The 186,925-nt window shown below is 46.3% G+C and carries 148 protein-coding genes (1 of these 148 running past the window's edge); 84 read left to right on the forward strand and 64 right to left on the reverse strand.

Going from position 1 to position 186,925, the window contains the following annotated elements:
• Positions 1-2,122 carry the 5' portion of a SusC/RagA family TonB-linked outer membrane protein gene (locus tag ACX0G9_RS05085; protein WP_459063776.1) on the reverse strand. It extends 1,061 nt beyond the left edge of the window, so the window shows 2,122 of its 3,183 coding nt (coding positions 1-2,122); its start codon is at positions 2,120-2,122; the stop codon falls past the left edge of the window.
• 456 nt (positions 2,123-2,578) lie between these two features.
• Between ACX0G9_RS05085 and ACX0G9_RS05090 the strand changes: the two genes are divergently transcribed.
• Both ACX0G9_RS05090 and ACX0G9_RS05095 read left to right on the forward strand, forming a co-directional pair.
• Positions 2,579-3,901: an amylo-alpha-1,6-glucosidase gene (locus tag ACX0G9_RS05090; RefSeq protein ID WP_459063777.1), complete on the forward strand. Its 1,323-nt coding sequence runs from the start codon at positions 2,579-2,581 to the stop codon at positions 3,899-3,901.
• 68 nt (positions 3,902-3,969) lie between these two features.
• A complete protein-coding gene (locus ACX0G9_RS05095) occupies positions 3,970-5,784 on the forward strand; it encodes an alpha-L-rhamnosidase-related protein (protein WP_459063778.1) in 1,815 nt (604 codons plus the stop codon).
• 22 nt (positions 5,785-5,806) lie between these two features.
• On the opposite strand, the gene ACX0G9_RS05100 is transcribed toward ACX0G9_RS05095, so the two are convergent.
• Positions 5,807-7,102 carry a carboxypeptidase-like regulatory domain-containing protein gene (locus ACX0G9_RS05100; RefSeq protein ID WP_459063779.1) on the reverse strand — a complete coding sequence of 432 codons (1,296 nt, stop codon included), beginning with the start codon at positions 7,100-7,102 and terminating at the stop codon, positions 5,807-5,809.
• A 234-nt stretch (positions 7,103-7,336) separates the two neighbouring features.
• On the opposite strand from ACX0G9_RS05100, the gene ACX0G9_RS05105 reads away from it, so the two are divergent.
• Positions 7,337-9,682, forward strand: a complete 2,346-nt coding sequence (locus tag ACX0G9_RS05105) for an ABC transporter permease (RefSeq protein ID WP_459063780.1) — start codon at positions 7,337-7,339, stop codon at positions 9,680-9,682.
• A gap of 32 nt (positions 9,683-9,714) precedes the next feature.
• Here ACX0G9_RS05105 and ACX0G9_RS05110 read toward each other — a convergent pair whose 3' ends face one another.
• From ACX0G9_RS05110 to ACX0G9_RS05150, 9 genes are all read right to left on the reverse strand, one after another.
• Complete coding sequence (locus ACX0G9_RS05110; protein WP_459063781.1) at positions 9,715-11,082, reverse strand: DUF4302 domain-containing protein; 1,368 nt, start codon at positions 11,080-11,082, stop codon at positions 9,715-9,717.
• Positions 11,083-11,102: 20 nt separating this feature from the next.
• Positions 11,103-12,002, reverse strand: coding sequence for a putative zinc-binding metallopeptidase (locus tag ACX0G9_RS05115; RefSeq protein WP_459063782.1), 900 nt, complete (start codon positions 12,000-12,002; stop codon positions 11,103-11,105).
• A gap of 59 nt (positions 12,003-12,061) precedes the next feature.
• On the reverse strand, positions 12,062-13,528 hold the full coding sequence (locus tag ACX0G9_RS05120) for a RagB/SusD family nutrient uptake outer membrane protein (protein WP_459063783.1): 1,467 nt from the start codon (positions 13,526-13,528) through the stop codon (positions 12,062-12,064).
• An 18-nt stretch (positions 13,529-13,546) separates the two neighbouring features.
• Positions 13,547-16,906: a SusC/RagA family TonB-linked outer membrane protein gene (locus tag ACX0G9_RS05125; protein ID WP_459063784.1), complete on the reverse strand. Its 3,360-nt coding sequence runs from the start codon at positions 16,904-16,906 to the stop codon at positions 13,547-13,549.
• A gap of 276 nt (positions 16,907-17,182) precedes the next feature.
• On the reverse strand, positions 17,183-17,809 hold the full coding sequence (locus ACX0G9_RS05130) for a hypothetical protein (RefSeq protein WP_459063785.1): 627 nt from the start codon (positions 17,807-17,809) through the stop codon (positions 17,183-17,185).
• Positions 17,810-18,099: 290 nt separating this feature from the next.
• Positions 18,100-18,714: a Pr6Pr family membrane protein gene (locus ACX0G9_RS05135; RefSeq protein WP_459063786.1), complete on the reverse strand. Its 615-nt coding sequence runs from the start codon at positions 18,712-18,714 to the stop codon at positions 18,100-18,102.
• Positions 18,715-18,750: 36 nt separating this feature from the next.
• A complete protein-coding gene (locus tag ACX0G9_RS05140) occupies positions 18,751-19,173 on the reverse strand; it encodes a hypothetical protein (protein ID WP_459063787.1) in 423 nt (140 codons plus the stop codon).
• A 241-nt stretch (positions 19,174-19,414) separates the two neighbouring features.
• Complete coding sequence (locus ACX0G9_RS05145) at positions 19,415-20,209, reverse strand: SDR family NAD(P)-dependent oxidoreductase (protein ID WP_459063788.1); 795 nt, start codon at positions 20,207-20,209, stop codon at positions 19,415-19,417.
• An 85-nt stretch (positions 20,210-20,294) separates the two neighbouring features.
• A complete protein-coding gene (locus ACX0G9_RS05150) occupies positions 20,295-20,624 on the reverse strand; it encodes a hypothetical protein (protein WP_459063789.1) in 330 nt (109 codons plus the stop codon).
• Positions 20,625-20,752: 128 nt separating this feature from the next.
• On the opposite strand from ACX0G9_RS05150, the gene ACX0G9_RS05155 reads away from it, so the two are divergent.
• Entirely contained in the window at positions 20,753-21,169 is a 417-nt protein-coding gene (locus tag ACX0G9_RS05155) for a winged helix-turn-helix transcriptional regulator (protein WP_459063790.1), read from the forward strand.
• A gap of 20 nt (positions 21,170-21,189) precedes the next feature.
• Here the strand turns inward: ACX0G9_RS05155 and ACX0G9_RS05160 are convergent, their stop codons facing one another.
• A complete protein-coding gene (locus tag ACX0G9_RS05160; protein ID WP_459063791.1) occupies positions 21,190-22,059 on the reverse strand; it encodes an NmrA family NAD(P)-binding protein in 870 nt (289 codons plus the stop codon).
• Between the two features lie 115 nt (positions 22,060-22,174).
• On the opposite strand from ACX0G9_RS05160, the gene ACX0G9_RS05165 reads away from it, so the two are divergent.
• Positions 22,175-23,143 carry a helix-turn-helix transcriptional regulator gene (locus ACX0G9_RS05165; protein WP_459063792.1) on the forward strand — a complete coding sequence of 323 codons (969 nt, stop codon included), beginning with the start codon at positions 22,175-22,177 and terminating at the stop codon, positions 23,141-23,143.
• 73 nt (positions 23,144-23,216) lie between these two features.
• Here ACX0G9_RS05165 and ACX0G9_RS05170 read toward each other — a convergent pair whose 3' ends face one another.
• From ACX0G9_RS05170 to ACX0G9_RS05195, 6 genes are all read right to left on the reverse strand, one after another.
• A complete protein-coding gene (locus tag ACX0G9_RS05170) occupies positions 23,217-23,648 on the reverse strand; it encodes a hypothetical protein (protein WP_459063793.1) in 432 nt (143 codons plus the stop codon).
• Between the two features lie 19 nt (positions 23,649-23,667).
• On the reverse strand, positions 23,668-24,180 hold the full coding sequence (locus tag ACX0G9_RS05175) for a hypothetical protein (RefSeq protein ID WP_459063794.1): 513 nt from the start codon (positions 24,178-24,180) through the stop codon (positions 23,668-23,670).
• A 2-nt stretch (positions 24,181-24,182) separates the two neighbouring features.
• A complete protein-coding gene (locus ACX0G9_RS05180; RefSeq protein WP_459063795.1) occupies positions 24,183-28,538 on the reverse strand; it encodes a DUF6443 domain-containing protein in 4,356 nt (1,451 codons plus the stop codon).
• A 30-nt stretch (positions 28,539-28,568) separates the two neighbouring features.
• A complete protein-coding gene (locus ACX0G9_RS05185; protein ID WP_459063796.1) occupies positions 28,569-31,796 on the reverse strand; it encodes an RHS repeat domain-containing protein in 3,228 nt (1,075 codons plus the stop codon).
• 41 nt (positions 31,797-31,837) lie between these two features.
• A complete protein-coding gene (locus ACX0G9_RS05190; RefSeq protein WP_459063797.1) occupies positions 31,838-33,313 on the reverse strand; it encodes a hypothetical protein in 1,476 nt (491 codons plus the stop codon).
• A 490-nt stretch (positions 33,314-33,803) separates the two neighbouring features.
• Positions 33,804-34,388, reverse strand: a complete 585-nt coding sequence (locus ACX0G9_RS05195) for a dihydrofolate reductase family protein (RefSeq protein WP_459063798.1) — start codon at positions 34,386-34,388, stop codon at positions 33,804-33,806.
• A 272-nt stretch (positions 34,389-34,660) separates the two neighbouring features.
• Between ACX0G9_RS05195 and ACX0G9_RS05200 the strand changes: the two genes are divergently transcribed.
• Genes ACX0G9_RS05200 through ACX0G9_RS05215 form a run of 4 tightly spaced genes read left to right on the forward strand, consistent with a single transcriptional unit; the run spans position 34,661 to position 36,906 of the window.
• Positions 34,661-35,221, forward strand: a complete 561-nt coding sequence (locus ACX0G9_RS05200; RefSeq protein ID WP_459063799.1) for a dihydrofolate reductase family protein — start codon at positions 34,661-34,663, stop codon at positions 35,219-35,221.
• 39 nt (positions 35,222-35,260) lie between these two features.
• The gene (locus ACX0G9_RS05205) at positions 35,261-35,605 is read left to right on the forward strand and encodes a YciI family protein (RefSeq protein WP_459063800.1); all 345 of its coding nucleotides are present in this window, start codon (positions 35,261-35,263) and stop codon (positions 35,603-35,605) included.
• 33 nt (positions 35,606-35,638) lie between these two features.
• Positions 35,639-36,637: an RNA polymerase sigma factor gene (locus tag ACX0G9_RS05210; RefSeq protein WP_459063801.1), complete on the forward strand. Its 999-nt coding sequence runs from the start codon at positions 35,639-35,641 to the stop codon at positions 36,635-36,637.
• On the forward strand, positions 36,625-36,906 hold the full coding sequence (locus tag ACX0G9_RS05215; protein ID WP_459063802.1) for a hypothetical protein: 282 nt from the start codon (positions 36,625-36,627) through the stop codon (positions 36,904-36,906). Before ACX0G9_RS05210 ends, ACX0G9_RS05215 begins: the two co-directional genes overlap by 13 nt.
• Before the next feature lie 2 nt (positions 36,907-36,908).
• Here ACX0G9_RS05215 and ACX0G9_RS05220 read toward each other — a convergent pair whose 3' ends face one another.
• Positions 36,909-37,466 carry a dihydrofolate reductase family protein gene (locus ACX0G9_RS05220; protein WP_459063803.1) on the reverse strand — a complete coding sequence of 186 codons (558 nt, stop codon included), beginning with the start codon at positions 37,464-37,466 and terminating at the stop codon, positions 36,909-36,911.
• A gap of 141 nt (positions 37,467-37,607) precedes the next feature.
• Positions 37,608-38,411 carry a helix-turn-helix domain-containing protein gene (locus ACX0G9_RS05225; RefSeq protein WP_459063804.1) on the reverse strand — a complete coding sequence of 268 codons (804 nt, stop codon included), beginning with the start codon at positions 38,409-38,411 and terminating at the stop codon, positions 37,608-37,610.
• A 68-nt stretch (positions 38,412-38,479) separates the two neighbouring features.
• Between ACX0G9_RS05225 and ACX0G9_RS05230 the strand changes: the two genes are divergently transcribed.
• The 5 genes from ACX0G9_RS05230 (at position 38,480) to ACX0G9_RS05250 (ending at position 42,654) form a co-directional block, all read left to right on the forward strand.
• Positions 38,480-39,403 (forward strand): helix-turn-helix domain-containing protein, encoded by a 924-nt coding sequence (locus ACX0G9_RS05230; protein ID WP_459063805.1) that lies wholly within the window; start codon positions 38,480-38,482, stop codon positions 39,401-39,403.
• 49 nt (positions 39,404-39,452) lie between these two features.
• The gene (locus ACX0G9_RS05235; protein WP_459063806.1) at positions 39,453-40,439 is read left to right on the forward strand and encodes a DUF6454 family protein; all 987 of its coding nucleotides are present in this window, start codon (positions 39,453-39,455) and stop codon (positions 40,437-40,439) included.
• Between the two features lie 153 nt (positions 40,440-40,592).
• Positions 40,593-41,498, forward strand: coding sequence for a sigma-70 family RNA polymerase sigma factor (locus ACX0G9_RS05240; protein ID WP_459063807.1), 906 nt, complete (start codon positions 40,593-40,595; stop codon positions 41,496-41,498).
• Positions 41,499-41,514: 16 nt separating this feature from the next.
• Positions 41,515-41,709: a hypothetical protein gene (locus tag ACX0G9_RS05245; RefSeq protein WP_459063808.1), complete on the forward strand. Its 195-nt coding sequence runs from the start codon at positions 41,515-41,517 to the stop codon at positions 41,707-41,709.
• A 273-nt stretch (positions 41,710-41,982) separates the two neighbouring features.
• Positions 41,983-42,654: an NAD(P)-dependent oxidoreductase gene (locus ACX0G9_RS05250; protein ID WP_459063809.1), complete on the forward strand. Its 672-nt coding sequence runs from the start codon at positions 41,983-41,985 to the stop codon at positions 42,652-42,654.
• Between the two features lie 30 nt (positions 42,655-42,684).
• On the opposite strand, the gene ACX0G9_RS05255 is transcribed toward ACX0G9_RS05250, so the two are convergent.
• The 3 genes from ACX0G9_RS05255 to ACX0G9_RS05265 form a co-directional block, all read right to left on the reverse strand.
• On the reverse strand, positions 42,685-43,077 hold the full coding sequence (locus ACX0G9_RS05255) for a type II toxin-antitoxin system VapC family toxin (protein WP_459063810.1): 393 nt from the start codon (positions 43,075-43,077) through the stop codon (positions 42,685-42,687).
• The gene (locus tag ACX0G9_RS05260) at positions 43,068-43,301 is read right to left on the reverse strand and encodes a hypothetical protein (protein WP_459063811.1); all 234 of its coding nucleotides are present in this window, start codon (positions 43,299-43,301) and stop codon (positions 43,068-43,070) included. Before ACX0G9_RS05260 ends, ACX0G9_RS05255 begins: the two co-directional genes overlap by 10 nt.
• Positions 43,302-43,510: 209 nt before the next feature.
• Positions 43,511-45,040: a redoxin domain-containing protein gene (locus tag ACX0G9_RS05265; protein ID WP_459063812.1), complete on the reverse strand. Its 1,530-nt coding sequence runs from the start codon at positions 45,038-45,040 to the stop codon at positions 43,511-43,513.
• 622 nt (positions 45,041-45,662) lie between these two features.
• Between ACX0G9_RS05265 and ACX0G9_RS05270 the strand changes: the two genes are divergently transcribed.
• On the forward strand, positions 45,663-46,280 hold the full coding sequence (locus ACX0G9_RS05270; protein WP_459063813.1) for a peptidylprolyl isomerase: 618 nt from the start codon (positions 45,663-45,665) through the stop codon (positions 46,278-46,280).
• A gap of 3 nt (positions 46,281-46,283) precedes the next feature.
• On the opposite strand, the gene ACX0G9_RS05275 is transcribed toward ACX0G9_RS05270, so the two are convergent.
• From ACX0G9_RS05275 to ACX0G9_RS05285, 3 genes are all read right to left on the reverse strand, one after another.
• A complete protein-coding gene (locus tag ACX0G9_RS05275) occupies positions 46,284-46,454 on the reverse strand; it encodes a phosphatidate cytidylyltransferase (protein WP_459063814.1) in 171 nt (56 codons plus the stop codon).
• A 172-nt stretch (positions 46,455-46,626) separates the two neighbouring features.
• On the reverse strand, positions 46,627-48,153 hold the full coding sequence (locus tag ACX0G9_RS05280) for a hypothetical protein (RefSeq protein WP_459063815.1): 1,527 nt from the start codon (positions 48,151-48,153) through the stop codon (positions 46,627-46,629).
• Between the two features lie 48 nt (positions 48,154-48,201).
• The gene (locus ACX0G9_RS05285; RefSeq protein ID WP_459063816.1) at positions 48,202-50,598 is read right to left on the reverse strand and encodes an ABC transporter permease; all 2,397 of its coding nucleotides are present in this window, start codon (positions 50,596-50,598) and stop codon (positions 48,202-48,204) included.
• Between the two features lie 223 nt (positions 50,599-50,821).
• Here ACX0G9_RS05285 and ACX0G9_RS05290 point away from each other — a divergent pair, with 223 nt between their 5' ends.
• Together ACX0G9_RS05290 and ACX0G9_RS05295 are read left to right on the forward strand one after the other, a co-directional pair.
• The gene (locus ACX0G9_RS05290; RefSeq protein ID WP_459063817.1) at positions 50,822-51,535 is read left to right on the forward strand and encodes an MBL fold metallo-hydrolase; all 714 of its coding nucleotides are present in this window, start codon (positions 50,822-50,824) and stop codon (positions 51,533-51,535) included.
• A 150-nt stretch (positions 51,536-51,685) separates the two neighbouring features.
• Positions 51,686-52,474 (forward strand): alpha/beta hydrolase, encoded by a 789-nt coding sequence (locus ACX0G9_RS05295; RefSeq protein ID WP_459063818.1) that lies wholly within the window; start codon positions 51,686-51,688, stop codon positions 52,472-52,474.
• Between the two features lie 81 nt (positions 52,475-52,555).
• Here ACX0G9_RS05295 and ACX0G9_RS05300 read toward each other — a convergent pair whose 3' ends face one another.
• The 3 genes from ACX0G9_RS05300 to ACX0G9_RS05310 all read right to left on the reverse strand — a co-directional run bounded on the left by ACX0G9_RS05300 (position 52,556) and on the right by ACX0G9_RS05310 (position 54,808).
• Complete coding sequence (locus ACX0G9_RS05300; protein ID WP_459063819.1) at positions 52,556-52,867, reverse strand: hypothetical protein; 312 nt, start codon at positions 52,865-52,867, stop codon at positions 52,556-52,558.
• Positions 52,868-52,992: 125 nt separating this feature from the next.
• Positions 52,993-53,538 (reverse strand): P-loop NTPase family protein, encoded by a 546-nt coding sequence (locus ACX0G9_RS05305; protein WP_459063820.1) that lies wholly within the window; start codon positions 53,536-53,538, stop codon positions 52,993-52,995.
• Positions 53,539-53,569: 31 nt separating this feature from the next.
• Complete coding sequence (locus tag ACX0G9_RS05310; protein WP_459063821.1) at positions 53,570-54,808, reverse strand: acyltransferase family protein; 1,239 nt, start codon at positions 54,806-54,808, stop codon at positions 53,570-53,572.
• 311 nt (positions 54,809-55,119) lie between these two features.
• Here ACX0G9_RS05310 and ACX0G9_RS05315 point away from each other — a divergent pair, with 311 nt between their 5' ends.
• Entirely contained in the window at positions 55,120-57,486 is a 2,367-nt protein-coding gene (locus tag ACX0G9_RS05315) for an ABC transporter permease (protein ID WP_459063822.1), read from the forward strand.
• Positions 57,487-57,540: 54 nt separating this feature from the next.
• Here the strand turns inward: ACX0G9_RS05315 and ACX0G9_RS05320 are convergent, their stop codons facing one another.
• Positions 57,541-58,329, reverse strand: coding sequence for a PhzF family phenazine biosynthesis protein (locus tag ACX0G9_RS05320; protein ID WP_459063823.1), 789 nt, complete (start codon positions 58,327-58,329; stop codon positions 57,541-57,543).
• A gap of 196 nt (positions 58,330-58,525) precedes the next feature.
• On the opposite strand from ACX0G9_RS05320, the gene ACX0G9_RS05325 reads away from it, so the two are divergent.
• The 4 genes from ACX0G9_RS05325 (at position 58,526) to ACX0G9_RS05340 (ending at position 64,057) form a co-directional block, all read left to right on the forward strand.
• Entirely contained in the window at positions 58,526-59,008 is a 483-nt protein-coding gene (locus tag ACX0G9_RS05325) for a DinB family protein (RefSeq protein ID WP_459063824.1), read from the forward strand.
• Positions 59,009-59,249: 241 nt separating this feature from the next.
• Entirely contained in the window at positions 59,250-60,890 is a 1,641-nt protein-coding gene (locus ACX0G9_RS05330; protein ID WP_459063825.1) for a PQQ-dependent sugar dehydrogenase, read from the forward strand.
• Between the two features lie 11 nt (positions 60,891-60,901).
• Positions 60,902-61,795, forward strand: coding sequence for a sugar phosphate isomerase/epimerase family protein (locus tag ACX0G9_RS05335; RefSeq protein WP_459063826.1), 894 nt, complete (start codon positions 60,902-60,904; stop codon positions 61,793-61,795).
• An 18-nt stretch (positions 61,796-61,813) separates the two neighbouring features.
• Entirely contained in the window at positions 61,814-64,057 is a 2,244-nt protein-coding gene (locus ACX0G9_RS05340; RefSeq protein ID WP_459063827.1) for a DUF7133 domain-containing protein, read from the forward strand.
• Positions 64,058-64,067: 10 nt separating this feature from the next.
• On the opposite strand, the gene ACX0G9_RS05345 is transcribed toward ACX0G9_RS05340, so the two are convergent.
• Both ACX0G9_RS05345 and ACX0G9_RS05350 read right to left on the reverse strand, forming a co-directional pair.
• Entirely contained in the window at positions 64,068-65,030 is a 963-nt protein-coding gene (locus ACX0G9_RS05345; RefSeq protein ID WP_459063828.1) for a polyprenyl synthetase family protein, read from the reverse strand.
• 125 nt (positions 65,031-65,155) lie between these two features.
• Positions 65,156-67,525, reverse strand: a complete 2,370-nt coding sequence (locus ACX0G9_RS05350) for an ABC transporter permease (RefSeq protein ID WP_459063829.1) — start codon at positions 67,523-67,525, stop codon at positions 65,156-65,158.
• Between the two features lie 313 nt (positions 67,526-67,838).
• Between ACX0G9_RS05350 and ACX0G9_RS05355 the strand changes: the two genes are divergently transcribed.
• The 5 genes from ACX0G9_RS05355 (at position 67,839) to ACX0G9_RS05375 (ending at position 73,629) form a co-directional block, all read left to right on the forward strand.
• Entirely contained in the window at positions 67,839-69,305 is a 1,467-nt protein-coding gene (locus ACX0G9_RS05355; RefSeq protein ID WP_459063830.1) for an MFS transporter, read from the forward strand.
• Between the two features lie 5 nt (positions 69,306-69,310).
• Entirely contained in the window at positions 69,311-69,880 is a 570-nt protein-coding gene (locus ACX0G9_RS05360) for a Crp/Fnr family transcriptional regulator (protein ID WP_459063831.1), read from the forward strand.
• Between the two features lie 376 nt (positions 69,881-70,256).
• Positions 70,257-71,798, forward strand: coding sequence for an LA_3751/LA_3752 family putative glycosyltransferase (locus ACX0G9_RS05365; protein WP_459063832.1), 1,542 nt, complete (start codon positions 70,257-70,259; stop codon positions 71,796-71,798).
• Between the two features lie 42 nt (positions 71,799-71,840).
• The gene (locus tag ACX0G9_RS05370) at positions 71,841-72,494 is read left to right on the forward strand and encodes a putative polyvalent protein kinase domain-containing protein (RefSeq protein ID WP_459063833.1); all 654 of its coding nucleotides are present in this window, start codon (positions 71,841-71,843) and stop codon (positions 72,492-72,494) included.
• 55 nt (positions 72,495-72,549) lie between these two features.
• Positions 72,550-73,629: an ABC transporter ATP-binding protein gene (locus tag ACX0G9_RS05375; RefSeq protein ID WP_459063834.1), complete on the forward strand. Its 1,080-nt coding sequence runs from the start codon at positions 72,550-72,552 to the stop codon at positions 73,627-73,629.
• Between the two features lies 1 nt (position 73,630).
• Here ACX0G9_RS05375 and ACX0G9_RS05380 read toward each other — a convergent pair whose 3' ends face one another.
• From ACX0G9_RS05380 to ACX0G9_RS05400, 5 genes are all read right to left on the reverse strand, one after another.
• The gene (locus ACX0G9_RS05380) at positions 73,631-74,428 is read right to left on the reverse strand and encodes a sensor histidine kinase (protein ID WP_459063835.1); all 798 of its coding nucleotides are present in this window, start codon (positions 74,426-74,428) and stop codon (positions 73,631-73,633) included.
• A gap of 77 nt (positions 74,429-74,505) precedes the next feature.
• Positions 74,506-76,041 (reverse strand): S26 family signal peptidase, encoded by a 1,536-nt coding sequence (locus ACX0G9_RS05385; protein WP_459063836.1) that lies wholly within the window; start codon positions 76,039-76,041, stop codon positions 74,506-74,508.
• A 143-nt stretch (positions 76,042-76,184) separates the two neighbouring features.
• On the reverse strand, positions 76,185-77,072 hold the full coding sequence (locus ACX0G9_RS05390; RefSeq protein WP_459063837.1) for a hypothetical protein: 888 nt from the start codon (positions 77,070-77,072) through the stop codon (positions 76,185-76,187).
• A gap of 5 nt (positions 77,073-77,077) precedes the next feature.
• Complete coding sequence (locus ACX0G9_RS05395) at positions 77,078-77,623, reverse strand: heavy-metal-associated domain-containing protein (protein ID WP_459063838.1); 546 nt, start codon at positions 77,621-77,623, stop codon at positions 77,078-77,080.
• A gap of 136 nt (positions 77,624-77,759) precedes the next feature.
• The gene (locus ACX0G9_RS05400; protein WP_459063839.1) at positions 77,760-78,149 is read right to left on the reverse strand and encodes an HYC_CC_PP family protein; all 390 of its coding nucleotides are present in this window, start codon (positions 78,147-78,149) and stop codon (positions 77,760-77,762) included.
• A 415-nt stretch (positions 78,150-78,564) separates the two neighbouring features.
• On the opposite strand from ACX0G9_RS05400, the gene ACX0G9_RS05405 reads away from it, so the two are divergent.
• The 13 genes from ACX0G9_RS05405 (at position 78,565) to ACX0G9_RS05465 (ending at position 98,391) form a co-directional block, all read left to right on the forward strand.
• Positions 78,565-78,912 (forward strand): hypothetical protein, encoded by a 348-nt coding sequence (locus ACX0G9_RS05405; protein WP_459063840.1) that lies wholly within the window; start codon positions 78,565-78,567, stop codon positions 78,910-78,912.
• A 42-nt stretch (positions 78,913-78,954) separates the two neighbouring features.
• A complete protein-coding gene (locus ACX0G9_RS05410) occupies positions 78,955-79,332 on the forward strand; it encodes a hypothetical protein (RefSeq protein ID WP_459063841.1) in 378 nt (125 codons plus the stop codon).
• A gap of 109 nt (positions 79,333-79,441) precedes the next feature.
• Positions 79,442-80,041, forward strand: coding sequence for an RNA polymerase sigma factor (locus ACX0G9_RS05415; RefSeq protein ID WP_459063842.1), 600 nt, complete (start codon positions 79,442-79,444; stop codon positions 80,039-80,041).
• Between the two features lie 79 nt (positions 80,042-80,120).
• Positions 80,121-81,254 (forward strand): FecR family protein, encoded by a 1,134-nt coding sequence (locus ACX0G9_RS05420; protein ID WP_459063843.1) that lies wholly within the window; start codon positions 80,121-80,123, stop codon positions 81,252-81,254.
• 113 nt (positions 81,255-81,367) lie between these two features.
• Positions 81,368-84,748 (forward strand): SusC/RagA family TonB-linked outer membrane protein, encoded by a 3,381-nt coding sequence (locus ACX0G9_RS05425; protein ID WP_459063844.1) that lies wholly within the window; start codon positions 81,368-81,370, stop codon positions 84,746-84,748.
• 94 nt (positions 84,749-84,842) lie between these two features.
• Positions 84,843-86,402 carry a RagB/SusD family nutrient uptake outer membrane protein gene (locus ACX0G9_RS05430; RefSeq protein ID WP_459063845.1) on the forward strand — a complete coding sequence of 520 codons (1,560 nt, stop codon included), beginning with the start codon at positions 84,843-84,845 and terminating at the stop codon, positions 86,400-86,402.
• A gap of 112 nt (positions 86,403-86,514) precedes the next feature.
• Positions 86,515-89,847, forward strand: coding sequence for a glycoside hydrolase family 2 TIM barrel-domain containing protein (locus tag ACX0G9_RS05435; RefSeq protein ID WP_459063846.1), 3,333 nt, complete (start codon positions 86,515-86,517; stop codon positions 89,845-89,847).
• 11 nt (positions 89,848-89,858) lie between these two features.
• Positions 89,859-91,943, forward strand: a complete 2,085-nt coding sequence (locus ACX0G9_RS05440) for an MGH1-like glycoside hydrolase domain-containing protein (protein ID WP_459063847.1) — start codon at positions 89,859-89,861, stop codon at positions 91,941-91,943.
• Positions 91,944-92,012: 69 nt separating this feature from the next.
• Positions 92,013-94,373, forward strand: coding sequence for an aminotransferase class III-fold pyridoxal phosphate-dependent enzyme (locus tag ACX0G9_RS05445; protein ID WP_459063923.1), 2,361 nt, complete (start codon positions 92,013-92,015; stop codon positions 94,371-94,373).
• A 51-nt stretch (positions 94,374-94,424) separates the two neighbouring features.
• The gene (locus ACX0G9_RS05450) at positions 94,425-95,384 is read left to right on the forward strand and encodes a 2-oxoadipate dioxygenase/decarboxylase family protein (RefSeq protein ID WP_459063848.1); all 960 of its coding nucleotides are present in this window, start codon (positions 94,425-94,427) and stop codon (positions 95,382-95,384) included.
• Complete coding sequence (locus ACX0G9_RS05455; protein WP_459063849.1) at positions 95,347-95,640, forward strand: ABC transporter permease; 294 nt, start codon at positions 95,347-95,349, stop codon at positions 95,638-95,640. The genes ACX0G9_RS05450 and ACX0G9_RS05455 overlap by 38 nt, the downstream gene beginning before the upstream one ends.
• Positions 95,641-95,698: 58 nt before the next feature.
• A complete protein-coding gene (locus ACX0G9_RS05460) occupies positions 95,699-96,757 on the forward strand; it encodes a carboxylesterase family protein (RefSeq protein ID WP_459063850.1) in 1,059 nt (352 codons plus the stop codon).
• On the forward strand, positions 96,754-98,391 hold the full coding sequence (locus ACX0G9_RS05465; protein WP_459063851.1) for a glycoside hydrolase family 32 protein: 1,638 nt from the start codon (positions 96,754-96,756) through the stop codon (positions 98,389-98,391). The genes ACX0G9_RS05460 and ACX0G9_RS05465 overlap by 4 nt, the downstream gene beginning before the upstream one ends.
• Here ACX0G9_RS05465 and ACX0G9_RS05470 read toward each other — a convergent pair.
• Positions 98,388-99,203, reverse strand: a complete 816-nt coding sequence (locus ACX0G9_RS05470; RefSeq protein WP_459063852.1) for a helix-turn-helix domain-containing protein — start codon at positions 99,201-99,203, stop codon at positions 98,388-98,390. The two genes, ACX0G9_RS05465 and ACX0G9_RS05470, sit on opposite strands and share 4 nt — an antisense overlap.
• A 288-nt stretch (positions 99,204-99,491) precedes the next feature.
• Between ACX0G9_RS05470 and ACX0G9_RS05475 the strand changes: the two genes are divergently transcribed.
• On the forward strand, positions 99,492-100,061 hold the full coding sequence (locus tag ACX0G9_RS05475) for a peroxiredoxin (RefSeq protein WP_459063853.1): 570 nt from the start codon (positions 99,492-99,494) through the stop codon (positions 100,059-100,061).
• 26 nt (positions 100,062-100,087) lie between these two features.
• On the forward strand, positions 100,088-100,687 hold the full coding sequence (locus ACX0G9_RS05480; RefSeq protein ID WP_459063854.1) for a carboxymuconolactone decarboxylase family protein: 600 nt from the start codon (positions 100,088-100,090) through the stop codon (positions 100,685-100,687).
• 64 nt (positions 100,688-100,751) lie between these two features.
• Here the strand turns inward: ACX0G9_RS05480 and ACX0G9_RS05485 are convergent, their stop codons facing one another.
• The 7 genes from ACX0G9_RS05485 to ACX0G9_RS05515 all read right to left on the reverse strand — a co-directional run bounded on the left by ACX0G9_RS05485 (position 100,752) and on the right by ACX0G9_RS05515 (position 107,031).
• Positions 100,752-101,597 (reverse strand): hypothetical protein, encoded by an 846-nt coding sequence (locus ACX0G9_RS05485; protein ID WP_459063855.1) that lies wholly within the window; start codon positions 101,595-101,597, stop codon positions 100,752-100,754.
• Between the two features lie 219 nt (positions 101,598-101,816).
• Positions 101,817-102,710, reverse strand: a complete 894-nt coding sequence (locus ACX0G9_RS05490) for a hypothetical protein (protein WP_459063856.1) — start codon at positions 102,708-102,710, stop codon at positions 101,817-101,819.
• A gap of 33 nt (positions 102,711-102,743) precedes the next feature.
• The gene (locus ACX0G9_RS05495; RefSeq protein ID WP_459063857.1) at positions 102,744-103,547 is read right to left on the reverse strand and encodes a DUF4138 domain-containing protein; all 804 of its coding nucleotides are present in this window, start codon (positions 103,545-103,547) and stop codon (positions 102,744-102,746) included.
• A gap of 55 nt (positions 103,548-103,602) precedes the next feature.
• Complete coding sequence (locus ACX0G9_RS05500; protein WP_459063858.1) at positions 103,603-103,992, reverse strand: hypothetical protein; 390 nt, start codon at positions 103,990-103,992, stop codon at positions 103,603-103,605.
• A 472-nt stretch (positions 103,993-104,464) separates the two neighbouring features.
• Positions 104,465-105,073: a Crp/Fnr family transcriptional regulator gene (locus tag ACX0G9_RS05505; protein ID WP_459063859.1), complete on the reverse strand. Its 609-nt coding sequence runs from the start codon at positions 105,071-105,073 to the stop codon at positions 104,465-104,467.
• A gap of 86 nt (positions 105,074-105,159) precedes the next feature.
• Entirely contained in the window at positions 105,160-105,858 is a 699-nt protein-coding gene (locus ACX0G9_RS05510) for an alpha/beta fold hydrolase (protein WP_459063860.1), read from the reverse strand.
• A gap of 147 nt (positions 105,859-106,005) precedes the next feature.
• The gene (locus ACX0G9_RS05515) at positions 106,006-107,031 is read right to left on the reverse strand and encodes a hypothetical protein (RefSeq protein ID WP_459063861.1); all 1,026 of its coding nucleotides are present in this window, start codon (positions 107,029-107,031) and stop codon (positions 106,006-106,008) included.
• A 271-nt stretch (positions 107,032-107,302) separates the two neighbouring features.
• Between ACX0G9_RS05515 and ACX0G9_RS05520 the strand changes: the two genes are divergently transcribed.
• From ACX0G9_RS05520 to ACX0G9_RS05570, 11 genes are all read left to right on the forward strand, one after another.
• The gene (locus ACX0G9_RS05520) at positions 107,303-110,428 is read left to right on the forward strand and encodes a SusC/RagA family TonB-linked outer membrane protein (RefSeq protein WP_459063862.1); all 3,126 of its coding nucleotides are present in this window, start codon (positions 107,303-107,305) and stop codon (positions 110,426-110,428) included.
• Positions 110,429-110,438: 10 nt separating this feature from the next.
• Complete coding sequence (locus ACX0G9_RS05525) at positions 110,439-111,839, forward strand: RagB/SusD family nutrient uptake outer membrane protein (protein WP_459063863.1); 1,401 nt, start codon at positions 110,439-110,441, stop codon at positions 111,837-111,839.
• Positions 111,840-112,152: 313 nt separating this feature from the next.
• Positions 112,153-113,784, forward strand: a complete 1,632-nt coding sequence (locus ACX0G9_RS05530) for a flavin monoamine oxidase family protein (RefSeq protein ID WP_459063864.1) — start codon at positions 112,153-112,155, stop codon at positions 113,782-113,784.
• A gap of 15 nt (positions 113,785-113,799) precedes the next feature.
• Entirely contained in the window at positions 113,800-115,101 is a 1,302-nt protein-coding gene (locus tag ACX0G9_RS05535) for an aspartate aminotransferase family protein (RefSeq protein ID WP_459063865.1), read from the forward strand.
• A 22-nt stretch (positions 115,102-115,123) separates the two neighbouring features.
• On the forward strand, positions 115,124-116,560 hold the full coding sequence (locus ACX0G9_RS05540) for an NAD-dependent succinate-semialdehyde dehydrogenase (protein WP_459063866.1): 1,437 nt from the start codon (positions 115,124-115,126) through the stop codon (positions 116,558-116,560).
• A gap of 30 nt (positions 116,561-116,590) precedes the next feature.
• The gene (locus tag ACX0G9_RS05545; RefSeq protein ID WP_459063867.1) at positions 116,591-117,964 is read left to right on the forward strand and encodes a Na+/H+ antiporter NhaC family protein; all 1,374 of its coding nucleotides are present in this window, start codon (positions 116,591-116,593) and stop codon (positions 117,962-117,964) included.
• A 12-nt stretch (positions 117,965-117,976) separates the two neighbouring features.
• Positions 117,977-118,636, forward strand: a complete 660-nt coding sequence (locus ACX0G9_RS05550; protein ID WP_459063868.1) for a GNAT family N-acetyltransferase — start codon at positions 117,977-117,979, stop codon at positions 118,634-118,636.
• Between the two features lie 127 nt (positions 118,637-118,763).
• Complete coding sequence (gene gabT / locus ACX0G9_RS05555; protein ID WP_459063869.1) at positions 118,764-120,101, forward strand: 4-aminobutyrate--2-oxoglutarate transaminase; 1,338 nt, start codon at positions 118,764-118,766, stop codon at positions 120,099-120,101.
• A gap of 72 nt (positions 120,102-120,173) precedes the next feature.
• Positions 120,174-121,754 carry an amidohydrolase gene (locus ACX0G9_RS05560; RefSeq protein ID WP_459063870.1) on the forward strand — a complete coding sequence of 527 codons (1,581 nt, stop codon included), beginning with the start codon at positions 120,174-120,176 and terminating at the stop codon, positions 121,752-121,754.
• Between the two features lie 50 nt (positions 121,755-121,804).
• A complete protein-coding gene (locus ACX0G9_RS05565) occupies positions 121,805-123,136 on the forward strand; it encodes an NAD(P)/FAD-dependent oxidoreductase (protein WP_459063871.1) in 1,332 nt (443 codons plus the stop codon).
• A gap of 37 nt (positions 123,137-123,173) precedes the next feature.
• Positions 123,174-123,863 carry a cell division ATP-binding protein FtsE gene (locus ACX0G9_RS05570; protein WP_459063872.1) on the forward strand — a complete coding sequence of 230 codons (690 nt, stop codon included), beginning with the start codon at positions 123,174-123,176 and terminating at the stop codon, positions 123,861-123,863.
• Between the two features lies 1 nt (position 123,864).
• Here the strand turns inward: ACX0G9_RS05570 and ACX0G9_RS05575 are convergent, their stop codons facing one another.
• Genes ACX0G9_RS05575 through wecB form a run of 3 tightly spaced genes read right to left on the reverse strand, consistent with a single transcriptional unit; the run spans position 123,865 to position 127,301 of the window.
• Positions 123,865-125,004 carry a glycosyltransferase gene (locus ACX0G9_RS05575; protein ID WP_459063873.1) on the reverse strand — a complete coding sequence of 380 codons (1,140 nt, stop codon included), beginning with the start codon at positions 125,002-125,004 and terminating at the stop codon, positions 123,865-123,867.
• Positions 124,997-126,166, reverse strand: a complete 1,170-nt coding sequence (locus tag ACX0G9_RS05580; protein ID WP_459063874.1) for a glycosyltransferase — start codon at positions 126,164-126,166, stop codon at positions 124,997-124,999. Before ACX0G9_RS05580 ends, ACX0G9_RS05575 begins: the two co-directional genes overlap by 8 nt.
• A complete protein-coding gene (wecB, locus tag ACX0G9_RS05585; RefSeq protein WP_459063875.1) occupies positions 126,159-127,301 on the reverse strand; it encodes a non-hydrolyzing UDP-N-acetylglucosamine 2-epimerase in 1,143 nt (380 codons plus the stop codon). Before wecB ends, ACX0G9_RS05580 begins: the two co-directional genes overlap by 8 nt.
• Positions 127,302-127,742: 441 nt before the next feature.
• Between wecB and rpsO the strand changes: the two genes are divergently transcribed.
• From rpsO to ACX0G9_RS05615, 6 genes are all read left to right on the forward strand, one after another.
• Complete coding sequence (gene rpsO / locus ACX0G9_RS05590) at positions 127,743-128,015, forward strand: 30S ribosomal protein S15 (protein ID WP_459063876.1); 273 nt, start codon at positions 127,743-127,745, stop codon at positions 128,013-128,015.
• A gap of 283 nt (positions 128,016-128,298) precedes the next feature.
• A complete protein-coding gene (pnp, locus tag ACX0G9_RS05595; RefSeq protein ID WP_459063877.1) occupies positions 128,299-130,443 on the forward strand; it encodes a polyribonucleotide nucleotidyltransferase in 2,145 nt (714 codons plus the stop codon).
• 114 nt (positions 130,444-130,557) lie between these two features.
• On the forward strand, positions 130,558-131,373 hold the full coding sequence (prmA, locus tag ACX0G9_RS05600; RefSeq protein WP_459063878.1) for a 50S ribosomal protein L11 methyltransferase: 816 nt from the start codon (positions 130,558-130,560) through the stop codon (positions 131,371-131,373).
• A gap of 201 nt (positions 131,374-131,574) precedes the next feature.
• On the forward strand, positions 131,575-132,243 hold the full coding sequence (gene plsY, locus ACX0G9_RS05605) for a glycerol-3-phosphate 1-O-acyltransferase PlsY (RefSeq protein ID WP_459063879.1): 669 nt from the start codon (positions 131,575-131,577) through the stop codon (positions 132,241-132,243).
• A 71-nt stretch (positions 132,244-132,314) separates the two neighbouring features.
• On the forward strand, positions 132,315-132,977 hold the full coding sequence (locus tag ACX0G9_RS05610) for a YdeI/OmpD-associated family protein (protein WP_459063880.1): 663 nt from the start codon (positions 132,315-132,317) through the stop codon (positions 132,975-132,977).
• 293 nt (positions 132,978-133,270) lie between these two features.
• The gene (locus tag ACX0G9_RS05615) at positions 133,271-133,846 is read left to right on the forward strand and encodes a DinB family protein (RefSeq protein ID WP_459063881.1); all 576 of its coding nucleotides are present in this window, start codon (positions 133,271-133,273) and stop codon (positions 133,844-133,846) included.
• Positions 133,847-133,856: 10 nt separating this feature from the next.
• Here the strand turns inward: ACX0G9_RS05615 and dnaG are convergent, their stop codons facing one another.
• Complete coding sequence (gene dnaG, locus ACX0G9_RS05620) at positions 133,857-135,923, reverse strand: DNA primase (protein ID WP_459063882.1); 2,067 nt, start codon at positions 135,921-135,923, stop codon at positions 133,857-133,859.
• Between the two features lie 67 nt (positions 135,924-135,990).
• Between dnaG and ACX0G9_RS05625 the strand changes: the two genes are divergently transcribed.
• The gene (locus ACX0G9_RS05625; RefSeq protein ID WP_459063883.1) at positions 135,991-136,665 is read left to right on the forward strand and encodes a hypothetical protein; all 675 of its coding nucleotides are present in this window, start codon (positions 135,991-135,993) and stop codon (positions 136,663-136,665) included.
• An 80-nt stretch (positions 136,666-136,745) separates the two neighbouring features.
• Here ACX0G9_RS05625 and ACX0G9_RS05630 read toward each other — a convergent pair whose 3' ends face one another.
• Complete coding sequence (locus tag ACX0G9_RS05630; RefSeq protein ID WP_459063884.1) at positions 136,746-137,015, reverse strand: hypothetical protein; 270 nt, start codon at positions 137,013-137,015, stop codon at positions 136,746-136,748.
• Between the two features lie 416 nt (positions 137,016-137,431).
• Here ACX0G9_RS05630 and ACX0G9_RS05635 point away from each other — a divergent pair, with 416 nt between their 5' ends.
• Together ACX0G9_RS05635 and ACX0G9_RS05640 are read left to right on the forward strand one after the other, a co-directional pair.
• On the forward strand, positions 137,432-138,061 hold the full coding sequence (locus tag ACX0G9_RS05635; RefSeq protein ID WP_459063885.1) for a nucleotidyl cyclase domain-containing protein: 630 nt from the start codon (positions 137,432-137,434) through the stop codon (positions 138,059-138,061).
• A 49-nt stretch (positions 138,062-138,110) separates the two neighbouring features.
• Positions 138,111-138,815 carry a DUF3307 domain-containing protein gene (locus ACX0G9_RS05640; protein WP_459063886.1) on the forward strand — a complete coding sequence of 235 codons (705 nt, stop codon included), beginning with the start codon at positions 138,111-138,113 and terminating at the stop codon, positions 138,813-138,815.
• Between the two features lie 118 nt (positions 138,816-138,933).
• On the opposite strand, the gene ACX0G9_RS05645 is transcribed toward ACX0G9_RS05640, so the two are convergent.
• Both ACX0G9_RS05645 and ACX0G9_RS05650 read right to left on the reverse strand, forming a co-directional pair.
• Positions 138,934-139,251, reverse strand: coding sequence for a carboxypeptidase-like regulatory domain-containing protein (locus ACX0G9_RS05645; RefSeq protein ID WP_459063887.1), 318 nt, complete (start codon positions 139,249-139,251; stop codon positions 138,934-138,936).
• A 472-nt stretch (positions 139,252-139,723) separates the two neighbouring features.
• A complete protein-coding gene (locus tag ACX0G9_RS05650) occupies positions 139,724-141,187 on the reverse strand; it encodes an ATP-binding cassette domain-containing protein (protein ID WP_459063888.1) in 1,464 nt (487 codons plus the stop codon).
• A 309-nt stretch (positions 141,188-141,496) separates the two neighbouring features.
• Between ACX0G9_RS05650 and ACX0G9_RS05655 the strand changes: the two genes are divergently transcribed.
• From ACX0G9_RS05655 to ACX0G9_RS05680, 6 genes are all read left to right on the forward strand, one after another.
• Entirely contained in the window at positions 141,497-143,383 is a 1,887-nt protein-coding gene (locus tag ACX0G9_RS05655) for a DNA topoisomerase IV subunit B (RefSeq protein ID WP_459063889.1), read from the forward strand.
• An 86-nt stretch (positions 143,384-143,469) separates the two neighbouring features.
• On the forward strand, positions 143,470-144,360 hold the full coding sequence (gene dinD / locus ACX0G9_RS05660) for a DNA damage-inducible protein D (protein ID WP_459063890.1): 891 nt from the start codon (positions 143,470-143,472) through the stop codon (positions 144,358-144,360).
• A 13-nt stretch (positions 144,361-144,373) separates the two neighbouring features.
• Positions 144,374-145,219, forward strand: coding sequence for a DUF1835 domain-containing protein (locus ACX0G9_RS05665; RefSeq protein WP_459063891.1), 846 nt, complete (start codon positions 144,374-144,376; stop codon positions 145,217-145,219).
• Positions 145,220-145,252: 33 nt separating this feature from the next.
• Positions 145,253-145,621, forward strand: coding sequence for a DUF4260 domain-containing protein (locus tag ACX0G9_RS05670; RefSeq protein ID WP_459063892.1), 369 nt, complete (start codon positions 145,253-145,255; stop codon positions 145,619-145,621).
• 12 nt (positions 145,622-145,633) lie between these two features.
• Positions 145,634-146,032 carry an SMU1112c/YaeR family gloxylase I-like metalloprotein gene (gloA2, locus tag ACX0G9_RS05675; protein WP_459063893.1) on the forward strand — a complete coding sequence of 133 codons (399 nt, stop codon included), beginning with the start codon at positions 145,634-145,636 and terminating at the stop codon, positions 146,030-146,032.
• 70 nt (positions 146,033-146,102) lie between these two features.
• A complete protein-coding gene (locus tag ACX0G9_RS05680) occupies positions 146,103-148,625 on the forward strand; it encodes a DNA gyrase/topoisomerase IV subunit A (protein ID WP_459063894.1) in 2,523 nt (840 codons plus the stop codon).
• A gap of 96 nt (positions 148,626-148,721) precedes the next feature.
• On the opposite strand, the gene ACX0G9_RS05685 is transcribed toward ACX0G9_RS05680, so the two are convergent.
• From ACX0G9_RS05685 to accD, 3 genes are all read right to left on the reverse strand, one after another.
• Entirely contained in the window at positions 148,722-150,092 is a 1,371-nt protein-coding gene (locus ACX0G9_RS05685; RefSeq protein WP_459063895.1) for a hypothetical protein, read from the reverse strand.
• A 204-nt stretch (positions 150,093-150,296) separates the two neighbouring features.
• A complete protein-coding gene (smpB, locus tag ACX0G9_RS05690) occupies positions 150,297-150,749 on the reverse strand; it encodes an SsrA-binding protein SmpB (RefSeq protein WP_459063896.1) in 453 nt (150 codons plus the stop codon).
• Between the two features lie 19 nt (positions 150,750-150,768).
• Positions 150,769-151,680 (reverse strand): acetyl-CoA carboxylase, carboxyltransferase subunit beta, encoded by a 912-nt coding sequence (gene accD / locus ACX0G9_RS05695; protein WP_459063897.1) that lies wholly within the window; start codon positions 151,678-151,680, stop codon positions 150,769-150,771.
• 488 nt (positions 151,681-152,168) lie between these two features.
• On the opposite strand from accD, the gene ACX0G9_RS05700 reads away from it, so the two are divergent.
• From ACX0G9_RS05700 to ACX0G9_RS05720, 5 genes are all read left to right on the forward strand, one after another.
• Complete coding sequence (locus ACX0G9_RS05700; RefSeq protein WP_459063898.1) at positions 152,169-152,852, forward strand: succinate dehydrogenase cytochrome b subunit; 684 nt, start codon at positions 152,169-152,171, stop codon at positions 152,850-152,852.
• 110 nt (positions 152,853-152,962) lie between these two features.
• Positions 152,963-154,936 (forward strand): fumarate reductase/succinate dehydrogenase flavoprotein subunit, encoded by a 1,974-nt coding sequence (locus ACX0G9_RS05705; protein ID WP_459063899.1) that lies wholly within the window; start codon positions 152,963-152,965, stop codon positions 154,934-154,936.
• Positions 154,937-155,008: 72 nt separating this feature from the next.
• Positions 155,009-155,776, forward strand: coding sequence for a succinate dehydrogenase/fumarate reductase iron-sulfur subunit (locus ACX0G9_RS05710; RefSeq protein ID WP_459063900.1), 768 nt, complete (start codon positions 155,009-155,011; stop codon positions 155,774-155,776).
• Between the two features lie 221 nt (positions 155,777-155,997).
• Positions 155,998-157,650: an ABC-F family ATP-binding cassette domain-containing protein gene (locus ACX0G9_RS05715; protein WP_459063901.1), complete on the forward strand. Its 1,653-nt coding sequence runs from the start codon at positions 155,998-156,000 to the stop codon at positions 157,648-157,650.
• Between the two features lie 284 nt (positions 157,651-157,934).
• Entirely contained in the window at positions 157,935-162,134 is a 4,200-nt protein-coding gene (locus ACX0G9_RS05720) for a hypothetical protein (protein ID WP_459063902.1), read from the forward strand.
• 188 nt (positions 162,135-162,322) lie between these two features.
• On the opposite strand, the gene ACX0G9_RS05725 is transcribed toward ACX0G9_RS05720, so the two are convergent.
• The 3 genes from ACX0G9_RS05725 to ACX0G9_RS05735 all read right to left on the reverse strand — a co-directional run bounded on the left by ACX0G9_RS05725 (position 162,323) and on the right by ACX0G9_RS05735 (position 164,264).
• Complete coding sequence (locus ACX0G9_RS05725) at positions 162,323-162,628, reverse strand: type II toxin-antitoxin system RelE/ParE family toxin (RefSeq protein WP_459063903.1); 306 nt, start codon at positions 162,626-162,628, stop codon at positions 162,323-162,325.
• On the reverse strand, positions 162,613-162,849 hold the full coding sequence (locus tag ACX0G9_RS05730) for a hypothetical protein (RefSeq protein WP_459063904.1): 237 nt from the start codon (positions 162,847-162,849) through the stop codon (positions 162,613-162,615). Before ACX0G9_RS05730 ends, ACX0G9_RS05725 begins: the two co-directional genes overlap by 16 nt.
• A gap of 437 nt (positions 162,850-163,286) precedes the next feature.
• The gene (locus ACX0G9_RS05735; protein ID WP_459063905.1) at positions 163,287-164,264 is read right to left on the reverse strand and encodes a zinc ribbon domain-containing protein; all 978 of its coding nucleotides are present in this window, start codon (positions 164,262-164,264) and stop codon (positions 163,287-163,289) included.
• A 167-nt stretch (positions 164,265-164,431) separates the two neighbouring features.
• On the opposite strand from ACX0G9_RS05735, the gene holA reads away from it, so the two are divergent.
• Complete coding sequence (gene holA / locus ACX0G9_RS05740) at positions 164,432-165,430, forward strand: DNA polymerase III subunit delta (protein ID WP_459063906.1); 999 nt, start codon at positions 164,432-164,434, stop codon at positions 165,428-165,430.
• 2 nt (positions 165,431-165,432) lie between these two features.
• Here the strand turns inward: holA and ACX0G9_RS05745 are convergent, their stop codons facing one another.
• Positions 165,433-166,413 (reverse strand): bifunctional riboflavin kinase/FAD synthetase, encoded by a 981-nt coding sequence (locus ACX0G9_RS05745; RefSeq protein WP_459063907.1) that lies wholly within the window; start codon positions 166,411-166,413, stop codon positions 165,433-165,435.
• 213 nt (positions 166,414-166,626) lie between these two features.
• On the opposite strand from ACX0G9_RS05745, the gene ACX0G9_RS05750 reads away from it, so the two are divergent.
• Entirely contained in the window at positions 166,627-167,850 is a 1,224-nt protein-coding gene (locus ACX0G9_RS05750) for an AIR synthase related protein (RefSeq protein WP_459063908.1), read from the forward strand.
• A gap of 9 nt (positions 167,851-167,859) precedes the next feature.
• On the opposite strand, the gene ACX0G9_RS05755 is transcribed toward ACX0G9_RS05750, so the two are convergent.
• Genes ACX0G9_RS05755 through ACX0G9_RS05765 form a run of 3 tightly spaced genes read right to left on the reverse strand, consistent with a single transcriptional unit; the run spans position 167,860 to position 172,131 of the window.
• A complete protein-coding gene (locus tag ACX0G9_RS05755) occupies positions 167,860-170,163 on the reverse strand; it encodes an outer membrane beta-barrel protein (RefSeq protein ID WP_459063909.1) in 2,304 nt (767 codons plus the stop codon).
• A gap of 46 nt (positions 170,164-170,209) precedes the next feature.
• The gene (locus ACX0G9_RS05760; RefSeq protein WP_459063910.1) at positions 170,210-171,760 is read right to left on the reverse strand and encodes an N-acetylmuramoyl-L-alanine amidase; all 1,551 of its coding nucleotides are present in this window, start codon (positions 171,758-171,760) and stop codon (positions 170,210-170,212) included.
• Positions 171,757-172,131, reverse strand: a complete 375-nt coding sequence (locus ACX0G9_RS05765) for a BlaI/MecI/CopY family transcriptional regulator (RefSeq protein ID WP_459063911.1) — start codon at positions 172,129-172,131, stop codon at positions 171,757-171,759. Before ACX0G9_RS05765 ends, ACX0G9_RS05760 begins: the two co-directional genes overlap by 4 nt.
• Positions 172,132-172,745: 614 nt before the next feature.
• Between ACX0G9_RS05765 and ACX0G9_RS05770 the strand changes: the two genes are divergently transcribed.
• The 3 genes from ACX0G9_RS05770 to ACX0G9_RS05780 all read left to right on the forward strand — a co-directional run bounded on the left by ACX0G9_RS05770 (position 172,746) and on the right by ACX0G9_RS05780 (position 175,207).
• Positions 172,746-173,603: a sigma-70 family RNA polymerase sigma factor gene (locus tag ACX0G9_RS05770; RefSeq protein ID WP_459063912.1), complete on the forward strand. Its 858-nt coding sequence runs from the start codon at positions 172,746-172,748 to the stop codon at positions 173,601-173,603.
• Between the two features lie 278 nt (positions 173,604-173,881).
• Positions 173,882-174,829, forward strand: a complete 948-nt coding sequence (gene trxB, locus ACX0G9_RS05775; protein WP_459063913.1) for a thioredoxin-disulfide reductase — start codon at positions 173,882-173,884, stop codon at positions 174,827-174,829.
• Positions 174,830-174,853: 24 nt separating this feature from the next.
• Positions 174,854-175,207, forward strand: coding sequence for a dihydroneopterin aldolase (locus ACX0G9_RS05780; RefSeq protein ID WP_459063914.1), 354 nt, complete (start codon positions 174,854-174,856; stop codon positions 175,205-175,207).
• Here ACX0G9_RS05780 and ACX0G9_RS05785 read toward each other — a convergent pair.
• Positions 175,204-176,568 (reverse strand): MATE family efflux transporter, encoded by a 1,365-nt coding sequence (locus tag ACX0G9_RS05785; protein ID WP_459063915.1) that lies wholly within the window; start codon positions 176,566-176,568, stop codon positions 175,204-175,206. The two genes, ACX0G9_RS05780 and ACX0G9_RS05785, sit on opposite strands and share 4 nt — an antisense overlap.
• A 136-nt stretch (positions 176,569-176,704) precedes the next feature.
• Here ACX0G9_RS05785 and ACX0G9_RS05790 point away from each other — a divergent pair, with 136 nt between their 5' ends.
• From ACX0G9_RS05790 to ACX0G9_RS05815, 6 genes are read left to right on the forward strand one after another with little or no spacing between them, the layout of a single operon-like run.
• On the forward strand, positions 176,705-177,559 hold the full coding sequence (locus tag ACX0G9_RS05790) for a DUF3822 family protein (RefSeq protein WP_459063916.1): 855 nt from the start codon (positions 176,705-176,707) through the stop codon (positions 177,557-177,559).
• Positions 177,550-178,089, forward strand: a complete 540-nt coding sequence (locus ACX0G9_RS05795; protein ID WP_459063917.1) for an RsmD family RNA methyltransferase — start codon at positions 177,550-177,552, stop codon at positions 178,087-178,089. Before ACX0G9_RS05790 ends, ACX0G9_RS05795 begins: the two co-directional genes overlap by 10 nt.
• Before the next feature lies 1 nt (position 178,090).
• Positions 178,091-178,810: an ATP-dependent dethiobiotin synthetase BioD gene (gene bioD, locus ACX0G9_RS05800; protein ID WP_459063918.1), complete on the forward strand. Its 720-nt coding sequence runs from the start codon at positions 178,091-178,093 to the stop codon at positions 178,808-178,810.
• A gap of 60 nt (positions 178,811-178,870) precedes the next feature.
• Positions 178,871-179,974: a tetraacyldisaccharide 4'-kinase gene (lpxK, locus tag ACX0G9_RS05805; RefSeq protein ID WP_459063919.1), complete on the forward strand. Its 1,104-nt coding sequence runs from the start codon at positions 178,871-178,873 to the stop codon at positions 179,972-179,974.
• Between the two features lie 56 nt (positions 179,975-180,030).
• Positions 180,031-182,667, forward strand: coding sequence for a ribonuclease R (gene rnr / locus ACX0G9_RS05810; protein ID WP_459063920.1), 2,637 nt, complete (start codon positions 180,031-180,033; stop codon positions 182,665-182,667).
• A 14-nt stretch (positions 182,668-182,681) separates the two neighbouring features.
• Positions 182,682-183,647: a polyprenyl synthetase family protein gene (locus tag ACX0G9_RS05815; protein ID WP_459063921.1), complete on the forward strand. Its 966-nt coding sequence runs from the start codon at positions 182,682-182,684 to the stop codon at positions 183,645-183,647.
• Positions 183,648-183,661: 14 nt separating this feature from the next.
• On the opposite strand, the gene ACX0G9_RS05820 is transcribed toward ACX0G9_RS05815, so the two are convergent.
• Complete coding sequence (locus tag ACX0G9_RS05820) at positions 183,662-186,571, reverse strand: CHAT domain-containing protein (protein ID WP_459063922.1); 2,910 nt, start codon at positions 186,569-186,571, stop codon at positions 183,662-183,664.
• Between the last annotated feature and the right edge of the window lie 354 nt (positions 186,572-186,925).

A 186,925-nucleotide genomic window follows, 5' to 3' on the forward strand; every position in this document is an offset into this window, starting at 1 on the left:
CAAAATCGGCGCCGATATTCGTGGAACTTGTCGTTTCCCAGGTGAGGGCCGGATTGGCTGCATTGGTGGGGCCATAACCCTGGACAAAGACCTTGCTGGAATTATCGCCACCTGCTCCGCCCAGCACATAACCCCGGTTCGTCGTACCGGCGATCTGCGCTAAATAAGGGAAATCTGCCTGGATCTTTTCATTACCCAGTTGTCCCCAGCTTCCGCGTAATTTCAGATCGCTTAGCAAGCCGCTCTTAAGGCTGTTGAAGAATTTTTCATTGGAGGTATGCCAACCAAGGCCAACGGAAGGAAAAGTTCCCCAGCGTTTATCCGGAGCAAACCGGTAAGAGCCGTCTCTTCTGATACTGGCCTGTAAAAGATATCGGTCGTCATAGTTGTAGTTGACGCGTCCGACATAAGAAGAATAGGCATGCCGGTATGCACTGCCGCCATTGTTCTTGTCCTGTGTCTGGGCATCCAGGACCTGCAGAAAGGGATCGTTGGAAATACCGGTGGAAGCACTGGCGCCGAAATAATTCGACGTCTCTTCTTCGGCTACCGTTCCCGCCGTTATACCGATCGTATGTTTCTGAATGGTCTTTGTATAGCTGAGGAAATTGTTGAAGGTCCAGTGAAAGTATTTTGAATAGTTGTCATTAACCCCTGTCTTGTTCGAATAATCCCTGCTTCCCAGGGAATAAACAGGAGAGAAACTGTGATAATCATTATCGATACGTTCAAATCCGATAGTAGAGGTAAATTTAAGGCCGTTCAGGGGACGGAAAATTTTCCCGAGATCGAGTTCGCCGTTTACATTGCCATAGAGACTCAGCCAATGGTTGGTGCCATTATTCCGTGCAGTCTGGGCAACGGGGTTGTTCAGGATATTGATCGCCTGTGCCACGTCGAAATACTGGTTTAGATCGCGGACCCCTGGATCGAGCGCGGCAATCTCGGCCGGCGTTTTATAGACGGGTACGATAGAGGGAACATTCCTGGCCTGACCGTAAACATTGTTATTATGTCTTTTTTCATTGGAAATGGCCAGGTCTTCGCCCAGTTTGAACCAACTGAATAATTTATGCGTACTGTTCAGCCTTACGGTAAACCGTTCATTATCGGACTGAAGCTGTGTACCCAGGACTTTGGAATAATCCGCACTGGTAAAATAAGTATGATCCTCATTTCCTCCCCGGATGCCCAGGTTGTAATTCTGGGTTTGCCCGGTGCGGGTGATGGCTTTCACCCAATCCGTCTTATAACCCTGACTATACAGATTGGCTAAGGGACCATCTTCCCCTTTTAGTTTTACATAATCAAAAAATTCCTGCGAATTGGCCATCCTGCGGACCCGTCCGTTGGTGGCCGATCCATAATAGGAATCGAAATTGATCTGTCTTTTTCCCGCCCGCCCTTTTTTGGTCGTTATATAAATAACTCCATTGGCGGCGCGGTTCCCGTAAATGGCTGCCGCTGCAGCATCCTTGAAAACCTGTATGGTTTCTATGTCATTTGGATTCAGAAAATTCAAACCGTTGTTCACGGGGATTCCGTCCACTACATAAAGGGGATTGTTATTGCCAAAGGTTCCGACACCCCTGATCCTGATCTTGCCGTTATTGCCCGGCTCTCCGCCGTCCGTGGTCACGGTAAGACCCGCTACCTGGCCCTGCAGCAGTGATTCAGTTCCCTGTACCGGCATTCCTTCCAGCTTTTTTCCGCTAACGGAAGTAATGGCGGAGGTCAGATCGCTTTTTCGCTGGGAACCGTACCCGATAACCACCACTTCGTCCAGTCCTTTTTTGGCAGCCGTAGGCAGACTTATATCTATGGAAGATTGGCTTCCCAGGGTTATTTCTTTGATATTCCCCAGGTAACTGAAGACAAGTACTTCTCCTTTGTTGAGCTGGATGGAATATCTGCCATCGTTATCAGTAGTAGTTCCCCTGCTGGTGCCTTTCACCTGCACGGAAACGCCCGATAGAGGTTTGTTGTCGGTAGCAGATAGAACAGTACCATTGATAGTGGGATGGGTGTCCTGGGCCTGGGAATCAGCATGCCCGGCGAAGATGCAGGAAAAAAGCAGGCATATTCTTATAACAGGGAAATGCCGTAAGAGAATTTTCAACATAACAAGCAATTTGATTGGTTAAAAAATGGTAATCCTTTATTTCAGTATGGACGTTCAATTTTCAGTATGACGCTTCGGCGATTAAAGAATAAAAGTAGAAGGAATAGTTCTGGTCCGTATCCTGTTCTATCCTGTCGTTTTAGCGGGCAAAATACCAGGAATATTGCGGATTGCAGGACCGCCGGATATGCGCATGATCCGATCTAATGCAGATGGGGAGAGGCTATGGCTTGAAATGGGGAACGCCGGTCCGGGAATGGAAAATCATCCCGATTTGCCGGCAAAATGTTACCGGTTGAATAAGAAATGAACTGCCTCGAATAGAAGAATAGTCAAGACGGATAATTCCCCGGAAACTCGTCATGTATACCCTTCAGGATGGAACAAGACGGAACAGGATGAAGCATGACGCTTAATCAGGATCTTCTGTCTAGATTGCCCCAAATAAAACTAACGATGCCCGGATTCCCAAAATGCCTGCCTCCCAGTATTCTGTTCATTCTTCTCGCATGGATATCCATCACTCCCTTGCGAATTTTTGCACAATCCAGTAACCAAAGGCCCGATTCCCGGCAACCGAATAATTTCTACCTGCATGATACGTCCCTGCTAAAGCTGCACCAACAACTTCACGCAGAAGATTCACTGATGGAGAAAGGTATCCAGCTGGATACCGATACCCGGAAAACCTATTTTACCGGGTATGATTACAAAACCTTGTATGACTGGGATCAGTATTTTGAATCCATCGTACAGATCTATATGGGCAAACCGGCCGACCGGATCATCAATGGCATCACCATATTCCTGGATCACCAGAAAGAAAACGGGTTTATTGTCAGATCCGTTCCGGGTAATGAATTTCATGACCGGGAGCATTTGAAACCTTTTCTTTGCCAGATCTCGATCCTCGTGATGGACAAGTATAACCAGGCACAATGGTTGAACGACAATTATTTTAACCGGTTGAAAAAATATCTCGATTACTGGCTCGATCAGATGGACGGAGATGGAAATGGATTGAGCGAGTGGATGAGTTCGCCTCATACGGGGATGGATAATCAGCATGAGCGGGCAGGTTGGTGGGGAGACCGGACCTCTGAAGGCGTCGATCTGAACTGTTACCTGGTAAAGGAAATGCGTGCTTTTGCCGCAATCGCGGAACGCAGGGGGAAAAAAGAACTGGCCGCCGGATACCGGGCCAGGGCGGAGAAAAAGGCCGGGCTCATCCGCACAAAATTATGGGATGAAAAAACAGGTTTTTTTTATGATAACCGTTATAAAACCGACCAAAAGATATGGGTAAAAAGTATTTCCGGGTTTACCCCCCTTTGGGCGGGCATTGCCACCCCGGAGCAGGCGAGACGGATGATCTATGATCAGCTGATGAACCCGGGCGAGTTCTGGAGTCCCTGGCCCGTACCCGCACTGGCCAGATCCGAGCCCGGCTATTCGGAAAAGATGATGGCGAGCGATCTTGGATGCAGCTGGAGGGCGAATACGTGGATCTCTACCAATTATATGCTCTTCCATGGCCTGAAATATTATGGTTATAATGACCTGGCCTCCCTGTTGGCGCAGAAAACCGAAGACCTCATTCAACATGCCGGCAACCGTGAATATTATCATTCCGAATCAGGCACCGGCACGGGCCTGAATCCATTCTGGGGCTGGAGCCTCCTGGGCCATTTTTTTAATTACGAAGACCGGAATAGGGACGATATCACGCGTTTCACAGGAGATGGAATCGTAATTTCGAAACAGCAACCGAAGGAATAACTGAAGCAGTAACCTAAGCAGTAACCGAATTTCAACCATAACAGAATCTCAAGCGTAAAATAATGTGTATGGCTCTACGAACATCAAAGACCGGGTATTTGATCAATTTCTTTCTTGTCCCGGCTGCGGCCATTCTTCTTTTGGGCACACTATCACTCCAAGCACAAACACAATCGCAGCTTCCGCCCGTCTTCGATCAGACCCGCATGGCCACGGCGCAAGGCACGCCCACGACAAGGATCTGTTTGTCGCCGACCCGTATTCTTTGGCGTACGGCCGGAGCGGGCAAGGCGATCGTCAATGCGGAACGTTTCCTGCTCCCGGGCAATGGGCAGGCCGATCTGTCGAATAAGGATATGTGTATCCTGAAAAGTACGGCTGCTTTACATCCCGCCTTGCTCTTCGATTTTGGCAAAGAACTGCATGGCGGTCTGCAGCTGGTCACCGGTATGTTCAAATCCGGGAAACCTGTCCGGTTACGGGTACGGTTCGGCGAATCCGTCAGCGAGGCGATGAGCGATATAGGTCCGGTGAAGAATGCCACCAACGACCATGCCATGCGCGACGAGATCGTGCAGGTACCCTGGTTGGGCAAACTGGAGATTGGAAATACCGGTTTTCGTTTCGTCCGCATCGACCTGCTGGATGATAATACCGAACTCCAACTTAAGGAAGTGCGGGCTATTTTCATATACCGGGATATTCCCTATCTGGGATCCTTCCATTCCAGCGACGAAGTCCTGGACAGGATCTGGCTGACGGGAGCATACACCGTGCATCTCAACATGCAGGATTATCTCTGGGATGGCATCAAACGGGACCGGCTGGTATGGGTAGGCGACATGCATCCCGAGACGTCCACGATCTCTGCCGTATTCGGTTATAATGAAGTGGTGCCTCATAGCCTTGACCTGGCCCGCGATATTACTCCCTTACCCCAATATATGAACGGCATGGTAGCCTATTCCATGTGGTGGATCATCATCCAGCGTGATTGGTACATGCATACGGGTAACCTGCCTTATCTGAAGGAGCAAGCCGTATACCTGCGTGGGTTACTCGAACATCTTTCCACGAAGATAGATGCACAAGGAAAAGAAAATCTCGATGACGGTACACGTTTTCTCGACTGGCCCTCCAGTGATAATAAGGCCGCCGTCCATGCAGGTCTGCAAGGGATGCTCATTCTGGCGTTACAGGCAGGAGCGGACCTCAGTAGGACCTTACAGGATGATGCCACGGCAAAGACCTGTGAAATCTCGATCACGAAGCTGAAACAATATGTCCCGGATGCAGTCGGATCCAAACAGGCAGGCGCGTTGCTGGCCCTGTCAGGATTGGTGCCCGCAGACCGGGTGGACCGGGAGATCCTGTCCGTTGGCGGGGTTAAAAATTATTCAACCTTCTTCGGCTATTATATGCTACATGCCAAGGCTCTTGCTGCTGACTACCAGGGTGCCATAAATGATATCCGTACTTATTGGGGAGCCATGCTGAAGATGGGGGCAACGACCTTCTGGGAGGATTTTAATATGGATTGGATTCCCGGAGCGCCCCGAATCGACGAACTGCCTGCAGGCTCCCAAAAAGATATCCACGGTGATTACGGCGCCTATTGTTATAAGGGCTTTCGTCACAGCCTTTGTCATGGCTGGGCATCCGGTCCGACCGCCTGGATTACGGAGCATATACTCGGGGTCACGGTCGTCGAACCCGGTTGCCGCGTGCTCCGTATTGTCCCGCACCTGGGTGACCTTAGTTTTGCAGAAGGTAATTTCCCCACGCCGCTGGGAGTGGTTCATATAAAACATATGCGCCAGGCTGATGGAAAAATAACCTCGGCTATCGATGCGCCGCCGGGTATCCGGATTATAAAAGAGTAACGCTGTTTATCAACCAGGTAAATTATTTAATTCCCTTCTCGTTTATGCTTTTGGCGGGGGAGGTGGTAGGGGCCGTCATCGTGAAACGATAATTCCCTGCGCTCAGCCCATTCAACTGAAACGATCCATCCTTATCGGTCGTGACCGTCATCAGGCTCCCTCCGGGATTCTTGCCACCTTTTACTACGATTCCTCCGATGGGCTGCCCTGGACTGGCCACAGCAAACCGGTAGTCACCATCTTCTGCTGCATTAAATTCAAACTCACCCTTACTATTGGTAACAAAAGAGATTGTACCGGCATCGGGATTTTTCCCGCCCATTACAATAATTCCTCCGATAGGATTTCCAGCGACTAGCGCACCACCCTGTACGGCTGATCCGGCGGCATGCAGGCCTTGATTAACTTTCTCTCCAAAAGTGGCACCCTGTGTTTGTTTTCCGTGCATCATACCATTATCCCCTGTTTTGATGATTTTTCCTTTATAATGTCTGGCCCTGCTCTTTCCAAAACCCCAGCTAAAACCTATACTAACGTTGGTAGTAAGATGAGCAGGGTCTTTTGATCCTCCGTCCAGGGACATCTTGCCGGAAGTCAGTTGCATAGGCTCATAGGTATTTTTTTCATTGAAACCGCCGGAGGGCACCAGGAAACTTTTCGTGCTGTTGATCCCGGGACCTGCATTAAGGGCACAAGCTGCATACATACTTAGGTTTTCGGTCAGGTAATAACCAAGCTTTAATTTGGGGATGGTAATAAAACCCGTGCTTTTCTCTTTTGCGGAAGCGGACAAGACCACGGTTTGGCTATTCCCATTAACCATTACCTGGCTGCTTTGCGTAAATCCATCCCTGGTTAAACTAAAATAACCGCCGCTTACAGAAGGTGAAATCGTTAATTTTCCTACAGGAAAATCCGCCTGAAGACCGGCAAAACCAATAAAACCATGACTATTGGACGAACCATTTTGAGTGCCCGCTACATCCAGCTTCCCGTTGTATAATTTATATTTTTCTTGTATGGATGCAGCATCCGGATTTATATTTTTAGCCGTTTGATAAGCTCCGCCGGCAATAATGCCCAGGGCAAACTTGCCGCTGCCTTTAACCGATCCATCCCAACCTTTGCGTAACAACGGAACAAAAATGTCGCCGCTCAATTGGTAACCGTTACCGATCAACGCCTCTTTTTGTAAGGCGGGAGAACCGAAACTTCTTCCTCCTTCAATGGACAGGGTTACTGATTTTTGCGCAGGCTCCTGGGCAAGAACCAGGGTACTTATCAGGGACAACAGAACGGTGGGTAAAGTTTGTTTCATACTTTGGGGGTTTGTTGTGAACAAGTGAATAATGATTGATTCTATGAGTATATCAACCAAACAAGGATTTTGTTACTCCTTCATCGTACACCCCAGTATCACAACCGTACAGTAATCCGAAATGATCATTAGCTATTCTATTGATTTTTAGACCCTTAAATACCTGGCATTTTATTGGCTTTTTAAATAGTGGGTATCGTCAACAGCTTTATTTTTTTTTAAACCTCAATCAAGATGCTAAAGAGCTACTTCAATATGGCCTGGCGGAGCCTCCAAAAGAACAAAATATCCTCGGTCATCAATATCGGAGGCCTGGCTATCGGGCTGGCCACGGGTATTATCATTATGCTGGTGGTGGTGGATGAATTCAGTTACGATAAATTTCATGCCAACCGGGAGGATATCTATATGTTGTTAAAAAATCAGCAACATATGGATGGGGTCTCCACCGGTGAGTCGACGGCGGGGCCTATGGCCGCTACTTTTCGCCTGGAAATCCCGGAAACAAAATATGCGGCCCGTCTGGTTTATACCGGCGACCAACTGGTCAAAACAGGGGAGAAGGTCACTTATGAACCGGTTATGTATGCCGATCCGGATCTGTTTAAAATGATGAGTTTTCCGGTGCTTGAGGGAAATCCGGCTGAGGCGCTCAGGGATGCCCGCTCTGTGGTGATCACGGAACGGACGGCCAAAAAATTGTTCGGGCAAAACCCCCCAATGGGCCAAACGATCGTTTTGAATAATACACAGGTAATGAAGGTGGGTGCAGTAGTGCGTGATGTACCTTCCAACAGCAGCATTCAGTTCGATATGGTTCTTCCTTTCCAGGTCTTTGAACGCGGGAATGACTGGCTTAAAAAATGGGATGACAACCGGATCCAGACCTGGGTTCAATTGAAGCCCTCCGCCAATATCCCGGCATTGAATGCGAAACTGACCAAAATGCTGCAGGAACGGTCGGATGATAAGACCGTTTCCCTGTTTGTCTATCCTTTCACCCGCATGCATCTTTACGGCAGTTTTGAGCACGGAAAACCAAATGGAGGCAGGATAAATATGGTATGGATGTTAGCGCTTCTGGGTATATTCTTATTGCTGATCGCCTGCATTAATTTCATGAACATCTCCACAGCCCGTTGCGAACACCGCGCCCGTGAGGTTGGAGTAAGGAAGGTTCTCGGTGCCTCCCGCAAACGGATCATCTTTCAATTCCTGAGTGAAGCGATGATGATGACCTTCCTGGCCCTGGCCCTGGGAGTCCTGCTCGCGGAAATGATGCTCCCGTTCCTTAACGGGATTTTGGAAAAACCCATACCGTTCGATTTTGGCAACTGGCAATTGTGGATGCTTTTACCGGCAGTAGGTCTTATTACCGGTTTGGTCGCCGGCAGTTATCCCTCCTTATTTTTAAGCCGGTTCAAACCGGCAAAAGTAATCAAGGGCATACAGACCGATATGAGGGGCGCAGCCGGGATCAGGAGATTACTGGTGACCATTCAATTTGTCATTTCAATAGGCTTTATTATTGGAACCATTGTCCTGTATGCCCAGATAAACTTTGTCAAAAACCGGCCGATAGGGTATGAACAGAATAATTTACTGGAAATTAGGGCAGACGATGGACTCGCCGGCAAATTCAACTTATTTAAAGATGAACTGGCTAAAATTCCAGGGGTTAATCATATAACGGCGGGCGCTGATAATATCCTCGGGTTCGGCGGCGGTGTAACCGGGATGGATTGGCCCGGCAAACAGCCTGGCCAGGAACTTTCCATACTAATTACGGAGGTGCAATACAACTGGACAAAGACGATGGGGATTAAGCTGAAAGAAGGAAGGGATTTTGATCCGGTCTTTGGTACAGATACTTCTGCCTGTCTGATCAATGAGACGGCAGTAGCGAAAATGGGGCTAAAGGAACCTGTAATAGGAGCGAAGATCGGGGGCAAACCGGTAATTGGCGTCTTTCAGAATTTCGTATTCAACAATCCCTCAGGGGGGATCGCTCCCATGGCAGTTTATCTTAACACAGGCAGACTAAACCATTTTTATGTAAGCATTCGCAATGACGGGAATTGGCGTCAGACCTATGCAAAAATTGAAAAGACGGTTCATGCCATCAATCCGGATTATCCCGTCAATTTCTCTTTTACCAAAGAAGATTATCAACGCCGGTTCGAGGAATGGTCTTCCTATGGAAAGATGGCCACCCTTTTTGGTTGTTTGGCCATATTCATCTCCTGTCTGGGGTTATTTGGTTTATCCGTTTTCCTGGCCGAAAGACGTAGTAAGGAAATGAGCATTCGCAAAGTGCTGGGTGCAACTATCTGGAACGTGTGGCTTTCCCTTTCCAGGGACTTTTTGAAACCCGTGCTCATCGCCTTACTGGTAGTTATGCCCTTCGCCATCTGGGCCTCACACTATTTTCTTTCCAATATAGTTTATCATGTTCAGATAAGCTGGTGGATGTTTACCCTTGCCGGGGCACTGGCAATTATCATAGCCATAACAACCGTCAGTTACCAGGGTTTTCGTACTGCCCTGGAAAATCCGGCGAATCGATTAAAAGAAGAATGACCCTACCGGAATCAGGATACTGCCTTTGCGTCCTACTGTGGCCAGACCCAGGATATCCAGGCCCTTGCATTCGTGGCGATGACCATGTCATAACTTAATGGCCCGGTTTGAACAAGATAAAAACCGGCCGGATCATATAGTAAAGCATCGGACTTGTCCACCGCTCCTCCCGGAGGAATAGTCCCTACAAAACCCAGTTCGGTAAAGATAATCTTTCCGTTCCCCGTAAAAGTAGGCGGGCTGCCGGCAGCAGTGAAATAATCGTTAGCCACCAGTCTGTTGCCTTTGACATTAATGGGCAGGAATGCATCTGCAGGGTTGGAGAAAAAATCAGGGAAATAGGCATAGTAATAAAAGATACCCGATGTATCGGACAACTTTCTTACCCCATAGGCATCGTCCACACCGTTGACGTGAAACCCTGAAAAGGAGGCCCAGTATAAACCGTTGTCTCTGGCAGTAGTCCACCACCGCTGCGGTACATTGATATCGTTATTTGCCGGGGCTGTGGCTCCAGCCACAGATCCATGTTGTCCGTTGATGCTAACGGAAAGGACGGAGCCAACCGGATCCCAGGTAAGATTATCCAGGCTGTTGATGATCAGACTGCCATTGACAACAGGAGTGATAAGAACAATTCCGGCAGCCGTGGTATAAAAGCTGACTGTTTGAGAAGTGGATTGTCCGCCTGTCGTCCAGGTAAAGGTAATGGTCCTGTCGGCATTGATCCTGATTTCATACACGACTCCGTTGTAGGAAAGCCGTTTGAAGTATTCAAGGATATTCAGCAAACCGCTCATCTGACTTTTCAAAGCGCCGCTCAGATAGGCATCGCGTTGTTGCTGTGTAGCCTTTATCAGGACCCCTGAGGCGCTGTTCAGATTCCCTGTCAACCGGACAGTATCCCCTGCATCTGTGGGCACCGTACTGTCTGCAAAGGAGAATTCGAAATCCGTACCCCAACCATAACCGGTGCCGAAAGGACTCCTCGAAATACTTGGATCGGGGTCGCAGGGGACATGAAGATAACTATAGGTGTCGAAGATCAATGCCGGTCTGGTCAATGCCTTAACCCGGAAACCGGAAGTTTTGGGTGTTGCCGACATCGACGTATCGAAATCGGAAAACATGAGTACATTGTTGCTATCGATAAACTGCATAAAATAGGAGAATACAGCCTTAGGGCCGTTCTGACTGACGCCCTGGTTGAAAGCTACGCCTGTAGTGCTTTCCAGGAAGATCCAGCCATAAGGCGCGCCGGTCAGCTTCTTCTGGTAAGCGGCTAAGGCCGCCGATAGCCGCTGGTCCGGTGTCTGTCCCCCGATCTTATCATTGACCGTTTTGCGGCAGCCTATGCTGATCATCGTCACTGCAAGTATATAGAAGAATAGTCTTTTCATGTTGCTTTGGTTTACACGTGTTATTGCAGGTAATTCACAAATTGGGTACGGCATTTGGCCCGCAACGCATAGAAATCGATATTCCACACCCGTTGAAAATAGTCGACTACAACGGCTTCTTTTGTTTTAATCGTCTGGTAACCGGTGGAATTGGGTCCGCCGGTCTGGGTCAGTAATTGTTCATATTCATCGTATCCGCCGGAAGGTCCGCTCGGCCCGCCGGAAAGCATACTGCTGATCATTTCCACAAAATCTTCATCAGGCGCAGCCTGAGCATAGGACGTAATAAACCCCAATTGCCTGGCATCAGCATCGGATATATTATACCAGTTTCCGGTATAGCCGGTGGAAATTGTCTTGAAAGGAACCGGGTAGGCTACGTTCTGATTCAGAATATGACCGAATTCATGATGCATCGTATGCATCATTTGTTTGAACGTATTGGAGTCGGCCTTGAGACGGCTGAAATTATTCACCTCGTACAGCAGCATGGCCGTTCCGCCTTCGGCCTGACCCAGGAACCGTGCGCCGTTCGGCAGGTATTCCGCACTGCCTGCCATCTCCAGGGCTTTAGGCAGATAACGTCTCAGGAAGGCCGCACTTCCGGTTTGCTGATTGTAAGGGGCGTAGGCCACGTTGAGCAGCGCCTTTAACACCGGAACGACCCTTGCCGCATCGGGTGGGGTGATATCGCTGGGGAAATCCAGCTGGCCCGGCAGCCATTTATAATAAACGGCCACATTGTAGGGAACCGTCAGGCTGTCATTGATGAATTTATCTATGGAATCCTGCTGCCAGGAGTCTCCTCCCAGGCCTACCGGTGGGGTGGTGATCGGCGTGAAAGAATCCTTTTTACAGGATGTCAGACCGGCTAAGGTGCTCAGGCAGATGACCGGAATTATCCTTAAAATCAGTTTCATTATCTCGGTTTTACAAATTGAATGGTTTACCTCAAGTCTTATTGTCATAATATCCAGGATTACCTTGGATTCAGTTCCAGCCCTGCCGCTACGGCTTCCGGCGGCAACTGCAATACCCTCCTTTTATCACCTGGTCCTATCGAATCGATGACCGTTGAAAAGTCGCTGCCGTTATACCGGAGGATCGGGAAACCGAGACGGATATCATCCAACCAGCGGATACCTTCCTGCATATAGGTAAATCGTTTAAAATCCAGGGCGGTTTCGACCAGGGCGATATCGGCGGGTACACCGTAAAAATTGGTAGCCTTTGCGGTTGTCACATTATGCGTCGCCGGGTTGTAATTCTTTATATTCTTGCTCACCCAGGCATTTAAATCTGCCAGGGCGGGCGTATAATTCTGCATCCAGGCATAGGCTTCGGCTCTGTTCATCAGCACTTCTTCCATGCTGAACAAAGGGATCAGCCCGTACCGGATATTTTTTACGGAAGAGCCGACATAATAGGGGCTCCATTTGGGGAAATTGAATACCTGCGGAGTAGCCCCGTAGGTGATGATGCCCAGGTCCCCTCCTGTGACATTGGGTGCAGTGAAGAAATTGAAATTCAGTCCCTGCCCGTACCCAAACCGGTAAGCGGCATAACTGTCAAAATAGGCGCTTTGGGCTTCCTGCAGCAGAATATTGGCATTCTGCGAAGAGGAGACATAGTTGATGCTCAGCTGGGCATATTGCAACGTACCATAGTTGGTGACCTGGTCCCTGATCAGGCTTGCGGGGTTGGCGGTACCGAATACTGCCGTGGCGTGGCTGATCACCATCGGGTAGTTGCGAAGGAACATATAGAACCTGGCCGCGAAAGCATGCGCGGCCTGCTGCGTAAAATGGAATTTAGGGGCGGTCCCGTAAATCTTATCCTGGATAAGCGACAGACCGCGGTTCAGATCATTTTCAATATTCGTGTACACCGACTGTACGGTGCCCCGCTCGTATTTCTGGAATACGGTACTTTGCGGTTGGGTAATATAAGGAATACCGGGGTCGGAAGCAGCAGTTGTCTGATCATAGGGTTTGGCGAACAGGCATACCAGCATAAAATGCGCATAAGCGCGACACACCAGCGCCTCGCCTTTCTGGGCTGCGTAGGCGGCCGAATCCGGCCCGTTGCAATAGGTCAGCGCCAGGTTAGCCGTTGCAATCGCCTTATAACAGGAATCCCAATACGCAATCGGCGAATCGTATCTTACGGTTGTCACATCCTGGAACTGGTAAGCCTGTGAATTGATCTGATAGGATTCCGGATCGGCGGAGTTGGGTGCGCTGCCTTTGTCTTCCGAGTTATCGCTCATGGCCTCCATAAAGGAGATATAGTTGGCATGCGGATAGGCGGAAGTCAGCAATTGCGTGACCTGGTTTGTATTGGTGATGACGGTTCTGTTGTCGGGAAGTTTGTCCAGCTGTTTGTTACAGCTTGTCAGATAAAGAGCCGGACCCCCGAGAAACAGAATGAACACTAATTTTTTCATACTGAAGATATTTTCAGATTAAAGCCCGAGTTTTAAGGAAAAAGTAACCTGTTTGTTCACCGGCAAGGCCACTCCTCCGGTTCCAAAGAATTCCGGGTCCTGGCCATGAAGCCGGCTGTCGGAATAAATCAGCCAAAGGTTATTCCCTGTCATGGACACTGAACCGCTTTTTATGCCGGCCTTGTTCAGGAGAGCTGACGGCAGTTGATAGGAGAAGGTCGCTGCCTTCAGCCGGACAAACCCCCCGTCCGCCACCCGGTCTTCTGAATAGTTGTAATTATTGTAAGGATAGGCGGATTGCTGCTGTAATGAATACCCTGCTTGCGTGAACATGGCTATGGAAGGGATATTGGTCAGTTTTTCATCACCGGGCAATTCAAACCTTCGGTTGAACTCGTTCGGAAGGGCTAACAGATCCGAGTAACCGGAACTATAGACAGGCCGGAGTCTTACCTTATTACCGGCCTGATAGGTGATCAGCAGGTTCACCGAAAAGTTCCGGTAACGGACAGAATTGGACCATCCGCCGGTAATCGTCGGGTCCGAAGGGCCCTCATATTTCAGATAGGAGGTATTGAGGCTTTGCAGGTTCACTTGCGGGCTTACCCTGCCGCTATCGTTGATGAACAGGGGGAAACCGTAAGTGGGATCGAGGCCTTTATTAACGAGAGAGAACAGGCCCCGGACGGGGAATCCCTGCTGCGGACCGCCGCCTTCGCCTATTAGCTGAAACAGATTGGGACTGCTCTTCAAATTGGTAATTTTCGTGGTATTCCATCCGACATTCAAGGTGCTGGTAACACTCCAGTTTCTGCTGACTACGATCTTTCCCGTCAGCGATAGATCCAGCCCCTGGGATTTCATGTCGGCATAATTGGCGTATTGATAAACCTCCCCGCCGATCCCGGCTGTTCGCACCAGGCCTATCAGATCAAAACTTTTCCGATGATACCAGTCTACCGAAAGACCCAATCGTTCATTCAGCAGACCGACATCCACACCCACATTCAGCTCATATTTCTTTTCCCAGGTCAGATCCTTGTTTTGCAGGTCCTGAATATTGATGGCCGTTTGCTGGTCCTGCTGATATTGTCTGTTGGTAATCTGTGACCGGAGGATAGTGGTACTATTGATGGCGTTCCCGATGCTGGCATTCAGCCCATAACTGGATTTCAGCATAAGATGGCTTAGTGTCGGTTTGGTCCCCTCCATAAAGGATTCCTCGTCCACATTCCATATGCCGGCAGCCGTCCAGGTTGGCAGCCAGCGTGCCTGGGAGGAATTGCCCAATCTGTTCGAGCCGTCCGTCCTTACCGTACCCATGACCGTGTATTTGTTGTTGTAGGTATATTGGCCGTTGGCAAAAAAGGCTGCGGTGCGGTCATACTCATTATTCATGCCATAATAAATGTCATTGGTCTCTACCAACTTTTTGAAAAAAAGATAATTGACAAAGGGAGTACCGCCCGTGTTGTATTGATACCCGACCCCCACATTATTGGCCGTTTGCCGGTCTACCGACCTGTATTCCTGACCAATTAGGGCGCTTACCACATGTTTCCTGTCGTCGAAACTTTGGTTATAACTTAACACGTTGCGGAAAGTATAATTGGATAAGGTTCTGTCCGTTCGCTTGTAGAAACCGCCGTAGGGTAATACAGACACCGCCTGATTGAAGGGAAGGGTAGGATCCTGGTAAAGGAAAGGGTTGTTCTGATTGATGATACTGTTATATCCGGGTTGATTGGGGTCTCCTATACGGTAAGCGTTGGCTTCATTGGAATTGTCCAGCACATCGTGTTCTTCGGTGGTCTTGGCATAACGGATAGCCCCGATAAAGTCGTAAGAAAGGTGGGGGGTCAGTTTATACGATAGCCTTCCCTGTAACTTTCCATCGAGCACGTTCAGTTTCGTGTAATTATTTTTTAATTCATAAAGGATATTAAATGGCGCATAATTCTGCGTGGCGAAATTATAGGACCCGTCGTCATTGTAGGCGGGAAGGGTCCGGGAGATATTCAGGGCATAACTGAAGGGATTGATATCGAAATCCCGGGAATAGGCCCCAACCAGCGGATTTGAATTCCTGTTCTCCGTTCCGGCTGCCTGTTGTTGCCGCAAATTGCCGCTGACCAGGAAACCAAAGGACAAACGGTTGTTAAGCGTATAATCCTGGCGGAAATTCAGGGTGTAACTTTTCACCTTGTCTGCGACCGTCCAACCCGGATCGGTGAAGAAGCTGGTGGAGAAATAGGACTGAGCCTTTTCACTGCCGGATGTCAGACTTAAAGTATGCTGCTGGGTCACCGAGTTCTTGAACAGCAGGTTGAACCAATCGGTATTGACATTGGCATACTTCATCAGCCAGGCCTGCCTGCCGGCAGCCGTATTGGCAATGGCAAAGTTGCCGTTGGCGTCAGGGTATTGCAACAGTTTGGCCAGTTCGCCATAAATCCCTGTGCTGGCGGCATTCACCAACTGAGGATAGTGTATGGCGCCTTTCCGCTCGAGTTCGGCATTTACGGACATCTGGTCTGCCGAATTCATAATGTCATACGAAGAATAGGATGGTCTTATCTGGTACCCGAAATTCCCGGTATAGGCGATAGTGGGAGTGCCCGTCTTTCCTTTTTTGGTGGTAATAACAATTACCCCGTTCATGGCCCTTGCCCCATAAAGCGCGGCGGCGGAGGCATCCTTCAAAATATCGAAAGTCTCGATATCGTTAATGTTCAGACCGGCAACCGAGGATCCCAGCAAGGTACTGGCATCGCCGCTCGTCAATTGCTCATTCGAAACGTTGACGATATCTTCCAGTACGACTCCATCGACCACCCACAGGGGCTTATTTTCTCCGTTAATGGAGGTGGCCCCGCGGATTCGCACTTTTGGGGCTGTTCCGAAGGTACCCGATACATTTTGTATGGAAACACCGGCAGCCCGGCCTTCCAGCATCCTGCTGATATCGGTAACTCCGTCGATCTTAATGCTGTCAGCCTTCACCGTCACTGCCGAACCGGTGAACTTTTTGCGGTCTATTCGTTGAAACCCTGTCACTACAACGTCTTCCAGGGCGGCTATCTTTCTTTTTAAGCGGGCCGTCAGTTCTGTTTTGCCATTTACAGGCAGTTCGGTCCCTTCGATATTAACGCCGGAGAAGATGAGGACAGAACCGGCCGGCAAATTATTAACGGTCAGATCCCCGGTTGCATTGGTGACATATTTTCGCTGGGTTCCTTTCACCTGGACGGTAATGCCAGCCAGCGGCTGTCCGTTCTCATCGGATACATGTACCGTTACGTTCTGACCCGTTGACTGGCCGGCAACCTGCAGACAGAACGCCAACAACAGCAATACGGTTAATTTGGCCAATTTCATAAGCTTACAGTAGTTTTGAATTAAGCTGACAGCAGTTTAAATTTTTGAATGCGCACTAACCGGGTTCCACCCATTAATGAACGTTTAGGACGCGGCAGGGGTTGCCGTTTCAGTAAAGGTTGATCGGGTGTTCTGTTAGAAATCCTCTTAGAAAACGAAAAATAAATGCGCCGGATATGCAGTAAGGGGGATAAAACTATAACCTAAATAAGCTAAAACCTATAAAGAAGAGACGACCTCCTGTTGGAGGCGCCTCTTCCTTGACGGACAATAACTTTATGGCAGATTATAATATTTTTTCACCTCGGCATAATTCTTAAAGTCGATGGGGGGCAGGCCGCGTCCGCCGGAACCACTTCCGTTGTGCGAAGTACTGCTGGTAGAGGCATTACTGATCAGGATACGCACGATTCTCAAAGCATCATAGACCTCGCCTGGCCCTGCAGTCCTGCCAACGAAAAACACCGCTGAATCCGCTGGTGTAGTCAGATCCTCATACCCATACGAAAAGCTGTAGGTACTGGCATCGCTCTCGCCGGATCCTGGAACGGCATACCATACTCCGCCCTTGTACAGATAGGTGAACCATGCGCTTATATCTGCTGTGTCGTTAAGAACTTTAATAAGAAGACCAATCCCATTATTCGGAGCGACTCCGGTCAGATCCACACCGGTAAAATTATTGTTGTTATCCACCGGTGCATATACGTATTGCATGACATTGGCGTTGCCGGACTGTCCGGTCGGTCCTTGTGCGCCGGCGGCACCTGCGGGGCCTGTTGGGCCTCCTGCACCTGCGGGACCTGCTGGTCCTGCCGGGCCGGTATCGCCTTTTTTACAGGAGAGGAAACTTACTATCGCAATAGTAGTGCAAACAGCCAAAAGTCGGGAAAAGCTTTTCATCGTCATTCTCATTTAAGCAGTGAAAAAATAAGTTGAATCAATAAATTTAATATGGTGATATTGATTATAGGTCAGCACTAATGATTTTTAGATGGATATTGGAGAAAATAACCCGGAACTTATTCTTCATTGAAAATAAGGAAATATTTTTACATAACGCCTTGTTCGGGCAATTTCCATTTAATTGATTCAGATAGTACGTATTTTAATAATTCATTGATAAACAAATTGTTAAACAGTATTAAACAAAAAAACCCGCATGCCGGGCGGGTTTTAAAATATTGGTAGGTTCACTCCTTTTTCCCCCTCCATCTCCCAAAGGCAATAAACAATAAGGAGATTGCTACAAAAACAATGGCGATCCCTACGGAATTGATCAGTGCTTTACCCCATCCGATCACATCAACATCCAGGAAGGGGTAGGGATACCATCCGGAGAAATACCCCCGGATAAAAATGTAAAAGGTATAGACCAGTGGATAGATCAGCCAGGGCCAAAAGTCATTCCATGTCAGCGTTTTTTTTGTCACAAAAATGATCCAATAGAACAGGAACAGCAGCGGTATGACCAAATGCAGCAATTCATCGACAAGACGCTGCAATCCCTGCGGTTGCCAGATGTAACGCAGGATCAGGTTATATATAATACCTACGACGACGATATAAACGGTAATGGCAGTCAGCGTGGTTGGTTTTGAAAAATGATCGCCCCATTTGGATCGGGGAGCAAGCAGAAGGGTGGTAGAACAAAATGCCACCAGGATATTCGTCGTTATGGTGAAATAACTGAAATACCGGATAACAATTTCCAAGGGAGGAGTGCCCCCATGTGAAAAAGTTAGTTGAAATTGGGCAGCAAGAGCAAACCATCCCAGGATGGTCAAAATGGCTAAATAAAATTTCACGATCTTCCTTTTGCCCAAGATAAGGGAATCTTAAGGCTAATCTGCCAGTCTGATCATACATTTTACATCTTTATCGCTGATATACCATTCCACACAATAACCCTGTGGATCTATTTCCGGGGATTCAATCATTTGTTGAAAAGTTTGACCGATACTGGATATATCCTTCATATAGTCATGGATGACCGTACTCATATATTTTCCTTTTTTCAGGATCATGGTCTGACAACCTAATTTTTCCCCTTCACCGGGTACGGTTTCTTCTGTGGCCGCCCGGTAAACGATAGTCCCGTTTTCAGGACGCGAAATTCCAAAATATTTCCGCTCCTTTGAAAAAGGAACCAGGGCATGAAGACTTTGATGTGCTTCCAAAGCTCCGTCAGGAAAAGACTTCGCAGTCTTGTAAAAAACTTTTATGTCCTTGTCAAAAGTGGTGGTTTCCGTAATGATAGTTTCCATAAAAAAATAGTTTAGAATAATTTGCCTGTTCAAAAGTAAACAACGGATTCTGAACAGGGCGGGGCACAATATGACAAATAAGGGGGTGGATTGCGACTTTTATTCGGTAGGGTTCATGGCTTTTCCTCAAAAGAAAATACCCGGCTGTAACCGTAGTATACGATCCCAATCCGGGTATTTCTTATATCCCTGAAACAATTGACCGGTCTAATCCACTGACCCGTATAATCTACTTACCTGTTTAGTCCACGATCGATCCGCAGGATAGGTTGATAACGGTTCCGGTGATAGCGCTTGCCCGGTCCGAAGCGATAAAGACAGCTGTCTCCGCGAATTCATCCAGGGTGGGAAGACGTCCCAGCAGGGTCATACTTTCCATCAGCGTTTGAAATTCTTTATGAGAGGGCATACCTGCGCCTTTTGCATGGAGTCCGAAGACCTCGGTAATCGTTTCCGTTTCCGGCATTCCGTCCGCCCGGAGACAGACGACACGGATACCTTGAGGACCTAATTCGGTAGCGAAGGTCCGTGTAAGGGCTTCGATGGCCGCCCAGGCAGGTGCCATTCCGCCAACCAGAGGAGCTTTCGCTTTTGCCGGCGTTGCGGTAAGTGTTAAAATAACCCCGGATTTATGGCTGATCATATGTTGGGCAGCCAATTTAGCGGTGATAAAATGAGACCTGGAATAAATAGTAACGGGGAGCGTGAAACTATCGGCCGGTAATTCCAACAGGGGAATGCCCTGGATGCCGGTTTGCGGAAGACCTATAGCATTAAAGGAAATATCGATCTTTCCTGCTTTTTTGACGAGGAGCTTAAAATTAGCGTTTACTGCCTGTTCGTCGGTAGCATCGACCACATAAGATTCCGCTGTTCCGCCCGAGGCATTGATCTTCACGGCCAGGGTTTCAAGGCCTGAAGCACGATGTCCGGTTAAAAAGACCTTGGCGCCTTCCCTGGCGAAGGCAATGGCAACGGCGCTGCCAATAGCTCCGCCTGCGCCATAAATAACGGCGTTTTTGTTTTGTAAAAGCATGGTACCTGTTTTTTAAAATGGTTAATGATTTTTAAATTTGGTGTTAAATTTTCTGTTTCAGTTTTCTGGTTTAACCTTTTGAGATTTAGCGCCCTTGTAAATTTTCTACCGGATGACCGGTTTGGTAGGACCCGATCTCCATTACCTGGTTAACTACCGGAAGCTCGTCACAACGGTCTTTGATGTTTTCCAGAAAAGCCGAAAAGGCGGAGAGCCCGGGCAGAGGACTTTTGCCGCTGGCCGTATCCGTCAGAGCAATGTGTATAAAGGTCACCCCGTCCTCCAGTTTATAGGTCGAATAACTGAACCCCGGTGGGTTGACCTGATGAAGTTGTTGATAGACATCCCTGACGAGCGTTTCATTTTCCGCTACCCGATGCGGTTTGATCTTGTACTGCACGATCACTTTTTCCATTTTTGCATAATTAAATGATGAATAATAGGCGAAAGCCTGTATCTTTGAGTAGTTGCAAAAAGCAACTGGTTGTAAATGTAGGGAAATGATTGTAAAAAACAACTGGTTGCAAAATAAAACTATAAAAAATGGAAAATCATCGCTCTCTTTGCCCTATGAACTTAACCCTCGAAATATTCGGCGATAAGTGGAGTTTGCTCATCATCCGGGATATGTTATTTGAAGGAAAAAGGCATTTCCGGGAGTTGCTGCAGTCGGAGGAAGGGATAGCGTCTAATATCCTGACGGACCGGTTGAACATGCTGGAACGCAAGGGGGTGATCTCGAAACGTTCCGACCCCGAACATAAACAGAAATTTATATATAGCCTCACTGAAAAAGGCATCGATCTGTTGCCCTTAATGGCCGAGATCGGAACCTGGAGCTTAAAGCATGAGCCGGTCGATAAGGTCAAGCACAAACATGCCGAAGTCTTTGTAAAAGGAGGGAAGGAAATGCAAAAAGCAATACGCAAACAATTAATGAAGGATCATCTTTCTTCTTAAGAAAAATCTCAAAAAAATTCTCATTTGAATGATTCTACATAGTCGTATGCAAAATCTTCTATAGACCTGGCCGGTTTTTTCAGGATATCCCGGACATCGCTGCTCACCAAACCGGCTTTACCCAAGCGTTGTAATTCTGTATATGCCAGGAAAGTGTGAATAAGACCGGGCGGCATTCCTTTTTTCTCCATACGTAGTTGTGCTTCCTGTGGGGAGATCGGAACAAAGGTTACCCTTTCACCGATAGCCGCGCTAAGCACGTCAGCAACCTGAAGGTAATTCACCGCTTCATCACCGGTGAGCTGATAGGTATGAAAGGAATGATCGGAAGGATGGGTGAGTACCCTGAACGCAACTTCTGCAATATCGCGCAGGTCGATATAAGGTCTTTTACCATCGCCGGTGGCTTCATAAATTTTTCGTTCCGTCTTAACCGTTTGTGCCAGATCACCCAGCCAGTTTTGCATAAAACCATTGGGGCGAAGGATAGCTGAAGGGATATCCGATCCTTTCAGGTTTTCCTCGATCTCTCCATGAACCCTGGCAATATATAAAGGGGAGTTTTTATCCGCCATACCCGAAGATAATTTTACGATAAATTCCACCCCGGCAGTTTTGGCGGCTTCGATGACATTGGTCTGTTCCCTTACAATCTGATCGCTCATCCCCGAAGCCAGAAAAACAGCCCTGGCATCTTTCAGCGGGGCCTGAAGACTCTCCTTATCGCCCATATCTGCCTCTATCCAATCGATATTGGGCATACGAATTGCCTTATTAAGATCCCTGGTGATGGCTATGGTGGGTATCCCTTCCTCTGATAACAAACGGAGCAAAACCTTGCCTATCCTGCCTGTAGCACCGAATACGGTGGTGTACTTTTTTCTTTCCATTATATGTTTTAATTTAGATAGGGCAAATTTAGGCCGGATGGGAGCAGACGGGCAACGGCAAAAGAAGGAAGATCAACGCGAAAAGAACTTTTTGTAAAAGCGCAACAGCAAGACAATGGAGGAAAATGAAAAAAAGCAGGGGAGGGCATCCGGTCTTCAGGAACAGACGAGGACCTTACGGGATGATTCCGGATACCGGATGCAGATCGATGAGATATCTTTTGACCAGATCGATCTGAAGTGGGGGAGTTATATTAACCCCCGGGAAAAACTAATAGCACTCCATCCGGGAAAAGAAACGATTGTTTCCCATTTTCGAATGGTAGACTCTCCGGCAGCTTATCCGACAGGCTACCGGGCAGGTTCTTTGTCAGCCAATCAGAAAAAATGGCTGACCATTGCAGAAAAACAATTCGTCGTATACCGCGAATCTTCCGGGCCCTATGACTTTTCGGTCGCCCCGACCGGAGAAAAACCCCGTTCCTTTTTTGAATTGGCCCTGACGGATTCCTTTTTCACCCAATTGTTTACCGAAGAAAGCGAATTCCTGGTGCGTTTCCGGGATCAATCGGTCTGCAGAAGTCCATCACCTGACTTTACGGGACAGATGGTGCCGGCTATGAACGGCATCATCAGGGAAATGCGGAATAATCCCTATGACGGTCATTTGAAGGGCGTATACCTGGAAGCCAAGGCAATTGAATTATTCTTGTTGCAGGTAAGGCAGTTGGATCAGGATAAAAAGACTAAACGGTCAACACTGAAACAGGGGGATATCGATCGTTTGCAGGCTGTCCGGGAATATATGGATCTGCATTACGATGAATCCTTTTCCATTACCGGTCTCGCCCGGATGGCCGGGATCAATCAACTAAAACTCAAGAACGGCTTTAAGGATTTGTTCCATCATACCGTATTTGGTTACCTGGGAGAAGTCCGCATGCAGGAGGCGAAAAGATTGTTGCTGGACGAAAAAATGGATATTCATGAAGTCGCCGAAAGGATGGGGTATAAATATCCCCATCATTTTACAGCTGCTTTTAAAAAGAAATTCGGCGTGGTCCCCAGAGACCTGAAAAGTTAATTATCAACTGCATGGCCCAGGATTAGACTCCGACATAAAATTCGCTACATAATTTTTTGTATTGGCTTTATATTTATTTTTTTATATATAGCCCTTTCATATTTGTTGAATAGACCGGCATGTTTTTTAGGCCATCTTCAATTTTCCAGATCACCGTGGTTTTAATTACCAATACAAGGTCTTTAATAGGTCTTCCGGAAAGGTGTTTCGCCGGGTTATCAAATTCAAATTTGTACTTCTCGCCAATAACTATTTTTTCGTAGAGATGTTTCTTTTCCGGGTCTTTTAAATCAGTAATAATATTCAAGGTATCTGCGTTTGTTGGGTCAACCGCCTGGATAACGTAGCCATCATTGTATCCCCGTATATCGTGTACTTTTAAGATGCGTGTTTCCGTTTGGCTGAAAGAAAAAAAACAGGATGACATTAAAACGGAAAAAATTACTATTGATTTCATTGGTTTTATTTCGGGAATATAAAAATTTAAATCAACATAGTCGCTCAATCTGAAAAGGAAGTAAGTTTTATAAAAAAAAGATAAATTTTTTCCTTTTTCTAGGTATTACGGTTACCATACCAGGGGTTGTTAACTCTATTCCATATATTCTTTTCTTTAGTAAATATTTTTTTCTGCTTTGCTTATTCGAATAGTTGTAAACTTTTAAAATATAATACAAATGGTTAATCATATCATTAGGTATTTCATATTCATAATCATGTGTGATATCTTTTGGACGCATTTCATAAAACTGGAATTTTAAATAAATATTATTTTTATACCCAGGATTAAAAAATTTATTGTACCCCATAGTGGTCATTTCCAAAAAACCGACCTGATAGTGGAAGGGTATTTTTTCTACTTCTTTCCCTGTACTATCTTTAATTAGAAAGACTCCATTTAAAATGTAAGAAGGAGTTGGGACTTCGTTGTCAATTAGGACTACGAAATTTAGACGTTTATCCATTTCTTGGGCAAATCCCTTATTCCCCGATAGAGTGATAAATAGAATGAAAATATATTTCCTTAAATGGTTCATGATTAATTTTTAATAATTTTCTTTAATGCATCTATAGTTACATCAAAAGGCTTAATAGTTCCATTCCCGTAGAAAACAGCACCTTGTTCTGGTTTTATAACTGAATGTTGTCCCAAAGGGTCTGTACTAATAGTTGGACTACCAAGATTTCCCACAATAATATTGTTGCTATAAATTCTAAAGTTTAAAAAGTCGGCAGGACCTGCTAGTTCAGCATTTCCTGTTTTTATGTCTCCATTTGCCTGAAGTTTGATTGCCGTCATATGAGAATGAATCAATGTATTACCGGTCCCTGGCGGCACTTTTATAGCTGAGGTTATAACCGTTTGCCCATCAATTTGTTGTTCTTCAGCACTGCCTGTTGCTCCTCTATTTACCACTCCCTCACTCGTTACCGTGGATGTTTCTTCTTTATCTCCTCCATTATTCACCGTCCTGTCGAACACATCCAAGGCTTCGGTAAGAACCCCTTTCGTAGTTTCAATTCCGGAAGAAATGGTGGAGGAAAGGGTAAACGTATGGTTTTTATCATTTTTCTTAATTTGAGCAATTTCCTTGTTATCTGTGACTATACGTAATTTGCCATTATCGCCTTTTTCATCATACCCAATCCTGCGCCCATGATTATCATATAATATATCTTCCGGGCCCATCCCATCCGGATCGATAAAGCGCATAGGATTATTGTAGACGAAATTATAGGGAGACCATTTCCTGGATTGTTCCGCCAAGGGATCGATCCTATCCCAACGCCCAATCTGTACATCATACATCCTGGCGCCAAAGTCATACCAATCCAATCCTGCACCATTGGAAAATTCCTGATGCTGTAGCTCCTTGCGAGTATACTTATATTTATTTTCCGGCTTTCCAGCTGCCTGCGCGCTTATGCCTGCCATCGTCAGTCCGAACGGGTAGTAGTGAGTCTCTTCAACGATAGGTCCCCGAAGGTGGGTCAGTTGCAAGTTATCGAAAAAAACATTAATGTTTGGTGTTTCATTGCTTACATACACGAATAACCATCCGCTTTTGGTCATGGTCTGCCCGGTAACCGTATGCGTGGTTAAGGTCGTATCACTACCTACCTGTTGAAACCCGCTGTTATTATTACCAGCGCCAGCCACCATATGAAATTGCTCATCGAATAAAATCCAATTTAGAAAGGCTTTAGGCTTGGTAGCCGTATAGGTCTCTGAATTCAGGAAATTGGTGATCCCCGGATCGAGTACACCGGTTTGCTTCAGCGGATTTATCCCAAAATGCCCAATGTCTGTCCCTGCAATTCCTGTCGCCAGCCCGGCGATCAAAGAGGTCAACGCAGAATTTGGCGTTCCTGGCGAAATACCATTCTGACGGTACCAGCTATTTGCGCGAATATTTACCTGATCCCCAGCCATGACCTTAATCACTATATTGGAACCTATTTTATAGCCGCTCCCGGATAATTGCTGAATAAAGTTATTGGGACTGGTGTACGTATCGTTTGGGTAACCCGGCACGGTCGTCTTATTGATTCTCCCACTATCCAGGCCGCTATAATACAATCTTTCTGTACCAATCGAGGAATCTTCCAGGCTGGCATCCGGATAGGAATCTGTATAACTGGTAGGGTTCGTATTTAAATTTTCCGTTAACACCATTCGGGTGTTTCCGAGATGATCATGCAAATAATAATCATATATGGGTATAAGGAGGGTATCGGTAACATTTTTATTAACTGAAAAACGAACCCGCCCTTCTTCATGGCTGGCAAACTGTATAATTTCGTTTTCATATACCGTATTTCCAAGATAAAGCGATTTTTTTAAGGTAGGAAGGGTAGTCGTACTATCTACCGTTAATTTCTGAAGCTTGTTCCCTGCTGCATCGTAGGTATAGGTAATTTTTCCTTTTCCCGATATATTGATTACTGATGGCAGGTTTAGGTAATTATAGCTAATACTGCTCATCTTCTTGTTATTATCCAAATTTAAATTACCGTTTGCATCGTAACTATAATCGTCTCCTGTATTGGTCCCATCGGTAAAATCTCCCAGTCGGTTCGTAGTATCGTTAGCGCCATCGGTAACACGAGTCAGCTTATTACTCCCTGTCTGGTACACATAAGAAAGACTATCAATAGTCGGTGAACTTTTTACTTTCCAGCCCTTTTCGAGAAGATTCATAATATTCCCATTGAGGTCATAGCTAACGCCATTGACGCTGTAATCAATCCCGGCTGATTTATCGAAAATGGCAGATCCCCCGGTTCCGGAAACATATTGATTAAAATTGGCCAATGTCAGGCGATTGGCCGGATCATAAGAAAAGTCATATTTTCTATTGATTTGATCGCCTTCGCCTTTCCAAAGCATCGAGCTGAGGTTTCCGTTGTACTGGGGAGTTACGGTCCCCAGGCTTGGGTTCTTGTCATAACTCACTTCTTCACCAAAGAATTGATCATTATTGACCGATGCATCGACATAAGCCTTATTGATAGACAATAACCAACCCCGAATATTAAAGGCAAAAGCCTGATTGCCTAGTGGAGTACCTGCCGGAGAACCTGGTTTATTGCCCAACCCCTTTTGAATTAACTGACCCACACCATCGTATTGATATTGCACCGTTGTTTCGTTGCCAGTCGCCCATGTTGCCCCATTGTATTTGTTTAAATAGGAAAGTTGTATTTTGACCATCCGGCTTAAGGAATCATAGCTAAACTTTTTTGTCTCCAAAATATCGGTTGCATTGGTGGTTGTTTTATAGGTATGACAAACAATTACGACCGGTTGACCGGTAAAACTAAATTGCGTGGTAGCAACATCTGTTTTGCCGGTAATATTTGTTTTTTGGATTTGTATAATCCGGTTATGGTCATCATAATAATTGGTGGAATATAGATAGGTATTTCCATAGCTGCTTCCTTCCAATACAGTTAATCGGGTTCCAGTTACCATTCCCGTAGAATTACTGGTCTGAGTCAAAGGCTGGGCATACGGAAAAATGGTATTACTAACAGGAAATCTAAATCCATCATCCACCGTACTTCTGGTTGAGGGCAGTGGATTTCCATAGGTGGCAAGCCAGGAGTAGTCATCGAAGAAACTTCGGGTCAGCTCCGAATAGTTGTATCCGGAAAGAGTAGGATAGGCTGTACTGCCGGCTGCCAGGTTTCTATGATAATTAGGGTTGTTGTAATTGGTGGGGTCGGTGATAACTCCAGTGGCAACTAACCTGTTTAAGGTATCATACTGTACGTACTGATATTGATGATTCACCAGTAAATTGCCGTCTTGGGAAAGGACCAGCCTGTCTTTATTATCATATACCATATTGATAGGCGCCGCACCTGGTATCTTTTTAATAATTATTCGCTGTCTTCCATCGACCTCATACCGGAAACAACCTTCACTTAACATGGTCGAAGAAAGTACCCAGGATGCTCCCGGCAATTGCGCCACGGTGGCAGGTTGAATGACACATCGCAGGTTATTGACTGTATCATAAATATAGTAGGTATTGAGCCATCCGTTATATCCGCTTCCCGAGCCATTGTCTGATGTGGCCGTTAATTGAACTTTTTTTAAGATAACCTTATTCTCCCGGTCTTTAAATTCGACGACTTGTTTACCATTTTCATCGGTGATCACATTCTTAAACAATTCCCCTGCTGAATAGCTTCCAATCGTTGCATACGAACCAAAACTGCCCAAAGCACCATTGGTCACCATCCAAATCTTTACAGAATCCGTTATCGTATTGACCCAATAGTTGTAAGTAATTCCCTTGCCAGCCCCGGATACCCAGTTGTTTCCAGGAGCATAGATGCGTAATGGCCGGTTTAAGGGAGAGGATTCGAACTCCGTTTTCCCATAATAAAAGGTCTCACCTTGTCCAATTACAGGACTTAAGAAATTACCATCACTGTAAAAAAAACCTTGTTCCTCGAATGGGTTTTGTTTGAAACCTCCGTCTGAAACCGAGCTATTCCCTCCTGTGCCATTAGCCGCAAAAGGCAGGAATATGCGCTGTTGCCGTCCGATATTATCATAGGATACTGTCGTAACCAGGTCGGCTGAATAGTTCATAGCTCCATTACTGGTGGGATAAGATCCCAGCATGGCAACTGTTTCCAGGAGGTTGCCTAATCCATCAAAATATTGAGTGGTTAGCCTTGTCTTACTTAAAGGAGATGTCGTCGTAAAATCGGTGGTTACCGTATCCGGCTGAACTGCCGTCCAGCTTCTGATATAATTATTAGTGGAGCTGCTATAAACTGCAGGAGTGACCACCAAACCGTCCTGCGCATGGGTTATTCCTGTGAATAGCAGGCAACAGAAGGTAGATAACAGAAAGCCAGTAGTTAATCGTATCATAAAAAAGATATAAATAAATGGGAATGAGGTTTATGGATTGTATTGGACCTTTTTAAGGATATTCCGGTTCAGATCCCGTATGACAGATAATCGGCCATGATTATCATATTCATAATAGGTCGTTTTTCCACTGGCATCCGTTTCGGAAGTTTTTCCAATAAGCGGTAAATAGGAATAGGCCAATACAAGTGCCTTAGATCCTGCCAACCCGGAGCGGATTAGTGCGATTTGTGTTCGGATCGCATCATCTGAAGATGGAGCCTGCAATACACTATTGGTAAGAAATCCTGAACAGGTTACATAATTACTGCCGGTGATCATGGCCACCGGATAACTGTTGTGATAGCCCCATATCCAGACGGTTTTTGGATCGTTTTGTTTGTACGATTCGGTTAAATTTCCATTGGTATCATAGGCAGTATAATTAACCGTAATGGAATCTGCCATTGTTTTGAACTGTTTAACCGTACTTAAATGAATACGGCTTCCATTAAAATAACCATAACTGTATTTCGTTCCTGCTACAAAGGAGGCTGAGCCACTTAGTGGCGTATAGGTACTGGTAAGTTCCAGGGGCTGGAAAAAATTATTGGTTAACAGGGTAGCGATCATCGTTTTTTCAGCACCGGAAAGAGGGAGTAAAAAGTCTGTCTGGTTATTAAAGGCGTAACGATACTTATCAATACGTACTGCCCCGTTATTGACATAATGAGTTACCGATTGTGCTAATGGGTAGCCGCTTGCCGGAGAATAGGTATAAAAGGTTTTTAGCACCTGCACCCCGCCGCTTCCAAAAATCGAATCAATAGCAGTCGACAGGGGATAGTAACCGGTTCCAATGGTATAACCCGTATAACAGGCGTGACAAAGAACTCCATTTGAGCAACCAACAGAGCCATCATAATAATACCCTTTCATTTTATAAGCCTGACCTGTTGTGTAGTATAGTTGCTGGTATTGATTCACTGTTTTCTTCAAAAGAGTACCTGATCCGGTATATATCTTTTCGGATAGTAGCTTGCCCCGCCAGAAGGAATAGTCCGCAGCATTGGCGAGCGGTTCCTCCGATAAAAAATAATACCAATTGTCACCATCTACACGATAGGTATATTCCCTGTCCGTCCAGCCAGCGGTATCCTGATAGGTTCTTACCTCCGTATAATACACATACGCCCCTCCATCCGCTGCCAGGGGATAGGAACTACTAGCGGAAAGCCTAAGATATTGGCATCCGCTTCGACCCCCACATGGGCCCGAATTAGTGGCCACCACCACCGGAGAAACCAATAGCCCGCTGGTTAGGGTAGAATCCTGCGAATAGAGTTTATAGCTGTATTTGGTGGAATAGGTTTTGGCCGCAATTGGATCATAATCGTCAATCTGTTTTATCCTAAGGCCGCCAATCGTACGGTTGTTTTTTAACACGGTCATGCCAGGGCGGGAAATAGTAGCACTGCTTAGTGTGCTTTCCCCCCAATTCCCTTGAACCCCTGTAAAAGAGGTAGAGAAGGGCATATAAACTTCGAGACGGTAATTGCCATTTCCGATAGTCCAGGTTCCGTTATATTGATTGTTAAACGTATTGATCAGGACATCACCACCTGTTGTCACATGGATAAGCTTCACCCAAAACGAGCCGCTGGTCGTTCCACTCAGCAAATAACTAAATTCGGTGGCTCCATCGACGCTACTAACCGTAAAGGTTTGCTTGATCGCCGGTAGGGTAGGACTGGTAAAGGTTACCGTAGTATTATTAAAGGAACGATTGGTTATATACGCAGGGTCAGGTTGGATCTGATCATTCGAAGGCAGCATGGCCTGATTGCCCTCATAGGTGAATTGCCGGTATCCTCCCGTAGGGTAAGTAATTCGGGTAAGGGTATTGGCCTTAGCATAATTAAAATTAGCCTCCCGTTTGGCTTTTCCGGTAGCGCGGATATTCGTGGAATAGGCGGTATAAAAAAGATTGGGAATAAGCAGCCCATTGTTGTCTTCGCCATTGTAGTACCCCCAATAATCCACTCCAAAACCTACCCGGTTTGGTAAATTGACATTTGTTTCATAGGTAAATTGATACAGCAGGCTGTCCGTTCCGGAGGAGCCAAAAATGGACACATTAGTTAATTTTAATCGCTTAAAATATTGATCTCCCGGGGGAGCAAAGGTTGTTTGGAAGAAATCATAATTCAGATGGTATTTTGTTTTTAAGACACCGGCCGAATCGAATACCTGAATAGAATCCAACCGGGGTCCTCCCGGATAATCGGTTCGGGTGGTAGAAGTGTTGAAGACCATATACTCACTGCGACTTTGTATCCGGGTCAGGAAACGCTCTGTCGTTTGGTTCGTGAGCCTGACGTTATCGGTATAATTGTCCTCCGTAGTACAATTGAAGATCTCTATAAAGCCTGTTGGTCCATATCCACCCGATAGTGTGATATATTGAGCCGTTGTTGAGCCATAGGTAAACAAGATTTGGTTTTCGCCGTTCATGTCATCGATCTCGGCTAAATGCCAGGTAGTTAGGTAAGGGATGATACTGGGTTTATTATTGAGATTGCCATCGCTCACATAGGTTTGGGTGGAATAATCATTATAGGTAACCGTCTTATTCTTATCGGAGCCGAAATAAAATTTATTGCCCTTCTCATCGGTAATGATCCACCCGGTAATCGTATAGCTGGTAAATACGGGGACAACTTTTAAGGCGGATTCCTGCTGCATTACCACATTGCCACTTTCGTCAAAAAAGAATTGCCCGGTTTCACCGTTAAAATTGTAACAATACATATCCGGCTCCATATCCAGGTAATTCCGTAGGACCAGATCTGCCATGAGCAGGGTATAAGCACTAATAAAACCAGAAGGTTTGGTGGTGGAATAAAGAAACCCGGTCCCTGGACTTTTCTCATCATCTGGAGTACCATGCATTAAGCGGGTTACAGAGCCGCCTGCTTGTAACGACCAGCCTAGCCCCACACTAGAGGCCACTTCCTCCACTTTTATACCGCCCATATGGTAGTTGATAGAAACAGGTACGGATAAAGCGCCGCAGGTTACCGTATGAAACGGTAAACCTATCGGTACCATTCCGGTATAGCCACCGATTGGCCTTTCGGATACTTTGAACAAGGCAGCTTCATTTGGCGATACCGGAGAAATCTGGGGTGCCTGCCCATTACTTTGGCAATAGCCATTAACGGATTCGACTATGAACAAAAGGCTTAATAAAATAGGGAGTAAATTTTTTAAATACATAAAAAAATTATTTCCGGGATTTCGGTATTATGGAATAGAAATTAATTAAAAGAATAGCCCACTCTGAAAATAAGCGGCTGGCTTTGTGGAAGATGAGTGGTATGCAGCATATCGTACAGCAATTGGATGCTTTGTTGCCGTCTGCCAATCTTCATTTTTTTGGTAAGCCCAAGCAATCCGGAAGGTTGCCAGGCCTGAATATTCCGTAAGGCCCGTAATTGAGAAAATGCCTGAAGATAATTCCATTCATACCCTCCGGAAACGAAAATGTTTTTTCCCAGGTCCCAATCGATAAAACTGCGAATTCCAACTCCCTCACTACTCAATGCAAGATGATTAAAGGGTTGTCCCCATCCCATTTTATACGATCCTGAAATACCGGCAACAGAATTTCCTTTAATCTTATAGCCCAGGGAAAGTGCGAGATCGCTGTAGGCCGGAAGTAAAGTGGTTCCTGAAGTAGATTGCAAATTAAACCCTGTCACCAGGCGGTGCCAAAAGGCTTTGTTATGCTGCGTATTCGGTTTAAAATCCGGAAGGGTTGTCTGACTATTCCCTGTTCCGTATTGGCTAAATTTAGTTTTCCAGGTATTGAGCAAGTTCTGGGCCTCTTGCATGTTCCCTGCCAGGGGATTATTATTAGCCTCCTTATTTTCGTCACCCATAACTGCAGCAGGCAAGGAAGCTCCACACCCCATTTTTACACCGATCAGCGAATCCACCTGCGCATGTGTCTGCAAGCCGGGGATATTTTCCGCATTTTCCGAATCAGAACCGCCAGGCATCCTGAATAAGGTGGATAGATAACTGTTTCTTTTCATAAACTGTCCGAAGGCAGGTAGGTCACTTACTTTGGATACAATTTTAGTCGTCAGTTTGTCCTTATTTTGCAATATATCCCGGTATTCATTTATTTGTTGCTGATAATAATAAAACTCCTTCTTTAGCGTGGTCAGTTGTTTAATCTTACCCGCCTTTTCCAAACTGGCCTTCCACTGTTCTTGCCGTTGTTGAATAAAATAGTTGATATTGGTGGCCTGCTGCATGCTGGTTTCAAAAATGGAAATCTCTTTCTGCAAACCTTGTATTTGCTCCAATTGACCGGATATTAATCCTCCTTGGATGGGCAATTGTAAAAAGAGTAAGGCCGTTTTAAGACTGTCCAGTCTGGGGAAATATTCTCTCAGCGGATTCTTTAGAGTAAAATTGACCGGACTCACCAATTGCTTCCTTAATTGTTCGAGATCCAATGGAGTTTCTGTTAGAGAAACATGGCCAGGTGTACCATTTTTCGATTGTTGAATCAGTTGAACTCTTGATTCCTCCTTTTGAAGACGAGTAAGATAGTGAAGGGATTGCTGTTGAAGACTTGCACTTAGAAATCTATAGCTTTTGGCTAATTTTTCAAGGTCTTTAACCTTCAGGGCCGGTTGTGCGGAAGATTCAACTCTTCCAATGTTTTGAGCACCTGCGTCAATATTGTACAGGGTCAGTAATGCCAATACCAGGATTCGCATGTTAGTTTATTTTGTGGATGTTATAAATAGCAGAAAAAGGCTTTGTTATGGCATAACACAAAACCTATGCGACCAGGTTACTAAAAAGGGAGGACAATACCGAAGGTATCAGGTACACTAGGAACCTAATGATCACTCTGGATTTGCATAATGCAGATCCGATGATACTGTTAGAATTTTTTACGTAAATAGATTAGATCGATGATGTGGGATACAACAGGAAAATCAAAAGTATAATAAAATAATTAAATAAAATCAGATTATTTTATCCATGTAGTTTACTTGCAAGAACTACGGATACGACGATAATTCGAAGAATATGTGAAAATGGGTGCCTTCATCGCTTATAAGATATGGAAAACTCTTGATTCCCTAATAATAGTTAAATTTAGAACCGTTTAAACACCTATTCTATTTTTAAGTAAATAGGTATGGGTGTTTAAACGGTAGGGAGCTTCTTCAGGGAGATAAAATATAAGCCTTTTATCCTTTATGCCGGATGATAAGTTTGCACGAAAATCCCACCAGGGAAAACCTTCACATCCACCAGTTTCAAGTCAACCGGCTTTGCAAGATCCGTGAAGATTGGCAGGCCCGCGCCCAATAGCAAGGGATGGGTAATCAGGTAGTATGTGTCGATGAGCCCTGTTGTTATAAGGCTCCGCATAAAACCGGCGCCGGCAATGGCTACGATCGGTTTGCCCGGCTCCTGTTTGAGCGTCCTGATCCCTTCCGCAAGATCGCCATCGAATACCCGGGCCCCGGCCCAGGAGGCCTCGGCAGGCGACTTTTCCGCACCGGGGAAATCGACACCCGCAAATCCTTTTTTGGTAAAGAGGGCCTTGGGAATCTCGTTCATCGGCCCTGCGAAAGGCCCGGTTGCGGTGGCCCAGTAAGGAGCCATTTGCTGAAAGGACTTGCTGCCCATAATGATAAGCCCCGCCTCCCGGAACTGTGCGACTGACCATTCGCGTGAAGCCTCGTCGCTGTTCTTGAAGATCCAGTCGTTCTTGCCATTGGGACCCGCGACAAACCCGTCGACGGAGAGGGACATTTTCATGATAAGTTTACGCATTTGTAAAAGATTTGTTTTTAAATGATTTGTTTTTCAAAATTAAGCCGCAGTCACCGGACTCAGGCAGGTCTAAAACGACAATTCAAGGGGGTGTTTGCGTCTTAACCCGAACTGATTTGACCACTTGGAATTGGTGATGGTCCGGCTAATCAATAATTTTGCCTGATCCTTTATCCGAATTGTCCAAACCTTTCTTTCTCATTTGTTATTAAGGTGTAAATCGCTGGCCAGGGTACCTCCCCGCCACCTTATTAATCAATAAAACACTCGAAATGAGAAAGTTAATCGTGTACAATTTTGTTACCTTAAATGGTTATTTTCAAGGACCGGACGGGGATCTGAGCTGGAACGGACATCATGATGCGGAAGGGAATGAGTTTGCGGGCGAAATGCTGGGGTTCGGAAGCACCCTTTTGTTTGGACGTGTTACCTATGAGATGATGGCGGGGTACTGGCCTTCGCCGGATGGTAAAAAAAGCGCCCCTCATGTAGCCAACGGAATGAATATGGCAGAGAAGATCGTCTTTTCCAAAACGATGAAAAAGGCTTCCTGGAACAATTCCAGGGTGGTCAGCGACATTATGGAGGAAGAAATAATGAAACTTAAAAAGGCTGCGGGCAAGGATATGACGGTGCTGGGCAGTGGAAGCCTGGTCAGCCAATTGACGGATATGGGATTGGTCGATGAATACCAGATCATGGTCAATCCGGTAGCCTTGGGGGAGGGAACTCCCATTTTTAAGGATATCCGGCGGCAGTTGAACCTGAAACTTGCCGGTACCAGGACTTTTAAGAGCGGAGTGATCTTGCTGACCTACCAGCCGGTAAAATAAAACCATTCTATTTATATCTAAAAGTATAAAATCAACCATATGAATGAATTCATTTTATTATTTCGCCTTGATATCCTGACCAAAGAAGCACAGCCTTCCCCGGAATTAATGCAGGAATATATGCGGCAATACCAGGATTGGGTAGGAGGTATTGCTGCGCAGAACAAATTTATCAAAGGGACGCCCCTGTCAAAGGAAGGGAGAGTATTAAAAATGGGCAATGTAATAACTGACGGGCCTTTTGCAGAGATCAAGGAATCCATAGCAGGGTATATCCTTGTCAGAGCGGCGGATTTTGAGGAGGCGGTGGATCTGGCCAGGGGATGCCCCATCCTGAATGGGGAAGGGAACAGTGTGGAAGTAAGAATGGTGATCACAATCTAGTTTGATTCACTAAAGTATATTACTCATCAGCCTATGGACAAGGCCGTTTTAATCCCTCATTTATTCAGGACAGAATACCGGAAAATCATTGCCGTTCTTTGCAGCTATTTCGGGTTTGACCAGATCGAATTGGCGGAGGATATAACCAGCGATACTTTTCTGACGGCAACGCAGGTTTGGGGTTTGAATGGGGTTCCCCAAAATCCTGTTGCATGGCTTTATCATGTGGCCAAAAATAAAGCGATAAACCATGTACGGCGGACCCGGCATTTTGAAACCCATATTTCTCCCGATCTGGAGAAGGAGGCGGAGGGGAACAAAATGACCGATCCTTATGAACAGGAAATCGATCTGTCCCCGGAAAATATAAAAGACAGCCAGCTGCAGATGATGTTTGCCATTTGTCATCCTTCCATAACCCCGGAAGCGCAGATCGGATTATCGCTTCGGATCCTTTGCGGTTTTGGTATTGAAGAAATTGCCGATGCCTTCCTGACCAATAAAGAAACCATCAACAAACGTCTTTACCGTGCCCGGGAAAAGTTAAGAGAAGAAAAGGTCAGTCTTTCTTTTCCGGAACCTGCCGAAATAGAGGAGCGGCTGACCAGTGTTTTAGCTACGATTTATTTATTATTCAATGAAGGATACTATTCCCTAAGCGGTAACAGCACGCTTAGGAAGGAATTGTGTCTGGAGGCCATGCGACTATGCATTATGCTGACGGAGAACAGGTGTACCGATCAGCCGCAGGCGAACGCCTTACTGGCGCTCATGTGTTTTCATGCCTCCCGTTTTGAAGCCCGCCTGGACAGCAAGGGTACGCCCGTATTGTACGAAGACCAGGATACCGGTCTTTGGGATCAGGACCTCATTGCCAAAGGCGGAGTTTATCTGCATGCCGCAGGGAGAGGCAATAACCTGTCCAAATATCATCTGGAGGCCGGGATTGCCTATTGGAATACCCGGAAGGAAGATACCCTGGAAAAATGGGAAAATATATTACAATTCTACAATCATTTTTGCTGCAAATAGAATATTCGCCCATCGCAGCGTTAAACCGGACCTATGCCTTATGCAAGGTCAAGGGCAAGGAGGTTGCTCTTATCGAAGCCGAGAAACTCGGGCTGACCGGACATCAGTTCTATTTTGCATTATTGGGGGAACTCTATACTGGTATTGATAATAAAAAGGCTTTGCACAACTTTCAAACAGCGCTCTCACTAGCCAGAACAAACGCCGACCTGCAGGCCTTTCAGCGAAAGATCGGGATAATATTGGAAAAATTATCCTCCAATAGTTAATGCTATCTATTCTCCGTCTGGTAACATAGCAGGGTAACTCCATGATCCAGCGTTTTTGTTTTAACCAGTTTCATTCCTTTGGCATGCATGCCGTCTTTAAAAAAATGGTTGCCGTTCCCCATAATGATCGGATGAACCAGCAAACGGTACTCGTCGATAAGCTCCCATTTGGCGAGGGATTCGACCAGGGTAGCACTGCCTTCTATTTGTATCTCGGTTCCGGGTTGTTCTTTCAGACGGGCTATCTCCTCCCGGATATCATTTTTAATAAGGATAGCATTCTCCCACCCAACTTTTTCCAAGGTAGAAGAAACAACATACTTAGGTGCGCTGTTTAGTTTGGCCGCTACCCCCATCTCATTATTTTTTAAAGCTGACCAGTAAGGCGCCAGCATTTCATAGGTTTTACGGCCAAAAAGAAAGGCATCGCAGGCCAGAATTCCTTCCTTGATATAGCCTTGTCTGCCTTCGCTGTCAAAGGGAGTAAACCATTCATTCATATTTCCGGCATCGAAAACGCCATCCAGGCTCATCCAGGTTGAAACTACAATTTTGGGCATAATTTATATTTTATTGATTTATGGTAATCGAATAACAAGGTATGGAATTATCCGGCCATTTTTATACATCAAAGAAAGGACAAAGCCGGGAGAAGCAATTGAACAAAACCGACAAAATAACCCTTTCACCCGGCGATCAGATCATGCTTGGATTCCGGTTTGGATTTCCGGGATACGTTGTAAATATTCCCTGGGCGAGCAATGGGTAAACTCCAAAAAGGACCGGATAAAATGACTTTGGTCTGCATAACCATGTTCAAAGGCGATATCCTCCAGCCTGGCGGAAGGGGTATGATTGAGCCTTTCGAACGCTGCATTAAATTGGCAGATCCGGCTGAATAGTTTTGGAGAAACGCCTACGTGCGACCCGAATAAACGTTGAAAGGTCCTTTCTGTGATATGGAGTTCTTTTTGCAGCGCGGGAAGGGGTAGTAATCCATTGCTTTTGCGGATCGCCTGCGTGGCGAATAAAAGGGAAGGGTGGAAATTTTGAAAATGAAGAGAGGTCAATTTGGAAACATAACCATTCAGGATTTCCAAACGTTTATCCAGCGTAGGAGCATTCAGGAGCTGTTCTTTACAATTCATTTCTTTGGCAGGGGACAGAATACTTAAGTCCAGACACCTGTCTTTCAACTCACTGGCGTGAAACCCGAAAAGAGTCTTTAAATATGGAGGATACAGGAAATAAGCAATGACCGTTAACTGCCGGGAAGCCGTAAGTTCAAAGGGTTTGCCATTTTGACCGTAAAGGACAAAGTTGTCGATCTTATTGTCTTTACCCGTTTGCAACTTCGAATCCGTATACTGAAAAACGATACTCGGATAACCTTTTGCAATAAGGGGAATAAAAAGATCCTGCAGCAAAAAATGCGATTCCATCACAAAAACAGAACTTACATAAGTGGAAAGTGATGGGGCAGGATGGAAGGATTGTATTTTCATACATTCACCGTTGTCATTTCCCTAAATTAAGAAAAACTTACGAACTGCACTTTTCGTATATTTAGCCCATGGAAAGGACGCAGGATCTCGAAGAGTTTTACCGGCATAAATTGCATGGCGCAGAGGATAACCTTAACACCGAAACCGGGCATTTTAATGTTTGTACCCTGCATGAATTTCCGGGATCGGCCGCAACCCATCTTTCTTCCGGCAAAAGAAATTATTATGAGATCATCCTGATATCGGGGCATTCCCGGTTTTATTTTGCCGATCGATCCATTGAGTTAAAAAATGGAGGGCTTCTTTTTTCCAATCCACAGATACCTTATATATGGGAGTCGTTAAGCTGGGAATCGGCAAACGAAGAACAATCGGGTTTCCTTTGTTTTTTTACGGAAACTTTTTTTCATCGTTTTGGCCAATTGAACCAATATCCTTTTTTCAAGCCGGGGGGAACTGCCGCTTTTAATTTGTCTGAGGAACAATTCACGGAAATGTGTAAATTATTCCAGCGGATGATAGCGGAAAATGTTTCCGACTATATCTATAAAAATGAGGTGCTGAACAATAAGGTTTTTGAATTGATGCAAACCGCGGTTACCTGCAAACCTGCGGAAAGCAGCAAGTATAACAGTGCCGATGCTGCATTACGGGCAACCACCCTGTTCGCAGAGTTACTGGAAAGGCAATTTCCCATCGAATCTCCCTTACAAAGAATTAAACTCCGCACGCAGGAGGATTTCGTCCGGCAATTATCCGTACAGATCTATTACCTGAACCGGGTGCTAAAAGAAAGCACCGGCAAAACGACGGTCCGGCTGATTGCTGACAGGATCACGCAGGAGGCCCGGGAACTGCTTCTGCATACCGACTGGGATCTTTCTCAGATCGGCTTGTGTCTTGGTTTTGGGGAGGTAACTGAATTTATCACCTTTTTCAGAAAAAATGCCTTGCTCACCCCCGGTTATTTCCGCAAAACCCATCCGGCCTGATTAAGATCCGTTTTGAACACGTTATTTTTTCATTATCAAGAAGAACCCTATGCCGGATAGAAGAAAATTTCTAAAAAACAGCCTGCTCCCTTTAAGTGCCATTTGCCTGTCAACCGGGCTCCCTGCAATGGCCGCTTCACACCCCAAAGCTATACCAGGTAATGGAAAGGAAAATAGGAGTGGCCCGGATGGCGAGACTGGTCAAAAGTTGGCGGAAAGTCCGTTAAGCCGGAAACTCAAGACCATTAACCGGAATACGGTCTGGAATCTGATAAAAACTGTCAGGATTCAGTTCAAGACCTTTCATTGTCAGGGAATGGTCAAAATCGGAAATGAGTTTTGGGTGTCCTCCGTTGAAATCAGTTCTCCGGTGGAAGGGGTTTGGGACAGGACAAAAGGGAAGGGGCATCTGTTCAGGATCGACGGGGAGGGAAAACTGCTGGCAGATATCCCAATTGGCGAAGGGAGCATTTATCATCCCAGCGGTATTGATTTCGATGGTTCGCATATCTGGATCGCCGCTGCGGAATACCGGCCGGACAGCCAGGCCATTATTTACAAATTCGATCCGGAACGGAAAGAATTGAAGGAAGTATTCCGATGGAATGATCATATTGGCGGGATTGCCCGGAATAAGGATACCAATACCCTTCATGGCATCAGCTGGGGATCAAGGCGGTTTTACCAGTGGGACCTCGATAAGGAGGGAAATGTTTCTTCCTCCACCCTGAACCATGCCTTTTATATCGACTACCAGGATAATCAATACCTGGGCGGGAACGAAATGTTGTACACCGGTCTTGCTGGTTACAAAAAGCCAGATGGTAAAGGATTTGCTTTAGGGGGATTGGAAATCGTCGATCTGGACAAAAAATCAGCCGTTCACCAGACCCCTGTTCAGCAATGGTCTCCCGTGACAGGTGCGGTAATGACGCAAAACCCTAGTTTTTTTGAATATACAGCGGAGGATAAGATCCGGGCTTATTATATGCCGGACGACAATGACTCTACCCTTTATGTATATGAATTGATTTAACACATTGAAGACCATTGCGCTAAGGAAGGGGCAAAAAAAGATATCCCTTTCTGTCACGAAATAGGAACGTAAATTGTCTAATGATAGAGTGGTTTGTTACAGAACAAAAATAACCGCCGCTAAATCATTAATTTAAGCACCGAAAAAAATCGGATGATGGACAATAGAACGGAACTGTTTTTAGAATATAAGGCGCTCCTGTTTTCCATGGCCTACAATATGCTGGGCAAGATCGACGAGGCAGAGGATATTGTACAGGATACTTATGTGAAATGGATGGAGATCCAGATGGAATCGGTGACACATCCCAAGGCCTACCTGGTGAAAATGGTCACGAATAAATGCATCAATTACCTTAATAGCGCCCGTGTCAAACGGGAGGAATATATTGGTGTTTGGTTACCGGAACCCCTGCATAATAATGAACCGGATGCGGGTCATGCAAAAATAGAATCCTATCATGCCTTATCGATCGGCATGATGGTCCTGATGGAGAAACTGACACCCCGGGAAAGAGCCATCTTTCTGCTGAAGGAAATATTTTCCTACGACTACTATGAGCTGGCAGACATATTTGATAAAACCACCGATAACTGCCGGCAGATCCTCCGGCGGGCAAAGGAAAACCTGGGGAAAGATACACGCCGCTTCCAGGTGGATATGAAGGTTCATGAAAAGATCCTGAACAATTTCCTGCTGGCCATATCGGAAGGCAGTATAACAGATCTCATCGATTTGTTAAAGGAGGATATTCTGCTGTTTGCCGATGGTGGCGGCAAGGTTTTCGAGGTCAATGGTCAGCGTCTCACGGCATTTCTGAAGCCTATCATGGGCAAAGAGAAAGTAGGCCGGCTTTTGCTCAATATCGTTCCCAAATTCCATCAATACACTCCGGATTTCCGGCAGGAAATAACCCTGGCTAATGGCATGCCTTCCATCCTTTCCTATTCAGGCGATATGCCAGTCAGCCTGGTATCACTCGAACCGGAAGGAGACCGGATCCGGAACATCTATGTACAAACGAATCCGGATAAATTAAAACATTTCAAAAAATCCTAAAGCTAAAAAAAAATTCATGCCTTCTCAGCATTTATTCCAGTTATTTCTCGTCCTTCATCTTATTGGTTTTACTATTATGGCCGGCACGGTAGTGGCCGATTATTCGAACAATAGTGCCATCATAGCTTTAAAGAGCAGGATGACCTTGTTTCATACCGCGCAGTTATTATTTTTCATTATCATTTTTGTGCTGAGCGTTTTCCGGTTCTAATCGATTTATGTTTTTTAATTGTTAATCGATAGCATGCCTGGGATCTGTCTATACAAATTGAGGATAAGAGCTTACGGAAGGGAGATCTTTCGTGAAATCCGGGTAATAATGGGTATACCGGCCATAGCACATATCTGTATTTTGAGATTGATCCTGAAAATCTCAACAAGATCCGGAGTATTATGGTAAAGCACAACTACAATGAAATTTTCCTATTAAATAAAACCCGGATCATTCGATCATGGATTAAATAAAACCTGGAACAAATATAATATGTCAAACAACGAAACATCGGTCGTCAAAAAAATACTGGTTATAGGTGCCAATGGCGGAATAGGCAAACAGGCTGTGGAAATCGCATTACAGGCAGGCCATCAGGTCACTGCCTTATTAAGAAACCCCGATAATCTACCCCTTACACATCCTAACCTGGAGAAAATAAAAGGAGATATCTTTCATACGGATATATGGGACCGGCATCTGGCCGGTAAAGATGTCGTTATCTCCGCCATTGGGGTAAAAGGCGGGTTTGGCGCAGATAAGCCTACCACCCTTTATTCCCAGGGTAATTTCAGCCTGCTGGCTGCCATGGAAAAGAGGCAGATCGCCCGTGTGTTTTTTATTTCGGCATCGGCCATTGAGATAAGCCCGGTCCTGCCCTGGTATGTACGGCTGATCGAAAAGTATGTCGTACAGAAATTATTGAAGCATATGTATGCCGACCTGCACGAAATGGAAAGCGGTATAAAAGATTCAGGATTGGATTGGACAATCATCCGCCCTCCCCAATTGTCCGATAAACCCGCAACGGGCAAGTATCGTGTTGCTATAAATGAATTCTTAAAGAATTGTCTGAAGATATCCCGAGCCGATGTCGCTCATTATATGGTCAACAATATAGATAATGTGAGGACTTACCGGGGAACAATAGAGATTGGCTATTGATTAATGTATTGGCTGGCTATTTTTTTTGACTTATTGATCCCAAGGATTAATAAGGTCCAAATCTGGAATATTTCGAAAGTCTGAAATATTTCTAGTCAATAAAGTAAGATTTAACACTAAAGCCGTTGCTCCAATGATGGCATCAGGAAGCTTTATTTTGTAACTTTTACGGAGTTCAGCAGTTTTAAATTTTAATTCAGTTTCTAATTCAAATACAACACAGTCAGCAATAAAATTTTTTAGTACTACCAAGTCATTTTCAGTTGCTGTTTTCCAGCATAACAATTCAATTTCAGTAATTGCGGAAATTGCAGGTTGGAATAATTTTAAGACTCCATCCATAAACTCTTCAGCTGGTGCTGGGAATTGCTTTTGTAAATAATAGATGGCTGTATTGGTATCCCAGAGATATTTTATTCCCATTCGTTACGCAGGTCATTTAGCTGTTTATTAATATCTTCCAAAGGTTGTTTTAACATTGACCCTTTGTATTTAGCAACTAAATTAGATACTCCACCACCATTTCCATTTTGACCTTCAGTTTTGCGAATAAGCAAAGCAATCTTTTCCAAGAGAGTTAATTGGCCTTCCCGATCTAATTGTTTTACCTGCAATAAAATACTATTTATGCTTAAAGAACCAGGCATATAAAATTGTTATTATTTTCAATGGCAAGTTACAAAAAATAAATGCTTAATGAACTAAATCCAAACTTGTTAATTTTGCCTGGTATAACCGGCGGCAAATACATTGGATGAAGGCCTGTTGTAAATTATTGATTTTTAATTTGCTGTAAATTTCTGAATATGAGTGTTTTGCAACATTCGTCCTTAATTGCCAAGGAACACAAAAAAACTTAATTCTTCAGCAACGAATCCACCTCTTCATTAAACTCTTTTACGAACTGCTGATAATAGGGGCCGGTTGCAGGACCTGAGTAACCGGTATGTATTTGGACGACCTTACCCTTCCGGTCGATAAATATAGTCGTTGGAAATGCGAGAAAAGTATTCAGATCCGGTAAGGAATTGGCTACACCTTGTTTGTCAGCCAATCCCCCGAGCAAGAGATCATATTCAATGTTATATCTTTCCCGGAACCGGGTCAATACTTTCCGGACATAGGCAGAATCGGTTTTACGTTCGTATTGGAGGGATACGATCTCTACGCCTCTGGACTTGTTGGCTTTATACCAGGGCGCCAGAAAAGAAGTTTCATCCACGCAATTTGGGCACCAGGTGCCACCAATCGTAACGATGACTGCTTTATTGCTGAACTTTTTATCCTTCAGAGATACCTGATGTCCTTCCGCATCCGGAAAGGAAAAATCAAAGGAATTATACCCATTTTTGAGATAGGTCAATTTGTAGGCATCCGGCAATGCCGCCTTTTCATTACGAACACCTGAAAAGGGCTGGCTTCCCCGTGATCCGATTATCTCGCCGTTCAGCAGTCCTTCGGGTGTAAAACTGCCTTTATAATAAGAGGGGCCTGAACCGATAAATGAAGACAAATAGAACTCGTTTCCCTCTACAATCCCTTCCAGGTAGCGGGAATCTCCGGTTACCCGGAGAAATGTCCCCTGTAATTTATTTCCATCCTGGTGGAAAAGACCAACGGTTTTTTCTTCCTTACCACCTTCGGATTTAAAGACCACCTCATAGGTACCCGAAATATCACCTGCAGGTTTTATCCCTTTTTCTTTGAACCGGTAATCGATGCCGGGTTCTGCTTTTACAGGAAGCGGGGAGCCGGTGCCGTCTTGTTTTTTCAATACGCCAACCAATGCATTATCACGAATTTGAAAGGCTAGTTCATTATCGAATTGATCCAGGAAAATAAAAAGGGAATCTGCCGTTTGCCGGACCCTGCCTCCTTCGAATCTTTCATCCGCATTATGAAAAAATGCTTTCTGCACGCCACCATCGGTTGCCCGGATATCGAAACTGACAGGAACTTCCACATCCGGTCTTACCTGGAAGAGGAGACGCCAGTTCCCGATGGGAGAGAAGGGGCTTTTGCCATTTAGCTGAACCGGACGCAGACCTTTATCCTGTGGCTGATCCTGGGCCTGTCCTTTGCAAAGACAAATATTATATAGATTTCCGGCAGTAATCTTTACTTCCTGGGTCTGAAATTCATGGAGACTAAAGACAAGCACAGAATCCTTATCGTTGACCTGGACATAATACATGCCATCCTGCTGCGTACCGGAGGACGATCCGGTCCCTTTCGCCAATACCATCACTCCCTCCAGGGGAGCAGCGTCGTCTTTGGAAGTCACCAATCCGGTGATGGTGCGGGCATGTTCCTGCGCCTGCGTATGTTGAGTGGTCAATGCTCCCAGGATCAGTACAAGGGCAAGGGTTCTGCTTCTTTTTTTCATTAGTCTACTAATTTGATATACTAATTTACAGCAACTTTTTATAATGAACAAATTTTCGTTAACCGGCTAAGAGAATACCAGGAGCAAATTTTACCTGTACATCACATCCGATCATTTATCCTTTTGCCGAAAATGCCTTCCGGCGCGCAAATATACCTAATGCAGTACTACCTACCAAATTGGTAGACTTAGTTAGACGATTGTATACTTAGATAGACGATGGCGGGCTAACTGAGGTGACAACCTGCAAAAAGAAAAAAGACTGTTATGATGATGCGCTGCAACGAAGGAATAAAAAGTCTTGTCTTGGGAAAATATTCCCGGAGCTTGCGGGGTCTTGGCAGGAGCCCGTAGCGTTCAATTGTGAAGGATATGTTAAGGCGTAGTAAGGGTTAAATCAGCTCCGGGCCGGCTAAAAGGCAGCTACCCGAATTCCCGGCTATACCTTTCCAGGCTTGGGAATCGGGCTGTTCCCGGTGCGGCGGGAGTAATACAAAAAAGTCCTACCTTCATAGGAGGATTAAGGGAATGGAATTTTGAAATATACCCCTTTTCCGGAATGCATTTATGACCAGCCTATACTGGCCATATTTTTTACTACAATGCCATAAAAAATAGAAACATGAAAAATAGTCTTGCAAGCTTATTTCTGCTTTTTTCTCTGTCGACCTTCGCGCAAACACAATTAACCGTAACCGATAAATTTAAAAAAATTGGTACCGTTCAGGAAGCCCAGCAATTCATTGAGGCCAACCCGGCCTTAAAACCTGCAATACTCACCCTTTCTTATGGTAAAGACACTTCCCTGATTGAAAAAAGGTTATTGAGGAATAATAAAGGAGATATCTTTTCTGTCGGCTATGTTACCTATAAAGTGATCGAATCTTCGGAAAAAGTGACCTACCGTGCGAACTATATCTTTTTGGACGGTGGATCCTTATCTGTTACTGAAATCGATAGCCTGAAAAAGATAATTATGCAGAAACAGGCCACTGGTACTCCTTTCGATAAACTCTCCGACCAATACACGATGGATGGTAATACTACCCATGGCGATACCGGTTATTTTTTCGGTGAAGAAATGATGCCGAAGGAATTCCAGGAGGCGGTCAAGAATCATAAGACCGGTGAAGTCTTTTTTGTGGATGTAGCGGACCGTCAATGGCATTATATCGTAAAAAAGACCTACGACGATCAGATCAAGAAAGATATGACCGTTTTGCGGGCGAATGGAAGATAAAAATTATTTTTTCCCGGAAGCCTTTGAGATCAGGAGTATTACCAGGGCGATAATGGCAACTACAATAAGTACCCCTACCCAGACTCCGGCTTTAAAAATCCCTCCGACCACTGCGCAGCTATCCAGGACAGTGGCAATCAGCAGCAGCAGAAAAATATAGGTAAAATTTCGCATGACAATAGGTTTAAATGGGTTATAAATTGACTTTCATGGGCTATAATATGAATATTATGCCAACCCATTAACCGAAGCAGGGTAGCTTTAAATTTGGTTGTTTTGTTAAAAAACAGATAATAAATACCCGTAATTCCAAAAGGACTGTAGAAAATAATACCCAGGACCCTGCTTACTCCTCGCAGGCAAACTTTTCCCGCATTTTATCCAATTCACCCCAGATAGGATGATCAAAAGGTTTCGGTGAAATATTCAAAAGGACGGGAATTTTGTTTTGGACGCTGCAGGTTTTTACATGGATCCGGTAATTCAGCGTCATCGGTTTTTGCTGCATATAGTCGAGCATGTCGATCGTTCCTGTATAGGTCTCCAAATCTCCTGCTGCCGTTTTTGTCTTTTTGATCGTAACTTTGGCAGGGGGGATTTTATCCGATGGAAAATTTATATTTCTGCGGACGAGTCCTCCGGGAACAAGATCGTCATAATAGAGCTTCAGATTTTTTTGCAAAACATCCCCATCGATCTTTTGTCCACCGTCCAGCCAGAATAAATAAGCGACAGACCAATATTCCTCGCTGCCCGCATCTCCCCAACCTTTAGGGAAACGTATATCCTCCATACCCGTGAGCGTGACATGAGGGGCATAAGGGGCGGGGAAATAATTGCGTTCCATGGTCCAGCCATCCAGCTTGATGAATCTGTAGGGGGCCACCCATGCCAGCGGATTATTCGGATCGAAGATATGCAGCACTTTTTTTATCCATTGCATACAATCTGTCTCATCGACGATGGACATAGCAGTAGCATTTCGCATACCATTGCTTCTTACCCCCGGTTGTTTGGAGGCAATAAATTCGGCCCTGGTATTTCCGGAGAGTTGTAACCGGTTGATCAATTCCGTGCCATCGGGAATATTAGTATCATATAAACTATTCCCCCTGGCGTTTAGCTGCCAGTTTATATCGGCATCATAATACAGGCGTACTGCCACCTGGTGAAGGAATCGTTCGTTACCGGGAGACTCTTCCTCTTTGGAGAAAGGAGACAGGCTTTTATAATACCCGGGATGGTCCGCTGGTGTTCCCTGCTCTTTGTTCATCATATCCAGAAAGAATCGCGCATCGTTTACAGAAGGAGGGAAGGCATTCTTTTTGATCTGCCGTTCGCTCCAATGATAAAGACCGGTAAGGTCTACAAAACTGGAAACCGCGAAAACGGCTTTTGGGCATACGGCAAATTGAGAGGGATGCTCATTCGCCATTTCAGTAAACCGGATCACGATAGCTCCGGCCATATCAAAACCACCCATTACGAATTGGGATGTATCCGCTTTATATTTTTCGGCTACGTGTTTCAGGACCCCATTGATCCGGTTGATAGCGGAGGAATCCGCAGCTATCTTTTTTCCCAACGATGCGTAAATAGTTAACATGTCGCTGGCGGCGGCGACATTGTGCAATTTGGTTTCCGGCAGTAAACTTTCCGGATTTCTAAAACTGCAAAAAAAGACTAATACGCCTTTTATAGTAGCTGAGCTTGGCGGGATAGCCATATAATATCCGTTGGTGCTGTCACGGGCATCAAAAGAAACTTTTTCCAGATACTGGCAATCGGCGGAGAAAAAGTGAAAAACCACCAGGATGATAACCAGCAGGGCCGGTTTTTGTCTTCCTGTTTCCGGGGATGCGGCTTTATTCATGAACGGGCAAATTATCATATGTCTTAAGAATAACGATTACAAGGCTCTCTACTCCGCTCTCAAACTCTTCACCGGGTTCATCAACGCTGCTTTAATTGACTGATAGCTTACCGTTAACAACGTAATTATAATTACACCAATGCCAGCTGCTGCAAAAACCCACAGGGAGATTTTTGCACGGTATTCATATTGCTGCAGCCATTGATGAAGAAGATACCAGGCTATCGGAATGGCGATAAGGCAGGAGAGGATTACCAGTACAAGGAAGTCTTTGGATAACATTTTCCAGAGATTGAATACGGTCGCTCCCAGGACCTTCCTGACGCCGATCTCTTTGGTGCGTTGCTCCGCGACAAAAGAGGCAAGCCCGAACAAACCCAGGCAGGAGATAAATATGGCCAGTATGGCGAAGGTTCCCGCCAGTTTGCCCAGCCGCTCTTCGGACCGGAACTTGGCAGCATATTCCTCGTCTGCGAATTTATAATCGAAAGGCTCGGCCGGGCTGTATTTGGAAAATACCTTACCTACCCGGCCCAACGCTTCTATCGCGCTAAGGTTGGGGTTGATCTTGATATTGACGGTGTATACCGGATAGGGAGCGATATAAAAAATTGTGGGGATCGGTGCCTCATAGGGGGATTCCATGACCATATCTTTTACTACACCGATGACGGTAAATTTATATCCCGACCATTCTACTGTTTTCCCGATCGGTTGTTTAAAACCCATGCCTTTGACGGTCGACTCACTCAGGATCATGGTCATTGCGTCAAATCCGGAAGGCCCCGATCGAAAATCCCTTCCTTGTACGAACTGCAATCCCACCGTTTTCCCGTATTCCTGGGAAACGCCTTTCATGGCAAAATTATCCGCTGTGGCATCAGGGCCCTTGTCGGTCCACTTGAGGCCGCCATTCTGAGATCCCATCTCGGTCGTCGGGCTCGTGGATACGGCTATTTCGGTAATCGCACCCGTCTTGAGCAAATCGTTCCGGAAGGCGGGAAAATGATTGTATATATTTTTTGTATGGGTTTCCAGCATTACAAGCCCATCCCGGCTATAGCCCACCGGCCTGTTCCTGCCAAATTGAATCTGGCGCAGTACCATGACGGTTCCTATGATCAGGGAGATCGATACGGTGAATTGCGTTACCACCAAAACTTTGCGTGGCAAGGATGCCAGGCGGCCTGCCCGGAAAACGCCTTTCAATACTTTGACAGGTTGAAAAGAGGACAAATAAAGGGCAGGATAGCTGCCTGCGGTCAGACCGGTGAGCAGGCTGAAAACGATACCGGCTAACCACAAAAAAGGATTGGACCAGGGGATCGATATTTTTTTATCTGCCACCGAATTGAAAAAAGGTAGTGACAGTTGTAATAAGCATAGTGACAGAATAAAAGCCAGCGCAGTGACCAGGAGGGATTCACTGAAGAACTGAAGGATCAACTGTCCGCGCTGGGAGCCGATGGCTTTACGGATGCCCACTTCTTTGGCCCTTTTTTCAGAGCGGGCCGTGCTCAGATTCATAAAATTGATGCAGGCCAGCAATAGTACGAATAATCCAATGAGGCCAAACATCCGGACATATTGGATCCTGCCGCCGGTATTTACTCCATTCTTAAATTCGGAATACAAGTGCCACCTGGCCATAGGAAGCAGGAACATTACCGGCTTGGAGTTATCGTTTGGTTTAATATAAGGATCGTTATCCGCTTTGATATTTTTGATCTTTGCGGAGACCTTCTCTATATCCGCCTTATCTGTGAGCTGAACAAAGACCTGCCAATTGTTATCTTCCCATTCATGTTTTGCGCCTTTCGTCTCCTGGTCTGAAGCCGCGTAAAGATCCCAGGAGGACAGGAAGGTGATATCGCTGAACGTGCTGTTATGGGGTATATCTTCATAAACGCCCGTTACTTTAACAGATAGACTATCGTCAATGCGGATCGTTTGGCCCAGGGCGTCGGCATGGGCAAAAAAGGCGCGGGCAAGAGACCTGGATAATAAGATGGTGTGGGAGTCCTTCAACCCGCTACGATCACCTTCAACCATAGTGAGTGTCAGCATACCGGGGGCCTGGGGTTCAATGAAGATACCTGCTTTCGTGAGTTTTTTTTCTCCGAAACTAAGGATGTGGTCCTGGGTTAGCGAGGACAGTACCACCTGTTTGAAATCGCTGCCGAATTTTGTTCGCAGTTCATCTGCCACAGGAATGGGTATTTGCTTTTGGGTACCAACGACTCCGTTAATGGTCTGATGCTCCATGACCTGGGCAATTCGTTGGTAATTTTCGTGATGCCTGTCGAATGACCATTCATCATAGATCCAAAACCCGATCAGCATAGCTACCGCCATGCCCACGGAGAGACCTCCGATATTGATGATGGACGAGGACTTGTTTTTTGTAAGGCTGCGCCAGGAGATTTTAAAATAACTTTTAAGCATGTGTATGTTTTTATCCCTGTTGGTCTTCACTGATCCATTTCGATACATAACAAATGCCATATTTTAAGTTGTTGGCATTCAGTGGATTAACAAACAGTCATGGGAAGGGCTGTCCGCTTATGTTACATACGGGTGTTCGCTAATACTTCAAATATTTGCCTGATTCTGTGATATGTAGTATCATTGAATCCTTACAAAACTTCCTACACCGAACCGATCATACATGCAATTATTAAAGAATATCTATCAGGTAGCCGGCGATCTTAATGGCATAACCTTTGATCAGCCGGGAGCCCTTTGGAATGATGCCAATTCATTCGTAGTCGATACTGGGGAGGGTTTGTTGTTATTTGATTGTGGATGTGGCGATACCATGGAGCAGATCTTTGCTAATATGCGTTACTGGGGGCTCGATCCGGAGAACATCCGGTTTTGTATCCTGACTCATCCTCATTTCGATCATGCCGGAGGAGCCCATCTGCTTAAAAAAAGAGGTATACCACTGATCGCCATTCAGGAAACGGCTGATGCCATAGCCTCCGGGGACGAACGCTGCTGTGGTTATCTGTATCATAAAACCTTTCAACCGGTAGAAGCCGATGGAATAGTGAAAGATGGCGAAAAGATCAATCTGCTCGGTCTCGAAGTGGAGGTCATGCACCTGCCGGGCCATAGCATGGGCTGTACGGCATTTTTATTTCAATGGGATAATAAAAAAGTAGTGGTCAGTGGTGATGTGATAGGAACCTTATTAAGCGGAGATTTTGGCTGGAGCGGTTCTATAGATTTTGACAAAAAGATCTATACCCAATCCTTACTACGTTTTTCCAGAATAGATACCGATGTTATGCTGCCCGGCCATGGGATGAGTTATTTTCATCAACCAAGGAGAAGGGTCGAAGAGGCCCTGAATTCAGCCTTAATGCAGTGGCGTTGATCTGACCAAATTGTCAAATGCCAGGTTAACCGCTGGATCCCGATAAACAAGACGGAGAGCGTATCGATTACAGAGAATTAACCTGAAAAAGTTTTTTTTTGGATTGTCCTCCGCATTTTCTATTTAGATTTATAGCTTAAACTTAAAACAATGGGTAGCATTCAATCAAAAACAATCATATTCATCACCGGAGCCTTTGTCAGCAATTCCTGCTGGGACGAATGGAGAACTTATTTTGAGAGCAAGGGATACACGACCATCGCCCCTCCATGGCCGCATAAAGATGCCTCTGTAGCCGAATTACGGTCACGTCATCCGCATCATGATAAAGAATTGGCCTTACTGACTTTAAAGGAGCTGACTGCGCATTATGTCACTATTATCGCATCCCTTCCGGAAAAACCGATTGCTATTGGACATTCCTATGGTGGCCTGCTGACCCAGCTCCTGGTCAATAAGGATCTGGTGGCTGCCGGTGTGGCCATCCATTCCGTTCCGCCCCTGGGTGTATTTCCGTACGAGTTTTCTTTCCTGAAAGCCGGTTGGAAAGCTTTAGGAGTATTCACGTCTATCGAAGAAACCTATATGATGGCCTTCGAAGACTGGCAATATGCCTTTGTCAACGGTATGCCGTTGGAGGCGCAGCAGGCGGCCTATGATACCTATACTATTCCCGAATCCAAGACTATTTCCAGGGATGCGCTGAGCGAAGGTGCAAAAGTTGATTTTAAGAAAGATCATGTGCCCTTATTGCTTACCGCCGGGGATACCGATCATATCATTCCCGCGCATTTGAACCATCGTAATTTTAATGCGTATGAGAACGCCAATTCTATAACGGAATATAAAGTCTTCCCCAATCGAAATCACTTTGTTCTGGGGCAATCCACCTGGAAAGAAGATGCAGATTATATTTTGGACTGGCTGGCCACAAAATAAAAGAAAGACGCAGCCTCATAATAGATATTCAGGCTGCGTCTTTTTTCTTTAAAAAAAGAAAATCGTGCAGACACCTGCTAACTAACGGCAGTCGCACCGCACCTCTTGTTTTTGTTCCTTGAGATCGTCATCGCTCAAATTCCCTCCTGGAATGTCTCTCCATACAGTATCTCCCGGAGTTGTGGGAGTAATATGTCTTACCTGCAACATACAGGACCCGGTGCAGTCTCCTTTATCGCAATTCCACAGACCGTCGGTAAATCCCTTTTTGGCTTTGCAAATCCCGGTTACGCCGGTGCCACCGCCACCGCCGCCATTGCATCCGATAATTCCAGGGGAAAGAAAAATACAGGTAAAAATAAAGGCTTTAAAAAAAGAGAATTGCTTTTTCATGTTAGTTAGTTTTTTCGTACTGTTTTGAATTACCAAACGAGCATTCAACTTCCAACAAATAAGCAACAGGATAAATGCATATTAAAATTAATTAATATTTGTTTGCTCCGCAAAAAAATAAATGATCATGGTTTTTCCGAAGCGGCATGCATAATCAACATCAATCGTTCTTCGGTAGACCGGTCACTCCGGATCTCCAAAACGGTAACATTTATTTTGGTTAACCAGGCTTCGTGTGCGAGGATGGTTCGGCTGGCGATCCCAGTAGCCTGATCATAATCTGCGGCCCAGGCGATAAACTCTTCAAATTGTTTCTTCCGTGAGGGGTTTGAAAAAAGGATATCTCCATATCGTTCAATCTCTCTTTTTTTTAGTCTTTGCATCCGGATTTCAGGAGGAAGCCACAAGAAAACGACAAGGTCGAAAACCGGGAAAACCTGTTCCCCCCAATTGAGCACAGAGCCTCCCAGGATAAAATCATCCGTAGCCTCCAGATCCTTCCGGATAAGAGCATTTCGCAGGGCAGGGTCACGCCTTATGGTAAATGGCGAATCCGATCTTTCCCAAAAATAGGCATCACTATCAAAGTAGGGGATATTCAACCTTTCGGAAAGCGCCTCGCCCAACGTAGTCACCCCCGTACCGGAAGCGCCGAAAATATGGAGTTTCATAGCCTGTAAAATTGCAGATTTTCGTAGACTTTTACAGGAATTTTCTGACCACATCCATCCGGCGTAAAAGAGAGGTTAACCACCAGCTGACAGATACAGCAACCATAAAAGCTATAAAAAATTTGATCACAGCCGGCAGGTTTACCGCCAGCAGTGCGTACTGAGTCCAGATGACAAAAATGTAATGGAGCAGATAGATGCCATACGCGTTAGCGGACAACGAATCCCACCAGGGCCTTTTCCTGGTCTCAGACTCCGTTCTATCATTCTCATTCTCAGTCTCAGTCACAGTTCCAGTTCCGGCTCTGATCCCGATATGTCTGATGCCACCGGAAGAAAAAAGCGTTTTAAACAGCGTTAAAAAAGCGATACTACTTGCTGTGCAGGACAGGACCCAAAGGGAGCGGTAGATCAGGGTTGCCGGTAAAATCCCTAACATTTGCCCTTTGATCCATCCCAATAAAATGGGTTCGCTGCCTTTCAGCAGTACATAGGCAAAAAGACCCGCTGCCACCCAGACCGGCCATTTTCTGACCAGGCTGCTTCCATCCGCAAAAATTCCTGCTGCCAGGCCCGGGCTCCCGATCAGAACGCCCAGGATAAAATACCCAAAATACAGAAGAGCCCGGCTCAACTGGAAATCAAAAGGACCGAAACCTGTCCATGAATCGGGGCCGGCGACCAGCATGGCCGGAATATACAGGATCCAGGTGATGAGATACACTAGTAAGAACAAACGGATGGGCTTGTGTTTTAAAGTAACCAGCCATTCCCCTGCACGAAAAACTGCATTCCGTAAAAATGGATACAGAACGGCAAACAGCAGATTGAAGGCGAATAAAACCCAGATGAACCAAGGCGGACCAACCGGCCAGGCTTCCACCGTAAAAAAGTCTGATATATACCCTCCGGCAACATGTTTGTCGTGGGCCAGTAACCAGGCCGGGTAATAGGCGGCTAACATAAGGACGGTAACTCCAAGGGCAAAAGGAATGAACAAACGGTAAAACCGGTCGCGGATAAAAGCAGCCTTTCCTTTACGGGCAAGGCTTTGTAGGATAAAAACACCGCTGATCAGGAACATCAGGGACATAAAAAAGACATCGTTAAAATCTTCGAACAGATCCAGCCCGCTGGATCTGGCCGTATCCACCACCGGATGGGTAGATAAAATATAGGCCTCCTTATGAAAGGAGGCGAAGGTGGTATAAGCCAGGGAGGAATGATGCGCCACCACTAAAACAGTAATAAAGCCCCGAAGGTAATCCATCCAGGGGGCGCGCGTCTCTTTTCTATTGGATGAAAAAGTCTCGTTTTTGATACTATGAGTTTAGCGGCATAGAACGTTCGGATAGCCAAAAGGTTACAGCCAGGCAAAAGTTCCCTCGTCCAAAAAAACCTATACACTAAAAATGAGACATCCGATGTATCGAAAACGAACAGTTATTATCGATTGAAGTAGGATAGGATGCTGATTAATAGGCAGTTGCTAGCCTGGCATTTTCTTGGTACCTAAAATATAAATCTGCCTAAACTATAATAGTAATGTTTAAAAACTATTTCAAAACTGCTTGGCGCAACTTGCACAAAAACAAGGCAAATTCATTCATAAATATTGCGGGATTGTCGGTGGGTATGGCCGTTGCCATGCTTATCGGTTTATGGATTTGGGACGAGGAATCTTTTGATGCTGGCTTCAAAAATCAGGAACGTATTGCTAAAGTGATGGATAACTCCTGGGTCAATAACGAAACCCAAACTTATGGTTCATCCGCTTTGCCTTTGGCGCCTGCGCTTCGCAAAAATTTCGGAAACTATTTCAAGCATGTTATCATCGCATCATGGACAGACGCCCATATTTTAACCTATGGCGATAAAATGGTAACGCAAAGCGGCAATTTTATGGAGCCTGATATTGCCGGGATGCTTTCTCTAAAAATATTGAAGGGTAGCGCAGCCAGCCTGAATGATCCTACATCTGTACTACTTTCAGCATCCGCAGCTAAGGCCGTCTTCGGCAATACCGACCCGATGAACCAGGTGATTGTGATCGATAAAAAATTAACCGGCAAGGTGACCGGCATTTACCAGGACCTCCCCAAACATTCCTCCTTCGGCGACCTTACGTTTATTGCCCCATTTCAAATGCTGGCCATAAGCGGCAATTATGCTACCCGGTTTAATAATCCCTGGGGTGCGAGTTGGTTCCAGACATTTGTACAACTTGCGGACAATGAAGATATGAACCAGGTTTCGGCTAAGATTAAGAGGGTAAAACTCGATGCCCTTATCGGTATGCATAACAGTGATGCGCGTTATAAATCGTTGCTCTTTCTTCAACCCATGAACCGTTGGTACTTGTACGGCGAATTTAAAAACGGCGTTAACACCGGTGGCCGCATCCAGTATGTTTGGCTGTTCGGAATAATAGGCGTGTTCGTGCTGCTGCTGGCCTGTATTAATTTCATGAACCTCAGTACGGCCCGTTCCGAAAAAAGAGCGAAGGAAGTTGGCATCCGTAAGGCCATTGGTTCAATCCGCATCCAGTTGATCATACAATTCTACATCGAATCGCTTTTAATGGCCACTACGGCCTTCCTGTTATCGCTGGTTTTAGTGCAATTATGCCTTCCTGAATTTAATTATCTCGCAAACAAACAAGTCACCGTTTTATGGAGTAGCCCTTTGTTTTGGACAGTTTGTATTGCTTTTAGCTTGTTCACCGGGCTTGTAGCAGGCAGCTATCCCGCTTTATATCTATCCTCCTTCCGTCCTGTAAAAGTATTAAAAGGCACATTCAGGGTTGGCCGGTTGGCTGCTGTCCCCCGCAAAGTGCTGGTGGTTGTTCAATTTGCTGTATCAGTGGTATTAATAATAGGGACAATAGTCGTATTTCAACAGATACAGTTTGCAAAAAATCGCCCCGTTGGTTACAACCGTAATAACCTGGTAAATGTAAGCCTGCAAACCGATGATGTTAACAAACAATACCCGGCCTTAAAAAATGAATTGTTAGCCAGCGGGGTTGTAACCAGGGTAGCCCAATCTGAAACCCCGGTAACCCAAGCGTATATAGCCAACGGTGGCTTTATTTGGCGAGACAAAGATCCAGGTCTTCAGGAGGAGTTTATGACCATGGCAGTAAGCTCCGACTTCGGAGAAACCGTAGGTTGGGAAATTAAGGACGGCAGGGATTTTAATGCTGCTTATTTATCAGATTCATCCGGGTTCATTGTCAATGAAGCTGCCGTAAAGTTTATGTCTCTCAAACACCCAATAGGCGAAACGGTGGAGTGGCAAGGTAATGGCAAATTTAAAATTGTTGGTGTGGTGAAAGATATGGTCAACCGCTCGGCGTATGAAACTATACAGCCAACCTTGTTTTATTTACCCAGATGGCAGCATTTATCAAACATCAACATTAAAATTAACCCACGGGTAAGCGCTCATGATGCGATCAGTAAAATAGGCGTAATTTTTAAAAAATACGATCCGGAAAGCCCATTTTATTACAAATTTATTGTTGACGATTATGCCAGACAATTTGATAACGAAGAACGCATCGGAAAGCTGGCGGGCTGGTTTGCAGGCCTTGCTATATTTATCAGTTGCCTGGGCCTGTTCGGCATGGCTTCTTTTATGGCAGAGCAGCGCATTAAGGAAATTGGCGTACGTAAAGTTTTGGGTGCGACGGTATTCAATCTATGGCAATTGCTATCAAAGGATTTTGTCAAACTGGTAACTATTTCCCTTTTGATTGCCTCGCCATTAGCTTATTATTTTATGCACAACTGGCTACAAAATTATCAATACCAAGCCGAAATCCCCTGGTGGATCTTCGCGGTGGTGGGCTTGGGCGCCATGCTTATCACATTAGCAACTATTAGTTATCAATCCATACGGGCTGCCTTGATGAACCCAACCAGGAGTCTACAATCGGAAGGGTGACACGAATAAAGAATGTAAGACAGGTTCGCAGACTGATTTTTTAATACCTCCTTTTTAATACGTCCAAAAGACTCCAATGGAGTAGGTCTTCGCGTACCCGGCAATCAGCACGGTCTCCCCCTGATCGACGCAATGTAGGGTACCTGCACGGTCAGATAATTGCAGGGCCTTCATTTCTTTTTTCCCCAATCGTTCACTCCAATAGGGAATTAACGAACAATGTGCAGAACCGGTGACCGGATCTTCGAAAACAGAGGCCTGAGGGGTAAAGAACCGCGAAACAAAATCACAGGTTAACCCTTTGGCCGTAATTATTATACCTCCGGGATCGATATTGATCTGATCCAGGACCTGCCGGTTTATAACCATTTCCCGTATGTCGGCCTCCTTCTCAAAGACCAATACATAATCCCTTGCTTTTAAGACCTCCAAAGGCTGCCGGTCAAGGGATAACCGGATATGTTCGGGCAGATCTGCGGGGATTGGTTTTCTGGAGGGGAACTTCAGGGTATATAAACCCTTGTCGATAGTTACTTCCAGGTTTCCGCTTTTGGAATGAAAGAGGAGTGTATGGCCGGGGTGGTCAAGGATCGTTTTGAGGGCATGTGCGGTGGCCAGGGTGGCATGTCCGCAAAGATCCATTTCAATCTCCGGGGTGAACCATCTCAGATCGAAATCGTCTCCATTTGGAATAAAAAAGGCGGTTTCTGCCACTGCATTCTCTTTGGCGATCTGCAGCATTAATTCATCCGGCAGCCATTCTTCCAGGGGAACCACACAGGCGGGGTTCCCCCCAAACAAAAGATCGGTAAAGGCATCAATCTGGTACAGGGGTAGCTTCATAAATTCATCGTATATAAGCAAATATAGTTTTCTTAATATTACCTACATTTGAACAACTGACCCTGGTTGAATGTTTCAACGCTAATATTGAGATCAACATTTAATGGGATGAGAACTACATTTAGCAGGATGAGATCTATATTTAACGGGTGTCATTGAATGATATCCCCATTCTAAATTTTCTAAACTAAAATAAATGGATCAGCAGCAATTATTTATAAAGATGGTACTTCAGGGCTGGGAAATATATATCCGGAGAACGGAAGAATTATTCAACGGTCTCTCTGATGAACAATTACTCAAAGAAGTATCGCCCGGGCGCAACAGGGGTGTTTATTTGCTGGGGCATCTTACGGCAGTCCATGACCGGATGCTTCCCTTGTTAGGGTTGGGAAAAGCGAACTATCCCCAGTTGGATAGCCCATTTTTGTCGAACCCCGATAAATCCTCCCATGAATTTCCTCCCATTTCGGAATTAAGACAACAATGGGCGGATATAAATAAAAAACTGGCCGATGGTTTTTCCACCTTGTCCCCCGAAAATTGGTTCGAAAGGCATACAGCCGTAACACAGGAAGATTTCGCCAAGGAGCCGCATCGTAATAAACTGAACCTGATCATCAACCGGACCGGACATCTCGCCTCTCACTACGGGCAATTGATCTTTCTGAAATATTAATCAGTTGGCCCAGTGTTCGATTTGCCTGTTAAATGTTCTACTGTTTTTTATTCCTATTACAATATCTTCCGCTGATTCATTTCCAACCCATGCGCCAAATGAGCTTTCGAAAAGGTTCTCCTTTTGCCTTCCAACCCCGGTAAAATAGTATCGGTTTAGGACAATTTTCGTCATATGGAAATAATCCTGATCCGTTAGATTTATCGACCCAAAGGACGGGTATCGCAAAACAAGATCATCCATGAAGCTTTTTTTCTGTTTACCTGCATTTTTTGTTTGTTTTTGGCTGGTCGGAGAATCCAGGACAACCTCAGAATATCCGAAAATCAGTAGCCGTACAGATTCGGTGCCAACCCGCCCAATCAAAACAGGCGACAGCTTCGAAGTTCAGCTCCGTCTGGACTCTACGGTGATCGGATCCAGAACCCTACTGAGTAATCTTGATGTTCCCTGGGATCTGGAATGGGGCCAGGATAACCGGATATGGTTCACCCAGCAGGAAGGTACGGTGACCAGGGTAGACCCCCTTACGGGTCAGACCAAACAACTTATACGGATCACTGATGTTTACAGGAATACTTCCCAGGGATTGTTGGGGATGGCCCTTCATCCGGATATGAAGAACAATCCTTATGTCTATCTGGACTATACTTATCTGGGAAAAGACTCGACCATCTGGTCCAAACTAGTTCGGTATACCTATACCGGAGATACCCTGACCGACCCCTTCATCCTGCTGGGAGGTATTCCGGGGCAGACCTATCACAATGGTTCACGCATGACGATCGCACCGGACGGTAAACTCATGCTTTCTACCGGGGATGCCGGAGGGCTTGGCCTGCCGCAGGATATTCAGTCGATCAACGGGAAAATACTAAGACTCAACCTGGACGGTTCGATACCGGCGGATAACCCGGTCAAAGGATCGCCTGTTTGGTCATATGGGCACCGGAATCCTCAGGGGATCGTATATGGTCCGAATGGATTGCTCTATAGTTCCGAACATGGTGAGGCATCGGATGACGAGATCAATTTGATCAGGAAAGGGGGAAACTATGGATGGCCGGATGTAATGGGGTATATCGATCGTCCCGCTGAAAGAGCCTATAGCGACCGGCATGCCATCGTTCAGCCGTTAAAAGCCTGGACCCCGGTCATTGCCCCGTCGGGCATCGACTTTTACCATCATGCGGCCATTCCGGAATGGAACCAATGTATCTTAATGACCACTTTGAAAGATTGCAGTTTTCGGGTACTCTCGCTCAATGAAGAAGGTGATTCCATAACTAAAGAAACCGTTTTATTCGATAAGGTCTTCGGCCGGATGCGGGATGTGTGTATTTCGCCGCAGGGGGATGTCTATCTGGCTACCAGTAACCGGGATTGGCATCCAACCTGCGATGGTTTTCCAAAGAGAGGAGATGACAGGATCATCAGGATCTCCCGGATCCGGACCATTCATAAGGCAAAATCTATCCATGAAGTACGGCCTGTAAAGTCTTTAAACACCCGGGCGGTTAATTCCATTAATCCTGCAGGCGGCAATTCCATGAATTCCGCCCCGGTGATCTATCAACAATATTGTTCCGCCTGTCATGGACCGGCAGGAAAGGGTTTGGCTGGTTCTTATCCTGCACTTACGGAATCTTCCTTGCTTGAAGGAGATAAAAATACCCTGATCCGGCTTGTCCTGCAGGGATCGATCCGGTCAAAGATCGATACCGGCCATAAATACGCGCAACAGATGCCGGCTTTTGATTTTCTATCCGATCCTCAAATTGCCGGTGTACTGGGTTATATTCGTACAAATTTCGGGAACATCAGGAGCGGTGTACTTTCGAAAGAAGTATCGGTTATCCGCGCCAAAACCGGGAAAAATTAAATAACCCGACCATGAAAAAAGTCTGCTCTCTGCTCTTTTTTGTCCTTCTTTTTTCAACAGGTTGGCTCCATGCCCAGCAGATCAACAACCCTTTTTTTGTCTTTAATGTCGGGATCAGTACCAACGCCCCGGGCGACACCCTGCCTGACCAGATAAAACTGGCGAAGGCGGCCGGATTTACAGCCCTCCAGACAAAAGGAGTGGACGATCTGGCGCTCGCACTCCGGCAACTGGATAAAGAACGGATGGAGTTAAGTGCCATTTACATCCATATCGATCTCGATTCCAGCCAGCCTTATGATATCCGGATGGAGGAAGCGTTTACCTTGCTGAAGGGGCGCCAGACCCTTCCCTGGTTTTATATAACCAGTCATAAATATCCTCCATCCTCTCCACAGGCAGACTCGATCGCCATACCCATCCTCCGGCGGCTATCGGATATGGCGGCAACAAACGGCATAAGGATCATGTTATACCCGCATATGACCTACTGGTTGCAAACCGTCCAGGATGCCCTCCGGGTAATAAAATGGACAAATCGCAACAATATCGGGCTCTCCTTTAACCTGGCCCATTACCTGGCTTATAAAGAATTAAATCCCCAATCGGAATCCTATGAAACATTGGCGGGGAAATGTATGCCATATCTTTATGCGCTCAGCATAAACGGAGCCGATTCCGTTAGCCGGGACAGGACTAATCCATGGGCATCCTTTATCAAGCCCTTGGGAGAAGGTAACTTCGACGTGTATCAGTTTTTGAAAATATTCCGGGACAGGGGATTTAAAGGCCCGGTTGGTTTGCAATGTTATGGCATCAAAGAAGATCCGCTGACTCACCTGAGCAGATCGGTGAAGACCTGGCATAATTTTCAAAAATCCTTTTCCAATATCTCTTTACCTTGATCTTTTATGCGGTCTTTTATGAAAATCATTCCCCTTTCTTTGTCAGTAATCGGGTTCTCCATATTAATCATCAATGTATTTTTCCTTTATTGCCGGCCTGATCAACAAACTTCATCTGTTGTCTCACCGGAGGAATCCATTCGTAAAATGGTAGTGGTGGATGGATTCACCGTGAAGCTGGTTGCCGCCGAACCGCTGGTGAGTACCCCCGTTGCCCTGGATTTTGACTACAGAGGGCGTATCTGGGTCGTAGAGATGCAGGGATATATGCCGGATGCAGAAGGAGTGGGAGAGGACCGCCCCGATGGCAAGATAGTCATCCTGCAGGATACGGATGGTGACGGAATAGCCGATAAACGAACGGTATTCCTGGATTCCCTGGTACTGCCCAGGGCAATTTGCCTGATAGAAAAAGGCGTATTGATCGCCGCCCCGCCTTGTCTCTGGTATATGGAAATAGAAAATGACCGGCCTTCCAAAAGAGTATTGGTGGATAGTGCGTATACGGATGAGGGTAATGTGGAAGAACAGGCGAACGGACTCCTGCGCGGCCTGGACAATTGGATCTACAGCGCCTGTTCGGCCAAACGATACCGGAAAAGGGGAGAAAAATGGCTGATCGAACGGACGCATTTTCGGGGTCAATGGGGAATTACCCGGGATGATTACGGGCGTGTATATTATAACAACAATACGCAGAATCTGCTGGGAGATTATTTTGCGCCGGGCGCAGGGTCAGCAAACGGTAACATGCGGGAAGTAAAAGGATTCAACGAAAAAATAGTGGAAGATACCCGGGTATATCCCATCCGTCCTACTCCCGGGGTGAACAGGGGGTATATGAAGGATATCCTTGATGATGGTGCACGCCTGGTCAATCTAACCGCAGCATGTGGTCCTCAGATTTACCGGGGCGGTCTTTTTGGAAAAGAATATAACGGCAATGCATTTATAGCAGAACCTGCTGCCAATCTCATAAAAAGGAATATCCTGGAAGAGAACGGATTTAAAGTGGTTGGGCGGCAGGCATACCGGGGAAAGGAATTTCTGGCGAGCACCGATGAACGGTTCAGACCGGTAAATCTGTACAACGGACCGGATGGGGCCTTATACATCGTAGATATGTACCGGGGGATCATCCAGCACAAATTTTTTCTGACGGACTATCTGAAAAAACAAATAAAGGATAGGGGACTTTGGAAACCTATTAATTGCGGTCGTATCTATAAAGTCGTTCCAAAAGACAAGATTGCCGCGCCGGTAATCTTCCCCGAGGATCCTGTCTTATTGGTTGAACTGTTGGATCAGGAGAGCGGATGGATACGGGACAGGGTCCAGCAAAAACTGATCGACGAAAAATATACCCAGGCCCTGCCAGCCTTGCGTAACAACCTGACTCATTCCAAAGATCCTTTAACCGTCATTCATTCCTTGTGGACCATCGAGGGGCTGGGAGCTTTATCGGATTCTGATCTGGTTCCCTTATTAAAAAATCCCGACTGGAAAATCCGCGTTCAGGCCCTGCAAGCACTGCCCTCAATCAATGATTACAGACAGATCCTACCGGTGCTGCAACAAATGATCAGCGATAACGACAGCCTCGCTGCTCCCTATATCGCCTTTGAGCTCGCCGCAATTCGACAATCCGCCAGCAATGACCTTTTGTTGGTTCTCGCCCAAAAATATCCCGATAATCCTTATGTGACCGACGCGATCATCAGCAACCTGAAGGACCGGGAACTCCAATTTTACAAGGAACTCCTGGCTACGGATCCGGATACCTCTCATCTCCTCGCCTCCGGGCTAAGGACGGTGATCGGTAATATCGCAGAGGACCTCCTGAACAAAGACCGCGATCTGCTTGTCAAATCTTATCCCAAAGGAGCAGCCTTATTTAAGAATACCTGCCAGACCTGTCATGGTGCGGACGGGAATGGGGTCTCTTCCCTGGCCCCTCCCCTGAACCGGTCGCAGTGGGTTAACGGAGACAAGGACAAACTCATTTCCATTGTATTATATGGTTTAACGGGGCCGGTGAAGGTGAATAACAAGCTTTACAGAACGCCCGAGATCAATGGAGACATGCCCGGGCTGGGAACCAACAAGAGCATCCGGGACGAAGATCTGGCCCAGGTATTAAGTTTTATCCGTAAATCCTGGAGTAATCATACCGATTCAATCAGCGTAACGGATATCGTCAGCATAAGAAAACGATGGAAAGACAGGCAAAAATCCTTTACAACAACAGAACTGGAAAAGTAAAAAAATAACATTAATAAGACCGGTCGGTAGTATATCGTACCAATTCCTCCAGCGCCGAGCGGGTATCGGAAGCCGGAAATGCAAACAATAAATGAAGGGCTTCTTCCCGGTAGGCGGACATTTTTTCCGCTGCGTACCCGATACCTCCGGCTTTAATGACTTCTTTTACTACATAGGCCACCTTATCGCTGTCGGTATGGTGATGTTTAATAATGGTCAGTAATTCTTTTTTAAGACCGGGGGTACAGGTATTAAGCGTATAAATAAGAGGCAGCGTGATTTTTTTTTCCTTGATATCGTTCCCGGTTGGTTTGCCGATATCCGCAGGTCCGAAATCCAGCAGATCATCTTTTATTTGAAAAGCGATCCCTGCTTTTTCTCCGAACAGGTACATTTTTTGTATAATTTCCGCGTCCTCGAATGTGGAAGCAGCTCCGGCAGCGCAACAGGCTGCCAGTAATGTGGCGGTCTTACCTTTAATGATTTCATAATAAACTTCCTCTTTCAGATTCAGTTTATTGGATTTTTCCATTTGCAATAATTCCCCTTCGATTATTTTGCCGATGGCAGTCGAATAGATTTTCAGGGTCTGCTGGTCCTGGTTGGCCAATAAAAGTAAAATGCTTTTGGTAAAAAGATTGTCACCCACCAATACGGCAGTCCTGTTCTTCCATAAACTATGAATAGAAAATGAACCTCTTCTTTCCTCCGAATCGTCAATAAGATCGTCATGAATAAGGGAAGAAGTATGCAGGATCTCTACAAACAAAGCGGCCCGGTAGCTGCGGTCGTTGATGACGCCTCCCAGCCGGGCACAGAGTAATACGAATATAGGGCGTATTTGTTTGCCCTTCCGTAGTACGATATACTCCATGATCCTGTCCAATAAGGGAACTTGGCTATTGATAGCCTCTTTAAATAAATCTTCGAACCGGATAAGTTCCTGACCGATGAGACCCCTGGTAAACTGCATATTTGATTATTGACCCGGAATTAACCCGCAGGAAAAAAAGGGTTGGTTACCCCTGTCCTTATACGGAGGCCAAAAATAATGAAAATTGGGGCTAAATTGAACCACCATTGAAAACCCTTCAAGCCTTATTCCGTCCTCAATGTTTTTACCGGATTGGCTACGGCCGCTTTTAGCGCCTGGAAACCTACCGTAAACAATGCGATAAAAATAGCCATCAGCCCCGCCAGGCCAAACATCCACCAGCTGATCGTGATCCGGTAGGCAAAATCCTGCAGCCAGGTATACATAGCCCACCAGGCGAGCGGTGTGGCAATGGCCAGGGAGAGCAGGACCAGTACGATGAACTCCCTGGATAACAGCGAGAACAAAGAACTTACACTGGCACCAAGCAGTTTTCGGATCCCAATTTCTTTAGCCCGTTGTTCGGACGTGAATAAAGCCAGACCCAGCAAACCCAAACAGGAAATAGAGATCGCCAAAATGGCAAATGAATCGGAGAGGGTGGCTACGATCTGCTCGTTCTTGTATAATTTCTGGTATTCATCATCGGAGAATGAATAGGTAAAAGAAAATTTCGGATTCAGATCCTTGCTGATTTTTTCCAGACCGGCCAAAGCCTTCCCGGTGTTACCGGCTTCGGTACGGACGAGGATGGTACCATCATTAATATGTTCACCGGGAGCCAGGACCAGGGGTTGGATCTGCTCATGCAGGGAATTAAAATGGAAGTCTTTCATTACCCCGGTAATCGTTCCTTTTTTACCCCATAAGGTCAACGGCATACCAATGGGGTTTTTATACCCGAGTATGTTAACGGCCGTTTCATTGACCAGGTAGCCGGTGGAATCCGAAGCGAATGTTTTGGAAAAATCACGACCTTCCAATAAAGTAAGACTCATCGTTTTCACAAAATCGTAGCCGACCGCTGCGACAATGAACATTGGACTTGAATTAGGGTCTTTACCCTGCCAGTCCAGCCCGGCGGTATTAAAATTTATGTCGGTGGGCGTTTCCGTTATACGCGAAATCCCGGCTATGCCTGGTATATCCGAAGCCTGCTGTTTGAACAGGGAATAATTCCGGGAAAGGGCTCCCTGCATCGGGATATAAAGGAGATTAGCCCGGTTATAACCAAGATTCTTTTCCTGTAGGTAAGCTATCTGCCTTGAAACGATCACGGTAGAAGAGATCAGCACAATAGAAAGGACAAACTGAAAGACCACCAGCCCTTTACGGATAAGGACGGTTCCCTGACCGAACCGAAGCGTACCCTTCAATACGCGGATGGGTTTGAAAGAAGCGAGGAACAAGGCCGGGTAACTTCCTGCGACAAGACCGGTGATAAGGGTAAGGGCGGTGAGGATTAACCAGAAGACGCTGCTGGAAAAGGGTGGTGCGATCTGTTTGCCGGTCAGATGATTGAAAGAGGGTAGCAGCAGCGATACCAGCACCAGCGATAATAAGACCGAGAGCGTAGTGAGAAAAACCGCTTCGGTCATAAACTGGCGTACCAGGGACCAACGGCCGGCACCGGCTACTTTCCTGACACCGATCTCTTTTGACCTTCTGGAGGAACGGGCGGTAGCCAGGTTCATAAAATTGATACAGGCGATCAGTAAAATAAAAATGGCCACTGCGCTGAATAACCGCACATATTCGATACGCCCTCCCGTAGGTAAGCCGTTCTTAAAATTCGAATAGAGCCAACTGTCCCCGAAACGTTGCATATCCAGTTCGATCCGGAAATTGGCAGTCTGCTCCTTGTTATAGGTATCGAGAAAGTGTTTGAGTTTGGCTCTTACTTTTTGCGGATCTGCGCCATCCTTCAGCATAATGGGAGTATGCGGCCCATTGTTCCGCCAATCGGTTGACCAGCCGTTCTCCCGGTGGAAAGTTGCCCAGTTGACCAGGAAATCGAATTTTTGTGCCGTATTATCCGGAAGATCCGCAAAAACGGCTGTGATGGTCAGCGCCTTTTTGTTTTCATAATGGATCGTTTTACCGATAGCGGTTGCTGCACTTCCAAAAAAGGTGGTTGCCATTTTATCGGAGATCGCCAGGCTCAGTGGCGATTGCAGCGCTGTTTCGGCGTTTCCCTGCAACAAGGGGAAATCAAAAAGTTTAAAATAATCAGAATCCGCATAACAACCTTTCTGACGGAGTATTTTTCCTTCCAGTTCAAACGTTTTATCACCCGCTTCGGCGATGCCGGAGGCATATTCTATTTCCGGGATCATCCGTTTTAATTCCGGAGCCAGAGGGCCGGGAGAAAAGTATCCGGCGTTAACCTTATTGTCTGTAAAGACTTTCTGCACCACCAGGTAAAGACGGTCTCCATGGGCATGGAAATTATCCACACTGCGTTCATCCAGGACCCAGAGCAAAATAAGGAGGCTACAGGTCATGCCTAAAGCAAGCCCGGTGATATTGATTACGGAGAATCCTTTATACTTCAACAAATTCCTGTATGCGATACGTAGATTGTTTTTGAACATGAGTTTTGGTTTATCCTGAATAAGCGCAAAGCCCGCCTGTTTCTTCCATCTGCTCCGGAGGCTCAGATAATTCAGCTAGTACTATGCCATGTTTTTGTGGCTTGATTATCAATTTATTGGAGAGCCTTTGGCCAAACGGATGTTCGTTTTCAGAACACCTGATGTTCATAAATGATTTTTTTTGACTGGTCCTGATATAGCTATGCCTTTTTTTTAGTGTATAGTTTTTTTATGACGGGTCATTTCATTATTTGATGCAGGTCAATGTTTCCCGGTTTTGCAAGGATGAACTTTGTAGTCTTAATATAAAAATATGCAACTACAAATTACTACCTCTGCTGAACGAACGGGCACTTCTTCTCTGAATTTCGCTCTCTTCGGCATATCCCTGATCCTTTTTATGGTTAACCTGGATGCCAGTATCGTGGTAGTAGGTTTGCCAGCGATGATAAAATCCTTTCATTCCGGCTTTGTTACCGCGCAGTGGATCGTATTAAGTTATATGCTGGCCCTCACCGCGCTCATTGCCGGCGCAGGCCGTCTGGGAGATCTTTTTGGCAAAAAAAAACTCTATTTATGCGGCATTGCCGTCTTTACCCTGGCTTCATTGGGATGTGGTCTGGCTGCAAATGCCGGAACACTGATTACGCTCCGGGCGTTGCAGGGCGTAGGGGCGGCATTTTGTATATCCTTAAGTTTTGCTATTGCCGGCGATATGGTACCAAAAGAAAGGATGGGTAAAACAATGGGCATATTGACCACCATGGTTCCCTTAGGGATTGCCTCCGGGCCAACAGTCGGTGGTCTGCTCCTTTCCGTCTTCGGCTGGCCATCCATGTTCCTGGTCAATATACCGATAGGAATAATGGCCTGGTTGCTGATCAACAAACATACGCAGGCAAACAGGCCGCCAGATCCTGCCCGGGTGGATTATATGGGCATGCTGTTGCTGGCGTTGGCCTTAGGCAGTTATGCATTAGGCATGACCTATATGGAGGAAAAAGGCATAGGTCATCCCCTGGTGGTATCCTTATTGATTGGGGCGGTGTTGGGGCTGATCCTTTTTGTCTTTTATGAGAGCAGGACTCCGCATCCTTTTCTGAAAATAAGTATGTTTAGAAATGGGGTATTGTCCTCCAGCCTGCTGGCTTCTGTTTTGGTCTATGTCGTCATGACTTCGACTTTCCTGCTTTTTCCATTTTATCTTGGCAGGGCCTGTGATTTTAAGCCGTTGACCGTAGGACTGATCATGTCTTTCGGTCCGCTGTTCACGGCCTTGTTAAGTGTACAGGCGGGCAGGATCGCTGACCGTTTCGGCGCGCGCAGGATCATGTTAGCCGGCGTACTGATCATGGCGGCTGGTTGCCTGGCGATGAGTACCGTAAATCCCGGGCAGGGTATCCTGGGTTTTATTTGGCGAATAGGGATACTGCAACTCGGCCTGACCTTTTTCCAAACGCCCAACAATGCTACCGTTATGGAACTGGCTGCACCTGACCAGCGTGGACTCCTGAGCGGTCTGCTCTCGTTGTCCAGAAGCACGGGCCAAATAACGGGGGCGGCTGTGATGGGCACTATTTTCGCTATACTGGTTACCGGGGCGGCCGGAACCGATACGACCAGTGCCGGCCCGGCAGCAATAACCCGTGGGCTTGATCTGGTATTCCTTATAGCTGCAGGGTTATCGGCTATAGCGGCATTATTTATTTATCTTGCTATCCGTAAACACAAAAAATCGCTTTCCGGACAAGGTCAATTCCGGGCAAGGTCGATAAGCTAACAAACATGTACGAGCAGTTAACAACATATATCCTGGATCATATAAGGGTCAACGACGGACAATTGCAAACCATTCTTTCCTATTTTAAACCGATAGCTTTAAAAAAGAATGAAGTCATTTCGATAGCCGGTCACCTTTCCAGGCGTATGTATTTTGTAAATAAAGGATGTCTGCGGGTATATTTCATCAAACCCGAAGGCGCTGAAGTTACCCGCAGATTTGCTTTTGAAAATTCGTTTTCCACTTCTTTAGTTTCCTTTATCAGCGGAGGACCCTTACTGGAATACACCCAGGCGGTTGAAGCAACGGAATTATTGGCCATTTCCCGTAATGATTTTTATTACTTGCTGGATCAGGTACCCGCATGGGAAAAATTCTATCGCGGCTACCTGGAAGGCGCTTATGTGACCAATACGAATCGTCTGCAAAGCTTTATTACCCTTGATGCGACCGAGCGGTACAGACAGCTGCTGGAAGAAAGTCCGCATATCGTTCTTCGGTTGCCCAACAAACTGGTGGCGAATTATCTGAATATATCACAGGAAGCCCTGAGCCGCTTAAAATCAAAAATATAAGGCTATCACCGCATGTTTATTCTGTAATTCCATAAAAATTTTATTGGGTAATAATTTTTGATCCTGTCCGTTTAAAGAAGACGATATAATTAACGGTAAATCAGGTTAGCACAGGGGTGGAAAAGGGACATTCAGAGGATGGTAAAAGGACAATTTCCCATCATTCCTTTCAGTGGCGGTAATAAATGTCCTTCTTTTAACCGGGTAAAGTAAAAAGTCCGGGAAAAAAGATGCAAATTTGGCCTATAAGAATTCCGGAAAAGAATTCCGGGAAAATAATTCTTTTCCGGAACGTTATAATTTCTGTACCTATTGCCAAGTGGCCTTAGGTACAACCGGGCCTGGCCCGGTTAAGTAAAATTGTTATATTTAAAACATGGCGCTTCAACCCCAGAGTCGACTCCAGGACCCAATCCGGAATCAAACCCAATCGAAAAACATACTTTATTTCCTTTTTTTCGCGGCTTTTGCCTACATGCTTTACCTGGTTTCCACCACGCAACCGAATATCTTTTATTCCGGGGATGCGGGCCTGAAATTCATGGTCATCAAACAGCTTAGCGCGGGGGAAGGATTCCGGTATATATCTCATACCCAGCCAGCCTGGGTCGAGGAAATCTGGAAACAGGGCTATTTTCCCATTCGCAAGCCCTTTGTATTTACCGGTCCGGAGGGATACCTGTTTGTATTCGCCCCTCCCTTCCAGATCATGAGTTCCTTTCTGTACGTGAAATTCGGTTACCTGGGTCTCTATATCATTCCATTTATCAGCATACTGGTCTTATGGGTATGGTTCATCAATATGCTTTTAAAACTTGGTTTTTCGACACAGAAAACGGCCATTCTATTTTTCATACTGGCCTTCTGTTCACATCTTACCCTATACGGTGCCGTCTATTGGGAGCATTCGCTGGGAACCTTGTTGCTGTTCAGCGGTCTTTATTTTATCATGTGCCCGCCCGCACAACTATGGAAGGTATTTGTCCTGGGTTGCTTCAGTGGTCTGGCGATCTGGTTCCGGCCCGAATCGCTTTTGGTGAACCTGCTTTATATGGGAGCCCTGTTACTGATCAATTTCCGGAAGATAACGCTGGCACATTGGGTATTTGGGTTTGGGGTCGCGGTTGGTACGGCCAGTTTCCTGGTATTTAATAAGATCCAGTATGGCGTCTTTTTTGGGATCCACGGATCACAGGTCCTGACGGATACGGAATATTGGAGCAAATTACGGGTGGTGGCGAGTAATATCTATCATATCAATTCTTATCTGATCAAACATTTTTCACTGGTCCTGTTGTTCATACCGATCCTTTTTGCCTGGATCTTTTATAAATGGCCGCTTTACCGGAAGTCCATCGCCCTGATGCTCGTGGTCATTGCGTTTTGTCTTACTGGACCGTTTATATTTCCCAATGACGGAGGCAAACAATGGGGACCGCGTTTTTATTTACCCCTGTTGCCCTTGATTTTATTGGTGCTGGCTTACACAGAGGAACAATGGGCAACAAGGCTGACAAAACTCAAAATGCCGCTGCTGGTATTTGCCGTGGCAGCGATCGGTTTCAATTTTGTGCTGAATACCTTTATCGGAGCCAAACAGCTGCGTTATGACAATATCTACAGGATCCTTCCGGCCTACGACTATGCAAAAAATGACCCTGGTTCGACCGTGGTCATCAACTCGGAATTTATCACCATGGAGCTGTCCGCCTTATACCGCGAAAAAAACATCTTCCTGGCATCGGATACGACCGCCTTTAAAAAATTGCTACCTATGCTTAAGGCGCAGGGAATCGATCATTTTGTCTATATCAACGATGCGGAATTACCGGTTGGAATGGGCGATATCCTGGCTGCCAGGGGCGTTAATCTGGTCCAGAAAGGAACTTATAGGGTAGGGGTGTTCCCGGTGAATTAGCCGTCAATTCCATTTGAAAGATTTTTGTTATTTTTGTAGCAAATGTTCAGTAATGATACCCGAAAAAGACTTGAAAATATCGTTCGAGGAATTATCATTGAGGGGGCTGAAGATACTTGCACAGCAACCAGAAATTACTTATGCGCAAGCTTTAGCACAAGTACAACGGTTAAAAGAGACTTCGAAAGTCAATCAATCGTCAAAAAAGAACAGCAAGAATTCTTAAAGCATTACAGCGATAAGAATAATTTGTGGTTTTATGATTTGCCGGATGAAAGCCGGTATTTAGCAAGAGGTGGTGAAGCCCGAATTTATCTCGATGTTGATAGTCGAAGCGTAATCAAACTGAATGAAGCCATTTATTATGCCACCTGGCTTGAATTTTTTAATAGTCTTGTAATACATAATCTTCTTTTTAAAAATTCTACATATACTTTCTTGGGGTTGACCGAACAAAACAATTCCTTCCAGGCAGTTTTAAAACAACCATTTGTTACATCTGATGCTCCGGTCGATTTATCAGAAGTAAGAAGGCTATTGTCAAATAATGGGTTTGAGAACACGCGGAGAAATGATTATTTTAATAAAGATCTTGGTTTGATCTTAGAAGATATACATGATGAAAATGTCATTGTAAACAAAGGTAATTTCTTTTTTATTGACACCGTATTTTACACCGTGTCAGGAAATCAATAAAACCAATAATCGGCCAAAACTCGTACAATAAACAGGAGTAGCTATATTTGCACGTATGGTTTTTTTACAAGTTTCGGGCATCTATACTAAACAGGAAAGTCTTAGCGGGGTGAATAGTCTTAATGAGGAGCCCGGCAATTATATCCTGAAGGACATCGGCTTCGTCCAGCAAAAATTTCAACGGGTAGCCATAGCGGGAGGGACCGGCGAAGGGAAGACTACATTGATGAAAACCATTGGGGGGCTGTGTAAGGCGGAAAAAGGGGAAGTTTTGTTTGAAACGAAACGTGTGAAAGGGCCTGATGAGGTATTGTTACCAGGACATCCCGGCATTGCCTATCTTTCCCAACATTTCGAATTACACAATAACTACCGGGTTGAGGAAGTCCTTGCCTATTACAATAAGTTTACAGAAAAAGGAGCAAATCGCATATTCCAGGTTTGCCGAGTAGACCATTTGCTCAAACGCAAAACAACGCAATTATCGGGAGGAGAAAGACAGCGGATCGCGCTGGCCAGGTTATTAGTAGGGGCGCCCAGATTATTATTGCTGGATGAGCCCTATTCCAACCTGGACATGATCAGCAAAAAACTGCTGAAAGGGGTCATCGACGATCTTGGGCAGCAATTAGGTATCACATGTATGCTTACTTCGCACGATCCCCTCGATCTGTTGTCCTGGGCCGATAAGATCCTTGTCCTGAAAGAAGGGCAGATCATACAACGGGGGACACCGGAGGAGATCTATCACCGGCCCGCGGATGAGTATACGGCAGGATTATTCGGAAGTTATAATAAGGTCAGTACCGATTTGGCCTGGGCTTTAATGCCAAAAGGGCCCAACGGAAAAGACGATCATAGCCGTTTTAATGAAAATATGCTGTTTCAGGATGGTGGCGTATTCTTACGACCCGAACGTTTTCGCCTTAATGCAGGTGAACAAAGGATCTTGCGTGGGCAGGATATCATCGAAGGAAAAGATGGCGTCCAGGGACAGGTTCAAAAATTAACCTTTAATGGCAGTTATACCGAAATGGAGATTCTGATCGGAGATGAAAAGCTCATCGTAAAATCGGTCGGTGGCGGTTATAGGGAAGGCGATCTCGTCTATATTTCCTTATCCCGGGAAGGCTGATTTATTGCTGCAGCACCCGATCCGCCGGAACTACGATAGGTACGACAATATTTACCGTCGTACCTTCTCCTGGTGTACTTTTAAAATGAATAGCGGCACGAACGATCCGGGCCCTTTCCCGCAAGGTTTTTAATCCCATCCCGGTATAATCGGGCCTGTTAATGGTGGCCGGGTCCATAGAAAACCCTTTTCCATTGTCTGAGATTTCAACGGCCAGTGATGTGTCCGAATAATCCAGTCTTACCAGGATCGTAGTGGCTGCGGCATGTTTCAAAATATTATTCAGAATCTCCTGGACCATTCGGTACAGGATCAATTCCACCTCGGGCTTGAGATTTATTTCCTTGCCGGTTAATTTCAGGTCTGTTGTAAAAAGGCCTGTTTTGGTAAGGCGGTCCATCTCTTTTTCAATGGCGATCGTAAAGGGATACTCATTCAGATTATGGGCGCCTAAACTTCGGATCATCTCCCGCATGCCGGATTGGACCTTATCTACCAGAGATCTGATCTGGGAAACGGAATAATCGAAACGTTCCGGATCATCCCTGTTTAAAATGGAAAGATTGATTTTAATAAGACTTAAGATCTGACCAAAATTATCATGTAATTCATTGGAAAAATCATGTATAGCCTTTTCATAGATTTCCACTTTTTCAAGATCCGATATATGTTGAGCCGGTTCCTGAATCCTGGAAGAAGAAATCCTGATTTTTCTATACCGGAAAAATAACCAGCAGTTGGTAAGGGCTGACAGGATCAGAAAGCCAATCAGGAATAAAGGTTTAAGGACAAGGTGCATAAACAAGTATAATTTCACCGGGAAATCATTAGGCCTGTGGCCAATAACTTCTCTTATAAATGTAAGTAATTATACGTTCAATTCACCTTTTTCAGTAACCGGTTCCAGCGAACCCCTTTTTCCCAGCTCATCCAGATCCTCCAGGGTTTACCCACGATATGGTCTTCAGGTACAAAACCCCAGAACCGGGAATCCTGAGATCCGTGACGGTTATCTCCCATCATCCAGAAATAATTCATTTTAAAGGTATAGCTGACAGCTTCCTGCTCATTGATAAAAAACTTTCCGTTTTTTCGCTCCAGTTTATTTCCTTCATAGACCCGGATGGCTCTTTCATAAAGCGCGTAGTTTTCAGCCGTAAGAGGTAATACCCCTCCTTTTTTGGGGATCCAGAGGGGGCCAAAATTATCGGGGTTCCAATTATGAAGGCTGTCATAGGGAAATACCTCCCTGGTACCCGCGTAAATAGGTGTAATCGCTTTGGCCAACCCATTGGCCAGCATCTTTTCCCTTGCCTGCCAGGTAAGCAGCATATGGTATTGGTTCGCCGAATCCGTGGGTTGCAATTCCTCCAGGTTATTAATATCCAGGTTATACTCTTCCTTCATTACGTTCTCATCCAGGGGCTGTCCGGCTGTGCGGACCAGGTAATAAGTTTCTGACTCGGAAGGGAAATTATTACGCACCCCGTTGATATAAAGGTATTGCTCTTTGATCTGCAAGGTATCGCCGGCAATCGCCACACAGCGTTTGATATAATTTTCCCGTTTATCCACCGGATGAGTGATCAACAAAGGATAATTTTCCGGATCGTTAAAGACCACTTCGCGTCCTGCGTCCGGGTTCCCATTTCCAAGCATCCGGATCACATCATAATAGGGGTTTTTAGACAGATAATCCGGTAAATTGATCAGCGTATCTCCGATCGGTAAATTAAATACTACTACATCTCCCCTTTTGACCTGGCCTGGGAACCAGCGGGAATAAGGGAGTTTGATCCATTCCAGGTAGGATTTACTATTGGTGATGGGCAGGGCATTGTGGACGAAAGGGACGGCCAGTGGCGTATTGGGAATACGGGGGCCATAAGCCAGTTTGCTGACGAAAAGATAATCGCCGACCAACAGCGTTTTTTCCATAGAGCCGGTGGGGATCTCGTATGCCTCAAAAACAAAGATCCGGATCAGGGTAGCGGCTACGATGGCAAAAATGGCGGCGTCTGCCCATTCCCGAACGACGGACTTTTTTACCTTTTTAGCCGGTTCAGGGCCAACAAAACTGTCGGTTTTATTAAAACCGAGAAAAGGAAAATAAACCAGGGGCAACAGGGCCGCCAGAGCATGTTCATAAAACCGGAATTTCCCGAAGGTCTTTACGAACTCCACAAAAATACCCATGGAAAAGAACCACCCGGCGACCGGGATCAGCTGCCAGAAGACCCAATGTTTCGGGCGCTCCGCCAGGCCCTGCATGATACAGGTATTATAAAAGGGAACAAAAGCCTTCCAACCCGGAACCCCGGCCTTACAAAACATTCCGTAAAGGCCGGGGGCGGGCAAAAGAAGGATCAGCAGCTGAATAAATACTAAGAACAGGACCTGGGAAATCGTCATCGTTTAATTTTTTTTGTGGGCAACCCCTGCGCCAATATTATCATTGGCCAAACAGGCTCATTACACCTATACGGCAATAAGTCGCCATAGGATTCAAAATGTAACAAGCTGCCCGACAAAAAAAACCAAATAAAATGTTAATGCTACAACACATTAAACAACAAATGTTCGATCCGGATCATAAACCCGTTCTGCGACATCCGGGTCATATTACTGTACAATTCCCTCCGGTACCCGAAATCGAGGCGGGTCTGGCTGTTAAAAATAAACTGGATAGCCGGGGCGATATCCAGGTAAGCCTTATTACTACTCACCAGATGCTCTCCCAGTAATTCCAGCATGACATTAAAATTGGTCTGGTTATAACCGGTATAATTCCTGGGCAGCAGCAATCTTCCGGTAGACAGGCTGGCCTGAATGGCCTTATCCGGGGAGCCGGAGGGAAAAGGGTGCTTATTTCCATTGTCCAGTGCCTGTACAAAACTTATGGAAGAAGAAATCGCCTGCTTATGCAGAAGCTGGGTAGCGATCATCCCGAACTGGTAGCCGGCATTATAACCATTGATATCGATCTGTTCCTGTTGGATCCGGCTGTTATTGGTGGAAATTCTTCCAAAACCGGCCAGCCGGAAATGACGGTACACCTGATCCGATGTATAGAACCGGTATTTGCCATACAACCCCAGTCCTTCGCCGTGGAAGGACTGGCCGGTTTTGCCGGACTGGTTGGTATTGCTGAAAAAACCTTCGGTGTGTAACATCAGGTTTTTATTAGCTCCCCACATGACCTCAGGGATAAAACGATAATTTAGCGAAGGATCTCCGGGCCCATTCATGAACCAGTTACTGGCTCTTATCCCGATAGATTTGGCAGGCATATTACTGGCCGGTTCGGTATATACGAACAACTCCTGTCCGCTGGCTTGTCTGGAAAAAAGGCAAACGACTAGGACTATCGAAAAAATGGATAAACACCGCAGCAGAAAATTATGCCTGATAATATGCCTTTGGGTAAAATAGGAATTGACCATACAACTTAGGATTGAGTCAGTACGACATGATAAATAACTTCAGCGGCGTGGAACGTATTTCCGGTTACCTGGGAATTGTACTTAGCCCTGTCTTTATCGCTTAAATATCCTTTGTCTATGATTTGGAGGGTTTTCAGACCGCTTACCTTTTGTTTCTGGATATTGGGAAAGGAGAAGCGGTTGCCGCTCACCATAAGATCGATGCCGGTAGCTATCTCTTCGTCTTTAAAAAGAACATCTACCCGAAAGCTGGCTACCGAAAAACCTGCATCCTGGACGGCTTTCCTGAGTTCTTCCAGAACGATCCGGTTGTCTTTTTTGAAGGTAATCAGAAAGATGGAGTTTTGTACATCCGCATCGACTTTATCAACGGCCTGAATTTTCGACAGGGATTTAAAAATAGCCTTGCTGCACATACTGCAGGTAAGACCGCTGGCTGTCAGCGAAACCCTGGAAATGCCTGTATTTTCTGTATTGCTTTGGGCCCGGACGACAGGATGGAAAATGGTTATACCTATAATAGCAAGGAGGGCTATAAAAATATTTTTCATTTGAAAATAGTAATTAGTGAATGTTAAATGATGCGCGGGTCATGCGCGGATAGCGCGGATGGCGCACGGAACTGAATAAACGGAATCGCACTGGCTTTTGCAGGATGGCCGGTGACAAAAAGAAAGGTGGGAGAAATCAGATCCTGAAATTACAAAAACGGGTGTAAAGGGGGATAGGTATAGATTCGGGAGGACCATTTGCGAAAATGGTCAGACGATCATTGGAGGAATAAAGATCCTGCCGGATGAAGGCCCAGTCAGTCTGGAGAACAGGCGATGCCTGTTTGGCCAAATTAAAGGAAAAACCGGGTGAGTTATAGTCCTTTAACGTTTTGAAGGTTTTTTTGACATCCTTGCAGCAGTCATTATTTCCTTTATTCATGCCGCATTGATAACAAGTCTCTTTTTTCTCGGCGCTCAGGCCGAAACAGGCAAACTTACCCATGCAATAATGCAGATGGATGGTGGCGCCGCTGGAGGCGGTCCCATAAACCATAATAAGTAAGATGGCGAGAAACTTCTTCATTGTTATGGCAAAACTACATATTTAATGGTCAACTTTTCCCGGAAATCTATTTGTATGGCATGATAAGTATGGTAGCGGTTATTAGCCGGGTCAAGTCAAACCTTCATTATTATACCCAATGCAACATAATTTCCCGGCCCTTGTCTTTATGGCGGGATTACTTCTGGTCCCCGGCCTCCGGTGATCCAGTTTGCGGTAACCTTTTGCCAAAAGACGGGTATTAGATAAAGGAAAAGGCAACCAGATAATTGGCATTCCAGGCAGAAACGAACGGTCAGCGTATCGAAACCGGTCAGTCAGCAACACAATTAGCTATTTAAAGTGTTGACTGTCATCATGTTGAAATTTTGGCATTAGGTTGGTCTCCCTGTATGGGCACCTAAGGATAACGAAAGTAAGCAGAACGATTAGTTATATGAATGAAAGGGAAAAAATCAAGGATCTGGATCGCCTGTGGAAATTAATGGCGAATAAACTGGCCGGTGAGGCCAACGAAGAAGAATGGAAGGAACTGTTGGCCTTACAGGCAATATATCCGGATACTACCTATGGCCTGCAAATATTGGAAGATCTGTGGAAGCCAGGTCAGCGTGTAGTAAATAAAGATCACAGCGAACAATTTACCCGGCACCTGTTCCGGATGGCTGAGAAAAATGCCGAAAAAGCCCGACATCTTTCTGCTCAGCTCACCGCTCAACAGTCGGCTCTGCAATCTCTTCAAAAAGCAGCCTCCCCCCACCCGCAGGAACCTGATACGAAATAACCGGCGTTTAGGGATTTACCTGCTTTATAGGTACTTATAAGTATGATGGATCTAACCTATAGTGGCAAAACAACGGAGTATATAATGATCCTATTGCTGCTGATAACTGTCTTTGCTATATTTCCATGGGATGCGAGGGCACAGAGAATGACAGATGTGAAGATCTCCCTGGAACTGGATCATGCCACCTTGAAAGACGTCATAGAGATCATCGAGGCACTTACCCCTTTTACCTTTGTAGCCAAAGCGGAAGATGTTGAAAAAGAAAAAGATATTAGCCTGAACGCAAAAAATAAATCGCTGACCAGTCTCCTTTTGCTTATCCTGAAAGACCGGGGTCTGTATTACAAACAGGTGGGGACCCATATCATTCTGAAAAAAGATCTGCTGAAAAAGATCGTTAGTACAGCGCCTTATTAAACGATTAAACCCATCCCACCTTTCCAAACAAAAAAATACAAATGGCCCTGGTTTATTATCTTTATTGAGTTTCCGGATCTGGGATAACAGATTCGTAGCAAAAAAAGATATGCCCGCAACAAATGATGACTGCTTATTGCTTTGGGCGGAGGTGAGAACTAACAGTGAGCCTGCCTTATATAAACTCTATCATATCCTCTATGATGAGCTCTACCGCTATGGGATCCATGTCTGTGCGGATAAAGAATTGGTAAAAGACTCCATCAATACCCTGTTTGTCGAATTATGGCAAAAAAGAGACAGGTTGCCGGATCTGGAGAATGTAAAAGGATATGTATTCATCTGGTACAAACGTAAAGTATTCCGGAATGTAAATGCCAGGAGATCAGATGACTGGATCGGAAAAGCCATACCCCTTTACCAGGAGATGGAAGTGCGGTCCTATGAGGAAGTACTTGTTGCTTTGGAAAGCAACGCCATACGCAGGGAAAAAATAAAAAAGGCGCTGGATGGTCTTACCTCCCGGCAAAAGGAATTTATCCAGATGCGTTTTTATGAAGACCTTAGCTATGAGGAGATATCCCTAAAGACCAATACAACCGTCCGCACCGTATACAATACGATCCATGTAGCCCTGACCAAACTTAAAGATGATTTCCGCGATGCAGCCCTGCCGGTTCTCCTGGTAGCCATTTCCCAGTTTTTGTAAAATAATTTTAAAAAAAAACAGAGAATCCCTGGTAAAACAATCTTACCGGGTGCCTCTTAACTAATATAAAGCCATGCTTATGGAGTTTAGGGAGTATACTGCTGAAGACTTTTTACTGGACGATAACTTCCTTCGTTATTGTTTAGGCACTAATGAGCAGGATATTTCCTTTTGGGAGGATTGGACCAGGAAAAACCCGGATAAGGAACCTTTGGTCAGGCAGGCCCGTGATCTGCTTTTCTCGCTTGGATTACGCCTGAGTCCGGATGAGAAACAAATTGAATTTCAGAAACTCCGCCTCGCGATCCGGGCCAGCATAAAAGGAGAGAACCGGAAACCCGAAAGTACGGCCTTGATCTTCAATATGCAGGACGGCTTGGAAGACCAGGACGGCTTAGAAGATCAGGATGGCTTAGAAAACCAGGAGGATAAGGGGCACCGACGCCCCCGCAAATGGATGGCAAGAATGGCAGCTGCTGTTTTGTTATTGCTGGCAGGTTACGGAATAAAATCGATTCTTGTTAATCTTCCCGGTACAAGAGATTCCGGAGCGCTGGCTTATATGGTGTATTCCACCCATAGCGGCGAGCGCAAAACGATGGAACTGGCTGACGGAAGCAGCCTGATCCTCAATTCGAACAGCGTAATAAAAATCCCTTCGGATTATAATGCCGGCGGCAGAAATCTGCAACTATCGGGAGAGGCTTTTTTCGAAGTGGCAAAAAACAAAAACAATCCTTTTACAGTCCATTGCGGAAAGGTCTCCATAGAAGCCCTGGGAACCTCCTTTAAAGTCCGGTCCTATAATTTCGATCAGTCTATGCGGGTAGCGCTGGTAGAGGGTTCCGTTAAGGTGGGAAATGGGAATATACCACAGGCATCGTCTCCGGTTTTATTGCCGGGAGAAGAAGTCAATCTGAACCTGGATGGACCTTCGGTGGAATGGCTAAGGCAGAAATTCGATATTAACCGGGAATGGGGGTGGAAAGAAGACCGGCTTATCTTCAAAGATGCCTCTCTGCAACAAATTGCAACTGAGTTGGAATACTGGTATGGCTTAAAAGTAAATCTAAAGATAAAGGGGCACCATCCTGTTCACTTTAACGGGGAATTTGTCAATAAAGACATTGATAAAGTTTTGTCGGCCATTACCTATGTAAACAAACTAAACTATACCCTGGATAACAAAGAGATTACGATTACCTCCTTATAAGTTTTATAACCATTTTCCTTATCCCCACGGGCAACTACTTTTCGCTGTAAGGCGGACCCCGGTTCTTCTATTCCAAACTGTCATAAAAAAAACTGTCTAAACCAAAACTGCTTATGCAAAAGCAAACAAAAAGTCCGAATGGCTGGTTCTTTCAATGGGTTATCCTGCTGCTGGTACTGATTTGTCCCTTAGCGGGCCTGCTGGCGCAGGAAACCACTCCCCATTCAAAGATCAAACTGGGATTCAAAGATGCCGACGTTCTTTCGGTCATCAATCAGATCTCGAAAAAGACCAATCTCAAATTCACCTACAATAAGGATGATCTGAGTAAGGACAAAAAGATCAACATCGAAACGAAGGAACGGAATATACAGGATCTGCTTAATCTCTGCGGTCAACAGGCCGATCTGGTCTTTGTGATCGACAAAGACATCGTCCTGGTCAAACCAAAGGAAAGACATGCGCAGATGGAAGAAAACAAAACCGTGATCGATATCAACGGGTCCGTGTTATCCGGTAAGGGAGAGCCCCTGGCCGGTGCTACCGTGCAGATAAAAAACTCTTCGGCGGGTACCGTCACCGATGCCAACGGGAGATTTTCCCTTACTAATATTGCCGAAAACGCCGTTTTGGAAATTTCCCTGGTAGGCTTTGACGCCATCGAGGAACCTGTTGGCCACCAGCGAAATTTTTCCATCACCCTTTCCTCCAATTCAAAAGCACTGGATCAGGTGGTTGTCGTTGGATATGGCACACAACGTAAAAAAGATGTAATAGGTGCCGTTGCCTCGGTCAATACCAAAAACATGGAGCGGATAACCGGCGGGAATGTAGCCGGATTATTGCAGGGGATGGCCGCCGGAGTCAACAGCGCACCCGGTTCCGGTGATCCCGGAGCAGCTCCTGTGGTATTGGTGAGAGGGTTATCTACGATCGGCAATTCCGATCCCTTATATATCATCGACGGCGTTCCTGGCGATATTGCGGCGATCAATCCCAATGATATTCAGTCGATCGACATTCTGAAAGATGCATCGGCGGCTACCATTTACGGATCACGCGCATCCAACGGGGTCATCATGGTGACTACCCGGCGTGGGAAAGAAGGAAAAGTATTGGTTGGCGTCAACAGCTATATCGGATCGCAAAGCCTGGCCAAACGTTTGCCGCTGGCTAACCGGCTTCAGTATAATACGATCATGAAACAGGTGGCTGCCAATGACGGATCGACACCGCTTGATTTTATTACCAGCGATACCTATGTCGATGCCAACGGAAAAACGCAGCCCTATCCGAATACGGACTGGCAGTCTGCTTTTTTTACCACGGCTCCGGAGAACAAACTGGACGTAACTGTATCGGGCGGTACCAAGGACATGAAGATGAACGTGTCCATGGGACATTACAAACAAAACGGGATTGCCATCCATACGGGTTTTGAAAAATACAACCTCCAGGTCAATTCAGATTTTACCAAGGGCAATCTTAAATTCGGAGAATCCTTTACCTTCTCGCAAGCCAACCGCAGGATGCTGCAGGGCTCCAGCGAAGACAGATCCAACAATCAGAATGCGGGATATCCGCTGGTTTATGAAGTGATCAACCGGGTGCCCGAACATCCTTTATACGACAGCTCCAACGATGGCGGTTTTGGTTCCCGCATCGGATCTCAAATGACCGATGCCGTTAACCCGGTGGGTTATCAGACCCTGGTAGAAGGAACCAGTCAGACAGCTTATTTCCTGGGTAATGTGTATGGTGAATACCAGATCCTGAAACCTTTAAGTTTTAAACTGCAATATGGTTTCAATATGATCAACGGGTATGGGTATACCCATGTTCCTACCTATTATATGGGTGCGATGGTGCAAAACCCAACTGCGCAATTATTCGAATCCCGTGACCGGACCTTTCACGATGTGTTGAATGCCGTCTTCACCTATAACAAACTTTTTAATGGTGTACATTCCGTAAATGCGATCGCCGGTTATTCCCAGGAACAGGATCAATACCGTAACCTGTCGGGCAGCAATAGCGATCTGCCCTCCAATGAACTGCAATCCCTTTACAGCGGGATCGGCAACCAGACCGCAAGCGGAACAGTATTGGAGAGCACCCTGCGTTCTTTATTCGGCAGGGTCAACTATTCCTACAACGGGAAATATTTACTGGCTGCCAGTATCCGCAGAGATGGTTCTTCCCGTTTCTCGGACGTCAACAAATACGGAACCTTCTATTCCGCCTCCGGTGCCTGGCGCATCAGCGAGGAGTCCTTTTTTGAGAAACCCCATTCCATTATCAGCGATCTGAAACTTAGGGCCAGTTATGGCATCCTGGGTAACCAGGGCATCCCGGACTATCTTTATCAGCCCCCGACTGTGAACAACGGCAATTCGACGGTCAACTATCCTTTCGGACCAGGTCTTCGTCAGAAAGTTGCCATCGGCGCCATTATTACCAGTGCTTCTTCACCCGATATACGCTGGGAGCAATCGAAGACCTTCAATATCGGGCTGGACGTATCCATCTTTAAAGAAAGACTGGTCATGGTGGTGGATTATTTCAGGACCACGACTACGGATATGCTGGTCCATCTGCCTTTACCTCCCAGCTCCGGACTTTTGGAGAATCCCTTGCGTAATGGCGGTGAAATGCAGAACAGGGGATTGGATCTTTCGCTCACCTACCGTCAGAACAAGGGCGCTTTCAAATATGATTTTACGGCCAATCTTTCTGTAAGCCGCAATAAGATCATCCGGCTCGGTTATGCCGATGAATCCTATACGGACGGATACCTGGATTATAACAATTTCCCTACTACCTTAACAGCAGTAGGCGGAGAAATCGGTCGTTTCTTTCTCTATAAGACAGCAGGAGTGATCAGGACCCAGAAAGACCTCGATGCAGCGCTGCCCACCCAGCCCAATGCGCAATTGGGGGATGTAAAATTTGTAGATGCGAATAAGGATGGTCAGCTGAATGATGCAGACCGGGTATTTATGGGAAGCGGTTTACCCAAATTTGAATATGGCTTTACGGCGAACTTCTCCTATAAGAATTTTGACCTGAACCTGTTTATCCAGGGAACCCAGGGAAATAAAATGTACAATGGCGCCAAACGATTGATGTGGCAGAACACCAGCTTTAATAAATCCACCGAATTGCTGAATGCCTGGACACCTGCCAATCCGGGATCCAATATACCCCGGGTGACCGTGAACGATCCCAACCAGACTATGGCCCTCCCTTCGGATCTGTTCCTGGAGGATGGATCTTATTTGCGTCTGAAAAGCATGCAGGTGGGCTACCGGTTCAAACTCAAAAATATCAATACCCTTCGGGTCTACGTTGGTGGTGGGAATATTTTTACCATTACCAAATACGCTGGTTTCGATCCGGGTGTCGTCAACTATTCTCCTTTTGCGCGGGGAGTGGATAGGGGTTTATATCCTTTATCCAGAAGCGTGTTTGCCGGTGTAAACTTTGAATTTTAAAAAGCAAATTCTTTGGAAACCTTCTCATCACGGAAATCTTCTCATACAGGAATTTTTCATCACAGGAATCGTTTCATCAAGCAATAAAAAATTTATGAAAAAATATACGATCAGTCTTGCTCTCCTGGTGTTCATCCTGGCCAGCGGCTGTACCAAGGACTACCTGGACAAACAGAACAAGAACCAGCTGCCCGAAAACGCTTTCTGGAAAACAGCCGATCAGGCTCAGCAGGGGATCACCGCCACCTATGCGGCCCTGCATTCGGCGACAGGGGATAAATGGACCTGGTTTGAACAGACCTATATATCGGCGACCTATAAATCCGATGAGATCATGAACAACAAAACACAGAACTATGGGATAGCCTTACATGGTTATACCTACACCACGGATGAATCGACCATGACGAATCTGTGGGCGATGTGTTTTGCCGGTATCAACCGGGCCAATCAATGTATCGAAAATATCCCCGGCGTGCCAGGAGATGCGCAAAATGCGCAAACAGGTATCAGCGATGCTGCCCGAAAATCCCTGATTGCAGAAGCGAAATTTCTCCGGGCTCATTTTTATCTTACCCTGATCAATTACTTTCAGAATATCCCCCTGGTCACGGCCACGCCTAAAACCAATGCGGACTATTATCCAAAAGAGGCGGCACCAGCGGATATCTGGGCCCAGATCGAAAACGATCTGAAGGCAGCGAAGGCAGATCTGCCTCCTTCCCGGGAAGGCGAAGAACTGGGCAGGGTCTCCAGTTATACGGCTCAGGCTTATTTGGGGAAAGTCTATCTGTTCCAGGAAAAATTTGATCTGGCCCAGGCGGAATTCACACCGGTGATCGCTAACCCTGCCTTGGGTTTGCTGGATCATTTCGAAGACAACTTCAATGGTTTGCAGGAGAATAGCAAGGAATCCCTTTTCGAGATCCAGTTCTCGGCTGACCGATCGAACGGGAACGATATGCGTACACCGATGTCCTGGGAGGTCAGTTCATCCGCCCTTGATGGATGGGAACTCTTTTATCCCTCTCCCTGGCTCGTAGACGAATTAAAAACAGACAAACAGACAGATGGTTCTTATAGCGATCGGGTTTATGGAACTATGTTCTTCGATGATCCGAAATCAGTAGCCCCGATGGTCGATGTGCCAGGGATGATCGTGAACTATGCAGATGTAAAGGCCGGTCTGGATTATCCGGTATTCTTCAAAAAATATACTTTACCAACCGATCTTGCCGATAACGGTAGCTATACCGGTATCAATATCAACCTGATGCGGATGGCCGATGTTTACCTCATGCAGGCGGAAACCCTTAACGAATTGAATCAAACCGGAGATGCCACCTTGCTGGTGAACCAGGTAAGAGCCCGGTCGCATGCCGCTCCTTTGGGATCGATGACCCAAAGCCAGCTGCGTACACAGATCCGCCATCATGAACGTCCTTGTGAACTGTCGATGGAATATTGTATCCGCTGGCCCGACCTTTATCGCTGGGCCAGAAGCAAAGTAGCACCGGAGCCCATCAAAAGCACCCTGGTGGCTCATCAGCAGGAATTCGCCGGGAACTTCATAAATGGCAAACACGATATTTATCCGGTCCCTTTATCAGAGATCAGCAAAAACCCAAATATCCACCAGGTATCGGTCTGGTAGGGAGCCTGAATGCCCAAACCAATAAACCATAAAAAGAGCCGGCAATAAAATGGCCGGCTCTTTTAACTACCTCTAAGCCCATCCTCATTCCAGTGCAGGAGAAATAAAATGTATGAAGAATAACAGGATCGTAAATAAACTTTGGCAATCTGCATTACAGGCCGTGATTGTTCTTATTCTTTCGAGACAGGGTGCTTTCTCCCAGGCTCAGTCATCGCCGCCCTCCCCCCTGGAAAAACATTCCTCTCCCTCGCCGAACGATTGGGAAAATCCCCGGTTGGTCTCGCAAAATACATTGCCCCCGCATGCCCATTTCGTAGCCTTCCCTAACGAGCAGGATGCTTTGCTGGAAAAGCCTTCCCCCAACCGCCAAATCCTGGATGGAGAATGGAAATTCAATCTGGCCGCTAATCCTTCCTTACGACCATTGGAATTTTACAAGGATGATTATATTACCAGCACCTGGAAAAATATAAAAGTACCTGCCAACTGGCAGGTGGAAGGCTGGGATAAATTTATTTTTACCGATGTGGAATATCCGATCCCTCCAAACCCGCCTTTTGTTCCTGCTGACGATAACCCCGTAGGATCTTACAAACGAAAATTCACCATACCGCAAACCTGGTCCGGTAAAAAAATAATCATCCATTTTGGAGCGGTCAATTCTTTTTTCTATTTGTGGATCAATGGCCAAAAAGTGGGATTCAGCAAGGACAGCAAGACGCCGGCAGAATTCGATATCACCACCTTTCTGCGGAAAGGAGAAAATACCGTATCGGCGCAGGTCTTCCGGTTTAGCGACGGAACCTACCTGGAGGGGCAGGATATGTGGAAATTAAGCGGGATAGAAAGAAGTGTATGGCTGGAAGCCAAACCGGAAGAGCATGTGGTTGATTATTTTTTAAAAGCAGGCCTTATCAATGATTACAGGGATGGCCTTTTCGATCTGACCGTATACCTTAACCAAACGCGATCCGGAGGATTTATCGAAATAAAATTACTGGACGATCTGCAGGGCAGTAACCAGACCACCCAGCAGGCCGCCCGGAAGGACAAAATAGTTTTCCATGAGCGACGCACCATATTGGCAGGCATACTATCCGGTAAAAGATCCGATAGCGCTGGTATTACCATATTCAACTTCCATACGGTTATTCCGGATATCAGCACCTGGAATGCCGAACAACCCAATTTATATACCCTGGTGATCAACCACCTCGACAAAAAAGGAAGGTTGATAGAAAGCATCGTTCAACGGGTAGGATTCAGGACAATTGAGATCAAACATGGGCTATTATTGGTAAATGGCGTGGCGATAAAGATCAAAGGCGTTAACCGGCATGAACACGATATGATCGATGGTAAAGTGATTAGCTCTGCCAGCATGCTGAACGATATCCGTTTATTCAAACAATACAATATCAATGCCATGCGGACCAGTCATTATCCGAATGGAGAGGATTGGTATTCCTTTTGCGACAAATACGGGATCTATCTGATCGACGAGGTGAACCTGGAATGTGACGGGATGAGTATGGTGCCATCGATCAATACTTTATCGGACAAACCCGACTGGAAGGCCGCCTATCTGGACAGGACCCGGAGAATGTGGGAAAGAGACAAGAACCATTGCAGTATCATTACCTGGTCCTTAGGCAATGAGAGCAGGTTCGGAGATAATTTTGTAGCGACCTATGAATGGCTGAAATCGAAGGATAGTACACGACCCGTTCAGTACGAAGAAGCGCGGGACAATGCGAATACGGATATTATCTGTCCGATGTACAAATCGCTTTCCGTAATGCAGGAATATGTGAAAGAGTGGCGGCCCAGGCCATTTATTCAGGTAGAGTATGCGCATATGATGGGCAACAGCGGGGGCAATCTGAAAGACGACTGGGATCTGATCTATAAATATCCGCAGTTGCAGGGCGGGTTTATCTGGGATTTCTGCGATCAGGCCTTCAAACGAACGGATAAAAATGGCAGATCGATATGGGCCTATGGACGGGATATGGGTAAAGTGGGAAATACCAGCGATACCAGCTTTTGCGCCGACGGTCTGTTTGCGGCGGACAGGAGCCCGCATCCCCAGGCCTTTGAACTGAAAAAAGTTTATCAGCATATCGGGTTCGAGGCAGTGGGGCTTTCCCCAAACCGTATCCGGATCACTAACCGTTTTGATTTTACGAATCTCCGTCAATTTAATTTTAGCTGGACGATCAAGGCAGATGGCCTCGTAGTGGCCAGTGGAGAAATTCCGGAACTCGATCTTGCTCCCCATCAGGAAAAGGAAATACAAATAACCATTCCCCCCATCGCCCAAAAGCCGGCAACCGAATACTTCCTGCTGGTCGGGGCCAGGACGCGCCGGAAGGAGGCTCTTCTGCCCGAAAACTATACCATTGCCTGGCAGCAATTTACGGGGAAAGAATTCCTGTCAAATTCTGCGTCAAATTCTGTTGCTGATTCTGGTGCTAATTCTCCGGCAAAACCCCAGGCCTTTTCGGCAATGCCTCTCCTGAAAAGCGAAACTATTATTCAACAGGACAGCTCCCTGTTTCGGTTGTACAATTCCTCCTTTGCCGTACTCTTCAATAAACGGTCCGGATGGCTGCAGTCCTATGCCTTTAAAGGGATGTCTATCTTAAAAGCCCCATTACAGCCCCATTTCTGGCGGGCAGCGACGGATAACGATATCGGCAACAGTATGCAGATGCGGTGTGCGGTCTGGCAGGATGCCTTACACGAAGCGCGTTTGGACTCTTTTACCGTTAATGTTATTACCGAAGGCCGAATGGAGATCAGAACGGAACATTATTTACCGGCAGTAGATGCGCGGTACTGCACACAATATATCATCTCCGGGAATGGTGATATTCAGGTGAACGTTTCGATGAAGACAGGCAAAAAAGAATTTCCGGAACTGCCGCGTTTTGGAATGAAAATGTTGTTGGATCCTTCTTTCGATAAAGTGACCTGGCTGGGAAGGGGCCCATTTGATAATTATTGGGACCGGCAGGACGCGGCTGACGTAGACGTTTATTCCATGCCGGCGGATTCCCTTTTCCATCCCTATGCAAGGGCCCAGGAGAGCGGTTATCGTACCGATGTCAGATGGATGGCTTTGTGTAATAGGAACGGCATTGGATTGATGGCCCTGGGACAACCGGCCTTCAGTACGGGTGTACTACATTTTAATATGTCCAGACTGGATTTCGATCGTAATGCCGATCACAATAATCATGGAGGCTCGATGGATAATGAAGACCTGATCTGGTGGAATATAGATTACCGGCAAATGGGGCTGGGCGGAGATAACAGCTGGGGTGCTAAAACCCATGCGGAATATACCCTCCCGTATACCGATTATCGGTATACTTTTACGCTTAGACCGGTGGATAGCGCGGATAATCTGCCCGCAAATGCAAAACGTACCCATTAACGTAACCAATAATGCGACCATTACCCCTATTTCTTTATTCCCTTTTTTTCCTTTTTATCCTGCAGCCCGGGGTCGGTGTCCAAGCCCAAAACCAAGCCCAATTCCATACGGGAACCCAACCCCCAACTAAACCCCAATTCAGGAGGGATCAGTATCCGGATGTCCTGAATCTGCATAATTATATAAAGGAGCCCAATGAGTCCGGGAAAAATGTCTTTTCGGACCTGGGAGCCTGGCAGGCATATGCCTTGCCGGAAAGGAAAGAGGATTATGGTGCATTCATCGGACCGTTGTTGATGGATATGGAGGGCCAATGGCTGGCAAACGATTTCTTTAAACTAGAGATAAAAGAGAAGGGCCAGGTCGTTGATCTGGCGGCAGCAAAGGCCGCACTGCATTATTATCCGGGATTACTACAACAGGAATATACGCTGCCAGGCCTGAGCGTATTGCTGCAATTGATCTTTGTCTCCAACAGGACTTCATTGCTCCGGACCAGGATCGTCAATAGGTCTGATGTCAAAAGGACTTTTCAACTGCAATGGACAGGCAAAAATTTAATGCCGGGGGCGAAGGGCGAAGCAACCACCAATCAATTGGGCATACGTTTTTCTAACAATCGGCACTACCTGCGCATTCATTTTGAAACGGGCAAAGGGACCGGCGGACCGGATCGTAACCTTACCCTATCCATACTGCCTTCGGAGCCGTCCGCCAACGCGCAAAAAGCCCTACCGGAAACCTACCTGGCTGAACTAAAAGAAATAAGCATAGCTCCCCATGCCCGAAAGGAGATATTTCAAACGCAGGAATTTTATTTGCAAACCGAAGAGCTCCCTGCCGCCTGTCCATCATATCATTTCGATAGGGAGCTTAAAAAGAACGAAAGAAGATGGAACACCTATCTCGGTAACTATTTTCATACCATAAATAACCGCCTGGTGCAAAAACGCTACCGGGATCTGGCTGTAAAATCGATCAGTACGCTCCTTACGAATTGGCGTTCTGCGGCAAAGGATATCCTGCATGACGGCGTATTCCCCTCTGTCTCCTATCAGGGCTTTTACGGAATATGGAGTTGGGATAGCTGGAAACAGGCGGTGGCCTTAAGTTATTTTCATCCTGCCCTTGCAAAGGACAATATACGATCGATGTTCGATTACCAGGAGAAGGGCGGCATGGTAGTGGACTGTATCTATACCGATAAAAAAGAGAACAATGCCAGAGACACAAAGCCGCCACTCGCTGCATGGGCCGTTTGGAAAGTGTTCGAACAAGCAGGGGATACGGCCTTTGTGCGGGAAATGTATCCGAAGCTGGTAAACTATCACCAATGGTGGTATCGGGACAGAGATCATGACGGGAATGGGCTTTGTGAATACGGATCTACGGATGGAACGCGGATTGCGGCGGCCTGGGAGAGCGGCATGGATAATGCCGTACGCTTTGACAGCGCAGTCATGCTGAAGAACCGGGAAGGGGCCTGGTCGCTGAACCAGGAGAGTGTTGACCTGAACGCCTATTTGGATGCCGACAAACTATATTTGCAAAAGCTGGCATCGGTTTTACACAAGGGGGGAGAAGGAAAGAATTGGTTACAACAACGCAAACAATTGAGTCGGCAAATCAATGAACAATTTTTTGATACGGTCAGCGGCTATTATTATGACCGGCTGTTTACTAAAAAAGAACTTATTGCGGTAGAAGGAACGGAAGGCTGGATCCCTCTATGGGCAGGTATTGCGGACAAATATCAGGCGAGGGCCGTAAAAAAGATAATGGCGGACAAACAAAAATTCAATACCAAAGTTCCCTTGCCGACGTTCACGGCCGATCATCCAAAATTCGATCCGGGCAATGGATACTGGCGGGGACCGGTATGGCTGGACCAATTTTATTTTGGGATAGAAGGATTGAAACGATATGGTTACGGGAAATGGGCGGAAACATTAAAAGACCGGTTATTCATGAATGCAAAAGGTTTATTGGGCGACGGCCCCATCCGGGAAAACTATCATCCGCTGACCGGTAGGGGATTAAACGCAGTAAATTTCAGTTGGTCCGCTGCACATATTTTAATGCTGCTGCGGAACTAAGGAGAAAGACACGAATTCGAAAGACACGAAAAATTTGTATCATCATCAAAAAGGAAATCTGTGAAGAAAATGGAATCAACCGGACATAAAAGCGCTATGGAACAAGATATAGACGCCCCCCAAAAAACTACTAGCTTCTCCGAACAGGAAATTATTGGCCTTGTTGCCGAACATTACGGCCTTACCGTAAGGGTAAAGACCCTGAACGGTTATGAGGAACAAAATTTCCTGATGCAGGGAACCAACGAAAAAAAATATATCTTAAAAATCGCTACAGATGCCCAAGGTTATGATTTCCTGGATGCCCAGCTAAAAATAATCGGGCTTTTATCCGGGCCCGGTCTGGCGGATAAATTTCAAAAGTATCAGCTCAACCGGAATGGCAGTGAAATAACGCTCATTAAAAGAGGGGGCATTAACTATTATCTGCGTGTGTTAAGTTATCTCGAAGGGGAATTTTGGGTAGAGGCTAGCCAGCATCCGGAAGAACTGCTGCTGGATCTGGGTCGTTTCCTGGGAGGGATGGATCTGGCCTTACGTGATTTCAAACATCTGGCCATGCACCGGCATTATGAATGGGATATCGCAACCACCCTGGACGCACGAAGAAATCTGCGTCATATCAAAGATCATGAACGCAGAAGGATAGCAGGCTATTTTTTCCAGCAATTCGAAACCGTAGTGACACCGCAACAGTATTCCTTGCGGAAAGCCTATATTCACAACGATGCCAATGATTATAACGTACTGGTGAAAGGTAGCCAGGTAAGCGGTCTGATCGATTTTGGAGATATGGTCTATACGGATCTGATCAATAATGTTGCCGTAGCCTGTACCTATGCCTTGTTCGGACAGAAAGACCCTGTTGCCGCCGCTGCGTTGGTGGTAAAAGGGTATCACGAAAAATATCCGCTCACGGAACAGGAACTTTCCCTGCTTTATTATCTTATCGCGGGCAGACTATGTATAAGTGTTACCCAATCTGCCTATAACGCCTCCCTGGGCAGTGCAAACGAGCATCATTTCATAACGGAGCGCTCTGCCTGGAATTTACTCTTCCAATTAATAAAGACGAACCCGGTCAGGGCGCAGAACGCATTTTATCTCGCCTGTGGTTACCAACCCCTTATAAACGAACAGGATGAATATGCCGGCTTGTTGAAAGAGCGTAACACCTGTATCGGGAAAAATCTGAGCGTCAGTTACAAAAAAAATATAAAGATCGTCAAAGGGGCATTGCAATATTTGTATGATGATAAGGGGAATACCTATCTGGATTGTGTAAATAATGTCAGTCATGTCGGCCATTGTCATCCAACCGTAGTAAAGGCTATGCAAACCCAGATAGCCACCTTGAATACCAATACCCGTTATTTACACGATGGCATTGTCGACTATGCCAAAATGCTGACAGCTACCTTGCCGAAAGAACTAAGTGTTTGTTATTTTACCAACTCGGGGAGCGAGGCCAATGACCTGGCCATCCGGATGAGCCGTCATTTTACCAAACAAAAAGATGTCATCGTGTTGGACCATGCCTACCATGGGACATCTACCACGGCCATTGAATTGAGCCCCTATAAATTTGACGGCAGGGGCGGTTTTGGTAAGATGCCTTATATCCACAAGGCAAAAAATCCTGATCAATACAGGGGAGAATACAGGTATGCCGATAAAGAGGCAGGGCCGAAATATGCGGCAGACATCCAACGTATCCTAAACGGACTGAAAGAGGACCGAAAGGGTCCGGCCGCCTTTATTTGTGAGACTCTTTTAGGGGTAGGAGGGCAAATCCCTTTGCCGCCGGGATACCTCCAGGATGTTTACCGGTATATCCGGGCTGCCGGGGGAATTTGTATTGCCGATGAGGTACAGGTGGGGTTTGGAAGGGTAGGGGAATGTTTCTGGGGATTTGAATTACAAGGCGCAGTCCCGGATATGGTAGTCCTGGGCAAACCCATTGGAAATGGTCATCCTTTGGCAGCAGTGGTGACCACACCTGCCATTGCGGAAGCCTTTAACAACGGGATGGAATATTTTAATACATTTGGCGGAAATCCGGTATCTATGATCACCGGAATGGCCGTGTTGGAGGTGATCCGGGAGGAGGAATTGCAGCGGCATGCGCTGGAGGTGGGCAATTTCTTTATGGATGGTTTGAAGGGGTTGATGACCAAATATCCGATCATCGGGGATGTAAGGGGATCCGGCTTATTCATCGGTGCGGAAATGGTGCGGGACCGGGAAACCCTGGAGCCGGCAGTTCCGGAAATCGATATCGTGGTGGAAAAAATGAAATACAGGGGATTTCTCATCAGTACCGACGGGCCATTGCACAATGTGCTGAAAATAAAGCCGCCGGTCATATTTTCGAGAGAAAATGCAGAAACATTTATAGCCAACCTGGATGAAGTGTTGAGCGAGTTTTAGCCTAACTTTATACAAAATTTCGAACCAGACAGCATAATAAACCAGAACGCTATGGCAGCTAATCAGATAAATGAAGAAATGGCGGACAATAATAATGCAGACAATATCAGTAAAGACCATAAAGTGTTAGACAAGGTCATGAGGGGATTAATGGACCGGTACCAGAGCCGGGTGCCCGATGTATCGGCCATAATTGCCGCCATGATCGAAGAACAGGTTATCGGCAGCAAGGATGAAATAGAGAACGACCATATAGCCTTCCGGACGATGGGGGTTCCCCATTTGGGTATCCAATCGCTGGAAAAGATATTCCTGCATTATGGATACCAAAAAAAAGACCGGTACTATTTTCCCGAAAAAAAGCTGGATGCCTATTGGTATGCTCCTCCGGCGTCCAACTATCCCCGGATCTTTGTCAGCGAGTTATTGGTAGGGCAACTATCCGAAACAGCCCAACGGATCATACATAAGTATACCGATGAAGTCATATCGGATCCGGTGGATCGGCTGGACCTGGATAATGGAGAAGCCGTGGACCGCTTTCTGCATAGCGCTTTATGGCGTACCCCGACCCTTCAGGATTACAAGGCCCTGGCGGGAGAAAGTGAATATGCGGCCTGGGTTATTTATAACCGCTATTATCTGAATCATTTTACCATCAGTGTACATAATTTGAAGGAAGGCTTCAATACCGTAGCCCTTTTTAATGAATTTCTGGAGCGTAAAGGATTTCGCCTGAATAATGCGGGAGGAAAGATCAAGACAAGTGCAGATGGCGCCTTGTCACAAAGCTCTACCGTAGCAGGCATGGTGGAAGCCAGCTTTGCAGGCGATGAAAAGGAGGTGATCGCCGGATCTTATGTGGAATTTGCAGAAAGAAAAATACTGGCCCAATTTAAGGATCTGGAAGAGGATGTTATCGGGCGCGGTCACCGCCGGGAGGGGTTTGAGGCCAATAATGCGGATAAAATATTTGAAAGTACATATTCCTCTCAGACAGGCAAGCAGTGATCTGACATCCGGCATTGTCCGGCTTTTATCCAACGACTTTTTGAAATTGGTGGCCGTGGCGATGGTCATTGCCACGCCGATTTCCTGGTGGGCGATGAACAAATGGCTGCAGGCCTTTACCTACCGGGTTCCGCTCAGTTGGTGGATGTTTGGGGCGGCGGGTCTGCTGGCCTTGCTGATAGCTTTGTTTACGGTAAGTTTTCAGGCCATCAGGGCCGCATTGGTCAATCCGGTAAAGAGCCTTCGGTCAGAGTAAGAAAAATATTCTTATATTTAAATACTAAATAGTATCCCTTTCTAACAATAAACGTCAAATGAAAATTAACCTTCGCCAGCCCATGAAAAACAGCCTTCGCCAGTACCTTCAAAATAGTCCGTATAAAAAGATCAGTTTGTTCCTATCCTTTTTCCTGATCCTTTTTTATACCAATGCGCAGCAAACCGCCCAAAAATTCATACAGGAGACCCGTTATCTGCTTTATCTGCCGGAAGGCTATACAACCGATACGGCAAAGTCCTGGCCCCTGATCGTCTTTTTGCATGGTTCCGGCGAAAGCGGCGAGGATCTCGAAAAAGTAAAGAAACACGGACCTCCCAAATTGGTGGAAGGCGGCAAACAATTCCCATTTATCATTGTATCTCCCCAGACCTTGCAGCAAAAAGGATGGCAGCCTGAAGTGCTTATCGATTTGATCGGGGACATTAAGAAAAAGTACAGGGTGGATGAAGAGCGGGTATACCTGACCGGTCTTAGTATGGGCGGGTTTGGCACCTGGAGTCTCGCGGAAAAATATCCGCAGGTATTTGCGGCCATCGCTCCGATCTGCGGAGGAGGGGAGACCGACAAGGTTTGGAAACTGGCACACATGCCGGTATGGTGTTTTCACGGCGCACTGGATAATTCGGTACCTATAGCTTCTTCGCAACGAATGATCGATGCGCTGAAGCCCTATAACAAAGACGTAAAATTTACAATTTATCCGGAGGCCAATCATGATAGCTGGACAGCCACCTACAATAATGACACCTTGTATACCTGGTTCCTGGCACAGAAGAAATTTAAATACCAGGAAGTCCCGGTTTCATCCGCCGTGTTGAAAGGTTATGAAGGATCTTACATAAATGCCAAACAGGATACCCTCAAAATGGTGGTGGAGGACGGAAAATTAATAGCCCTGCCTCCCAAACAACGGTTTGGTTTAAAGGCAGCTTCACCCACCGAGTTTTTCCTTAACGAACACGATCTTATTCATGTAACTTTTGAAAGCGGCAAAAATGGACAAACGAGTGGTTTTGTGGTTTATGGCAATGAAAAAGATACCTTTAAGAAACTTCCTGACCGTAAGGTAACTGCCCGTAAAGTAAAATTATGACCGCACGCTTATTCATCCTGGCTTCCATCCTGTTAACAGGGGCATTGTTCGTCCATGTCCAAACAACGAATGGCCAAACGACAAACGCGCAAACGGCAAACGCCCAAATTACAAATGCCCAAACCTACCGTCCAGGTTTCCATTTCACCACGGATAGCAACTGGATCAACGATCCGAACGGTCTTGTTTATTATAAGGGAAGATATCATTTGTTCTGCCAATATAACCCGTATGGAGACAAATGGGGCCATATGAGCTGGGCCCATGCCAGCAGCACTGATCTTTTTCACTGGGAACAGGAGCCCCTGGCCATCAAAGAATTTTCCAATAAGGATGGGAGTGTAACGATGATTTTCAGTGGTAGTGTGGTAGTGGATAGTTTTAACACCTCCGGTTTCGGTAAAAAAGGACAAACTCCACTGGTGGCCATTTTCACTTCGCATATTGACAAACAGGCGCAGCATCAAAGCATAGCCTTTAGCCTGGACGATGGGAAGACCTGGGAACGGTACAAGGGTAATCCGGTCCTGGATATTCATTCCACCGAATTCAGGGATCCCAAGGTGTTCTGGTATTATCCGGAGAAAAAATGGGTCATGGCCGTTTCCAAACCCGATCAGTACAGGATCCGGTTCTACGAATCAAAAAATCTTAAGAACTGGAAATACCTCAGCGAATTCGGCGGTATCGGCAATATGGATAATGTATGGGAATGCCCCGATCTTTTTGAGGCCCCCGTTGAGGAGAGTAACGTTGCGGAAAATAAGAGTGTAGGAAGTAAAACTGAGGGGAGTAATGGCGTAAAAGTAAACAACGGAAAAAAATGGGTCTTAACCGTTTCTGCAGGGCATGCGCAAAAAGGGTTTGTAGCGATGCAGTATTTTGTCGGTGATTTTAATGGCCATTCTTTTACCGTAGATCCCAATCCTTATCCCTTGTATGTAGATTATGGCAAGGACTTCTATGCCGGGATTACGTTTAATGACCTGCCGGCAACAGATGGAAGAAAGATTTTGTTAGGCTGGGCGAATGACTGGAAATATGCCAATGATATTCCAACCAAAGGATTCCGGGGACAATATGCAACCCCCAGGAGTCTTCAGTTAAGAAAAACCGGTGAGCAGGGCTTCCGGCTGATCCAATCCCCGGTTGAAGAACTTACCCCTATGGCAAAGGATATTCAAAATTTAGGGAATCTGGTGGTCAATGACGGGATCAAAGAATTGCCGGCCACCGGAGACGCTTCCCTGGATATTGAATTCGATCTTAAACTGGATAATGCAGAGGAAGCCGGACTTTTCTTATATAAAAGCGGTGAAGAAAAGACGGTGATCTCGCTGGACAGGAAAAAAGCAGAGGTGCTGCTGGATCGTACGAAATCCGGGCAAACGGAATTCAGCGATGCGTTCTCCAGTGTGGATGCGGTTAAGGTTGGCGGATCTTCGGACCGGTTTCATTTTCGAATACTGGCCGATCAATGTCTGGTAGAAGTTTTTGTCAACGGCGGTGAATATGTAGTAACGGATCTCGTATTTCCAAAGGGGCAGCAAGGCGGACTCGAACTTTTCTCCAAAGGAGGTGCCGCGTTATTCTCCAACGTCATCATTCGAAAAATGAACAAGACAATGCATTAGCAATCCCTCCATCCGGTCCCTTCCGCATTTCCGGAAAAATAATGCCGGGGATGGTGGCCGGAAAATTCCTTGAACTCATGAATGAAATGGGATTGGTCATAATACCCACAATCGTAAGCAATTTCCGTCAGGGATTTACCGGTATGGTTATAGGCCCCCAATGCCGTTTCGAAACGCAGGAGCCTGGAAAATAACTTAGGGGTGAAACCGGCATACTGGGAAAAAGCCCTTTCGAACTGACGTTTGGAAAGAAAGAATTGATCTGTCAGGGAATGGATTGGCAGAAGTCCTTTTGTATGGACGATCTGGCGGATAGCGGGGATTACCCGGGAGGAACCGGCCGCATTCAACCGGCTTTCCAAAAAATCAGCAAGGATCCGGCTTCGCTCCTTATTGTCTTTTGCCACCATCATTTTTTCAGAGAGCATATCTCCCGTCTTTCCTAACAAACTCGTCAGATCTACCATAAGATTACTGATCGTGGCAGCCGGGATTCCCAATAAAAGAGGAACGGCAAAAGGATACAGAAAGGCGCCGAATAACCCGAAGGTTTCCGAAGTGCGGAACCGGCGGAAATACTGGGATTGGCCATTGATCCCTGTTAAAAATGATTTTTCGGTTTTATCTCCCTCCAGCAGTTCGACAAAAGTCCCCTGATAATGAAAACAAAGTTCCGGGCAGCCACAGGCCATACTCCGGTGTGTATAGGTCCCGTCTCCTGGTCCGTCGCAGGAAGGATCTCCCTCCAGGACCCAGAAATACCGTACATAGTCTGCCAGCAAGGGGCCCGCACTAATGGTATAGTAATTCATCGGAAGGAAAGTTAGGCAAACTATTTCAATTAATATAGATTTTGTCTATCAGATTATAGAAAACAATGATCATTGCCTATGAGCAACTTACCTATCTTTGCACTCACCCGATCGCCCGGTAAGTTAAGCTTCAAGTCAGCCAAGCTCCGGTAAACGATAACATATTACGACGAAAGCCTGCCTGCAAAATGAGCTCTTTACCTGAGCTCCATTGAAAAATTAGGTTCATTTAAAGGGATGAAATTTATTAGGGATGAATTTTTTTAAACGTTAAAAACAATTTAATATATGTCCAACAGAGTTTTATCAATTGGTGAAAAGTTTCCTGCATTCAGGAAAAAAGCAGTGGTTTCTATCGAAAAAGGCAAAGAATTTACGGAGATAACCAATGAGCATGCGATTTCGGAAGGCAAATGGACCGTTTTGTTTTGGTGGCCAAAGGATTTTACCTTTGTTTGCCCAACGGAAATAGCTGAATTCAATAAAAAACACAGCGAATTCACCGACCGCGATGCAGTTCTGATCGGCGCTTCGACCGATTCTGAATTTGTCCATGCTGCCTGGAGAAGGGATCATGCAGATTTGCGCGATCTTAAATTCCCCATGCTGGCTGATACTTCCAAATCCCTGGCGGAAGAATTGGGGATTCTGGATAATGAAGAAAAAATAGCCTACCGTGCAACTTTTATCATAGATCCTCAGGGTATCGTCCGCTGGGTTAGCGTTTATGACCTGAATGTAGGCCGTAGCGTACAGGAAGTGATCCGTGTATTGGATGCTTTACAGACCGACGAGTTATGCCCCTGCAACTGGAAAAAGGGTGAAGAAACCCTGACGGCACAATTAAGTCTTAATTAATTAGGCCTTTATTAAAAATAAATAACATGAGTGCAACAGCAACCATATCAAATGAAACATTTATCAACTTGCTCAGGGATCTGAATATTCCTGATTACGAACCTTCTGCGAACGTACAGGCTTTGCTGACGGTAGAAGGGCGTTTCATCAAGGATTTAAAGATCAATGTAGGAAATGTGCTGAACAATACTCAATACCTGGACCGGAAGGAAGCCCTGTTATTGGCATTAGCCGTTGCGGTGAATGAACGTTTCGTTCCTTTACAGGAATCTTTTACCGGATTGGTGAAAGAGGCAGGGGCTTCTGAAGCCGAGATCGCCGAGATCATCGCCTGCACCTCTCTGATGAATACCAATAATGTATTCTACCGGTTCCGGCATTTTATGCAAAAAGATTTTTATAACAATCAGCCTGCCGGTATTAAAATGAGTATTATGGCCAGTCCGGTGCTGGGTAAGGAATTTTTTGAACTGGCCAGCCTGGTCATATCATCGATCAATGGCTGTGAAATGTGCGTCAGCTCCCATGAGAAATCCGTGTTACAACATGGAAGCTCTGAATCCAGGGTTTTTGAAGGGGTGAAATTGGGCGCGATCATTAAAGGCCTGATCACTGTACTTTCTTAATCGTTCATTGTACAAATAAAAGGGCTGCCCGAAAAGGTGGCCTTTTTTTATGCCCTCCCTATATTTAAAGCGAGATTGATTTATATCCTTCCCTGTCAATAATCACCAGCCGTATAAAATGTTTGGCACCCGGATTGTTCTGAACAAAACCCTGAAAATCTTTTTCCAGAAAGGCAAGTATCGTGGCGAGGCGAATGGCCTGTGGGAGGTTCATTTTAAATTTATGGAACCGGGAAAGATTTCCGGAGAACAGATCGAGGTAGAGGGGGTCTTTGATAACCGATTTCAAAAAATCTGCCCTAAGGGAAAGTTCTGATGTACGCAGGTCCATGCTAAAGAGGTTGATCCTTGTGGCCAGGTCTTTGACCAGGATAGCTTCCATCCGGCCCAGAATATTTTTTGAAAACCTTCCCTGACCGATACAGGCGATCCTTCCGGGAAATTGGACGGCTCCCCGTAACAGGGCAGGAACCTCATATTTGTGTGTTGGGTGAAGACGAAGCCCTATACGGAATTTACAGATATAGGTCTTTGTAGTCGTATAATTATAATGGGTGATCAATATCGAGGTTTCCTCCATAGGGAAATCTTTATTTGGCATATTTTCAATCTTCGTTTTTAAGAAATTCGCTAATTTTTTAAGGCAGACCGGAAAATCAATTTGTTTGTTCTTCAGATCGTCATGCGTAACTTTAAACTCCTCGACTAATTCACCAATCTTTTTGTTTTGAATACGTAAATTCTCGGAAACAGAAACGGTGGTATACTGATTCAACATAAAAAGAGTGTCCGGTAAATCAGCATCCTTTTTTAGTTTATTGGCAGGATTAGCAGGATCGACAGGAGTTAACAGGGAATGTGAGATGATCGCAACGCCGTTTTTTGCAATAACAGAGGCATTAAAACTCATGGCAAAATTTTAAGTAAATGTTTTATATAAATGAAAAAGGTAAATAAAAATCGTAATGGATGGGTAAATGAAAATGGTAAATGAATGGGGTAAATAAAAGAAGGGTACGGATATATTACTAACCCCTGGTGTTTTTGTTTTGTGTCTGCGACCGGTCTATGACCGGCCGCAGACGGGTTGAGAAATAATGTTTAGAAAACCGTAGTATTGCCAGCGGTATCATTCTATTTTCCGGGTTCTTTTCTTCGCAGGCTTTTTCACTGAAACAGAATTTTCCGGTTCATTGACTTGCGATGGATCAAGGACTTCCCGGGTTTCCTGTGTTTGCCCGGCTTCCAGGACTCCTTCGTCTTCCGGCTGCTTTTCATCTTCCCATTCCAGATCGAATCCGTCATCGGGATCCGGGCTGATTTCTGCTTCGGGCATAACGTTGGTCCCTTTTCTTCGGGTAGTTTTATCCGTTCCATTGGTTATTTTGTAAATGTTGATCTTGCTATTAAACGGATCTGCTGTGATTAATCCTTTTTCCGTTTTTATCCCATAATCCAAGGCCACCATTTGCAGGTTCCCTCGCTGTAAGGACCTGATTAGGTGGGTTTTTTGATCCTCCTTTTTTAATTCCACAATGGGATGCTCCTGAAGGGCCTGCTCGATGTTAAACTGGTACCCGAATATCTGGTTGGTTCTGTAATTGTTATGCATGGTCTTTTCGGAAAAATCCAATTGGACCCAGGCATTGTATTTCACGCCATCTTTATTGATAAGATTTTTATACACTGCCCTTCCCTGCAGCAAATTGAAGGCTTCCTTACAGGTGATCCCAATTCCCTTGCTGATATAGAAGGTCTGTCCTTTGTCCTGCTCCGGGTCATCGCCGCAGCGAAGCAAGGCGTAATATTTATTAAAAAAATAGATATCGCTTTGGTCACCTTTTTTGAAATAAAGAACCGCTTCAAGTTTATGGTCACCCGAGTAAAAGGTCTCATAAACCAATTGGAATTCTTTATTTTTTTTGGCTACTTCCGCTTTTAAATCATCGGTAAGCGGACTGTTTTCTCCAAACCCGAGATATTTTAAATTTTCCAGTAGATACGTAAGGTTTTCTTTCACCATTTTTTTTGTTTTAGCATGATTAATCGTTGTCATTTAAATTACCCGGGCATTGACTATGGCAAAATTATTTGCCTCTACTTGTAAATGTCTGCCACCATTCTTTTCTATTACCTGGATTACCAATCTGCCGGACGCTGGCAAGGTGAACCTGGGTAAGACTGCCACTGCGTCTTCGCGGGATTTTCCGGGTATCGTCCGTCCGTTCCCATAAAAATACAAGGGGGCCAATTCAAGGGTGGCTGGCCGGGCATTCCTGGAGCCGCGGGTATCCGTTATAAAAAAACGAATAGAGTCGACATCATAATCCAAATGGGAATGATTGCAAATAGCCAATTGAAAAAACAGAAGCTCCTTCCGGGTATAAATTCCCTTTACCTGAAAGACCATCTTAAATGTCCGGTCGCTTAGATAATAGACCTTCCGTTTGGCGGCAACAACTTTCTCGCAACAGCTTTGCCAATCACTTCCTTTTGCCTGCAGCATCTTTTTTCGGTAAAGGGAATAAGAATATCCCTTGAATAACAGACTGTCGGCTGTTGGCAACTGACCTGCCTCCTGGATACTATCTACCCACCGGCTGGTGTCGTTTGCCCTGATCATTGCCGGCGCTCTTGCATGAGCCGTCGGAGCCGACGAATCTATGCTCACATTTGGCCGGGCATACTTTTTTGTGCGCGCTGCTGCCCGTGCAGCCTCGTTTCCTAATGAAAGGCGGATGACCGTCGATAAAAAATTGCTGAGGCCATCCCGGCCCGGTGGACTACCCGACTGGGCCGATAAACCTGCAGTCAGGCCAATACAAAAGCTTCCCGTCAGGAGAGCGGTTCTTCGCTTCATGTTTTACATTTTTAAGATTAATGAATAATGATTAGCATAAAAAATACTGCTCCACTCAGCCTGCTTCATGCCACAGACTTAACAGCTCTTCCTTATCCAGGTGAATGGAGCAGTATTTTTTTGTTTTTGAATCGATAAAATTGTTGATAGCCACCCGGAACGGGTAGGCATGCATACTGGAAAGAGCAATATTCTTTTTTAATATAGACCGGAGGAGGGATAAGAGCTCTTGTTTTTCCTTTTTTTTAATGGCGGCATCGCGGATGCCTGGTTCCAATTGTTCCTTCAGCGAATTGGAAAGCAGAAATAAATCTTCTTTCGATCCGGGTTTCCCGGGCCCAGTCTCACAGGACCCGGGGCCCCCGGAAAGGTCAGTTTTTCTGGCAATCCGTCTCCGGATGCCAAAAAAAACTGAATATTTATACCAGTTGATTGAGTAAAGCATGACACAGCGTTTTTCTATTTGGCGACAATCTTTCTTTTCACCCGCAGGAACTTCTGCCCTCCGGAAATCAAAAGTACAGTCGAAAACAGCCCTCCCAGATTGATTGATGTCACAGAAGATACCTCCAAATCGTCAAATGATGCTGTGACGATTTGGACATTTTAATTTGATGAATTGGATCTTTCGGTGTGACGATTTGGAGGTTTTACCTCGACAGATACTCTTATGGGTAAGGGAATTGGAAACCTGACAGTTTTTTATTTACTGAAAATTGGGTAACTGTCCTGTCTGAATCAGGAGGATTAAAATGAATTGCGGAGTGAATTTTAAAAAAAACGATAAAGAAGTCTGATGGTAAAAAGGGACGGCGGATTGAAACCCTTATATGCTAAAAAGGATTTCATATCCGCCGACGATCCTTTCCTTCGGATCCTTTCTTCCGGAAATAATAATGCTCAAAAAAGAAATGATATTATTTTTTTGATTTTCCCAGCTTTTGCGAATTGTCAACAATTGCTTTTACCCGGCTAAGCGTTTCGCGTTTCATACGTAAAAATGAAGCAAGTTCGCCTTGATTCTTAATCCGTTTGATTAATTCGGGCCGGTGCTCTTTAAATAGCTTATAACGATCTTCTGAGCGCTGAAAACTTAGCAACCTGGTTTTTAAAAGGCTGCGGATATGGTACACTTCCGTAAGTTTCCTACCATTGATATTAAATTCCACGTGTTTCCGGTAGAGTTCTTCCAGGTCCTTATAGGAAAGGGAGAGAACCGTTGTATCCTCCATCGCTACAATGGTTTCTTCGCTTGGTTTTTGGGTGTAAAAACTCGTTTTGGAAATGGGGATCTCATTTTCGATCATAAACCAGAGAATTTCTTTCTTTGATTTTGTCCCTTCAAAACATTGAACCATCCCTTTTAAAATAAAGTGCATGTGCTCACAAACACTTCCTTTTTTCAGCAGGTATTCGCCTTCTTCAAATTCCTGCACTTTAACTACCGCGCGAAAATCATTTTGAAATTCTTCTGACAACGGATGAAAACCGCCGAGAATAAAAAACAGAGAATCAAATACATCCATGAGTTGACTGATTTTAGTTTATATAATAAAATGACCACTCCTAATCAGGCTAACCGTTGCGATGGATGTATTTAAAGGGAAAATCGTTAATCCTTGCCAGGAATTAATGTATTATTGGCATTGTGTTTTTTGGTCGAAATGTAATTATCCAATATCTCTTTTAAAAACCGGTTTATTTCTTTCGGATGACTGATGACCAGAGAATGACCTCCTTTGGGAATAATATGGGTTGGGTGGGTAAGGCTGATAGGAAAGACCTCGTCTCTGGTTCCGTGAATATGCCAGATCGGATGGGGGATTTTATCATTCTTCCACTCCAATACTGCCTGCATGGCCCATTTTATAAAGCTGTTGTCGCCATCCCTTATCATTTGCCGGATCATTTGTTTGTCTTCCTGAGATTCGCTGCTAATAAAACGTTTAATGATCGCAGCATGTTTTAAAAGGGTGGGAGGAATCATTTGCAGGAGGTTCAATCGTTGTGCTATTCTAAAATGCAAAGGCAACTGAGCGGAAACCGGAACACTGCTGATCAGAATAGTACAAACCGGGGGGATACGTTTAGCAATTTCAACGGACATGATGCCCCCCAGTGAAAGGCCAACCAGCACAAAGGGGCCGCCAGTATCAATCTGTTCACTTAATCGCATGGCATAGTCCGCCAGACTTTCTCCGGGGCTGGGATACTTCCAGTTTATGGGGATCATTTCCACGCCCTCCGGCAGCCTGATATATTTAAAAAAACGATGGTCTGCCCCTATGCCCGATATAAAATATGCCTTCATCCGGTCTGATTTGGATATTATCTTTTACAAATTGGGTATACTTCAATGGCAATCAATTTCTCAGACGGCAAGATAGGTGCCAAAACATATAAATAATCAATATGTGACAAATTTTTCTTCCATTTTTTATTAAGCAAACCAATTTTATCAATATTCCTTAAATGCTGCCAGATCATCCAGGTTGCAGCAGCTGGGTGTTATGATGATATTATTGGCAGCTTGTTTCAGATAACTGACCACAACTGCTTCCTCTGTATGCGAAGCATATTTTTTCGTAAACGGGATCTCTGTTTCCTGGATATTGTCAAATCCGGGATCGTTGCCAGGCTGTTTAACCAGGATATTCTTCAAGGCAACGGCACGGCGATTCTTAACACTAACTGTATTCGATACCCCGAATAAAACCTGGGGTTTGGTCTCCAGGCCGATATTAAATACATATTGTTCCATTTCTTCAAAATCCAGGTTCTGGCAATCTATATACAGACAACCATCCCGGATACCAGTTACCTTTCCCCGGTAACGGTGACCTTCCGAAACGGATTTTACGAATACCTGCCCGTTTTCCGCTTCCCTCAGGATAAAGGGCGTCTTAATAATATGTTTACTCCCATCGGTTTTCTGGTAATATAAAAAGTAGTTTCCGAGGTAATACGTTTTAATGATCGATAAAGAAGATTTTCCGGAGCTCATAGCCGTCGCTGGCATTCTGGACAAACTAAAACCATAATCCTCCGCAGGTTTGCCTTTTTCTTTTTGCCAGGTGTCCCAATCAGCATAAGGCACCTGCAAAAATACCAGCAGCACATTAATTTTTATGAACTTGGCTTCCCCGCCATTCCAATAACTCTGCAGCGTTTTTCCGCTGATCCAGTTGAACACCTGGTATTCCCGCAGGTTTCCGAGATAACGCGTAAAATCATATACATCCTGGAACTGTTTGGAGAACAGTTGTTTTTCCAGTTGTTGTTTTCCAATGATCAGGTTCATCTCCACCAGATCCGAATTGGTCTGCACTTCCCGGCTCACCTGTTTATTGATAGCCCGGGCAATCAGGTTAAATTGTGTCCGGGTGAACCTGCTCCAGTTCCCTTCCCGGCTATTGCCTTTTAAAGCAGATCCGATGGCCGGATGCCCTTCGATCGCCTTTTTAATCTTTTCTGATAAATACATTAATTCGTATTATAAAATATTATATATATTTATTCCGGATTTCCTCCCCAAAGTCCATAAACAGCAGTCATAATCTGACCAATGAATCTACTAAAATTTGACCAAATTAACTGTATTGATCCTTAATAACTAAACACATTTTTGTAAAATTTATTTGACTTATGTTCTGACTCATTTGACTTATTGATATTTATTCTTTGGAAAAAAGTCTTATATTATTTTTTGATAATTTGTTTAATTAACTGCTTATTCATTAAACCAATCACTGCATATGAACCATAAACTTTTCCTATGGCTATCAGTAAGTATCCTTACGGTTTCAGGATTTTTACCGGCGTCTGCCCAGACCAATGAGCTTCTTCTAAAGGGTAAAATAACAGGTAAGGATGGCCTTGCCCTGCCCGGAGTCACTGTCCAGGTAAAAGGAGCAGCCCTGGCTGCCCACGAAGTCACCCAAACCGATGGAGACGGAGTTTTTATTCTTCATGGCCATTCCTCCACGGGTGTCCTTATCTGCAGTTTTGTAGGTTATGCCACCAGACAAATAAGTTATTCGGCAGCCTCCGGCACGCTTGCCATACATATGGAAGAATCCGTCAGCCTGTTAGGAGATGTTGTCCTGACCGGATATCTCAAACAAAAGAAAAGCGATATTACCGGAGCAATTGCCTCTATCCGCAATAAGGAATTTAAAGACCAACCTGTATCCAACCTGGCTCAGAGCATCCAGGGTAAAGTTGCCGGGATATTAGTCACCTCTCCCTCGGGAACGCCGGGAGCCGGCTTATTGGTAAGCGTCAGAGGTGCGAATAACCCGCTCTATGTGGTGGATGGAGTGCCGATGATCAGTGAAAGCAATTCGGCTCTGTCTACTTCATATAATACGGACGGGGATGAAATGGGAAGCGGTCAGAATGTAAGCTCAATCAGTGATATCAACCCGGATGATATCGAATCCATCGAGATTTTGAAAGACGCCTCTGCTGCATCTATCTACGGGGCCAGGGCGGCTAACGGAGTCGTACTGATCACCACCCGGCGGGGGAAGAACGGCAAAACAGAATTCAGCCTGAACAGTTTTGCCGGTATTCAGAAAGTGGCCCGTAAAATTCCTTTCCTCGACAGTAAAGGTTTTGTAGCCCTTGAAGAAGATGCCCGCAAACAGGATCTTCTTTTATTTAACCAGGATCCTACCCAATTTCCCGCCGGCTTCGATCCTGCCGTGCTCACCAATCCCTTGCCGGATTCCTGGAATACGGGCGTCAATACCAATTGGCTAGATAAGATCTTTCGTACCGCTCCCATTCAAAATTTACAATTGTCCGTACGCGGCGGAACGGATAAAACAAAATTCTTTATGGCCGGCAACTATTTCGATCAGCAGGGGATCGTCATTGACAATTACTACAAACGGGCATCCTTCCGGATTAACCTGGACAACAAAGTAAACGACCGGGTAAGTATAGGTGCCAATGCAGCCTTTACCTATGGCCGAAACCGCAGGAGTTTTAACGACGATACCTATACGGGGATCGTGACCAATGCCATCGGGGCCTCCCCGCTGATGCCGGTCCATAATCCGGATGGCAGTTATGCCGACTTCACCCAATATCAGGCCAGCTGGCTGAGCGATAATCCGGTCAAATCCGCCGAAAAAATAAAGGCCTTTACCACCAATTACCGGTTTATTGGTACCGTATTCACGGATATCGACCTGCTCAAACCATTAAAATTCCGTAGTTCCTTTACTACCGACTATACCAGCCTGATCGACGACCAGTTCTTCGATCCGCTCACCACCGATGGCGAAACGGTGGGAGGCAAGGCCACCAAAGGAACTTACCGGGGAATGACCTGGCTCAATGAGAACACAGTAACCTATCAGGGAAACTTTGGTGAAAAAAATCACCTGACGGCCCTGGGAGGATTTTCCGTTCAATCCTCCCGTTATGAAAAAACCTCCATCCGCGCACAGGGTTTCCCCGAAGGCAGCGGTCTGGAAAACATCGGCAGCGCGACAACCGTAATATCGGCCCCTGTCAGCAATTTCGGATGGGGTTTGGCTTCCTTGTTAGCAAGAGCGAATTATGATTATGACAGCAAATACCTGTTATCCCTGAGCGCCAGGTATGACGGTTCCTCCCGTTTCGATCCTTCCGGCCGCTGGGGGCTGTTCCCCGCCTTTTCTGCCGGTTGGGTACTCTCCAAAGAAAAATTTCTGGAGCATTCGGGTTGGCTGACCAATCTGAAGCTCCGCGTCAGTTATGGACTGACAGGCGACCAGGAAATAGGCGATTTTCAATACCAGAGTTATTGGGGACCTGGACGATATGACGGGACAGCAGGTTTAAAACCGTCCAACATTGGCAACTCGGGGCTGACCTGGCAACGGAATAAAATGTTCAATATAGGTACCGACTTCGAAATAGCCGGAGGAAAGCTCAGCGGTTCCGTTGAATTCTTCAAGGGCAACCGTACCAAATTATTATCCCAGGCCGTACTCCCGGGTACGTCTGGTTTCTCCTCCATCACCACCAATTTCGGGGATATTGAAAATAAAGGAGTGGAACTGTCGCTGACCGCTTACCCGGTCAAAACCAAAGATTTTACCTGGAGCATGAATTTTAATATCAGTTATCTGAAAAATACCATCAAATCCCTGTATACCGATGGTGAATTGCTGAGCGCCTATACAGATCTGTTCCCCACGCATATTCTGAAAGTTGGCCAGTCGGAAGGCAGCTTCTGGGGTATTAAATACCAGGGGGTCGATCCGGGAACCGGCAATCCTAAATTCGAAGATCTGAATAAAGACGGCGTCATCGATGATAAAGACGAGCAAATTCTGGGAAAGGCAACCCCGGATTATTTCGGAGGGTGGACCAATGACTTCAAATATAAACATTGGGACCTATCCGTAGCCACTCAATTCAGCATCGGTAACAAGGTATACAACCTGATCCGTACCACCTATCAGACCCTGGGTTGGAGCAATGGCGGATGGGGTGCCAATAATGATCTCTATCAGGTCTATGCAAATAATGCCACGATCGTGAACAAACGCTGGGAAAAACCGGGGGATAAGACCGATATCCCCAGGGCCTCGCTGATCTTCCCTAACTATATGCAGAACTCCTCACAGTTCGTCGAAAACGCTTCTTTTTTCCGCATCCGTACGTTAAATATCGGTTATACCTTCAAGCCGCACAAACAGGGGATCTACAATTCATTGCGTTTATACCTGCAGGCGCAAAATCTCTGGGTAACGACCAAATATTACGGGTTTGATCCGGAAGTAAGTTCCAATGGGGGCAGCTCCCCAACAACCGCAGGTGTGGACTATGCGGCCTATCCGCAGGCCAGGACCTTCACCTTCGGCGTAAACTTTAACTTCTAAAAAAACAGGTATGCTCTACAATAATAAATCACTAATGCCTAAAAATCTGATCCGGTTACTATTCCCCGCGTTCATCCTGGTCCTTTGTTTCTCCTCCTGCAAAAAAATCCTGAATGTCGTATCTCCCAACCAGGTTGCGGATGCCGATGTTTTTACCAGCGTAGCCGGTTTGCGGAACGCGAAGATCGGGATGTACAGCACTCTCCAGAATAAAAACTATTATGGCGCCTATTTTCCGCTGCTGGTGGAATGTTATACCGATAATGGCACAACGGGAGGGTATGATGTGATCGATCTGAATGATATCGCCTCCCGGACTGTTGGGGTATCTAATTTGTATGTGCAGAACACCTATATCGCCATCTATAACAGTATCTACACCGCCAATAAGATCCTTTCCCATATTGATAAAGTGCCCGGGCTGGCAGATGATGAAAAGAGCAATACGATGGCAGAGGCTCTATTCGTCAGGGCATTGGGGCATTTTGACCTGCTTCGGCTCTTTGGGCAGCATTGGGATCAATCCTCCAAATACGGAATAGCCGTCGTCACCTCTCCCGACTCGCCTAAAGTGGCCATACCACGGAGTTCGGTAGCCGATTCCTACAAACAGATCATTGCCGATCTGCAAAAAGCCATTGCCGGTTTTACTACCTATAACGGCAGTCAATATGGCTCCCTGTCGGCAGCCAAAGCTTTACTGGCGAGAGTCTTCCTGTATTACGGTGATAAGGCGGATGCAGCTTCCCTGGCCACGGACGTGATCGGCGATAGTAATTTCGGGTTGTTAGGCCCTACTGATTTTGCAAAGATCTATACCACCAAAAAGACCAGTGAAAGCATATTCGAGCTGGTCTTCGACCAGCAGAATCAAAGCCTCTATAATACGGCAACTTATGCCCGCCCGGATGCCCTTCGTTCAGAAGTTCTCTTCCTGGCCGCTGCAGATCTCAACAGTTTTTTTCAGGGACGTCCGGATGATGGAAGGGGAGCCTTGGTAGATTTTACCAATGTGGACGTAAGTATTCAACCGGATGGCCGTACGCAAAAGTACCGGGGCGAAACGACCAAAGACAATTCAGCCTACATCATCCGTCTGGCCGAAATCTACCTGATACGGGCCGAAGCATACGGAAGAGTTACGGGTTTGGCGGATCTCAATACCCTTCGAACCAGCAGAGGAATGAGCGCAATTACCGCGGGTGATGTACCGGATGACGGTACCTGGTTGAGCGCTGTATTGGATGAACGAAGAGCGGAATTGAATTTTGAAGGGCACCGGTTATTCGACCTGGCCCGTACCGGAAAAGTAGGGGATATATTGGGGACTGATGTGCAGCCCGTCATGCCTATTCCTCAAAGAGAGGTGGCCGCCACCAATGGGGTCGTTGAACAAAATCCGGGGTATTGAAGGTGCCATGCTCCTATATAAAATTTGTCGCATGTCCCCTTCAATACTCTATGCGTCGCGGAACAGCCAGGAAGGAGTTCGTCACGCTTTCCCTATAAATGTGTCGCGTGCCGAACTCAATACTCTATGCGTTGCGGAACAGCCGGGAAGGATAGTGCCATGCTCTCATTTAAAATTTATCGCATGTCCCCATCAGGCTACTTTGTCGCATGTCCCCGGCATATCAGGTGGATGTTGGCCCAAAATGGCAGCATAAATTGGAATCGAACCTAATGTAAATGATCTAAAAAGCTATAAAAATGAGGGGTTTGATATGGCACGTAATCCATTGACATTTTTGCTGCAAAAAGCCTTTGCAGAGGCCGTAAGCCAGAATGGCCGGAAAAATGACGGAAAAATGGAACCCATTGAAAGAAAAGTAGTTACAGATGAGAAAGATTCGAATAAGAGAGAATCTGAAACAGCCGGAATCAATAACAAAGGCCGCAGACGGTTTCTACGGGATTCTGCCTGTATTGCCGGAGGGATGTTGCTTCCTTCCCTCGTTAAGGCGGGGTTGGGCAAAAACCCCGCGGCTACAGCTGAAAAAGTAATTATTGTCGGCGCCGGCATGGCAGGCCTCCATGCGGCCTACCACTTAAAACAGGCCAATATTTTAGCTACTGTGTTCGAAGCCTCAAACCGGGTCGGAGGCCGGATGCTGACCCTAAAGGACAAGTTTGGAGAGGGGCTTACCACGGATGTAGGAGGGGAATTTGTAGACACGACCCACACCGATATCCTGCAATTATTAAAAGAACTGGACCTGGACTCGTATGATTTACGATTGGACACCCTGGTGCCTAAAACCTTTTGGTTTGAAGGCAGACGGTTGGGGCAAAAAGATCTGCGGGATGCCATTCATCCCTATACGGAACGGTTATTGAAAGACATTCATTCCTTGCCCTCCGCCATCAGTTATAAGACGGCGGAAACTTTCCGGGTATTCGATGAACAATCGATAACGGAATACCTTCAGTCGATCGGGATCGGAGGCTGGTTGTTCAAATTCCTGGACCTGGTACTAACCAGGGAATACGGCATGGAGTCCTCACAACAATCGGCTATTAATTTTCTCATCATGTTCGAGGCGCCTGTTCCCGCGGACAAGGATTATGAATTGTTCGGACAGGATCACGAAGTTATCAAGATCAAAGGAGGTAGTCAACGGCTTACCGATGCCCTGTACGAAAGATTGAAAGACCAGGTACAACTGGAAAAGAAGCTGGTGGAGATCGGTCAGCAGGAAGATGGGCGATACAGCCTTCATTTTGAGCAACAGGGCAACCGGAGCATTGAAATAGCGGATCAGGTGATTCTGGCGCTGCCATTTACCATTCTTCGTTCCATCCATTGGAATATGCCCATGGCGGAATGGAAAAGAAAATGCATCGATGAGATCGGTTATGGCAATAGCTGCAAATTCATCATGGGTGTGAAAGACAAACCCTGGCGACAGGCAGGAACACAAGGTTATACCTTCACCGACCTGTCCTTTGGCTGCGGATGGGATAGCTCACAGGCGCAATCGGAACAGGTGGGAAGCTTTACCGTATTTGGCGGCGGTAATTTTGCAGATTGGGTACAAATGACCAAGGAAGAAATCCTGGCCGGTCAGATCGTTCCGGCGCTGAATCAGATCTATCCGGGTGCGGGTGCTGCCTATAACGGGAAAAAAATGAAATATTGCTGGTCTGGTAATCCTTATAGTAAAGCCGGTTACAGCGTATTTAAAAAGGGGCAATGGTCTACATTAGCGGGGTGGGAGGGAGCACCGGTCGGTAAGATCTATTTTGCTGGAGAACATGTCAGCAGAGAGTTTCAGGGATACATGAATGGAGCGGCCCAGACAGGAAGAATGGCTGCAGAAATGGTGGCAGCGAATCTAATAAAATCATTGTCTTAACGAACACTTGTTATTATGGAAAAATCAGCAGCAATCCTGAGCCGGAGAAAACAATACGTACCGGATGCCATCGGGATCTTTAATCCTTCTACTGCCGTAAGTGCCAATGGCAGTATTATCATGGATGCGGATGGAAAGGAAATGATCGATTTTGCCGGAGGAATCGGTGTGGTCAATGCCGGGCATTGCCCTCCTGCCGTGGTGGAGGCGATTACCCAACAGGCTGCCAGTCTCATCCATTGCAGTTTTAATGTGGCTACCTATGATCAGTATATGCAATTGGCTGAGAAATTGGTATCGCTTTTTCCACATGGGCCGCAGACGAAGGTCATGCTGACCAACTCGGGTGCGGAAAGCGTGGAAAATGCGATCAAGATCGCCCGGCAGGCGACGGGAAGACCTGCCGTGATCTGTTATAACAATGCCTTTCATGGCAGGACGCTCATGGCCATGACCCTGACCTCCAAAGTAGGGTACAAACTGGGCTGCGGGCCCTTTGCCCCCGAAGTCTACCGGATAGCATTCCCCGATTATTACCGGTACGGCAGTGGTCTGAACCTGGACGAATTTTCGGACTTTCATCTACGGGAACTGGAAGAGTTTTTCCGGGTGCAGGTGCCTGCCCAACAGGTAGCTGCGATTCTCATCGAGCCGGTCCAGGGCGAGGGAGGCTTTAACGTTGCCCCCAGAAAATACCTGGAAGGGTTGCGGCAGATCTGTACGAAATATGGAATACTCCTGATCCTGGATGAGGTCCAGAGTGGATTCGGAAGGACCGGCAAATGGGCGGCTTACCAGCATTATGATATTGTACCCGATTTATCCGTCTGGGCCAAATCCCTGGGCAGTGGAATGCCGATTGGGGCAGTCCTGGGAAAAGCGGAGATCATGGATGCCTGCAGTCCTTCCACTATCGGGGGAACTTACGGAGGAAACCCGGTCTGTTCAGCGGCCGCCCTGGCTACACTTCGTTATATGGAAGAGATCGATATCAATGCGCTCGGCGTGCAGGTAGGCGAAATAGTCAGGGAACGTTTCGAAGGCTTTCAACAAAAATTCCCGGCTATCGGTGATGTTCGGGGTCTTGGCGCGATGATGGCCTTTGAACTGGTTCGGGAAAAAGACCCTTTTCAACCGGATGGAGAACTATGCAAAAAGCTGATCGCCTGGTGTGCGCAACATGGACTGATCGTCATCAATGCCGGCGTGAATGGCAACGTGATACGAATCCTCAGCCCATTGGTGATCGGAAAGGATCTTTTGCGAAAGGGTTTGGATATTATAGAAGCAGGTTTAGAACACCTCACAGGAGTTTAACTATTTATCAACAAACAGCAACATGAACAAACAATATATCAACGGAGAATGGGTAGATGCCATCGACGCCGGCACCATGGATCTCATCGACCCGGCGACCGAAGAAAAGATCACCGCGATCTCTTTTGCCGGAGGAAAAGATGCTCATGCGGCTATTGCCTCTGCGGGCGATGCCTTTAAGACCTGGTCCCGGACCAACCCTTACGTGCGGGCTTCGATACTCAAAAAGACAGCGGAATATATCCGGGAACACCTTCAGGCATTTGCCGGTGATATGGTTCGCGAAAGCGGCAAACCTCTGGCGGAGGCCAAGGGGGAATGGGCAGTGGCGGCAAATCTTTTCGAATGGTACGGGGAAGAAGCCAAACGATCCTATGGCAGGGTCATACCGGCTAACCGGCCGGACAAACGAAGCTCCGTCATCTGGCAGCCTATCGGTGTGGTCGGAGTGATTACGGCCTGGAATTTTCCGGCCTATAACCCGGCCAGGGCCTGGGCGGCCGCCCTGGCTGCCGGCTGTACGGTTGTAGCCAAACCCGCCGAGACAACACCACTATCGGCCTATAACCTGGTGAACGCCCTGATCGCAGCAGGTTTACCGAAGGGCGTACTGAATCTGGTTATCGGGGATCCGGCTGCCATCGGTGAAGCGATGCTCGATAATCCGGTTTTGCGCAAGATCAGTTTCACCGGTAGCACAAGAGTTGGCAAACTATTGATGGACGGGGCCTCCCGCACCCATACCCAATTATCCCTTGAGCTGGGCGGCAATGCGCCCGTACTCATTTTCGGAGATGTGGACGTGGAAACGACGGCCAGGGCGGCCGCCATAGCCAGATTCCGCAATAACGGACAGGTATGTATCGCCCCACAGCGGTTTTATGTGGAAAAACCGATCTTTCAACAGTTCGCCGAACGGCTTACCTATCATGTTTCGAAATTAAAAATGGGAAATGGTTTTGAGGAAGGCGTTAATGTTGGCCCCCTGATCACCAAAAAACAACGGGATAGTGTACTCGATCTGTTGGAAAGGGCCAGGGAGCAAAAGGCGGAGATCCTCACCGGAGGTGTGGCGCCGGCAGGAACGGGAAAGGGGTATTTTATTCAGCCTGCTGTAATAACGGGGCTGGATCAATCTTCCGTGCTGGCCAGGAATGAAATATTCGGACCGCTCCTGCCCCTGTTTATTTTCGACGGCCTGGAGGACGGCCTTGCCAAAGCCAATGATACGGAATACGGACTTGCTGCCTACCTGTTCACGAATAATCTGCAAACGGCTATACTGGCTTCGGAAAGATTGGAATTTGGTATTGTGGGGATCAATGAATGGGCTCCGCATGGTACCGAAGCTCCTTTCGGAGGATGGAAATACAGCGGGCAGGGGCATGAGAGCGGCTCTGAAGGTTTATATGAGTACATGGTAAAAAAACTGATAAGTATCGGAGGCCTCCCTTCCTGATTCATGGATCAAACCACTAAACTAACCTGAATGGATTACGGTGCTTTAAGTCTTATACCCCCCCTGGTCGTGGTCGTTCTGGCCATCATTTCCAGGACATCGTTCGAACCCTTGCTAATTGGTTGCCTGGTGGGTTTCGCCATGATAGGCATGCATAGCCATACCAATTTTTTTTCGGGGTTCATTGCCTCCCTGTACAAGGTGATGGAAGATGAAAGCACCATCTGGGTCATCCTCGTATGCGGTCTCTATGGCTCGCTGATCGGTCTGATGGTCCGTAGCGGCGGCACGATGAAATTCGGGGAATGGGCGCTGAAAAAGATTACTTCGAAAAGTCAGGCATTAATGGGGGCATGGGTACTTGGATTGACCATTTTTTTAGATGATTACCTGAGTGCCCTTACCGTTGGAATATCCATGCGCAGGATCACCGATGCTTTTAAAGTCCCCCGCTCCATGCTGGCCTATATCGTCAACACCACGGCAGCTCCCTGGTGCGTCATCGTTCCCATTTCCACCTGGACGATATTTGTCGCCAACCTGCTGGAGACTTCCCATGTCGCACCAAAAGGAGAAGGCCTTTCCACCTATTGGAAGATGATCCCCTTTATTGCTTACGGATATATATCCGTGCTTATTATCCCTCTTTTTATTTATGGTGTTTTACCCTGGTTCGGCAGAATGAAAAAGGCTGAAATTCGCGCAGCAGAAACAGGTCAGCTCACGGGTACCACCTTTAGCATGAACAGCGTACTGGACATTTCTTCCATGAATCCGCATAAAAGCCCCAAAGTAATCTATTTCGTACTCCCGGTAATCGTCCTGCTTGCGGCTACCCTGTTCTTTAACATCGATGCTCTTAAAGGCGTCATGATAGCCGTGACCTTTACCTTTTTATATTATATCTCCATAAAACTGGGCACCTTCCGGCAATTGTCCGAAACCGTATTCAGCGGGTTTAACAGTATGGTCTATGCGCTGGCGATCCTGGTGATGAGTTATGTATTAAAAGATGTGAATGATAAAATGGGATTGACCCAATATGTGCTCCATTCCGTCTCTCCCTACGTCAATAAACAGCTATTGCCCTTACTGGTCTTTGCATCCCTGTCGGTAATTGCCGTGACCACCGGGTCTTCATGGGGGCTTTATGCGGTGGCTATTCCTTTGGTAGTGCCGCTCGCTGTCCATCTGGGGTCTCCTGTCCTGCTTAATTGCGGAGCGGTGGTAAGTGCCGGAGTCTTCGGGTCCAACGCCTGTATTTATTCGGATGCTACCGTCCTGACCGCGCAAAGTACGGAGTGCAATAATTTGGAGAACGGACTTACCCAATTACCTTATGCCACGATATCGTTTTCACTGGCATGTTTAACGTATCTCCTTTTTGGATATACCCTTGCTTAAAATATGAAAGACATGAAAACTTCAAATGCTGCCTATTACCAGATTCTTTCCGACGGACTCATCGTCAGGAACACCGAACCCGAACATGCCCCCCAATTGGAAGAATTACAGAAAATAGTATTCCCGACACTGGCTGAGGATGAGTGGATCAAAGCCATTCATTACCTGCGACACCTGGAAGTATTCCCCGAAGGCCAGTTTGTCATTACGGATAAGGACCAGGTCATCGGAATGACCACTACGATGCGCACCTTTTTCGATTTTGAGCATCATCATCACACCTTTAAAGAAACCATTGCCGGGGGATGGCTCAGCAATCATGACCCCGACGGTGATTGGTTATACGGTCTGGATATGGGATTATTACCCGCTTATCGCGGCCGTGGCCTGGCCAGGGTATTATACCGGGCGAGGCATGAAATTGCCCGGAGCCTGGGTTTAAAGGGGCAATTGACCGTCGGGATGATGAGCGGCTATGGCGCTGTCAGCAAAGAAATGAGCGGCGAACAATATTATCAGGAATTTATCGAAGAAAAAAGAAAAGACCCCACATTGACGCCCCAGCTGAAGATCGGTTTTAAACCCGTGGCCTTAATGCCTGAACATCTCAATGACCCTTTATGCGGTAATTACGGCGTATTGATCAAACTGGATATCGATACCAAGGTCTGACCCTTTAATCCGAAAAACCTCAGGTGAAAAAACATCAAACCGAATAACCACAATCCGAATAATCTCAACTCAAATAACCTCAACCCGAAATTCATAAAAATAGTAAAAACGCAAAATCTTCAACAATATGGCACAGATACAATTAAAGACGGCCCTGCCCGGTCCCAAAAGCCTGGCGGCCCTGGAAAGAAGAAAAAATGCATTGCCGAACGGACTCGCAAAATCCACGGATATCGCGGTAGAAAAAGCAGAAGGAGCGCTGGTCTGGGACCTGGATGGCAATCAATTGCTTGATTTCGCCGGAGGGATCGGAATGATCAATGTGGGACACCGTAATGAGCAGGTGGTGGAAGCCATTAGGCAGCAACTGGATAAATATATCCATACCTGTTCCCTGGTCACCACACAAGAGCCCTATCTGGAACTGGCGGAATTGCTGAACAGCCTGACGCCCGGAACCTTCCCAAAAAAAACACTGCTGGCCAACTCGGGGTCGGAGGCGGTGGAGAATGCGGTGAATATCGCAAAATACTATACCAAACGTAATGCGGTACTTTGTTTTGAAGGGGCCTACCATGGCAGGACACTGCTGACCCTTAGCCTGACCAGTAAATACAGTCTCTTCAAAAAAGGCTTTGGATCCTATGTATCGGACATCTACCGGATACCAGCTCCGAACATGTATCGCCAAACGGAAGGGTTGACGGAAGAACAATACATAAAATCCTGTATCGTGCAATTGGAGCAGGCACTCATCGCTCAGGTAGACCCGGAATCGTTGGCTGCCATCATCATTGAACCGGTACAGGGCGAAGGAGGATTTCTTCCGATCCCGGCAGCCTATCTCCATAAATTGCGGGAAATATGTGACCGGCATGGCATCGTATTTATTGCCGATGAAATACAATGCGGAGCGTCACGTACGGGAAAACTTTTCGCCGTTGAACATTGCGGCGTTATTCCCGACATGATCGTCAGCGCCAAATCGATTGGTGCGGGCATGCCGATCAGTGCCGTCACCGGAAAAGCGGAGATCATGGATGCGCCACATTTGGGTGGGATCGGCGGCACCTATGGGGGAAGTCCGCTGGCTTGTGCGGCAGCAGTCCAGGCGCTGAAGATCCTCAGCTCTCCCGCTTTCCTGCAACGTTCGGAAGTTGTAGGGGAAATTATCAGGACAACCCTGGAAAAATGGAAGGAAAAATACCCGGCGATCGGCGATGTCCGTGGATTGGGCGCCATGCGGCTGGTTGAATTCGTAAAAGACCGCGATAGCCGGGATCCGGATGCGGATATTACGCTGAAAATCATCCGGGATGCAGTAGCCCATGGTCTGATCCTGATCCGGGCAGGGTTGTACAGTAATTGCATACGTTTGCTGCCTCCCCTGGTCATTACCGATGAACAATTAACGGAAGGGTTGGGTGTATTGGAAGCCGCGATTGCCCGGGCCAGCCCCGCGTAAAGAATTTCGCACCGGTATTGTCATACCATTCTCTTTTGATAACCGTTAACGCAAACCGTAAAAATAATAATCGTGGCCACACAGCTTTTCCATAACGGCAACATCCTTTCCTTCCATGACGGCTTCGACCGTGGGAGGGCAGAAGCGATGGCGATAAACGGGAACACAATCGAAGCCGTTGGACGGCTGGAAGATCTGCAGGCCCTCGCTGGGCCTCATACCGAATGGATGGATCTTCGCGGGCAAACCCTTCTGCCGGGTTTGCAGGACACCCATATCCACTTGTGGAAAGTAGGCAATCTTAAAACCTATATGCTGGATGTCCGTAATGCTTCCAGCCTGGAGGAAATGCTGTCCTTTCTGGAACAATATCACCGGCAATACCCGGAAATACCCTGGATAACGGCAAGGGGTTTTAATGAAGCGGGTTGGAAAGAAGGGAGGATGCCCACCCGGGTGGACCTGGATAAAGTAATAAAAAACAAACCCGTTTATGTGATCCGAACCTGTGCGCATATTGCCGTAGGGAACACCAGGGCGCTTGAACTTTGCGGCATAACCGCATCAACCGTTGCTCCTGCTGGGGGAGTGATTTATAAAGATGAGAACGGCCGCCCAAATGGCCTGTTCTCGGAAACGGCCCTGGGTCTTATCGCCGGGCATATTCCTCCTTATGACAAGGAACAGTTGAAAACCATGGTGCGCGCCGCGCGTCAGGAACTATACCGGTATGGGATAACCTCCGCTACCGATCCGGCGGTGGATCCTCTTCTCCTGGAAACCTATTTTGACATGCAGCAGGCCGGGGAATTGGGTTTCCGTTTGCAGGCCATACCTATCCTTTTACCGGATGGGGGTGACAGCCCTTATCCGGTTCCGGACTATTTCAGTTCTGCATTCATGACGGTGAACACCGTCAAGTTTTTTAGCGACGGAGGATTAAGCGGGAAAACGGCTGCTTTAAAAAGAGCCTATAAAGGCACTGACGAGCGGGGCGTACTCCGTCTTGCACGCGACCAATATCTTTCGCTTTGCCGGTCAGCCCATGAAAAAGGGCTGGGTGTTGCCACGCATGCCATCGGAGATGCCGCGATCGAATTTGTCATCGGGGTTTACCGGCAATTACACCAGTCCTTTCCGGAAATAATTAGAAGAATAGAACATCTGGGGCTTCCCGAAAAGACACATCTGCAGGAAATGGCGGCCTTAAAAATTGCCACTTCCATGCAAACCATCTTTCTGACCGAATTAGGAAAGAACTACATGAAATACCTGGATCAGGAATATCTCCGGCATTGTTTCCCGGTGCGGTCGGTGCTGGATCAGGGCATCCTTACTGCCCTTTCTTCGGATGGACCGGTAGTAAAAGATATAAATCCTTTTTCAGGAATGAAACCGGCGATCACACGCCGTGATCAGGAAGGAAATCAAATCGCCCCGGAAGAAAGCATCAGTATCAGCCAGGCTCTGAAAGCCTATACGGTTTCAGCAGCAAGGATCAGTGGTTTGACGCAGGGCGGAACATTGGAAGCAGGTAAACCTGCGGATTTTATTATTGCCGACCGTGATCCGCTGATCACCCCTGCCGAGGAATTGTCAGGTATCTGTATCCATGCGACCTATATCGATGGTCAGTGCGTTTGGACGTCCTGATCCGCAACCCTTTTTGCCTTACCTTTGTATCGCCAATAAAGACAATCACTATGAAGGCAACAGATACCCAAAAACAGCGGATCATAATTTTAGGCGCAGGTTTCGGAGGGCTCAAACTGGCCAGGAAACTGAACGGCTCCGATTACGAAGTTTACCTGATCGACAAACACAATTATCATCAGTTCCAGCCCCTGATGTACCAGGTGGCCACTGCACGTCTGGAACCCTCCAGCATATCTTTCCCCTTACGGAAAGTCTTTCAACACTCCAAAAATGTAAATATCCGTATTGCCGAAATCGAAAAGGTGGATACAGATCGTAAAATTATCTATACGTCCATCGGGGAACTGACCTATGACCACCTGGTCATAGCGCTCGGATGTACGACCAATTATTTTGGTAATACCAAAATTCAATCCTACAGCTTTCCCATGAAATCCGTTCCGCAGGCAATGACCCTGCGCAACCGGATCCTGCAGACTTTCGAGAATACCATCGATGCGGGGGATGCCGAGCGGCAATCCCTGTTGAACTTTGTCATCGTTGGGGGAGGACCCACCGGGGTGGAACTGGCGGGGGCTATGGCGGAAATGAAAAAGAATATACTGCCAAAAGATTATCCCGGGACTGACTTTTCCCGGCTGACCATCTATCTGCTGGAAGGCTCCCCTCATACCCTTAACGTCATGAGCGAAGCTGCCAAGATCAAATCCCAGCAATACCTGGAAGAACTGGGCGTAAAGGTCCTGACGGGTACCGTGGTGGAAGATTATGATGGGAACACCGTCAAACTAAAAGGAGGACAGACCATTACGGCCAAAAATGTAATATGGGCGGCAGGAGTGACAGGGAACATCCTGGAAGGAATCCCGGCATCCAGCCTGGTTCGGGGAAACCGGATAAAAGTCAATCGCTACGGGGAAGCCGAAGGTTTGAATGAAGTATATGCCCTGGGCGATATTGCCTGCATGCCAACCCCCAAATACCCTAACGGACACCCGCAATTAGCCAATGTCGCCCTGGTACAGGCCGAATCCCTGGCCAAAAATTTCAGGAATATCTCCAAAGGCGAACCCCGGTCCGAATTCGAATATAAGAATAAGGGTACGATGGCAACCGTCGGTAAACGGAAGGCGGTGGTGGATCTCCCGGGTTTCAGTTTTCAGGGGCTGTTTGCGTGGTTCACCTGGATGTTCGTCCACCTGATGCTTATCCTTAGCGTTAAGAACCGGCTCTTTATTTTTCTGAACTGGATGATGAGTTATTTTGCCAACGATTCTACCCTGAGGCTGATGCTGAAAGCGGAAGTGGAAACCGATGCGCGCGCTTCCGAATTGAAGGATCCGGAGACCCGTATCCTTTCAAAAGAACCGCAACAGTAATTTTTTTCCTTATTTTTGCCCCGACTAATCCTTTTCTATGGCTGAGATCATTGTTGAATTAAGGCAGGCGAATATTTACCAGGGAGATAATCTGATCCTGCAGGACGTGAATATAAAGGTAAACAAGGGCGAATTTGTATACCTGGTAGGCAAGACGGGCGCTGGTAAATCCAGTCTGCTCAAGACCTTATATGGTGATCTTTTCCTGAGAGAAGGGGAGGGGCAGGTAGCCGGATTTAATCTGCGGGAAATGGACTGGAAAAAAGTCCCTTATCTGCGCCGGACCCTGGGAGTGGTATTCCAGGATTTTCAACTATTGACGGACCGGACAGTAAATGAGAACCTCAGATTCGTGTTGCAGGCTACCGGTTGGAAGGATACCCGGTTAATGGATGAAAAAATCTCCGATGTTCTCGATAAAGTAGGCCTTAAATCCAAAGGGTTCAAAATGCCGTTTGAGATGAGCGGTGGCGAGCAACAGCGGGTGGACATTGCCAGGGCCCTGCTCAATTCTCCCAAATTAATCCTGGCCGATGAGCCTACCGGTAACCTCGATCCGGAAACCTCCGATGAGATCATGCAGTTGTTATTCCAGATTGCCAGGGACTACGGTACGACCATCCTGATGGCTACCCACGACTATATTGTGATCAATAAATTTCCAGCCCGGATGTTAAGAACGGAAAGGGGAAAGGTCATCGACAATGCGTCGATTTCCATGGATTAGTCTACCAGATCCATTCGATGAGACGTTTGGAATTTTCCTCACTATTGTAACGTCCTGATAATACTTCTTTTCTCGCGGCTATTTTTGAGGCGGTGAAAGGTTCGGTATACAGTTTTTCAATCAGATCCCGGATAGCCTCCGCATCGTTCCCGGTATGGCAAAGCGTTTCCAGACCTGTGTCTTTTACGGCAGATTCATTGACGACGCAATGTCTGCCATTAAATAAAGCATTTAGTAATTTTAATTTTACACCGGTACAATTAAAAGACGGAAGGATATTTATTTGTGCTTTGGCGATAAGATCCTGTAATTCCTCTCCCGAAGGATTGGGGATCAGACAGGCCTGAGGGCTTTGGGCGACCAAACGCGTTAGCCGCTGCGAGGGGTTTTTCCCGGCAATGATCAGGGGAACCTGAAGCGACGGAAAAACTTTTTTCAACAGCCATACAGCCACTTCTTCATTTTCGGCAACCGACAAATTGCCCTGGTACAGGCAAAAACATCCGGTACCTTCCTTGCTGCAGACCTCTTCAAAGGGAAGGAAAACGGGCAGGGTAAATACCTGACTGGCTCCAAACTCATGGCGGTATTGTTCGCTGTCCTTGTCCGATACCGTGAGTATCAGCAGGTTGCCGGCTATCTTTTTTTCGTATTGATACAACAACTTGCTCTCATGTAAATAATACAACTTCTTTAACGGAGACCTTTCGCAATGATATAACTGGCGATAGTACTGATACTCCACATTATGCAGCCGGAGGACTATCTTTCTTTCCTGAAAGCGGCCGTCATTCAGCAGATAGGTACAATGCACTCCTTCCAGGAGGATCGGATGGTCGTCTTTCAGTAAGTTCTCCAGTAATTCGCTGCTTGACCGGGAGCAGACGATATAGGGAAGTTTATGTGAAAACCCCTTATGCCCTTTAGACCGGGGGTAATACGTTACGCTGGTGCAGAATTTGTTTAACTCGGTCTGTTCCCCTCTGCCATATTCAAAACAATGCAAATGGATTTTTATTCCTGCCTTATGCAGGGCCACGAGCTTATGAAAAAGATCGAAGACCCCGCCATAATCAACCGGATAAGGAGTGTCCAGGCACACGATATGTAAATGTTTGTCCTCCACGGTATAGCTAAACATTATCTTTTTCAACTTGTTTAAAAATTTCAGCCACTATCTGTCCTTCTTTTTCCCAATTCAGCTCCTGGCGGACTTTTTCAGTATGGGTGATCCAGGTTTGCCTGCGGGCCGGATCTTCATAAATTTCCCTGATCCTGGATGCGATATGGGAAGGTTCATGGCCTTCTATAAACGCACCCACCTCATATTTATTGACAATCTTCTCCAGTTCGACGAGGCGGCTGACCAGTACGGGAACTCCGCTATGCAGGTAATCAAAGATCTTATTAGGCAATCCGTATATATGATTAATATTGGTAGGTTTGTCGAGCGAAAGACCCAGATCCGCCCGGCGGGTTACAGCCCTTAATACTTCAAAAGGGACTTTGGGTAAAATGGTGATCCTGTCTGACAGATTATGTTCGATGATCATTTCTTCAATCTGATGAAAAATATCACCGCCACCGATGATCACCAAATGAAATTTTTCCGGTTCCAGGAAAGGCATCGAAAGCACCAATTCCTCCACCCCTCTTTCCGGGTTGATCCCGGCTCCCTGGAAGAGCAGGAAAAATTTATCCTTCCCCGGCAGACGATGGGCAATTTCCGGGGGCAATCCATCTATTTGTTCTCCCGGCGAAAAGGCAGGCGCCGCCTGCGACAGGTAGGGTACATTGCGGACAGCTTTTAGTTCTTTTCCATAATCCTTCCGGTATAATTCGCAGAACGAATCACAAATGGTATAGATATATTTCAACCGGGGAAAAATAAAAGCCTCTATAAGCTGCCAGACTTTCCAGATCCGCGGCCTTCCCTTTAACTCCGGCATGCCCAGGTAATATTCATGCGTATCGTAAACCACCGGTTTGCGACGCAGCAGCCCCGCGAGCCAGACAGCAGGCATAACATCCAGATCATTGCCCAGCAAAAAATCGACCTTGGTAAAAAGGAGGCGGAAAAAAAGACGCAGATTAAATTCGGCATAGAAAAAAACCTTTTTCTGGAATAGCATGGGGATTCGCCGGGCGGAATAAATCCTGGGATTAAGCGGCAGGCTTTTTTTTCGTCGCGCTCCAAGAAGCGATACCCTAAACCCGCTTTCCTGCAGGGTAGAACATACCTTATGCACCCGCTGGTCAGTGACCAGGTCCGAAATGACGGCTACAACGATCCGTTTAGGCATTTTTTGCATTTGAAGGAGTCCTCCTGGAATCAGTAGTATCAGTAGTATCAGTAGTGGCGAGCAGGATAGCACTGATCTTTTCTGCTGCTTTACCGTCGCCGAAAATAGCGGTTTTGAACGGTATATTAGTATCCTTACGTAGCTGCTGCATTTTCTCCAGGATATCTCCGGACCGGGCCTTGGCCGGCAGAGAAGGCCCGTTTAAAAAGATCTCCGGCCAGAAGGGATAATCCATGACGACCAGCGAGGGTTTGTGAAAGAAAAAGGCTTCCCGCGAAAGCCCGCCGCTATCGGTTATCACATATTGACAAGCCTGCACCAGTGCCAGCATATCGAGATAACCCAGGGGAGGTGTGCAGATAAAATGTGTATCCAGATCATAGCTGTCAATTAATTGTTTTGTCTTCGGGTGTACCGGAAAAACAACCGGTATATCCCGGTGTATTCGATGAAGGGCGTTCAGAATTTCCCTCAGCACTTGAGGATCTTCCGCATTTTCAGCGCGATGGATGGTTGCCAGCACAAATGGGTTTCCGGTCAGCGACAAATCCTCCAACAGGGAGGATTGTTCTTTTGCCCGGTCCCGGAATTGCATGGCCGCGTCCAGCATCAGGTCCCCGGTATTAAAAATTCCGCCCGGCCTGGCGGCGGCTCCATAACCTTCTTTCTCCAGGTTTTCCAAACCCAGATAGGTGCAGGTAAAATTAAGATCGGCCATCCGGTCGGTCAGATAACGGTTGGATTCCTCTGGCATCCGTTCGTTACCCGTCCGGATGCCGGATTCGATATGGGCAAGGGGTATATTCTTTTTTTTTGCGGTCAGGGCGCCCGCCAGGGTCGAATTGGTATCGCCGTAAACAATGACCCGGTCCGGTTTTTCGGCGCCAAGCACCTGATCGAGCCCGATCAGCATTCTTCCGATCAATTCATTGTGGGGGAGGGAATGGATATTTAGGAAATGGTCGGGTGGGGGTATCCCGAACTCCTTAAAAAAGATCGTGGACATATTATCGCTGAAATGCTGGCCGGTATGAATAATGATTGGCCGTTCGGCGTTTTGCTTCCCGAGGGCCTGAACCAATAATGACAACTTAATGAATTGTGGCCGGTTGCCGACAATATGCACCATCTTCATGTATCTCTTATTTTAAAAACTTGCCTGCAAGGCGTCGGATTTGATTGGTTAACGGCTGTCTGCAACGGCTGTTTTTCAGGCAAAATAGCGTCTAAAGGTTATTCCTGCTACCGGGTTTTGCCCAATATTAACAAATTCAGCGAAAATAATCCTAATTTTTAGTCCTATTTTGGGTCTAAACTTTTAAAAATTTAAATAATTACCATACCTTTGCCGCCTAAATGAAACAATTAGTCATTGTTAGGAATATAATGACTTTCGTTTCCCGTCTAATTTATGTCTTAGCAGGTAAAGAGGCGGAGCCTTTTTAAGCTAGCAGAATAGTTATTTGGATGTTTTAGCGGACAATCTGTCCGCTGGCCGAAAGCCCATCATTAGCCGTGCACCGGGGATGGGTTATTTTTCGGGAAAACCATACCCGGCGCACATAAAAAATTTGAGATGCCTTATTTGACAAAAGAGAAGAAAGCGAGTTTCTTTACAGATTTTGGTGGAAAAGCCACCAATACCGGTTCCATAGAGGGACAGATTGCTTTGCTGACAGAGCGGATCAACCGTATTTCTGAACACCTGCAAGCCAATAAAAAAGATTTCTCCACTCATCGCGGCCTGATGAAAATGGTAGGTAAAAGAAAACGTTTGCTGACCTACCTGAGCAAACACAACCTCCAGGGTTACCGCCAACTGATCGAAAAACTCGGACTTAGAAAATAAATCATAAGGAATGCGAAAAAAAATCTCTTCAAAATGTAATTTTTTTTCGCATTCGCATAATGTTCGGCAAATCCTTGCTTCGCTGACGGATTTGCGAACTGGGCGAAGCCCAGTTCGGTATACGAAGACTATTCCCAACTGAACACACGGTTGGGAATAGTTTTTTTATGCGTGAAGGTTTTTGCCGTCATATACCATATTTTTAACATAGAATTACGATTTCGCTATCCTTCCTGCCCAAGAAAAAAACAGGAAGCCGTAATTCATAAAGACGAACAGCTCTATGCTTTCACAACCGATTAGTGTAACGTTTGACATAGGTGGGGGCCGGATGGTCACCATTGAAACCGGTAAACTCGCACGCCAGGCAGATGGCGCAGTTACCGTACGTCAGGGCAATTGTATCATCCTTGCCACTGTAGTAGCCAATAAGGATCCCAAAGAAGGACAGGACTTTTTCCCCTTGTCTGTAGACTACCAGGAAAAATTCGCTTCTGCCGGTCGTATCCCCGGCTCTTTTTTCAAACGGGAAGCCCGTTTGAATGATTATGAAATACTGACCAGCCGCCTGATCGACCGGGCCCTGCGTCCTTTATTCCCTGAAGATTATCTTTGCGAAGTACAGGTTTTGCTCAGCCTGGTTTCCAGCGATTATGAAGTGATGCCGGATGCCCTTGCCTGCCTGGCTGCTTCTGCAGCCCTGGCGGTATCGGATATTCCCATAAAAGAAATTATCAGCGAAGTCAGGATAGGCAGGGTCGACGGCAAAATGATCGTCAACCCCAGCCGTACCGAACTGGAAAAAGCGGATATGGAATTTATCATAGCTGCCACCGACAAGAACCTGATGATGGTGGAAGGTCAGGCCGGAGAATGCACTGAAGAAGACCTGGTAAAAGCCCTGGAACTGGCACACGATGCTATCCGCATCCATATCAAGGCCCAGGAAGAACTGCGTGCGAAAGTAGGTGTGACCGGAAAAAGGGATTACAAAAAACCTTTGCAGAACGAAGAGATTCAACAGAAGGTGAATGCCTTTGCTACCGACCGCGTTTATCAGGTGTCCAAGGCAGGAAGCGCTAAACACGACCGCAGCGATGGATATGATAAGATCAAGGAAGAACTGATCGCCAGCTTCGGCGAAGAGTTGACCGATATCGATAAGAAATTAGTCAAAAAGTATTACGAAGACCTGAAATGGGAAGTGGTGCGTAACATGATGCTGGATGACCGTATCCGTTTGGACGGCCGTTCACTGGATCAGGTCCGTCCCCTGGCCATGGAAATCGATCCCTTGCCTACACCGCATGGTTCTGCCCTGTTCACCCGTGGTGAGACCCAATCACTGACCACCGTAACCCTGGGAACGCCCCTGGATGAAGTGCTGGTCGAAAGTGCTGCGAAATCCGTCGATTCGAAATTCTTTTTACACTATAATTTCCCTCCCTTCAGTACCGGTGAGGTGAAAATGATGCGCGGCCAAAGCCGTCGCGAAGTCGGTCATGGTAACCTGGCCATGCGGTCCCTGAAACAAATGATGCCGGGGAGCGAATATCCTTATACTGTACGTGTGGTAAGCGATATCCTGGAATCGAACGGATCCTCTTCCATGGCCACGGTCTGTGCCGGAAGCCTGGCGCTGATGGATGCAGGAGTGCCTTTCCCGAAACACGTAAGTGGCGTGGCAATGGGCCTCATTACCCGCGGCACCGATGGAAAAAATGCGATCCTGACCGATATTCTGGGCGATGAAGATCACCTGGGCGATATGGACTTCAAGGTCACCGGAACCCGCGAGGGGATCTGCGGTGTGCAAATGGATATCAAGGTCGATGGCCTGAGCATGGATACGATGCGTGCAGCGTTGGAACAGGCCCGTAAAGGCCGTCTCCATATACTGGATGCCATGTACGAATGTATGCCGGCTGCCCGTCCCGAGGTTAAACCGCATGCTCCGAGAATGGAGAAACTGTTTATCGATAAGGAATTTATAGGAGCCGTGATCGGACCGCAAGGGAAGATCATACAGGAGATCCAGAGAGAGACCGGAACGACTATCAATCTGGAAGAAGTCGGCAATTTTGGTGAGGTCAGCATCTTTAGCCCCGCTAAGGAAGGTCTGGACAAAGCCGTTGCCTGGATCAAGGGTATCGTGGCCATGCCTGAAGTAGGTTCCGTCTACGAAGCCAAAGTGAAATCGGTGATGCCTTATGGCGCCTTTGTCGAATTCCTGCCGGGGAAACAGGGTTTGCTGCATATCAGCGAAGTGTCCCACAAACGTCTGGAAACGATGGAAGGCGTACTCAGCGAAGGTGATATGGTGAAAGTGAAACTGATCGGTCTTGACCAAAAGACCGGCAAATTCAAACTTAGCCGGAAAGTGCTGATGCCGAAGCCGGAAGGCAGGCCCGATCCTCAACAACAATAAGAACAAAAAATAACAAAGAAGGTCTGTAGTTCCCACTACAGACCTTCTTTGCGTTTTATGGGGAATGATTTTTTGCAAAATCAACCCTGCTTACCAAATAGCTAATAGTATATCATGATCTACATTCAAGTATCGGTACCTGTCACGGACACGACTATACGCGAGATCCTCATTGCCCGCATGGGGGATAATGGGTATGAGGGATTTGAAGAACAGGAGACGGGGCTGCAGGCCTTTATCCCGGAGGGAAAATTCGATGAGGAAGAACTGAAGTCCCTGTTGGAAGCCTACCAACTGAGCTACTCGCAAACCCGTATCGAAGAAAAGAACTGGAACGAGGAATGGGAAAAGAATTTTGAACCCGTGGTGGTAGGAACATTTTGTGCGGTCCGGGCCTCTTTTCATGCACCGGTAACCGGGGTGAAACACGATCTGCTGATTACCCCCAAAATGAGTTTTGGTACGGGACATCATGCGACTACCTATATGATGCTGGAAGCCATGGGCACCCTGGACTTCACCGGCCGTCGCGTGTTGGATTTCGGGACCGGGACAGGCGTGCTGGCCATTCTCGCTGAGAAACTTGGGGCATCCGAAGTGCTGGCGCTTGATCACGATGACTGGTGTATCGAAAATGCGGGGGAGAATGTGACCGAAAATAATTGTTTCCGCATATCCGTAAAAAAACTGGATAAAATACCTTCCGGGACAGGCTTCGATATAATACTGGCCAATATTAACAAGAATGTTATATTACAGGAGCTGCAGGCGATCGGACAACAATTGACCCCTGGCGGCGTTATATTATTGAGCGGTTTGTTACATGATGACGCGCAGGATATTGAAAATGAAGCTGTTAGAAATGGGTTTTCCCTTGTTGGCCGGGTGGATAGAGGTAATTGGATCTGTCTGCGGCTGGAAAGAAAATAATAGATAAGGGAATAAGGAGGTTGTCAGCCAAAAAAAGAATAAGGCAAAAAGAAAATCGGCCAAACCCAAAGGGAAAGGGGATGTTTTAGCGGAAAAAAGGCAAAAAATCGATAAAAAAGGATAAAAGAAGTAAAGAACAGGCATGGATACGGGAGGCTTTTTTTAAGTATATTTGTTATCCAACTTTAACTCAACTATTCGATGAAGGAGGTTCTCCTAATTCTATCAGCATACCTGATCGGTTCTATTCCAACGGCTATTTGGGTCAGCAGATCCTTTTTTGGAATAGACATCCGGGAATACGGGAGTGGTAATGCCGGAGCTACCAATACGTTCAGGGTGCTGGGTTCCAGATGGGGTACCTTTGTAATGGCAGCTGATGTTATCAAGGGTATTCTTGCTACCGGGCTTTATATTCTTTTGCCTTATTATCTGCACGAAGAGACCGAAAGAACGAATTTTATGGTGGGGCTGGGTCTTGCTGCGGTTTTAGGGCATATTTTCCCGATCTGGGCTGAATTCAGAGGGGGTAAAGGGGTAGCGACCTTATTTGGAATGATCATTGCCATTCAGCCTTTAGCCGCTGTTTGCTGTGTGGGGGTATTTTTGTTGGTATTATATCTTACGCGGTTCGTTTCCCTAAGCTCTATACTGGCCAGTGTGGCCTTTGCTGTATTTATCCTGTATATCTTTGATGCTAAAGAGACCCTTTACCGGGGTTTTGCCATTGCCGTTGCCCTCATGGTCGTTCTTACCCACCAAAAGAACATTACCCGCCTGTTACGGGGTAGTGAGAACAAAGTGCCGATCCTCAAATACCGGGACCGGCGGAGGCTGCGCAAACAAATAACCAATAGCGATAAGGAATAATGTTCTAAATTTGCAGTCCCGCAATTCGCCGGTTACCTATTCTCAATTATTGAAAACCAAAAAACCAGGAGATGTTGCAAACTGTTCCCGAAAAGCTGCAATTGAATGAGGAAAAGAACCTGTTAATTCAGGGATTACCCTCTTCCATTGAAAAGCAATTTGCCAAACTGGCATTTGCCAAGAGCCTTACGCCCTTGTTAAAGACCAAGAAAATAGATTTTGCCTTGGTGTTTGTATTTAACGAGGATCAATTGGCCAGGATCGTTCATGAGGTATTGCCCGCCTTGGCGGAAAATGCCAAATTTTGGGTAGCCTATCCCAAGGCTGCTTCCAAGATCGCAACCACCCTTCACCGGGATTGCAGCTGGGAATGTATAACCGGTTCCGGATATGAGACGGTGCGCCAGGTGGCGCTGGACCATGTTTGGACGGCCTTGCGGTTTAAAAAGACAGACAGCATCGCTTCTATTGCCCGGGCCGCGGTTAAAGAGGCGGTCCTCGAGAAGGCCGGCATTGACCTTGCCACCCGGATGATCGAGCCACCTGCCGACTTTATGAAGGAGCTGGGCCGCAGCCAGGTGGCCTCCCATTTCTTTGAAGAATTATCCTTTACCGACAAAAAGGAATATGTTGTCTGGATCACGAGCGCAAAAAAGGATGATACCCGATCAAGACGTCTGGAGTCGGCTATCGGTAAACTAATAGCCGGCAAGCGTAATCCCGCTGCCAAATAAATCAGTCCTTTAATTTTATCTTACCCTGATCATACCAGGAAATTTCCTGGTTTCCACTACCGGCATCCCTTAACCTTTTTTCTCTTTACCCTTCCTGTACCTTCCGTATTTACACGTTCAGGTGTTTGGGTATTTTTGCCTGATATTATCCTGAAAAAAACGCATCCCTTATCTTTGATTTGTCCTTCCCTTCGACTCATTACAAAGACACAACAGACAGGCTGAATAATACCAAGGACTCTTACCCTTTTCACCCCTTTTTCTCACCAACGATATGCTTTTAAGCAACCAGCATGGCAGTTTTTAGCAGGCAAAGTTTTATAACGGAGTTATTGGATAGGATAGAGCTCATCAAAGCCCGGACACAACCCTTTCTTCGCCTTACGGATGATCAATTGAATTTCAAACCGGATTCCGGCCGATGGAGTATTGCAGAAATATTCGAACACCTGAATATCACCCATAGCCTTTATATCCGGAGTATCCTTTCCCGCATTACCAGGGCTCCTGATATGCAGGTCAGGGCCGACAAATACAATAGCGGATGGCTTGGTGAATGGGTGTATGGGAAGATCATGCCGAGGCCGGATGGAAGCGTTTTTAAGATGAGAACGCTCAAATCATACCGGGCAGGCGAGACCGTACCGGACGGTAGCGATGTTCTTCAGCGGTTTCTTCAGCAATGTGATGCCATCGACGATATTGTGCGTCATGTCTCTACCAAGAACCTGGAGCGTATAAAGATCCCCTTTTCTTTTTCAAGACTGGTGCGTTTGCAGCTGGGGGATAATCTCCGCTGCCTGATCGCGCATAACGAACGGCATTTGCTCCAGGCCCACGGCGTTATGGCGCTTTTCGCACAAGCCTGAATATCACAGACTATTTTATAATAACCGTACCCAGACCGTGCAGGATCTGTCTTTCGAGATCTTTCAGATGCATATGCGTCTGGATCAGTACCATCTGTTCTTCTGTTGTATGGGGGCTTTCCAGGTCTTTCTGATTCATTTCCATCATACGTTTTATTTTGCGGAGTTTCAGATAACCCATGGTAGACAACACATCTTCCTTATAAAGATCATCCCGGGTCATAATTTTTCCATCGAAATGATGCTTCCAGTTATGGCTGATCTCGATATGGAAATCCATGATAGAAACAGCGAGCGTGCTTAGCTCCTGGTCCTCATGATATAAAAATACCTTGGTCGTGGGCTCCGATCCTTCTTCATACATGCCTTTGTACGTGTCGAGGATTTTGACCAGGCGTTTATTGTCGATCAGGTCATAGAAATCGGAAGATTCCGTGAAAATATAATCAGCCACGGTGGTATTTTCATCCCAGGACCGCAAGCCGTAATCCAGCAGATTACGGATCATCCCCCTTTCATTCTGTTCATGTTTGAACAGCAGGTTGATCGATTCATCTTCCGCCGGTGGAGGCATTGAATGGGCCGGATCTCCCTGGTCGTAAAAATTGTTCGAAGGAAACCCCGGTCCGGCACCATTACCCGCATTGCCCGCGGCAGCTGCCTTGTTTTCCTGTTTGGAGATACGGTCCCGGATAAACTTATTGACCAGGGCATGCAGACCGGTTTCTTCGATCCGCAGCAATTCGGAACATTGCCGGATATAATCCTGTTGTTTGGTAAAATCTTCCGTTTTGTTGATCTTGGCGATCGTTTCGGCCACCTGATTGACCACTTCCGCTTTTTTGGACGTATCTCCTGCAGCATCTTTCAACGCTACTTCCAGTTGAAAGAGGATAAAGTCTTTTTTATTTGCGGAGATAAAATCGCGGAAGGCAGCGGCTCCCAGTTTTCGTACATAACTATCCGGATCCTCTTTATCGGGGATCAGCACCAGCTTTACGTCCAGGCTTTCTTCCAGGGCCATGTCCAGCCCTCTGAGTGCGGCTTTAACTCCGGCTCCGTCCCCATCATAAATGATCGTAAGGTGATTGGTGTACTTCTTGATAAGGCGCAGCTGATCGATGGTGAGTGAAGTGCCCCCGCTGGCCACCACGTTCTCGATACCCGCCTGATGGAGCGATACCACATCGGTATACCCTTCCACCAGCAGACATTCGTCCTGTTTATCGATGGCCTGTCTGGCCATATAAGAACCGTAGAGAATCTTACTCTTTACGTAAATCTCGTTTTCGGGGGTATTTATGTATTTGGGAGCCCGGTCATTGCTTTTGATGATGCGGGCCCCGAAACCGATCGTCTTTCCGGTCTGATTATGCACGGGAAATATGATACGGCCCCGGTAATTATCTACGGGACGATCATCGCGCACGACCACCAGGCCGCTTTTTTGCAGGTACTCCAGGTTATATTGGGCGGCCAGTGCGGTTTTGGCAAATGCGTCCCTTTGTTCCGTACAATAACCCAGCTGAAATTTCCGGATGATCTCCTCTCCGAATCCCCGTTCTTTAAGATAACTAAGACCGATATCCTGACCTTCTTCCGAATTCAGGAGAATATCGCTAAAATATTTCTGGCCAAAACCATTGATGATAAACAGACTTTCGGCCACCTGCTGTTGCTGCCGGATTTCGGGGCTTAATTCCTTTTCCTCTATTTCGACGTTGTATTTGGCTGCCAGCCACCGCAGGGCTTCGCCGTACGTATACTTCTCGTGTTCCATCAGGAAACTGATCGTATTCCCGCTGCGTCCGCAGCCGAAACATTTATAGATCTCCTTGACGGGGGATACAGTAAAAGACGGCGACTTCTCATTATGAAACGGGCAGAGGCCGAGATAATTCACTCCCCTTCTTTTAAGCCTGACAAACCCTCCGACGATCTCGATAATATCTATCCGGCTTAAGATCTGTTGTATATTTTGCTGTGAGATCATGGTAAATAACTGCAATGGTAAAAGTAAGAAACTTCCCTTTAGTACCGTTAAATTCCGGAAAATACTACCGTAATTTATGTACAAAACAGAGTAGTTTTACTTATAATAAAAAGCTCCTTTATTCGCTATATATATTCAAACTTATTATCCTTTGAAGACGGATGTCTATGCTGTGCTCTATGCTGTTATTTCAAACCTGGCCATTGCGCTTTGTTTTGTGCCCTTATTATTACTGGGGTGGAAAAAAATGCGCCAGGTAAAAGTATACCGGGTGATCGCCTTATATTGGCTTGCCAAAGGGCTGATCAATCTTCCCAACCTTGATCTGTTCGGGCAATTCAGGAATGGTGCTTTGCAGGAAAAGCTGAATCTGTACTACAATCTCCTCGATACTCCTCTTGCGTTATTGGTTTTTATTTTTGCTGCATCCGGCAGGCAACGTAGTCAACTTTTGCGGTTTTTATTATTGTTCATATTCCTTGAACTGGCACTGATCGGCTGGATGGGGTATAACTTTGAATCCAGTACCCTGATCATTGGTGCAGGTTTGGTCCTGATCCTGATCTACAGTGTTACCGGCCTTGTTCGATATATGCAGAAGATGGAGCATTCCCCTTTTGAGAATTCCATGGTCTTTGTTTATGCTGCCTTACTTTTTGCTTATGGCAGCTTTCTGATCATTTATATATTCATCCATATCCATTCCACCAATGGCAGTAATAACCAGGACAGTTTCCTGCTCTATTATTTCAGCCTGTTGCTTTCGGCGGCCATAACTTCCATGGGATTATGGGGATATGGCTTGCGTCGTCAGGCAGTAGCATGAATGATGCGTTTGACAACGCACCATTCTCCTATGCTCCGCTCATCAGCTTCTACTAATTTTTTTCTTCTGATCTTCCTGCTCTAATCTTCATCTTCCTCATAATTGATCGTATCCTGGTTGTCATTGTAGATAGACTCCCAGGACCTCACCTTGTCATCTCCCAGCAGTTCCAGGATATCGAAGATCGGATCTGCTTTTTTCTTCCATTCCACCAAAGTTGTATCGGCATATTTTGATACATACATGCAATGATCAGTTTCCATGTTCACTTTGATCAGGCCGACAGGTCCTTCCTCTTTTTCCTGTATCAGGTAATAACAACCTTTTTCCAACAACGCATACGAATACATACATTACCTTTTTTAAAAATAAATAATACAGAATTAATGGATAGTAATAGAAATTAATGGGGGTAGTAAGTATTCTTAAGCCGATTGGATTGATTGGGTGTATACCCTTTTATCAACATCGGCGGTAATGCAAATTTACGGTTTTGTCGGTTGCCTTAGATGAACAAAATAATAAATTTACGACCATTTTGTCGTATTTTATTGACAATCAGTTGAATGTAATTTATCCCCTGTTTTGACTTTTGGATTATTCATACCGTCTTTTATAGCTATATTTTAAAAAATAAGCCATTTTTATCTATATTATATAAATATCGCCTAATAAGCCTATTTTAGTTTTAATTCGATCAATTATACTATAATGTAAAAAATTCGCCTTTTTATACTATATTCGTGCAGGAAAAAACATACCAGAAATGGCCTTAGCAGCAGTCATAACAGCGGATATTGTCAACTCGACCCGCCTGGAAAAGGCGGAAGAAAAGAAATTGCTGAACATCTTATCGGCTATCTTAAAACCGTATAAATTCGAATTTTACCGGGGCGATAGTTTCCAGGTATATATACCCGATGCGGAGAATGCCTTGAAGGTCGTTCTGCAAACCAGGGCAGCCGCCAAGCGCCTGAACCCGGAGGTAACGGCACCCCTTGCCGATGTACGGGCGAGCATTGGGATCGGAAGTACGGATGGGGAAGTAAAAAACCTGAAGACGGCAGGGGGAGAGGCTTTCCTGCTATCCGGCCGGGCATTCGATTCGATGGGCAAACTGGATCCGAGATTGATCATACGATCGCCTGATGAGAACATCAATCTTGGATTAAAAATTGCCGCAGGGTATATGGATTCCTTATTTTCCTCCCTGACATCCAAACAGGCAGGTGTGTTATATGAAATGCTATCCGGTCATAACCAGCTGGAATCGGCCAAACGATTAAAGAAATCACAGGCCACGATAAACAAACATGTGCAGGCTGCCCAATGGCCGGAAATAAATACCCTGTTACAGGATTATCAGATGCTTGTCCGGCAGTTATCCAACAGCTGAAACAATCTTATCCGGCAGCTGAAACAATCATCGATTAAACACAAAACCTATGTCTGTATCTGAACTTTGGCTGATCAAACTCCTGCTGGCGCATTTGCTGACAGATTTTATCCTGCAACCGGCCAGTTGGGTCAAACAACGGCAGGAGCGGCATTTTGCCTCCATCTTCCTGTATGTGCATGGTCTTGTCACGGCGTTGGTGGCCTGGTTATTCATAGGAAGGTCGTATGGGAAAATAGCCCTGATCGTACTGGTCACGCATATCCTCATCGATGCCTGGAAATCATACCGGCCCCGAACGGTCACCTATTTCATAACTGACCAACTGCTGCATCTGTTCGTCCTTGGCGTATGCTGGTATTTTACCTTTATGTCCGGTGAATCCTTACCTGCAGTCTGGGAAAGGATAAACATTCCGGTATCCGTTTGGATAAAAGCAACGGCGCTGGTATTTATCACAACACCGGCCGGCATATTAATAGGGGAGTTGACCCGTCATTGGAGGGAAAAAATAGACGATGGGGACAATAGCCTGTCCAATGCGGGCAAATGGATAGGCATAACAGAACGTATCATTGTCATCTTGCTGGTTTGGCAGGGACAATATCCGGCCATCGGGCTGTTGGTCACGGCCAAAGGGATCATCCGTTTCAGCGAAAAGGACAGACAGGAAATAAAAACAGAATACCTTGTATTGGGCACCTTGCTCAGCATCGGCCTGGCGATCATAACGGGTATGATAACCAGGATATAAATGCAGCACAGGAGTGCACTTTTTAATCTTGCAAACTTGTCGGATAAAAAAAGAGAAACGATAAAAGCAGTACCTCGGTGCTGCTTTTATCGTTTCAATAACTGTTTTGTATAGCCGCTTATTTCTCCAGCTTGATCTCTCCTGCATCGGAAGTCTGGCCATCATTTACCATTACACCATCTTTTGCGGCATTCTTATAAGGAGGCTTCGCTTCAATGATGATCTTGTAACTGCCGGGTTTGGCATCCGTGATCTCATAGGTTCCATTGATAACCAATGCTTTTAAAGTGTCAGTCGAGGACTCGGCCCATGCCCTGGCGGCGCCTTCCGCCGGCGATACCGTCCCTTTAATGGAACCCGATTTCAAGTTGCTGAATGCGAATAAACCTGCTGCTGAAAAAGCGACTACTGCCAATTTTAAACTGGTGAGTTTCATAAATGAGAATTTAAAAGATTAAAAATTATAGATTGCAATTATAGATTACAGATTCAAGTAAAACAAAACCGTCTACGACTCGGAGCAGGGAGAAATTCAATTCGGTAATGAGGGTTGATCATACCTATCCAAGGACTGTGCCAACAGTTTTTATTGGTCATGATTTTGCAACGGAATTTTTATCCCATTTTCTGATTGGGGAAAAAATTCTACAAAAACAGGCGAATAAAATAATACATTAGGGTATGTATAAACGTGAGCCATTTAGTTTAATTTAACAAAAGAAGAATTGTCGCCCAAAGAAAGTGTGAGGTCTTGTAACCTTTTGCAGGTAAGGGTTTCAGGAAGGCGACTTTTGTTCGGCTGACAGGTGAAGCCAACCGGATTTACCTGGAAAAGATAAAGGCAACCGGAAAAAAAGGAGGAGCCTGTCTCAATGGTTAAAAAAAACTAAAAATTTTCCATAAATTTTCTACGAGACAATTTCGCCGCCCTTCAGCCGCAGAAAACGATTGATGGAAGTTGGCAGCTCATCAGTATAATGGCTAACATAAATCAGGGTAGTGCCAAAGGTTTCGCAGAGCAGGCCGATCAGATCCCTGAAATAAAGGATCTGATCATCATCCAGCCCCTGGCAGGGTTCGTCGAGGATCAGCAGGGGAGGGTTCTTGATGAGTGCCCGCGCCAGCAAAACCATCCTTTGCTGGCCGGTAGACAATTCAGAAAGCCGTTTGAAGCGCAGATTGCCTATGGACAGCAACTGCATCCATAATAAGACCCGCTCTTCCTGAGCGGCAGTGAGGGCGCGGAATAACCCAATTGTATCGAAAAGACCGGAGGCGATCACTTCGGCGCAGGTGGACCCGTGTTCAAAATAAAGATGAAGCTCCGGGGAGACAAATCCGATCTTTTTTTTGATGTCCCAGATGCTTTCACCGGAGCCTCTCCTGCGGTCAAACAGCCAGATCTCATTGGCGTAAGCCTGGGGATTATCCGCTGTGATCAGGCTGAGAATAGTCGATTTTCCCGCTCCGTTCGGCCCGGAAACATTCCATTGTTCCCCTTTTTTAACCTCCCAATTAATAGCATTCAGGATAATCGCATCACCGTAGCGGATCGTGGTGTTGACCATTTTGACGGCAAGGGTAAAATCCTCTCCCGACTCCAGTCGTTGTTGCTGATTGTCCTGCTGTTCCTGCCGAAGCCTGGCCAGTAACCCGGCATCGAGCCCTGCGACAGATGCCGAAGGAAGGTCCGGATGAAAAGCTGTTTTTGGTCCGGCAAATAATAATTTACCTTTTTCCAATTGAGCGATATGGGTGATAGCTTCCGGGATCTCCCGATGGCTGGTAATGAGCAGGATATGGATGCCGCTGGCCGGAAGACGATTAATAATAGTATGCAGCGTGGCTCGTCCTTCGGCATCCAGACCCAGGAAAGGATTATCCAGGATCAGCAATTCAGGGTCGTTCGATAAAGCAATGGCGAGCTGCACCCTTTTATTCTCACCATTGGAAAGCTGAATAAGCGGTTTAGGCAAAAGCTGACGGATATGCAGCAGATCCAGCCACTGCTCCCTAAACCCGAATTCCTTCAATTCTTCTGCAACGGTGATCGTGCTTTCGGCATCGGCCGAATTAAAACGTTGTTGATAATATAGATCCGTAGTGCCGGGTCGATTCTTAAAATGATGCTGTTGCTCCACCAGGGCGATCCGGGCAAAAGGGGAACCGGGACCAGAAAAATCGTAATCGATTCCTCCCGTAAAATGATGTTTGCCCAGCAGGGTCATGGCCAGAACGGTCTTTCCGCTACCGGAGGGGCCAACCAGGGCCCATTGCTGTTCCCGGAGGAAGGAAAAATCGATATGATCCAGTACCAAATGATTAGCTATAGGGACGCTTACCTGCTCCAGGTGTAGAAATAAATTGGCCATCAGGCAAAATTAGGAACGATTTAGGAAAAGCGTGTCCAAACCTTACTATTCACACTGTGCATAAATCGTGGACCCGGTCTCTGACTACGTTTGCCTATATTTGGAACTTAATTTCCCGGATTTCAGCGTGATTATTAGGAGGTTAGAAAAGAGAGTGGGTGATTTTTTTTGGACAAATTAATTTGTAAATAATTGATTGTCAGTTATTTTTAAGATTAGACCTCCTTGAAAGGAAATTGCCGGAACCGGGAAGCCAATAAAACATTCGACAACAATCTCCGTTAGGGAGATAACTATATTAAAGATCTTATGGCAGAAAAACAGAATATGTTTGAATATACGGAAGACAGCATCAAAAGTTTGGATTGGCGGGAACATATCCGGTTGCGTCCGGGTATGTACATAGGTAAACTGGGGGATGGCAGCAGTCCCGATGACGGTATTTATGTAATGATTAAAGAGGTGCTGGATAACTGTATTGACGAGCATACCATGGGCTATGGCAAACAGGTGGAGATTAATATTGATCAGAAGACGGTTACCATTCGTGATTATGGCCGGGGTATCCCCCTGGGGAAAGTGGTGGATGTCGTGAGTAAAATCAATACCGGTGCCAAATATGACAGCAAGGCCTTCCAGAAATCGGTCGGTTTGAACGGAGTGGGTACCAAGGCCGTGAATGCCTTGAGCCACTATTTTAAAGTAACGGCCTTTAGGGAAGGAAAGGAAAAAACAGCCGAATTTTCCAAAGGAATCCTTTCCAAAGAACATAAAGAGACCAAAACCGATGAGCCAAACGGTACCCTTGTGGTCTTTATCCCGGATGACTCTGTATTTAAGAACTTCCATTATATCCATGAATACCTGGACAATCAGCTTTGGAATTATTGTTACCTGAATGCCGGTTTGATCATTAGTTTCAACGGCAAAAAATACGTTTCCAAAAATGGTTTGCTGGATTTGTTGCAACGCAGGACCAATGAAGATGAACTCCGTTACCCGATCATCCACCTTAAAGGAGAGGACATCGAAACAGCCATCACCCACAACAATGATTACGGAGAGGAGATATTCAGTTTTGTGAACGGCCAATTTACCACTCAGGGAGGTACTCATCAGCAGGCATTCCGGGAAGCCTTTGTCAAAGTGATCCGCGACTTTTATAAAAAAGACTATGAAGCCTCCGATATCCGGCAAAGCATTGCGGCTGCCGTCTCGGTAAGAGTCGTCGAGCCGGTCTTCGAATCCCAAACCAAGACCAAACTGGGCAGCCAATACATGTCAGAAGGCGGTCCAACCATGAAGAACTTCATCACTGATTTTCTGGCAAAGGAGCTTGACAATTATCTCCATAAAAACCCCAATACTGCCGATGCCCTGAAAAAAAGGATCGAACAGAGCGAAAGAGAAAGAAAAGAACTGGCCGGCATAAAAAAACTGGCCAACGAAAGAGCCAAAAAAGCGAACATGCACAATCGCAAACTACGCGATTGCCGCTTCCATTATAATGAAGAACCTACAGGAAAAGACAAAGATGCCGTGCTGGTCAAACAAAAAGAGAGCACCATTTTCATTACCGAAGGTGACTCTGCGAGCGGTAGTATCACCAAGGCAAGGGAAGTAGAAACCCAGGCTGTATTCAGCCTTCGGGGTAAACCACTGAACTGTTACGGACTTACCAAAAAAGTAGTTTACGAAAATGAGGAATTCAACCTGCTCCAGCATGCCCTGAACATAGAAGACGGGGTGGAGGGTCTGCGGTACAACAAAATTATCTTTGCCACGGATGCGGATGTGGATGGCATGCATATCCGCCTGCTGCTGATGACCTTTTTCCTGCAATTTTTTCCTGACCTGGTAAAAAACGGCCACGTTTACATCCTGGAAACACCCTTATTCCGGGTGCGAAACAAACAGGAAACGATCTACTGTTACGATGAAACGGAAAAACAAGCCGCCGTCAAAAAACTGGGCAACAAGCCGGAGATCACCCGCTTTAAAGGATTGGGAGAAATCTCCCCGGATGAATTCGCCCGTTTTATCGGCCCCGACATGAAAGTGCAGCCGGTCCTGATCATGCCGGATACGCATATTCAACAGATCCTCGAATACTACATGGGTAAAAACACCCAGGAAAGACAGGAATTTATCATCAATAATCTAAAAGTAGAATTAGACCTGGTGGAAGGCGAATAATTCCTTTTACCACGCAGCTCTTTGAAAGTGGATATCTTATAAATTTTCATATGCGAATTTCTCCTAATGTTGCAAAAAAAAGCCATATGAAAAAAGAATTGATCCACGAGTTATTTGAAAAATTTGAACAGGCCTGTTACCTCTATAAAAACATCGAATGTTGGAGTGCGCGTGAATTACAAACGCTCTTCAACTATTCCGAATGGCGTAACTTTCTAAAAGTAATCGATAAAGCCAAAGAGTCCTGCATTAACGTGGGAGAAAAAATTTCCCACCATTTTGTTGATTCCAACAAAATGGTATCCCTTGGCAGCGGTTCGGACAGATCAATTGAAGACGTAGCCCTGACTCGGTATGCTTGTTACCTGATAGCACAAAATGGAGATCCCGCAAAAAATGAGATCGCTTTTGCTCAGACTTATTTCGCAGTCCAAACACGCAAGCAGGAGATCATTGAACAACGCTTATTAGACATAAGCCGGGTAATGGCCCGTGAGAAATTATCCCGATCGGAGAAAAAACTCTCAGGAATAATCTTTGAACGTGGAGTGGATGAAAAGGGTTTTGCTATCATCCGATCCAAAGGAGACCAGGCCTTATTCGGCGGCTTCTCAACCAATGACATGAAGAAAAAATTGTCCATTCCGGGCAACCGGCCTTTAGCAGATTTTCTTCCGACGCTAACTATCATGGCAAAAGATTTTTCGACTGAATTAACCAGTCACAATGTAGTAGAAAAAGAGTTGAAGGGAGAAAGGTCGATTGCGAAAGAGCACGTAGACAATAACATGGCTGTTCGTAAAATTCTTTTAGAAAGAGGCGTAAAACCAGAATCGCTGCCTCCTTCCGAAGATGTGAACAAACTCAGGCAACGATTAAATACAGAAGATAAAAAAGTCTTAAAAGAAGTCAGGAAGACGAAATTAAATACTTCCGGAGCTAAGCCCTCCGGAATCAAAAAAACTAAAAAGAAATAAATATCAACCGGCTATGATCCATATAGTTTTTCAACGTAATGACGTAGACGTATTAAAAAAAGCCTTCGAACTGGACGAGTCCATGCAGGGCGATGTAGTACTGATCGCAGATGATTATGCTGTAGGACCGCTTACCTCCCTAAACACCCCGGAGGGCCTTGAGACACGTAAGGACTGGTGGCGGGGCGTCCTGGCCGGCGGTGACTATGAAGGGCTGGTAGATAACGGAACGGTGCCAGATGACCAGATTACCGTACTGGACTTAAAAGAGAAACTAGCCAACAATCCGCAGGAGATACTTTGGATCTGGGCCGCTCAGAATAAACACGATGTATCCGGCTACTTTTGGCTGATGAGCCAACTAAAAGATTTTCAGGGAAGGGTATACATCCTGTACCTGAACAATCTCCCTTTCATCAATGAAAAAGGCCATATTTTTTATCCCGTCAACCTTTTCGATATTCCTCCCCGGGAATTTCTGAAGGCCAGGAAACTCGCCCGGCTGATCACCCTAAGCGAATTCGAGATCGATCCGGACGAGTGGAATAAACTTTGTCAGGAAGAAAAAGGAGTGCGGATTCTGGAAGGCGGCAAGAAACTTGCCCAATACGATTATGCCTACTACGATGAAGAATTGAAAAAATTCATAACCGGAGATTGGATCAAGGCCAGCAAGCTGATCCACCAATTCCTAAGCAAGGGTAAACAAATAACCGGGGATGCCTACCTACTTTGGAGATTGAAACAAATGATCGCAGATGGCAGTATCCTGGCACAAGGCGAATTAAAAGGGATGAAAGAATTTGAGATCAAATTAAAAGGGGCACCTTCATTAGCCTCTGCGGAACCTGTGGCCTAAGGAGAACCGGGAAGTAGATAAATGAATAACAAAATGAAAACCTTGCTAAAATGGGAGGAAGGGGCAATGTTCCTGTTAAGCATCTGCCTGATCGGTCAGTTGCCCTTTGCCTGGTATTGGTGGCTGGTCTGGATTTTAGCGCCGGACCTCAGTATGATCGGTTATATTGTGAACACAAAATTCGGAGCGTTCTGTTATAATATAGTCCATCATAAAGCCGTTGCCATAGCACTCTATCTGGCCGGTCTTTACTCCGGTAACCTTTGGCTCCAATACGCCGGACTGATCCTTTTTGGACATTCTTCGATGGACCGTGGTTTGGGATATGGATTAAAATACCCGGATAGTTTTCAAAACACCCATTTAGGACAGATAGGGATACGGGAAAACAGGCATAAATAGGAATAAACAGTCATGAACATACAGTCGATCCATCATATTGCCATACTGACAGACAAAGACCACTACGAGATCAGCAAACGTTTTTATACGGAGGTGCTGGGCTTCGGGATAATCCGGGAAACTTTCCGGGCGGCGCGGGATTCCTACAAACTGGATCTTTCTATCGCCGGAAAATATCAGATCGAACTCTTTTCTTTTCCGGATTTTCGGGATAGGGGAAGTTATCCGGAAGCAAAAGGCCTCCGTCATCTGGCTTTTGCCGTTAGTGATGTGGACGCAGCCGCGGCGGAATTACGGACTAAAGGCGTTGAAGTAGAACCGGTGCGGGTCGATGAACTGACCCAAAAACGTTTTGTCTTTTTCAATGACCCCAATGGCCAGCCTTTGGAATTATATGAAGACATATATTGAGTACATAAAAACCGACATTGGAAATAAGCAGTTTCAGGATTAAAGCAGATAATAAAAAAGAAGTTGAACTATGGCGAAAATCAAAATAGCGGACGATTTCCACGAGAATGAATCAGGCGTTACCGGGCAGTACAAGACCTGGTTCCTGGACTATGCTTCCTATGTAATCCTGGAAAGAGCAGTTCCGGCAGTCGAAGACGGACTGAAACCGGTGCAGCGACGAATCCTTCATGCCATGAAAGAAATGGATGACGGACGATATAACAAAGTGGCCAATATCATCGGGCAGAGCATGCAGTATCATCCTCACGGTGATGCCAGTATCGGCGAGGCCCTGGTGAATATGGGACAGAAAGACCTGCTCATCGACACCCAGGGAAACTGGGGAGATGTTCGCACGGGCGATGATGCCGCCGCTTCCCGTTATATTGAAGCCCGTCTCAGCAAATTTGCGTTGGAAGTGGCTTTCAACGCCAAGACCACCGAATGGCAATTGAGTTATGACGGCCGTAAGAACGAGCCGGTCACCCTTCCCATGAAATTTCCTTTGTTGCTGGCCCAGGGGGCAGAAGGAATTGCCGTAGGGCTGGCAACCAAGATCCTGCCGCATAATTTCTGTGAGCTCTGCGAAGCCGCCATGAAACATCTGAAGGGTAAAAAATTCGAGATCGTCCCGGATTTCCTCACCGCAGGGATGATGGATGCGACCAACTACAATGACGGCAGACGCGGCGGTAAGGTCAGGGTGCGGACGCGTATTGAGGAGCTGGATAAAAAAACCTTACTGATCAAGGACGTTCCCTATGGTGTTACGACAACACAACTGATCGATTCGATCATCAAGGCCAACGATCAGGGAAAGATCAAGATCAAAAAAGTAACCGACAATACAGCGGCTGACGTGGAGATCCAGGTTGACCTGGCTCCGGGGATTTCTCCGGATATTACCATCGATGCCTTGTATGCCTTTACAGATTGCGAAGTCAGCATTTCCCCCAATGCTTGTGTTATTACGGATCACAAACCCCAGTTTTTGGGTGTAAAGGAATTGCTGACCCTCTCCGTTGATCATACCAAGGATCTGTTGAAAAAAGAATTGGAGATCAAACTGGCGGAATTACAGGAAAAATGGCATTTTACTTCCCTGGAGAAAATATTCTTCGAAGAAAAGATCTATAAAGAACTGGAAAAAAAGCATGAGACCTGGGAAAAGGTATTGACAGCCATCGGTAAGGCCTTCGAACCTTTCCGCAAACAATTCAAACGGGATATCAGCCGGGAAGACATCGTCAAACTCACCGAAAAACCTGTAAGAAGAATCTACCGCCTGGATATCGACGAACTGAATGCGCAGATCAAAGGACTGGAAGCGGAAATCAAACAAGTGAAATTCGACCTGAACAACCTGGTGGATTTTGCGATTGCCTACTATGAGAACCTATTAAAAAAATATGGTAAGGGAAGGGAACGTAAGACGGAGATCAAACTTTTCGAAGCCATCCAGGCCCAGCAGGTGGCCATTGCCAATGTAAAGCTCTATGCCAACCGTGCGGAAGGCTTTATCGGCACCGGCTTAAAGAAAGACGAATTCATCGCCGATTGTTCTGATCTGGATGATATTATTGCTTTTACCAAGAGTGGTAAAATGAAAATTGTAAAAGTGGCGGACAAGAGTTTTATCGGTAAGGACATTATTCATGTGGCCGTATTCCGTAAAAATGATGAGCGGACCACGTATAACATGATCTACTCGGACGGAAAGACGGGTATCAGCTATGCCAAACGTTTTAATGTAACCGGCGTTACCCGGGATAAAGAATACGATCTGACCAAGGCAGATGAAAAGGCCAGGGTCTATTACTTTACGGCCAATCCTCAGGGAGAGGCGGAAGTGGTTAAGATCATCCTTAGTCCCAGCAGTTCTGCCAGGATAAAAGAATTTGATTTTTATTTCGAAACCCTGGAGATCAAGAACCGAAGCAGCTTAGGCAATCAGGTAACCAAATACCCTATCCGGACCGTTAAATTCAAAGATGCCGGAAAATCCACGCTTAGCGGGCGCAAGATCTGGTTCGACCCGCAATTCGGCAGGCTGAATACGGAAGAGAAGGGCGAGTTTTTGGGCAGTTTTGAATCCGAAGAACGGGTATTGGTGATCTATGCTGATGGCAATTATGAGATCACCGATACGGAATTGACCCAACGGTTCGATGCGGAAAAGATCCTTCAGATCCGTAAGTTCAATCCGGAGAAAATCATCACCGCTATCTACCTGGACAATGAAAAATTACAATATAATGTGAAGCGTTTCAAAATTGAGACGACGACCCTTCACAATAAGTTTTTGTTTATAAAAGAAGGGGATGGGAACCGTTTGGAAGCGGTAACTACGCATCCCGAACCGATCGCCCTGATCAAATCCGGTCGCGGAGCGCAGGCCAGAACACAGAAAATAAAAATAGCCGGTTTTGTGGAGGTCATGGGTTGGCGGGCTGTAGGAAGTAAACTATTCGATTACAGCAAAAGCGTAGAAGTCGAATGGGCGCAAAAAGAAGATGACAGCGATAAAAAACAGGCTGAGCTGTTCGGTTAATCCTTCATCAACCCTTTTCCATATTGACCCTATGAGGTTCAACCCTCATCGACATCGACTCTCTTCAATATCGATAGCAAACTCGTAATAGCGCCCTCAAGGATTGGGGCGCTTTTTTCTTTTAAGCCGGATGGTGGCATTTTCCGTCAGGCTGCTGCTCATAAAGATCTCATAGCGGTTCTTTCCATCCGTGATCACCATTAATGCCGTATTAGGAGGATATTTACCCAGGTTTTCGGCAAACATGCTGATCTCATTGACTTCCAGCGTGCTGTCCAGATGGAGATAGAGATTGAGTGCTTTGGCGGCTAATTCCTGGTGAGTAAGGATGACATTACTATTCACAAAGACAGAAATGCTGTCTCCGTCAATTTCCCCGTTGTCATAAAAACTAAGACGAACGGAATCCGATTCTATGTCAAGCGTCTTATTAAGTGTAGCCGTCCTTTTAGTGAACAGATCGGAGATTTTTTTCGCGTCCTCTTTTTCAGGGTTCACAACGGCAGCCGTTCCAGGAGTTGCAGTAGTTCCAGCAGTTCCAGAAGTTGCAGAAGTTCCAGTAGTTCCAGTAGTTGCAGAAGTTCCAGTAGTTCCAGTAGTTGCAGAAGTTCCAGTAGTTCCAGTAGTTGCAGCAGTTGCGGTAGCAGTTGCAGTTATTGTGTCCGCAGGAATGACGGCAGTGGCAACCGGTACGGGAACCTTAGCCACCGTACCAACCGTATCTTTTATCGGGCTTCCTGCCCGGTTCTCCAGGCTGTCCGCCGCGGCTTTTTTAATCGCCAGGGACTGTTTTTGCAAGCTATCTGTTGCTGAAGTCACCTGTTTTGCCACCTGAGCTGGTGCCTGTTCAGCGACAACGGGCAGAGCAGCAGGGATCTTAGCGGCCGGCATCGGCGCTTCCTGTATGGCTGGGGCGGCGGCTTCCTTCTTTTTATTCGTTTTTGCTACATCCACCACATAGTCATCTGCCTGAGGTTTCCATACCCGGGCATTGGCCCTGGCCATGTCCTGCAGGCTGTCGTGGCTTTGGTCATCCTTGTCCAGGGTATAATTCACCTTGAGATCAGGACAGGTATATTTATATTTCTCGTCGCGGTAAAAATTACCTTTCAGAGAACTTTTTACTTTGGAATTAATGAGCGTGCCGAGGAAGTTCGTATTGCATTCCACGCTGTTAACGGTGGAGTTGGAGTTGAAATAAATAATAGGAATATTCAGGATGGTAACTTCCCGGGTTTTGGGGTTATAGCGGCCATGAATAAAAAAACTTTGGTATTTATCCTTAAAATAGTAGCCAAAGATTCCCTCGACTTTGGTTCCTTTCTGTTTGATCACCAATTCCGTCAGATAATTATTATGGATACCAGCCAGCGTGACGTCAGCCCTTCCATACCAGGAGCCGGTTGAGGTTTGTGCAGACAAGTAGTGGCCGGCCAATAAAAAAACGATAAATAGAGCTCGTGTCATTTAAGTATTCAGGTTTTTTTCAATGACCGGTTGCCTTGCGACAGCCATCCGGTAGTTTTTGCGATCAGAAAAATATTGGGTATGAAGATAATACAACATGTACGAATGACGAAATACGCTGTTCCTGCACGTGAAATTATCGTGCCAGCTTTGATTCCTGGGAATTGTTTCGTAAGACATTCATTATCAATAAGCTGAAGACCATTATCGTTTCAGGAAGCTCTTGATTTCCCGCTGGGTATCCCGATCCTTGATCGTCTCTCTTTTGTCATAAACCTTTTTCCCTTTACCGAGACCGATCTCCATTTTGACATACCCTTTCTCCGAAAAAAAGAGACGTAAAGGAACAATGGTATATCCTTTCTCTTTGATCTTGTTTTCGAGTTTGCGCAATTCCCGTTTGGTCAATAACAATTTGCGGTCATGGACGGCAAGATGGTTATTGGTCGTTCCAAAGCGGTATTCGGAAATATGCATATTCTTAACCCAGAGCTCTCCCTGGTGGAAAGTACAGAAACTGTCCACAAAATTCACTTTTCCTTCCCGGATGGATTTTACTTCAGTTCCCACCAATACCATCCCTGCATCGTATTTGTCTTCGATGAAATAATCGTAATAAGCGGAGCGGTTCTTTATTTCTTTGGCGTTCGTGATCACTTAAAATAGGGTTGAGCTATTAACCCTTAAAAAGGGTTAATAGGGTGGCGAGTTTTTCCTTCAGGTCTTTCCGGCTCACGATAAAGTCCAGGAACCCATGTTCCAGCAGGAATTCACTGCGTTGGAAACCTTCCGGCAAATCCTTTTTGATCGTTTCTTTAATAACGCGCGGGCCGGCAAATCCGATAAGGGCGCCGGGTTCGGCGATATTCAGATCACCAAGCATACCGAACGAGGCGGATATTCCACCAAAAGAAGGGTCTGTCAATAAGGAAATATAGGGGATCTTTGCATCCGTCAGCTGGGACAACTTTCCGGATACTTTGGCGAGCTGCATCAGGGAAAAGGCACTTTCCATCATCCTGGCACCGCCGGATTTACAAATGATCAGCAGGGGTGCGCGATGTTTCAGGCAATAATCTACGGCTCTTGAGATCCTTTCACCCATGACACTGCCCAATGAGCCGCCGATAAATTCAAAATCCATACAACCGATCACCAGGTGATGTTCCTTCAGGTCTCCTGCCGCTACACGAATGGAGTCCGTGATATCCGTTTTCGCCCAGGTCTCTTCCAATCGTTTTTCGTAGGACTTCAGATCGGTAAAATGAAGGAAGTCCTTGGAACGGATCTCTTCAAAAAGAACTTCGTATTGATTATCGTTGAACAGGATCTCAAAATATTCGGAGCTGCCGATCCGGTGATGGTGATTACATTTGGGACAAACGAAAAGGCTTTCTCTTAATTCGGTGACCGTACATATATAGTTACAATTGGGGCATTTTGTCCAGAGGCCTTCGGGTGTTTCTTTCTTTTCTGCAGTACTGGTCAGAATACCTTTTTTGATGCGCCTGAACCAACCACTTTTACTTTCTTCACTTTGCCCTTCATCTCCAGCCAGGTTCGCCTCAAAATCGTCTTCATGCTTCATATCTTAGATAATTATAAGTCTTACTTAAATAATTCGTTAGGGTTATAAAACTTTATGGTTTCGCTTCGCGCCCCAAAAATTAAAAACAAACTTCCAACACGAAATGGCTTCAAAAAGACGTTTTCAACGTCCGAAACCCAATAAATCGCATAAAAGCTATCCGATTTAATGCGGCAAATATACTAAACAACGGTGATTTGCAGTGAAAATTGAGCGTTAGCTTATCTGTTTGTCCGGGGAGTCCGTTTGTACCAACCGGGAGATGCATACCGGGATGTTGGGGAAGCAACGGGAATATTAATTGAATCTTAATCCCCGGCTGGGAAAGGTGACAGGCGGAACAATAGGGGCAAAAAGTAGCAGGCTTTTGGGATAAGAGGTAAAAAAAGTAAACTAAAAAAAATTTGATAGCATTCCTGTGCTATTTTTGCGCAGTTGGGTAGGCGTTCCCATCAATTCGCTATCATTTTCAATAATAGAAGTTACATATGAAATGGTCTGAATTATTTACTTCTTCCGTAGGCAAAAAGTTCGTGATGGGTCTGACGGGCTTATTTCTCATCTCTTTTCTCGTTGTACATGTTGGGATCAATGCCTGTATCTGGGCGATGGATGAAGGTGTGATGTTTAATAAAGCTGCCCATTTCATGGGTTCTATGGTCGTGATCCGGATCATGGAGATTGGATTGTTCGTTGGAATCTTCCTGCATATCATTCAAGGGCTGCTGCTGACCTTTCAGAACCGGAAAAAAAGGGCTATCGGTTACCAGGTGCCTATGGGCAACAAGGGTAGTAAGTGGTATTCCCGGTCGATGGGATTGCTCGGTACGATCATCCTGATCTTTTTAGTGATCCATTGGAAACAGTTCTGGATACCCTCCCGTTTTCAGGATCTGAATGAAGCGCCGATCCCTTATGGGGCTCCCGTACACGATCTGTTCGGGCTGATGAAGGACACCTTTACTCAACTTTGGGTAGTGATCCTTTATGTGGTGGCTTGTATTTCACTGGCCTATCACCTGCTGCATGGATTCCAGAGCGCCTTCCGCTCCCTGGGCGTGCATAATAACCGTTACCTGTCCCTGCTTAATGCATTGGGAATAGGTTATTCCATTATCGTACCGCTTGCCTTTGCGATGATGCCGGTTTCCATGTATCTGAACTGGGTATAAAGTCTGAATGGAGTATAAATCCTGAATGGTATAAAGTCTGAACCGGATTTAGGAAATACGAAAGGGGATAACTAAAAAATAAATAATCGCATTAAACATAATCACTAGTCATGCTCAAATCAAACATTCCTGAGGGTCCATTAGGCGAGAAATGGGAAGATTACAAAGGACACGTGAAGCTGGTGAATCCCTCCAACAAACGTAAACTGGAAGTGATCATAATAGGAACGGGGTTGGCTGGAGCTTCTGCTGCGGCTTCCCTGGGCGAGTTGGGATATAAGGTAAAGGCCTTTTGTTTTCAGGATTCTCCCCGCCGTGCCCATAGTATTGCGGCACAGGGCGGGATCAATGCAGCGAAGAACTATCAGAATGACGGAGACAGCGTATTCCGTTTATTCTACGACACGATAAAAGGAGGGGATTATCGCTCACGTGAAGCAAATGTTCACCGGCTGTCAGAAGTCAGTGCGAATATCATCGACCAGTGCGTGGCGCAAGGTGTACCCTTCGCCCGTGAATACGGTGGTTTGTTAAGTAACCGTTCCTTTGGCGGAACCCAGGTACAGCGTACCTTCTATGCGGCGGGTCAGACGGGTCAGCAATTGTTGATCGGGGCTTACCAGGCCCTGGAAAGACAAATTGCCCTTGGAAATGTGACCGTGTATGCCCGCCATGAGATGCTGGATGTAGTAACCATCGACGGCAAGGCCCGCGGCATTATTGCCCGTGACCTGATCACCGGCGAGTTACAACGGCATTTCGGTCATGCGGTATTGGTATGCAGCGGTGGTTATGGAAATGTTTTTTATCTGTCTACCAATGCCATGGGCAGTAATGTAACGGCTGCCTGGAAGGCCCATAAAAAAGGAGCCTATTTTGGCAATCCCTGTTTCACGCAGATCCATCCTACCTGTATCCCGGTGACTGGCGATCATCAGTCCAAACTGACACTGATGTCCGAATCCCTGCGCAATGACGGTCGGATCTGGGTGCCCAAAAAACAGAACGATACACGTAACCCGGCTGAAATAAAGGAGGAAGAAAGAGATTATTACCTGGAAAGAAGATATCCTGCATTCGGTAACCTCGTTCCCCGTGACGTGGCCTCCCGGGCGGCCAAGGAAAGATGCGATGCCGGATACGGCGTAGGATCGTCGAAACAGGCAGTATTCCTGGATTTCGCGGCTGCGATCGAACGGTATGGCAAAATAGAATGTAACAAACGCAGTATCGCGAACCCCTCTGCCGAAGACATCCGTTTGTTAGGCGTCGAAGTGACCAAAGAAAAATACGGCAACCTCTTCGATATGTACAATAAGATCACCGGAGAGGATCCTTATACGAGACCCATGCGGATCTATCCTGCCGTCCATTATACGATGGGCGGGCTTTGGGTGGATTATGAACTGATGACCACCGTTCCCGGGCTGTATGCATTGGGAGAGGCCAACTTCAGCGATCATGGAGCCAACCGGTTGGGCGCTTCAGCGCTGATGCAGGGCCTGGCAGATGGTTATTTTGTCATTCCCTATACACTTGGTAATTACCTGGCCGACGAGATCCGGACGGCGGAAATTCCTCTTTCGCACCCGGCTTTCGAGGCTGCGGAAAAAGAAGTAAGCCACCGTATCAGTCAATTAATGAATATAAAAGGAAGCCAAAGCGTGGAAAGCTTTCACAAACGGCTGGGTAAGATCATGTGGGATAAATGCGGAATGGCCCGTAACGAAGCTGGATTAAAAGCAGCCATCGAAGAGATCCGGGCACTTAAGGCCGAATTCTGGCGGGATGTGCGTGTTCCGGGAGAGATCGGGGAATTTAATCCTGAGTTGGATAAAGCAGGACGCGTAGCCGATTTTATCGAGCTGGGAGAATTGATGTGCCAGGACGCCCTGCAGCGCAGAGAAAGCTGTGGCGGCCATTTCCGGGAAGAAATGCAGACCGATGAAGGAGAGGCCAAGCGCGACGATGACCAATTCTGTTATGTATCGGCCTGGGAATTCAAGGGAGAAAGCAACTGGGAATTGCATAAGGAAAACCTGGAATTCGAAGTGGCTCATCCAAGCCAGCGTTCTTATAAATAACTCCTCAACCCGCTAAAGAGGGAGGGAAAAAATAGCCTATCATTTACTAAATTTAAATCTTCGGGAGATAATATGGAACATTACAATATGAATCTCAACCTGAAAGTCTGGAGACAGAAGAATAAGAAGGATAAGGGTGCTTTCATGACTTATACGGTCAATGATATATCGTCGGAAATGTCTTTTCTGGAAATGATCGATGTGCTCAATGAGCGCCTGGTTCACGAAGGGAAGGAAGAACCTATTGCTTTTGACCATGACTGCCGGGAGGGGATCTGTGGTATGTGTTCCATGTATATCAACGGAAGACCTCATGGCCCCTGGGAGGGAACGACCACCTGCCAGTTGCATATGCGGGCATTTAAGGATGGTGATACCATCGTGATCGAACCCTGGAGGGCTAACGCATTCCCGGTCATTAAAGATTTGGTAGTCGACAGAAGCGCCTTTGACCGGATCATCCAGGCAGGGGGCTATATATCGGTTAATACCGGAAATGCGGTAGATGCCAATGCGATGCCGGTAGAAAAGGAAAAGGCGGATGCCTCCTTTGCGGCAGCGACCTGTATCGGCTGCGGCGCCTGCGTGGCAGCCTGTAAGAACAGTTCTGCTCTATTATTCGTTTCAGCCAAAGTATCGCACCTGGCCCTGTTGCCACAAGGTGGCCCGGAAAGAAAAACCCGTGTAGCGGGTATGATCGCACAGATGGATAAAGAAGGGTTTGGCAGCTGTACGTCCACCGGGGCCTGCGAAGCGGTTTGCCCTAAGGAAATTTCTATAACCAATATCGCACGTTTGAACGGGGAATATGCCGTTGCAGGGTTGACTGCGGATAAATAAGCAATTCATTCGGTTAGGCGCAAGGTAAGCGCCCTGTAGACGCCAGGTAGACGCCGAGTAAACAGATAAAGGCCTTCGATAAAAAAGATAGTTAAATCCCTGAAAATCAATTAGAAACTAATTTTTTGTGCAAAATAGTCTAAAGCCCCTCTAAAAAAGGGGTTTTTTGTTTCAATTGGGCCAATGTATCGTACCTTTGCGCCTTCAATTAAAAATCATCCATGCTCAGAGTCAACAATGTGACCTTATCTTTTGGGAAAAGGGTATTATTTGATGAAGTCAATCTCACCTTCAACAAAGGGAATTGTTATGGGGTCATTGGCGCCAATGGGGCCGGTAAATCGACCTTTTTAAAAATATTGGCCGGTGAGATCGAGCCTACTAAAGGATCCGTGGAAATGACTCCGGGACAGCGCATGGCTGTATTGAACCAGAATCACTTTGCCTTTGATGAAAATACAGTACTTCACACCGTGTTGATGGGGCATCAGAAAATGTGGAAGACCATGCAGGAACGTGATACCATCTATGCCAAGGCAGATTTTACGGAAGAAGATGGTTTACGGGCCGGTGAATTGGAAGGAGAGTTTGGGGAAATGGGGGGATATACAGCCGAAAGCGATGCTGCAGCTTTGCTCAGCGATCTGGGGGTGAAGGAATCTTATCATGAATCCCTGATGAAGGAATTGCCGGGTGCCATGAAAGTGCGGGTATTGCTGGCGCAGACCTTATTCGGTAACCCGGATATCCTGATCCTGGATGAGCCTACCAATGATCTGGACGTGGAAACCATCAACTGGCTGGAGAACTTCCTGGCCGATTATGAGAACATTGTCATTGTCGTTTCGCATGACCGTCACTTTCTCGATGCGGTCTGTACGAATGTAGCCGATGTGGATCGTCAGAAAATAAAGATCTATACGGGGAACTATTCCTTCTGGTATGAGTCTTCTCAATTAGTGGCCCGTCAGGCATCGGATAAAAATAAAAAGACGGAAGACAAACGAGCCGCCTTATTGGAATTCATTGCCCGTTTCTCGGCCAATGCCAGTAAGTCCAAGCAGGCGACCTCCCGTAAAAAAGCACTGGAGAAACTAACCATCGAAGAAATAGAGCCTTCCAATCGCCGGTATCCGGGGATCATCTTCAAACAACTTCGCGAGGTGGGGAACCAGATCCTGAACCTCGAGAAATTATCAAAGACGGCAGAAGACGGGCGTGTCTTATTCTCAAATATCAGCTTTAGTGTGAACAAGGGGGACAAGATCGCTTTTGTCAGCAAGGATCATCTGGCCCTGACCAGTTTTTTTGATATCATCAATGGTGAGCTTACGGCCGACCATGGCAAATACGAATGGGGAACGACCGTCACCAAGGCCTATCTGCCCAACGACAATACTCCTTTTTTCCAGCAAAAAGATATCAACCTGATGGATTGGCTGCGCCAATACGTACCGCCGCATGTAACGGATGTGGATGAGCCTTTTCTGCGCGGTTTTCTGGGCAAAATGTTATTCAGCGGGGATGATGTTCTGAAAAAGACCAATGTACTGAGCGGAGGGGAGAAGGTACGTTGTATGCTCAGCCGTATGATGTTGCAGGATCCTAATGTTGTCATCCTGGACGAACCGACCAACCACCTTGACCTGGAGTCGATCCAGTCTTTCAATGAAAGCATGAGCACATTTAAGGGGATCGTATTATTAACCTCACATGACCATACCTTCCTGCAAACGGTAGCCAACAGGGTTATCGAATTAACTCCCCGTGGTGTCATTGACAGGCTGATGTCCTTTGATGAATACCTGGATGATGCACGGGTAAAACAAATGCGGGAGGAAATGTATCCCAAAGAAGCGGCCGTACGGGTTTAACTATCTCATAACCGGTAATTCCTTTCCAAGATCCCAAGGGCCCAAGGGCCCAATCGGATACCAGGATGTAAGGATGCCAGCTTGAACCCGCATTCCCGTGCAGGGTTTTTCCTGTACGACCCTATTAATTCCTCCGTTGAACCCGCCATGTTAAAAAACGAAAGGCCCGGGCATTTTCGAACTGAGAGGGATCGTAAGAGCCCACGACGGCATAACTGGCTGATTTTGTCCTATTTGATACAATAAATCCTAATTTTAAGCATTTTAAGAGAAATCATGGGTTGTTGATCCTAAGGCTGCTTATACTCCTTGCGTTTTGCTGCGGTTTAACCTTCGCAACGAAGGCCCAACAGCCCGCGGTAAAGCCGTCTGCCCCTGATACTGTTGCTACAGTTCTTCTTCCCGTTGCCCATGATACAATTCCTCTTCCCGTTGCCCGTGATATTATTCCTGTTCCAGTTGTCCATGATACCATTCCTGCTCCCGTTGTCCATGACTCAGTAGCCCGCGATACCCTACAACAGGACACCAACTCTTTCAAACGGGCTGTCGACTCTTTGCTCCGCCTGGCGGAAATGGACACCCTGAAACCACCTGCTGACACTTTCAAACTTCCTGATACGCTGATACGTACAGATTCTTTAAAACGTGCGGGATCTTTGATCCAAACCGATTCCCTCAAACCAAGACCCTCCTTTGACTCTCTGAAGCGTGCTTCCGAGATAGAAAATCTGTTAACAGCGGATACCTCCCTGCAGAAGGGGGCAAATCCACGTTCCCCCTGGCCGGCTCCATCAACCATTCAACCCCGGTCTATTCCGGGGCAGCTTTCCAGTCCGGTTCCCGGTCAGCTACCAGCTCCCTTTCCGACCCAGATTCCGGCAAGGCAGGAGGCAGCTACAGTGGCTACCCCAACGACCCCGACAACCCCGACGATCCCAACGACCTCGACCACCGCTGCTTCCACAGGTATCCGATCCCCAGGTCCCGGACAGGGGCAGGGTAAGGGCCGGCGATTACCCGGGCAAGGAATTAAAACAGCGGCAGCCTTGTCCAATCTTCACCGGAAATCCATTGCCGTGGGAAAGGGGACCGTGCATCTCGATTCGGTCAGTCTGGTTCCGGGAGCCTTCTATATAAAAGATATTCCGGACAGCGCCTATTCCCTGGATTGGGTGAATGCTACCCTGACCTGGAAAAAACCTCCGGCAGGCGCGGATAGTGTATGGGTAGTATACCGGGTATTCCCCTATAAACTGAACGCGGTGGCCAGGCGATTCAACTACGACAGCATTCAAAACTACTTTCTCGCTAAGCCCTATGTATTCAACAATGGATCCCGCATGGGGAATGATGATTTCTTTAGTTTTGGCAATATCAATTACAACGGAAGTTTTGGTCGGGCGATCACCTTCGGCAATAGCCAGGATGCCGTGGTGACTTCGAATCTGAATCTCCAGATCAGCGGCTTCCTGGCCGATAGCATAGAGATCACGGCAGCCATCACCGATAACAACATTCCTATACAGCCGGATGGGACCACGGCGGACCTCAATGAATTTGACAAGATCTTTCTGCAATTCAAAAAAAAGGGCTGGGCATTAAGTTTAGGAGACATCGACATTCGCCAGAACCAGAACTACTTTCTGAACTTTTACAAACGGATGCAGGGCGCTTCCTTTGAAACAACCAATGAGATCACTCCGGGTATTACCAATAAAACCCTGGTCAGCGGGGCAATAGCCAAAGGAAAATTCACCCGCAATATTTTTCAGGGTCTGGAAGGCAATCAGGGGCCGTACAAATTGCAGGGAGCCAATAATGAGCTCTACTTCATTGTGCTGGCTGGTACCGAAAAGGTATATATCGACGGGCAACAAATGCAAAGAGGCGAAGATCAGGACTATGTGATCAACTATAATACCGGAGAGGTAACCTTTACCGCTAACCGGATGATCACCCAGGACGCGCGTATCCAGGTTGAATTCGAATATGCTGACCGGAACTATCTGAACGTAAATCTTTACCTGTCCGATGAACTAAAAATAAAAGACAAATTCAAATTACGGGTAGGCCTGTTCAGTAACAGTGATTCACGAAATTCCCCGATCAATCAGACCCTGACCCCGGACCAGAATAAATTCCTGAACAGGCTTGGGGACAGCATATCGCATGCTTATTATCCCGTAGCCAACGTAGATACTTTTTCCGTTGGCAAGATCTTATACAAAAAAATAGACACGACCTACAAAAATGCGGTAGGTACGGTAGTGCATGATTCCGCCTATGTCTTTTCCTCGGATCCCTCCAACACCTTGTTTAACCTGTCTTTTGCAAATGTGGGTATTGGTTTAGGCAATTATATTCCGGATCTGAACGGCGTCAACGGAAATGTATTTCTCTGGGTGGCTCCTGTCAACGGTCAGATGCAGGGCTCCTATGAAGCGGCACAGTTCCTGGTAACCCCCAAGAGCCAGCGGGTAGTGACAGTAGGCGCCGACTATACCATTAATAAAAATACCGTCATCAATGCCGATCTTGCCCAGAGCCATTATGACGTCAATAGCCTGTCTTCGCTGGATAAAGGCAATGATGACGGGTATGCGGCAAAATTCCAGTTCCGTAATACCCATTCCATCGGAATGGCTGCCAAAGGATGGCAGTTAGGTTCTAACCTGGGGTATGAATATGTTCAACAAAACTTCAGGCCATTGGAACGGTTGCGTCCTGTGGAATTCACCAGAGACTGGGGCCTGTCCCTGGCGGTAGCCCAGGCGGAGGAAAAGATCTACACGGCAGGTCTTCAGTTGAGTGACAAAAAGATGAATACCATCCGGTATGATATTGCCCGGTATGAACGGGGGGATGGATTTACAGGTATGCGTAATATCCTTTCTCACAAACAGGATATCAGGGGCTGGCATATCACCGACCAGTTGAGTTATACGACAAGTGACAGCATTGGATTCAAAGGTTTTTATATCCGGCCTTCCATTGATCTTTCCAAACGGTTCATAAAGCTGAAGGGATATCTGCTCGGCGCAGGCTACAGTTTGGAACGAAATGAGGGCAGGGACAAAAATACGGATACCGTTACCTCCACCAGTTTTGCTTTTCAGACCTTTCAGGCCTATCTGAAATCGCCTGAAAAGAACCCTAACCATTGGGGACTTAACCTGGCTACCCGTACCAATGCCTATCCTTATGGAAAATCGCTGATCCGGGGTGATGTGAGCAAAACGGCCAGTCTTTTTGCGGAATTCATGAAAAATCCGCACCGCCAATTCCGTATAACGGCCACCTACCGGAATTTACAAATTCTCAATACCCGGTTGACCAATCAAACGGCTGATAACAGCCTTTTAAGCAGAGCTGAATACATTGTCAATGAATGGAAAGGGCTTTTGCGGGGAAATCTGCTTTATGAAATAGGCTCCGGGCAGGAACAGAAAAAAAGCTATACCTATCTGAAAGTACCCGCAGGAACGGGTCAGTATACCTGGATCGATGTCAACAATGACGGGATCCAGCAGCTGAACGAATTTGTACTCGCCCAATTCCAGGACCAGGCTCAATACATCCGGGTATTCACGCCGACAGCGGATTATGTCAAGGCTAATTACAACACCCTGAACTATAGCCTGACAATTAACCCCAGGACCCTGATCAACCCGGTAAAAAGCGGATCCTTCACCAGATTCCTGGCCAGAATGATCCTTCAATCGTCGATGCAGCTCAGTCAAAAAGAGCTGGCAAAGGGTTTTATACAGTTTAATCCGTTCAAGGCACCTTTTGATGACACCTCGCTGATTACCCGAAGTTTGATTGTTGTGAACACTTTTTCCTTTAACCGTTCGGATCCGCATTGGGGGTTTGATGTCAGTAATACCCGTAACAATGCGAAGAATCTGCTCACCTATGGATATGAAGCCAGGCAATTGAACGAGTGGACCCTGCGTACACGGATAAACGTTACCCGTTCCGTTGCGCTGAATGCCACCTTGCGACAGGGGGGAAATCAATTGTTTCAATCCAGTTCCAATTTTGACAGCAGCAATTATAACCTGCGGCAAATTTCCCTCGAGCCGGATCTCACCTATACCCGTGGAGGAAATTTCCGGATAGGGGTGGGCTATAAATTAAGTGCAAAAATGAATAAACCGGAACTGGGCGGACAAAAATATACTTCAGGCGCCTTTAATACCGACTTTAAATACAATATCGTTCAGAGCACTTCTGTCCAGGCAAAATTCACCTACAGCGATATAACCTATCTGGTAAAAAGTGGCAACGCTACAACGGGCTCATCCATCTCCTACGTTATGCTCGAGGGTTTATCACCCGGCAAAAACTATCTGTGGAATCTTGATTTTACCAAAAAACTGGGCAACAGCCTGGAAATAAGCCTCCAGTATGAAGGCCGCAAAGCGGGTGAAGTGAATATCGTGCACACCGGCCGGGCCTCCCTGCGCGCCCTTTTATAGTTCGGGGTAGAATTTATTCTACCCCAAATAGGCGAACTGAACCTATTTTAGCAGCTTCTAAGGATAAGGTTTGATGTTAAGGCAATTGATTAGTTGAGCAAATAACCGTCCGGGGATAAAACCTGAGGACGGTTATTTTGTTTGGAACCGCACTACAAGAGAAATTGAAGCGCGGGGAGTGTTGCACACTATAATTCCAAATTTTTTAGAAGATCATCGGGATTTCTTCGATTGTCCCACAAACCGACAATTATTATCTGGTCCTGATCCAATTTATAGAAAATTGAAAAATGGCTGACCAATGAAACGCGAACGTTTTCAAAATCAGTGGGCTTTCCAAGATAATGCTCAGATTCGAGGAGGGACACTTTTTTTCTAAACAATTTCGACAAGCGTTTAGAATATGTAGCAGAACTATTGTGTTTTATCCAATACTCAAGTATATCTCTTCTGGCCTTTTTTGCAGTATGAGTCCAGACTATGCGTTTAGCCATTTATCTTCTTCTGCATTTAAGTCGTCATCTGTTGTTAAATTGCCATTGCGGATATCATCTTCACTCTTCATGAGCATTTGCCTTTGGCTTTCAGAAACCTTAAAGATTGGTTTGTTGACATCGACGTTGCCAATTAGTTCATTTATTTTCTCCAATACACTAATATCACGGATGGAAATTAGTTTATCTATTAGACTATATTTGAGATTATTGACTTGCATACTAGTAATTTTAATTACAACCTAAAAGGAAAAATTCGTCACCAATTGTTGTGCTTTTCACTTTAGCGACATGGTTGATAGTCCTTTCAGAAAATCTTTGTTTCATAACTATATACTGAACAAAGGTAAGCAATTTTTTAGAAGTTATAAAGCCGCCCTGACATCTGCTATTTTGATCGAAAATTACTTTTGAAGATTGATAATCAATTTGATATGTGTTTTAAAATTGCCAGGTATCCTTACCAATTCGGGTCGGACGACAAGCCGAATTCAATTTCTTGGGCTCGGGTAGTCTTCAACTCACCGAATAACTCACAGGGATACCCTAAAATAGATCCATATCCAACAATTCGTATAAGCAAAAAGCCGGGAACTTTTGGTTCCCGGCTTTTTGCGGTGTCTTTTTATATAATATTGGAAAATACGACTTATTTAATCTATCCGAAGATGCCACCTTTTTTCAATTCTTTTGTTCCTTCTCCGATCTTGAAACCATTGTGATAGATCTCGATCTTGTAGTTTCCTTTCTGAAACTGGCTATTCTGTTTCCAGGCGAATTGTACAGATTTGGATTTACCGGATTCAAAATCTACAGGAACCTTAGCGGTGAAAACCTTATCTCCGTCTTCCCGGCTGGTAAAAGTACCTGAACCAAGGGCTGGTACGGAAACTGGCTTGCCATCAGGACCGGTAATACATACAAATACATCTGTCTGTCCTGTCTGTGCGATGCGGTTGGCCACATCGAATCCGATAACCAGTTTATTTACTTTTTTAGCGGTGCTGGTTTCTTTATCCTTGCCATTGCTTTTTTCATGGTAAGGGATAATGGAAATATTAGAAGCGTTTAAGGTAGAAGCTACATCCACTTTCTTTTCCAGTTCCTGTTTTGCGGAAGAGGTCGTTTGCAGATCTGTAGTCAGTTTTTCCTTATCCTGGGTCAACGCAGTCTTATCTGTATTCAATTGCTGATTTTCCTGGGTCAGCTGAGCGACTTGTTGTTCCAGGTTGCTGATCTTGTCATTCAGTTCTTTGATCAGTTCTTCTGCTTTTTTCCTTTCGGCATCAGTAATGTGCTGTTTGCCGAGTAAGCCGCGGATCTGGCCTTTTAATTTGGCGATCTGGCTTTGATCTTCGGTATGTTTGCCTTGCAATTGATTCTTTTCGCCGGTTAAGCTATCTAATCTTACCAGGGCGTCATCGAAATTCTTCTGCAAAACGCCTTTGTCATCAGTAACTTTGGCGATCTGGGCCTGTTGTTGGGTTTGGACCTGTTCCTGTTTGTTGTTATTCCAAAGCAGGTATCCCCAGGTTCCCAGGAACCCAAGTGCCAGTAAACCGATCACCAGGTTCTTATAATCTTTTTTTGGAGGTTGGCTTTGCGGTGTAGCCGATGGATAGTTGGTCGTACTCATGGTTTATTGTTTTTTTCTAAAGTTATAAAATTGATTTTCCAAGCTTAGGAAATCGTTTTAAGGTTCATAGGGTCCTTTATTCTAAAACCGTGCCAAAATCATTTTATTGTGCAGAGAGCTTGATTGTTATAGATTTATGTAAGTTTGCCCCATTAAAAAATGACCGGATGTCTGTTGAAAAAATCCTTGGAGACTGGAAAAAACTGAAATTCAAACCCGTTTACTGGCTGGAAGGGGAAGAAGACTATTATATTGATAAGATCATGCAATATGCTGAGCATGAGATCCTTTCCGAGGCTGAAGCAGGTTTCAATCTGACCGTTTTTTATGGAAAGGACGCAGATTGGGCCGCCGTGATCAATGCCTGCCGCAGGTATCCGATGTTTGCCGAAAGACAGGTCGTCCTGTTGAAAGAGGCACAACAGATGCGGGATATTGACAAACTCGAAGCCTATATCGAGAAACCTTTAACCTCCACTGTTTTTGTTGTTTCCTACAAAGAAAAAAAGGTCGATGGACGCAGTAAATTGGCCAAACTCCTGAAGGATAAGGCGGAATTGTTCTCCACCAAAAAAATGTACGATAACCAGTTGCCGGAATGGACTAACGACCTGGTGAAGGCAAAAGGCTATGCTATTGCTCCAAAAGCATTGGCCCTTTTGGTGGATCATATCGGTAACGACCTGAACCGGATCAACAATGAAATAGACAAATTATTGGTGAACCTGGCAGGCCGTAATTCGATTACGGAAGACGATATCGAACGTTATGTCGGCGTGAGCAAAGAATATAATGTGTTCGAATTACAGGATGCCTTTGCGAAAAAAGACAGGGCCAAGGCCATCCGCATTATTCAATACTTCGAAGGCAACCCGAAGGCAGGTCCAATCCAGCTGATCCTTCCATCGCTCTATAACTTTTTCAGTAAGGTCTATATGATCTTTGGTCAGCCGGGGCGCGATGAAAAGAGCGTTGCCGCCGCCATCGGGGTCAATCCTTATTTTGCAAAAGACTATCTCACGGCGGTCCGTAATTATGATTACCAGGGAGTTGAAAACGGTCTGCTATTACTCCACGCCTATAATCTCAGGAGCATTGGTGTAGGCAGCGTGGGAACCGAAGATGCCTCCCTGCTCAAGGAACTCGTGGTGAAGATCATGCAGTAGTCTTATCTAAAATAATCCTGAGCATTCTGTTTATCGGTAGCTAATTGTGTTTTCAACGCCTCCAGACCGGCAAATTTTTGTTCTCCCCGAAGATGTTTTTTCAGGAAAATACGCAGGGTGGCGCCATAAATATCCTGGTTAAAATCAAAAATATGTACTTCGATCACCCGTTTGGTCCCGTCGACGGTTGGACGCATTCCGATATTCATCATGCCTTTTAGCCGTTGCCCGCCCCTGGCAAATTCCAATCCGGTCTGCGAACCGGAACCCAGGCCGGATTCGCTGATGACCTCTGCCTCCACCACATATACCCCGTCACCGGGAATCAGTTTCTCGGGATGGTCAGGTTGCAGATTGGCAGTAGGATAACCGATCGTCCGGCCCAGCTTATTACCTTCTACCACCAGGCCGGAAAAAAAGAAAGCATAGCCTAATAGTTGGTTAGCCGTTTCCACATCTGCTTTTACGATAGCTTCCCGGATGCGGGTAGAACTGACGGAAATAGCATCGGACAGGTGAACCGGAATTTCCTGCAATTCAAAACCTTCGGTCCGGGAGAATTCCTCCAGCAATTGATAATTTCCGGAACGCCCCTTGCCGAATTGATGATCGTATCCGATAATAACGGTATGGGGATGGAATTTCTCCAGCAGAAATTCTTTGACATATTGTTCGGCGGTGAGTTGAGAAAAAACTTCGGTAAAAGGAACGATCACGAGGTGGTCCACTTTTCTTCCGGCCAGCAGGGCTATCTTTTCTTCCAGCGTATTCAAAAGCCGGATTTCCCCCGAAGCTCCCCGAATGATCTTTCTGGGATGAGGATCGAAGGTGATGATCACCGTTTCGCCGTCTATCCGGTCTGCCTCCTCCTTTAACTGTTGCAGGAGTTGCTGGTGGCCGGTATGTACGCCGTCAAAAGTGCCAATGGTAACGACGGCACGGCGAAAGGAAGGTAAGGTATCTGTATTTCTATGTATTTGCATGGTTTGAACGGTCTGATTTGGTCTGGTGGCCTCTCTTTTTAGTCTGTTTACTGGTTATTTTTTTGTTTGTTGGCCATTATTATTTAGTCTTTTGCCTGGTTTGTTTGCGTATAACCGATGCAAATCTAAAGGATTAAAAAATAACCTTTAGTTTCATATAAGATACAATTGCCCGTATTCTGTTACCTTTGCTCCCTTAAATTGGCAATCATTATGTCATTGTACGCACAACGCGGAGTCTCAGCTCAGAAAGAAGAAGTACATAAGGCTACGGAAAAACTGGATAAAGGGCTTTTTCCCAACGCTTTTTGTAAGATATATCCCGATTACCTGAGTGGCCAGTCCGATTGGGTCAACCTCATGCACGCCGATGGGGCCGGGACCAAAAGTATCCTGGCTTATTTATACTGGAAGGAAACCGGAGATATTTCTGTTTGGAAAGGAATTGCCCAGGATGCGATTGCTATGAATCTGGACGATCTTTTATGCGTGGGCATCTATGACAATCTGTTATTTTCATCCACTATCGACCGAAATAAAAAGAACGTTCCCGGTGAAGTCCTGGAGACTATTATCAATGGCTCCCAGGAATTTTTTGATGAATTAAAAAGTTTTGGGGTCAACATTCATTATTTAGGCGGTGAAACAGCCGATGTGGGGGATGTCGTCAGGACCATAGCCGTCAACGGGACGATGACCGCCCGATGGCCGAAAAACAAACTGATCACCAACGATAAGATCCAGGCTGGTGATGTAATTATCGGTTTCTCCAGCTCGGGCCAGTCCACCTATGAAACGACCTACAACAGTGGAATCGGGAGCAACGGGCTGACCAGCGCCCGTCATGATGTTTTGCACAAAACCTACGGCGCTCGTTTTCATGAGTCATATGATACCTCTCTGGAGGATAAAGTAGTTTATATTGGACCACACCGTATGACTGATCCTGTGGAAGTAGCTGATAGTAAAACAAGCGGTCTTGCGGCCGACGACAATCAAAAGGGAACTGCCTTTCCCCCTTTATTGAATATCGGTCAATTGCTGCTCAGTCCTACCCGGACCTACGCGCCCCTGTTAAAGCTGATGCTGGAAAGACATTTTGACCAGATCCATGGGCTTATCCATTGCAGCGGCGGCGGACAGACCAAGTGCATGAAATACCTGCCCGGGGATTTCCGGGTAATAAAGGACAACCTATTCGAACCACCGCTTATATTTAAGCTGATCCAGGAAGCTTCGGGTTCCGACAACCGGGAAATGTACCAGGTCTTTAATATGGGGCACCGGCTGGAAGTCTTTACGGATGTTTCCTCCGCAGCAGCGATCCTGACCTTAGGGGAGCAGTTTGGTATTGAAGCCAAAATCGTTGGCCGTGTAGAAGCTTCCGATAAAAAAGAACTGATCCTGAAGGTTGGCGATGAAACGATCGTTTATTAAGACAATTCTCTAACGGATATTCTTTAACCGGTTAATCTCACTTTTCGGGTTGCTGGTTTTGGCATCGCCCTTATTTTTTCCCGTATTTCCAAAAGGAAAGGAGACCGATAAAGACAGCACCCGCGAATCCTGGGAATTGGTATAAAAATAGTCCTGGTGATCCAGCTTATTTAATTCTTTCCTGAAAACCCTGGTGTGGAAAAGGTCCCGCAGGCCCAGCGAAATCACGCATTTATCTTTTACTATCTTTTTTTGAACCGAAGTATTCATATACCAAAGGGGTTGAAGGATACTTTGTACCTGCATCATTTTGGTTTTGTAGAAACCGCTTAGTTCGCCGCTCCATCCATGACCGAACCGCAGTTGATTATTAACGGTGATCCGCCAATACTTTCCATCGGGGTTAACGTTAATTCCGGAAGAAGTATTCCTGTCCATTATGTTACCCTTTTTCTGGCTGAACAGGTTGTAGGCGAATTCTGAATAAACGATAGCCGTCCACCAGGTTTCAAGGGGAACCGAAACACCGGCATCCATTTCCAGAGAAACAACTCTTCCGATATTCCTGGGCATGGCTACAAAATAGTCATTCTCTTGCCGGAACGTCTGCATGATCAGGTCCCGGGTGTCACTATATTGAAAAGAGGTTGTGAAGTTCTGCCGGAATACATACGATAATTCGGAGGTGTAGGAGAACTCGGGCTGCAAAAGCGGGTTTCCGGAAGAAAAGTTCGATTGGTCAAAGAAAAACCGCGATGGATTCAGCGATCCATGATCGGGGCGGTTGATCCGTCTCCCGGCAGAAAGAAAGAACTGATGCGTTAAAAGACTGTCCGTATGAAAGGAAAAATAGAGCGTAGGAAAGAGGTTTGTATATTTTCTGGAAAAAGAGGTATCCGGCGCGAAAACCTGCCCCCTGGACAGGGTGTTTTCCATTCGTAATCCGGCCTGAATAGAAAAGGCCGTCCATTCTTTGCTCAGCGAGGCATAAAAGGCATGGATCGTTTCGGTGTACCGGAACCGGTTTGACCAGGCAGAATCGATAGGTGTGTTTTCGTTCAGGCGGGTGGAGTAGGAGGACTCGTTCTCCGCTTTTCCAAAGATCGAACGATATCCTGTCTCCAGTTTCAGCGCGCCCAGTTTTGTGGTAAAATCTGTTTTTGCCGTAAGGGTTTCGTCGGTAAAGGGCTGATTGGGCAGCAGATCATAGTTGCTCTTTACTGTTTGATCGGGATTGTACAACGAAGTGGTCAGGAGCTGGTTTTGTTTAACCGGGCTCGTGTAATATTCGACACCGGCAGTAAGTTCCCGGTCTGCGGAATCAAAGGAATGACGGTAAAGGATGTCCAGATTACCCATTTTATAATTATTCGATAAACGACTTTTCACTATCATGGTCGAATCCGTTTGCGCTCCGGCATTCAGAAAAGCGGAATGGTATTCTCCTTTTTCAGAATAGGGGGCGGCCGAACCGCTCCACTCAATTTCCAGATGGTCTTTTTTAAAAAGCGAATAACCCAATCCCAGTCTGAAGCCGGGACTTACCCGGTTGCTGGATTCATAATAATGCTGCACCAGGGATCCCTGCGCAGCTCCATCATCTTTGGAATACAATCGGAGACGATCGGAGATAAAATAATTGTTTCCTACGGCAAGACTGAAACTTCCAAAAAGATTCAGCCTACCATTTTTGTAATGGAAAAGGAGGTTATTATTGGAACTACCGTACACCCCTGTTCCAAGGTTGGCAGTGAGGCTTCCGTAGAACCCACTTCTTTTGTTTTTTTTGGTTTTGATATTAATGATCCCTCCGCTGCCTTCCGCCTGATACCTGGCCGGTGGGTTCGGCATGATTTCGATCCTGTCCAGTACTCCTGCCGGAAGAGATTTGAGATAGCCCGCCAGACCGGCTCCGGAAAGCCCGATAGGTTTTCCATCCAGCAGTACCAGCACGCCGGCTTTTCCTTTGAGACTGATCAGGCCATCTTCGTCCACCTGCAAACCCGGTGAATTGCCCAGTACTTCCAATGCATTGGATCCGGTATTCGAGAGGAGGGCGTCGACATGGATGATGGTCCGGTCGGCCAGTCTTTCGACTAACGGTTTTCGGGCGGTGATGATCACCTGGTTTAATACTTCCGCCTTTTCCCGGGAAAATCGGGTGGAATCTTTAGCAGGAACTGAACTCCTATTCGCCGAATCCCTGGTATCTTTTGGTTTTGCGGTGCTGTCCTGTCTGGGGGAGGGTAATTGAGCACGAACAATACTATGCAGGACAGGCATGAAAAGCCCCAGGACGAAAAATACTTTCATCAAAAAAGGTTATGATTAAAGGCAGATGTTAAAAATGAATGGCCCCCTACATTTTGTTTTTCTCGTATTGCACGATTCCTTCCAATATTTTCCGGGCTACCCTTTCCTGGTTATCCTTATTGGTTATAAATTTCAGGTCATCCGGAAGGCTCATATTCGCGCATTCCAGCAATACGGCCGGGCAGGGGGCTTTGTCCAATACCCTGATTCCTACGTCCCGTTGTCTGATCACGGTGGCGGGCGTATAGATCGAACTGAGTTGGTACAATAGGGCGGCAGCCAGGATTTCTCCCTGCTTATCTGTTCTTCTTTTTGAAATATAAGCTTCAAATCCCCCAGGATTAACAGGTCCATCGCCCCAATTCGAATGTATGGAGATAAACAGGTCGGCTTTTTTTTCAAGGGCTATTTCCACTCTTTTATTGAGCCCCTCTTCGATACTTGTTGCTTTACCCGGCAATTCGTCCCGGTCACGGGTCAGGATCACCTGAATATTGTATGCTGAACCCAGCTCGTATATTTTTTGAGCCAGCGCCAGTACAATATTTTTTTCGACAACTCCCCCGCCTGCCTGTGCGCCGGGATCGATTCCGCCGTGACCTGCATCGATGACAACCGTAACTGGCTGTTCACTGCGTGAGAGTGCAGGCCCGCCGCCGCTGGCTACAGGATGGGTCCATTTAACGGCAAAGGCGCTAAAAAGTATTAGCAGCAGAGGCAAAACCATTATCCGGCTGAAATAGCCTCCGGCCTTGCGAAAAGGATTGGGGAGCGTGAGCATCCTGATCCGCCTTTTTACCTCATGTTGGGAAAAAGGATGGGACATTCCGGTATTTTTTTGGCGGATGGCATGTATGACCAATAGTTCTGCATAGTCCAGCCGGTTGTTATAGGAGATTGCATATTCGTCAGCGAGGAATTCATGGACGACTTTCAGTTCTTTCTTAAGAAGATGAAAGAACGGGTTAAACCAAAAGATGCAGCAGAGGAACTCCATAAAAAGTATATCCGAACTATGACGCTGCTCTGCATGATATAATTCATGACGAAAGATTTGTTGTCCCTGAGGGGTGTCGAAAGGGATCGAGCGGTTCCAGAAAATAAGTTTGAAAAAGGAAAAGGGAGTACCCGGTTCGGTCGTGTCGTAAAAACGTATTTTGTCGATCAAGGTATATGGGTATTTTCTGCGTATGCGGGATATATAGATCAGCGATTGAAAAAAAGTGAAGAGGCAAACTACCACCCCGGTTATATAGCCGAAAACGGTTCCCGTGGAAAGAGTCAGCCAGGGCGTTTTTTCCTGGGTAATCTGACCATTATGATCTGCTTCTCCCCATCCGCTTAATGAGATCACACGTAGGGTTTTTGCCAGGGTAACTTCTGTGGTGGTCCGTGGTTGAATAAAAAGATCAATGGAAATAAAAGGAATTACGATAGTTACTACCGCAGTAAGCAGCAGGAAAACCCGGTTATACCGGTGGAAAAGCCTGTTCCGCAGGAAAAACCAATAATAACCAAAAAGAAGACCGCTGGCCAGGATCAGTTTTCCGGCAATGGAAAGGACGGTCATCCCTGTAATTGTGGCAAATACATTCATGGCTCTTGATTTTTGGATGATTTAATCTGAATTAATAACTCCTCCAGTTCCTGCAAACTAAGTTTGTTATCGCTCACGAACTGGGAGACCAGCTTGGCCGGGGAACCCTCAAAATACCCTTTGAGCAATTGATTGATGCTTTTATTCCCGTATTCCGATTTACCAATGCTGGGCCTGTAAAAATTATTTCGGCCCTGTACCTCATATTCGACATATCCTTTTTCAACCAGGATCTTTAAAATGGTAGCGATGGTATTGGAATGGGGCTTGGGTTCCGGCGTACGGTCGATAATATCTTTTAAAAACCCGTTCTCCAATTCCCACAAAACCAGCATAACCTGTTCTTCAGCCTTAGTGAGTGATTTTATCATAATTCATTATTAACAGTGATCTTTAGCAGAAGGTATAACTAAATATATAGTTATAGGGTAAAAGTATAACTATTTTTTTAGTTACAAAATATTTTATTGAATTTTTTGTCGGGGGAGTGAATTTTTTTCCTTCCCCTGATTGCTTTTTCTTCTCCATATTCCTTTTCCAACTTTCCGGCTGATTTTTCCTGCGGATGTCAAACGGATTTCCAGCTGATCTTTGCCGTTGATCTTCTATCCATTTTTATTTTCTTCTTTCTTTTTGAACCATCTGCCCCTTTAAATGTTAAAGAAAACCAAAACCCAGGTACAAAAACAACCAGATCCCCTGGAATTAATAACTGGAGGGGATAGCAAATAACCTTTCACAGCCTGTCCAGCCCCGTTTTCAGGAGAAAATCCTAAAATCAGGTTATTTTTATTCATTTTTAATCCACAAGGCTATGAATTTCCAACTTCCATCGCTACTTTTGCAGACGGTTCTGGACAAATTGACATTGGATATGCATTTATAACATCTTTTTTTCAACTTTCCGTGAACACTCTCTGCCTAGTTTATGTTTATTGATTAAGTACCCGACAATTATTTTGTCACCTTTTTATTATTTTTTGATATGAGGCAACTCAAAATTGCTACACAGATTACGAACCGTGATTCTCAGGCGGTTGAGAAGTATTTGCAGGAAATCTCCAAGATTCCGATGATCACTCCTGAAGAGGAGACTGTTCTGGCTCAGCGCATTAAGATGGGCGACCAGAAAGCATTGGATAAATTGGTTCAGGCCAATTTACGTTTTGTGGTTTCTGTAGCAAAACAGTATCAGCACCAGGGGTTATCACTGAGTGATTTGATTAACGAGGGTAACCTCGGCTTAATTAAAGCGGCACAACGCTTTGATGAAACCAAAGGGTTTAAGTTTATTTCATACGCCGTATGGTGGATTCGCCAGTCCATTTTACAAGCGTTGGCAGAGCAGGGCAGACTAGTCCGCCTGCCTCAAAACAAAATTGGCACCTATAACAAGGCTAATAAGGCCTACATGGCTTTCGAACAGGAACATGAGAGAGAGCCAAGTACGGAAGAATTAGCAGAATTGCTGGAAATGAGTGAGACCGAGATCAATAACATTTTCCAGAGTAACACCCGTCACAGTTCATTGGATGCCCCGGTTCACGAGGCGGAAGATGTGGCTATGGGAGATTTGCTGGAAGGTGGAAGTGAGACCGATGACGATGTAATGAAAGATTCTCTCCGCGCGGAAATCCGCCGGGTTTTGAAATCACTTAGTCCCCGCGAAGCGGAGATTGTGAATGCTTATTTTGGGTTGGATGGCGAAAATGGGGTAACCATTGAGCAGATCGGCCAGAAATACGACCTGACTAAAGAACGTATCCGCCAGATCAAGGAAAGGGCGATCAAACGTTTACAAAAGGCTCGTTACAGCAATGCATTAAAAGCTTACCTGGGATAATTTCCCGGTCAGTATATCTATGATTTAACTATTTATTTCTAGCAATAGATCCCGATATAACCTATCGGGATTTTTTTTGGTTGGGCCCGGAGCTTCCCCGTTAAAATATGTCGCCCCGGGCCCACCCAAAAAAATCATATGCGTTGCGCCAAAGGGGCGGAGCCCCTTTGTAAGCCCCTTTTGGAAAAACCATTTTATCCCCTTTAAAATCGGTCATCCAAACGACATTTGGTTTGCTCAATTAGGATTACTTTTGATCTCTTTAAATTTTTTATAGTATGACGCAGACAGTTAGCGAAAAAGTACATTGCTTGATAATAGGTTCGGGTCCGGCAGGATACACGGCAGCTATCTATGCGGCACGCGCCAATATGAAACCGGTTCTTTACCAGGGCATCCAGCCCGGAGGACAGTTGACGATCACCACCGAGGTAGAGAACTATCCCGGATATCCGGATGGAGTGCAAGGCCCGGAAATGATGGTACATTTTGAAAAACAGGCTACCCGGATGGGGGCTGACATAAGATATGGGCTGGCGACCAAGGTGGATTTTTCGGTCCATCCCCTGAAAGTATGGATAGATGAGGAAAAATTGATCGAAGCCGATTCGGTGATCATTTCCACCGGCGCCTCTGCCAAATGGCTGGGCCTGGAAAGCGAACAACGCCTGAACGGTTACGGGGTAAGCGCCTGTGCCGTCTGTGATGGATTTTTCTTCCGGGGTAAGGAAGTGGCTATCATAGGTGCCGGTGATACCGCTGCCGAAGAAGCGCTTTATTTGTCCAAACTGGCCTCCAATGTCCATATGCTGGTTCGCCGGGATAAAATGAGGGCATCCATGGTCATGCAGGAAAGAGTTCAGCAAACGCCTAATATCAAAATTTACTGGAACAGCGAGGCCGATGAAATACTTGGAGAAAGCAGGGTAGACGGCCTGCGGATCCATAATAATAAATCCGGGGACAAACATGTGGTCCCGGTCAGTGGTTTTTTCGTGGCTATCGGTCATGAACCTAATTCAGCCATATTCAAGGATTACCTCCATATGGATGAAGCCGGATATATCCAAACCGTACCGGGCACTTCCAGGACAAATATAGAAGGCGTCTTTGCCGCCGGTGATGTTCAGGATAAGATCTACCGGCAAGCAGTAACGGCCGCCGGTAGCGGTTGTATGGCCGCCCTGGATGCAGAAAGATATCTTTCCGCCAAAGGCCTGGCATAACCTTTCAAACATTTCCAATCGCTTATGATCACAGTTCGGTTACATAATCTGATCTTCTCGGGAAATCACGGCGTTTTCAAGGAAGAGCTGGCGACGGGCAATACGTTCGAGGTCCATCTGGATGTTGCGTATGATGAGCAGAAACGGAGTTTTGAAAGCCTGGAGACCATCGTGAATTACGTTAACCTTTTCGGGATCATCAAACAACGGATGCATCAGCCTTCGCCTTTACTGGAGAAGATCGCTGATGAGATCATTCTGCGGATAAAAGAACAATATCCTTTTATTAGCGAGGCCACGCTTTCGATTTATAAATTGCAGGCCCCCATTGGTAATTTCCAGGGGAAGGCCGGGATCACCCTGAATAAGAAATTCTAAATCATCTTCCCTTTCCATTTTCCGCTCTTAATATAAAAGAAGGACATCGTAAACAGGAGGGTCCAGTACAGCCATTCAGACATCCATCCGTAAAGAATAGATAACTGCCAACGCTCCAGAACAAAATATACATACAGACAATAAAAAACGAGCGTGATCAGTTCGATCAGCAAATTGATTTTTGTATTGCCGGTGCCTGTTACGGCGTTTAGCCAGGTAGTGGCAAAAGCCATCATGACCAGGGCGGTAGAGATCACCCTGAGGACCGGAATGGCAGCTTCGGTAAATGAGTCATCCTGCCCGTAAACCGACAAAAAAACCCTTGGGAATAGGTTTAAAACGAGGGCAATGATCACAGCCATGCTAACGTTCAATTTCATGATCTTGTTTATCAGTTCGAGCACCCTTTCTTTTTTTCCCTGGCCGATAACATTACTGACCATGGCATTGGTGGTAGAGGCAAAAGCCCAGGTGAACACCCCGAAAAGGCCGAATATATTTCGCATGGTATTGCTGATGGCCAGGGCCTGTCTCCCATGATGTTCCACCAGGATATAAAAGAACATCCAGGCCACAATACTCATGGTATATTGAAAGATCAGCGGGGAAGATTGAACGAGTATCAGCCGGCTGACGGAGCGATCGAACTTCCATTTTCGGGTAAGCGCCAATTCTTTACTGACGCCTTTAACATAGATCACCCCAAAAACTACGAACATGCCGGCAGCCTCTGCCACGATGGAGGCATAGGCCGCACCATTGAAACCCAGCGCCGGAAGGCCAAGATGCCCAAAAATGAGCCCGTAATCCAGGGTGATATTGACCAGCGTCTCGGCCAGGGTGCCATAAACCAGGAATTTACTCTGATTAGTACCTACCAGCAGGGCATTACGCATCTGATAGATATAGAGGAAGGGGAGTCCCCAGATACGGATTCGTAAAAAGGACATTGCCTGCTGCCGGAGTGGTTCCGATTTGAGGGAAAGGGCAAGGATGGATGGCGCAACAAAATAGGTCAGCAGGATACCGGTTAAGGCAAATCCCAGCGAAATAAGTATCCCTTGTGAAAATAAGGTTCCGATCGCCCCAATCCTGCCTTCACCAGCCCTTCGGGCGATCAGGGCCTGAAGCCCGTTGTTCATACCCTGGCCGACGACGGCGAACAGCAGGTAATACACGCCGGTAATTCCTGCGGTTGACAAGGCCTCGGCGTTTTCATCCAGATGCCCTAAAAAAATATTGTTCGTAATAAAATTGATCTGGGGGACCAGAATTGCCAGGCTGATAGGCAGCGCCATCCGGAGGATAGCCCGGTTGGTGATTTCCACTTTATAATTCTTGCCTGTTACCGTCTTTTCCATTTCGAAAAAGAGTGCAAGATACAACATTTAAAAAGAGCGGGATAGTACAATTACCGGAGCGGACCCTTTCAGGTTCTCTGTTTTCAGACTTTTATCCTATTTTTGACGCTGTGGCTTCTATGCACAATTGCCTATTATGTTAAAACCTGCTTTCCAAATCGAAGTATCGGAAATATCGGATTCGGACCTTTTGCAATCCCGTCTGCTGGTGGAGGTCAGTCCCAGTTCATTTACTTATGTACTGCTAAATCAGCGGAATATGAGCCCGATAGCGGTAAAATATTTCCAGCTTGACCATGGAAAAGACCGGCCGCTGACCGAGGCCCTGCAGGAGATCATGGATGGGGATGCGCTCCTGAAACGTCCCGTAAAAGAAACGCTGCTCATCTACAATTTCCCGGAAAGCAGCCTGGTTCCCGAAGCGCTTTTCAGCACGGACACGAATAAGGAAATCATAGATATTGTTCATGGCAACCTGAACAAGGGACTGATCCTTACCGAAAAGATCCCCTGGTGGGAGTTGTTTAATGTATACCGGATTTCACCGGATGTACATCAATTGCTGCAACAACAGTTCACGGCCGGGAAATACTGGCATTATTATAGTTTGCTCCTGAAAAGCTATAAAATGTTCGATGCTACCGAAGAGGTGGATTGTCTGAAAGTGATCTTTTATACGGACAAAATGGTCGTGCTGGTTATCCGGGAGGGAAAGGTTCACCTGATGCAGACCTTTCATTATCAGGATGCCAAAGATGTCGCCTATCACCTGCTGAACTGCTGTCATTTGCTCGGCCTTAGCCAGGAAAAGGTAAAATTGCAGGTAGGAGGGCTGATCGACAGACAATCAGCCCTGAGTACGGAACTCTATAAATACTTTCTGCAGATAACTTATGAGGAGATCGATGAGAGCATCAAGGTTACCGATGAATTAAAAGAACTGCCCCTGCATTATTTCTCATCTATATTGAAAATGGCCGTATGCGCATAATCGGAGGAGAACTGGGAGGCAGGAGATTGTCGCCACCGGCAAAGATGCCCTATACCCGCCCTACAACCGATATGGCGAAAGAGGGGCTTTTTAATATCCTGGAGAATAATCTGGAACTGGTTCAGTTAAGGACGCTTGATCTTTTCGGAGGAACGGGCAGTATCAGCTACGAACTGGCATCCAGGGGAGTAAAAGACCTTACCGTGGTGGAAAAAGATCCGGCCATGTTTGCCTTCATCCAAAAAAGCGCCAAAGAATTGGGCCTGGAGAACTATAAAACGATCCGGATGGACGTATTCCGGTTTATTGCCCAATGCACAGAACAATTCGATTTTATATTTGCCGGACCCCCTTATGCGCTTGAAACGATCGATGACCTCCCCAAACAGATCGTCAGCAGGCAATTGTTAAAGGCGAATGGCTGGTTTGTCCTGGAACATACCCCCCGCAATCATTACGACGGATACCCTTTGTTTGTAACTATGCGCAACTATGGGACAACCCAATTCTCGATCTTTGTGAATAAATAATATGCAACCCATTTTTATAACAGGAATAGGTACCGATATCGGAAAGACCGTCGTAGCAGCCGTTCTGACGGAAGCATTACAGGCAGGCTACTGGAAACCTGTGCAGGCAGGTTACGGACAAGGCACCGATAGTGAGTGGATAAAGGGGACCATCACTAATCCGGCAAGCAGGATTTACCCCGAGGTCTACAAACTGTCCCTGGCTGCTTCTCCGCATAAGGCTGCCCGCGAGGAAGGAGTGGATATCCGTCTGGATGAAATATCCTGGCAATATCGTAAACTGTATACCGCCCACTATCATCTTCCGGAGGTAATGCCCGGTCAGCCGGCCATTCCTCACCACGGGGCAGGACCGGAAGAATTCCTTATCATAGAAGGAGCAGGAGGGTTGATGGTCCCTTTAAATGACCGGGAATTCGTACTGGACCTGATTAAGGAACTGGATGCCACGGTAATCCTGGTAAGCCGTAACTATTTGGGTAGTATCAATCATTCCCTATTGACCGCCTCGGTATGTAAGATGCATGGTCTGCGGGTTGCCGGATGGATCTTCAATGACGATCAGTACCCGTCTTACGAGGAAGAGATCGTGAATTGGAGTGGTATTCCGGCTATCGCTTCACTGCCATACCGGAAGGATCCCGGAAAGGAATTTGTGCTGGAGCAGGCAATAAGGATAAGAGCGGCCGCGTTGGAGGCAATCAGGGCGGTCAATGGTTAGTTCACTGAATTTGACGTATCTTCATGACACGGACCCGAGTCGAATATCCGATTGTACATTATGAATTTTAATATTCCCTTGTTAAGACCTATACGCATCCTTTTATTTCCTTTGTCCCTCCTCTATGCCCTGGTTATCCGAATACGAAATTGGTGCTTCGACAAAAATATTTTCTCTTCCACGGATTTTAACCTCCCCATCATTTGTGTTGGCAATCTGGCGGTAGGAGGAACCGGTAAATCCCCGATGGTGGAATTATTGATCCGGATGCTGAAAGACCGGTTTGAAATAGCCATATTGAGCAGGGGATACAAAAGAAAAACCAGTGGCTATGCGCTGGCCAGCCCCCAAACCACGGCCCTGGATATCGGAGATGAGCCCATGCAGTTTCACAGTAAATTCCCCGAAGTGGCGGTGGCGGTCGGGGAGGAACGGATCGAGGCCATTCCGCAATTATTGCATGACAGGCCCGGCACGCAAGCCATCATCCTGGACGATGCGTTTCAGCACCGTTCAGTAAGGGCAGGTCTGAATATCCTGTTAACGGATTATTCGAACCTGTTCACGCGGGACTGGTGGCTCCCCAGCGGAGACCTGCGGGATGCGCCGGGAAGTTACAAACGGGCCGATATCATTATTGTAACCAAATCAAAAGAAAACCTTAGCCTGGAAGAAGGACGGGAAATAATCATCGAGATTGATCCGCTGCCAAATCAGGAGGTTTTTTTTACGGCGATCCATTACGGGACTCCTTACCATATCACCCGGGACATGGCCGATACTATGGAAATCGACGATCAGGTAGAGGTGTTGTTGGTTACTGGAATTGCCAATCCTGCTCCGTTAAAGGAATGGCTGGACGAAAAATCGAGGACCTATTATGAGATCTCTTACAACGATCATCATATATTTTCGATAGATGATCTGAAGAACATCATCCGCCGGTTTAACGGTATCACAGCCGGCAAAAAAATCATCCTGACTACTGAAAAGGATGCCGTCCGTCTGATCAAATTCAGACAGGAGCTCGAAGACTGGCCTGTCTATGTACTTCCTATCGAGCCCCGGTTTTTATTCGATGAACAACCCCGGTTTAATGATTTAATCGGTACATTCATTACACAATTCAAGCCGCCGGTCCGGTCATCCGGGCCTGTCGGTTAAACAAACAAACACTTATCATTGAGACAGACATCTCAAACACAGAAAAAAAGAAGAATATGAGCGTGCGTAAACACAAAAAGAACAAACACAAAAATTCAGGCCCGCAATCACCAAATTTATATCAGGGAAGACTCGATGTTACCCGTTCGGGTATGGGTTTTGTCATCGTAGAGAACCGGGAACAGGACATCCTGATCCGGCCTTCAGATTTTAATACTGCCCTGCATGGCGATACCGTAAAGGTTCGGGTACTGAATAATTCCGGCAAAAGCGGCCGTCAGCAAGGTGAGGTCGTGGAGGTAGTGACCAGAAAACAAATGGAATTCCTCGGGCGGGTGGAACTGAGCCAGAACTTTGCCTTTTTTATTGCAGAGACGGACAAACCGATCCCGGACATCTATATCCCTTTATCCCGGCTCAAAGGAGCCATTAACAACGATAGGGTCATTGTCCGGATCGTTCAATGGGAAAAAAACAAAAAACCTCAGGGGGAGGTCATCCAGGTTATGGATCAGGCCGATGAGAATGATCGTGCCATGAAGGAAATTCTACTGGAAAATGGTTTTCCGCTGTTTTTCCCGGAAGGCGTGCTGGAGGAATCGGAAAGATTGCCCGACCTGATCGGCGAATCGGAAATTAAAATACGAAAAGACGTACGGCAGCTCCTCACCTTCACCATTGACCCGGTGGATGCCAAGGATTTCGATGATGCTATATCCATAAGAACCCTGAAGAACGGGAACCTGGAGATCGGCGTGCATATTGCGGATGTAAGTCACTACGTGGAACCTGAAACGGCCCTGGATCAGGAGGCCTATTCCCGGGCAACCTCCGTATATCTTCCGGATCGTGTCAATCCTATGCTGCCCGAAAGGATCTCGAATGAACTTTGTTCCCTTCGGCCACACGAAGACAAACTAACCTTCTCCACCATCTTCGAGATGACGCCAAAAGGAGAGGTAAAGGAACATTGGATCGGCAAAACGGTCATTCATTCGGATCACCGGTTCTCCTACGAAGAAGTTCAGGAGATCATAGAAAAAAAGGAAGGATTACACCAGCCGGAAATAGAGATCCTCAATGATATCGCACAGCGGTTGCGAAAACAACGGTTCAAAAAGGGCGCTATCAATTTTTCTTCCACCGAGGTGCGTTTCAAACTGGACGAAAAAGGAAAGCCGATCGGGATCACGGTCAAGGAAAGCAAGGAAGCCCATCAGTTGGTAGAAGAATTTATGCTGCTGGCCAACCGGACAGTAGCCGAGGATGTAGGCAAGATCAAACTGGATAAAAATCCTATTCCTTTCCCTTACCGGGTGCATGATGTTCCGGATAAGGAAAAGTTGTTGCCTTTCATTGAATTTGCCAAAAAGTACGGGCATAAATTCGATACCCAGACTCCGCAGTCTATTGCTGTCTCCTTTAACCAGATGTTGCTCGATGTCAAGGGAAGGCCCGAACAGCACGTTCTGGAGCAATTAGGAATCCGTACGATGGCCAAGGCGATCTATACTACAGATAATATTGGTCATTACGGCCTGGGATTCGAATATTATTGTCATTTTACTTCCCCCATTCGCAGATACCCGGATGTATTGGTGCACAGGATACTGCAGGAATGTCTGGAGCAAAAAATTGAGATCGATAAGAAACTGGAAGCGAAATGCCGTCATTCCAGTGAGCGGGAGCGTGCTGCCATGGACAGTGAACGTGCTGCCAACAAATACAAACAGGTAGAATATATGCAGGACTTCCTGGGCGAGGAGTTCGAGGGCGTAATAAGCGGGGTAGCCTCCTTTGGTTTTTGGGTCGAAACAGTGCTTTACAAATGCGAAGGATTGGTTAGTATCAACAGTTTGCTGGAATACGACGATTTCCAGCATATCGAATCCGATTACAGTCTGGTGGGAAGACGAAGCGGCCGTCAGTTCCGGATGGGCGATAAAGTAACCATTAAGATAGTTGCCGCCAACCTGGCCAAACGTCAATTGGACTATGAGTGGGTAATTACCGAAGCCCGAAAGCCGGAAAGTCAGCCGGCTCCCAAGGCAGATAAACAGTCACCTGGTGTTGAAGGTATTGATGAAGGTAATGACGGTAACCAGCGGGCAGAAAAAGTTCACCAGCTGGCAAAAAAAGATCACCGGATGCCTGTAACGGAAGACAAGAGTAATCATAAAGAAAAAAACAACATGGAAGAAAAGGGGAGAAGGGAAGATAAGCATCGTAAAGAAGAGAAAAGCCGTAAAGAAGAAAAAGCCAGTAAAGAAGAGAAAGCCAGAAAAGAAGAAAAAAGGCAAAAAGAAGACAAAGGTAAAAAAGAGGAAAAAGGAAAGGAAGCAGACAAGGGCAGAAAGGAAGAAAAAGGTAAGAACGCAGATAAAGGCAAAATAGAAGACAAAGCCAGAAAAGAAGAAAAGAGCGGAAAAGAAGACAAAGGCAGGAAAGAAGACAAAAACAAAAAACAGGAAATCGGTAACAAGGGAAAAAGCAATAATGAAAAGCCTGCCGGAGACAAAATTGATAAAGCGGTGAAAAGTGGTAAAGACGAAAAAAGAATTAAAGAGGAGAAAAGCAGGAAAGACGTGAAAAGTGGCAAAGAGGAAAAACGCGGTAAGGACCAGAATAATAAGATAGAGGAAAAGGGTAAAAAAGAAAGGAAAGACAAAAAAAACGCCAAAAAGAAAAAATAGAAGAGACAGATTTTATGCACAGTTTTGAAGAATTATCCGCATTATTTGCGACCAGGTTTAATATAACCCATTTCCCGGGTCATCCAACAAGTCTGTATGAACCGGCTGGTTATTTCCTGGGTATTGGAGGCAAACGAATAAGACCGGTATTGTGTTTAATGGGCAGTGAGTTATTCGGCGAGATAGGGCCGGATTCCTGGGAATTAGCCACTGCCATTGAACTCTTCCATAATTTTACCCTTGTTCACGATGATATCATGGACAAGGCACCGCTTCGGCGGGGCATGCAAACCGTTCATGAAAAATTTGGCGGATCCACCGCTTTACTGGTGGGGGATGTGATGCTGGTAACGGCCTATGACTATATCGGCAAGGCACAGACCATTCATATCCGGGATATTCTCCAGCTCTTTAACCGTACCGGAAAAGAAGTCTGTGAAGGGCAACAGATCGATATGGATTTTGAGAGCCGGGACCAGGTCGGTCTAACGGAATATCTGCACATGATCGAACTAAAAACTTCCGTTTTATTGGCAGCAAGTCTGCAGATCGGCGCCATATTGGGAGGAGCCGGTTTGGGGAACCAGGAACACCTTTATGCTTTCGGCAAGAACCTGGGGCTGGCCTTTCAAATCCAGGACGATTACCTGGATGCTTATGGGGATCCAACCAAATTTGGCAAACAGGTAGGAGGGGATATCGTAGCCGGCAAAAAAACCTTTCTGTTGATCAAGACACTGGAAGTCGCTTCCGAAGCACAACATAGACAGATCCTGGAGCTCCGGAGTGCAGAGGCATCGACGAAGATCGCCGGGATGCTGGAGATCTTCAAAGCCTGCGGAGTGGATGCATGGGCGCGGGAATTAAAAGAAAAATATATGCAAAAGGCCTTTCAGCACCTGGAAGACATAGCGGTCCTGAACAAACGAAAAGAACCGCTTCGTCAGTTGGCCGCCTTTCTTGTACAAAGGGAGTATTAGGTACGAAGAGCGTATTAATTTCGATTCTTTCGTTTCAACAGGTAACTTCGTTTCAACTGGTAACTTTGTTTCAATAGGTAACTTCGTGTCAACAGGTAAAGAGGAGTTACGATGACAAAAAGTAGTATGGTTATTTTCCACCACAAGAAAGGTATACGGAGTATGCCTTTCCCACCTCCATCTTCACTGCGAAAGTTGCCCCCGAGCGGTTCCGGGTTTCCCTGGTAATGTAAGGCTGCCCAGTAATAGGGTAATTTATGCAGATAAGGGATCTGAGGGTCGTTCAGCCAGTTGAGTTTGGCATCCCGTAGGGCACCTGCGGCATATTGCGTAGATACCAGGGATTTATAAAACTCCCCCATAAGTCTTGCCGCTGCTTCATCATGAAGATTCCAGGAACCTGCAATCACGGCACCGGCCCCGCTGGCGGTGAAGGCACGGGCCAGGCTTTGTGCGCCCTCCCCGGTCACTAACCGTCCGTCGCCGGTTCGGCAGGCGCTCAGTACGATCAGGGAAGGATGGTGTTCCATACCCTTCGATTCGAATACATAATAGGGCTCATTATAGAGCTCAATATGGGGTAGGTCCAGGGTATCCTTTCGGGAAAAAGCATGAGAACTGATATGAACTATAGCGGATTCACGCAAAGCCGTTCTGAAAGCGTCTGTGGTGGCCTGCTCATCGGTGAACCAATTTCCCTTACCCATTGAGCGTGCGACACTTTCCCGTTCCCTGGCAATGGCCTGAAGGAGCGGGAGGTGCCGGGTGTTACCGGAAATAAAAAAACCTGCAAAGCCATTCTTATTTCCTGGGTTTTGGATTTGTTCCTGTAAGGTCCGTAATGACCAGGCATAGGAGATCTGAGTCTGTTTGATAACAAACGGCCATTTTTCAGGGGAGAGTTGATAGACCGGCTCCGTCACCAGCGCCTCTACCGGCAGTTGGCTTAACGTGCCATCGGGAATAAGAATATATTCATTTTCCGGTGAGAAAGGATGTCCGCCGAAAAATTGCCGGTAGATCCTATAGGCTTGCGTATAATAAGCACGGGGCTGATTGATCATACTATTAGGGCCTTCTTCAAAATAGGTATGCATAAAATTCCGGATGCTATCCTGCCACAGTCGGGGCAAAACCAATCTCTCCGCGAACCGGATGCCTCCCTGCCATAATTCAACGACATACAAAGCCGTTGAACCGGCAAAAAAAGACCGGATAATTTGTTTTTTCGTAAGGATCGATGAGGTAACGGAAAGATCCAGATCCTCCGTCCCCGAAGGGCCTAACGAACCGGGTACCTTGCCTTGGCCCCTTTCCGGCACAGCGCCAATAGCCCTGGCCTTTTTCTGTAAGGCTGCCAGATCCCAGGCTACCTGCTTTTCCTGGATCGACCGTAGTGCCTTAGTACTATCTCCGCTTCCAGCTTGTAAGGCTTCCTTTTGATAATAGATCAGGGCCCTTTCCAACAGCTTTATCCTGCCCGTGAGCGTATCCGAAGGGTCAATGGCGGTTTGATATTGCTGTTGCCGTATGTCTTCCAGCAATAACCGGGATTTGCTGCTCTCCATGAACTCCAGCATGACCTGCCGGTACTTATCGGACCTTGTTCCTTCCCAGGCATTCCAGGCGGCGCCGATAGCTGCCTCGTACCGCATACGGCTATCCGATACGGACTTTTCTTTGGAGGATCCCGTGATCAGTTCGTTACGCAATTTTTTTTCGGTGGAAAAGCACCATTTATAAAGGATCAATGCCTTGTCGACGCTGTCTTCCTGCTGACAAAGGGAGGCGCGGGTGAACAAGAGATCGACCAGGGTATTTTCTGCGTATAGATCCGGTTCCCGGATGGAGTCGAAATGTTTTCCCGGGATCAATACCGACAGGCATTTGTTCAGCCAACCAGACGCCAGGGGGATTTGTCCCATATGAAAATACAAATCTCCTAGTCGTTGGCAGAGTTTAGCCTGTTGCCGCCTGCGGATGACCCCTTGCTGCTTTAATAAGGTATTCTGCAGAAGCAGGGCTTTTTTATAAAATTCCAGGGCGACCGTGGGCTGCTGTAAAAAAATGTCTCCTGCCTGCTGGTAAGCGGTCATTAACCAATATCCGGACTCAGCCGTTACCTTCTTATCCAATCCGTCCATGGCCCTTGCCCGTTCGAGCTCCGACAGGCTTGCCAGGATACTTTTCCGGGCTTCCGCGGTTCGTTGTAATTGCCGGCAGGCATCGGCCTGCTCGGACAGGAGGAGGCCGCGAAAAGCCGAATGAGTGCCGGCCACAGCCAATCCTTGCCGGCAATAGTCCAGTGATTGTCCCGGGAGGCCCATATTGCTGGTCGTATTGGCCAGGTTACTATATGTACCAGCAAGTGCAGTCTTATCTCCAAGCGCTGCCGCAATGGACAGCGCCTTGCGATGAATGAAGAGGGCTTGTTCATAGTCTCCCAGGCGGGTATAATTATTTCCCAGGGGCTTTAAGATATTTTCTAATACCTGTGATTCATCGACCATTTCCCGGTATTGTTTGGCCCATTGAAAAGCTGCCGTATACGCATCGGTGGAATGAACGATATCGCCGCCGAGCAGCAGTGCATAGCCTTCATTGATCAGCAGGTCCAGCCAGGCCTGTCGCTCTTCATCGGTCCGTGGATTTCGCCAAGCCTCCGTTTGGGCCATTTTTAGGAGGCCGGCCCTTGAAGAAGGCGCTTTGGCCACCCATTGGATCTGACTATATATCCATCCGGACAGGTCATCTTTTAACCGGATTTTTTTTAACCCTTCAGCCATTTCTTCGGGGATAGAGAACATCCGGTCTGGCGGAGAAGGATAGGAGGGTGGAAGTTGGCTATCGGACGGAGATTGATTTTTGTCGGACGGAGATTGAAAAGATAGAGACGGATAGGATAGAAACTGCAGGCAGTACATCAATAGGACAGCCTTGGTAAATTTTTTAAATATTATTTTATAGTCGTTTGCCTGCATGCCCTGGTCAAAGTCCTTCCGGTCATTAGTCTATCGGGGCCTGAAGATAGGAATCGTCCATGACAATATTTACTTATACTATATTCACTGATATCCTATTCCACGATACCCTGTTTCGCGAAATCCTTTTCCCGTAATCTTATTCCCTATTTCGGTATTCCATTTCCCGCTATCCCATTTCCCGTTATACAATTTAATATTTATTATTTATTGATTATTAATCACTATTGTCCGACTAAAGTCGGGGTTTAAAAATAAAAAGGGCAGCTCCGAAGAACCGCCCAATGGTTAATTTTG

This window comes from Flavitalea flava, from assembly GCF_054461575.1.

Coding starts and splice junctions, on each gene's coding strand:
- ACX0G9_RS05090 (WP_459063777.1), top strand. CDS start 2,579: ATGCCCGGATTCCCAAAATGCCTGCCTCCCAGTATTCTGTTCATTCTT.
- ACX0G9_RS05095 (WP_459063778.1), top strand. CDS start 3,970: ATGGCTCTACGAACATCAAAGACCGGGTATTTGATCAATTTCTTTCTT.
- ACX0G9_RS05100 (WP_459063779.1), bottom strand. CDS start 7,102: ATGAAACAAACTTTACCCACCGTTCTGTTGTCCCTGATAAGTACCCTG.
- ACX0G9_RS05105 (WP_459063780.1), top strand. CDS start 7,337: ATGCTAAAGAGCTACTTCAATATGGCCTGGCGGAGCCTCCAAAAGAAC.
- ACX0G9_RS05110 (WP_459063781.1), bottom strand. CDS start 11,082: ATGAAAAGACTATTCTTCTATATACTTGCAGTGACGATGATCAGCATA.
- ACX0G9_RS05115 (WP_459063782.1), bottom strand. CDS start 12,002: ATGAAACTGATTTTAAGGATAATTCCGGTCATCTGCCTGAGCACCTTA.
- ACX0G9_RS05120 (WP_459063783.1), bottom strand. CDS start 13,528: ATGAAAAAATTAGTGTTCATTCTGTTTCTCGGGGGTCCGGCTCTTTAT.
- ACX0G9_RS05125 (WP_459063784.1), bottom strand. CDS start 16,906: ATGAAATTGGCCAAATTAACCGTATTGCTGTTGTTGGCGTTCTGTCTG.
- ACX0G9_RS05130 (WP_459063785.1), bottom strand. CDS start 17,809: ATGAAAAGCTTTTCCCGACTTTTGGCTGTTTGCACTACTATTGCGATA.
- ACX0G9_RS05140 (WP_459063787.1), bottom strand. CDS start 19,173: ATGGAAACTATCATTACGGAAACCACCACTTTTGACAAGGACATAAAA.
- ACX0G9_RS05145 (WP_459063788.1), bottom strand. CDS start 20,209: ATGCTTTTACAAAACAAAAACGCCGTTATTTATGGCGCAGGCGGAGCT.
- ACX0G9_RS05150 (WP_459063789.1), bottom strand. CDS start 20,624: ATGGAAAAAGTGATCGTGCAGTACAAGATCAAACCGCATCGGGTAGCG.
- ACX0G9_RS05155 (WP_459063790.1), top strand. CDS start 20,753: ATGGAAAATCATCGCTCTCTTTGCCCTATGAACTTAACCCTCGAAATA.
- ACX0G9_RS05160 (WP_459063791.1), bottom strand. CDS start 22,059: ATGGAAAGAAAAAAGTACACCACCGTATTCGGTGCTACAGGCAGGATA.
- ACX0G9_RS05165 (WP_459063792.1), top strand. CDS start 22,175: ATGGAGGAAAATGAAAAAAAGCAGGGGAGGGCATCCGGTCTTCAGGAA.
- ACX0G9_RS05175 (WP_459063794.1), bottom strand. CDS start 24,180: ATGAACCATTTAAGGAAATATATTTTCATTCTATTTATCACTCTATCG.
- ACX0G9_RS05180 (WP_459063795.1), bottom strand. CDS start 28,538: ATGATACGATTAACTACTGGCTTTCTGTTATCTACCTTCTGTTGCCTG.
- ACX0G9_RS05185 (WP_459063796.1), bottom strand. CDS start 31,796: ATGTATTTAAAAAATTTACTCCCTATTTTATTAAGCCTTTTGTTCATA.
- ACX0G9_RS05190 (WP_459063797.1), bottom strand. CDS start 33,313: ATGCGAATCCTGGTATTGGCATTACTGACCCTGTACAATATTGACGCA.
- ACX0G9_RS05195 (WP_459063798.1), bottom strand. CDS start 34,388: ATGCGTAAACTTATCATGAAAATGTCCCTCTCCGTCGACGGGTTTGTC.
- ACX0G9_RS05200 (WP_459063799.1), top strand. CDS start 34,661: ATGAGAAAGTTAATCGTGTACAATTTTGTTACCTTAAATGGTTATTTT.
- ACX0G9_RS05205 (WP_459063800.1), top strand. CDS start 35,261: ATGAATGAATTCATTTTATTATTTCGCCTTGATATCCTGACCAAAGAA.
- ACX0G9_RS05210 (WP_459063801.1), top strand. CDS start 35,639: ATGGACAAGGCCGTTTTAATCCCTCATTTATTCAGGACAGAATACCGG.
- ACX0G9_RS05220 (WP_459063803.1), bottom strand. CDS start 37,466: ATGCCCAAAATTGTAGTTTCAACCTGGATGAGCCTGGATGGCGTTTTC.
- ACX0G9_RS05225 (WP_459063804.1), bottom strand. CDS start 38,411: ATGAAAATACAATCCTTCCATCCTGCCCCATCACTTTCCACTTATGTA.
- ACX0G9_RS05230 (WP_459063805.1), top strand. CDS start 38,480: ATGGAAAGGACGCAGGATCTCGAAGAGTTTTACCGGCATAAATTGCAT.
- ACX0G9_RS05235 (WP_459063806.1), top strand. CDS start 39,453: ATGCCGGATAGAAGAAAATTTCTAAAAAACAGCCTGCTCCCTTTAAGT.
- ACX0G9_RS05240 (WP_459063807.1), top strand. CDS start 40,593: ATGATGGACAATAGAACGGAACTGTTTTTAGAATATAAGGCGCTCCTG.
- ACX0G9_RS05245 (WP_459063808.1), top strand. CDS start 41,515: ATGCCTTCTCAGCATTTATTCCAGTTATTTCTCGTCCTTCATCTTATT.
- ACX0G9_RS05250 (WP_459063809.1), top strand. CDS start 41,983: ATGTCAAACAACGAAACATCGGTCGTCAAAAAAATACTGGTTATAGGT.
- ACX0G9_RS05255 (WP_459063810.1), bottom strand. CDS start 43,077: ATGGGAATAAAATATCTCTGGGATACCAATACAGCCATCTATTATTTA.
- ACX0G9_RS05260 (WP_459063811.1), bottom strand. CDS start 43,301: ATGCCTGGTTCTTTAAGCATAAATAGTATTTTATTGCAGGTAAAACAA.
- ACX0G9_RS05265 (WP_459063812.1), bottom strand. CDS start 45,040: ATGAAAAAAAGAAGCAGAACCCTTGCCCTTGTACTGATCCTGGGAGCA.
- ACX0G9_RS05270 (WP_459063813.1), top strand. CDS start 45,663: ATGAAAAATAGTCTTGCAAGCTTATTTCTGCTTTTTTCTCTGTCGACC.
- ACX0G9_RS05275 (WP_459063814.1), bottom strand. CDS start 46,454: ATGCGAAATTTTACCTATATTTTTCTGCTGCTGCTGATTGCCACTGTC.
- ACX0G9_RS05280 (WP_459063815.1), bottom strand. CDS start 48,153: ATGAATAAAGCCGCATCCCCGGAAACAGGAAGACAAAAACCGGCCCTG.
- ACX0G9_RS05285 (WP_459063816.1), bottom strand. CDS start 50,598: ATGCTTAAAAGTTATTTTAAAATCTCCTGGCGCAGCCTTACAAAAAAC.
- ACX0G9_RS05290 (WP_459063817.1), top strand. CDS start 50,822: ATGCAATTATTAAAGAATATCTATCAGGTAGCCGGCGATCTTAATGGC.
- ACX0G9_RS05295 (WP_459063818.1), top strand. CDS start 51,686: ATGGGTAGCATTCAATCAAAAACAATCATATTCATCACCGGAGCCTTT.
- ACX0G9_RS05300 (WP_459063819.1), bottom strand. CDS start 52,867: ATGAAAAAGCAATTCTCTTTTTTTAAAGCCTTTATTTTTACCTGTATT.
- ACX0G9_RS05305 (WP_459063820.1), bottom strand. CDS start 53,538: ATGAAACTCCATATTTTCGGCGCTTCCGGTACGGGGGTGACTACGTTG.
- ACX0G9_RS05310 (WP_459063821.1), bottom strand. CDS start 54,808: ATGGATTACCTTCGGGGCTTTATTACTGTTTTAGTGGTGGCGCATCAT.
- ACX0G9_RS05320 (WP_459063823.1), bottom strand. CDS start 58,329: ATGAAGCTACCCCTGTACCAGATTGATGCCTTTACCGATCTTTTGTTT.
- ACX0G9_RS05325 (WP_459063824.1), top strand. CDS start 58,526: ATGGATCAGCAGCAATTATTTATAAAGATGGTACTTCAGGGCTGGGAA.
- ACX0G9_RS05330 (WP_459063825.1), top strand. CDS start 59,250: ATGAAGCTTTTTTTCTGTTTACCTGCATTTTTTGTTTGTTTTTGGCTG.
- ACX0G9_RS05335 (WP_459063826.1), top strand. CDS start 60,902: ATGAAAAAAGTCTGCTCTCTGCTCTTTTTTGTCCTTCTTTTTTCAACA.
- ACX0G9_RS05340 (WP_459063827.1), top strand. CDS start 61,814: ATGAAAATCATTCCCCTTTCTTTGTCAGTAATCGGGTTCTCCATATTA.
- ACX0G9_RS05345 (WP_459063828.1), bottom strand. CDS start 65,030: ATGCAGTTTACCAGGGGTCTCATCGGTCAGGAACTTATCCGGTTCGAA.
- ACX0G9_RS05350 (WP_459063829.1), bottom strand. CDS start 67,525: ATGTTCAAAAACAATCTACGTATCGCATACAGGAATTTGTTGAAGTAT.
- ACX0G9_RS05355 (WP_459063830.1), top strand. CDS start 67,839: ATGCAACTACAAATTACTACCTCTGCTGAACGAACGGGCACTTCTTCT.
- ACX0G9_RS05360 (WP_459063831.1), top strand. CDS start 69,311: ATGTACGAGCAGTTAACAACATATATCCTGGATCATATAAGGGTCAAC.
- ACX0G9_RS05365 (WP_459063832.1), top strand. CDS start 70,257: ATGGCGCTTCAACCCCAGAGTCGACTCCAGGACCCAATCCGGAATCAA.
- ACX0G9_RS05370 (WP_459063833.1), top strand. CDS start 71,841: ATGTTCAGTAATGATACCCGAAAAAGACTTGAAAATATCGTTCGAGGA.
- ACX0G9_RS05375 (WP_459063834.1), top strand. CDS start 72,550: ATGGTTTTTTTACAAGTTTCGGGCATCTATACTAAACAGGAAAGTCTT.
- ACX0G9_RS05380 (WP_459063835.1), bottom strand. CDS start 74,428: ATGCACCTTGTCCTTAAACCTTTATTCCTGATTGGCTTTCTGATCCTG.
- ACX0G9_RS05385 (WP_459063836.1), bottom strand. CDS start 76,041: ATGACGATTTCCCAGGTCCTGTTCTTAGTATTTATTCAGCTGCTGATC.
- ACX0G9_RS05390 (WP_459063837.1), bottom strand. CDS start 77,072: ATGGTCAATTCCTATTTTACCCAAAGGCATATTATCAGGCATAATTTT.
- ACX0G9_RS05395 (WP_459063838.1), bottom strand. CDS start 77,623: ATGAAAAATATTTTTATAGCCCTCCTTGCTATTATAGGTATAACCATT.
- ACX0G9_RS05400 (WP_459063839.1), bottom strand. CDS start 78,149: ATGAAGAAGTTTCTCGCCATCTTACTTATTATGGTTTATGGGACCGCC.
- ACX0G9_RS05405 (WP_459063840.1), top strand. CDS start 78,565: ATGAATGAAAGGGAAAAAATCAAGGATCTGGATCGCCTGTGGAAATTA.
- ACX0G9_RS05410 (WP_459063841.1), top strand. CDS start 78,955: ATGATGGATCTAACCTATAGTGGCAAAACAACGGAGTATATAATGATC.
- ACX0G9_RS05415 (WP_459063842.1), top strand. CDS start 79,442: ATGCCCGCAACAAATGATGACTGCTTATTGCTTTGGGCGGAGGTGAGA.
- ACX0G9_RS05420 (WP_459063843.1), top strand. CDS start 80,121: ATGGAGTTTAGGGAGTATACTGCTGAAGACTTTTTACTGGACGATAAC.
- ACX0G9_RS05425 (WP_459063844.1), top strand. CDS start 81,368: ATGCAAAAGCAAACAAAAAGTCCGAATGGCTGGTTCTTTCAATGGGTT.
- ACX0G9_RS05430 (WP_459063845.1), top strand. CDS start 84,843: ATGAAAAAATATACGATCAGTCTTGCTCTCCTGGTGTTCATCCTGGCC.
- ACX0G9_RS05435 (WP_459063846.1), top strand. CDS start 86,515: ATGAAGAATAACAGGATCGTAAATAAACTTTGGCAATCTGCATTACAG.
- ACX0G9_RS05440 (WP_459063847.1), top strand. CDS start 89,859: ATGCGACCATTACCCCTATTTCTTTATTCCCTTTTTTTCCTTTTTATC.
- ACX0G9_RS05445 (WP_459063923.1), top strand. CDS start 92,013: ATGGAATCAACCGGACATAAAAGCGCTATGGAACAAGATATAGACGCC.
- ACX0G9_RS05450 (WP_459063848.1), top strand. CDS start 94,425: ATGGCAGCTAATCAGATAAATGAAGAAATGGCGGACAATAATAATGCA.
- ACX0G9_RS05460 (WP_459063850.1), top strand. CDS start 95,699: ATGAAAATTAACCTTCGCCAGCCCATGAAAAACAGCCTTCGCCAGTAC.
- ACX0G9_RS05465 (WP_459063851.1), top strand. CDS start 96,754: ATGACCGCACGCTTATTCATCCTGGCTTCCATCCTGTTAACAGGGGCA.
- ACX0G9_RS05470 (WP_459063852.1), bottom strand. CDS start 99,203: ATGAATTACTATACCATTAGTGCGGGCCCCTTGCTGGCAGACTATGTA.
- ACX0G9_RS05475 (WP_459063853.1), top strand. CDS start 99,492: ATGTCCAACAGAGTTTTATCAATTGGTGAAAAGTTTCCTGCATTCAGG.
- ACX0G9_RS05480 (WP_459063854.1), top strand. CDS start 100,088: ATGAGTGCAACAGCAACCATATCAAATGAAACATTTATCAACTTGCTC.
- ACX0G9_RS05485 (WP_459063855.1), bottom strand. CDS start 101,597: ATGAGTTTTAATGCCTCTGTTATTGCAAAAAACGGCGTTGCGATCATC.
- ACX0G9_RS05490 (WP_459063856.1), bottom strand. CDS start 102,710: ATGGTGAAAGAAAACCTTACGTATCTACTGGAAAATTTAAAATATCTC.
- ACX0G9_RS05495 (WP_459063857.1), bottom strand. CDS start 103,547: ATGAAGCGAAGAACCGCTCTCCTGACGGGAAGCTTTTGTATTGGCCTG.
- ACX0G9_RS05500 (WP_459063858.1), bottom strand. CDS start 103,992: ATGCTTTACTCAATCAACTGGTATAAATATTCAGTTTTTTTTGGCATC.
- ACX0G9_RS05505 (WP_459063859.1), bottom strand. CDS start 105,073: ATGGATGTATTTGATTCTCTGTTTTTTATTCTCGGCGGTTTTCATCCG.
- ACX0G9_RS05510 (WP_459063860.1), bottom strand. CDS start 105,858: ATGAAGGCATATTTTATATCGGGCATAGGGGCAGACCATCGTTTTTTT.
- ACX0G9_RS05515 (WP_459063861.1), bottom strand. CDS start 107,031: ATGTATTTATCAGAAAAGATTAAAAAGGCGATCGAAGGGCATCCGGCC.
- ACX0G9_RS05520 (WP_459063862.1), top strand. CDS start 107,303: ATGAACCATAAACTTTTCCTATGGCTATCAGTAAGTATCCTTACGGTT.
- ACX0G9_RS05525 (WP_459063863.1), top strand. CDS start 110,439: ATGCTCTACAATAATAAATCACTAATGCCTAAAAATCTGATCCGGTTA.
- ACX0G9_RS05530 (WP_459063864.1), top strand. CDS start 112,153: ATGGCACGTAATCCATTGACATTTTTGCTGCAAAAAGCCTTTGCAGAG.
- ACX0G9_RS05535 (WP_459063865.1), top strand. CDS start 113,800: ATGGAAAAATCAGCAGCAATCCTGAGCCGGAGAAAACAATACGTACCG.
- ACX0G9_RS05540 (WP_459063866.1), top strand. CDS start 115,124: ATGAACAAACAATATATCAACGGAGAATGGGTAGATGCCATCGACGCC.
- ACX0G9_RS05545 (WP_459063867.1), top strand. CDS start 116,591: ATGGATTACGGTGCTTTAAGTCTTATACCCCCCCTGGTCGTGGTCGTT.
- ACX0G9_RS05550 (WP_459063868.1), top strand. CDS start 117,977: ATGAAAACTTCAAATGCTGCCTATTACCAGATTCTTTCCGACGGACTC.
- gabT (WP_459063869.1), top strand. CDS start 118,764: ATGGCACAGATACAATTAAAGACGGCCCTGCCCGGTCCCAAAAGCCTG.
- ACX0G9_RS05565 (WP_459063871.1), top strand. CDS start 121,805: ATGAAGGCAACAGATACCCAAAAACAGCGGATCATAATTTTAGGCGCA.
- ACX0G9_RS05570 (WP_459063872.1), top strand. CDS start 123,174: ATGGCTGAGATCATTGTTGAATTAAGGCAGGCGAATATTTACCAGGGA.
- ACX0G9_RS05575 (WP_459063873.1), bottom strand. CDS start 125,004: ATGTTTAGCTATACCGTGGAGGACAAACATTTACATATCGTGTGCCTG.
- ACX0G9_RS05580 (WP_459063874.1), bottom strand. CDS start 126,166: ATGCCTAAACGGATCGTTGTAGCCGTCATTTCGGACCTGGTCACTGAC.
- wecB (WP_459063875.1), bottom strand. CDS start 127,301: ATGAAGATGGTGCATATTGTCGGCAACCGGCCACAATTCATTAAGTTG.
- rpsO (WP_459063876.1), top strand. CDS start 127,743: ATGCCTTATTTGACAAAAGAGAAGAAAGCGAGTTTCTTTACAGATTTT.
- pnp (WP_459063877.1), top strand. CDS start 128,299: ATGCTTTCACAACCGATTAGTGTAACGTTTGACATAGGTGGGGGCCGG.
- prmA (WP_459063878.1), top strand. CDS start 130,558: ATGATCTACATTCAAGTATCGGTACCTGTCACGGACACGACTATACGC.
- plsY (WP_459063879.1), top strand. CDS start 131,575: ATGAAGGAGGTTCTCCTAATTCTATCAGCATACCTGATCGGTTCTATT.
- ACX0G9_RS05610 (WP_459063880.1), top strand. CDS start 132,315: ATGTTGCAAACTGTTCCCGAAAAGCTGCAATTGAATGAGGAAAAGAAC.
- ACX0G9_RS05615 (WP_459063881.1), top strand. CDS start 133,271: ATGGCAGTTTTTAGCAGGCAAAGTTTTATAACGGAGTTATTGGATAGG.
- ACX0G9_RS05630 (WP_459063884.1), bottom strand. CDS start 137,015: ATGTATTCGTATGCGTTGTTGGAAAAAGGTTGTTATTACCTGATACAG.
- ACX0G9_RS05635 (WP_459063885.1), top strand. CDS start 137,432: ATGGCCTTAGCAGCAGTCATAACAGCGGATATTGTCAACTCGACCCGC.
- ACX0G9_RS05640 (WP_459063886.1), top strand. CDS start 138,111: ATGTCTGTATCTGAACTTTGGCTGATCAAACTCCTGCTGGCGCATTTG.
- ACX0G9_RS05645 (WP_459063887.1), bottom strand. CDS start 139,251: ATGAAACTCACCAGTTTAAAATTGGCAGTAGTCGCTTTTTCAGCAGCA.
- ACX0G9_RS05650 (WP_459063888.1), bottom strand. CDS start 141,187: ATGGCCAATTTATTTCTACACCTGGAGCAGGTAAGCGTCCCTATAGCT.
- ACX0G9_RS05655 (WP_459063889.1), top strand. CDS start 141,497: ATGGCAGAAAAACAGAATATGTTTGAATATACGGAAGACAGCATCAAA.
- dinD (WP_459063890.1), top strand. CDS start 143,470: ATGAAAAAAGAATTGATCCACGAGTTATTTGAAAAATTTGAACAGGCC.
- ACX0G9_RS05665 (WP_459063891.1), top strand. CDS start 144,374: ATGATCCATATAGTTTTTCAACGTAATGACGTAGACGTATTAAAAAAA.
- ACX0G9_RS05670 (WP_459063892.1), top strand. CDS start 145,253: ATGAAAACCTTGCTAAAATGGGAGGAAGGGGCAATGTTCCTGTTAAGC.
- gloA2 (WP_459063893.1), top strand. CDS start 145,634: ATGAACATACAGTCGATCCATCATATTGCCATACTGACAGACAAAGAC.
- ACX0G9_RS05680 (WP_459063894.1), top strand. CDS start 146,103: ATGGCGAAAATCAAAATAGCGGACGATTTCCACGAGAATGAATCAGGC.
- ACX0G9_RS05685 (WP_459063895.1), bottom strand. CDS start 150,092: ATGACACGAGCTCTATTTATCGTTTTTTTATTGGCCGGCCACTACTTG.
- accD (WP_459063897.1), bottom strand. CDS start 151,680: ATGAAGCATGAAGACGATTTTGAGGCGAACCTGGCTGGAGATGAAGGG.
- ACX0G9_RS05700 (WP_459063898.1), top strand. CDS start 152,169: ATGAAATGGTCTGAATTATTTACTTCTTCCGTAGGCAAAAAGTTCGTG.
- ACX0G9_RS05705 (WP_459063899.1), top strand. CDS start 152,963: ATGCTCAAATCAAACATTCCTGAGGGTCCATTAGGCGAGAAATGGGAA.
- ACX0G9_RS05710 (WP_459063900.1), top strand. CDS start 155,009: ATGGAACATTACAATATGAATCTCAACCTGAAAGTCTGGAGACAGAAG.
- ACX0G9_RS05715 (WP_459063901.1), top strand. CDS start 155,998: ATGCTCAGAGTCAACAATGTGACCTTATCTTTTGGGAAAAGGGTATTA.
- ACX0G9_RS05725 (WP_459063903.1), bottom strand. CDS start 162,628: ATGGCTAAACGCATAGTCTGGACTCATACTGCAAAAAAGGCCAGAAGA.
- ACX0G9_RS05730 (WP_459063904.1), bottom strand. CDS start 162,849: ATGCAAGTCAATAATCTCAAATATAGTCTAATAGATAAACTAATTTCC.
- ACX0G9_RS05735 (WP_459063905.1), bottom strand. CDS start 164,264: ATGAGTACGACCAACTATCCATCGGCTACACCGCAAAGCCAACCTCCA.
- holA (WP_459063906.1), top strand. CDS start 164,432: ATGTCTGTTGAAAAAATCCTTGGAGACTGGAAAAAACTGAAATTCAAA.
- ACX0G9_RS05745 (WP_459063907.1), bottom strand. CDS start 166,413: ATGCAAATACATAGAAATACAGATACCTTACCTTCCTTTCGCCGTGCC.
- ACX0G9_RS05750 (WP_459063908.1), top strand. CDS start 166,627: ATGTCATTGTACGCACAACGCGGAGTCTCAGCTCAGAAAGAAGAAGTA.
- ACX0G9_RS05755 (WP_459063909.1), bottom strand. CDS start 170,163: ATGAAAGTATTTTTCGTCCTGGGGCTTTTCATGCCTGTCCTGCATAGT.
- ACX0G9_RS05760 (WP_459063910.1), bottom strand. CDS start 171,760: ATGAATGTATTTGCCACAATTACAGGGATGACCGTCCTTTCCATTGCC.
- ACX0G9_RS05765 (WP_459063911.1), bottom strand. CDS start 172,131: ATGATAAAATCACTCACTAAGGCTGAAGAACAGGTTATGCTGGTTTTG.
- ACX0G9_RS05770 (WP_459063912.1), top strand. CDS start 172,746: ATGAGGCAACTCAAAATTGCTACACAGATTACGAACCGTGATTCTCAG.
- trxB (WP_459063913.1), top strand. CDS start 173,882: ATGACGCAGACAGTTAGCGAAAAAGTACATTGCTTGATAATAGGTTCG.
- ACX0G9_RS05780 (WP_459063914.1), top strand. CDS start 174,854: ATGATCACAGTTCGGTTACATAATCTGATCTTCTCGGGAAATCACGGC.
- ACX0G9_RS05785 (WP_459063915.1), bottom strand. CDS start 176,568: ATGGAAAAGACGGTAACAGGCAAGAATTATAAAGTGGAAATCACCAAC.
- ACX0G9_RS05790 (WP_459063916.1), top strand. CDS start 176,705: ATGTTAAAACCTGCTTTCCAAATCGAAGTATCGGAAATATCGGATTCG.
- ACX0G9_RS05795 (WP_459063917.1), top strand. CDS start 177,550: ATGCGCATAATCGGAGGAGAACTGGGAGGCAGGAGATTGTCGCCACCG.
- bioD (WP_459063918.1), top strand. CDS start 178,091: ATGCAACCCATTTTTATAACAGGAATAGGTACCGATATCGGAAAGACC.
- lpxK (WP_459063919.1), top strand. CDS start 178,871: ATGAATTTTAATATTCCCTTGTTAAGACCTATACGCATCCTTTTATTT.
- rnr (WP_459063920.1), top strand. CDS start 180,031: ATGAGCGTGCGTAAACACAAAAAGAACAAACACAAAAATTCAGGCCCG.
- ACX0G9_RS05815 (WP_459063921.1), top strand. CDS start 182,682: ATGCACAGTTTTGAAGAATTATCCGCATTATTTGCGACCAGGTTTAAT.
- ACX0G9_RS05820 (WP_459063922.1), bottom strand. CDS start 186,571: ATGTACTGCCTGCAGTTTCTATCCTATCCGTCTCTATCTTTTCAATCT.